At 36.4% G+C, this 230,686-nt stretch carries 250 protein-coding genes, 1 tRNA gene, 1 other RNA gene, 4 pseudogenes, 2 riboswitches and 3 other annotated features (2 of these 261 cut by a window edge); of the genes and pseudogenes, 85 read left to right on the plus strand and 171 right to left on the minus strand.

Going from position 1 to position 230,686, the window contains the following annotated elements:
• A protein-coding gene (locus ACUN26_RS21100) for an MgtC/SapB family protein (RefSeq protein ID WP_000386692.1) crosses the window boundary here: on the plus strand, nucleotides 1-526 show its 3' portion. It extends 155 nt beyond the left edge of the window; the window shows 526 of its 681 coding nt (coding positions 156-681); the start codon falls outside the window, past its left edge; it ends in the stop codon at nucleotides 524-526.
• A gap of 94 nt (nucleotides 527-620) precedes the next feature.
• Entirely contained in the window at nucleotides 621-1,616 is a 996-nt protein-coding gene (locus ACUN26_RS21105) for a potassium channel family protein (protein WP_000842336.1), read from the plus strand.
• Here ACUN26_RS21105 and ACUN26_RS21110 read toward each other — a convergent pair.
• Nucleotides 1,603-2,016, minus strand: a complete 414-nt coding sequence (locus ACUN26_RS21110) for a YugN-like family protein (RefSeq protein ID WP_000612324.1) — start codon at nucleotides 2,014-2,016, stop codon at nucleotides 1,603-1,605. The two genes, ACUN26_RS21105 and ACUN26_RS21110, sit on opposite strands and share 14 nt — an antisense overlap.
• A 108-nt stretch (nucleotides 2,017-2,124) precedes the next feature.
• Complete coding sequence (locus ACUN26_RS21115) at nucleotides 2,125-3,477, minus strand: glucose-6-phosphate isomerase (protein WP_000103665.1); 1,353 nt, start codon at nucleotides 3,475-3,477, stop codon at nucleotides 2,125-2,127.
• Nucleotides 3,478-3,752: 275 nt separating this feature from the next.
• On the opposite strand from ACUN26_RS21115, the gene ACUN26_RS21120 reads away from it, so the two are divergent.
• The gene (locus ACUN26_RS21120; protein WP_000105788.1) at nucleotides 3,753-3,986 is read left to right on the plus strand and encodes a DUF378 domain-containing protein; all 234 of its coding nucleotides are present in this window, start codon (nucleotides 3,753-3,755) and stop codon (nucleotides 3,984-3,986) included.
• A gap of 109 nt (nucleotides 3,987-4,095) precedes the next feature.
• On the opposite strand, the gene yugI is transcribed toward ACUN26_RS21120, so the two are convergent.
• The 3 genes from yugI to ACUN26_RS21135 form a co-directional block, all read right to left on the minus strand.
• The gene (yugI, locus tag ACUN26_RS21125) at nucleotides 4,096-4,440 is read right to left on the minus strand and encodes a S1 domain-containing post-transcriptional regulator GSP13 (protein WP_000003767.1); all 345 of its coding nucleotides are present in this window, start codon (nucleotides 4,438-4,440) and stop codon (nucleotides 4,096-4,098) included.
• A 253-nt stretch (nucleotides 4,441-4,693) separates the two neighbouring features.
• Complete coding sequence (locus tag ACUN26_RS21130; protein ID WP_000808551.1) at nucleotides 4,694-5,884, minus strand: aminotransferase; 1,191 nt, start codon at nucleotides 5,882-5,884, stop codon at nucleotides 4,694-4,696.
• Entirely contained in the window at nucleotides 5,881-6,378 is a 498-nt protein-coding gene (locus ACUN26_RS21135; RefSeq protein ID WP_000255691.1) for an Lrp/AsnC family transcriptional regulator, read from the minus strand. The genes ACUN26_RS21130 and ACUN26_RS21135 overlap by 4 nt, the downstream gene beginning before the upstream one ends.
• A 237-nt stretch (nucleotides 6,379-6,615) precedes the next feature.
• On the opposite strand from ACUN26_RS21135, the gene ACUN26_RS21140 reads away from it, so the two are divergent.
• Nucleotides 6,616-7,602 (plus strand): 2-hydroxyacid dehydrogenase, encoded by a 987-nt coding sequence (locus tag ACUN26_RS21140; RefSeq protein ID WP_098643464.1) that lies wholly within the window; start codon nucleotides 6,616-6,618, stop codon nucleotides 7,600-7,602.
• A gap of 109 nt (nucleotides 7,603-7,711) precedes the next feature.
• Nucleotides 7,712-8,551 carry an alpha/beta fold hydrolase gene (locus ACUN26_RS21145; RefSeq protein WP_001015213.1) on the plus strand — a complete coding sequence of 280 codons (840 nt, stop codon included), beginning with the start codon at nucleotides 7,712-7,714 and terminating at the stop codon, nucleotides 8,549-8,551.
• 181 nt (nucleotides 8,552-8,732) lie between these two features.
• Here the strand turns inward: ACUN26_RS21145 and ACUN26_RS21150 are convergent, their stop codons facing one another.
• A complete protein-coding gene (locus tag ACUN26_RS21150; RefSeq protein ID WP_000537646.1) occupies nucleotides 8,733-8,984 on the minus strand; it encodes a YugE family protein in 252 nt (83 codons plus the stop codon).
• Between the two features lie 117 nt (nucleotides 8,985-9,101).
• Between ACUN26_RS21150 and ACUN26_RS21155 the strand changes: the two genes are divergently transcribed.
• A complete protein-coding gene (locus ACUN26_RS21155; RefSeq protein ID WP_001175861.1) occupies nucleotides 9,102-10,253 on the plus strand; it encodes a MalY/PatB family protein in 1,152 nt (383 codons plus the stop codon).
• A 219-nt stretch (nucleotides 10,254-10,472) separates the two neighbouring features.
• On the opposite strand, the gene sodC is transcribed toward ACUN26_RS21155, so the two are convergent.
• On the minus strand, nucleotides 10,473-11,012 hold the full coding sequence (gene sodC, locus ACUN26_RS21160) for a superoxide dismutase [Cu-Zn] (protein ID WP_000746516.1): 540 nt from the start codon (nucleotides 11,010-11,012) through the stop codon (nucleotides 10,473-10,475).
• Between the two features lie 68 nt (nucleotides 11,013-11,080).
• Entirely contained in the window at nucleotides 11,081-11,257 is a 177-nt protein-coding gene (locus tag ACUN26_RS21165; protein ID WP_000982764.1) for a hypothetical protein, read from the minus strand.
• Nucleotides 11,258-11,422: 165 nt separating this feature from the next.
• On the opposite strand from ACUN26_RS21165, the gene ACUN26_RS21170 reads away from it, so the two are divergent.
• The gene (locus tag ACUN26_RS21170) at nucleotides 11,423-11,806 is read left to right on the plus strand and encodes a kinase-associated lipoprotein B (RefSeq protein ID WP_001209336.1); all 384 of its coding nucleotides are present in this window, start codon (nucleotides 11,423-11,425) and stop codon (nucleotides 11,804-11,806) included.
• Nucleotides 11,807-11,847: 41 nt separating this feature from the next.
• On the opposite strand, the gene kapD is transcribed toward ACUN26_RS21170, so the two are convergent.
• Complete coding sequence (gene kapD / locus ACUN26_RS21175; protein WP_000344367.1) at nucleotides 11,848-12,471, minus strand: 3'-5' exonuclease KapD; 624 nt, start codon at nucleotides 12,469-12,471, stop codon at nucleotides 11,848-11,850.
• Nucleotides 12,472-12,760: 289 nt separating this feature from the next.
• On the opposite strand from kapD, the gene ACUN26_RS21180 reads away from it, so the two are divergent.
• Nucleotides 12,761-14,086, plus strand: coding sequence for an ArsB/NhaD family transporter (locus ACUN26_RS21180; RefSeq protein WP_000545228.1), 1,326 nt, complete (start codon nucleotides 12,761-12,763; stop codon nucleotides 14,084-14,086).
• Nucleotides 14,087-14,196: 110 nt separating this feature from the next.
• Here the strand turns inward: ACUN26_RS21180 and ACUN26_RS21185 are convergent, their stop codons facing one another.
• Nucleotides 14,197-14,664 carry a hypothetical protein gene (locus ACUN26_RS21185; RefSeq protein WP_000390112.1) on the minus strand — a complete coding sequence of 156 codons (468 nt, stop codon included), beginning with the start codon at nucleotides 14,662-14,664 and terminating at the stop codon, nucleotides 14,197-14,199.
• Between the two features lie 117 nt (nucleotides 14,665-14,781).
• On the opposite strand from ACUN26_RS21185, the gene ACUN26_RS21190 reads away from it, so the two are divergent.
• Both ACUN26_RS21190 and ACUN26_RS21195 read left to right on the plus strand, forming a co-directional pair.
• Nucleotides 14,782-15,495, plus strand: coding sequence for a DNA alkylation repair protein (locus tag ACUN26_RS21190; RefSeq protein WP_000553335.1), 714 nt, complete (start codon nucleotides 14,782-14,784; stop codon nucleotides 15,493-15,495).
• A 346-nt stretch (nucleotides 15,496-15,841) separates the two neighbouring features.
• Nucleotides 15,842-17,218 (plus strand): glycine--tRNA ligase, encoded by a 1,377-nt coding sequence (locus tag ACUN26_RS21195; protein WP_000287143.1) that lies wholly within the window; start codon nucleotides 15,842-15,844, stop codon nucleotides 17,216-17,218.
• 39 nt (nucleotides 17,219-17,257) lie between these two features.
• On the opposite strand, the gene ACUN26_RS21200 is transcribed toward ACUN26_RS21195, so the two are convergent.
• The gene (locus ACUN26_RS21200) at nucleotides 17,258-17,641 is read right to left on the minus strand and encodes a hotdog fold thioesterase (protein ID WP_001140604.1); all 384 of its coding nucleotides are present in this window, start codon (nucleotides 17,639-17,641) and stop codon (nucleotides 17,258-17,260) included.
• 93 nt (nucleotides 17,642-17,734) lie between these two features.
• Between ACUN26_RS21200 and ACUN26_RS21205 the strand changes: the two genes are divergently transcribed.
• Complete coding sequence (locus ACUN26_RS21205; RefSeq protein WP_000810657.1) at nucleotides 17,735-18,478, plus strand: DUF3298 and DUF4163 domain-containing protein; 744 nt, start codon at nucleotides 17,735-17,737, stop codon at nucleotides 18,476-18,478.
• Between the two features lie 50 nt (nucleotides 18,479-18,528).
• A complete protein-coding gene (locus ACUN26_RS21210; protein WP_001252145.1) occupies nucleotides 18,529-19,122 on the plus strand; it encodes a biotin transporter BioY in 594 nt (197 codons plus the stop codon).
• A gap of 45 nt (nucleotides 19,123-19,167) precedes the next feature.
• On the opposite strand, the gene galU is transcribed toward ACUN26_RS21210, so the two are convergent.
• Together galU and ACUN26_RS21220 are read right to left on the minus strand one after the other, a co-directional pair.
• Nucleotides 19,168-20,055, minus strand: coding sequence for a UTP--glucose-1-phosphate uridylyltransferase GalU (galU, locus tag ACUN26_RS21215; protein WP_000757817.1), 888 nt, complete (start codon nucleotides 20,053-20,055; stop codon nucleotides 19,168-19,170).
• A 108-nt stretch (nucleotides 20,056-20,163) separates the two neighbouring features.
• Nucleotides 20,164-21,888, minus strand: a complete 1,725-nt coding sequence (locus tag ACUN26_RS21220) for a phospho-sugar mutase (protein WP_001104199.1) — start codon at nucleotides 21,886-21,888, stop codon at nucleotides 20,164-20,166.
• 143 nt (nucleotides 21,889-22,031) lie between these two features.
• Between ACUN26_RS21220 and cdaS the strand changes: the two genes are divergently transcribed.
• Nucleotides 22,032-22,637, plus strand: a complete 606-nt coding sequence (cdaS, locus tag ACUN26_RS21225; protein ID WP_001158744.1) for a sporulation-specific diadenylate cyclase CdaS — start codon at nucleotides 22,032-22,034, stop codon at nucleotides 22,635-22,637.
• 147 nt (nucleotides 22,638-22,784) lie between these two features.
• Here the strand turns inward: cdaS and pepA are convergent, their stop codons facing one another.
• The 5 genes from pepA to ACUN26_RS21250 form a co-directional block, all read right to left on the minus strand.
• Nucleotides 22,785-24,269 carry a cytosol aminopeptidase gene (gene pepA, locus ACUN26_RS21230; RefSeq protein WP_000487963.1) on the minus strand — a complete coding sequence of 495 codons (1,485 nt, stop codon included), beginning with the start codon at nucleotides 24,267-24,269 and terminating at the stop codon, nucleotides 22,785-22,787.
• Between the two features lie 299 nt (nucleotides 24,270-24,568).
• On the minus strand, nucleotides 24,569-25,195 hold the full coding sequence (locus tag ACUN26_RS21235) for a 3D domain-containing protein (RefSeq protein WP_000920107.1): 627 nt from the start codon (nucleotides 25,193-25,195) through the stop codon (nucleotides 24,569-24,571).
• 86 nt (nucleotides 25,196-25,281) lie between these two features.
• Nucleotides 25,282-25,599 (minus strand): YuiB family protein, encoded by a 318-nt coding sequence (locus ACUN26_RS21240; protein WP_000027018.1) that lies wholly within the window; start codon nucleotides 25,597-25,599, stop codon nucleotides 25,282-25,284.
• A complete protein-coding gene (locus ACUN26_RS21245) occupies nucleotides 25,596-26,102 on the minus strand; it encodes an NUDIX hydrolase (protein WP_000415305.1) in 507 nt (168 codons plus the stop codon). The genes ACUN26_RS21240 and ACUN26_RS21245 overlap by 4 nt, the downstream gene beginning before the upstream one ends.
• Before the next feature lie 123 nt (nucleotides 26,103-26,225).
• Nucleotides 26,226-27,434: an NAD(P)/FAD-dependent oxidoreductase gene (locus ACUN26_RS21250; RefSeq protein ID WP_000856608.1), complete on the minus strand. Its 1,209-nt coding sequence runs from the start codon at nucleotides 27,432-27,434 to the stop codon at nucleotides 26,226-26,228.
• Between the two features lie 462 nt (nucleotides 27,435-27,896).
• Between ACUN26_RS21250 and ACUN26_RS21255 the strand changes: the two genes are divergently transcribed.
• The 3 genes from ACUN26_RS21255 (at nucleotide 27,897) to ACUN26_RS21265 (ending at nucleotide 31,083) form a co-directional block, all read left to right on the plus strand.
• A complete protein-coding gene (locus tag ACUN26_RS21255; protein ID WP_000829781.1) occupies nucleotides 27,897-28,886 on the plus strand; it encodes an NAD(P)/FAD-dependent oxidoreductase in 990 nt (329 codons plus the stop codon).
• A gap of 150 nt (nucleotides 28,887-29,036) precedes the next feature.
• Nucleotides 29,037-29,516 (plus strand): GyrI-like domain-containing protein, encoded by a 480-nt coding sequence (locus tag ACUN26_RS21260; protein ID WP_000606662.1) that lies wholly within the window; start codon nucleotides 29,037-29,039, stop codon nucleotides 29,514-29,516.
• A 319-nt stretch (nucleotides 29,517-29,835) separates the two neighbouring features.
• Nucleotides 29,836-31,083, plus strand: coding sequence for an MFS transporter (locus tag ACUN26_RS21265; RefSeq protein ID WP_000391933.1), 1,248 nt, complete (start codon nucleotides 29,836-29,838; stop codon nucleotides 31,081-31,083).
• A gap of 17 nt (nucleotides 31,084-31,100) precedes the next feature.
• Here ACUN26_RS21265 and ACUN26_RS21270 read toward each other — a convergent pair whose 3' ends face one another.
• A complete protein-coding gene (locus tag ACUN26_RS21270; RefSeq protein WP_000535233.1) occupies nucleotides 31,101-31,982 on the minus strand; it encodes a helix-turn-helix domain-containing protein in 882 nt (293 codons plus the stop codon).
• A gap of 80 nt (nucleotides 31,983-32,062) precedes the next feature.
• Here ACUN26_RS21270 and ACUN26_RS21275 point away from each other — a divergent pair, with 80 nt between their 5' ends.
• Nucleotides 32,063-32,524, plus strand: coding sequence for a DUF523 domain-containing protein (locus ACUN26_RS21275; RefSeq protein WP_000635478.1), 462 nt, complete (start codon nucleotides 32,063-32,065; stop codon nucleotides 32,522-32,524).
• Between the two features lie 28 nt (nucleotides 32,525-32,552).
• Here the strand turns inward: ACUN26_RS21275 and ACUN26_RS21280 are convergent, their stop codons facing one another.
• Both ACUN26_RS21280 and ACUN26_RS21285 read right to left on the minus strand, forming a co-directional pair.
• Nucleotides 32,553-32,906 (minus strand): YxeA family protein, encoded by a 354-nt coding sequence (locus ACUN26_RS21280; protein WP_000833123.1) that lies wholly within the window; start codon nucleotides 32,904-32,906, stop codon nucleotides 32,553-32,555.
• A 106-nt stretch (nucleotides 32,907-33,012) separates the two neighbouring features.
• Complete coding sequence (locus ACUN26_RS21285) at nucleotides 33,013-33,111, minus strand: methyltransferase (RefSeq protein WP_225893378.1); 99 nt, start codon at nucleotides 33,109-33,111, stop codon at nucleotides 33,013-33,015.
• Nucleotides 33,112-33,340: 229 nt separating this feature from the next.
• On the opposite strand from ACUN26_RS21285, the gene ACUN26_RS21290 reads away from it, so the two are divergent.
• Nucleotides 33,341-33,904, plus strand: coding sequence for a GNAT family N-acetyltransferase (locus ACUN26_RS21290; RefSeq protein ID WP_001068187.1), 564 nt, complete (start codon nucleotides 33,341-33,343; stop codon nucleotides 33,902-33,904).
• 151 nt (nucleotides 33,905-34,055) lie between these two features.
• Here ACUN26_RS21290 and ACUN26_RS21295 read toward each other — a convergent pair whose 3' ends face one another.
• From ACUN26_RS21295 to ACUN26_RS21305, 3 genes are all read right to left on the minus strand, one after another.
• Nucleotides 34,056-34,409, minus strand: coding sequence for a HesB/IscA family protein (locus ACUN26_RS21295; RefSeq protein WP_000573824.1), 354 nt, complete (start codon nucleotides 34,407-34,409; stop codon nucleotides 34,056-34,058).
• Nucleotides 34,410-34,450: 41 nt separating this feature from the next.
• Entirely contained in the window at nucleotides 34,451-35,317 is an 867-nt protein-coding gene (gene dapF / locus ACUN26_RS21300; RefSeq protein WP_000077373.1) for a diaminopimelate epimerase, read from the minus strand.
• Between the two features lie 239 nt (nucleotides 35,318-35,556).
• Nucleotides 35,557-35,796, minus strand: a complete 240-nt coding sequence (locus tag ACUN26_RS21305; RefSeq protein WP_000595027.1) for a YuzB family protein — start codon at nucleotides 35,794-35,796, stop codon at nucleotides 35,557-35,559.
• A gap of 371 nt (nucleotides 35,797-36,167) precedes the next feature.
• Here ACUN26_RS21305 and ACUN26_RS21310 point away from each other — a divergent pair, with 371 nt between their 5' ends.
• The 4 genes from ACUN26_RS21310 to ACUN26_RS21325 all read left to right on the plus strand — a co-directional run bounded on the left by ACUN26_RS21310 (nucleotide 36,168) and on the right by ACUN26_RS21325 (nucleotide 39,168).
• Nucleotides 36,168-37,238, plus strand: a complete 1,071-nt coding sequence (locus tag ACUN26_RS21310) for an NAD(P)/FAD-dependent oxidoreductase (protein WP_000682063.1) — start codon at nucleotides 36,168-36,170, stop codon at nucleotides 37,236-37,238.
• A gap of 251 nt (nucleotides 37,239-37,489) precedes the next feature.
• Nucleotides 37,490-37,663 carry an aspartyl-phosphate phosphatase Spo0E family protein gene (locus tag ACUN26_RS21315; protein ID WP_001054617.1) on the plus strand — a complete coding sequence of 58 codons (174 nt, stop codon included), beginning with the start codon at nucleotides 37,490-37,492 and terminating at the stop codon, nucleotides 37,661-37,663.
• A 64-nt stretch (nucleotides 37,664-37,727) separates the two neighbouring features.
• Complete coding sequence (locus ACUN26_RS21320; RefSeq protein WP_000470318.1) at nucleotides 37,728-38,387, plus strand: ABC transporter ATP-binding protein; 660 nt, start codon at nucleotides 37,728-37,730, stop codon at nucleotides 38,385-38,387.
• Between the two features lie 31 nt (nucleotides 38,388-38,418).
• Nucleotides 38,419-39,168, plus strand: coding sequence for an ABC transporter permease (locus ACUN26_RS21325; RefSeq protein WP_225988026.1), 750 nt, complete (start codon nucleotides 38,419-38,421; stop codon nucleotides 39,166-39,168).
• A gap of 201 nt (nucleotides 39,169-39,369) precedes the next feature.
• On the opposite strand, the gene phnA is transcribed toward ACUN26_RS21325, so the two are convergent.
• The 4 genes and pseudogenes from phnA to ACUN26_RS21345 all read right to left on the minus strand — a co-directional run bounded on the left by phnA (nucleotide 39,370) and on the right by ACUN26_RS21345 (nucleotide 41,794).
• Nucleotides 39,370-39,711, minus strand: coding sequence for an alkylphosphonate utilization operon protein PhnA (phnA, locus tag ACUN26_RS21330; RefSeq protein WP_000212733.1), 342 nt, complete (start codon nucleotides 39,709-39,711; stop codon nucleotides 39,370-39,372).
• Nucleotides 39,712-39,945: 234 nt separating this feature from the next.
• Nucleotides 39,946-40,740: a DUF2628 domain-containing protein gene (locus tag ACUN26_RS21335; RefSeq protein ID WP_033657288.1), complete on the minus strand. Its 795-nt coding sequence runs from the start codon at nucleotides 40,738-40,740 to the stop codon at nucleotides 39,946-39,948.
• A gap of 422 nt (nucleotides 40,741-41,162) precedes the next feature.
• A pseudogene (locus ACUN26_RS21340) lies at nucleotides 41,163-41,378 on the minus strand (hypothetical protein); the annotation flags it as partial.
• 41 nt (nucleotides 41,379-41,419) lie between these two features.
• Nucleotides 41,420-41,794 (minus strand): hypothetical protein, encoded by a 375-nt coding sequence (locus ACUN26_RS21345; RefSeq protein WP_000607087.1) that lies wholly within the window; start codon nucleotides 41,792-41,794, stop codon nucleotides 41,420-41,422.
• Nucleotides 41,795-41,945: 151 nt separating this feature from the next.
• Between ACUN26_RS21345 and ACUN26_RS21350 the strand changes: the two are divergent.
• Nucleotides 41,946-42,281 (plus strand): annotated as a pseudogene (locus ACUN26_RS21350) (DUF4304 domain-containing protein); the annotation flags it as partial.
• Nucleotides 42,282-42,338: 57 nt separating this feature from the next.
• Here ACUN26_RS21350 and ACUN26_RS21355 read toward each other — a convergent pair.
• The 3 genes from ACUN26_RS21355 to ACUN26_RS21365 all read right to left on the minus strand — a co-directional run bounded on the left by ACUN26_RS21355 (nucleotide 42,339) and on the right by ACUN26_RS21365 (nucleotide 44,281).
• Nucleotides 42,339-43,001: a hypothetical protein gene (locus tag ACUN26_RS21355; protein WP_000049710.1), complete on the minus strand. Its 663-nt coding sequence runs from the start codon at nucleotides 42,999-43,001 to the stop codon at nucleotides 42,339-42,341.
• 124 nt (nucleotides 43,002-43,125) lie between these two features.
• Nucleotides 43,126-44,004, minus strand: a complete 879-nt coding sequence (locus tag ACUN26_RS21360) for a nucleotidyltransferase domain-containing protein (RefSeq protein WP_000495121.1) — start codon at nucleotides 44,002-44,004, stop codon at nucleotides 43,126-43,128.
• A complete protein-coding gene (locus ACUN26_RS21365) occupies nucleotides 43,973-44,281 on the minus strand; it encodes a YuzD family protein (RefSeq protein WP_000248598.1) in 309 nt (102 codons plus the stop codon). The genes ACUN26_RS21360 and ACUN26_RS21365 overlap by 32 nt, the downstream gene beginning before the upstream one ends.
• A gap of 206 nt (nucleotides 44,282-44,487) precedes the next feature.
• On the opposite strand from ACUN26_RS21365, the gene ACUN26_RS21370 reads away from it, so the two are divergent.
• Nucleotides 44,488-44,724 (plus strand): NifU family protein, encoded by a 237-nt coding sequence (locus ACUN26_RS21370; protein ID WP_000431159.1) that lies wholly within the window; start codon nucleotides 44,488-44,490, stop codon nucleotides 44,722-44,724.
• Nucleotides 44,725-45,064: 340 nt separating this feature from the next.
• Nucleotides 45,065-45,280 carry a hypothetical protein gene (locus tag ACUN26_RS21375; protein ID WP_001125484.1) on the plus strand — a complete coding sequence of 72 codons (216 nt, stop codon included), beginning with the start codon at nucleotides 45,065-45,067 and terminating at the stop codon, nucleotides 45,278-45,280.
• 59 nt (nucleotides 45,281-45,339) lie between these two features.
• Here the strand turns inward: ACUN26_RS21375 and yutH are convergent, their stop codons facing one another.
• Entirely contained in the window at nucleotides 45,340-46,341 is a 1,002-nt protein-coding gene (yutH, locus tag ACUN26_RS21380) for a spore coat putative kinase YutH (RefSeq protein WP_000614220.1), read from the minus strand.
• 120 nt (nucleotides 46,342-46,461) lie between these two features.
• On the opposite strand from yutH, the gene ACUN26_RS21385 reads away from it, so the two are divergent.
• Entirely contained in the window at nucleotides 46,462-46,953 is a 492-nt protein-coding gene (locus tag ACUN26_RS21385; RefSeq protein ID WP_000665097.1) for a phosphatidylglycerophosphatase A family protein, read from the plus strand.
• 26 nt (nucleotides 46,954-46,979) lie between these two features.
• On the opposite strand, the gene ACUN26_RS21390 is transcribed toward ACUN26_RS21385, so the two are convergent.
• From ACUN26_RS21390 to ACUN26_RS21400, 3 genes are all read right to left on the minus strand, one after another.
• On the minus strand, nucleotides 46,980-47,459 hold the full coding sequence (locus ACUN26_RS21390) for a GNAT family N-acetyltransferase (protein WP_000351182.1): 480 nt from the start codon (nucleotides 47,457-47,459) through the stop codon (nucleotides 46,980-46,982).
• Between the two features lie 507 nt (nucleotides 47,460-47,966).
• The gene (locus ACUN26_RS21395; RefSeq protein WP_001267757.1) at nucleotides 47,967-50,540 is read right to left on the minus strand and encodes an FtsX-like permease family protein; all 2,574 of its coding nucleotides are present in this window, start codon (nucleotides 50,538-50,540) and stop codon (nucleotides 47,967-47,969) included.
• The gene (locus ACUN26_RS21400) at nucleotides 50,524-51,312 is read right to left on the minus strand and encodes an ABC transporter ATP-binding protein (RefSeq protein ID WP_001021168.1); all 789 of its coding nucleotides are present in this window, start codon (nucleotides 51,310-51,312) and stop codon (nucleotides 50,524-50,526) included. The genes ACUN26_RS21395 and ACUN26_RS21400 overlap by 17 nt, the downstream gene beginning before the upstream one ends.
• A gap of 286 nt (nucleotides 51,313-51,598) precedes the next feature.
• Between ACUN26_RS21400 and ACUN26_RS21405 the strand changes: the two genes are divergently transcribed.
• On the plus strand, nucleotides 51,599-52,180 hold the full coding sequence (locus ACUN26_RS21405) for an NAD(P)H-dependent oxidoreductase (protein ID WP_000683445.1): 582 nt from the start codon (nucleotides 51,599-51,601) through the stop codon (nucleotides 52,178-52,180).
• 33 nt (nucleotides 52,181-52,213) lie between these two features.
• Here the strand turns inward: ACUN26_RS21405 and ACUN26_RS21410 are convergent, their stop codons facing one another.
• The 4 genes from ACUN26_RS21410 to ACUN26_RS21425 form a co-directional block, all read right to left on the minus strand.
• Nucleotides 52,214-52,744: a hypothetical protein gene (locus tag ACUN26_RS21410; protein WP_000289892.1), complete on the minus strand. Its 531-nt coding sequence runs from the start codon at nucleotides 52,742-52,744 to the stop codon at nucleotides 52,214-52,216.
• A 115-nt stretch (nucleotides 52,745-52,859) separates the two neighbouring features.
• A complete protein-coding gene (locus tag ACUN26_RS21415) occupies nucleotides 52,860-53,624 on the minus strand; it encodes a TIGR01457 family HAD-type hydrolase (RefSeq protein ID WP_000276473.1) in 765 nt (254 codons plus the stop codon).
• Between the two features lie 108 nt (nucleotides 53,625-53,732).
• Complete coding sequence (locus tag ACUN26_RS21420) at nucleotides 53,733-54,365, minus strand: helix-turn-helix transcriptional regulator (RefSeq protein ID WP_000503334.1); 633 nt, start codon at nucleotides 54,363-54,365, stop codon at nucleotides 53,733-53,735.
• A 93-nt stretch (nucleotides 54,366-54,458) separates the two neighbouring features.
• Nucleotides 54,459-54,899, minus strand: coding sequence for a DUF86 domain-containing protein (locus tag ACUN26_RS21425; protein WP_000273997.1), 441 nt, complete (start codon nucleotides 54,897-54,899; stop codon nucleotides 54,459-54,461).
• A 147-nt stretch (nucleotides 54,900-55,046) separates the two neighbouring features.
• On the opposite strand from ACUN26_RS21425, the gene glpX reads away from it, so the two are divergent.
• The 4 genes from glpX to ACUN26_RS21445 all read left to right on the plus strand — a co-directional run bounded on the left by glpX (nucleotide 55,047) and on the right by ACUN26_RS21445 (nucleotide 57,705).
• A complete protein-coding gene (gene glpX / locus ACUN26_RS21430; RefSeq protein ID WP_000439085.1) occupies nucleotides 55,047-56,018 on the plus strand; it encodes a class II fructose-bisphosphatase in 972 nt (323 codons plus the stop codon).
• Between the two features lie 16 nt (nucleotides 56,019-56,034).
• Nucleotides 56,035-56,301 carry a DUF3055 domain-containing protein gene (locus ACUN26_RS21435; protein ID WP_000392613.1) on the plus strand — a complete coding sequence of 89 codons (267 nt, stop codon included), beginning with the start codon at nucleotides 56,035-56,037 and terminating at the stop codon, nucleotides 56,299-56,301.
• Between the two features lie 373 nt (nucleotides 56,302-56,674).
• A complete protein-coding gene (locus ACUN26_RS21440) occupies nucleotides 56,675-57,172 on the plus strand; it encodes a hypothetical protein (RefSeq protein ID WP_001174592.1) in 498 nt (165 codons plus the stop codon).
• 11 nt (nucleotides 57,173-57,183) lie between these two features.
• A complete protein-coding gene (locus tag ACUN26_RS21445; protein WP_000935789.1) occupies nucleotides 57,184-57,705 on the plus strand; it encodes a GNAT family N-acetyltransferase in 522 nt (173 codons plus the stop codon).
• 10 nt (nucleotides 57,706-57,715) lie between these two features.
• Here the strand turns inward: ACUN26_RS21445 and ACUN26_RS21450 are convergent, their stop codons facing one another.
• The gene (locus ACUN26_RS21450) at nucleotides 57,716-58,018 is read right to left on the minus strand and encodes a YutD family protein (RefSeq protein WP_000435941.1); all 303 of its coding nucleotides are present in this window, start codon (nucleotides 58,016-58,018) and stop codon (nucleotides 57,716-57,718) included.
• 118 nt (nucleotides 58,019-58,136) lie between these two features.
• On the opposite strand from ACUN26_RS21450, the gene ACUN26_RS21455 reads away from it, so the two are divergent.
• Complete coding sequence (locus tag ACUN26_RS21455) at nucleotides 58,137-58,715, plus strand: YhcN/YlaJ family sporulation lipoprotein (RefSeq protein WP_000744139.1); 579 nt, start codon at nucleotides 58,137-58,139, stop codon at nucleotides 58,713-58,715.
• 34 nt (nucleotides 58,716-58,749) lie between these two features.
• Here ACUN26_RS21455 and ACUN26_RS21460 read toward each other — a convergent pair whose 3' ends face one another.
• Entirely contained in the window at nucleotides 58,750-59,484 is a 735-nt protein-coding gene (locus ACUN26_RS21460) for a MerR family transcriptional regulator (protein WP_000178763.1), read from the minus strand.
• Nucleotides 59,485-59,666: 182 nt separating this feature from the next.
• Here ACUN26_RS21460 and ACUN26_RS21465 point away from each other — a divergent pair, with 182 nt between their 5' ends.
• Nucleotides 59,667-60,482, plus strand: coding sequence for a YhfC family intramembrane metalloprotease (locus tag ACUN26_RS21465; RefSeq protein ID WP_002039875.1), 816 nt, complete (start codon nucleotides 59,667-59,669; stop codon nucleotides 60,480-60,482).
• A gap of 152 nt (nucleotides 60,483-60,634) precedes the next feature.
• Here ACUN26_RS21465 and ACUN26_RS21470 read toward each other — a convergent pair whose 3' ends face one another.
• Complete coding sequence (locus tag ACUN26_RS21470) at nucleotides 60,635-61,075, minus strand: hypothetical protein (protein WP_002104427.1); 441 nt, start codon at nucleotides 61,073-61,075, stop codon at nucleotides 60,635-60,637.
• A gap of 140 nt (nucleotides 61,076-61,215) precedes the next feature.
• On the opposite strand from ACUN26_RS21470, the gene ACUN26_RS21475 reads away from it, so the two are divergent.
• Nucleotides 61,216-61,770, plus strand: coding sequence for a histidine phosphatase family protein (locus ACUN26_RS21475; protein ID WP_001033547.1), 555 nt, complete (start codon nucleotides 61,216-61,218; stop codon nucleotides 61,768-61,770).
• A 74-nt stretch (nucleotides 61,771-61,844) separates the two neighbouring features.
• Nucleotides 61,845-62,324: a YbaK/EbsC family protein gene (locus tag ACUN26_RS21480; RefSeq protein WP_000272757.1), complete on the plus strand. Its 480-nt coding sequence runs from the start codon at nucleotides 61,845-61,847 to the stop codon at nucleotides 62,322-62,324.
• 20 nt (nucleotides 62,325-62,344) lie between these two features.
• On the opposite strand, the gene lipA is transcribed toward ACUN26_RS21480, so the two are convergent.
• A complete protein-coding gene (lipA, locus tag ACUN26_RS21485; RefSeq protein WP_000166369.1) occupies nucleotides 62,345-63,241 on the minus strand; it encodes a lipoyl synthase in 897 nt (298 codons plus the stop codon).
• Nucleotides 63,242-63,430: 189 nt separating this feature from the next.
• Here lipA and ACUN26_RS21490 point away from each other — a divergent pair, with 189 nt between their 5' ends.
• Complete coding sequence (locus tag ACUN26_RS21490; RefSeq protein WP_000944667.1) at nucleotides 63,431-64,414, plus strand: M23 family metallopeptidase; 984 nt, start codon at nucleotides 63,431-63,433, stop codon at nucleotides 64,412-64,414.
• 153 nt (nucleotides 64,415-64,567) lie between these two features.
• On the opposite strand, the gene yunB is transcribed toward ACUN26_RS21490, so the two are convergent.
• The 18 genes from yunB to ACUN26_RS21580 all read right to left on the minus strand — a co-directional run bounded on the left by yunB (nucleotide 64,568) and on the right by ACUN26_RS21580 (nucleotide 80,407).
• Nucleotides 64,568-65,299, minus strand: a complete 732-nt coding sequence (yunB, locus tag ACUN26_RS21495; protein WP_002093086.1) for a sporulation protein YunB — start codon at nucleotides 65,297-65,299, stop codon at nucleotides 64,568-64,570.
• Nucleotides 65,300-65,353: 54 nt separating this feature from the next.
• Entirely contained in the window at nucleotides 65,354-65,656 is a 303-nt protein-coding gene (locus tag ACUN26_RS21500; protein ID WP_000248467.1) for a YunC family protein, read from the minus strand.
• A 64-nt stretch (nucleotides 65,657-65,720) separates the two neighbouring features.
• Nucleotides 65,721-67,136 (minus strand): bifunctional metallophosphatase/5'-nucleotidase, encoded by a 1,416-nt coding sequence (locus ACUN26_RS21505; protein ID WP_206701661.1) that lies wholly within the window; start codon nucleotides 67,134-67,136, stop codon nucleotides 65,721-65,723.
• 748 nt (nucleotides 67,137-67,884) lie between these two features.
• Entirely contained in the window at nucleotides 67,885-69,282 is a 1,398-nt protein-coding gene (sufB, locus tag ACUN26_RS21510) for a Fe-S cluster assembly protein SufB (protein WP_001118824.1), read from the minus strand.
• Between the two features lie 48 nt (nucleotides 69,283-69,330).
• Nucleotides 69,331-69,762 (minus strand): Fe-S cluster assembly sulfur transfer protein SufU, encoded by a 432-nt coding sequence (gene sufU, locus ACUN26_RS21515; protein ID WP_000009525.1) that lies wholly within the window; start codon nucleotides 69,760-69,762, stop codon nucleotides 69,331-69,333.
• Complete coding sequence (gene sufS, locus ACUN26_RS21520; RefSeq protein ID WP_001020759.1) at nucleotides 69,752-70,972, minus strand: cysteine desulfurase SufS; 1,221 nt, start codon at nucleotides 70,970-70,972, stop codon at nucleotides 69,752-69,754. The genes sufU and sufS overlap by 11 nt, the downstream gene beginning before the upstream one ends.
• Entirely contained in the window at nucleotides 70,972-72,264 is a 1,293-nt protein-coding gene (sufD, locus tag ACUN26_RS21525; RefSeq protein ID WP_000152176.1) for a Fe-S cluster assembly protein SufD, read from the minus strand. The genes sufS and sufD overlap by 1 nt, the downstream gene beginning before the upstream one ends.
• A 15-nt stretch (nucleotides 72,265-72,279) precedes the next feature.
• Nucleotides 72,280-73,065 (minus strand): Fe-S cluster assembly ATPase SufC, encoded by a 786-nt coding sequence (gene sufC, locus ACUN26_RS21530; protein ID WP_000929162.1) that lies wholly within the window; start codon nucleotides 73,063-73,065, stop codon nucleotides 72,280-72,282.
• Nucleotides 73,066-73,303: 238 nt separating this feature from the next.
• Nucleotides 73,304-74,110, minus strand: coding sequence for a methionine ABC transporter substrate-binding lipoprotein MetQ (gene metQ, locus ACUN26_RS21535; RefSeq protein ID WP_000720650.1), 807 nt, complete (start codon nucleotides 74,108-74,110; stop codon nucleotides 73,304-73,306).
• 75 nt (nucleotides 74,111-74,185) lie between these two features.
• Nucleotides 74,186-74,998 (minus strand): methionine ABC transporter substrate-binding lipoprotein MetQ, encoded by an 813-nt coding sequence (gene metQ, locus ACUN26_RS21540; RefSeq protein ID WP_000735098.1) that lies wholly within the window; start codon nucleotides 74,996-74,998, stop codon nucleotides 74,186-74,188.
• A 22-nt stretch (nucleotides 74,999-75,020) separates the two neighbouring features.
• Entirely contained in the window at nucleotides 75,021-75,686 is a 666-nt protein-coding gene (locus ACUN26_RS21545; protein ID WP_000359403.1) for a methionine ABC transporter permease, read from the minus strand.
• A complete protein-coding gene (locus ACUN26_RS21550; RefSeq protein WP_000601773.1) occupies nucleotides 75,679-76,704 on the minus strand; it encodes a methionine ABC transporter ATP-binding protein in 1,026 nt (341 codons plus the stop codon). Before ACUN26_RS21550 ends, ACUN26_RS21545 begins: the two co-directional genes overlap by 8 nt.
• 309 nt (nucleotides 76,705-77,013) lie before the next feature.
• Nucleotides 77,014-77,121, minus strand: a riboswitch (SAM riboswitch).
• A 125-nt stretch (nucleotides 77,122-77,246) separates the two neighbouring features.
• Nucleotides 77,247-77,591: a hypothetical protein gene (locus tag ACUN26_RS21555; RefSeq protein ID WP_000781225.1), complete on the minus strand. Its 345-nt coding sequence runs from the start codon at nucleotides 77,589-77,591 to the stop codon at nucleotides 77,247-77,249.
• Between the two features lie 153 nt (nucleotides 77,592-77,744).
• Nucleotides 77,745-78,053: a thioredoxin family protein gene (locus ACUN26_RS21560; RefSeq protein ID WP_002039867.1), complete on the minus strand. Its 309-nt coding sequence runs from the start codon at nucleotides 78,051-78,053 to the stop codon at nucleotides 77,745-77,747.
• A 3-nt stretch (nucleotides 78,054-78,056) separates the two neighbouring features.
• Nucleotides 78,057-78,401: a toprim domain-containing protein gene (locus ACUN26_RS21565; RefSeq protein WP_000640865.1), complete on the minus strand. Its 345-nt coding sequence runs from the start codon at nucleotides 78,399-78,401 to the stop codon at nucleotides 78,057-78,059.
• Between the two features lie 266 nt (nucleotides 78,402-78,667).
• A complete protein-coding gene (gene gcvH / locus ACUN26_RS21570; protein WP_000026896.1) occupies nucleotides 78,668-79,051 on the minus strand; it encodes a glycine cleavage system protein GcvH in 384 nt (127 codons plus the stop codon).
• A 41-nt stretch (nucleotides 79,052-79,092) separates the two neighbouring features.
• Complete coding sequence (locus ACUN26_RS21575) at nucleotides 79,093-79,458, minus strand: arsenate reductase family protein (RefSeq protein WP_000218973.1); 366 nt, start codon at nucleotides 79,456-79,458, stop codon at nucleotides 79,093-79,095.
• A 421-nt stretch (nucleotides 79,459-79,879) separates the two neighbouring features.
• Nucleotides 79,880-80,407: a hypothetical protein gene (locus ACUN26_RS21580; RefSeq protein ID WP_000826884.1), complete on the minus strand. Its 528-nt coding sequence runs from the start codon at nucleotides 80,405-80,407 to the stop codon at nucleotides 79,880-79,882.
• A gap of 143 nt (nucleotides 80,408-80,550) precedes the next feature.
• Between ACUN26_RS21580 and ACUN26_RS21585 the strand changes: the two genes are divergently transcribed.
• Nucleotides 80,551-81,198 carry a phosphatase PAP2 family protein gene (locus tag ACUN26_RS21585; protein WP_000713778.1) on the plus strand — a complete coding sequence of 216 codons (648 nt, stop codon included), beginning with the start codon at nucleotides 80,551-80,553 and terminating at the stop codon, nucleotides 81,196-81,198.
• 66 nt (nucleotides 81,199-81,264) lie between these two features.
• Here the strand turns inward: ACUN26_RS21585 and ACUN26_RS21590 are convergent, their stop codons facing one another.
• The 9 genes from ACUN26_RS21590 to ACUN26_RS21630 form a co-directional block, all read right to left on the minus strand.
• Complete coding sequence (locus ACUN26_RS21590) at nucleotides 81,265-82,278, minus strand: PTS transporter subunit IIC (RefSeq protein ID WP_000666180.1); 1,014 nt, start codon at nucleotides 82,276-82,278, stop codon at nucleotides 81,265-81,267.
• Nucleotides 82,279-82,300: 22 nt separating this feature from the next.
• Entirely contained in the window at nucleotides 82,301-83,251 is a 951-nt protein-coding gene (locus ACUN26_RS21595) for an L-lactate dehydrogenase (protein ID WP_000828231.1), read from the minus strand.
• Nucleotides 83,252-83,544: 293 nt separating this feature from the next.
• Nucleotides 83,545-83,793 (minus strand): spore coat protein, encoded by a 249-nt coding sequence (locus tag ACUN26_RS21600; RefSeq protein WP_001002985.1) that lies wholly within the window; start codon nucleotides 83,791-83,793, stop codon nucleotides 83,545-83,547.
• A gap of 13 nt (nucleotides 83,794-83,806) precedes the next feature.
• A complete protein-coding gene (locus ACUN26_RS21605) occupies nucleotides 83,807-83,992 on the minus strand; it encodes a hypothetical protein (protein WP_001180553.1) in 186 nt (61 codons plus the stop codon).
• 151 nt (nucleotides 83,993-84,143) lie between these two features.
• Entirely contained in the window at nucleotides 84,144-84,857 is a 714-nt protein-coding gene (locus ACUN26_RS21610) for a CPBP family intramembrane glutamic endopeptidase (RefSeq protein WP_000048028.1), read from the minus strand.
• Between the two features lie 384 nt (nucleotides 84,858-85,241).
• Nucleotides 85,242-85,961, minus strand: a complete 720-nt coding sequence (locus ACUN26_RS21615; protein WP_000767046.1) for an MBL fold metallo-hydrolase — start codon at nucleotides 85,959-85,961, stop codon at nucleotides 85,242-85,244.
• A gap of 116 nt (nucleotides 85,962-86,077) precedes the next feature.
• Nucleotides 86,078-87,862, minus strand: a complete 1,785-nt coding sequence (locus ACUN26_RS21620) for an acyl-CoA dehydrogenase family protein (protein WP_000416287.1) — start codon at nucleotides 87,860-87,862, stop codon at nucleotides 86,078-86,080.
• A gap of 348 nt (nucleotides 87,863-88,210) precedes the next feature.
• Nucleotides 88,211-89,383 (minus strand): acetyl-CoA C-acetyltransferase, encoded by a 1,173-nt coding sequence (locus ACUN26_RS21625; protein WP_001206331.1) that lies wholly within the window; start codon nucleotides 89,381-89,383, stop codon nucleotides 88,211-88,213.
• A gap of 21 nt (nucleotides 89,384-89,404) precedes the next feature.
• A complete protein-coding gene (locus tag ACUN26_RS21630) occupies nucleotides 89,405-91,786 on the minus strand; it encodes a 3-hydroxyacyl-CoA dehydrogenase/enoyl-CoA hydratase family protein (RefSeq protein ID WP_000486351.1) in 2,382 nt (793 codons plus the stop codon).
• A 237-nt stretch (nucleotides 91,787-92,023) separates the two neighbouring features.
• Between ACUN26_RS21630 and ACUN26_RS21635 the strand changes: the two genes are divergently transcribed.
• On the plus strand, nucleotides 92,024-92,170 hold the full coding sequence (locus ACUN26_RS21635) for a YuzL family protein (RefSeq protein ID WP_001096344.1): 147 nt from the start codon (nucleotides 92,024-92,026) through the stop codon (nucleotides 92,168-92,170).
• Nucleotides 92,171-92,267: 97 nt separating this feature from the next.
• Nucleotides 92,268-93,107, plus strand: coding sequence for a D-alanyl-D-alanine carboxypeptidase family protein (locus ACUN26_RS21640; protein WP_000831489.1), 840 nt, complete (start codon nucleotides 92,268-92,270; stop codon nucleotides 93,105-93,107).
• Between the two features lie 22 nt (nucleotides 93,108-93,129).
• Here the strand turns inward: ACUN26_RS21640 and ACUN26_RS21645 are convergent, their stop codons facing one another.
• From ACUN26_RS21645 to ACUN26_RS21660, 4 genes are all read right to left on the minus strand, one after another.
• Nucleotides 93,130-94,047, minus strand: a complete 918-nt coding sequence (locus tag ACUN26_RS21645; RefSeq protein ID WP_000436777.1) for a proline dehydrogenase family protein — start codon at nucleotides 94,045-94,047, stop codon at nucleotides 93,130-93,132.
• 389 nt (nucleotides 94,048-94,436) lie between these two features.
• Nucleotides 94,437-94,682, minus strand: a complete 246-nt coding sequence (locus ACUN26_RS21650) for a YusU family protein (protein WP_001290590.1) — start codon at nucleotides 94,680-94,682, stop codon at nucleotides 94,437-94,439.
• A 48-nt stretch (nucleotides 94,683-94,730) separates the two neighbouring features.
• Nucleotides 94,731-95,033 carry an MTH1187 family thiamine-binding protein gene (locus ACUN26_RS21655; RefSeq protein WP_001018860.1) on the minus strand — a complete coding sequence of 101 codons (303 nt, stop codon included), beginning with the start codon at nucleotides 95,031-95,033 and terminating at the stop codon, nucleotides 94,731-94,733.
• A gap of 77 nt (nucleotides 95,034-95,110) precedes the next feature.
• On the minus strand, nucleotides 95,111-97,111 hold the full coding sequence (locus ACUN26_RS21660; protein WP_000946374.1) for a methyl-accepting chemotaxis protein: 2,001 nt from the start codon (nucleotides 97,109-97,111) through the stop codon (nucleotides 95,111-95,113).
• A 186-nt stretch (nucleotides 97,112-97,297) separates the two neighbouring features.
• On the opposite strand from ACUN26_RS21660, the gene ACUN26_RS21665 reads away from it, so the two are divergent.
• Nucleotides 97,298-98,056, plus strand: a complete 759-nt coding sequence (locus tag ACUN26_RS21665; RefSeq protein ID WP_000939470.1) for a TrmB family transcriptional regulator — start codon at nucleotides 97,298-97,300, stop codon at nucleotides 98,054-98,056.
• 27 nt (nucleotides 98,057-98,083) lie between these two features.
• Here the strand turns inward: ACUN26_RS21665 and ACUN26_RS21670 are convergent, their stop codons facing one another.
• The 3 genes from ACUN26_RS21670 to ACUN26_RS21680 form a co-directional block, all read right to left on the minus strand.
• Nucleotides 98,084-98,266, minus strand: a complete 183-nt coding sequence (locus ACUN26_RS21670) for a hypothetical protein (protein WP_000287384.1) — start codon at nucleotides 98,264-98,266, stop codon at nucleotides 98,084-98,086.
• Nucleotides 98,267-98,345: 79 nt separating this feature from the next.
• Complete coding sequence (locus ACUN26_RS21675) at nucleotides 98,346-99,530, minus strand: MFS transporter (RefSeq protein WP_002039857.1); 1,185 nt, start codon at nucleotides 99,528-99,530, stop codon at nucleotides 98,346-98,348.
• Nucleotides 99,531-99,637: 107 nt separating this feature from the next.
• A complete protein-coding gene (locus ACUN26_RS21680) occupies nucleotides 99,638-100,948 on the minus strand; it encodes an APC family permease (protein ID WP_000546326.1) in 1,311 nt (436 codons plus the stop codon).
• A 65-nt stretch (nucleotides 100,949-101,013) separates the two neighbouring features.
• Nucleotides 101,014-101,250, minus strand: a binding site (T-box leader).
• Nucleotides 101,251-101,415: 165 nt separating this feature from the next.
• Between ACUN26_RS21680 and ACUN26_RS21685 the strand changes: the two genes are divergently transcribed.
• A complete protein-coding gene (locus ACUN26_RS21685) occupies nucleotides 101,416-101,643 on the plus strand; it encodes a hypothetical protein (protein ID WP_000562240.1) in 228 nt (75 codons plus the stop codon).
• A 78-nt stretch (nucleotides 101,644-101,721) separates the two neighbouring features.
• On the opposite strand, the gene ACUN26_RS21690 is transcribed toward ACUN26_RS21685, so the two are convergent.
• The 3 genes from ACUN26_RS21690 to ACUN26_RS21700 form a co-directional block, all read right to left on the minus strand.
• Nucleotides 101,722-102,537, minus strand: coding sequence for a hypothetical protein (locus tag ACUN26_RS21690; RefSeq protein ID WP_000730868.1), 816 nt, complete (start codon nucleotides 102,535-102,537; stop codon nucleotides 101,722-101,724).
• Nucleotides 102,538-102,666: 129 nt separating this feature from the next.
• On the minus strand, nucleotides 102,667-103,449 hold the full coding sequence (yidC, locus tag ACUN26_RS21695) for a membrane protein insertase YidC (RefSeq protein WP_000920530.1): 783 nt from the start codon (nucleotides 103,447-103,449) through the stop codon (nucleotides 102,667-102,669).
• 28 nt (nucleotides 103,450-103,477) lie between these two features.
• Complete coding sequence (locus ACUN26_RS21700) at nucleotides 103,478-103,762, minus strand: hypothetical protein (protein WP_000394927.1); 285 nt, start codon at nucleotides 103,760-103,762, stop codon at nucleotides 103,478-103,480.
• A gap of 277 nt (nucleotides 103,763-104,039) precedes the next feature.
• Between ACUN26_RS21700 and ACUN26_RS21705 the strand changes: the two genes are divergently transcribed.
• Together ACUN26_RS21705 and ACUN26_RS21710 are read left to right on the plus strand one after the other, a co-directional pair.
• Entirely contained in the window at nucleotides 104,040-104,933 is an 894-nt protein-coding gene (locus tag ACUN26_RS21705; protein WP_000530042.1) for a YitT family protein, read from the plus strand.
• A 339-nt stretch (nucleotides 104,934-105,272) separates the two neighbouring features.
• On the plus strand, nucleotides 105,273-105,659 hold the full coding sequence (locus ACUN26_RS21710) for a DUF3938 domain-containing protein (protein ID WP_001077779.1): 387 nt from the start codon (nucleotides 105,273-105,275) through the stop codon (nucleotides 105,657-105,659).
• A 257-nt stretch (nucleotides 105,660-105,916) separates the two neighbouring features.
• On the opposite strand, the gene ACUN26_RS21715 is transcribed toward ACUN26_RS21710, so the two are convergent.
• The 4 genes from ACUN26_RS21715 to ACUN26_RS21730 form a co-directional block, all read right to left on the minus strand.
• Nucleotides 105,917-106,057: a DUF3985 family protein gene (locus tag ACUN26_RS21715; RefSeq protein WP_000404759.1), complete on the minus strand. Its 141-nt coding sequence runs from the start codon at nucleotides 106,055-106,057 to the stop codon at nucleotides 105,917-105,919.
• Nucleotides 106,058-106,153: 96 nt separating this feature from the next.
• Complete coding sequence (locus tag ACUN26_RS21720; RefSeq protein ID WP_002093078.1) at nucleotides 106,154-107,206, minus strand: site-2 protease family protein; 1,053 nt, start codon at nucleotides 107,204-107,206, stop codon at nucleotides 106,154-106,156.
• Nucleotides 107,207-107,248: 42 nt separating this feature from the next.
• On the minus strand, nucleotides 107,249-107,956 hold the full coding sequence (locus ACUN26_RS21725; protein ID WP_000837707.1) for a DUF3169 family protein: 708 nt from the start codon (nucleotides 107,954-107,956) through the stop codon (nucleotides 107,249-107,251).
• Nucleotides 107,946-108,167 (minus strand): helix-turn-helix transcriptional regulator, encoded by a 222-nt coding sequence (locus tag ACUN26_RS21730; protein WP_000776158.1) that lies wholly within the window; start codon nucleotides 108,165-108,167, stop codon nucleotides 107,946-107,948. The genes ACUN26_RS21725 and ACUN26_RS21730 overlap by 11 nt, the downstream gene beginning before the upstream one ends.
• A 164-nt stretch (nucleotides 108,168-108,331) precedes the next feature.
• Here ACUN26_RS21730 and ACUN26_RS21735 point away from each other — a divergent pair, with 164 nt between their 5' ends.
• Entirely contained in the window at nucleotides 108,332-109,123 is a 792-nt protein-coding gene (locus ACUN26_RS21735) for a hypothetical protein (RefSeq protein ID WP_001044578.1), read from the plus strand.
• Nucleotides 109,124-109,277: 154 nt separating this feature from the next.
• On the opposite strand, the gene ACUN26_RS21740 is transcribed toward ACUN26_RS21735, so the two are convergent.
• Nucleotides 109,278-109,892, minus strand: coding sequence for a DedA family protein (locus ACUN26_RS21740; protein WP_000455364.1), 615 nt, complete (start codon nucleotides 109,890-109,892; stop codon nucleotides 109,278-109,280).
• A gap of 414 nt (nucleotides 109,893-110,306) precedes the next feature.
• Between ACUN26_RS21740 and ACUN26_RS21745 the strand changes: the two genes are divergently transcribed.
• From ACUN26_RS21745 to ACUN26_RS21765, 5 genes are all read left to right on the plus strand, one after another.
• Nucleotides 110,307-110,750, plus strand: a complete 444-nt coding sequence (locus ACUN26_RS21745; protein WP_000388765.1) for a DUF3978 family protein — start codon at nucleotides 110,307-110,309, stop codon at nucleotides 110,748-110,750.
• A 30-nt stretch (nucleotides 110,751-110,780) separates the two neighbouring features.
• Nucleotides 110,781-111,242: a L,D-transpeptidase gene (locus ACUN26_RS21750; protein ID WP_000735064.1), complete on the plus strand. Its 462-nt coding sequence runs from the start codon at nucleotides 110,781-110,783 to the stop codon at nucleotides 111,240-111,242.
• A 364-nt stretch (nucleotides 111,243-111,606) separates the two neighbouring features.
• Nucleotides 111,607-112,272 (plus strand): response regulator transcription factor, encoded by a 666-nt coding sequence (locus tag ACUN26_RS21755; RefSeq protein ID WP_000148831.1) that lies wholly within the window; start codon nucleotides 111,607-111,609, stop codon nucleotides 112,270-112,272.
• On the plus strand, nucleotides 112,250-113,689 hold the full coding sequence (locus tag ACUN26_RS21760; RefSeq protein ID WP_000201947.1) for a sensor histidine kinase: 1,440 nt from the start codon (nucleotides 112,250-112,252) through the stop codon (nucleotides 113,687-113,689). The genes ACUN26_RS21755 and ACUN26_RS21760 overlap by 23 nt, the downstream gene beginning before the upstream one ends.
• A gap of 136 nt (nucleotides 113,690-113,825) precedes the next feature.
• Nucleotides 113,826-114,728, plus strand: coding sequence for an EamA family transporter (locus tag ACUN26_RS21765; RefSeq protein WP_000410521.1), 903 nt, complete (start codon nucleotides 113,826-113,828; stop codon nucleotides 114,726-114,728).
• Nucleotides 114,729-114,770: 42 nt separating this feature from the next.
• Here the strand turns inward: ACUN26_RS21765 and metG are convergent, their stop codons facing one another.
• Nucleotides 114,771-116,405 carry a methionine--tRNA ligase gene (gene metG / locus ACUN26_RS21770; protein WP_000021594.1) on the minus strand — a complete coding sequence of 545 codons (1,635 nt, stop codon included), beginning with the start codon at nucleotides 116,403-116,405 and terminating at the stop codon, nucleotides 114,771-114,773.
• A gap of 51 nt (nucleotides 116,406-116,456) precedes the next feature.
• Nucleotides 116,457-116,727 (minus strand) — a binding site (T-box leader).
• A gap of 112 nt (nucleotides 116,728-116,839) precedes the next feature.
• Here metG and ACUN26_RS21775 point away from each other — a divergent pair.
• The 4 genes from ACUN26_RS21775 to ACUN26_RS21790 all read left to right on the plus strand — a co-directional run bounded on the left by ACUN26_RS21775 (nucleotide 116,840) and on the right by ACUN26_RS21790 (nucleotide 122,115).
• On the plus strand, nucleotides 116,840-117,658 hold the full coding sequence (locus ACUN26_RS21775; RefSeq protein WP_001072219.1) for a class I SAM-dependent methyltransferase: 819 nt from the start codon (nucleotides 116,840-116,842) through the stop codon (nucleotides 117,656-117,658).
• Between the two features lie 411 nt (nucleotides 117,659-118,069).
• Complete coding sequence (locus tag ACUN26_RS21780) at nucleotides 118,070-119,764, plus strand: methyl-accepting chemotaxis protein (protein ID WP_000878427.1); 1,695 nt, start codon at nucleotides 118,070-118,072, stop codon at nucleotides 119,762-119,764.
• A 225-nt stretch (nucleotides 119,765-119,989) separates the two neighbouring features.
• Nucleotides 119,990-121,681 (plus strand): methyl-accepting chemotaxis protein, encoded by a 1,692-nt coding sequence (locus ACUN26_RS21785; protein WP_445540886.1) that lies wholly within the window; start codon nucleotides 119,990-119,992, stop codon nucleotides 121,679-121,681.
• Nucleotides 121,682-121,797: 116 nt separating this feature from the next.
• Complete coding sequence (locus ACUN26_RS21790; RefSeq protein ID WP_000082520.1) at nucleotides 121,798-122,115, plus strand: metal-sulfur cluster assembly factor; 318 nt, start codon at nucleotides 121,798-121,800, stop codon at nucleotides 122,113-122,115.
• A gap of 88 nt (nucleotides 122,116-122,203) precedes the next feature.
• On the opposite strand, the gene nprB is transcribed toward ACUN26_RS21790, so the two are convergent.
• The 7 genes from nprB to ACUN26_RS21825 form a co-directional block, all read right to left on the minus strand.
• Complete coding sequence (gene nprB / locus ACUN26_RS21795; RefSeq protein WP_033657331.1) at nucleotides 122,204-123,853, minus strand: neutral protease NprB; 1,650 nt, start codon at nucleotides 123,851-123,853, stop codon at nucleotides 122,204-122,206.
• 158 nt (nucleotides 123,854-124,011) lie between these two features.
• Nucleotides 124,012-124,707 (minus strand): pirin family protein, encoded by a 696-nt coding sequence (locus tag ACUN26_RS21800; protein ID WP_000488949.1) that lies wholly within the window; start codon nucleotides 124,705-124,707, stop codon nucleotides 124,012-124,014.
• Between the two features lie 51 nt (nucleotides 124,708-124,758).
• A complete protein-coding gene (locus ACUN26_RS21805) occupies nucleotides 124,759-125,169 on the minus strand; it encodes a MarR family winged helix-turn-helix transcriptional regulator (RefSeq protein ID WP_000845485.1) in 411 nt (136 codons plus the stop codon).
• 111 nt (nucleotides 125,170-125,280) lie between these two features.
• Complete coding sequence (locus ACUN26_RS21810) at nucleotides 125,281-125,715, minus strand: DUF3920 family protein (protein ID WP_000422813.1); 435 nt, start codon at nucleotides 125,713-125,715, stop codon at nucleotides 125,281-125,283.
• Nucleotides 125,716-125,849: 134 nt separating this feature from the next.
• The gene (locus ACUN26_RS21815; protein ID WP_000900210.1) at nucleotides 125,850-126,443 is read right to left on the minus strand and encodes a DedA family protein; all 594 of its coding nucleotides are present in this window, start codon (nucleotides 126,441-126,443) and stop codon (nucleotides 125,850-125,852) included.
• Nucleotides 126,444-126,522: 79 nt separating this feature from the next.
• Entirely contained in the window at nucleotides 126,523-127,722 is a 1,200-nt protein-coding gene (locus tag ACUN26_RS21820) for a cation:proton antiporter (RefSeq protein WP_000380223.1), read from the minus strand.
• Nucleotides 127,723-128,220 (minus strand): cation:proton antiporter regulatory subunit, encoded by a 498-nt coding sequence (locus ACUN26_RS21825; protein WP_001026079.1) that lies wholly within the window; start codon nucleotides 128,218-128,220, stop codon nucleotides 127,723-127,725. It abuts the gene before it with no gap.
• A gap of 408 nt (nucleotides 128,221-128,628) precedes the next feature.
• Here ACUN26_RS21825 and ACUN26_RS21830 point away from each other — a divergent pair, with 408 nt between their 5' ends.
• The 3 genes from ACUN26_RS21830 (at nucleotide 128,629) to ACUN26_RS21840 (ending at nucleotide 131,343) form a co-directional block, all read left to right on the plus strand.
• A complete protein-coding gene (locus ACUN26_RS21830) occupies nucleotides 128,629-130,062 on the plus strand; it encodes an alanine/glycine:cation symporter family protein (RefSeq protein ID WP_000227598.1) in 1,434 nt (477 codons plus the stop codon).
• Between the two features lie 169 nt (nucleotides 130,063-130,231).
• Entirely contained in the window at nucleotides 130,232-130,672 is a 441-nt protein-coding gene (locus tag ACUN26_RS21835; RefSeq protein WP_001041895.1) for a Dps family protein, read from the plus strand.
• Between the two features lie 473 nt (nucleotides 130,673-131,145).
• Entirely contained in the window at nucleotides 131,146-131,343 is a 198-nt protein-coding gene (locus ACUN26_RS21840) for a hypothetical protein (protein WP_000656329.1), read from the plus strand.
• 16 nt (nucleotides 131,344-131,359) lie between these two features.
• Here the strand turns inward: ACUN26_RS21840 and ACUN26_RS21845 are convergent, their stop codons facing one another.
• Together ACUN26_RS21845 and ACUN26_RS21850 are read right to left on the minus strand one after the other, a co-directional pair.
• Nucleotides 131,360-131,641, minus strand: a complete 282-nt coding sequence (locus tag ACUN26_RS21845; RefSeq protein WP_000390904.1) for a hypothetical protein — start codon at nucleotides 131,639-131,641, stop codon at nucleotides 131,360-131,362.
• A gap of 119 nt (nucleotides 131,642-131,760) precedes the next feature.
• Nucleotides 131,761-132,339 (minus strand): LOG family protein, encoded by a 579-nt coding sequence (locus ACUN26_RS21850; protein WP_001225748.1) that lies wholly within the window; start codon nucleotides 132,337-132,339, stop codon nucleotides 131,761-131,763.
• 73 nt (nucleotides 132,340-132,412) lie between these two features.
• Between ACUN26_RS21850 and ACUN26_RS21855 the strand changes: the two genes are divergently transcribed.
• From ACUN26_RS21855 to ACUN26_RS21865, 3 genes are all read left to right on the plus strand, one after another.
• Nucleotides 132,413-132,736 (plus strand): MazG nucleotide pyrophosphohydrolase domain-containing protein, encoded by a 324-nt coding sequence (locus tag ACUN26_RS21855; RefSeq protein WP_000355745.1) that lies wholly within the window; start codon nucleotides 132,413-132,415, stop codon nucleotides 132,734-132,736.
• 53 nt (nucleotides 132,737-132,789) lie between these two features.
• Nucleotides 132,790-133,296 carry a ferritin gene (locus tag ACUN26_RS21860; RefSeq protein ID WP_000949410.1) on the plus strand — a complete coding sequence of 169 codons (507 nt, stop codon included), beginning with the start codon at nucleotides 132,790-132,792 and terminating at the stop codon, nucleotides 133,294-133,296.
• 300 nt (nucleotides 133,297-133,596) lie between these two features.
• On the plus strand, nucleotides 133,597-134,766 hold the full coding sequence (locus ACUN26_RS21865) for a DUF418 domain-containing protein (protein ID WP_001076340.1): 1,170 nt from the start codon (nucleotides 133,597-133,599) through the stop codon (nucleotides 134,764-134,766).
• Between the two features lie 44 nt (nucleotides 134,767-134,810).
• On the opposite strand, the gene ACUN26_RS21870 is transcribed toward ACUN26_RS21865, so the two are convergent.
• The 4 genes from ACUN26_RS21870 to ACUN26_RS21885 form a co-directional block, all read right to left on the minus strand.
• Nucleotides 134,811-135,992: a NupC/NupG family nucleoside CNT transporter gene (locus tag ACUN26_RS21870; RefSeq protein ID WP_000706852.1), complete on the minus strand. Its 1,182-nt coding sequence runs from the start codon at nucleotides 135,990-135,992 to the stop codon at nucleotides 134,811-134,813.
• 499 nt (nucleotides 135,993-136,491) lie between these two features.
• On the minus strand, nucleotides 136,492-137,673 hold the full coding sequence (locus ACUN26_RS21875) for a NupC/NupG family nucleoside CNT transporter (RefSeq protein ID WP_000673857.1): 1,182 nt from the start codon (nucleotides 137,671-137,673) through the stop codon (nucleotides 136,492-136,494).
• Between the two features lie 354 nt (nucleotides 137,674-138,027).
• Nucleotides 138,028-139,470, minus strand: a complete 1,443-nt coding sequence (locus ACUN26_RS21880; RefSeq protein WP_000346394.1) for an alanine/glycine:cation symporter family protein — start codon at nucleotides 139,468-139,470, stop codon at nucleotides 138,028-138,030.
• Nucleotides 139,471-139,804: 334 nt separating this feature from the next.
• Nucleotides 139,805-141,235: an alanine/glycine:cation symporter family protein gene (locus tag ACUN26_RS21885; protein WP_001022880.1), complete on the minus strand. Its 1,431-nt coding sequence runs from the start codon at nucleotides 141,233-141,235 to the stop codon at nucleotides 139,805-139,807.
• Nucleotides 141,236-141,538: 303 nt separating this feature from the next.
• Between ACUN26_RS21885 and ACUN26_RS21890 the strand changes: the two genes are divergently transcribed.
• Nucleotides 141,539-142,177, plus strand: coding sequence for an NAD(P)-dependent oxidoreductase (locus ACUN26_RS21890; RefSeq protein ID WP_000689915.1), 639 nt, complete (start codon nucleotides 141,539-141,541; stop codon nucleotides 142,175-142,177).
• A gap of 47 nt (nucleotides 142,178-142,224) precedes the next feature.
• Here ACUN26_RS21890 and ACUN26_RS21895 read toward each other — a convergent pair whose 3' ends face one another.
• The 4 genes from ACUN26_RS21895 to ACUN26_RS21910 form a co-directional block, all read right to left on the minus strand.
• Nucleotides 142,225-142,398, minus strand: a complete 174-nt coding sequence (locus tag ACUN26_RS21895) for a hypothetical protein (RefSeq protein ID WP_002039976.1) — start codon at nucleotides 142,396-142,398, stop codon at nucleotides 142,225-142,227.
• Between the two features lie 11 nt (nucleotides 142,399-142,409).
• The gene (locus ACUN26_RS21900; protein WP_001022548.1) at nucleotides 142,410-143,333 is read right to left on the minus strand and encodes a thioester domain-containing protein; all 924 of its coding nucleotides are present in this window, start codon (nucleotides 143,331-143,333) and stop codon (nucleotides 142,410-142,412) included.
• A 124-nt stretch (nucleotides 143,334-143,457) separates the two neighbouring features.
• Complete coding sequence (locus tag ACUN26_RS21905) at nucleotides 143,458-144,297, minus strand: aldo/keto reductase (RefSeq protein ID WP_000793554.1); 840 nt, start codon at nucleotides 144,295-144,297, stop codon at nucleotides 143,458-143,460.
• A gap of 165 nt (nucleotides 144,298-144,462) precedes the next feature.
• A complete protein-coding gene (locus tag ACUN26_RS21910; RefSeq protein ID WP_002039974.1) occupies nucleotides 144,463-145,626 on the minus strand; it encodes an MFS transporter in 1,164 nt (387 codons plus the stop codon).
• Between the two features lie 373 nt (nucleotides 145,627-145,999).
• On the opposite strand from ACUN26_RS21910, the gene ACUN26_RS21915 reads away from it, so the two are divergent.
• The 3 genes from ACUN26_RS21915 to ACUN26_RS21925 all read left to right on the plus strand — a co-directional run bounded on the left by ACUN26_RS21915 (nucleotide 146,000) and on the right by ACUN26_RS21925 (nucleotide 148,443).
• Nucleotides 146,000-146,344, plus strand: a complete 345-nt coding sequence (locus tag ACUN26_RS21915) for a winged helix-turn-helix transcriptional regulator (protein ID WP_000760481.1) — start codon at nucleotides 146,000-146,002, stop codon at nucleotides 146,342-146,344.
• Nucleotides 146,345-146,779: 435 nt separating this feature from the next.
• The gene (locus ACUN26_RS21920; protein WP_001115309.1) at nucleotides 146,780-147,220 is read left to right on the plus strand and encodes a DUF1641 domain-containing protein; all 441 of its coding nucleotides are present in this window, start codon (nucleotides 146,780-146,782) and stop codon (nucleotides 147,218-147,220) included.
• Nucleotides 147,221-147,264: 44 nt separating this feature from the next.
• Nucleotides 147,265-148,443, plus strand: coding sequence for an NAD(P)/FAD-dependent oxidoreductase (locus ACUN26_RS21925; protein WP_000043190.1), 1,179 nt, complete (start codon nucleotides 147,265-147,267; stop codon nucleotides 148,441-148,443).
• Nucleotides 148,444-148,639: 196 nt separating this feature from the next.
• Here the strand turns inward: ACUN26_RS21925 and tyrS are convergent, their stop codons facing one another.
• The 5 genes from tyrS to ACUN26_RS21950 all read right to left on the minus strand — a co-directional run bounded on the left by tyrS (nucleotide 148,640) and on the right by ACUN26_RS21950 (nucleotide 154,761).
• Nucleotides 148,640-149,899 (minus strand): tyrosine--tRNA ligase, encoded by a 1,260-nt coding sequence (gene tyrS / locus ACUN26_RS21930; RefSeq protein ID WP_001021115.1) that lies wholly within the window; start codon nucleotides 149,897-149,899, stop codon nucleotides 148,640-148,642.
• 52 nt (nucleotides 149,900-149,951) lie between these two features.
• Nucleotides 149,952-150,168, minus strand: a binding site (T-box leader).
• Nucleotides 150,169-150,273: 105 nt separating this feature from the next.
• The gene (gene murB / locus ACUN26_RS21935) at nucleotides 150,274-151,191 is read right to left on the minus strand and encodes a UDP-N-acetylmuramate dehydrogenase (protein ID WP_001057110.1); all 918 of its coding nucleotides are present in this window, start codon (nucleotides 151,189-151,191) and stop codon (nucleotides 150,274-150,276) included.
• A gap of 386 nt (nucleotides 151,192-151,577) precedes the next feature.
• Nucleotides 151,578-151,973, minus strand: coding sequence for an SET domain-containing protein (locus ACUN26_RS21940; RefSeq protein WP_000573656.1), 396 nt, complete (start codon nucleotides 151,971-151,973; stop codon nucleotides 151,578-151,580).
• Between the two features lie 195 nt (nucleotides 151,974-152,168).
• Complete coding sequence (locus ACUN26_RS21945) at nucleotides 152,169-153,671, minus strand: DUF4077 domain-containing protein (protein WP_000455098.1); 1,503 nt, start codon at nucleotides 153,669-153,671, stop codon at nucleotides 152,169-152,171.
• 31 nt (nucleotides 153,672-153,702) lie between these two features.
• On the minus strand, nucleotides 153,703-154,761 hold the full coding sequence (locus ACUN26_RS21950; RefSeq protein WP_000734836.1) for an endonuclease/exonuclease/phosphatase family protein: 1,059 nt from the start codon (nucleotides 154,759-154,761) through the stop codon (nucleotides 153,703-153,705).
• A 218-nt stretch (nucleotides 154,762-154,979) separates the two neighbouring features.
• Nucleotides 154,980-155,039: riboswitch (Fluoride riboswitch) on the plus strand.
• A gap of 54 nt (nucleotides 155,040-155,093) precedes the next feature.
• Here ACUN26_RS21950 and crcB (ACUN26_RS21955) point away from each other — a divergent pair.
• Both crcB (ACUN26_RS21955) and crcB (ACUN26_RS21960) read left to right on the plus strand, forming a co-directional pair.
• Nucleotides 155,094-155,498 (plus strand): fluoride efflux transporter CrcB, encoded by a 405-nt coding sequence (gene crcB / locus ACUN26_RS21955; protein WP_000639331.1) that lies wholly within the window; start codon nucleotides 155,094-155,096, stop codon nucleotides 155,496-155,498.
• Nucleotides 155,495-155,851, plus strand: coding sequence for a fluoride efflux transporter CrcB (gene crcB / locus ACUN26_RS21960; protein ID WP_000969609.1), 357 nt, complete (start codon nucleotides 155,495-155,497; stop codon nucleotides 155,849-155,851). The genes crcB (ACUN26_RS21955) and crcB (ACUN26_RS21960) overlap by 4 nt, the downstream gene beginning before the upstream one ends.
• 28 nt (nucleotides 155,852-155,879) lie before the next feature.
• Here the strand turns inward: crcB (ACUN26_RS21960) and ACUN26_RS21965 are convergent, their stop codons facing one another.
• The 7 genes from ACUN26_RS21965 to ACUN26_RS21995 form a co-directional block, all read right to left on the minus strand.
• Nucleotides 155,880-156,119, minus strand: coding sequence for a DUF3947 family protein (locus ACUN26_RS21965; protein ID WP_000980960.1), 240 nt, complete (start codon nucleotides 156,117-156,119; stop codon nucleotides 155,880-155,882).
• 100 nt (nucleotides 156,120-156,219) lie between these two features.
• Complete coding sequence (locus ACUN26_RS21970) at nucleotides 156,220-156,432, minus strand: DUF3955 domain-containing protein (RefSeq protein ID WP_000792613.1); 213 nt, start codon at nucleotides 156,430-156,432, stop codon at nucleotides 156,220-156,222.
• Nucleotides 156,433-156,609: 177 nt separating this feature from the next.
• The gene (locus tag ACUN26_RS21975) at nucleotides 156,610-157,803 is read right to left on the minus strand and encodes an MFS transporter (RefSeq protein ID WP_001293757.1); all 1,194 of its coding nucleotides are present in this window, start codon (nucleotides 157,801-157,803) and stop codon (nucleotides 156,610-156,612) included.
• 5 nt (nucleotides 157,804-157,808) lie between these two features.
• On the minus strand, nucleotides 157,809-159,356 hold the full coding sequence (locus tag ACUN26_RS21980; protein ID WP_000054846.1) for an ABC-F family ATP-binding cassette domain-containing protein: 1,548 nt from the start codon (nucleotides 159,354-159,356) through the stop codon (nucleotides 157,809-157,811).
• Nucleotides 159,357-159,792: 436 nt separating this feature from the next.
• Nucleotides 159,793-160,308, minus strand: coding sequence for a spermidine N1-acetyltransferase (speG, locus tag ACUN26_RS21985; protein WP_000076822.1), 516 nt, complete (start codon nucleotides 160,306-160,308; stop codon nucleotides 159,793-159,795).
• A gap of 141 nt (nucleotides 160,309-160,449) precedes the next feature.
• Nucleotides 160,450-160,854: a phosphate-starvation-inducible protein PsiE gene (gene psiE, locus ACUN26_RS21990; RefSeq protein ID WP_000834705.1), complete on the minus strand. Its 405-nt coding sequence runs from the start codon at nucleotides 160,852-160,854 to the stop codon at nucleotides 160,450-160,452.
• Between the two features lie 49 nt (nucleotides 160,855-160,903).
• On the minus strand, nucleotides 160,904-161,857 hold the full coding sequence (locus tag ACUN26_RS21995) for a nuclease-related domain-containing protein (RefSeq protein ID WP_002093062.1): 954 nt from the start codon (nucleotides 161,855-161,857) through the stop codon (nucleotides 160,904-160,906).
• A 516-nt stretch (nucleotides 161,858-162,373) separates the two neighbouring features.
• Here ACUN26_RS21995 and ACUN26_RS22000 point away from each other — a divergent pair.
• Nucleotides 162,374-162,931 carry a cysteine hydrolase family protein gene (locus ACUN26_RS22000; RefSeq protein ID WP_001001101.1) on the plus strand — a complete coding sequence of 186 codons (558 nt, stop codon included), beginning with the start codon at nucleotides 162,374-162,376 and terminating at the stop codon, nucleotides 162,929-162,931.
• A gap of 40 nt (nucleotides 162,932-162,971) precedes the next feature.
• Here the strand turns inward: ACUN26_RS22000 and ACUN26_RS22005 are convergent, their stop codons facing one another.
• Nucleotides 162,972-163,406 (minus strand): Lrp/AsnC family transcriptional regulator, encoded by a 435-nt coding sequence (locus ACUN26_RS22005; protein WP_033657330.1) that lies wholly within the window; start codon nucleotides 163,404-163,406, stop codon nucleotides 162,972-162,974.
• 451 nt (nucleotides 163,407-163,857) lie between these two features.
• On the opposite strand from ACUN26_RS22005, the gene ACUN26_RS22010 reads away from it, so the two are divergent.
• Nucleotides 163,858-164,823, plus strand: coding sequence for a DUF4822 domain-containing protein (locus ACUN26_RS22010; RefSeq protein WP_001036594.1), 966 nt, complete (start codon nucleotides 163,858-163,860; stop codon nucleotides 164,821-164,823).
• Nucleotides 164,824-165,163: 340 nt separating this feature from the next.
• Here ACUN26_RS22010 and ACUN26_RS22015 read toward each other — a convergent pair whose 3' ends face one another.
• A complete protein-coding gene (locus tag ACUN26_RS22015; RefSeq protein WP_002039967.1) occupies nucleotides 165,164-165,595 on the minus strand; it encodes an Lrp/AsnC family transcriptional regulator in 432 nt (143 codons plus the stop codon).
• Nucleotides 165,596-165,761: 166 nt separating this feature from the next.
• On the opposite strand from ACUN26_RS22015, the gene ACUN26_RS22020 reads away from it, so the two are divergent.
• The 3 genes from ACUN26_RS22020 (at nucleotide 165,762) to ACUN26_RS22030 (ending at nucleotide 168,232) form a co-directional block, all read left to right on the plus strand.
• The gene (locus ACUN26_RS22020; RefSeq protein WP_000926486.1) at nucleotides 165,762-166,343 is read left to right on the plus strand and encodes a beta-class carbonic anhydrase; all 582 of its coding nucleotides are present in this window, start codon (nucleotides 165,762-165,764) and stop codon (nucleotides 166,341-166,343) included.
• Nucleotides 166,344-166,374: 31 nt separating this feature from the next.
• A complete protein-coding gene (gene cynS, locus ACUN26_RS22025; RefSeq protein WP_001081568.1) occupies nucleotides 166,375-166,824 on the plus strand; it encodes a cyanase in 450 nt (149 codons plus the stop codon).
• A gap of 127 nt (nucleotides 166,825-166,951) precedes the next feature.
• Entirely contained in the window at nucleotides 166,952-168,232 is a 1,281-nt protein-coding gene (locus ACUN26_RS22030; RefSeq protein ID WP_001037032.1) for a purine/pyrimidine permease, read from the plus strand.
• 167 nt (nucleotides 168,233-168,399) lie between these two features.
• Here ACUN26_RS22030 and ACUN26_RS22035 read toward each other — a convergent pair whose 3' ends face one another.
• The 13 genes from ACUN26_RS22035 to ACUN26_RS22095 all read right to left on the minus strand — a co-directional run bounded on the left by ACUN26_RS22035 (nucleotide 168,400) and on the right by ACUN26_RS22095 (nucleotide 181,022).
• Nucleotides 168,400-168,765, minus strand: a complete 366-nt coding sequence (locus tag ACUN26_RS22035; RefSeq protein ID WP_000871137.1) for a YxeA family protein — start codon at nucleotides 168,763-168,765, stop codon at nucleotides 168,400-168,402.
• A 769-nt stretch (nucleotides 168,766-169,534) separates the two neighbouring features.
• On the minus strand, nucleotides 169,535-170,287 hold the full coding sequence (locus ACUN26_RS22040) for an iron ABC transporter ATP-binding protein (RefSeq protein ID WP_000590045.1): 753 nt from the start codon (nucleotides 170,285-170,287) through the stop codon (nucleotides 169,535-169,537).
• Complete coding sequence (locus tag ACUN26_RS22045; RefSeq protein WP_000631251.1) at nucleotides 170,284-171,348, minus strand: iron chelate uptake ABC transporter family permease subunit; 1,065 nt, start codon at nucleotides 171,346-171,348, stop codon at nucleotides 170,284-170,286. The genes ACUN26_RS22040 and ACUN26_RS22045 overlap by 4 nt, the downstream gene beginning before the upstream one ends.
• Nucleotides 171,345-172,361, minus strand: coding sequence for an ABC transporter permease (locus ACUN26_RS22050; protein ID WP_000041828.1), 1,017 nt, complete (start codon nucleotides 172,359-172,361; stop codon nucleotides 171,345-171,347). The genes ACUN26_RS22045 and ACUN26_RS22050 overlap by 4 nt, the downstream gene beginning before the upstream one ends.
• 19 nt (nucleotides 172,362-172,380) lie before the next feature.
• A complete protein-coding gene (locus ACUN26_RS22055) occupies nucleotides 172,381-173,397 on the minus strand; it encodes a siderophore ABC transporter substrate-binding protein (protein ID WP_000749444.1) in 1,017 nt (338 codons plus the stop codon).
• Nucleotides 173,398-173,782: 385 nt separating this feature from the next.
• Nucleotides 173,783-174,460 (minus strand): response regulator transcription factor, encoded by a 678-nt coding sequence (locus tag ACUN26_RS22060; RefSeq protein WP_000815822.1) that lies wholly within the window; start codon nucleotides 174,458-174,460, stop codon nucleotides 173,783-173,785.
• 440 nt (nucleotides 174,461-174,900) lie between these two features.
• Nucleotides 174,901-175,255, minus strand: a transfer-messenger RNA (tmRNA) gene (ssrA, locus tag ACUN26_RS22065).
• A 126-nt stretch (nucleotides 175,256-175,381) separates the two neighbouring features.
• A complete protein-coding gene (smpB, locus tag ACUN26_RS22070; protein ID WP_001123917.1) occupies nucleotides 175,382-175,849 on the minus strand; it encodes an SsrA-binding protein in 468 nt (155 codons plus the stop codon).
• A gap of 307 nt (nucleotides 175,850-176,156) precedes the next feature.
• Nucleotides 176,157-178,589, minus strand: a complete 2,433-nt coding sequence (gene rnr, locus ACUN26_RS22075) for a ribonuclease R (protein ID WP_000391116.1) — start codon at nucleotides 178,587-178,589, stop codon at nucleotides 176,157-176,159.
• A gap of 144 nt (nucleotides 178,590-178,733) precedes the next feature.
• Nucleotides 178,734-179,474 carry a carboxylesterase gene (estA, locus tag ACUN26_RS22080; protein WP_000761983.1) on the minus strand — a complete coding sequence of 247 codons (741 nt, stop codon included), beginning with the start codon at nucleotides 179,472-179,474 and terminating at the stop codon, nucleotides 178,734-178,736.
• A gap of 162 nt (nucleotides 179,475-179,636) precedes the next feature.
• The gene (gene secG, locus ACUN26_RS22085) at nucleotides 179,637-179,870 is read right to left on the minus strand and encodes a preprotein translocase subunit SecG (RefSeq protein WP_000557263.1); all 234 of its coding nucleotides are present in this window, start codon (nucleotides 179,868-179,870) and stop codon (nucleotides 179,637-179,639) included.
• Between the two features lie 94 nt (nucleotides 179,871-179,964).
• A complete protein-coding gene (locus ACUN26_RS22090) occupies nucleotides 179,965-180,657 on the minus strand; it encodes an LrgB family protein (RefSeq protein WP_000078307.1) in 693 nt (230 codons plus the stop codon).
• Nucleotides 180,657-181,022 (minus strand): CidA/LrgA family holin-like protein, encoded by a 366-nt coding sequence (locus ACUN26_RS22095; RefSeq protein ID WP_000673219.1) that lies wholly within the window; start codon nucleotides 181,020-181,022, stop codon nucleotides 180,657-180,659. The genes ACUN26_RS22090 and ACUN26_RS22095 overlap by 1 nt, the downstream gene beginning before the upstream one ends.
• Nucleotides 181,023-181,374: 352 nt before the next feature.
• Here ACUN26_RS22095 and ACUN26_RS22100 point away from each other — a divergent pair, with 352 nt between their 5' ends.
• Complete coding sequence (locus tag ACUN26_RS22100; protein WP_001125059.1) at nucleotides 181,375-182,325, plus strand: nucleoside hydrolase; 951 nt, start codon at nucleotides 181,375-181,377, stop codon at nucleotides 182,323-182,325.
• A gap of 51 nt (nucleotides 182,326-182,376) precedes the next feature.
• On the opposite strand, the gene eno is transcribed toward ACUN26_RS22100, so the two are convergent.
• The 8 genes from eno to rpoN all read right to left on the minus strand — a co-directional run bounded on the left by eno (nucleotide 182,377) and on the right by rpoN (nucleotide 191,096).
• On the minus strand, nucleotides 182,377-183,672 hold the full coding sequence (eno, locus tag ACUN26_RS22105; RefSeq protein ID WP_000103945.1) for a phosphopyruvate hydratase: 1,296 nt from the start codon (nucleotides 183,670-183,672) through the stop codon (nucleotides 182,377-182,379).
• 30 nt (nucleotides 183,673-183,702) lie between these two features.
• Nucleotides 183,703-185,232: a 2,3-bisphosphoglycerate-independent phosphoglycerate mutase gene (gene gpmI / locus ACUN26_RS22110; RefSeq protein WP_001231145.1), complete on the minus strand. Its 1,530-nt coding sequence runs from the start codon at nucleotides 185,230-185,232 to the stop codon at nucleotides 183,703-183,705.
• Complete coding sequence (tpiA, locus tag ACUN26_RS22115) at nucleotides 185,229-185,984, minus strand: triose-phosphate isomerase (RefSeq protein ID WP_001231042.1); 756 nt, start codon at nucleotides 185,982-185,984, stop codon at nucleotides 185,229-185,231. The genes gpmI and tpiA overlap by 4 nt, the downstream gene beginning before the upstream one ends.
• Nucleotides 185,985-186,016: 32 nt before the next feature.
• On the minus strand, nucleotides 186,017-187,201 hold the full coding sequence (locus tag ACUN26_RS22120) for a phosphoglycerate kinase (RefSeq protein ID WP_001036333.1): 1,185 nt from the start codon (nucleotides 187,199-187,201) through the stop codon (nucleotides 186,017-186,019).
• Nucleotides 187,202-187,340: 139 nt separating this feature from the next.
• The gene (gap, locus tag ACUN26_RS22125; RefSeq protein ID WP_000161234.1) at nucleotides 187,341-188,345 is read right to left on the minus strand and encodes a type I glyceraldehyde-3-phosphate dehydrogenase; all 1,005 of its coding nucleotides are present in this window, start codon (nucleotides 188,343-188,345) and stop codon (nucleotides 187,341-187,343) included.
• A 26-nt stretch (nucleotides 188,346-188,371) separates the two neighbouring features.
• Nucleotides 188,372-189,400 carry a gapA transcriptional regulator CggR gene (gene cggR, locus ACUN26_RS22130; RefSeq protein ID WP_001258184.1) on the minus strand — a complete coding sequence of 343 codons (1,029 nt, stop codon included), beginning with the start codon at nucleotides 189,398-189,400 and terminating at the stop codon, nucleotides 188,372-188,374.
• A 136-nt stretch (nucleotides 189,401-189,536) separates the two neighbouring features.
• Nucleotides 189,537-189,782: a glutaredoxin family protein gene (locus ACUN26_RS22135; RefSeq protein ID WP_000869745.1), complete on the minus strand. Its 246-nt coding sequence runs from the start codon at nucleotides 189,780-189,782 to the stop codon at nucleotides 189,537-189,539.
• A gap of 9 nt (nucleotides 189,783-189,791) precedes the next feature.
• Nucleotides 189,792-191,096 carry an RNA polymerase factor sigma-54 gene (gene rpoN, locus ACUN26_RS22140; protein ID WP_000647986.1) on the minus strand — a complete coding sequence of 435 codons (1,305 nt, stop codon included), beginning with the start codon at nucleotides 191,094-191,096 and terminating at the stop codon, nucleotides 189,792-189,794.
• Nucleotides 191,097-191,465: 369 nt separating this feature from the next.
• Between rpoN and ACUN26_RS22145 the strand changes: the two genes are divergently transcribed.
• On the plus strand, nucleotides 191,466-192,923 hold the full coding sequence (locus tag ACUN26_RS22145) for a glycosyltransferase family 39 protein (protein WP_001169543.1): 1,458 nt from the start codon (nucleotides 191,466-191,468) through the stop codon (nucleotides 192,921-192,923).
• Nucleotides 192,924-193,013: 90 nt separating this feature from the next.
• Here ACUN26_RS22145 and ACUN26_RS22150 read toward each other — a convergent pair.
• The 3 genes and pseudogenes from ACUN26_RS22150 to ACUN26_RS22160 form a co-directional block, all read right to left on the minus strand.
• Nucleotides 193,014-193,089, minus strand: a tRNA-Arg gene (locus tag ACUN26_RS22150).
• A gap of 209 nt (nucleotides 193,090-193,298) precedes the next feature.
• Nucleotides 193,299-193,391, minus strand: a pseudogene (locus ACUN26_RS22155) (YxeA family protein); the annotation flags it as partial.
• Nucleotides 193,392-193,406: 15 nt separating this feature from the next.
• Nucleotides 193,407-193,583, minus strand: coding sequence for a hypothetical protein (locus ACUN26_RS22160; protein WP_000522888.1), 177 nt, complete (start codon nucleotides 193,581-193,583; stop codon nucleotides 193,407-193,409).
• Nucleotides 193,584-193,786: 203 nt separating this feature from the next.
• Here ACUN26_RS22160 and ACUN26_RS22165 point away from each other — a divergent pair, with 203 nt between their 5' ends.
• The 9 genes from ACUN26_RS22165 (at nucleotide 193,787) to ACUN26_RS22205 (ending at nucleotide 198,518) form a co-directional block, all read left to right on the plus strand.
• Nucleotides 193,787-193,993, plus strand: coding sequence for a DUF1657 domain-containing protein (locus tag ACUN26_RS22165; RefSeq protein ID WP_000216160.1), 207 nt, complete (start codon nucleotides 193,787-193,789; stop codon nucleotides 193,991-193,993).
• A 106-nt stretch (nucleotides 193,994-194,099) separates the two neighbouring features.
• Nucleotides 194,100-194,588, plus strand: coding sequence for a YhcN/YlaJ family sporulation lipoprotein (locus ACUN26_RS22170; RefSeq protein WP_001228529.1), 489 nt, complete (start codon nucleotides 194,100-194,102; stop codon nucleotides 194,586-194,588).
• Between the two features lie 28 nt (nucleotides 194,589-194,616).
• Nucleotides 194,617-195,093: a stage V sporulation protein AC gene (gene spoVAC / locus ACUN26_RS22175; protein ID WP_000095411.1), complete on the plus strand. Its 477-nt coding sequence runs from the start codon at nucleotides 194,617-194,619 to the stop codon at nucleotides 195,091-195,093.
• Entirely contained in the window at nucleotides 195,094-196,110 is a 1,017-nt protein-coding gene (spoVAD, locus tag ACUN26_RS22180) for a stage V sporulation protein AD (RefSeq protein ID WP_000938947.1), read from the plus strand.
• On the plus strand, nucleotides 196,107-196,457 hold the full coding sequence (gene spoVAE, locus ACUN26_RS22185; RefSeq protein WP_000575919.1) for a stage V sporulation protein AE: 351 nt from the start codon (nucleotides 196,107-196,109) through the stop codon (nucleotides 196,455-196,457). Before spoVAD ends, spoVAE begins: the two co-directional genes overlap by 4 nt.
• 11 nt (nucleotides 196,458-196,468) lie before the next feature.
• Nucleotides 196,469-196,675: a DUF1657 domain-containing protein gene (locus ACUN26_RS22190; protein ID WP_000215895.1), complete on the plus strand. Its 207-nt coding sequence runs from the start codon at nucleotides 196,469-196,471 to the stop codon at nucleotides 196,673-196,675.
• Nucleotides 196,676-196,695: 20 nt separating this feature from the next.
• A complete protein-coding gene (locus tag ACUN26_RS22195) occupies nucleotides 196,696-197,565 on the plus strand; it encodes a DUF421 domain-containing protein (protein WP_000018941.1) in 870 nt (289 codons plus the stop codon).
• Nucleotides 197,566-197,806: 241 nt separating this feature from the next.
• Nucleotides 197,807-198,388, plus strand: a complete 582-nt coding sequence (clpP, locus tag ACUN26_RS22200) for an ATP-dependent Clp endopeptidase proteolytic subunit ClpP (protein ID WP_001049156.1) — start codon at nucleotides 197,807-197,809, stop codon at nucleotides 198,386-198,388.
• Nucleotides 198,363-198,518 (plus strand): hypothetical protein, encoded by a 156-nt coding sequence (locus ACUN26_RS22205; RefSeq protein WP_023441100.1) that lies wholly within the window; start codon nucleotides 198,363-198,365, stop codon nucleotides 198,516-198,518. Before clpP ends, ACUN26_RS22205 begins: the two co-directional genes overlap by 26 nt.
• 281 nt (nucleotides 198,519-198,799) lie before the next feature.
• Here the strand turns inward: ACUN26_RS22205 and ACUN26_RS22210 are convergent, their stop codons facing one another.
• From ACUN26_RS22210 to ACUN26_RS22325, 24 genes and pseudogenes are all read right to left on the minus strand, one after another.
• Nucleotides 198,800-199,048 (minus strand): HPr family phosphocarrier protein, encoded by a 249-nt coding sequence (locus tag ACUN26_RS22210; RefSeq protein ID WP_000250298.1) that lies wholly within the window; start codon nucleotides 199,046-199,048, stop codon nucleotides 198,800-198,802.
• 23 nt (nucleotides 199,049-199,071) lie between these two features.
• On the minus strand, nucleotides 199,072-200,022 hold the full coding sequence (whiA, locus tag ACUN26_RS22215) for a DNA-binding protein WhiA (protein WP_000006570.1): 951 nt from the start codon (nucleotides 200,020-200,022) through the stop codon (nucleotides 199,072-199,074).
• 89 nt (nucleotides 200,023-200,111) lie between these two features.
• Nucleotides 200,112-201,065: a gluconeogenesis factor YvcK family protein gene (locus ACUN26_RS22220; protein ID WP_000712174.1), complete on the minus strand. Its 954-nt coding sequence runs from the start codon at nucleotides 201,063-201,065 to the stop codon at nucleotides 200,112-200,114.
• A gap of 3 nt (nucleotides 201,066-201,068) precedes the next feature.
• Complete coding sequence (gene rapZ / locus ACUN26_RS22225) at nucleotides 201,069-201,950, minus strand: RNase adapter RapZ (protein WP_000138467.1); 882 nt, start codon at nucleotides 201,948-201,950, stop codon at nucleotides 201,069-201,071.
• Nucleotides 201,951-201,970: 20 nt separating this feature from the next.
• Nucleotides 201,971-202,429, minus strand: a complete 459-nt coding sequence (locus ACUN26_RS22230; protein ID WP_001190080.1) for an NUDIX hydrolase — start codon at nucleotides 202,427-202,429, stop codon at nucleotides 201,971-201,973.
• 230 nt (nucleotides 202,430-202,659) lie between these two features.
• Nucleotides 202,660-203,466: a DUF368 domain-containing protein gene (locus tag ACUN26_RS22235; protein ID WP_000455191.1), complete on the minus strand. Its 807-nt coding sequence runs from the start codon at nucleotides 203,464-203,466 to the stop codon at nucleotides 202,660-202,662.
• 162 nt (nucleotides 203,467-203,628) lie between these two features.
• Nucleotides 203,629-204,585: a thioredoxin-disulfide reductase gene (trxB, locus tag ACUN26_RS22240; protein ID WP_001288066.1), complete on the minus strand. Its 957-nt coding sequence runs from the start codon at nucleotides 204,583-204,585 to the stop codon at nucleotides 203,629-203,631.
• A gap of 85 nt (nucleotides 204,586-204,670) precedes the next feature.
• Nucleotides 204,671-206,182 carry a tetratricopeptide repeat protein gene (locus ACUN26_RS22245; RefSeq protein WP_000517711.1) on the minus strand — a complete coding sequence of 504 codons (1,512 nt, stop codon included), beginning with the start codon at nucleotides 206,180-206,182 and terminating at the stop codon, nucleotides 204,671-204,673.
• Nucleotides 206,183-206,327: 145 nt separating this feature from the next.
• Nucleotides 206,328-206,834: an acyltransferase gene (locus ACUN26_RS22250; RefSeq protein WP_001255056.1), complete on the minus strand. Its 507-nt coding sequence runs from the start codon at nucleotides 206,832-206,834 to the stop codon at nucleotides 206,328-206,330.
• Between the two features lie 17 nt (nucleotides 206,835-206,851).
• Complete coding sequence (gene ppaX / locus ACUN26_RS22255) at nucleotides 206,852-207,502, minus strand: pyrophosphatase PpaX (protein WP_001166732.1); 651 nt, start codon at nucleotides 207,500-207,502, stop codon at nucleotides 206,852-206,854.
• A gap of 67 nt (nucleotides 207,503-207,569) precedes the next feature.
• Nucleotides 207,570-208,382, minus strand: coding sequence for a prolipoprotein diacylglyceryl transferase (lgt, locus tag ACUN26_RS22260; RefSeq protein ID WP_000924230.1), 813 nt, complete (start codon nucleotides 208,380-208,382; stop codon nucleotides 207,570-207,572).
• A 24-nt stretch (nucleotides 208,383-208,406) separates the two neighbouring features.
• On the minus strand, nucleotides 208,407-209,336 hold the full coding sequence (gene hprK / locus ACUN26_RS22265) for an HPr(Ser) kinase/phosphatase (protein WP_001127251.1): 930 nt from the start codon (nucleotides 209,334-209,336) through the stop codon (nucleotides 208,407-208,409).
• A 156-nt stretch (nucleotides 209,337-209,492) separates the two neighbouring features.
• Entirely contained in the window at nucleotides 209,493-209,873 is a 381-nt protein-coding gene (locus ACUN26_RS22270) for a phage holin family protein (protein ID WP_001267312.1), read from the minus strand.
• A 114-nt stretch (nucleotides 209,874-209,987) separates the two neighbouring features.
• The gene (locus ACUN26_RS22275) at nucleotides 209,988-210,437 is read right to left on the minus strand and encodes a DUF4275 family protein (RefSeq protein WP_000394320.1); all 450 of its coding nucleotides are present in this window, start codon (nucleotides 210,435-210,437) and stop codon (nucleotides 209,988-209,990) included.
• A gap of 59 nt (nucleotides 210,438-210,496) precedes the next feature.
• Nucleotides 210,497-213,367, minus strand: a complete 2,871-nt coding sequence (gene uvrA / locus ACUN26_RS22280) for an excinuclease ABC subunit UvrA (protein ID WP_000030976.1) — start codon at nucleotides 213,365-213,367, stop codon at nucleotides 210,497-210,499.
• 11 nt (nucleotides 213,368-213,378) lie between these two features.
• Nucleotides 213,379-215,355, minus strand: coding sequence for an excinuclease ABC subunit B (uvrB, locus tag ACUN26_RS22285; protein WP_000401005.1), 1,977 nt, complete (start codon nucleotides 215,353-215,355; stop codon nucleotides 213,379-213,381).
• A 151-nt stretch (nucleotides 215,356-215,506) separates the two neighbouring features.
• The gene (locus tag ACUN26_RS22290; RefSeq protein ID WP_000151994.1) at nucleotides 215,507-215,938 is read right to left on the minus strand and encodes a DUF4362 domain-containing protein; all 432 of its coding nucleotides are present in this window, start codon (nucleotides 215,936-215,938) and stop codon (nucleotides 215,507-215,509) included.
• Between the two features lie 45 nt (nucleotides 215,939-215,983).
• Entirely contained in the window at nucleotides 215,984-216,604 is a 621-nt protein-coding gene (locus ACUN26_RS22295) for a hypothetical protein (RefSeq protein WP_000025215.1), read from the minus strand.
• On the minus strand, nucleotides 216,601-217,362 hold the full coding sequence (locus tag ACUN26_RS22300) for a MerR family transcriptional regulator (protein WP_000268449.1): 762 nt from the start codon (nucleotides 217,360-217,362) through the stop codon (nucleotides 216,601-216,603). Before ACUN26_RS22300 ends, ACUN26_RS22295 begins: the two co-directional genes overlap by 4 nt.
• A 99-nt stretch (nucleotides 217,363-217,461) precedes the next feature.
• Entirely contained in the window at nucleotides 217,462-217,701 is a 240-nt protein-coding gene (locus ACUN26_RS22305) for a hypothetical protein (protein ID WP_016514084.1), read from the minus strand.
• 60 nt (nucleotides 217,702-217,761) lie between these two features.
• Nucleotides 217,762-217,983, minus strand: coding sequence for a hypothetical protein (locus ACUN26_RS22310; RefSeq protein ID WP_001150204.1), 222 nt, complete (start codon nucleotides 217,981-217,983; stop codon nucleotides 217,762-217,764).
• A 17-nt stretch (nucleotides 217,984-218,000) separates the two neighbouring features.
• A pseudogene (locus ACUN26_RS22315) lies at nucleotides 218,001-218,390 on the minus strand (hypothetical protein).
• Nucleotides 218,391-218,401: 11 nt separating this feature from the next.
• Complete coding sequence (locus ACUN26_RS22320; protein ID WP_000538369.1) at nucleotides 218,402-218,599, minus strand: helix-turn-helix transcriptional regulator; 198 nt, start codon at nucleotides 218,597-218,599, stop codon at nucleotides 218,402-218,404.
• A 292-nt stretch (nucleotides 218,600-218,891) separates the two neighbouring features.
• Complete coding sequence (locus ACUN26_RS22325) at nucleotides 218,892-219,914, minus strand: YeiH family protein (protein ID WP_000438408.1); 1,023 nt, start codon at nucleotides 219,912-219,914, stop codon at nucleotides 218,892-218,894.
• A 151-nt stretch (nucleotides 219,915-220,065) separates the two neighbouring features.
• On the opposite strand from ACUN26_RS22325, the gene ACUN26_RS22330 reads away from it, so the two are divergent.
• The 4 genes from ACUN26_RS22330 (at nucleotide 220,066) to abc-f (ending at nucleotide 223,828) form a co-directional block, all read left to right on the plus strand.
• On the plus strand, nucleotides 220,066-220,971 hold the full coding sequence (locus ACUN26_RS22330) for a LysR family transcriptional regulator (RefSeq protein ID WP_001099966.1): 906 nt from the start codon (nucleotides 220,066-220,068) through the stop codon (nucleotides 220,969-220,971).
• Nucleotides 220,972-221,010: 39 nt separating this feature from the next.
• The gene (locus ACUN26_RS22335; protein WP_001219184.1) at nucleotides 221,011-221,379 is read left to right on the plus strand and encodes a MerR family transcriptional regulator; all 369 of its coding nucleotides are present in this window, start codon (nucleotides 221,011-221,013) and stop codon (nucleotides 221,377-221,379) included.
• A gap of 4 nt (nucleotides 221,380-221,383) precedes the next feature.
• Nucleotides 221,384-221,920, plus strand: coding sequence for a flavodoxin family protein (locus tag ACUN26_RS22340; RefSeq protein WP_000497638.1), 537 nt, complete (start codon nucleotides 221,384-221,386; stop codon nucleotides 221,918-221,920).
• A 273-nt stretch (nucleotides 221,921-222,193) separates the two neighbouring features.
• Nucleotides 222,194-223,828 (plus strand): ribosomal protection-like ABC-F family protein, encoded by a 1,635-nt coding sequence (gene abc-f / locus ACUN26_RS22345; protein ID WP_000153742.1) that lies wholly within the window; start codon nucleotides 222,194-222,196, stop codon nucleotides 223,826-223,828.
• 205 nt (nucleotides 223,829-224,033) lie between these two features.
• On the opposite strand, the gene ACUN26_RS22350 is transcribed toward abc-f, so the two are convergent.
• The 6 genes from ACUN26_RS22350 to ftsE form a co-directional block, all read right to left on the minus strand.
• Complete coding sequence (locus ACUN26_RS22350) at nucleotides 224,034-224,345, minus strand: heavy metal-binding domain-containing protein (protein WP_000637523.1); 312 nt, start codon at nucleotides 224,343-224,345, stop codon at nucleotides 224,034-224,036.
• 65 nt (nucleotides 224,346-224,410) lie between these two features.
• The gene (locus ACUN26_RS22355; protein ID WP_000944601.1) at nucleotides 224,411-226,126 is read right to left on the minus strand and encodes an ABC transporter ATP-binding protein; all 1,716 of its coding nucleotides are present in this window, start codon (nucleotides 226,124-226,126) and stop codon (nucleotides 224,411-224,413) included.
• 262 nt (nucleotides 226,127-226,388) lie between these two features.
• The gene (locus tag ACUN26_RS22360) at nucleotides 226,389-227,573 is read right to left on the minus strand and encodes a PDZ domain-containing protein (RefSeq protein WP_000388628.1); all 1,185 of its coding nucleotides are present in this window, start codon (nucleotides 227,571-227,573) and stop codon (nucleotides 226,389-226,391) included.
• A gap of 109 nt (nucleotides 227,574-227,682) precedes the next feature.
• Complete coding sequence (locus ACUN26_RS22365) at nucleotides 227,683-229,119, minus strand: S41 family peptidase (protein ID WP_000830311.1); 1,437 nt, start codon at nucleotides 229,117-229,119, stop codon at nucleotides 227,683-227,685.
• A gap of 118 nt (nucleotides 229,120-229,237) precedes the next feature.
• Complete coding sequence (ftsX, locus tag ACUN26_RS22370) at nucleotides 229,238-230,131, minus strand: permease-like cell division protein FtsX (protein ID WP_000645031.1); 894 nt, start codon at nucleotides 230,129-230,131, stop codon at nucleotides 229,238-229,240.
• On the minus strand, nucleotides 230,121-230,686 hold the 3' portion of the coding sequence (gene ftsE / locus ACUN26_RS22375; protein ID WP_000594334.1) for a cell division ATP-binding protein FtsE. It continues 121 nt past the right edge of the window; only the last 566 of its 687 coding nucleotides appear in the window; its start codon lies off the right edge, out of view; the stop codon is at nucleotides 230,121-230,123. Before ftsE ends, ftsX begins: the two co-directional genes overlap by 11 nt.

The following is a 230,686-nucleotide window of genomic DNA, read 5'->3' on the forward strand; positions in this document are numbered from 1 at the left end:
AGCAGCTTACAATTTACCACATACCGACCATATGAATATGGACCCCCTTCGACTTGCTGCTCAAATTGTATCAGGAATTGGTTTTTTAGGTGCAGGTGTTATTTTACGAAGAGGAAACGATAGTATTGCTGGGCTAACGACCGCCGCCATGATTTGGGGTGCTTCTGGTATTGGCATTGCCGTTGGAGCTGGTTTCTATATTGAAGCGATTTTCGGAATGTGCTTCCTTATGATTAGTGTAGAACTTATACCATTAACGATGAAATTTATAGGACCTAGGTCATTTCGTCAACGTGATATCGCAGTGAAACTTGTTGTACGAAATATGGACAATATCCCGATCGTAATTGAAGAAATAAAAGAAATGGATATAAAAGTTAAGAACATGAAGCTCAAAACATTGGAAAATGGTTCGCACTATTTACATTTAAAATTGTCTATCGATCAAAAAAGACATACTGCTGATGTTTATTATGCTCTTCAACACCTTGAAAGTGTTCAACAAACTGAAGTTGAAAGTATGTAATAGAAAACAAACTCTCTTTTAAATTAGAGAGTTTTTCTTTTTTCTATAATGGTAACAATGAATGTAGTCCTGCAAAGTAAGGAGGAATTAGCAATTGAAATCCCGTCCAAATTTAGTAGATACATTTCGTGATTCCATTATTTTTCGTTTAATTTGCTTTATTGTTGTACTTACTGCTTTTTCCGGCTTTCTTATACATAGATTAGAACCATCGCACTTCACCACATGGTTTGATGGAATTTGGTGGTCAATCGTTACAATTTTCACTGTTGGCTATGGTGACTTTGCCCCACATACACTAATAGGCAAACTCATCGGTATGAGTATTATTTTATTTGGAACCGGTTTTTGTTCTTATTATATGGTTCTATTCGCCACTGATATGATTAATAAACAATATATGAAAGTTAAAGGAGAAGAAGCTGCGACTGCTAGCGGTCATATGATTATTGTCGGCTGGAACGAACGGGCAAAACATGTTGTAAAACAAATGCACATCTTACAACCAAACCTTGATATCGTTTTAATTGATGAAACACTTTCTTTACTTCCAAAACCATTTCATCATTTAGAGTTTATAAAAGGTTGTCCACATCACGATCAAACGTTATTAAAAGCTAACATTACAACGGCACACACCATATTAATAACGGCTGATAAAGAAAAAAATGAAAGCTTAGCTGATACACAGTCCATCTTAAATATTTTAACTGCAAAAGGACTTAATCCAAACATTCATTGCATCGCTGAACTTCTTACTTCGGATCAAATTCAAAATGCAACGAGAGCTGGTGTATCAGAAATTATAGAAGGAAATAAATTAACGAGCTATGTATTTACCGCTTCTCTTTTATTTCCTTCTATTTCAGGTGTACTATTCTCACTTTACGATGAAATCTCTGATAACAAATTACAACTGATGGAGCTTTCTCCGCCTTGCACCGGACAAACTTTTGCAAATTGTAGCTATACTCTTTTAAAACAAAACATTCTCTTACTAGGTATAAAGCGTGACGATCAATATATGATTAACCCAGTCCATACCTTCATTCTTATCGAAAGCGACATACTCATTGTTATTCACCATTAAAAAAGTGACGCTCTAGTTCCTGTACTAATACTTTCCCAATATTAATATACTTACTTTTCACATCTCCATCTGGATCTTTCGGCTCAGCAAATTGATCAAATCCGCTCGTTCCAGCTGTTAACGCATTCACATTATCATCTAGTTCGTCTTGATACACATGCGAAAGAATATACGGCGTTTCAAGACGGACTATTACACCAGGCACATCTAATTCCCCATCCACAGCTGTAAATGGCACTCGTAAAAATTGATAGCCATCTTCTTCGTCGATTTTGTAATCAAAGCACCCTTTATCGTAATCCCAATTGCCACCAATACTATATCCAAGTGGTTTCATAACCTCTTCTAACTTATATAACGCATATGTATGTCCTTTTAACTTTGATTGAATCGGAATCAAGCCCATCCCTCCAAGACTTTTCCTTTAGCATACCCATTCTAGTTTGAATATACCGATGGACATTTCAGTAAAATAATAAAAAGCGACCGGAGATCCGGTCGCTTTTTATTATTTTAAACGCTCTTCTAATTCTGCTTTTAATTCTTCAAATCCTGGTTTACCAAGTAAAGCAAACATGTTTTTCTTGTATGCTTCTACTCCTGGTTGGTCAAATGGATTTACGCCTAATAAGTAGCCGCTCATCGCACATGCTTTTTCGAAGAAGTATACAAGGTAACCGAATGTGTACTCATTTAATTCAGGAATATTTACGATTAAGTTTGGTACTCCGCCATCGCTATGTGCAAGTAATGTGCCTTCATATGCTTTTGTGTTTACGAAGTCTACAGTTTCACCTGCAAGGTAGTTTAATCCATCTAAATCGTTTTCTTCTGATTCGATTGTCAGTTCATGTGTAGATTTACCCACTTTAAGAACTGTTTCAAATAAGTCACGACGACCTTCTTGAACGTATTGACCTAATGAGTGTAAGTCAGTTGAGAAATTTGCTGAAGATGGGAAAATACCTTTTTGATCTTTTCCTTCACTTTCACCAAATAACTGTTTCCACCACTCAGCGAAGTATTGAAGTGCTGGCTCATAGTTAACAAGCATTTCAATTGTTTTTCCTTTATTGTATAAAGCGTTACGAACTACTGCGTATTGATAAGCTGGGTTTTCTTCTAGTTCTGATGCCCCGAAGTCGTCATGGCCAGCAGCTGCACCTTTCATCATCTCTTCAATATTTAAGCCACTTACTGCGATTGGTAATAAACCAACTGGCGTTAATACAGAGAAACGTCCTCCAACATCATCTGGAATTACGAATGTTTCGTAGCCTTCGTTATCAGCTAATGTTTTTAATGCACCACGCGCTTTATCTGTAGTTGCATAAATACGTTTGCGAGCTTCTTCTTTTCCATACTTCTCTTCTAATAACTTACGGAAAATACGGAATGCAAGTGCAGGCTCTGTTGTTGTACCTGATTTGGAAATAACGTTAATAGAGAAGTCTTTACCTTCTAATACATCCATTAAATCTTTCATGTAAGTGGAGCTAATGTTTTGTCCAACAAATAGCACTTGTGGAGTTTTACGTTGTTCTTTAGAAAGCGTATTGTAGAATGAATGGTTTAACATTTCGATTGCTGCACGTGCTCCTAGGTAAGAACCACCGATACCTACAACAAGTAAAATGTCAGAGTCATTTTTAATTTTTTCTGCGCATTTTTGAATGCGAGCAAATTCTTCTTTGTCATATTGAAGCGGAAGCTCTACCCACCCAAGGAAATCGTTCCCAGCTCCAGTTTTTTCGTGGATTGCATGATGTGTTACTTTCACTGCATCACGTAAATAAGTGATTTCATGTTCACCGATGAAGGATAACGCTTTAGAATAGTCGAACGTTACATGTGTACTCATCTTTTTCCCTCCAATTATGGATATGTATTTCTGTATTCACTTTAGCGAAACTGAAGTTGTAAATCAAGCGATTCAACCAGTGTAAACGTAACCAATATATATTTTTTAGAAAAAGTTCATTTTTTGCATAAAAATTCGCATTTTTCGGTATAGATGTATATACATCTTTTTTTCACACATTTTTTATGTATAAAAACAACATAACTGCACCATTCTATAAAAGAGTTGATTAACTCAGCGCTTGCTCATGCTTCACAATTAAGGGGGGCTTTTTCATGAGTACATTGCAACGTATCGCATTAGTCTTTACTGTAATTGGTGCAGTAAACTGGGGACTAATCGGGTTCTTCCAGTTTGACTTAGTAGCAGCCATTTTCGGCGGACAAAACTCAGCTCTTGCACGTATTATTTACGGCATCGTTGGTATATCTGGGCTTATCAATCTTGGTTTACTGTTTAAACCATCTGAAAATCTTGGTACACACCCAGAAACAAACGAAATTCGATAACCAGTATGTCCTTTCACCTCCGACATACGAATATGATTGCATGCAATCATATTTGCAAATATATATCATAAGATAAAGTAAAAGAGGAACGCTCATATGCGCTCCTCTTTTACTTTGTTAACTCGGACTCTTCAATCCATTCTGTCAGCTTTTCTCGCAACGTATTAAATCCGTCCTTAGATGGATTCGGTATAAGAATCCTTCCTTGTTTTCTTTTCGCCGCTTTTAACGATAAACTCATTTTTCTGTGCTCTTCATCAATTGAAAGTACTTTTACTTCTACTGTATCGCCGACTTTCAAAAAGTCATGAATATCCTTTACATATCCATTTGTAATTTCAGATATATGCACAAGTCCTTGTGTTTCTGCATCTAACGCTACAAATGCACCGTAATCTTGAATTCCAGTCACTTTCCCTGTTACAACCACTCCTGTTGTATATTGTTCTGACATATGAAACACTCCCATACGTTTACCATTTTCTCTACAAATGTAGATTGCAAAACAGATGTACTTATTTTAAATATCCGATTAATTAGTACGCCTGTTACGTATCGCTACCTAACAGGCGCATACCTTATATTAGTAAATTATACCACTATGACAGAACTCATTCAAAATTCACGAAAAAATTTCCTGTAGCACGTATAATTCTCCAATATTGGGATAGAATACTAACACATGGCTTTCTAGTATTCCCCCCCTTTTATGGACAAAACGTATTATGTTTTGTCCTTTTTTTATTCTCGACGAACCGTTCCATTCTCTTCATTGCTTCTATAAGTTGTTCAAGCGATGTTGCATACGAACAACGAATAAATCCTTCACCACTTTCTCCAAATACACTTCCAGGTACAACAGCCACTTTTTCTTCTAGTAATAACTGTTCTGCAAATTCCACTGAAGTTAGTCCAGTTGAGGCAACAGAAGGAAAGACATAAAACGCTCCGCCCGGCACATGACACGTTAATCCCCTCTCATTGAAAGATGTCGCCATAAAATTACGGCGTTTCTTATAGCTATCTCTCATTCGAATGACTTCATCATTCCCTCCGCGTAATGCTTCAAGAGCTGCGAACTGGGACATCGTCGGTGCACACATCATAGAATATTGATGAATTTTAAGCATCAACTCTGAAAATTGAACGGGAGCTGCGATCATACCGAGACGCCATCCTGTCATCGCAAATCCTTTTGAAAATCCCGAAATTAAAATCGTATGTTCGCGCATGTTTTGAATGCTCGCGAAACTCGTATACACTTCGTCATATACAAGCTCTGCATAAATTTCATCAGATAATACGATTAAATTGTACTTCTCAACCATTACTGCTAACTTTTCTAGTTCGGATTTGTTTAACATTGCACCTGTTGGATTATTTGGGGAACAAAGTAAAATTGCCTTTGTTTTCGCTGTAATAGCTGCTTCAATTTGTTCGGGTTGTAATTTAAACTCTTTTTCTAAAGTAGTCGCTATAGGAACTGGAACTCCTCCAGCTAATGTTACAAGTGGTGCATAAGAAACGAAGCTCGGTTCAATAATGAGTACTTCATCATCAGGATTTATAATGGCACGCATCGCTACATCTAACGCTTGGCTCGCTCCAACCGTAACAATGATTTCATCGTTTGAATCATAAGATACTGCAAATTGTTTTTTTAGATACTTTGCTATTTCTTGACGGAGCTCCAATAATCCTGCATTTGCTGTATACGCTGTATATCCTTGCTCTAAAGAACGGATACATGCTTGCCTTACATTCCAAGGTGTAACAAAGTCAGGCTCTCCCACTCCAAGTGAAATAACACCTTTCATACTTGCGGCTAAATCGAAAAACTTTCGAATACCAGACGGTTGTAAAGATTCTGCTACTCTAGATAGTTCAAACTGCTTCATGGTGTCACCACAATTCGCTTATCATCATCGTTTTTTTCATAAATAATTCCCTCATGTTTATACTTCTTCAAAATGAAATGAGTTGTTGTAGAAACGACAGATTCAATCGTTGCTAATTTCTCAGAAACAAACATCGCTACTTCTCCCATCGTCTTTCCTTCTAATGTAATAGAAAGATCATATGTCCCTGACATTAAATACACGGATTTCACTTCTGAATAGCGATAAATTTGTTCAGCAACTGCATCAAACCCAACACCGTGCTTCGGCGTAACTTTCACATCAATCATCGCTGTTAAACCCGTATGTTCTTTTACTTTTGTCCAATCAATATGTGTTACATAATCCACAATAATCTTTTCACTTTCTAATTTCGCAACCATCTTCTTCACTTCTTCTACTTCTATATTTAACAGCTTTGCCAATGTATCTACAGACAAACGACTACTTTTTTCAAGACAAGCCAATAATTCTAATTCCTTTTCAGTCACCATATAAATCATCCTTCCTTTTCGTTTCTGTCTAAATTATACAAATACCCTTTCCAGTTTGAAAAGAAGATTTTTTTAGAGAATTATGTCAAAATAAAGTGAAACTTTAATCAGCGGAAAGGTTCATCCCGCTGATTATTAGCCCACACCAATCGGGCTTTTACGGGCAGTTAGTCTCCCCCTATCTTCTTTGCTTCAGGCATTTTTAGGGGCGGGAGGCTTATTGTCCGTTAACAAGGGATAAAAGTGAGAGGGGATGGAACCGTGAAACCAAAAGTATATATCGCTGAACCAGTTCCAACATTTGTAGAAAACTATTTATCAGAACACTGTGATTATGAAACATGGAATCAAAATGAGAAAGTACCTCGTGATGTTCTATTAGAGAAAATACAAGATAAAGATGGGTTATTAAATTTCGGATCTGCCATAAATGAAGAATTGTTAAATGTAGCACCGAAATTAAAAGTAGTGAGTAACATTTCTGTTGGCTATGATAATTTTGATTTACTAGCGATGGAAAAGCGAAATGTCATCGGAACGAATACACCATACGTATTGGATGATACAGTAGCTGACCTCGTTTTCGCTCTTATGTTATCTGCTGGTCGTCGTGTTTGCGAACTCGATTCCTATGTGAAAAATGGTGAGTGGAACGCTGAAATCGGAAAAGAACATTTCGGACTAGATGTGCATCATAGTACAATCGGTATTATCGGAATGGGACGAATTGGAGAAGCTGTTGCAAAACGAGCAAAATTCGGATTTGATATGGATGTTCTTTATTATAACCGTCGCCGTAAAGAAGAAGCAGAGCAAAAATTCGATGCTACATATTGTGATTTACATACGCTACTAAAACAGTCTGACTTTATTGTTCTTCTTACTCCATTAACAGATGAAACGTATCATCTTATCGGAGAAAAGGAATTTTCATTAATGAAAGAAACAGCAATCTTCATTAATGCTTCTCGCGGGAAAACAGTAGATGAAGAAGCTTTAATCCATGCCTTAACAGAAAAGAAAATCTTTGCAGCAGGCATTGATACTTTTACACAAGAGCCGATTCCAAAAGATAATCCGCTCTTATCATTACAAAATGTTGTGACTTTACCGCACATCGGATCTGCGACATTAAAAACTCGGCAGCAAATGGCCATGACAGCCGCTGAAAATTTAGTTGCAGGGTTACAAGGAAAAACACCGCCTAATATTGTTCGCGGGTAATGATGAATAAGCGAAAGGCAAGATGACAATGTCATCTTGCCTTTTTTTGTTAACATATTTTTTTCTACCTTGGAGATGATATGAACAAAAATCAATGGAGTGACAAAAAATGAATCATGAATATACTTGTCCTTATTTCACTTTTTCCACTCGCGGCACTACTATTCATTACGAATTGTATGAACATAAAAATAAAACAAAACGTCCTACTTTCGTACTCGTTCACGGCTTTTTATCTTCCTCATTCAGTTACCGCCGTCTCATTCCTTTACTATCGAAAGCAGGAACAGTACTGGCTCTTGATTTGCCTCCATTCGGAAAAAGTGATAAGTCTCATCTCTTTAAGTATTCTTATCACAATTTAGCAACCATTATTATCGATTTAATCGAACATTTATCTCTCTCAAATATTGTGTTAATTGGGCATTCTATGGGCGGGCAAATTTCTCTCTATGTAAACCGTATACGTCCTGAACTAATCTCAAAGACGATTTTACTATGTAGCTCTAGCTATTTAGCACGCGCAACCTTACCTTTACTGTATTCTTCTTATTTACCGTTCTTTCATTTATACGTAAAGAACTGGATTATAAGGCGCGGGATTGTTCATAACTTAATGAATGTCGTTCATGATCACTCATTAATTGATGATGAAATGAAGGAAGGCTACTCCGCTCCTTTTTATGACAACCGTATATTCCCCGCCCTAACTCGCATGATACGAGACCGTGAAGGTGACTTATCTTCAACTGAATTACAAAAAATTGAAACACCTATACTACTCATTTGGGGTGAAAAAGATCGCGTCGTCCCTGTACATGTAGGACACCGTCTCCATAAAGATTTACCGAATTCAACATTTATCTCTTACGAAAATACAGGGCATTTACTACCTGAGGAAAAGCCTGAACATGTTTATGAAGAAATTATCGCTTTTTCCGCGCAATAAAGTGAAACTTTAATCAGCGGAATGTTTCACCCCGCTGATTATTAGCCCGCACCAATCGGGCTTTTACGAGCAGTGGATCTCCCACCTCACTTCTTTGCCTCAACCGTCTTTTTAGGTGGGGGTCTTACTGCCCTGCAAATAGCGGGATAATATTAAAAAGGCTGTCGGAAATTCCGACAGCCTATAATGAGCAACTTCCGCCTTCTTTTAATACAAGTAACTCTTCAGCTAATTTCTCACATTTTTCAAGCGCAGGTACTTCCTCAAAAGACATAAAGTATATATGTTGAATCTTCTTTGCAATATATTTCGAATCGTCAAACACAGTTACGACGTTCACTACATCGCTCGCTTCTGTTTCATAAAACTCCGGTCCCATTCGAAACGGATCCCAATTCTTCACAACCTCTATCATCTTTTCATATGTACCCATCTACTTCCCGCCTTTTCACTTTTTAATACTTTTCTTTATCCTATCACATCAGCTATTCTATAAGAAGAGAGAGAACTTTCATAACTTAGCAGTTTCACAGAAGAAAGGGGCAAACATATGCAGCTATTTCATAAAACGGTAAATCGGCGCGGAACACATAGTACAAAATGGGATACTTATAAAAACGAAGAACTCATTCATGCCTGGATTGCCGATATGGATTTTGAAGTACCAAAACCAATTCAAACTGCATTACAAAAACGTATCGAACACCCTATTTTTGGCTATACACTTCCACCTGAACATATTGGAGACATTATTTGTAACTGGACAAAAAAACAGTACAACTGGGATATTCAAAAAGAATGGATCGTATTTAGTGCGGGGATCGTTCCAGCTCTTAGTACGAGCGTACAAGCTTTCACAAAGGAAAACGAATCCGTTCTTGTACAACCACCTATTTATCCTCCATTTTTCGAAATGGTTACAACAAACAACAGACAATTATGCGTGAGCCCATTATATAAACAAGATGGCACATATATGATAGACTTCGATCATTTAGAAAAACAATTTCAACAAGGGATTAAACTAATGCTTCTTTGTAGTCCTCACAATCCTATTGGACGCGTTTGGACGAAAGACGAGCTAATGAAGCTCGGAGCGTTATGTACAAAATATAATGTAATTGTTGTCTCAGATGAAATTCATGCCGATATTATTTACGGAGATCGTACTCATACACCATTCGCTTCTTTATCTGAAGAATTAGCAGCACGTACCATTACTTGTATGGCTCCAAGTAAAACATTTAATATAGCTGGATTACAAGCATCTATCATTATTATTCCAAATGAAAAACTACGTAATACCCTTACGTCTATTCAATATAGACAAGGGTTCCATGGGCTAAATACATTTGCTTATACCGCGATGCAAAGCGCCTATACAGAATGTAATGATTGGCTAAGTGAAATCCGTTTATATATAGAAGATAACGCTCAATTCGCTTGTGAATATATCAAAACTCACATACCTACTCTTTCCGTAACGAAGCCAGAAGGTAGCTTTTTATTATGGATTGATTGTTCTCACCTAAAACTTTCTCAAAACGAGCGCACCACGTTACTTGAGGAAAAAGGAAAACTTATCGTCGAACCTGGTGAAAAGTACGGATTAGGCGGCGAAGAACATATTCGAATTAACATTGGCTGCCCACGATCTGTTTTAGAAGAAATTTTAAACAGACTGCGCCATACGTTTTCATAATAAGAAAGGAGCCTGCCCACGAATCAATTTTGGGCAGGCTTCTTTCTCAATTTTTGTCGGTAAATCAATATATTTTAAAAATCGCTGATATATTTTGAGTTACGGTCGATATATTTCAATAATCGCCGATATATTTTGAGTTGCGGTCGATATATTCCAATAATCGCTGATATATTTCCAATTACGTTTCACAAAGAAAGCTACCATCCACGGTAGCTTTTACTTTTTCTTCATATCCGACGCTTTTTTTACAATCACACCGCAAGCAATTCGATCACCAGATTTACCCGTTGGTTGTGTCATGCCATCATCAGGGTTTTCAGTAATAATAATAGACGCTCCATCTTTTCTATGAATCGTCGTTTTCCCTTCTTCAAGCGTTATGTGCGGTGCATCGATATCCGCTTTAATCTTTCCAGAACCATCTGCAATTACATTCGGTAAATCACCATTTTCCGCACCCTTCGGATTGAGTAAGCCATGCTTTTTATTATCTGGATTAAAATGATTACCAGACGATTCAAAACGAGGCGCTTTACACTCTCCAATTTCATGTACATGTATGCCGTGCGGACCAGGCGCGAAACCTTCCCCTTTAATCGTAATTTTCACTCCACTTGTTTGCTGAACTACTTTCGCAGTCCCTACTTCATCTCCTGAAGCATTATGTAATTTCACTTCAATTTCTTTCGGCTTTCCTTGGTCACAACCTGCCATCAGAAATAATAAACAACAACTGAAAAAAAGCCGTTTTTTCATTCTATTCCCTCCAAAATACATTCTGCCCTTAGATTGTCCGAGCATAGAGGGAAACATACAAAAATGAATTACCGTTTCTTTTCAGCTAAAAGCTTTTCTTCTACTTTCTGTAATCGCTCTGCTTCTCGTTTGGATACACGAATGAACATACGCCACGTAGCAACGGCACCAATGATAAATAGAACGCAAACAATCCCTGGAATAATATATTCTGTTTTATCTTCCGGAAAATATAAAGGCATCATATGAAACACTCCTTATTGTAGGATTCAAAAACCATCAGAATTTTCTGTTATATTATTTTAAATTATAGTTGAACCAATTCATATTCTCAAGGGGGCGTTCCGAAAGCGAATGATTTCTTTGACTCCTTCTCCTACTTTCCTTACTATAAACTTGAGGTGAAAAATATGAGAGAAACATTTGAAATTGGTGAAATCGTTACTGGTATTTATAAAACGGGAAAATACATCGGCGAAGTTACAAATAGCCGCCCGGGCAGTTACGTCGTAAAAGTATTAGCTGTTTTAAAACATCCGGTGCAAGGTGACTTACATAACGTAAAACAAGCTGACGTACCATTTTTCCATGAAAGACGTGCTTTAGCTTTCCGTGAACAGACGAACATTCCAGAACAAATGGTGAAGAAATATGAAGGAGAGATTCTAGATTATACAGATTCACTCAAATTAGCATTAGAAACTCAAATGAATTCATTTTCTGAAGATGATTCACCTTTTGCGGTTCGTAGTCTAGAAACATTAGAGCAGTTAAAAAAAGACTACAAACTTTAAAAAAACAAAACGACCAAATTACATACTGTGCAATTTGGTCGTTACTGTGTACTCACTTTCTTTAACACTTTTGAAAAGTCCACGAGTTCCCCTAATGTTGGAGGTGCTGGTTTCACTAAATACTCTTTATCTTTTTCTACTAATTTAAAAATATTGTACGTCGTCATCGCATCATCTAGCGCACAATGATGCTTACCCGTTCCTACTTTTCCATACGCCTCAATCGCTTTCCATAATCCTGTTTGATTTCTTTCTCCAAAAAACTTCTTATACTCAAGCGATAAATCACGACACTGTCCGAAAAACGGAAAAGCTACTCCCGACATTTCACAATTATGCTTCAGCACTTTCATATCCATATTTCCCCACGTTACAATGGTCGGTTTACATCTTTTTTCGTATTCTGCAAGTTTATCAATGAGTTCAGGAAATGAAATTCCTTTATCCACGATTTCTTGTTTAATTCCTAAAAATTTCTTGCATCGATCCGTTAAAGAAGGAAATGTTTTCGGTCTGACATGTGATGAATACGTATCTTCTACCTTACAACCTACAACCGAGACGAGTCCTACCTCAATAATTTCCGGGAAAAATCCTTTTGGTTTCTTTCGATGCTGGGGCATCGTAAACTCAAAATCTAAAAATAAAAATCGTTGTTCATCCATACGATCCCTTCCTTATCATCTTTGTCATTCCTTTCTATTTGACACTCCTACACGAACAAGCTCGAATGCTAATTCCATTTTAAATATTCAGATTGGATGTATCTTATATATATGTCAAATGCCCACAAATATTTTTAAAAATGAGAAAAAATGACCTATGCAGAAAATATGACAAAATCCCTCCTTTCATTTACATCCGCAGTTTTTCTACTTTATAATGACGTTATGTGTGTTTCATCTAGTTAATATTTGACACACTAAGAAAAATGAATGAAAGGAGATGAGATTTTTGCACGAAACAACGCAAGAACTCGCTAACTGGCAGTATTATTTTGCTATCGCAGTCTTTTTAATTACATATGCCATTATTATTTCTGAAAAAATTAATCGCGCTGTCATCGCACTTCTTGGTGCAGCACTCATGGTAATTGTGGGGGTCGTCGATTTACATAACGCCTTTACGAAACATATTGAATGGGGAACGATTACGCTACTCATCGGTATGATGATTTTGGTGAACATTACGAGTAAATCAGGTGTTTTCCAATACGTTGCCATTAAAGCAGCAAAAGGGGCACATGGAAATCCAATTAAAATTTTAATTTCTCTTTCCCTACTTACCGCGCTTGGCTCCGCATTTTTAGATAACGTTACAACTGTACTTCTTGTTGTTCCAGTTACTTTATCTATTACGCGCATCTTGCAAGTAAATCCTGTTCCTTATTTACTTTCTGAAATTATTTTTTCAAACATTGGGGGAACAGCAACATTAATTGGTGATCCGCCAAATATTATGATTGGTTCTGCAAATAAGCACCTAGACTTCAATGCTTTCTTACTGAATCTAGCACCAATCGTAATTATTATTATTGCAGTTACAGCAACAATACTTTACTTCATGTACCGTAAACAATTAATTGCTGATCCTGTACAAGTTAAAAAATTAATGAGCTTAGATGAAAAACAATACATTAAAGATCCAGTATTAATGAAAAAATCTTTAACAGTACTTGGACTTACAATTGTAGGTTTCATGACTCATTCCATTTTCCATGTTGATGCAGCTATTATCGCCTTGACTGGTGCTACTGTACTTATGCTAATCGGTGTGAAAGAACATGAAATTGAAGAAGTATTCGCAAGCGTAGAATGGGTGACGATTTTCTTCTTCGCGGGACTATTCGTACTCGTTGGAGGACTTATCGATATCGGTCTTATCAAAATGTTAGCTCAAAAGGTAGTCGGAATAACAGGCGGAGATATTTCTCATGCATCTATCCTTATTCTATGGGTATCTGGTATCGCCTCTGCAACAATCGATAACATTCCATTCGTTGCAACAATGATTCCACTTATTAACGATATGGCAGTTGGGCTAGGTTTATCACCTTCTGACGCACAAATCGACGTATTATGGTGGGCATTAGCATTAGGTGCTTGCCTAGGTGGAAACGGAACTTTAATCGGGGCTTCTGCTAACGTAATCGTAGCCGGAATCGCAAGTCGTGAAGGACATAAATTTAGCTACATGGAATTCCTTAAAGTCGGCTTCCCAATTATGATTGTTTCATTAATCATTTCTCATATTTACATTTATTTACGCTATCTTATGTAGTAGAAAAAGGGCTGTCCTATGTGGCAGCCCTTTTTTCTTGGTCAACGAAATATCAATTAACCAACAAAGAGCTGTTCCAAAATAGCTTCGAAACAGCTCCCCGCATATATCTACTCGTTATATCTTACCGGCTCATTTCGGATAATGAATAAATGAATCGGCAAGAAAACCGAAAATGTGATTACATGAATAATCGTAAATAGTATAGAGTTCGTTCCGTATCTGTCTAAAATAGCGTAGATGAGATAAATGGACAGCACAATCGATACGGCTGTTGCTAGTAAACTTATAATTGGTACGAAGTTAAAGATGAAACATGCGACATATATACCGAATACTTTCCACCCTGCCTCTTCTTTCAAGAAATCTGGTAATTTATCCTTCGCCAAGTCACCCCACGTCTTACTATTCAAAAATGGAATAAACGCAAGAACCCCATCAGTTGCACCATCATTTTTTGCCATCGTATAAAGTGCAAAAGCCGTTAACAAATACGAAATAATTGCCCAAATTATTATAACAAGAATAAACGCAAAACTAAGAGCAAAGAAACCTGCTAGTACGCTCTGATCTTCCATCTTATCCTCTCCCCTCTCTTTTCAACATATTTCATTACATTGCAAGTTATGTTTTAAAATTTAACCAAACTCTTTGTATAATGAGAGAAGAAAGGTAATAAGAGAGGAGAAACACTTATGCATCCATTTGTACAAGCATTACAAGAGCATTTTACAGCTCATCAAAATCCTGAAAAAGCAGAACCAATGGCTCGTTATATGAAAAATCACTTCCCATTTCTAGGTATTCAAACACCGGAAAGACGCCAATTATTAAAAGACGTCATTCAAATACATACTCTCCCAGATAAAAAAGACTTCCAAATTATCGTACGTGAACTTTGGAACTTACCAGAACGTGAATATCAAGCTGCCGCACTTGATATTATGCAAAAATATAAAAAGCATATAAACGAAACTCATATCCCATTTTTAGAAGAACTTATTGTTACGAAATCTTGGTGGGATTCTGTTGATAGCATCGTTCCTACATTTTTAGGTACTATCTTTTTACAACATCCCGAATTAATTTCTGCATATATTCCAAAATGGATTGCATCAGATAACATATGGTTACAACGTGCCGCTATTTTATTCCAACTAAAATATAAACAAAAGATGGATGAAGAACTTCTTTTCTGGATTATTGGACAACTACATTCTTCAAAAGAATTTTTCATTCAAAAAGCGATCGGCTGGGTTCTTCGCGAGTATGCAAAAACAAAGCCTGATATCGTTTGGGAATACGTGCAAAATAACGAGCTTGCCCCGCTCAGTAAACGTGAAGCAATTAAGCATATTAAACAAAATTACGGAATAAATAACGAAAAAATAGGCGAGACTCTATCATAGATAGACGCGTTCCTCTATTGAGATTTAAAAAAGAACGTGTTAGAATATGTTCATTATTATTAATATAAGTAGCGATGACGGACTTATAAGTACTTGCACAAAAAGCGATTCAGGGATAGTGAAAGCCTGAAGACGCAAGGAAACGGCAGTCTCGAGCATTACATGATAAAGTGGATGCACATTTTGTGTATCAACTAGGGTGGAACCGCGGGCAAACGCTCGTCCCTAGGCAAATATGCCTTGGGATGAGCGTTTTTTTATGTTTTTCAAAGCATATACTGCGCATTTCACAAGTACCAGAGCACGTCATCGCCAATACGTTAACTTTCAAAAGGAGGATTTTATTATGTATTCAATGGAACAAGTTGTAAACTTAGCGAAACATCGCGGTTTTGTTTTCCCTGGTTCTGAAATTTACGGTGGTCTTGCAAACACTTGGGATTACGGTCCACTTGGAATCGAATTAAAAAATAACGTTAAAAAAGCTTGGTGGAAAAAATTCATTCAAGAATCTCCACACAACGTTGGTTTAGATGCAGCTATTTTAATGAACCCAAAAACTTGGATCGCTTCTGGTCACGTTGGTAACTTCAACGATCCAATGATCGACTGTAAAAAATGTAAAGCGCGTCATCGTGCTGACAAATTAATTGAAGATGCATTAGATGCAAAAGGCATTGAAATGGTTGTTGACGGTCTTACTTTCGACCAAATGGCTGACTTAATGAAAGAACATGAAGTAAAATGTCCTGATTGTGGTAGTGAAGAGTTCACTGAAATTCGTCAGTTCAACTTAATGTTCAAAACATTCCAAGGTGTTACAGAGTCTAGCACAAACGAAATCTTCCTTCGTCCTGAAACAGCACAAGGTATTTTCGTAAACTTCAAAAACGTACAACGCTCTATGCGTAAAAAACTTCCATTTGGTATTGGCCAAATTGGTAAGAGTTTCCGTAACGAAATCACGCCTGGTAACTTCACATTCCGTACACGTGAATTCGAACAAATGGAACTTGAATTCTTCTGTAAGCCTGGTGAAGATTTAGAGTGGTTCGCATTCTGGCGTGAAACTTGTAAAAACTGGTTACTTTCACTTGGTATGCATGAAGAGAGCATGCGTCTTCGTGACCACGGTGAGGAAGAGCTATCTCACTACAGTAACGCAACAACTGACATTGAATTCAAATTCCCATTCGGTTGGGGCGAACTATGGGGCGTTGCATCTCGTACAGACTTCGATTTAAAACGTCACATGGAACACTCTAACGAAGACTTTAACTATATCGATCCACAAACGAACGAGCGTTACGTACCATACTGCATCGAGCCATCTTTAGGCGCAGACCGTGTAACATTAGCGTTCTTATGTGATGCATATGAAGAAGAGCAATTAGAAAACGATTCTCGTACAGTTCTTCGTTTCCACCCTGCTTTAGCACCATACAAAGCAGCAATCTTACCATTATCTAAAAAGCTATCTGAAGGTGCTACTGAAGTATTCGCAGAACTAGCTAAAGACTTCATGGTAGACTTTGATGAAACTGGTTCTATCGGTAAACGTTACCGTCGTCAAGACGAAATCGGTACACCATTCTGTATCACATACGACTTCGACTCTGTTGAAGACAAAGCTGTTACAGTACGTGACCGTGACACAATGGAACAAGTTCGTATGCCAATTAGCGAACTAAAAGGTTTCTTAGAAAAGAAAATCCAGTTCTAATTATAAAAAAAGAGGCTGCTCATGAGAGCTGCCTCTTTTTTATTTTTCACGTTTTTCTTTAATTGCTACTGTACATCTTGAAATACATATTAAATCATCATTTTCATCAATGATACGAATATCCCAAACCATCGTTGAATGTCCTCTATGTATCGGTGTCCCGATTGCTGTTACGATTCCATCTTTCTTTGAGCGAATATGATTTGCATTAATTTCTAGACCGAAACAAATACATTTCTCTTGATCAATTAAATTATATGATCCAACACTTGCTACTGTTTCCGCTAACGCTATAGAAGCACCACCATGTAAAAATCCAAACGGCTGATGCGTACGCTCGTCAACAGGCATCGTAGCAACTACTTTATCTTCTGTCATTTCTAACAACTCAATTCCAAGTGAGTCCATTAAAGTTTTTGCCATATCGTTTTCGCCTTCTCTCTTTAATTAAATGTATAATTTTACCTATTTATTTTCAAACTACCTATAACACTTATATAAGGAGGTTTCACCACAATGAAACAGAAACTTTGTATACTATTGCTCATGTTCTCCTTGCTGACTATTGTACCAAATTGTGCAATGGCAGCCAAAGCATCTAACCTGACAATCGATGTTCAGACTATAACGCAAAAAGGTAAGAAACCTTATATAGAATATCAAATTAGTAGGCCTTCCTTTCACAATTTTTCCGATTCTAAATTTCAAAATAAGCTCAATTTCTATTACAAAAAATCTACTGACAAATTTAAAAACAAATTAGAAAAAGAAGCAAAAAAATATTATAAAGAAACAGAAGGGTCTAGTACACCCTTCCATCCGTACGTGGCGAATGTTGATTATAAAATCTCCTTAAATAAACCACCTTTTCTCAGCCTATATGTGAATTACTATCAATATACGGGCGGGGCACACGGCCTTTATACGTGGAAAGCAAACACATTTGATTTAAATGAAAAAAAATTACTACGCTTAGACGATTTATTTCAACAAGAAGATAAATATAAAGAAGTAATCCGTGCAGAAATTGTAAGGCAAATTAAACAAAATGAAAGTATTTATTTTCCTGATGCAACGGAAAAAGTAATGAGTGCTAAAAAGTTTCACTTCTTTTTAGAACCAAACAATCTCGTTATTTATTTCCCTTTATATGAGATCGCTCCTTATTCAAGCGGCATTCCACAATTTCGTATTCCGTATACGTTGCTAAGAGACTATTTGAAGCCTTCTTATCAAAATAATTTGATTGACAACAAGTAAATATTTTCGCTACGATAATGTTAACCTAAAAACAACAGGAGGTTAACATTATGAGAAGATTTCATGTTTTAGATTTAGCATTAGCTGCCATGTTTGTTGCTCTTATGGCCATTGGTGCAAATATTGTATCTTGGGCGCCATTCCTGCAAATAGCGGGCGTTCCATTATCTATGCAACCATTTTTCGCAATTTTAGCAGGCCTTCTTCTTGGAAGTAGACTTGGTGCATTATCAATGACTGTGTATATGCTAGTTGGCGTAGCCGGCGCACCAATCTTCGCTAACTTCAAAGCTGGATTCGGAGCACTTTTAGATCCTACTGGTGGTTTTATTATCGCATTTATTATCGTTGCTTACGTATCAGGAAAAATAGTAGAACAAAAAGAAAGACCAACATTCAGTACATTTGCTATCGCTTCTTTCACAGGAATCATTTTAACTTATATTATCGGTACTACTTACATGTACGGGGCGGTCAATCTCTTCATGGGCGGTAATATGAGTTATAAAGCTGCCTGGATGATTATGATGTGGTTTGCAGTAAAAGATATTGCATTTACAATTATCGGTGCTATTATCGCACCTCGCATATACTATGCTGTACGCCGTTCTGCTTATCAACGTTCTCATTCGACGATTTCTTAATAAAAAAGAGTTATTTCAGTACACTGAAATAACTCTTTTTTTATATTAAGACTCTTGTTTCGTTTGTTCTTCTAAAATCCTCTTCATCATTGTAACCATGTCACCACGTAATTCTGGGTGTTGCAGGGCCATTTCAATTGTCGTTTGAACGAATCCTAACTTTTCACCAACATCGTAGCGTTTTCCTTCGAAGTCGTAAGCAAATACTCGTTGAATTTCATTTAAGTTTTGAATTGCATCTGTTAACTGAATTTCACCGCCAGCACCGACATTTTGCTGTTCTAAGAACATGAAAATTTCAGGCGTTAAGACGTAACGTCCCATAATTGCTAAGTTTGATGGTGCTGTACCTGCTGCTGGTTTCTCAACGAAATTACGAACTTGGTAACGACGTCCTTCCTGCTCTAATGGGTCGATAATTCCATAGCGATGTGTTTCATCTTCTGGAACCGTTTGTACACCAATAACAGAAGAAAGTGTTTTATCATATTCGTCCATTAACTGACGTAAACATGGTTTTTCAGCTTGAACGATATCATCACCTAATAAAACAGCAAATGGCTCATCACCGATGAATTTACGTGCACACCAAACTGCGTGTCCTAATCCTCTTGGTTCTTTTTGACGGATATAATGAATGTCTACCATTTTTGAAGAAGCCTGTACTTTTTCAAGTAACTCATACTTTTTCTTTTCTAATAAATTTTGCTCTAATTCAAATGCATTATCAAAATGATCTTCAATAGATCGCTTTGTTTTACCAGTAACGATAATAATATCTTCGATTCCTGATTGTATTGCTTCTTCGACAATATATTGAATAGTTGGTTTATCTACTATCGGTAACATTTCTTTTGGCATTGCTTTTGTAGCTGGTAAAAAACGTGTTCCTAATCCAGCTGCTGGGATTATCGCTTTTCTTACTTTTTTCATAACAAAATACCCTCTCTTCTGTCAGGATCAATAACGATTATTTCCTTACATAGAACAAAAGGGAAGTTTTGCTTCCCTTTTGTTCTGACTACCTAAAATTAATTTATATTATAAACGATTCATAATATCTTCTTTAATAGTAAGTAACTTTTGTTCACTATTTTGTAAAGAATTATCTTTTACACCAAAGTAAAACTTGATTTTCGGCTCTGTTCCAGATGGACGTAAGCAGAACCAAGAACCATCTTCTAATTGATATTTTAACACATTTGATTTCGGTAAGTGAATCTCTTCTTTATGTCCATCTTGTAAAGATGTAACGATGCTTGCTTTATAGTCTTCAACCGCTACGACTGTTAAGCCCGCTACTTCTTTCGGAGGATTTTCACGGAATGTCGCCATCATCTCTTGAATTTGTTCCGCTCCATCTTTCCCTTTTAACGTTAATGACACAAGATCTTCACGGAAGAAACCGTACTTCTCAAATACTTCTAATAAACCATCATATAACGTTTTACCTTGTGATTTGTAGTATGCAGCTACTTCACATGCAAATAAAACAGACTGTACCGCATCTTTATCACGGCAGAATGGACGGATTAAATAACCATAGCTTTCCTCATAACCGAATTGGAATTCATATTGTCCGCTTTCTTCATACTGTTTAATTTTCTCACCAATAAATTTAAATCCAGTTAACGTATCAACTGTATCTAAACCGTATGCTTTTGCAATTGTACGACCAATTTCAGACGTTACGATTGTTTTTAATACAACACCGTTCTCTGGAAGCGTTCCGTTTTCTTTCTTTTGAGATAGTAAGTAATCAAGCATTAATGCACCTGTTTGGTTACCAGTTAATACTTGGAACTCACCATCATGATTACGAACTGCTACACCTAGACGGTCTGCATCAGGGTCTGTTGCGATTAGCACATCTGCACCAATTTTTTCACCGTCACGAATTGCATATTCAAACGCTGCATGCTCTTCTGGGTTCGGTGATTTTACTGTAGAGAAGTTTGGATCTGGTAACTCTTGCTCTTTTACAACCGTTACATCTGTAAATCCAACTTCCTCTAAACCACGGCGTACAGAAAGATTTGATGTTCCGTGTAATGGTGTAAAGACGATTTTTAAGTCTTTCCCTACCTTTTGTACCATTTCTTTATTAATAATGACATCGTTCAATTCTGCAGCATATGCATCATCTACTTCTTGTCCAATAATATGTAATAAACCGTCAGCTTTTAATTGCTCTACATCAGCTACTTCAACTGTTAATTCATCTTCTACTGCATTTACGTAACTAATTAACTCATCAGCTTCTTTTGGAGGCAACTGTCCACCATCGTCACCATATACTTTATAACCATTATATTCAGGCGGATTATGGCTTGCCGTAAGAACGATTCCACTTACTGTATGTAAATGACGAACTGCGAAAGAAAGCACCGGCGTTGGGCGTAAGCTTTCAAATACATATGTTTTAATACCATGTGCACCAAGTGTTGCAGCTACTTCCATTGCAAATTCAGGTGATTTATGACGAGAATCATATGCTACAACAACACCACGTTCCTTTGCTTCTTCACCTAATTTTTCAATAAATTTCGCTAATCCTTGTGTCGCTTTACGAACTGTATATACATTTAATCGGTTCGTACCAGCACCAAGTTCACCACGCATACCACCTGTACCGAACTCTAAATTTTTATAAAAGCTATCCTCAATTTTCTTCTCATCTTGCTTCATGTTTTCTAGCTGTTCTTTTAATTCTACGTCTAATTCTGCATATGAAAGCCAGCGACTAAATTCTTGTTTCCAATTCATATCTCTATCTCCTCCCGCTTGTCATACCTTTATTATATGAAAAAAACAACCTGTATCTCAATATTTTATAAAATATAGCAGGATTTTACTAGGAATATTTGTATACACTATGGTTAAATACTCCACCAAAGGGAATGAGGATTATGCAAGAATGGGGCTTGTCCGAAGAGCTCAAAATACAAACAAAGCAAATGATTGAAAGCGCTGAAAAAGAATTATCTATTATGAGGCAAGCGATTGATAAAGAAGATGAATGTATTTTATGTAAAATGGAAGAGATTCATCATATGTTGGCAAATGTACAAACATTGGCAGCTACATACTATATTCAGGCGTATTTATCACCTTATACAGAAAGCTCACATTTTATCACAACTGCTGTCCAACATTTAAGTGCCCGCAAACACGGTGCTCTTATCGTTGTGGAACGAAACGAGACGCTTGAATCTTGTATTCAAACTGGCACAACATTAAACGCTCATTTAACTGCACCGTTACTCGAATCAATTTTTTATCCAGGTAATCCTCTTCATGACGGAGCCGTTCTCGTTAAAAATAATCATATTGTTTCAGCAGCTAATATTCTTCCGTTAACGAAAAGTATGGAAGTTGATCCTGAACTAGGAACACGTCACAGAGCTGCAATTGGCTTATCAGAAAAAAGTGACGCACTTATTTTAGTTGTCTCTGAAGAAACAGGACGTACTTCCTTTGCTTTAAGCGGGACGTTATATACGATTTCTTTATAAGACGAGCCTTTCACTATGCCACACGTTTTTAAACAGCATAATAGTAAATGAAGTTGTATCGACTTACCGACAAAAACTGATCACACTCGTACCATATCAATAAGAAAAGACTGCCTCAAATGTTTGAGACAGTCTTTTCTTCAAAAATTATTCTTCCCCGAAACGCTCAACAAGTGTTGCAAGTGTACGTACCATTGCACCTGTTGCCCCGGCCGGCCCTAAATCATTTGCTCCTGATGTTTCAGATGTTCCAGCGATATCTAAGTGTACCCACGGTGTATCTTCAGCAAATTCACCTAGGAATGTACCTGCCATAACCGCATGCCCTTCACGGCCTGGTGAGTTATTTAAATCAGCAAACTTACTGTTTCGAACGCGTTCTTTATCACGATCAAAAATCGGTAATTGCCAAATTGATTCATCCGTTTCCATAGAAGCTTCTAGTACTTGCTCAAACAACTCTTCATTGTTTGTCATTGCGCCTGTCGTATGATTTCCAAGTGCAACAATTACACCGCCTGTTAATGTCGCAACATCAATAAGGTAGTTTGCACCTAGTTTTTTCGCATACGTAATACCGTCCGCTAACGCAAGGCGACCTTCTGCATCTGTATTTAATACTTCAATTGTTTTTCCGCTCATAGATGTAATTACATCGTCTGGCTTAAATGCTGTACCACTTACAACGTTATCAGTTGATGGAATAACAGCGATCACATTTTGCTCTGGGCGAAGTTCACCGATAATTTCCATCGCACCTAATACAGCAGCAGCACCGCCCATATCACCTTTCATACCGACCATGCCTTCACGTGGTTTTAAAGAATAACCACCTGTATCGTATGTGATTCCTTTTCCAACAAATCCAATGACATCTGTCCACTCTTCTTTTCCTTTATAAATAAGAGCAATCATTTTTGGCGGCTCTGTACTACCTTGGTTTACTGCAAGTAACGCACCCATACCAAGATCTTCCATCTCTTCTTTCTCAAGAACTTTATAATCCATATCATACTTTTCCGCTAACTCAACAGCATACTCAGCAAGCTTCGTCGCTGTTAATACGTTTGGCGGCATATTTACAAGTGTACGAGCCGAATTTGTTGCGCGTCCATGCACGTAGCCAACTGTTAATGCAGCTTCAATTTCCTGTGCATCTTCCGCTGTAATAGCCGTGAACTTCTCTAACTCTACACGATCCTTTTTATCTGATTTATACGTTTGTAATTCATATGTACCAAGACCTTGTACTTCTGCCGCTATATGAGCTACATCAATCACATCTAATTTCTCTGTTACGAAAGAATCAAGTAAGATTGCTGCATCTTGTACTTTTGCTGCCTGTAACGTTTTAAACGCCTTACCAAGAGCCGCACGTAACGTTTCTGTCGTATAAGATTCTTTCTTTCCTAAACCGACGAAGTAATAGCGTTTTACATTTGTTTTTCCTAAACTATGTACTTTTGAAATAGCTTTCTTCTTAGTAGAAAGTTCTTTCTCTTCTAATAAAACTTGTAATTGCCCTTCAAACGCTTTGTCCAGTTCTTGTACAAAACTACTCGTTTTCTCTTCTTCAAATAAGGCAACAATTACCGCTTCATGACCTGCTAATTCTTTTTGTACTTGAAACATGTTCAGACCCCCTAAATTTCTCTACTCTGCCTTTATTATAACTTTATTTTCGATAAAATGCGACAATTCTAACTTCTGTTACATCCTATATAAAGTGAACCTTTAATCAGTGGTGTTTTTCTTCATCCCCCACTGATCATTAGCCTTCACCAATCGGGCTTTTATGGGCAGCCCGCCCCCCGCCTAATTTCTTTGCTTTCGCTGAATTTTGAGGTGGGGGTTTTACTGCCCACAAATAGCGGGGTGATCCATCTTTCTTCTATTATCAAATAAAAAAGTCTAGCGTAATTACCACTAGACTATCTTTGTTTTAAATATTGGCCACGAAACACTTGCATCGTTTCGTCTTCATTTAACATCGTTAACTCTTCTTCTGTAAACTTACCATTTCCTACCTTAACTACATATACATTTACTTTTTTCTTACCCCATTGGCTATAAACATCTTTCACCGTATCATAATATAAATCGAGACGGTTTCCTTTTATAGCACCGCCCTTATCAGCGACAACCCCATATCCGTAATCTGGCACGAATAAAATCGTTCCAATCGGGAATACACGTAAATCCGCAGCGATTGTAGAATATAAATCCCTTTTCGCTTTAACACCTGAATATGTAATACCATACTCTGGATGTCCTGGACTCTTACCAGTTGACTCCACTCCTGACGTATAACCAGTTGCAGTCATTTCAATTGAACGATATTTAGACCAGTCGTTTGCCTGCTCTAAAGCATTTATCACTTCTTTACTCGGAGCAACATTTCTCTTAACTTCTGCTGCATGTACTTCTTTTGCACTCGTTCCCTCATATTTCTTTACAATCTCTAATAAAGAAACTCCTGTGAAAGCCTTCCATGTTACGCATAATGCGGATACAAGTAAACAAGTCATCATAATGCGAATACAATATCGTTTTAACATTTTTATATTCCACACTCCTTCATCGTTAATCATTCCCTATACGATGAAGGAATATGCAAAAAAATAATCTCCAAATTGATTGGAGATTAAAACATTTGATATCCACTCTTTCGAAGTTTCTTAATTACGATTCCTGCCAAAGCAGCACCTACTAATCCAGTAGATAAAATAAACATATCGGCTTGTCCTAAATGCGATACACTTGTCCCAAATGAAGAAAATGTTTCTTTCGGCTTTGAAAAATAATCCCACACACTCGCTTTATTAATAATAAGCATACAAACAATCGGATACACAATAACCATTACCCATGTAGCTCGCAAAATCATGTTGAGTAAAAATCCAATTCCAAAAAACAAAATAAAGAATAACATCATTGAAATAAGTAGTACCGGTATACTCACTCTTTCTCCCTCTCCTTCGCATGCGCCGTAAATACGTGATAGGCTGTATAACCAAATTGCTCTCCTGGATTTAATGTTTTGTCCATTTCAAGATGTAGTTCTGATCTTCTTTCTAGCAAATATTTAATAAGTACAGACGTATTGGGATCGTCAGCAATCGTCTCTGGATGTAAAAATGCTACTTCAGACAATTCCTTCTCCTGTACAATAATATTTTCCCCTTCAGGCTCCAAAAGGAAAATAATCATATTATCACTAATTTCATTACGAATAACGCCCGACCGAATACCTATAATCCCCTTCACATGAGCGACAATACCTGTCTCTTCTAATACTTCACGTTTCACAGCTTCATCAACCGTCTCACCTTCATTTACAAAACCAGCTGGCAAAGACCATTTCCCCTTTAATCCACTGTATTTTTTCTTAACAAATAGCCACCTGCCATCTTTTGTAGCTACTAAACCACTAACAGCTAACCAAACTTTCCCTCGTTTCTCCATGATGTAATAACCTCCTCCACCGGAACGGACAGAATATTCTTTCTTTTTTATATATTATACTATATTTTTAATATGAAAAAAGCAGAAACAGCTCTTAGCCGTTTCTGCTTTTTCTATTATATATTAAAAGAACTTTAATTTACCTTTTTTAAGAACTAATAAAGGTCCACCTAATAAGAATAGGTAACGGTTATCAATTACTTTCTTCATGAAGGAAGCTTTCCAACCTGTTAACTTTTTACCCATAACAACGCCCATTGCATCGTCATGACCTAAAGAACATACAGATCCTTTATTGTCGAATGCGAATTTTTTCATTTCGCCCTTACCACGAACTAACACAGTTAAGTTATGTGCAATGTTGTAACCTTGTTGTATTGCAATTTGTGCTGTTGGTGGGTATGGACGGTTAATTTCTTCGTTAATGATTAACGCTGCATCACCAACCATGAATACATCTTCGTATCCTGGAGCGTGCATGTACTCATCGACTTTTACACGTCCGCGCATTGCTTCAAAGCCAGACTCTTCCACAATACCGTTACCACGAACACCTGCAGCCCAAACTACTGTTTCAGACTTAATTAATTCAGTGTCATCGCCATTCGCAACGATAATACCTTCTTCAGTTGCTTCTTTAATTGCTGTACCGATGCGGAATTCTACACCTTTTTTCTCAAGTTGTTTTACAGCGTATTCTACTAACGCTGGATCGAAACCTGGAAGTGCTGTTGGAGCAGCTTCTACACAGATGATACGTGCTTTTTCACGTGGTACATTGTACTCTTTGCAAAGTTCAGGAACACGGTTTGCAAGCTCACCTACGTACTCGATACCAGTAAATCCAGCACCACCAACAACGATTGTTACTAACTCATCGCGTTGTTCAGTTGCATATTTAGCGAAACTAGCTTCCATATGCTCACGAATTTCACGAGTTGCATTAATGTTAGCGATTGAGAATGCATGCTCTTTTAATCCTGTAATTCCGAATGTTTCTGATTCGAAACCAAGACCAATTACTAAGTAGTCATACTCTAACTCGCCGTCTTTTAAGATAATGCGTTTTTCAGCAGCTTTAATTTCTACTACTGTATCTTGTACAAAGTTCACTTTATTTGTATCGATAACGTCTTGAATATCTAGACAGATTTTTTCATCTTGTAATGTACCAGCTGCACTCTCATGTAACCAAGTCGCTTGGTAGTGATAGCTGTTGTTGTTTACTAACGTAATTTCAGCTTCATTTACAGATAATGCTTTTTGCAGACGAACAGTCGTAATCATCCCGCCATAACCTGCACCTAAAACTACGATTTTTGGAGTCTTCACCAAATCACAACCCTTTTCTTTATATAATAGTAATGAAAAATAATACCAAGTACTAAAAACTCTATTTGTCAAGAATGTGGAATTTATCACATTCTATATCGTAACAAAACGCAGTCAAAAAATCGTACGAATTTTGTCATAGAAATTTAACATAATACTTCCCTATATTAGTCGGTTTTATTCCATAATTCAAGCACCTAGCGAATTATCAATATTTTAAAATAACATAGCGTTTACAAGGGTTTTTCAGCCTTTTTTTCATGTATTTTCCTTTCTGTATATTTTATACAATGTAAAAAACATCTATGCGGAAACTTACTTATAATTCAGTCGTTTTCAGAAGTATTATGAACTGAAATATGCTATCATTTATTTGAAAGTATCATCATTTGCAGGATTTTCATGTACATATGAACAATATATGAAATCAATATCAAAATTCCATCTATAGGGGGAATGAAAGTGGCAGAAAATCAAAAAGTTTACGACATAACAATTATTGGTGGTGGTCCAACTGGACTTTTCACAGCATTTTATGGCGGTATGAGACAAGCAAGTGTAAAAATCATTGAAAGCTTACCTCAACTTGGAGGACAATTATCCGCACTCTACCCTGAAAAATACATTTATGATGTAGCTGGATTCCCAAAAGTGCGTGCACAAGAGTTAGTTGATAACTTAAAAGAGCAAATGAAGAAATTTGATCCAACAGTTTGCTTAGAAGAAGCTGTTGATACGCTTGAGAAACAAGCTGACGGTATATTTAAACTTGTTACGAATAAACAAACTCACTATTCTAAATCAGTCATTATTACTGCTGGTAATGGTGCTTTCCAGCCACGCCGCTTAGAATTAGAGGGGACCGCAAAATACGAAAAGAAAAACTTACATTATTTCGTTGATGATATGAATAAATTTGCTGGCAAGCGTGTTGTTGTATTTGGCGGCGGCGACTCAGCCGTAGACTGGACGATGATGTTAGAACCGATTGCTGACAAAGTTACAATCGTTCATCGCCGTGATAAATTCCGTGCACATGAGCATAGCGTCGAAAGCTTAATGAATTCTCGTGCAGAAGTAAGCACACCGTACGTTCCAGTTGAACTTATTGGTGATGATAAAATTGAACAAGTCGTTCTTCAACACGTAAAAACAGAAGAAAAACTTATCATCGATGTTGATGACGTAATTGTAAACTACGGCTTCGTTTCTTCTCTTGGCCCAATTAAAAACTGGGGCTTAGATATACAAAAAAATAGCATTCTTGTGAATTCAAAAATGGAAACAAATATTCCTGGCATTTACGCTGCTGGTGACATTTGTACATATGAAGGAAAAGTAAAACTTATCGCTTGTGGATTTGGTGAAGCACCGACAGCAGTAAACAATGCAAAAGCTTACTTCGATCCAAACGCAAAACTTCAACCAATGCATAGCTCCAGTATGTTTTAATATAGAACTACGAAGAACCCTTTTCACATATGAAAGGGTTTCTTTTATATCTCCTCAAAAAAGTAACACTTTCTAAAAAGCTCTACTTTTCCCCAAAAACATGTTACAATAGAACAGAACAAACGTTCTTATTTAAAAGGAGGAATTTTCATGATTAACGAACCCATTATCGTAAAAAAAGAAGCTTTCCAAGCAATCGGTGTTTCTCTTACAACGACAAATGAAAAAGAGGCGTCTACTGAAGGAAAAATCCCAGGGCTTTGGAACAAATACTTCCAAGAACAAATGATGCATCACATCCCAAATCAACAAACAAAGGAAACGTTCGCTTTCTATTCAAACTACGAATCAGATGAAACTGGTACATATAAATTTACAATCGCTATGCCCGTTTCTTCATTAAAAGACGTTCCTGAAAATATGACAACTTTAACAATACCTGCCGCTACATATGCGGTATTTACATCGAGAAAAGGCCCAGTTTCTGAAGTCGTGTGCGAAGCTTGGGAATACATTTGGCAATGGTCGAAAGAAAACAAACGTGCTTTTACAACAGATTTCGAACTGTATGATGAAAAAGCGGTAGACCCAAATAATGTGCAAGTAGATATTTATATCGCATTAGCTTAAAGAAGATACTCTTTGGTATCTTCTTTTTTTGTCGTTAAATAGCTACTGGGCAAATTCATTATTATTGTCTACAATGAGAAAGTGCAGTATAGAAATATTAGAAACTGTATAAAGTGAAACTATACTCAGTGGGGGTTTTGTTCATCCCCCACTGAGTATTAGCCTTCACCAATCGGACGTTTACGGGCAGTTGGTCTCCCACCTAACTTCTTTGCTCGAACCGAATTTTGAGGTGGGATTTTTACTGCCCGTTAACGCAGGATAAAACGATTGTTAATAGGTTTTTTAGTTTAAATTTGTCACATAGAAAGGAAGCAATATGGAGGAACTACAACAAAATAAAACTGCTTTAGAAGGAAGCGGAAAACCGTTATTAAAAAATACGAATTTCCTTTTTCTTTGGGCAGCTACTCTTTTTTCAAGCTTTGCTTTAGCCTTTTTTACTTTTTCACAAACGTGGTACATAGCAAAAACATTAAACCTTGAGGCTTCACTCGGTGTTGTTTTCGTAGCTCTTAGTGTTCCAAGGCTTATTTTTATGATTATCGGCGGCGCTGTAGCTGATAAATTCCCGAAAAAAAATATTATGTTTTACTCCAATATTATTCGAGCGATTCTTGTCGCAACCATTCTCACATGGTTCATCGTCGGTGATGTAACACTATATACATTTGCTTTATTCGCTTTATTCTTTGGACTTGCTGATGCTTTTTTCTGGTCCGCAGATGGATCTATTCTGCCCGAACTTGTAGAAAAAAGCCGCTTAACGCAGGCAAATTCACTTACACAAATGACGAATCAAGCGTCGGTCATCTTGGGCCCTGTACTTGGTGGAATTCTCATCAAATTTACGAACTATGAAACAATCTTTTCGATTACGATTTTACTACTGATCGTTGCGGCCATACTCGTCCAAAAAATACAATTTACGATGTCAGAGCAAAAAGATACCGACAAAGGCATGTTTACTTCTATTAAAGAAGGAATCTTATATGTAAAGGAATCACCATTCCTTTCAACTTTCCTTATTTGTAGCGCCTTTCTAAACTTATTTTTAATCGGTCCGATGCAAGTCGGTTTCCCGCTCTTCGTTAAAAATGTCCTGCACGGTGATTCACTTCAGTTCAGTTACTTAGAAGCTGCTGTTGGTGGTGGAATGGCGATAGGCGCTGTCATTGTTGGTTTAAAGAATATTAATCGTAGACGCGGCCTATTTTGCATTATCATGATGCTACTGTCTGGTATATTCTTCTTATCCATTAACTTTAGTACGGTACTTTGGCAGGCATTATTAGCTGGCATGTTTTACGGTATTACAATCGCAATGGCGATCGTTCCACTTATGGCAATGATTCAAGCAACTGTAAAAGAAGAGATGATGGGGCGTGTAATGAGTTTACTTATGCTATCATCAATGGGCTTTATCCCACTCTCTTATGCATTCACATCCATTGCACTTGCAATAGGAATTCCAATCGTAACCGTTATGAAAAGCGGTGCAATCGCCGTTATCGTCTTCGTACTATTTGTAGCGATTCGTGTTCCAGTTGTAAGGAAATTCGATTAACAAGCAAGAGTCATGTATTATAAGCATGGCTCTTTTTTAAACGGATCAAATAGATGTAGTCCCTTTCTCCTCCTTAATACTGCTCCCCACTCTAATCCAACCTCAAAAAATAAATCTCGCACTGTACTGTAAAAAAGTGCCCCAATATCTTTACGAATTTCCCCATATTTATGTGCCCTCACAACACTTTTCACGCGCCAAATGAAATTTCCGTTCACTTCTTCATCAGCTAATATTTGCTCTAATAAAACACCTTGCTCTAGTAAGCCACTCTTTTTATACGCAAGTTCCACCTTACTCCAAAATATATTAATCTTCTTCGGATTACTTGTCATCGGCACCAGTGCGTATATAAAAGACTTCGGTATATCGTGACGGCAATACGTTTCATCAAGCTCATACGTTATTTTTCTTTTCTCTTTTATTTGTGGAATGTTTTTAAAAAGAATTGTTTCCCCCTCATATTTTTGCTCATTTTTACTACAGCCAGCTGCATAATCCTCACTTTCACATGCGGACATTTTCATACGGTCATCCATGCGGTCAATTGCAGATATAAGAAAAATATATAAGTTCGCACTATACCCGCCGCGCTTATGTCTTTCTTTTGTCGCAACACGCTTTATAATTCCTAGTTCCTCTAACTTTGCAATGGAGCGGCGTACTGTACGAATACTCTTTCCAACATTCGTCGCAATCGTCTCCATTAACGGACAAGCAACTCCTACTGTTTTCTGTTTCTCATTCACCGCATACTTTCCTAAAAAATGAATAATGGTAGCATCCGTTTTATTTAATTGAAATCGATAATATTTCAAAACTTGTTTTTGATATATATTAAACTCCTCTTTACTTTGAAATTCACTATATGGTTTCATTAAATTATATAAGCTTCCCATTCTTATCACCTCATTTATAAGTAAGAAGCAGGAAGAGAAATTGGCGTGATAGTTAATATTTCTTTATTGGAGATGAAAATATGATTGTAATTAGCGCTTGTTTAGGTGGTATCGCTTGTCGTTATGATGGGAATGACAATCTCGTTTCAAAAATAGAGGAACTTTTGCACAAAGAAGATACAGTCCTCATTTGTCCTGAAGTATTAGGAGGACTACCGACGCCTCGTCCTTCCGCTGAAATTATTGGTGGGAATGGCGATGACGTTTTGGACGGAAAAGCGAAAGTGATGACAAAAGATGGAGAAGATGTCACAGAAGCTTTCGTAAATGGTGCTTATAAAGCATTAGAACAACTTAAAGACTTACACCCAGAATATATTATTTTAAAAGAACGTAGTCCATCTTGTGGTAGTTCTACAATTTACACTGGAGAATTTAACGGGAATAAACAAACCGGTTACGGGGTAACAACTGCTTTATTCAAAAGACATGGATTTACAGTCATTTCAGAAGAGGATTTTGAGAATATAAAAAGGAATTGACCCTGTTCGTCAATTCCTTTTTTCTTTCTTATTTTGCACCTAATTTTTCTTTAACTTTCGCTGGAAGCTCGTCTTTTTTCACTTCTTCCCAAGCTGTTACACCTTTTTTATCTGAATTGTATACGCGTAAGAATGCTTCTTTGCGAAGATTTTTTGGAGCTGTGAATTCCAATTCTTTTTCTTCTCCACCTTTATCGAATCCTTTTAATTTATACTCGAAATATTTATGTGGCTCTCCGTTATCAAACTTCTCATTTTTTTCAATTCCATCAGCTGTAACTTGAACATAATACTCATCTTTTCCTAAACGATTAATATCACAACCAACTAACAGACTTGCAAATACAACTAAAATACTAAAAAGTGCAATGTATCTTTTCATTTCCTTCACCTCAAATGTTTTTTCTTATATTCTTATCTTAAAGCTCAGGCTTTAAAGAAGAAATTCAAAAACATGACATGAACATTACACTTTTGTAAGATAATAATTATTTCTTCACTTTAGAAATAGTCATTCCAACACCAATTGGAACGAGGACAGATTCTACCTTCGAATCAGTTGCTACTACTTCATCAAACTTCTTCATACACATCAGCCAACTTCTATTATGCAAAAGACAAAAATCGTAAGAAAATAGATAAAAAATAATAATTCCTTACTCAACCAACTAGCGATTTCGTTTTCAATATGTGAAAAGGGATTTGTAAACGATGAATTGAATATATATTTATTATTTTCTAACTTTTGGCTGAAAGTTTTTTTATTACATAAATTTCATTATTTCCTAATTTAAAGTTTTCGAGGGGAGAAATAATATGAATCCTATTTTATTAGATGTTCCGTTACAAATAGAAACAGACAAACTCATTCTTCGAGCACCACTGCAAGCAGGTGAAGGGAATGTAGTACATAAAGCTATTAAAGATTCAATTCATGAATTAAAGCAATGGTTGTCTTTATTCCAGTCCATTCCTACTGTTGAAGAAACGGAAATTCTCCTTAGAAATGCACATATAAATTTTTTGAAAAGAGAAAGCTTTCGCTATCTTATCTATCATAAGGAGACGAATAATTTTATCGGAACTGCTAGCCTTCACGCGATTGATTGGAAGGTTTCTAAATGTGAAATTGGATACTGGATTAACACCCAATTTAGTGGCAATGGATATATGACAGAAACAGTAAGTGCGTTAATAAACCTTGGATTTCAGTTATTCAAATTTAGAAGGATTGAAATACGATGTGAACGTAATAACACAAAAAGTCGTGCGATTCCTGAAAAACTAGGCTTTGAGCTTGAAGGGATATTACGTAATGAAGATGTTTCAGCTGACGGCAAACAACTAACTGATACCTGCATCTATGCAAAGATAAATTAGATTAAGACTTTAAAACTCGTTGCACAACATATCTTGAGGCTGATTTCTAAATTTAGAAGGTGGCTTTTTGATTTTTCACGACAAAAGAAAAGACCTCCTTAACGATTGTATTCCATCGCTAAAAAGGTCTTTCTCTATTTCTGCCAAAAACTTAGCACTCTTCTGGCTTACCAGCATTCGTCGCTGTACGGAAAGATGATCCACATCCGCATGATGCGATTGCGTTTGGATTATCAATTGTGAATCCGCCGCCAAGCATCGATTGTTTATAATCAACTTTTACTCCTTTAACAATTGGAGCACTTTCTTTATCGATAACAAATTCAACACCGAAAAATTCAAGAACTGTGTCGTCTTCTTTTGGTTCTACTTCAAATCCTAAGCCGTAAGAAAGACCACTACATCCGCCGCCATGTACAGCAAGGCGCACGTACTTCTCTCCATCTTCAGCATCTTTTAACATATCTTTAATTTGAAAAGCTGCTTGTTCTGTTACTTCAATCATGAAATACACCATCCTTTCTGTTCTCATTCTATTATACATCTTTACGCTTCTATCTTGTACTCATACACTCCGCGGCAAATTACTTCCGCAGGTCCTTTCATTAACACATTTCCTTCTTCTGTCCATGCAATCATTAAATCGCCGCCAGCTAAATGAACTGTAATCTCTTTACCACGTTCCAGCTTTCCATTTAAAATAGCAGCTACAACTGCAGCACATGCTCCTGTCCCGCAAGCTTGTGTTACACCAGATCCACGTTCCCAAACACGGAAGTTCATCTCGTCATCATTCAAAATTTCGATAAATTCAACATTTGCTCGCTCTGGGAACATTTCATGTGTCTCAAGGACTGGTCCAAGTGTTGTAAGTGGCGCTTTTTCTACATCATCAACAAAAATAACCGCATGCGGATTCCCCATTGAAACAGCTGTAAATGCATAACGATGATTATTGTATAAGAAGTTTTCACGAATAAACGGTGTTTCACCTTCACCAAGCATCGGGATTTCTGCACGTGTTAAACGTGGTGCTCCCATATCGATTTTTACTAATGTAACTACACCATCTTCTACCGTTACTTCAGCCGTTACAATTCCAGCTAACGTTTCAATTGCGAAAACTGTTTCTTCTACTAGTTTATGCTCATACGCATATTTCGCTACGCAGCGTAAACCGTTGCCGCAGTTCTTCCCTTCTGAACCATCGTTATTAAACATGCGCATTTTCACCGGAGCTACGTCAGAAGGACAAATTAAAATCATTCCATCTGCCCCAATACCAGTATTAATATTTGAAACTTTTTCCGCCACAAGAGCTAAATCTTCTTCAAGAATTTGTTCCTCAAACATATTTACATATATATAACTATTGCCAAGACCATGCATTTTTGTAAAAGAAAATTGGCTCATTTGTATTCACTCCAAAAATAATTTTTTATTTTAAGTATAGAATGCATGCTTTTAGAACACAATATGAATGTCCCCCGTTTCTCATATTTGACAACATTTGGCGATGAGCCATTCTTGCACAAATTGTGTAGGAAAAAAGCCCTTCTAAAAGGGCCTTTTTTTATTTATATTCCGTATTATCCTACCCTGCGAAATAATATTTTACCTAATGGAAAAAGGTGCTGCCCATTCGCAACACCTTAAAACATTGGATTTTCATCCAGATACTCATATACATTATTAACAAGCTCTTCTACTGTCGATCCTTGTACTACTTCACCATTCACAAGGGCAAATGGGCCTTCAAAACAAATACCACAATATCCTAAGCATCCATACTCCATTACATCTAAATTCGGATCTTTTTCTAATTTCTCTAAAGCTGCTTGTGAACCACTCGCGAGGTTACCTACACAAAATTCAATTAACGGTTTAATCAAAATTATCCCCCCTGTACTACAAAACAAATTACCTTCTGACTTCATCTATAAGAAGAAAACTAAGCTGTTTCTTGTTGTTTTCATTACACTTACTAAACTATTCAATTCCTTCACTGTTTCACTTCAAAGCAAATATTCTTTTCTATATAAATATATTCACAACACTGCTTTTCGGCCTTCATAATGAAATAGTAACTAGAAAAGGAAAACAGTTTACTTTACTTTTCTTCTTATTGTACAACAGAGTATTCATTCATGCATTGTTATTTGTTCACAAATTCGATATAATTTGATTGAGTAAAGTCGAAATATTTTATTAATATAAAATTTTAGGATTAGGGGACATTTCAACAGAAAAGGGGTAATCCATCATGAAACACCTCGTAATACTAGGTGGTGGCTACGGTGGAATGAGAATTCTGCAACGGCTACTTCCAAGCAACCAACTTCCAGATGATGTACAGGTGACATTAATCGACAAAGTACCATACCATTGTTTCAAAACTGAATATTATGCATTAGTAGCGGGTACAATTTCAGAAACGCATATTCGCATACCGTTTCCTGAGCACCCACGCCTCAATATTCAATACGGCACAATAACAAATATTGATCTCGAAGAAAAAGCTGTTCATCTTGATGGCGGTGAAGCAATCCAATATGATGATTTAATTATCGGACTTGGCTGTGAAGATAAATATCATAACGTTCCTGGGGCAAAGGAATATACACACAGTCTACAATCAATTGAACAAACACGTAAGACATATGAACAATTAAATGGCCTAGAACCGAATGCTACAGTTGCTGTCGTTGGTGCTGGCTTAAGTGGCGTTGAAGTAGCAAGTGAACTTCGTGAGAGCCGTTCTGATTTAAAAATCTATTTATTTGATAGAAAAGATAGAATTTTATTCCCATATCCAGAGAAATTAAGTAGATATGTAGAAGAATGGTTTATAAAACATAACGTTACCATTATACGAAACTCTAACATTACCAAAGTCGAACCAAATATTGTGTACAACCACGATGAACCTCTTGCATGTGATGCAATCGTCTGGACAGCTGGTATTCAAGCAAATGAAGTTGTTCGAAACCTTCCGGTTGAACAAGATGGTAGCGGACGGGTTGTTTTAACAAAATATCACAATATTCCAAATGACGAGCACGTTTACGTTGTAGGAGATTGTGCAGCACTTCCACACGCACCATCTGCTCAACTTGCTGAAGGTCAAGGAGAACAAATTGTCCAAATATTATTAAAACGTTGGAATAATGAACCACTTCCTGATGAACTACCTGTTATTAAATTAAAAGGTGTTCTCGGTTCCCTCGGCAAAAAACACGGATTTGGTTTACTAGCAAACCAACCATTAATGGGACGTGTACCGAGATTATTAAAATCCGGTCTTCTTTGGATGTATAAATATCATAACGGTTAATACTTTACGAGCTGTCTACTATGTAGGCAGCCTCTTTTCATCAGTTGAAAAAATTTTTTTCATAAACAGAAATTATCAGAAATATTTTTCTCAATATTTATTCACAAAATTTTCTATTTTTATATTAAAAACTATTGATGAAAAGTGTATGCTATTTGTAAGTTGTTTTTATTATTTCCTTTAAGACCGAATTCATTCGGTCTTATTTTTTATGTGATAAATACTTTTATAGGAGGCATTACATTTCACTTATGAACTTGACGAAACTACACGATCGAATAGAAGCGAAGAAGAAAGAATTGATCTATCTCGTTGAAATGTACGGATTCACTCATGATAAAGTAATTTCTTTCAGTCAAGAATTAGATTGTTTACTTAACTTATTAATAAAACTCAAGACGAAGAAAAAACGTTGCTCTTTATAACCTTATTTTTCTATTTCTCTCTCTTTTTTGATACGATATAACTAGAATCAGAAAGGAGCAATTTATGTTTATATTAAAAAACGTTACATATAAAGATATACTACACATTCCTTATTTACAGATTCAAAAAGAGACAATCACTTGTATTATCGGTGAAAGTGGGAGCGGAAAGAGTACATTACTTCGCATGTTAAATGATTTACAATCTCCAACATCCGGTACAATCGAATATAACGGAAAACCAATTTCTGATTATCCCCCTATTCAATTACGCCGTGACGTAGTTATGCTCGGACAAACTCCACCTATTTTTGACGGAACAGTTAAAGACAATCTATTAATGGGACTTCGTCTTTCTGAAAAACCATCTCCAAGTGATGATACTTTGCAGAATGCATTAACGACTGTTAGCTTAAATAAGAATTTAGAAGACAACGCCGCTTCATTATCAGGCGGGGAAAAACAACGGCTTGCTTTTGCTCGCATCATACTTATGGATCCGCCTGTCTATTTATTAGATGAACCAACTTCGGCATTAGATAGTGATACAGAACGCCGCGTTATGAAGCAATTCACTATACTCGCAAGAGAAAAGAAAAAAACCGTTATCTTCATCACGCACTCGCAACAACTTCCAGAAGAAATTGCAGACGATATTATTGAAATTAGTAAAACAAACGGTGCAACTAGAAAGGGAGTGCTCTCAGTTGAAGGGCGTTATTGAACTCCAAATTTAGCAACTTGCTGCTGCCTATATTTTCATTCTTATTTTAATCGGACTTGTAAGATTAAAAGGGATACCTCGCGAGAAACAAATTGCGATCGCAACATTCCGTATGACCATTCAGCTCGTACTTGTTGCATATGTCCTTACATACATATTTGAAAACAGTAATCCATTTTATACAATTGCTCTCATTACTTCTATTACTACATTTGCTATTTTTAATATTTATAAACGAGTTAATATTCCGATGTCCAAAGAATTAAAACGTGTAGCCGCTCTTTCCATGGTTGCGGGATCAATCGGACCATTACTACTATTTATCTTTGTTATTATCGGGCATAATCCGTGGTATGCACCGCAATATATCGTTCCTATTGCCGGCATGTTAATCGGTAATGCTATGACCGGTATTTGCCTCGGGGCAAACACCTTTTTAAACAATATGAAATCTCAAAGAGATCATATTGAAGGTGCCCTTATGCTCGGCGCAACACCGAAAGAAGCAACTGCTCCCCTCATAAGAGACGCTTTTGATTCTGCTATTTTACCAACAATCAATTCCATGGTCGGTATGGGAATTATAAGCTTACCCGGTATGATGACCGGTCAAATATTATCCGGTGTATCACCGTTTACAGCAATTCAATATCAAATTGCTATCATACTCGGTATTTCAGGGAGTACTGCTTTCGCTGTCATTATCTTCTTACAGCTTGGATATAAAACATTCTTTAATAAGCGCTGTCAGTTGAAAGAAATTGACTATGATGCGAGGTGAATCGTGCGTAGTTCACGGCGAATGAAATTATATTAACGATTTTTTCAATATATCTATCATAACTTACAATATATCAACGATTTTTCAAATATATCTATCATAACTCACAATATATCAACGATTTTGTACGAAATATCGATTTACCGACAAAAAGTGACATAATAAAAAGAGGAGGCGAATAGCCTCCTCTTTTTATTTGTCTTACGCCTTCTTAACGAACTGTGATTTTAACTTCATAGCTCCGAAACCGTCGATTTTACAATCAATATCATGATCTCCATCAACTAGACGAATACTCTTTACTTTCGTACCAATCTTCACAACTGAAGAAGTACCCTTTACTTTTAAATCTTTAATTACAGTAACAGCATCACCATCTTGAAGAACGTTTCCGTTTGCATCTTTTACAACTTTTGCACCATCATTATTTTCAGCTTCTGCTTCTTTGCCCCACTCATGAGCACATTCTGGACATACGAAAAGAACGCCATCCTCATACGTATATTCTGAATTACATTTTGGACAATTTGGTAAAGTAGCCATAAATTCATTTCCTCCGTTCATTATTTATACGTAAAAATCAAATTTGATGTTTACATGTCGATAAATAAAATTTGTATAGCATTTCTTTATAGTGCCATAGTCTTACGTTATTGACAAGCCTACCTCAAATTCTCATTTTTTATTGTATTTTACAAAATTTCAATTCGTATGGTGTTTACAATAAAAAAGAAGAACCTTCACAAGATTCTTCTTTTCAAAATGAATGAGTTCTCACTAGAACCCCCAACCATTCTCTTCAATATAAAATTGATACTCTTCTAACTCTTCTTCACTTAACTTCTTATTATTCTCATATACTTCTTGCCATTCAAAGTAACCTTCACTGAAATAAACAGCGAATTTAATTTTTACGTTTTTCTTCTCTGTATAGTCATAACCAGTAAACTCTACTACGTCATACTCTTTTTCTTTCTTCACGAACTTCCAAGTTGGATTATCAGTCATAACCTCTAAAGTAAATCCTTCATCACTTGAACGAACAACATTTTTAATATTCGGCTCAGTTGGTAAAAGAGAAAGTCCGAACATAGCTCCACCAAACACTATCCCAACTATAACTTGTAAACCAATCATACCAGCAGCACTAGCGCCGCCCTTTGATTGTAAGTAATACGCCTTCTTGTGATCCGGCATATCTTCTTCCTTATGTAAAACTCGAATAGCATGCTTATAATATAAACGGTTTCCTTGCCATCCAGTAAATATCATCACTCCTAATTGAAGAACTAAACTAACTGTTAAATAAATCCCATCTGAAATATCTATAAAAGGAGTTACAACGATACTAGGTACCGCCAATAACGTAAGTATAATAAACAACTTATACATTTTACGATAAGCTAACCAAAAAGTTGGGAAGAAAAATGCTACCCAATTCCACGTATTCCCTTGTGCTGGATTTTCTACTTTTCCCCATTTAAAGTCATAATACGCCGTATTCTTTTGAACAATCTTATGTAACTCTTGTGGAGAAATTGTTTCTTGTAAAACAGTGTCTTTCACGTACATCATCCTTTTCTTATTTCTATATACAGGTATTGTATATGTACAAAAAGAAGGAATCTAACAAAAAGTACATATATTTCATAAAAACGAGCGGAATCGAATATATTCCGACAATTATCCGTTTATTATTTCATTTTACTTTAAAATATATTAAAATACTTATGAATTATACGTTTAATACACTAAGTTAAATGTTTTGTATGTTCACAAAAAAAGATGCCCCAAAATCATTTGGACACATCCTACTCCTATTATATAAATTACTATTATGGTATGGTCTAACCTAAAATCTCGACTTAAAAGACTTCACAAATTAACTTTCTACTATTTAAAACATACTTCCACTTACACAACTAATAAATAATCTATCATTAATTTCCTCAATTGATACAATAAAATCTACTTCAACTATATTTTTAGGCAGTTTCATTATTCTTAAATTCCACCTTTTTTTCATATTCATCTAAGAAAATTGTAGCATCATCATATTTAAAAAACTCGACCCAAGCGTCAAAAAACTGACAAATCGGGTCTATTATGTCTGTTTTTTCTTGAAACAAAATACGCTCATCTATACTAAGTATTATTTCTCCAGTATTTTCTATCGGCAGTTTATGTAGTTCCATTTGAAAATTTTTCATGATTCCTCCACTTCTTGATTATATTGAAATACTATTTTTATTTATTCCACACTACCCTTCACTTTCTCAATAACATCTTCTATACGTTCCGCTATACATTCTATCTCCCAATCACCCTCACCGTGCAAAGCTGTATAAACCGGGCATTTTTCATCATTACTATCTACAAAGATTGGATCACCGAGATACGAATCTATTCCAATTACAATCCATCCCTCTTTCCAATCTCCTTCTTCATTCCCGGTTAAGCTTTGCCCTTCTTCATCAAAGCTATAACCAAGTTGTCCTTCTTCTATTTCTTCACTATTAAACAATTCTATCGTCATAGGTTCAGATTCATACTCTAGCTCAATTTCATTATCCTCAGCACGATCTACATATTCTAAAAGTTGTTTAATTTTATTATGGTTAATCATGATATCTTCTCCATTCTCTCTTAAAATAATCTAGCTTTAGTCATACTATAATATATAAAATAAAGTTCATAAAACTACTATTTCAGGTGATTAAATATGAAGTGCATAGTTTGGACAGAAGATGTTTTTTCACAAAACTTCACTACGTTCCATATTGCATAATGTTTCACATGAAACTATCGACATTCCGGATTACCTTTCTACCATTTTCGACTGGTTTCAAACGTGGGCTTCTTATGAAAATTTAACAAAAATAAATATACATTCCATTACTCCGTTACTAGCCGTCGTTCCAATATTATAAGAAAAAGCGTTTCTGCTTCTTACCTGTTCTTCTTTCTACAAATTAAAACAGTACAAACAAGCTAATCTCTACTTACAGCAATATTTACATTGCTCTGTGCATCTTAATAACGAGGAAAAAGAAAAAGTACTCTTTCATGAAGTTGATATGTATATGAAAAAACTAGTAGAAAGCACAATGTAAATGTACATTGTGCTTTCTACTAGTCCTTTATCAAACTTTTTATATTTCCTCCTACAACTACCAAGTAATATTCATTTCTTCAAATGACGCTTTACTCACTTCTAACCTTTCACTATCATCCGTCCCAATCATTGCTACTTCCTCTTTAGACAACTTAATTTTCTCGTTTGGATTTTGGATTTTTCTCTCATACACGAATTGTAAAAGTTCTATTTGTTCCGCTGTCAGTTCATACTCTTCTTCCAGTCTTTCAATTGCTAATTCCGTATCAAGTAATGGAATTTCTAATAAAAATCCACCGTGCTCTTCCATCTCTTCAAATGGATCAATTGAATACGCACCGCTATCCTCAATCCAAAATGCAGTTGTAATAAAAGGAACTGTTTCGCCTTCTACTTCTTCTAATACGTATTGAAGTGCTTCCTCTTTCGCAATGTCTATTACTTCCAAAGGTGCCCCTTCAAAATAATTTGCCGCATCAATCCACTCTTCAATTCTCTCGCTATTCACATCTTGCAGACATACGATCGTATAATCCGGATGAAACGTAATTGTCCCTCTTCCGCCTTGACTATCTTGCATATTATAGTTAAACCCATCCCATGAACTTTCATGCGAGAAATCAGGAGCATGTGCTACAAAAATTGCATCTGCAATTGACTTTAAGATACAACCTTTCCATAGTTGTTCTTTATTTATATGTAATTTATATTTACTCATCTGCTTTCCTCGTCTACATATTTTTTATATTATCTTTCGAATTCTCATTCCGTGTAAAGTACTTTTTCATTATATAACAATAGTAAAGGCATCCTTCATACAAAGGATGCTTTTACTATTTTCTCTACCATTTCCCCCTACACTCCTCAATTAAACTAAGCAAATATCTCTTCATCATATCAGCCCTTCTCCAAATAGAAAGTTTCTTCTTCTCCTTTGGATCATACCTCATTCGCTCTACTTCTTTTAATAAAGGCTCCCATTCTTTCGCTGAGCGTTCTAACAAGTATTGCAATCCTCTATCTTTTGAAACAATTGTTTTATGATCTAACGTATATAAAATACGCCCCATCGTAACGACAGCTGATTCTACCCACTCTTCTATGAAAAATAAATATGGCTGCTTCGCTTTTTCACTCCAGTACTGTTCTACGTTGTATTGCATTGTATTTACTACATCATCCCACTTTATTTGAAATGGAAGGTCTTCTACTTCTTTCCCGATAACTGTAATGCCTTGATTTTTTAATGTCCACCATGTGACCGCATTAATATCCCAATGACCTATATTCGCCTTACCATCTGCACAATACACGTACTCATTTATTTCATGATTGTATTTCCCTAAGTCAGCAAGCGGAATATACATACCGTCCATTCTTTTACCTAGCGTACTTTCACTCATTTTCTTATGCAGTTCTACAATTTGTTGTTTTTCAGCTTCATTCACGGAATCATTTAGTACTGCAACAAAATCAACATCGCTCGTTTCTATATGAAATGCACCTAGCGCAATAGAGCCGTAAACATATACTCCGACTATTTTTCCATCTAAAAAAATTTCTTTTAACCCTACTATGTACTGCTCCATTAACTGCTTTACTTCTGCTGGTAAAGCTTGTTTTATTCCATTCTCCACATCTATCCCTCCATTAAAAAAAGCCTTCGCAAATTCGCAAAGGCTTCCTGCTTTATAAATATTTCTCGATTTCCTCGTAAACATCCTTCAAACGAGGATTTCCTTCTCCAACAATCTCTCCATTCACAAGAACGACTGGATAAAATAAATCTTCTTCTACTACGCGCTCTGCGAATGCTTTTTTATCTTCATCTTCTTGTTCTTGTTGAAAATCAATATACTCGAAATTAAATTTATTTTCTTGTCCTTCATATTTACGACCAATCGCCGCTTGTAACCACTCAAACGTTTCTGTTGAAGATGGCATTCCGACGCAGCTCGCACAAATTACTTTCGTCCCATACACTTGCACATTAACCATTTCTTCTCCCCCACTTCTTGTTCTAACAGTATATTCAGATGTCTTAGTACATAAGCACATCATTTTACAAACTTATTCCATACCCCTATACTGAAAAAACACGTTGTACACATGATAAAATATTTCGACAATAAAACAAGAACAGAAAAAATAGATTTTCCCCTCTATCTTGATTATAATAAAACTGATGAAAGGAGTCGATAAAAATGGAAAACCCACATATGCAAGAACAAGTACTAGAAGTACTAGATAAATTACGTCCGTTCTTACTTCGCGATGGCGGAGACGTTGAATTAGTAGACATTGAAGAAGGTATCGTAAAATTACGCCTTATGGGTGCATGCGGAAGCTGCCCAAGTTCTACAATCACACTAAAAGCTGGTATCGAGCGCGCGTTACTTGAAGAAGTACCAGGCGTTATTGAAGTAGAGCAAGTATTTTAATTAAAAGCGGAAACGGCTCGTTCAAAATGTACCTCGGCGGAAGAAGCGAAGCCACCGAACATTTTAGCCGCTGGAGCTAGATATTAATTAAAAGCAGAAGCGGCTCGTTCAGAATCGCTTCCTAGAAAGAGACCCCAATGGGTCTCTTTTTTTATTCAAATAACACTTCTACTTTAACATCATAAAACAAAATTGGAAATCCTTCTCAAAAAATGCGATAATTAATACTATATAGTGAATCGTTCACACATATAAAGTGAAACTATAATCAGTGGGTGTTTACGGGCATCCCGATTCCCACAAATAGCGGGATGAAGTAAAAAACATAGGGGGACGACACATGCCAAAAATGGGGAACACTTTTTTAACAATTCAAGAACTAGAAGAGAAAAAAGAATATTTATTAGGCCTTTCGTCCGTTATACCAACATGGAATACAAGCTATCAATTTTTATTTAAAGAAATCCAGCAAGAATTATTGAGTAAAGTAAATGAAAAAATCGAAAGAAATCAATTCATTTTAAATATATGTGCAGATCAACAGGTAGGAGCATAATGTATTACATACAATTGCGGTATAAAAAAGAGACCTCAATCGGTCTCTTTTTTATACTTTTAAGATAGCCAATCTAATTTTCTAATCCCTAACTTATCAATTGGCAAACGAAGTGATCCATAAAAATTCCTCATAAATTGCTCAGAGCGGTTCACATCATGTAAAATAGCTTCTAAGCGATCTCTATATATACTTTTTTGTTCTTCGTTCCCAGTTTGATAATATCGTTCGACCGTTTCAAAATAGTGGAGCGGGAACAGGAGCCTTGCAAATAATAAGCGCCAACCAAATGAGGATAGCGAATAATTGCGTTCATAATCTGTAACAAATTGAACGATTGTTTGCTCCCAGTCTTTCTTCTTTTCAATCATCATATAGCGAATCAATTCTGCTATATCTCGAGTGGGATGATCATACACCCACTCAAAAGGAAGTTTTAGACGCTTCGTTTGATGCCATAATAAAGGTGTAAATCGCTCCTGGCAAATTGTTGCCGCATCGGTCATTTGTGGCGTATCATCCATCTCTGTATCGACAACATACTGAATTGCATTTTCCGCAACTCCTAAATAATACGGGAAGGATTCGATAAACAATTGATCGAATACGTCTGTAGGATGGTTCATCACTTGTGATTGCCAAAATTTCTCTAATTGATCGAGCCTTTTTTCCCATAACGCTTTCCATTCACCAATGCGGCTTAATTGCTCAATTTCTTCTGGAAAGAATGCACCTCGTTTATGGAATATAGAAAGCTCACTTCCTAATGACATAGCATGTCGTTCTAACGTGCGCATACCTTTTAATAAGCAGTAATTTTGTTCTTCTATCTCACTTACATAGTAGCCGTGTATAGTCGGAACGAAAGTCGCTACAGTCATATCCCCTTGCTGGTTCATATAGTCACTGAGCTTTTTCATCTCTACAAGTACTTCTTCCTCCATTTCTCCAATTGGAACAAGTACATAAATTTTGTTGCGAATCCAAAAGCTTTTATAGGGGCCAAGGGGGATTAATTCTTTAACATGCATGTGATAATGCTCATAAATATGCTGAATCATCGCAGTCGCCACCTATGGTTTTTCTTTATATATATGAGCTTGTGCTCGCCTTTCATTCCTATGCACATGATAAAGCAACGAAACGTATACAAATACTAAAAAGAAAAAAAGGTGATAAACATGAAAGAATCAAATCAACTACAAGAAAGAGCATTACAACTATTACAAGAACGCGGTGTAACAATTGACGATATTGCTGAACTTGTTCATTTTCTTCAAAAAAAATATCATCCAAATTTAGAGATGTCAGAATGCCGTTATAACGTTGAGCGTGTATTATCAAAACGTGAAGTACAAAACGCACTAATTACTGGTATCGAACTCGATGTCCTTGCTGAAAAAGGAATGTTAAGTGCGCCGTTACAAGATATCGTAAAACGTGATGAAGGCTTATACGGAATTGATGAAGTTATCGCACTTTCTATCGTTAACGTGTACGGCTCTATCGGTTTCACGAACTTTGGATATATCGATAAATTAAAACCTGGTATTTTAGAATACTTAAATGATAAATCAACTGGCAAAGTGCATACATTCCTTGATGATATCGTTGGCGGAATCGCTGCCGCTGCTTCAAGCCGTTTAGCGCACCGAGCTGATCACTCGGAATAATAATAATGCTTTCTAGACCGTCAGTTTTATGCTGACGGTCTTTCATATTCCATGAGCATAAATTCTCTTCCGCGGCTCAAAAAGATAGGTCCTTGCTGAAAACCTATATTTTTATATAGCGTAATTGCTCTTGTATTAAATGTTGCTACACTTAATCGAAACATTTTTGCATTAAACTCTTTCGTGGCAAACGCTATTCCAGCTTTGAAAAATTCTTTCCCCATTCCTTTCCCTGTTAACGCCGGCTTCATACCAAGTCCGATATCAATCAGATTTTCTCCACCATATAAATTAGCATCTCTTCCCCCTGGTACTTGTGCATTTTCCCCAAAACAAAAATAGCCGATGAACTCTCCTTGATCGTCACAACAGCCATAATACGTTCCATCTAATAGCTCTTCTATCACTTCTTTCTCGCCTGAAAAACTATATAAATTATATGGTTCCTCGTACGTCCACGTATTTATCTCATTTGCTTCTTCTACCGTTAACTTATGTATATCCATCCTTCTCTCTCCTTATCAATTGTTCTATATACTCATTCATTCTCCGCACCTTATTTCCCTCTAATTGAAATATGCAGAATTGCATGCACACAAACATTACACAAATGGTACAATTTATTTGAATCGCTGTTGCTACACTTCTTGATTAAAGAAAAGGCGTTAAAACGGAAATTAGCGTCTTATCGAACTCAAGCAATTGACACATTTTGTCATCATAAAAGACACTCGAAAGAGTGTCTTTTTTCTATATTTCATAAGGACTTACTCATTCCCCAAAATAAACGCATAAAATAATGTAACTCTTTACACGCATGAATCCCTTTCTAAAAGTTTTGAAGTACGTTACGGGAGATTCAAAATAAAAAGCACTCTGACTAGAGTGCTTTTCACTTTAAAACAAGGAGGTTACATATATGGATAGTACTCTCGTATTTAACTTCGGTATTGGTATTGTCATCATTTTATTTGTCTTCTTTGTTCTTTGTATGAGCGGGGTATAGCAATCTTTTATGCCGATAATTCCTTTAAAGTATCACTTAATTTGAACTTTCTTAATTGTAATGAAGCAATCATCGCTGCCCCTGCTCCAAGCACCACACTAGCAAAAGCTAATATGCAAACTTGATTATACGGAATAATAATAACCGTTAACTCTAAGCTTGATAACACGATATAGCTAAACAAAATCCCACCAAAAATGCCGATACAACCAGCTATCGCTCCAAGTAAAGTTCCCTCTAATAAAACGATCCGTCTCATTTGCTTCGGAATAGCTCCTACCGCACGAATCATACTAATTTCAGCACGTCTTTCATGTAAACTTGAGACAATCGCATTCATTAACCCTATACCAGAAATAATGAAAACAATTACAACTAACAAGCGAATTAACATCATCATTTGCGATAATAACTGCTCTTGTTCTTTCAATAAATCATAACTGTTTATAACTTCTACATTCTCTTTATTCTTTGTAATTTCTTTTACTTGCTTCTTAATCGCTTCAAATGATTGATTAGAATTAGTCATAATTTGAATTGCTTCATATCCTTGTACGTGAAACTTATCGCGAGCCCATTGTTCATTTACGAAAACATCTGATCCTCTTAACCTTAATCCTTGCTCAATAATCGAAACGACTTTAATCGTTTGTTTTTCTTTTCCCTTTCCTTGTACTTCAAACGTATCATGCAACTGAAGCCCTAATTTTTTAGCCGTTTCCTTCGTAATGACTCCCTCACCATCTTGTAATGGCTTATTTAAATCTTTTCCTTCAATCACCTTCGCTCTCGTTACTTTTTGATACGCGACAATATCATTTCCCACAACTTCCATCAAATCAGGTTCAAAATCATTTTTCCTCGCATGTTCATACCACTCTTGATTCGCTTTTATAAAGTCATAATTCACAAGCTTTGCTGTAAAGTCTGTAGCATTCCCAACACTCGCCTCTACACCGTCAATTTTTCTAACCTTCTCCATCCAACTAAACGGTAATGTTTCTATTCCTTGCGACTCTACCGGAATTCTTACTACTAAGTCCGCTGGTAAATGTTTTTGTAATCCTTTTTTCATACCTTCATACATAGAATTTACATACATCGTTCCAACAAGTGCTAACATAAAACCAAATGCTAATATAGCAACGGACACAGCCGCCTTATTTCGATAACGAATGACATTTCGGCTACTAATCGTCGTTTCAATTCGTAATATCATTTGAAGTGGTTTTGCAATCACTGGTGCTATCATCCGAATAAATAACGGAATCGCAAATAACAAACCGACCGCAAATAACAGCGCACCTATCGCACTTGGATTAAAACCGATATACCGCTCTAATACGTTACCCGTTAGTCCAATAACAGTACCAATAATTAAAATGCTACCACTAAAAGCACTCCACCTTTTTTCTTTTTTCTCATTACTAGGAAGACCTGGCCTAAGCGCTTGAACTGGTGGAATCTTTCTAACCATGAAGGCTGGTATAATAGCCCCTATAATAGACATAACAATTCCTAGTAAAAACGTAATGAGTAAAATCTCGCCTGAAATCGAGAATGATTCTTTCCCTGCCCCCTCAATATTCACCCATTTATTAATAAATGATGCAGCGATTGTTTGCGTACCTGCTCCAAGAATAACTCCTGCTAGCGATCCGATTGCCCCAATACATAAAGCCTCTAATAAGACGACTAATATAATTTGATTTGGATTACTACCGAGTGCACGTAATAATGCCCATTGCTTAAATCGACTTCTGACAGATAAGAAGAAACTTCCCATTATTAAAAGAGCTACAACAAATAAGGCAATACCACCTAAACTAAAAATTAATGGCTTCATTACATTTAGTCGTTCAAATGCCTTATCTACATAAGTACGTTGGTCCACCTTTATATTTTCTATCTTCTTATTTACATCAAGAGCAATCGCTCTCTTCACATTTACATCGGCTGTTTTCACTTGAACGAGATTGAACTGATTTAGTAGATTTAATTCTTTTTGAAGCCAATGGATGGGAAAATAAGCCCCATGCCCCATTGCCGCCATTAACGGTGGATTTAAAATACCGACGACTTTCACAGTCTTTTCTCCATGCTGTGGGAATGGCAGTTTAATTGTATCTCCCACCCGTATATTTTCACGGTCTGTATACCCTTTTGTTAGTGCTACTTCAGCCCCTTCTTTCGGATATCGACCTTCAAATATTTTATAAGAATGTATTTCTGGAGAATCTTGCTCAACACCCCAATAGGACGGTTTCCCCGATAACTCTTTATAGTGTGGGAAAGGATATGGTATAAGTACTTTTGATATTTTTTCAGCATTTTCTAAGCCATCTATTCCTTTTAAACTTTCATTATTTAAATACATATCATTTTTTATATAGCCAAATTGTAAATTATAATCTCCATACCGACTTACTACTTGTTCCTTCACACTTTGCTCTACTGATTGATTGCCTAGCAATAACATCGTCGCTAACATAACACCTAAAGCTGCACCGAGGGCAATCAACATATTTCGCAACCAATTTTGTTTCATCGATTTTACCGCATACTTAATTACCCATCGCATCACCTTTACCTCCTACTTTAAAGTGACGATTCATAATCTCTTGAATGTGGATAACTTGTTGCGGGATATTTCGAAATTTCCATCCTTTACTTTCAGCATGCTCATGAATCACCTCACCATCTAATAAGAAAACGACTTTATCAGCATGGGCCGCTACGAACGGATCGTGCGTTACAATGACAGCTGTTTGCCCTAATTCATCACATGCATTGCGAAGTGCCGCAATAATATTTTTGCTGTTTTCTGAATCTAACGCCCCTGTTGGCTCATCAGCTAATATAATAGCTGGCTCATTTGCAAAGGCTCTTGCTATCGCAACCCTTTGCTGTTGCCCACCTGATAACTGTGCTGGTAAATGCTTTTCTTTTCCTTTCAATCCAACGAGCTCTAATAAACGATTTGCTGTCACCGTTGCCTTCTTTTGTGAAACATTATCTAATAATAAAGGCAACCCTACATTTTCCTCCGCATTAAACACTGGAATTAAATTAAACTGTTGAAAAATAAAACCGATTTTATGCCTTCTAAATAAAGCGAGCTCTTTTTCTTTTAATGTTGAAATCTCCGTACCATCAACTCGAATACTACCTACTGATGGAATATCTAATCCACCTAACAGCTGAAGTAAGGTCGTTTTCCCCGATCCACTTGCCCCCATAATACAAACAAAATCTCCTTTTTGAATTTGAAGATTAATATCTTTTAAGATCTTTACTTTACTATCTCCAATATCAAACGATTTTTCTAACCCTTCAATTTCAATAATATTCATCCCGATATCCCCTTCTCTCTCTATTTACCAATCTATATATTCTATTCAAAAATGCAAAATCCCTACTATTTTGTATTTTTTTGTCACATACTAACATTTATATTAACCGGCATTAAGTGCCCGATTAGTGTAAGCAAATAATCAGTGCGGGATGGATAGCCCCCACCGATTAAAATTTCACTCTATTTCTCACGTCAGAAAAGTTGACTCTCGCAACGAAAGTAACCATAATAGTTACACGAATATATAAAAACTATTCAAATATCCACAAGTAGGAGGAAGAACAATGAAACATGTAATCGTTTATGCACACCCGAATACAGAAAGCTTTAACCATGCAATTTTAGAAACTGTAAAAAGTGAATTAGAAGGAAAAGGTCATGAAGTACGCGTTCGTGATTTATATGAATTAAACTTCAATCCAGTATTAGGTGCTTCCGATTTCATCTCATTTTCCCAAGGAAACACACCAGAAGATATTAAAGAAGAACAAAAGCATATCACTTGGGCTGATAGTATTACATTCATTTACCCAGTTTGGTGGGCAGGTCTTCCTGCTATTTTAAAAGGATACGTTGACCGTGTATTTAGCCACGGCTTCGCTTATGCTTACGGTGAGAATGGTATTGAAAAATTATTAAGCAGTAAAAAAGGATTGTTATTATCTACGATGGGAAATTCGGAAGAAGTATACACAGCAGGCGGTATGTTTGATGCAATGAAAAAAACAGCAGATGTTGGTATTTTTGAATTTACAGGCATTGAAACACTTGAGCATACATTCTATACAAGTGTTCCTTCTGTGGATGACAGTGTGCGTAAACAATATCTTGAAGAGGTTAAAGATGTTGTGAATCGTGCATTTTAATAAAAAAACTCCGGCTTTAACAACCGGAGTTTTTCATTTCATCATTAATTTCGGAATATACCTTTGAAGAATGCTTTCTAATTCATTCATATCTTCCTGTCTAATAAGTAAATTCACATTGTCATTCATTTTTTCTCGCCCGCGATATAAAAATATATTTTCTTTTGGATTTTCCCATGTTGATGTTTTATAGCCTTTCAATTCTTCGTATGAATAAAAGTTTAATCCGTCTACTACACCTTTTTCATATATTTTTACACTTTTAATAAGATGGATGGCTATTAAAGTCATAAAACAACTTGCTACAGCATAACTACCTGACTGAATGAGAAACTGTTCAAGTGTGCCAATATCACCACTTACATATTGAGCATATATATACATACATTGTCCAATGAAATATGCTGGTCCAAGTAATGCAACCCAACGTCTTTTCACCCGAGGATACATTGCAATGAGTTTTCCTGCGCTTTTTTTCATTTCATTTATTTTATATATCTTCCATAGAATAAAAAACAAAACACATAATGTAAAAACAAACATAATACATGACATCCAGTACATTCTTATTCTCTCCCCCTTACATCATTACATTTAAATTTTACATTTTATATACTTATAGTACATATGCAATTGTGCATAAAAAAACAGGTAACCTCTTCCGGTTACCTGCATTTCATTACATCTTCTCAATCCACTCCGTCAAGTTATGCACAACTTGCGTCGGTTGAACTTCGTATTCTGTTAACTTCTCCACAGTTGTGACTCCAGTGTGGACAAGAAGGGTATGCATACCAGCATTTACTCCCGCTAAAATGTCCGTATCGTAGTTATCCCCAACCATTAATGCCTCATCTTTTCCTATGCCAAGCACTTTTAATGCTTGTTCCATAATGATTGATTCTGGTTTTCCAATAAAGATTGGCTCCACACCTGTTGATACTGTAACAACTGATGTTAATGAACCGTTACCTGGTAATAATCCACGCTCAGTTGGAATAGCAATATCTCCATTTGTAGAAATAAACGTTGCACCGTTACGTACAGCAAGACATGCTTTTGCTAATTTTTCATATGTGATGTCGCGATCTAAACCAACAACAACGAAATCAGGGTTTTCATCCACAAGTTCAAATCCTTTTTCCACAAGAGCATCATGTAAGCCTTCTTCACCAATCATGTATACAGTTGCATCTTGTTTACGTTCATAAATGAAATTCGCTGTCGCCATACTCGTTGTGAATACTTGCTCTGCTTTCGCTGGAATATCGAAACGAACAAGTTTTTCTGCAACTTGTTCTGGTTTACGAGTTGAGTTATTCGTAACGAATAAATACGGAATGCCGCGCTCTCCTAATGCTTTCACGAAGTCGCTTGCTTCTTCAATTTGTTCTTCACCACGATACATCGTACCGTCTAAGTCAATTAAATAACCTTTATACATCTATTATGTCTCTCCTTCTATGCTAGAGTTCTCATCTATCATACCACTCTTATATTACCCCCTTTTCCAAAAGAAAAAAACGCTTTACCTTAAAGCGCCCCAGAACGTTCATTTTTTCTCTTTTACTTGGTAAGAACAACTACAATCACCCTCGCACATGTTTGCTAGCGTATTTACATCTGCATTCGCAAATAAACGCTTATACATCTCTTTTTCATCTGCACATACTTGCGGGAATCTCTCTGCAATTTCCTTTAACGGACAGTTTTGCTTTTCAATTACGAAAGAGTTCTCTCCATCTCTCTTTATTTGAACCATATAACCATTTTTCTCTTGCATTGCTGCTACCTCTTGTACTTTATATGCTAAGTTCTTTTGATTACTGATTCTCTTTTGCAATTTTTCTTCCATTCGCTTCGTTCTTTCTTTCAAAACGTAACGAAGTATTTTTTCATCGCCCATTCGAGCTAAATCTTCTAGCATATCAATCGCAAATTGCTTATATTCTTTCGGGAATGTATCTTCTCCCTTTTCACTTAACCCATACAAATAAGTTGGTCTTCCGACATGTTGCCTGACCATCTTAGAATAAATGAACCCATCTTTCTCAAGATTACTTAAATGTCTTCGGATCGCCATTTCTGTAATCTCTAAAACGTCAGCTAATTCTGCTACCGTATGCTCTCCCTTTACTTTCAACAATTGGACAATCTCGTCTTTCGTAGTACGTGCTTCCCCCATGCTTTACCCTTCTCCCTTCTCCCTTTTCCCTTTTCTTTCTCACATACAATATAAGATCCCCAAAAGGTATTCCCGGGGATCTCATAAGCATAATTATTCTGGTACAAATGCAGATACAGGCCCTAATTCCTTCTCTAAATAACTGCGAATATTTGCCGGGTAGTTCTCTACCACCGCAATATGTTTTTGAATCGTCTTATATAATTCATCATGATTCATTTGAATATAATCTTGCGTAAGCATTCTTCGAAGAAGGATAATTTCTTTCATTCCTTGTCCTTCTTCTGCACTTATCACTCGCTCATCCATTAAAATATCGATAATATCTTCATAGCTTCCTGGATCGCGCATAATAAATCCATCAATCATCGCATTCCCTACATCTAATATAGTATCAATCATAAGATGGGCTATGCGCTCTAATGCATAAAATTCAAACTCGGTTTCATATATCTTCTTCTCTTGAAATGTATTTGTTGCTCGTTCTAAACATACTAGCATTTGTTCTATTTTTTTTCTGTCTACGAAGTACATTCATGTCACCTACCTGGAAATTAAAGCATTTACATTTTAATTGTAACGCTTTCTTCTGAAAAAATCGACAATTTTTCGAATTCACCTTTTCTCCGTTATTTGTTATAGTTATATTTGTATGATTTTTGAAATTGGAGGAATGAAATCTTGGAACGTGAACTCGCACTAGAAATTGTCCGTGTAACAGAAGCAGCAGCATTAGCATCCGCACAGTGGATGGGCCGCGGAAAGAAAAATGAAGCAGATGATGCAGCAACTACAGCTATGCGTGATATGTTCGACTCAGTAAACATGGCAGGTACAGTTGTAATTGGTGAAGGAGAACTTGATGAAGCACCGATGTTATATATTGGTGAAGAACTAGGAACAGGTAACGGTCCAGAAGTAGATATAGCCGTTGATCCATTAGAAGGTACAAACATCGTTGCAAAAGGTCTTGCAAACGCAATGGCAGTTATCGCAATCGCAGATAAAGGAAACCTTCTTCACGCTCCTGATATGTACATGGAAAAAATCGCGGTTGGTCCAAAAGCAGCTGGTAAAATTAGCTTAGATGATCCAATTGAAAAAACAATTGAAATTGTAGCAGAAGCTAACAATAAAAAGATTCGTGATCTAACAGTTATCATTCAAGAACGTGAACGTCATCAAGATATTATTGACCGTGTTCGTGCAAAAGGTGCACGCGTGAAATTATTTGGTGATGGCGATGTTGGTGCATCAATCGCAACAGCACTACCTGGAACAGGTATCGACTTATTCGTAGGTGTTGGCGGAGCTCCAGAAGGCGTTATTTCTGCAGCAGCATTAAAATGCCTTGAAGGTGAAATGCAAGCTCGCTTAGTTCCAATGAACGAAGAAGAAGAAGCTCGTTGTCGTGAAATGGGATTAGAAGATCCTCGTCAACTTCTTATGTTAGATGACTTAGTATCTGGTGATGATGCAATCTTCTCAGCAACAGGTGTTTCTGCTGGTGAGTTATTAGACGGCGTGAAATTCCTTGGCGGAGATTTAGCTGAAACATATTCTATCGTTATGCGTTACAAAACAAGAACAGTACGTTTCATTAAAACGCATCACCATTTAGATCATAAACCACACTTAAACTTAGATATTTAATAAAGGAGCCATGTGTATGGAAGAACGTTTCTTTCTGTACGACGATACTGTCGCTACAAAAACTCGTTTCGTTAGCTTTATGGGAGAAAATGAGCGTCATGATTTAGCGCTTTTATACTCCGATCGTCATTACGGTAAAACAATTGTCCTTGATATGCAGAGCAATAAATTTGCAATCATCGGTCCTGACGATTTAAACGAACCAGGCTACTTAGAGCACGCATTTTCTATGACTGAAGAAATTGCAGAAGAATTACGCTCATTTTTATTTGAACTTATATAACTTATCTCAAACACCAGCTATTTTAGCTGGTGTTTTTTCACTGTAATTATTTTGAATTTTCAATCTCTCGTGGTATACTTATGTACAAATCTATTTGGATAGAAAGGACGTTATCTACGTATGCCAACATTTACTTTGTAATGGACCAGCAATTGGATAGCATTACTCTCAAAAAAGCACCGTGCTTTTTCAAGGGAGTAGTCTGCCCATTCCCATTACAAAGGAACGTAACGCATCTGTAGTATGATGTTTACGGAGGTTCCTCTTTGGGGAACCTCCTTTTATTTTTGTCTACTTCTCATGTCTTCATACTACAAGACATCCAAATAGCTGTATTACGTTCCTTTACCACTACTATAAGAGGTGAAGGAAAATGCAGAAAGTACAACTTTCTTGGAGTTTATATGAAAATCAGCAAAACACAATCGAAAAATATTGTAAAAATTGCGGACGTAATACCCTATTTACTGATACGAATATTCGCAGGCATAACGCCAATGGAAAAAACATATACCGCTTTGCCATTTATAAATGCCCGAACGATCATACGTGGAATCAAAAACTGCGCATTTATAAATCATTTACTGATCATGTGGAAACAATCGATATGATTCAGCAAGACCAAACAGAAACGACTACTACCATTTCTATGACACAACATAAAGAAAGTGGCATAGTTGAAATCACGATTGTATTAGACATCGTTTTTGGCTCCCACCGAATTGATAAAGTGTTATCCACATATATTTCAGATTGGAGCCGTACTACCATTGTGGATAAAATTAAAAGTGGGGATATTCAATTGAACGGACAACAAATGAAACCAAATAAACAACTCTCTGAAGGCGATTATATTTCAATTTGTTTATAAGGAGGTGCCTCATGCTAAACGTGAGAAAAGGTACGATGGATTTATTAGAAGGATTAGATAGAATGTATACAGAATGTAAAAAAGCGCTCTTACAAAATCAAATTTACCAATGGGATGATTCTTATCCAGCTCGAGAACATATTTCCTATCACTTAGAACAAGATGAACTCTATTGCTTGTTTGAGGATGATTCACTCGTTGGTGCTGTCGTGTTAAACGAGTGGCAGTCTCCCGAATATAAACGAATTGATTGGTCAGAAACAGACGGACGCTTTCTTATCGTCCACTCTTTCGTTATCCATCCTCTCTCGCAAGGAAAAGGATATAGTAAAGTACTTTTATCTTTTTGGGAAAGTGAAGCAAGACGGAAAGGTTACAATGGCATACGCCTAGATTGCTTTACTCGCAATCCGGTTTCATTAAGTCTATATGAAAAAAACGATTATATTTGCCGAGGTGCTGTTTATTTTGAAAGTAAACAGCCTCCTCACAACTGGTATAATTGCTATGAAAAAATCCTCTTACAATCGTAAGAGGATTTTTTTATTTCTTCACTTTTCGTAATACGAAGTGTGCACAACCGAAGTTACAGTACTCGTATAAATACTCTGATAAAGTACTAATTTTCGTATCATATGTCGCACGTTGGTTACTATCATCAAAGAATCCGCGCAATCTAAGTTGCTCATATCCCCAGTCTCCAACGATATAATCATATTTATTTAAAATTTCTGCATAGCGCTCTTTAAATGCTTCTTCACTAAAACCGTCACGAAAGTTTTTAATTACTTCGTACTGAACATTATTAATGCTCACCGTAGCATGAATTTCTTGCTTTTGCTCCATCATTAACTTCCTCTCTAAGCATTCTTCTTTTTATCGTATCACAAAGCATAACAACCAACAATTTCAAATACAAAAAATTGCAAATTAGTACATGCTATGGAGAAGGAGGTGATACATCGTGAAAAAACAAATTTTACTTTCCCTTCTCACTCTTTCCCTATTTGCAGGCTGCCAATCAACGAATAAAGCCGAAATGGAACGTGAGGAAGGAAGCCGTGTTCTTGTTTCCAACAAAAACGACATGTATCATACGGAAAATACAAATACACGATTAACGAGAGTCGGTTATTCATCTAAACAAAAGCATGAAGTATCTAACAAACAAGTAGGGGCCATTAACCGTGAGAAAGTTGCTGAAATGATTACAAGCATGACAGTCAAACTTCCTGACGTTACAAACGCTGCTACGCTCGTTACCGATGATGAAGTATTTGTTGTATACCGTGCAAACACAACGAATCCGAAACTCGTAGCGGATCAAGTATATAAAGCTGCTTTGTCCATCGTTCCTCGCTATTATAAAGCATATGTATCGACAGACCAAAAGTTGATTTCTCAAATTCAAGGACTGCAATCTGGTGCATTAAATGATACAGAATATACGCAAAGCCTCGATATGTTAAAACGGGAAATGAGTAAAAATCCTCATTTGAACAATACAGAGGATCAGACTTTAAATGATATGATTAAAAAGTAAAACAGGTGGAGAAAACCTCCACCTGTTTTACTTTTTATTTTTTATTACGATCCGCATAAACCTCCATCGCATCACACATAAACTGTGCTAACCCTTCGCCAAACTTATCAATATTTTTCGTGAAGCGCTCATCAGCGACGTACATTTGACCGAGTCCCTTGAAGGCTTCTAATGAATATTCACCAAAGTTTTGCAAGTAATCATACCATACTTTAATAGCTTCTTGTGCCTCTTTAGAATCAGGTGCACCATGTCTAAGCGCCGCTAAATTTCTGTAAATAGTATTAAACTCTTCCTGATTCTCTTTTGACATACCTTTTGCATATTCGTTCGCTTTATCTACAGCTGTATCTCCCCATCTTTCACGCGCTTCTTCTTCATATGGGTTATGGCTAAAATCAAATCCTTCAAATTTCTCTTTGTTCGTCATTTCAATCTCTCCTTTTGTATGCTGAATTGTTTTATCAATCGTCGCAATCACCTTATCTAACCTCGCACGTTTTTCAAGAAGCATTTTCTTATGAAGCTGTAATGCTTCTTCGCGATCAAATGACGGACTCATGATAATTTCTTTAATTTTCTTCAAAGGGAAGCCTAGCTCTTTAAAAAATAAAATTTGCTGCAGTGTCTCTAAATTTTCGTCAGAATACAGACGATATCCAGATTCTGTCGTCTCGTCTGGGGTTAACAACCCAATTTCATCGTAATGATGCAGTGTGCGCACACTAATTCCAACTAAATCAGCTACTTCTTTTACTCTCATTGTCATTTGTATCTCCCCCTTAATACATACGATAAAGTATGACGCAACGTTAAAGTCAATAAGTAAATTCATTTTATCCCTCTATTTGCGAGCAGTAATACCCTCACCTCAAAATTCGGGGAATAGACAACACTCCCATTGATTAAAGTTTCAATTTATCTCTAAAAGTTTCATCTCTCCCATATTTCATGCATAATAGATATGTACATATATTAGAAAGCGGTGAAAGTATGGTTTCAAATACTGTAATTGCCAGCATCATTATGCAACTCGTTGTTTCGGTTCTGGTCCCAATTATTGTACTCGTTTATTTCCGTAAAAAATATAATATTAATTGGAAAGTGGTCGGAGTTGGTGTTCTTATCTTTATCGGATTTACCCAAATTCTCGAAACACCATTTCATCTATTTATGCGCGGTAATCCAGCAATCGCTCCATTTTTAGAAAATCCATTTGTCTTCGCACTTTATGGCGGGCTAACTGCTGGTATTTTTGAAGAATTAGGACGCTTCGTTGCCTTCTTCTTCCTACTAAAAAAATATCTAGAATATAAAGATGGCTTTGCTTACGGAATTGGTCACGGCGGGATAGAATCTATTTTAGTTGGCGGATTCTCTGCATTGCAAACTCTTATATTCGCAAATGCTATTAACGATGGTAGCTTCGCTCAAATGGCAGAAAAACTACCTCAATTAAATCTTGTAAAGGACATGTTAATCGAGCAGCCTGCCTATTTTTACTTCCTTGGTAGCGTAGAAAGAATTATGGCACTCGTATTGCAAATTGCCTTTACAATGCTTGTTTTATACGCAGTAAAACAAAAGAAGTACATCTTCCTTGTATATGCTATATTATTCCACGCATTTGTAGACTTTTTCGCAGCACTTTACCAAACAAAAACGATCAACATCTTTGTTGCAGAAGGGATTACTCTTCTACTAACAATTTGTGCTCTCGTTGTGATTCGCAAAATGAAAGTGAAATTAATGAGTGTGCCGGAGTAAAAAATAACCCACCAGTTGGTGGGTTATTTTTTACTCCGCACTAACGGGCAGTAGGACTCTCACCTCAAAGTTCGGCAAATGCAGAGAAGTTAGGCGGGAGATCAACTACCCGATTGGTTCAACTAATAATCAGTGGACAAATCCCCCACTGATTAAAGTTTCACTTTATAAGGATTATCACAATGATGATAACTTTTGCCCTCTTGCAGCTCCCTCTTTGTTTCTGCATCTATAACGATATACTTATGAAACTCTTCTACTTCATTTTGAGTAAAAGAAGCAAAGAAGTACACTTGGCGATCAGGGTGAACAAAAAAATCTTGAAGCACCACTCTACTTCGACAACCGACAGCTGTTTTTTGTAGGAAAGAAAATTCTTCATCAGGCACTTCTTTAAATGAGATTTTTTTACGAACACTATATGCTACATTTTTGTATTCTTTATAAATTTTCTTATCTAACTGTTTATAAAACACATCCTCACTCACAAATGGCTTATTTCGATTACTTGGATAATCTAACTTTTGATTGGATTCTGCATATGTTGTGGATAATTGCATAAGAAAACAAATAATGAATACAATGCACATCATTTTTTCATAGTGACACCTCAATTTTTTTTATCCACATTACTTTTCCACATACTTAAATCGCTAGTCCGTTTCCAAGAAAAAGGAATTTTTTCCACATTTGTCGAAGTATATAGCGTCAACTTGAAAGATGGGGATGAATTATGAATAAAATTATTGTAATACGACATTGTTCCGCAACTGGACAAAAACGTGATGCCGAATTAACGACTGCCGGAAAAAATCAAGCTAATATCCTTGCTACATTCCTTTTAGAAAATCAGATACAAATAGATCATATTATTTCGAGCCCATTTGTCCGAGCTATCGATTCTATTCGGCCCTATGCGCTCCAAGCTAACCTATCTATCGAAGAGGATGAACGATTAGCTGAACGTATATTAAGCAACGTTCCGATGGATGATTGGATGCCAAAACTAGAATCTACTTTTACAAACATAGATATTGCCTTTTCAGGCGGAGAGTCAACAAAACAAGCGACGGACCGTGCTATATCGCTTATCCAAGACGTTTTAAAATTAAACCATACTACAACACTACTCGTTACACATGGAAACTTACTTACACTCATTTTAAAGCACTTTGATCATACGATCGGCTTTAATGAATGGAGAACTTTAACGAATCCTGATGTTTACGAAATTACAATTGGTGAACAAAGTATCATAAAGCGATTATGGGAAGCATCGTCCAAGTAGTATCCCTTTCCAAAACACTCAGTTGACGCCACGAGAAGAGACTGTATTAACAATAGAGAGGGGTATCATTCCATATGTATGAAGATGTACTTTCTTTACTACATAAAACAAATATTTCTTATGAAAAGTTTGAACACGAGCCAGTGCTTGATTATGAGACAGATCGTATCGTGCGTGAAAGACTCGGTTTGCAAGGTACTCCAAGTAAAAGCTTATTTTTAAAATCAAAATCCGGAGATTATTTCGTATTTTTTACGTTAGAGGGTACTCGGCTCGACCGAGGAGAAATGAAAGAAATAACAGGAGAAAGCTTATCACTTTGCTCTCCACATGAGTTACGAGAAAAAACTGGTTGCACCCCTGGCTGTGTAGCTCCTTTCGGTTATTCACAAGATGTAACGATTATTGTGGATAGTTCCATTTATACGTACGATAAAATTTTGATTACACCTGGTGTACCCGAATTTACAATTGAATTATCCACAGAGGAATTAAAAAAAATTGTATTCACATGCCCAAATACTGTTTTAGAGTACAAACAAAAAGAGAGCTAATGGTTAGCTCTCTTTTTTCATTATTTGGCTTCTGCTGTTTTTTCTTTTGCAGAACGTACTTGCTCGTCCGCATGATAAGAAGAACGTACAAGTGGGCCAGCTTCACAGTGGCTAAATCCTTTGCTAAGTGCAATTTCTTTAAGCTCTGCAAATTCTGCTGGTGGGTAATATTTAAGAACTGGTAAATGCTTCTTAGATGGTTGTAGGTATTGCCCAAGAGTTAAAATATCCACATTGTTTGCACGTAAGTCATCCATTGCTTCAATTAAATCTTCTCTCGTTTCACCTAAGCCCACCATAATGCTCGATTTAGTTGGAATATCAGGCTGCATTTCTTTCGCTCGACGTAAAAACTCTAATGAACGATCATATTTTGCTCTAGCGCGAACTCGGTCAGATAATCGACGTACTGTTTCAATGTTATGGTTTAAAATATCTGGTTTTGCATCCATTAACATTTTTAAGTTTTCTTCTACTCCACCCATATCAGATGGTAATACTTCGATAGACGTGAATGGGTTTTTACGACGTACTGCTCGTACTGTTTCAGCAAAAACAGCTGCTCCCCCGTCCTTTAAATCATCACGTGCAACCGCTGTTATAACGACGTGCTTTAAGCCCATTTGTACTACTGAATCTGCTACGCGTTCTGGTTCTTGTAAATCAAGCTCAGTTGGTAAGCCTGTTTTAACCGCACAAAAACGACAAGCACGTGTACAAACCGCACCTAAAATCATAAATGTTGCTGTTTTTCTTACAGCCCAGCATTCATGAATATTCGGACATTTTGCCTCTTCACAAACGGTATGAAGATTTTTAGAACGCATCATTTTCTTTAAGCCTGTATAGTTTTCATTCGTGTTTAACTTAATTTTCAACCATTCGGGCTTGCGCTTATATTCTGTTTGTTTTGTCATGGTTATCAACTCCGCACAATATGAAATAGTTTACCGTGTTCGCTTCTTTCAATGTAACATATCTATTCTAACGTATGAAAGCGATTTGCTCAAATGAAGATTCTAAGATTTTTTCCAATCGTTCCCTATAATGAAATACTCCGTATATCCCACACTAAAAAGAGTGATGTTGTGAAAGGAGTCTATTTCATGCTTCGAAAAATTTCTCTTTTGCTTTCAATTTGCTTTCTTCTCCACCAAAACATCGCTTACGGTGAAGATAATCAGCAAAGCATATACGAAAAGCGCATGGCACTATATAAAGAAACCGAGCAGTCTTCAGGCATTCCGTGGTATTACTTAGCTGCAATGGATCAATATGAAAGAAATATACGGAGCGTAAGAAAAGATATTCCGAAAAAACCAGATGCCATCATTTCCCTTTATTTCAAACCAGAAATATGGGCTGGACCTATTAATAGTAACGATACTCTCCCCCATACAATTTCTCTATTTGGCGGAATAGGTTTAGATGGTGACAAAGATGGATTTGCAAATGCAAGTAGCGACCGTGATCTTCTGCATACCGCAGCGACTATTTTAAGGAAACAAGGAACGTCAGAAGACCGTATTAAAATTATGCTCTGGGAATATTATAGACGTGCAAAAACAGTTGATTTAATTAGTGAATACGCCCGAATTTATAAACATTATGGACGTATTAATTTAGAGGGAAATGCTTTTCCTCTCCCAATTCGCAGTGACCATAGCTACCGTAGTACTTTCGGCGCTGGAAGAAGTTTTGGAGGAAGAAGAGTTCATGAAGGAACCGATATTTTTGCAGGATATGGTGTACCAGTAAGATCGACTTGCTATGGCATTATTGAGACAAAAGGATGGAACCGTCTTGGTGGATGGCGTATCGGCATTCGCGATCTGCATAATAATTACCATTATTACGCACATTTAGGCGGGTTCTCAAAAGAAATACAGCTTGGACAAATTGTTGAGCCAGGAAAAGTAATCGGATTTGTTGGTAGCACCGGTTATGGACCTCCTGGTACAGCCGGAAAATTTCCGCCCCACTTACATTTTGGCATGTATAAAGACAATGGCTATACAGAATGGGCCTTCGATCCATACATGCATTTAAGCTTGTGGGAACGCAAAGAACGAGCAAATACAAAACGATAACCGTAGCAGATTGCTACGGTTATTTTTTATCCCGCTATTTGCCCGGCAGTAAGATCCCTACCTCAAAATTCAGCGAAAGCAAAGGCGTTCGGTCGGTTGGGGATCAACTGCCCGTAAAAGCCCCCCACTGATTAAAGTTTCACTTTATATTCGCTAACTATCCGTTTTCTTTTTATCCGGTACAACAACGCCACCGCTTCCATAATAAGTAGGCACTTCTCCTTGAACAATGCGCGTTGCAATCGGAACATCTTGTTTCACTTTTATTTCTTTCGTATGAAATGGAATAATCACTTGCAACGTTACTTCCATCTCCATAACAATTTGAATCGCTGTATTATTAATCCCATGCGGCTCAATTTTTTGTTTAATATCCGTGTTTACATGACCGATTGTCGTGAAATCAATCGGAATATCTGGCCCCAGATGTCCGAGAAGCACATTATCCGTTACACGACCAAAAGGAACTGCCATAGTCGCCCCGTTTTTTTCAGAAATACCTAGCTCCTTCAAATTCCCTTGTTCTACTTGCTGTAAATATTTTTCTATGTATGTGGTCGTTGATGTTACGATTTCATTTACTTGCTTTGTATTTAAATTAATTGTAGATACTCTTCCGTTCCGATCCGTTTGTACTTTCATTAATGAATCGACGTCGAATCCTTCATTAATTCTATCCTTTACCGCCTTCGTCATGACTGCTGTCGCCATTTTATGCGTCTCTACTTCCCCATATTTCATTAACGTTGGCTGAATGCTGTTATTCACAATCCATAATCCTTGCATTAGTAATATCACAAAAAGAATAAACGACATAAGCAGTATGTACCGAAAGGAAATAGGTCCCCTTCGAAACCGCGAATTTTTCGAACGAAATATGCTCATAAAAAAACCTCCTTCTTATATCATTTCTATGCAAGAAGGAGGGACGATATATGCTTATCTCATTTTTAATAACGCTTCTTTTCCAATCGTTCCTACTGGAATACCTAACGCTTCCGCTCCAGTCGTTACGGATTCTAACGGTGCTTCAAGAAGTTGTTCAATGGTTCTTACACCAACCGCACGGCCAGCAATAATTCCCCGATCACCTAACTTCTCATTTAAAAGACCTACATCTAATGCACCACACATAATATATCCTTTATCGCTCATTACAGCTAGCAAATTTGTCTTTGGAAGTTTTACACTAACCGCAATAAACGTATAATTATCGATTATAATTGGCTCCACATTAACCATAGTTCACACTCCTCTCTTTCTTATCTGTATGACAAGAGAAAAATGAGTGTTACAAGTAACTAGCCTATAGTTTGACGGAAGATGTATGAGTTATCAACACGTCTGTTAACACATCTCTAAGTAGTTCCGGCATATAATATTGTTTGTCAGAAAGTGTGGATAGCTCTGGGTATAAGTATCCGAATGTAAACATATCAATCGTTCCAACCGTATATATACGATCTAATTCCAGCGATTCCCCGTTAATCAATACATCTTCGAGTAAAATTTTATTCCCAGGAGTCGTATCTGGAATGACTTCTACACCAGCGTAAATCATTTTCCCCATCACTTTTCCTCGAAATCCGAATCCTTTCACCTCAAGATTCTCCATATTCGGGCGGCGTGCTTTCAAGATCACTTCTCTTAATGTTTTTCCTGACACTTTCAACGCACATGGATTAATTGGATGTGGACAAATTCTGTGAATATCTCCGCGAGTCACAACACCTTCTTCTAATCCCTCAAGAAGTACACCAGCGTTCACCATTCCAATCTCTGCACCGCACCACGTTTTCAGCGCATTTGCTAACATGTGCGAAAATGGTGTCTCATGAAACCAATCAACTGGTAATGATTCCTTTAAATGAACGACAGGCTCTGCCATGATATGCTTACTTTCTTCCTGCAGCATTTCAATTGTGGATAACGGTTTACTATAAGCACCTAACCGCTCTGTCTTAATCGCTCTACCGTCCTTCTTCAACAGTCTCTTCGTCTCTTTATCCACAGTAAGCTGCACGTGCCCAACGTAACGGCCCCACTTTTCACAACAACAAAGTAAAGTATTATTCATAAGAACACCGCGCTCAAATAAATGATGCGTATGTGCACCTAAAATAACATCTATATCATAATGCTCCGCCATATACTCATCCATGCTTTTTCCAAGGTGAGATAGGACAACTTTAATATGCGCCTCATCTTTCACTTCTTCTAAAATAGACTCTAAATGCTCGATTGGATCTTCAATGTGCCAGTCTAACATTTGATAAAACTCGGGATATGCTACCGTTAATCCAATAAAAGCAATCGTAATTCCATCTGTCGTTGTATGTAATTTATAAGGCTTTGCCCATGCTGGACGTATACCTTCTTTTTCAAATAAATTCGCGACGAGCACCTCAAATCCAGCATCATCATATAGACGATTCAAATGCTCCTTCGCTAACGTAATTCCTTCATTATTTCCAATCGTTACATAATCATATAACGCCTCATTTAAAAGCTTCGTATTGCCAAGCCCATTCGTCGCTTCCGAAATACTGTGAAAACGATCCACATGATCGCCGATATCAACCGTCAAAACGGTCTCTCCCGCTTCCTGTCTTCGCTTTTTCTCCCCTTGTACAAACCGATAAATTTGCGGCCAATTTTCAAAATGACTATGTATATCGTTTGTATGATAAAGGTGGATGATTGTTTCTTTATTTATATTCAGAGAAAAAACCTCCTCTCAATTCCTTACTGCCATTTACGCTATACGTACGCAATAATCCTGTAAATACTTTTCGTCTTTTCTTGCTATTTTACATTGTACTCGCATTATGAGAAAAAGCAAAAGATTGTCTTTTTTATATGGAAACTTTTGTTTTTTCTAGTTGGTGTGAAAGGATTTTAGATGGTGAAGTGGGGGATTGGTCAAAAAGTTTAATAGAGAATTCAGTGGGTGGTTGTTCAAGTGGATTTGTCAGTATCTTTGTCTTAAATCTAGTCGTTCTCTGTTCTTATAAAATGTTTGGGGTATGTGAGGTTTTTCTTTTGTCTTACTTTGTCGACAAATCGATATTCCTTGTCGAAACGTTGATATATTGAAATAATCGTTGATATATTCCCATTTATGATCGATATATTTGAAAAATCGTTGATATATTTAGCCGAACACCCACCCGGGTATCTCTTTCCCCATCTCCGATTGGTGAAGGCTTTTACGGGCAGCCCGCCCCCACCTAACTTCTTTGCTTCCACTGAATTTTGAGGTGGGGGCCTTACTGCCCGTTAATGCGGGATAAATAACAAATAAAAAAGCGCCCTGCACAGCAGGACGCTTTCTTCATACATATATTATCCAGTTCTAGCGGCTAGAATAAGCTGCTTCCACTTTTAAATATTATCCAGCTTCGCCTCCTAGCCCCTCATGTCTAAGAACCTTAGCCAACGGGGCTGAACAGTCGGCTCCGCGTTTCTATTTAACCAATAGAACCTTCCATCTCAAACTTGATTAGGCGGTTCATTTCAACTGCGTATTCCATTGGAAGTTCGCGAGTGAATGGCTCGATGAAGCCCATTACGATCATTTCTGTAGCTTCTTGCTCAGAAATACCGCGGCTCATTAGGTAGAATAATTGTTCTTCTGATACTTTCGATACTTTCGCTTCGTGCTCAAGTGAAACGTAATCGTTTTTGATTTCGTTGTAAGGAATTGTATCAGATGTAGATTGGTTATCCATGATTAACGTGTCACACTCGATGTTAGAGCGAGAGTTTTTCGCTTTTGGTCCGAAGTGTACGATACCACGGTAAGTTACTTTACCACCATGCTTCGCAATCGATTTAGAAACGATTGTTGAAGAAGTGTTTGGTGCTAAGTGAATCATTTTCGCACCAGCATCTTGGTGTTGGCCTTTACCAGCAATCGCGATAGATAACGTTAAACCACGAGCGCCTTCGCCTTTTAAGATAACTGCTGGGTATTTCATCGTTAATTTAGATCCGATGTTACCGTCAATCCATTCCATCGTTGCGTTTTCTTCACAAACCGCACGTTTTGTAACTAGGTTGTATACGTTGTTCGCCCAGTTTTGGATTGTTGTATAACGGCAATATGCATCTTTCTTAATGATGATTTCTACTACCGCACTGTGAAGTGAGTTAGTCGTGTAAACAGGTGCTGTACAACCTTCTACGTAGTGTACGTGTGCGCCTTCGTCTACGATGATAAGCGTACGCTCGAATTGTCCCATATTTTCAGAGTTAATACGGAAATACGCTTGAAGTGGTGTATCAACTTTAATACCTTTTGGAACATAGATGAATGATCCACCAGACCAAACTGCAGAGTTTAATGCAGAGAATTTGTTGTCTGTTGGTGGGATTACTTTTCCGAAATGCTCACGGAAAATATCTTCGTTCTCTTTTAATGCGCTATCTGTATCTTTGAAGACGATTCCTAGAGCTTCTAAGTCTTCTTTCATGTTGTGGTATACAACTTCAGATTCGTACTGTGCAGACACACCAGCTAAATATTTTTGCTCTGCTTCAGGAATACCTAATTTATCAAATGTCGCTTTAATTTCATCAGGTACTTCATCCCAAGACTTCTCAGATTTCTCAGATGGTTTTACGTAGTACGTAATTTCATCGAAATCTAAGTCATTTAAGTCGCCGCCCCATTGTGGCATTGGCATTTCATAGAACTTATCCAGTGATTTTAAACGGAAGTCTAACATCCACTGTGGTTCTTCTTTCATACGTGAAATCTCTTCAACGATTTCTTTTGTTAAACCGCGTCCAGCACGGAAAATCGAAACGTCTTTGTCTTTGAAACCATATTTGTAATCGCCGATATCTGGCAGTTGCTTCGCCATGTTGGTGTGTCCCTCCTTAGATAACCTCGTTTTTAGGAACCTTTAACATTACTTATCTTCGTTTAAGCCCTTTTCTAACGCTTTCCACGCTAATGTTGCACATTTAATACGTGCAGGGAACTTGCATACGCCTTGTAATGCTTCAATATCTCCTAAATCGATGCTGTCATCGTACTCTTTTCCTAGCATCATGTCAGAGAAAATTTTAGAAAGCTGAAGTGCCTCTTCAATTTTCTTACCTTTTACTGCTTGTGTCATCATGGAAGCTGAAGACATTGAGATAGAACATCCTTCTCCTTCAAACTTCGCTTCTTGCACAATACCTTCTTCTACTTTCATCGTAAGTTGAATACGATCGCCGCAAGTTGGATTGTTCAAGTTTACTGTAACACTATCTTCTAGCACGCCATTGTTACGAGGATTCTTATAATGATCCATAATAACTTGACGATATAACGTATCTAAATTATTAAATGACATTTGTGAAATACTCCTTCGTCTTGATTAGCGATTCAACAAATGTATCAATTTCTTCTTTTGTATTATATAAATAGAAGCTCGCACGTGCTGTTGAAGAAGCTTTCAGCCACTTCATAAGCGGTTGTGCACAGTGGTGTCCTGCGCGAACCGCAATACCTTCTACATCTAATACTGTCGCTACATCGTGAGGATGTACGTCTTCAATATTAAATGTAACAAGACCAGCGCGATGCTTTGGACCATAAATTGTAACGCCATCTACTTCTGATAGTCTTTCTAAAGCGTATTGCGCTAATTCATGTTCATGCTTTTCAATATTATGAAGACCGATTTCTTCTAGGAAATCAATTGCCGCACCAAGTCCGATTGCATTACCGATAATCGGTGTACCTGCTTCGAACTTCCACGGAAGCTCTTTCCACGTAGATTCTTGTAAGTCTACGAAATCAATCATTTCACCACCAAATTCAATTGGTTCCATATTGTTTAGCAATTCTTTCTTACCATATAATACGCCGACACCTGTTGGTCCGCACATCTTATGAGCAGATAATGCGTAGAAATCACAGTTTAAATCTTGTACATCCACTTTCATATGAGGTGCACTTTGTGCTCCATCAACGATCATGATTGCACCGTTTTCATGTGCGATTGCTCCGATTTCTTTTACAGGGTTAATCGTTCCAAGTACGTTTGACACGTGCATAATAGAAACGATTTTTGTATTCGGTGTAACAGTTTGACGAACATCTTCTAAAGAAATTGTACCGTCTAGTTGAAGCGGAAGGTATTTCAAAGTTGCGCCAGTTTTCTTCGCAACTTGTTGCCACGGAATGATGTTACTATGGTGTTCCATGTAAGAAATAACGATTTCATCGCCTTCTTTTACATTTTCAAGACCATAGCTAGCCGCTACTGTATTTAATGCTGTTGTCGTTCCGCGCGTGAAAATAATCTCTTCCATTGATTTCGCGTTAATAAACTTGCGAACTTTCTCACGTGCACCTTCATACGCGTCAGTAGCTTTCGTACCGAGCGTATGAACACCGCGATGCACGTTAGAATTATATTCTTTATAGTAACGTTCTAACGTTTCAATGACTTGAATTGGTTTTTGAGAAGTTGCTGCACTATCGAAATAAACAAGTTGTTTGCCGTTCACTTTTTGATCAAGAATTGGAAACTGTTTGCGTATTTCATGAATATTCATTAGCGAACTTTCCTTTCAATTACCTCAACAAGCTGTGCTTTTACTCCTTCAATTGGAAGCTCATTTACTACAGGTGCTAAGAATCCATGGATGACTAAACGTTCTGCTTCGCGTTTTGGAATACCACGGCTCATCAAGTAGTATAATTGGTACGGATCTACGCGGCCTACTGAAGCTGCGTGACCTGCCATTACATCATCTTCGTCAATTAAAAGAATTGGGTTTGCATCTCCGCGAGCTTTCTCGTCTAACATAAGAACGCGAGAAGATTGTTGTGCATTTGATTTAGATGCACCGTGTTCAATCTTACCAATTCCGTTAAAGATAGATGTTGCACTATCTTTTTGTACACCGTGTTTTAAAATCCAACCTTCAGAGTGTTTACCGAAGTGAACAACTTTAGTTGTAAAGTTTTGTGTTTGGTTACCACGGCCAATTGTTACTGTTTTCGTATCAGCATATGAACCGTCGCCCATTAAGTTCGTAACGTTCTCTGAGATTGTGTTTCCGTCATTCATAAGGCCTAGAGCCCAATCAATGCGGCCGTCGCGTCCTACAATGCCGCGGCGGTTAACGTAAGTTGTTACGTCTTTTGCTAATAAATCAACCGCACCGAATTTCACTTGTGCGCCTTGTTCCACGATTACTTCTGCTACGATATTTGCAATACCTTTAGCATTTTCATTTGCAACATAGTTTTCTACATAAGTTGCAGTACTGTTCGCATCAGCTACGAATAATACGTGGTTATATACGTTAGCTTCTTCGCCGTCTACTAAGAATACAGCTTGAAGTGGAGTTTCAAGAACAACGTTTTTCGGAACATATACGAATGCACCGCCGTTGATTAATGCAGCATGAAGTGCAGTTAGACGATGCTCGTCTACTTTCACGCCGTCTTTCATTAAATACTTTTGTAATAGTTCAGCATGCTCTGTTGCAGCTGTTACGATGTCTGTAAAAATAACACCTTTTTCTTTTGCTTCGTCTGCTAAAGAAACGAACGCAGTTGTACCAGTACGTTGTACTAATACGCTGTTATTTTCATCGATTAAGTTTTTCACTGCTTCTGGAAGCTCTGTTAAAGAACTTACAGGCTCTTGCTTAGCAGCGTCGCCTTTTCCGATAAAGTCCCATTTTTCAATTTTCGTTTTATCAGGCGTTGGCATTGGAAGTTCTGTTGCTTGTGCAAGAGCTTGTAAGCGGAACTCAGTCAACCAAGCAGCTTCGTTTACTTCGCTAGCGCGCTGACGGATTGTTTCTTGATCGAAAGGTAATGTACCGATTGTCATGTTTATGCTCCTCTCTTACGCTTCTTGCTCTGCTGTTTCGTCTTCAATACCTAATTCTTTTTTAATCCAGTCGTAACCTTCAGCTTCTAGACGTTGTGCAAGCTCAGGTCCACCAGATTTAACGATACGACCGTTCATCATAACGTGAACGAAGTCTGGAGTGATGTAGTTTAATAAACGTTGGTAATGCGTAATCATTAGGCAACCGAACTCTTCGCCGCGCATTTGGTTAATACCTTTAGATACAACTTTTAACGCATCGATATCAAGACCAGAATCGATTTCGTCTAAGATTGCAATTTTTGGCTCAATCATCATTAATTGAAGAATCTCATTACGTTTTTTCTCACCGCCAGAGAAACCTTCATTTAAGTAACGTTGTGCCATTTCTGGATCCATTTCTAGGAATTCCATGTTTTTATCTAACGTACGGATAAATTTCATAAGAGAAATTTCATCGCCTTCTTCACGACGTGCGTTAATCGCAGAACGTAAGAAGTCAGCGTTTGTAACTCCGCTAATTTCACTTGGATATTGCATTGCTAAGAATAGACCTGCTTGTGCGCGCTCGTCTACTTCCATTTCTAATACATCTTCACCGTCAATGATGATGCTACCTTCTGTTACTTCATACTTTGGGTGACCCATAATTGCAGAAGATAAAGTTGATTTACCTGTTCCGTTAGGTCCCATAATTGCGTGGATTTCTCCACCTTTTACTTCAAGGTTTACACCTTTTAAAATTTCTTTGCCGTCAATTGATACGTGTAAGTCTTTAACCGTTAATGTAGAACCAGCCATCTCAATACCTCCATTAATCCTATATATACATTTTAAAAATTCCTAAAACGTTCATATTCTCATTTTATTCTCATTCTAATTTTATATCAAATAAAATGATATCGCAAACGACGAAAAAAAGTAACAATTTTTTCACAAATGTATATAAGTATTTCCTTTGCATCCTTATATGATACACCTTTCTTCTTATATATATAAAGAAAAAAGGACTGATAAATTCCCAGTCCTTTCCTTACGTTTATTCACTTACCGGAAGTACAGCACCTTTATATTCTTTAGTAATAAAATCCTGAATTTCTTTTGAATGCAATACTTCTACCAGTTCTTTAATTTCTTTTTTCTTCTCGTCACCTTTACGAACTGCAATAATATTTGCATACGGAGAGTCTGATCCTTCAATCGCAATTGCATCCTTTGTTGGATTTAATTTCGCATCAATTGCATAGTTTGAATTAATAAATAAAGCATCTCCCTCATTATTTTCATACAGCTTCGGTGACAGTCCAGGTTCAACATCTGTTTTAAACTTTAAGTTTTTCGGATTTTCTACAACATCTTTTACTGTCGCCTTAACAACATCTACTCCATCTTTAAGCTTAATAACGCCACCTTTTTGTAATAGTGCTAACATACGGCCGCGCTCAGCCACGTTATTACTCATAATAACTGTTCCGCCCTCTGGCAGGTCTTTTAAGCTTTTATATTTCTTAGAATAAATGCCCATTGGTTCTAAATGAATTTTTCCTGCGTTTACAATTTTATATCCTTTTTCTTGAATTTCTTTATCTAAATATGGAATGTGTTGGAAGTAATTCGCATCAATTTCTTTATCCGTTAACGCTTTATTCGGTAAAACATAGTCCTGGAACTTTTTAATCTCTAATTTAATACCCTTTTTCTCTAATATTGGCTGTGCTTTCTCCAAAATGACAGCGTGCGGCACGTTAGAAGCTCCAACGACAAGCTTATTTTCCTCTTTTCCCCCGCAAGCAGCTAATGTAAATACAGATAGCGCTGTAACAACTGACAGTATAATCTTTTTCATCTGATATCCCCTTCTCCCCTATAGGTATGTAGTTAGAAAAAAAGAGCCGGCATACACCAGCCCTTCTTCAAACAATTATTCTTTTACAGGAACAACTGCCCCTTTATACTCTTTAGTAATAAAGTCTTCAATTTCTTTAGAATGCAACACTTCTACAAGAGCTTTAATTTCTTTCTTATCTTTATCCCCTTTACGAACTGCTACGATGTTAGCATACGGAGAATCGCTACCTTCAATTGCAATCGCATCTTTTTCTGGGTTTAATTTCGCATCAATTGCATAGTTAGAGTTAATTAGAACAGCGTCGCCTTCTTTATTGTTATACACTTGTGGTAATAAACCAGGCTCGATATCCGTTTTGAACTTTAAGTTTTTCGGATTATCTGCAATATCTTTCGGAGTTGCACTAACTGGATCTACTCCGTCTTTAATTTTTAAAATACCTTCTTTTTGTAAAATTGCTAAACCACGTCCATGGTCAGTAACGGAATTACTCATAATGATTGTTGCCCCGTCTGGCAGTTCTTTTAAGCTCTTATACTTTTGAGAGTATACACCAATTGGTTCTAAATGAATTTTCCCCGCTATTTCAAAATCATATTTTTTATCTTTAATTTCTTTTTCTAAATACGGAATGTGCTGGAAGTAGTTTGCATCTAATTCCTTATCCGCTAACGATTTATTTGGCAACACGTAATCTTGGAATTTTTTCACTTCTAATTCAATTCCTTTTTTCTCAAGCAACGGTTTTGCCTTTTCTAAAATTTCAGCGTGCGGTACGTTAGAAGCCCCAACAACTAGTTTCTTTTCATCTTTATCTTTCCCGCCACAAGCAGCTAACCCAAAAATTGAAGTTGAAATAAGTGCTGTAAGTAATAATTTTTTCATTTGAAATACCCTCCTGTTTTCATTATCTTTTATCTATTCGAGTCGTTACACTATCACCAATCCACTGAATGAAAAATACAACTAGTAACACACAAATTGTCGCAACGATTGTTACATCGTTATTTCCACGCTGGAATCCTTCTAAGTAAGCAAGTGTTCCAAGACCACCAGCACCAACAACTCCCGCCATTGCTGTGTAGCCTACTAAAGCAATTGTCGTTACCGTAATACCAGATACTAACGCTGGTAATGATTCTGGAATTAACACTTTTAAAATGATTGTGCTTGTTTTTGCCCCCATTGCTTTTGAAGCTTCGATTACACCTTTATCAATTTCACGAAGTGCAATTTCAACCATTCTTGCGTAAAATGGTGCCGCTCCAATAATTAAAGCTGGCAATGCTGCACTAGCCCCGAGAATTGTTCCAAGGATAATCTTTGTGAATGGAATTAATAAAATGATTAAAATGATGAACGGTATAGAACGGAATATGTTTACAAAGGCTCCAATCCCTGTATTAACCGCTTTGTTTTCCCATAAATTATCTTTCGATGTCATAAAGAGTAACAATCCTAAAATGAGTCCTAAAACAAATGTGGCAAGCGCTGCGATTGCCGTCATATATAACGTTTCACCAGTCGCTTCTAACATTTGATTCCAATCAACATTTGCGAGTAACTTATCCATGTGCAATCACCTCCAGCTCTACTTGATCTTGATGTATTCCCTCTATCGCTTGCTGGATTGCTGTTTCCTCACCATTTAAATGAACAACTAAACTTCCGTAAGAACCGTTATTCGTTTGTGCGATATTTCCTTGCAAAATGCTAACTTCTATATCACTGCGTTGCATTAATCTTTGAAGTACTGGTCTTTCTACAGCCTCGCCGACAAACTGCAAGCGAATTACTTTGCCATCTGGATATTTTTCAATTAAACTTTCAATTGTTTCGTTTGTATCTTCAGAATCTGTTAACTGCTGTACAAAGCGTTTCGTAATGTCTTGCTGTGGATTACGGAATACGTCAAGTACTGGACCTGTTTCTACGATTTTCCCTTTCTCCATTACCGCAACACGATTACAAATCTTTCGAATTACGTGCATCTCATGTGTAATCAATACAATTGTTAAACCGAGACGCTTATTAATATCAAGTAGTAAATCTAAAATTTGATCTGTCGTTTCCGGATCCAGTGCTGACGTTGCTTCATCACATAAAAGCACTTGTGGGTTGTTAGCTAACGCTCTAGCAATCCCAACACGTTGCTTTTGTCCACCACTTAACTGGGATGGATACGCGTCTCCTCTTCCTTCTAATCCAACGAGATGAATTAACTCATCAACACGTTTTCTTCTCTTCTCCTTATCAACACCTGCAATCTCAAGTGGAAATGCGATATTTTCGCGTACAGTTCGTGACCAAAGTAAGTTGAAGTGCTGAAAAATCATTCCAATTTCTTGCCTTGCCTTACGAAGTTCACTTCCTGTAATTGCTGAAATGACACGATTTGCAATTGTAATTTGGCCAGAAGTTGGTTTCTCTAACTGATTAAACAGCCTTATTAAAGAACTTTTCCCAGCACCACTATATCCGATAACACCAAATATTTCGCCTTTTTCTATTTTTAAATTGGCGTTATCTACAGCAGTGACATCACCGCTTTTTGCCTTATATATTTTCTTTACATTTTCTAATAAGATCATGATGTTCACCCCTTTTTTAAGTAAAAAGCGCAAGCGGCTCGTTTAGAACAAGTGGACGCCCGAATCCCTGACGTAGAGGCGCTTTTTGCCTCATAGGAAGGGATGAAACGAACGACTGTTCTAGCCGCTGGAGCTGGATTTCATAAAACTTTGGATAGACTCCGCAATTTTTTTATTTTTCATGCGTGTAATCTATCGCCATAGCTCCTCTTATTATTTGAATGTCCTCCACATTCAAACAACAAAAAAACCTTTCCGCTTTAGAGAAGCAGAAAGGTTTATATGCGTATATAACAACATTATCCCTCTCTCTCATCTCTCAAAGCATTCGCTTTGCAGGAATTGGCACCATTTCAACATAAGTTGACGGTTGCCGGGCTTCACAGGGCACAGTCCCTCCACCTCTCTTGATAAGAGAAATCAGATTTAATTTTCGTCTGATTTGTAATTTATGAAATTGTCTATATTTTATGAATTGAATTGTATCAATATCCACACGTCATGTCAACAAGAATTTTCACAAAACAAGAAACTTCAGAATTTTAAGCACCTACTGACATCGGTTTACATATATGAAACATCGATTCAACTAATAGCATCGTTCGATATGTTCCCGAATATTGCACACGTCCATCGTTCATTAACGTTTGCAATCTTACATTTCCGTTCACTAATTGTTTTACATCCTCTTCATCTAAGCACACAATTTGTTCCGTTCCTCTTGCCTCTTGTGACAATTCTATATAATCTCTTGAAATTTGTAATGAACAACTTTCATCTCCAAAGCGGAAATTAACAGTTTTTTCTCCTTGTCTTAAAAGCGGTTCTAAATGATATTGACCGTTAGCGTAATTTACAAATGATTGAAGCAAAGAATATAATTTCACCCTAAATCACATCCTTCATATCACTTTCTATTACATACCATTTCCCTCTCACTAAAGAGCAATCCTGTTACTTTCGCTCGACAAATACTGTATCCATCCCGCATGTCGACATATTTCCCAAGAAATATGTCGAGGCGGCAAAAACTTTGCCGCCTACTTTAATTCCGTATATAAATATTCAACCGAATGAAATGCATATATCTTCTTCATGAGTGTCCCATTTTCAAAAACAAGTAAACAAGGCACACTTTCGATTCCATACTCTTTCGCTAAATGCGGAGCATAATTTAAATCTAACATTCCAATTTTCAACTCTTCAATCGTCATCTCGACAACCGTTAACATCTTCTTTGCTAATTGGCATGTTCCACACATCGGTGTATATACATATAGCACTGTTTTTTCTTCATTCTCTATTAGGGCTGTAGCTTCGGCTCCTGTCCAGTCAATCACTTCTATCATTCCTTACCGTAAATATTCTGTATAAACGTCAATGTCAGCTCCCCATAATACATTTGCTAAATGTGAAGAAGGTGCAGTCGCCACTTCTCGGTACGAGCGATCAATATAAATATGCTCTGCTTGCGGAAATTCTTTTCGAAACTGTTTCCTTAACTTTTCTCCTGCATCATCAGCATCCACTAGCACATATACGTCCTTATCAAAAAACTGATCAATGAGCTCATCCATTTTCGACAAACCAATTGTACCATTTGTACAAACAATTTCCACCGGTTCACGAATAATAGATTCAATCTTTCTTCTGTCTGATTTACCTTCTACAATAATGACTTTTTCTACATAAATCATATGTCATCACCCGATCACCATATACTATACAACCTTTAACTTAGTATATAGTATATTCGTTATTTTCATGTTGTTTCCTGTTTATTTTTGCAAAAGAAAAGCGGAAGCGGCTTGTTTAGATTGTAAAAAGCATGAAACTTCACTAAATAGATTTCCCATTAATGTACTCTCACATGATAATTGATTCATATATATGTGCTTTTCAACTCATTATGTAGCACAAAATAAAAAGGACAGCACAAAGGCTGTCCTTCAGTTGACTAAAATTAGTCTTGGTTTGTCATTTCTGCATATTTTTCTGCAGTTAATAACTTCTCAACTTGGCTTGCATCAGAAAGTTCAACTTTAACCATCCATGCACCCTCGTATGGAGATTCGTTTACAAGTTCTGGTTGGTCACTTAATTCTTCGTTTACTGCTACAACTTTACCGCTTACAGGTGCGTATAATTCAGAAACTGTTTTAACAGATTCTACGCTTCCGAATGGCTCGTCAGCTTCGATTGTTGCACCTACTTCAGGAAGTTCAACGAATACGATATCGCCTAGCTCACCTTGTGCAAAGTGAGTAATACCGATTACAACTTCATTACCTTCAGTTTTTACCCATTCGTGTTCTTCAGAGTAACGTAAATTATTTGGAATGCTCATGACTGTACCTCCAGTGAATGTATTAATTATGTAAAAATACCTTATTGGTACTTTTTCCACACACTTTCAAACTGCTCTTCGTTAAAACCAAGTGTTACATTCGTTCCATCTGTTACAATTGGACGTTTAATCAACATGCCATCAGATGCTAAAAGCTCATACATTTCGTCTTCGCTTGCATCTTTCAACTTATCTTTTAGACCAAGTTCGCGGTAACGCATTCCACTTGTATTAAAGAATTTTTTTAATGGTAATTCACTTTTTACATGTAAATTACGTACATCTTCTTTTGACGGTGGATTTTCAACAATATGAATCATCTCATATGCTACATCGTTTGCCTCAAACCATTTCTTTGCCTTTTGACATGTGCCACACTTTGGATATGAATAAAATGTTACTGTCATAAATTCACCTACTTTTTTACTAACCTTTACCTTTATCATATAGAAAACGTTTTATTATTTCAAACGATTATTCGCTAAACTTTTACTTATTTCGTGATAAATTTTAATAATCCTGCGAATTTTTCTTATTTTTCCGCCATTTGTTAAGAAAAAAATAAATATATAATTTTTTTCGATTCTTCTCTCATTCTGCATCGAACATATATCTTAAACAAACGTTTGATTAATTTTCTATTTTTCTATGTGAGCCTTTGTGCTGCATCAATTCTTTCCTACCGAACATACATCTTAAACAAACGTTTGATTAATTTCCTATTTTTTTATGTGAGCCTTTAAACTGCATCGATTTCTTCCTACCGGACATGCATCTTAAACAAACGTTTATTCAAAAAAGAAGAAGCCCCTTTTACGGCCTCCTCCATCATCGACTTAAATAATCTGAAATTGTTTGAAACACTACTATATACATATTATGAATATTTTGATTGGAAACCGTATCTTTATATAATCCCATACCCCAATACTGTCCTTCAGGGTTTCCCATATTTACAAATCCTTGCGTATACATCATAGCTCTATCCTTTGGGGCATTGTCATAATCTAAATCTTTTTCAGTAAAAATTAAGTATGGTTTATCTTGTAAGCCAATAAAAAACACTGGCTTCTTTAACGATAAAAATAAGTCCGTATACCGCTCCTTTGATGCCTCTTTAAAATATTCTTTCATAACGAAAAAACCATCAACTTTTGCTGATTTCTCCTGCATCTCTTCTAGCTTTACACTTTCAAACTTTATATTTCTAAACGTATCTTTCGGTTTTTCTCCAACAACTCCAATTACGAGTGCTCTCCCGTTATATTCTAATTTCTCTCCTTCTTTATCCTTTGCACACCCAGCACTCACTAGGCATATCAATATAAAAAATAAGAAATACGATAAACGCTTCATATAGCACTCTCCCCTTCTTTTAAGTCAAGTGACAAAAACGTAAGGTTAATTCAAGAAAATGTAAGTAAAATCGATAGCCCAATTTACGTTTCTATATTATAATCAATTGAATTTACCTACATTACTAAACATAGGAGATTATCATGAAGAAATTTAAACTTTCATCTTTTCTTCCGTTAAGTTATATACTTCTACTCGTACTCGTAAGTCCCCTTTACGACGTATTAAATAAATCAACTGTTCACGCAGTAGATGTCACAACTGTAGTAGATGATTGGATTCCATTTGTAAAAGCATTTATTATTCCTTATTTACTTTGGTTTCCTTACTTATACGGCGCACTTATTTATTACTGCTTTGCTGATCGAAAGCAATATTACGTTACTTTAAGTAGTGTAATTCTTGGCAAACTTGCTTGTTTTTCTATTTATTATTTTTGGCAGACAACTGTACCACGTCCAACTGTCGTTGGAACAGACGTATTTTCTGAACTAGTTCGCTATATTTATAGTATTGATCAACCGGTAAACTGTTTCCCTAGCATTCACGTTCTTACGACATTTGTAATTATGTTAGCTGCCTTTAAGCGTAGAGAGCAACATGCTTTTGAATATTATATCCTTACTTTCTTCGGTACACTTATCATTTTATCAACACTATTTACGAAGCAACATGCATTTGTAGATGCTGTTTCTGGAATGACGCTCGCGAGTATATTATACTTCGGCGTTCAGCTCTTATTAGCAAAAGAAACAGTACGCATTCCAGTAAAACAAAATCATAAGATGTAACATAACAAAAAAGCAGACTGTGGCTTCTTCAGTCTGCTTTTATCTATTATTAAGGAGATTTTCAAATTAAGATTGCGGTACAGTCATATCACCAGAATGAATACGACCTGCTTTTTTAAGAGCAATGTAAAGTATATAAGAAACAGCTACTGGAATGATGATATAAGTGATTGCCATAGCTGGAAGAACTCCCCATCCTTGACTGGAAATTAAATTAATTGGTGCGATAAGAGAACTTAATCCAAGACCAGCGATTTCTTTCCCTGCTTCTAATTGGAAAATTAATGCCGATACTGGGCCGACTATCGCACTAGCGACGACAGTCGGGACGAGAATCATTGGATTTTTAGTAATGTTTGGCAACTGTACTTTCGGAGTACAAAGCGCCTGAGCTAATATGCCACCTAAATTATTTTCTTTCGCTGAGATTACAGAGAATCCGATAAACTGAGCAACGCATCCTGCTAGAGCTGCACCACCTGCAACGCCATCTAAGCTAAGTGCGATCGCTAATGCAGCTGATGAAGCTGGAGAGATAAGTAATAGCCCCCAAACTACTGCAATGACGATAGAAGCGATAAACGGGCTACCAGCTGAACTATCTTTAATAAATGCTCCAACTGTATTTAAAACAGGAGTAATATTATGAGATAACCAAATACCAACTAAACCAGAACCTAATATGGCCGCAAATGGAACGAGCATCATATCTAACGCAGTTTTTCCACTTAAACGTTTACCGATATATACAGCTAAAGTTGCTGTTAATAATGCACCGATTGGCTCACCTGTTTTAATGATTAGACCCGCTTCAGTAATTGAAATGGATCCGGCACCAATCGCTCCAGCTACCATCGCTGAAAAGATAACAAGACCGTTTGCACCGAGCATAAAAGCAATGCCGGCACCAATGGCTGGTGCCATAAGTGATTTTGCAACAACTCCGATTGTAATAAGTAATGGAATATCAACAATTCTTCCTATATTTTCGATCAGTAAACCAATTCCGAGGGATACGAAAATACCTTGTGCGATTCCAGCAGATGCTTTAAATACACGAGACATTATATATTCCTTCATTTGTTTCACCTTCTCCTATAAGTTAGTAACCAATTGTTTTCATATAATCACGTAAAATATCGTTTGATTTTGCGAATCGAGATTCTTCGTCCTCTGTTAAGTTTAGTTCTACAACTTCTTTCATACCATCTCTAGTAATAATAGCTGGCACTCCTGTACAAATATCATACTCACCGTACTCTCCATCTAAAATGGCTGATACAGCAATAACACGGTGATCATCGTTAAAGATTGAGCTCGCAATATACGCTAGAGAATTTCCGATTCCGTAATAAGTAGTACCTTTTCGTTTATAAATTTCCCATCCTGCTTTTGCAGTCTTCTCAACAATTTCATCTAAATCTATTTCACCAAATCGTTCTTTTTGCTCCTCTAAAATTTGTAGAATTGGCTTTCCACCAACAGTTACGTGAGACCAAGCAACCATTTGAGAATCACCATGTTCTCCTAATGAATACCCATGAATACTACGAGGATCTACATGTAACATTTCAGATAAAATTGTTCTTAAGCGAGAAGAATCTAGTGATGTACCAGTACCGATCACACGATTTCTAGGTAATCCAGATAATTTCCACACTTCATATGTAATAATATCAACTGGGTTCGATGCAAGTAAGAAAATACCGTCAAATCCACTTTCCATTACGCCGCCAACAACACTTTCCATAATTTTCGCACTCGCTCCTAAAGTATCTAAGCGACTTTGTCCAGGTTTTGGTGCTGGTCCCGCTGTAATAATAACGATGTCCATATCTTTGCAGTCTTCATAGCTTCCTGCATATACTTTTGTTCTTGTATTTGTAAAGTTAATGCAATGTGATAAATCCATCGCTTCCCCAACTGCACGTTCATGATTTATATCAATTAATAATAGCTCTTCGCAAATGCCTTGATTTACAATGGAATATGCACAACTTGATCCAACTAATCCAGTACCGATAATTGCAATTTTTCTTGTATTTCTTTTCATAGCAATCTCTCCTAATTGATCATATAATCTATTTCTTTTGTTCTTTACACTCTTAATTATAGAGATTCCCACGATAGAAACCATGGATACTTTGTGAAATATTGAGCAAAGTTTTTGTCCTTTTTGTGAATTGTTATATTTAATTTTCGTCATATTTGTTACAACTGAAAAAATATTTATTATGTATTTATTGACATATATAAATTGAAACTTCAATCAACCTTTATCCATTGGGCTTTTACGGGACAAAACAAAAAAACGAGCGACTTCATTCGCTCGTTTTTTTCATCCCATTATTCCGCACTTAATTGGCCTTTTAATTGCTGCACAATCATTGGATTCGCAGGTGCTGCCGGTTTGTAATAACTCTTTTGCTTTGCGTACTCATACATATTACGTTGGCGCATTTCATCTTGATTACGAATTTGAATTAATGTTTGGTGTAACTGTTCATTATCAGACTGAGCAATATAATTTGCATAACTTGTTAAACTTGCATTTAATCCTGCTAAATAATCATTTACCATATCTTTTTCATTCATTTCTCTCTTCCTCCTATCCTAAAAAAGTCATTAATTGTTGCTTCGTATTTCGTGCATCTTGCGCATCCTTTTGTAGCATTTGTTTCAACTCTGGATCTGTACACGTCTGTGCATACTGCTCCAACTTGTTAATAATTGTTGCGTGTCCACCGATTAAATGACGTAAGTTTTCTACTTCAAGCTCTGTTAAATTTTGCATGGAATACTCCTGCCTTTCTTTGTTCATTCGTCATTAGTATTTGGTTCTTTTTGGATTATATACATGCATGAATTAACTTCTCCTACCTATAAACAAAATAAAAGATGCATAGCTAGGCCATCCATCTTTTATGCTAAATATTCGTTCAATTTTATAGAGATACAATCATACTTATACTCACAAGTAAATTCCATACAATGTGTAAAATAATACTAGGTATAATAGATTGCGTCTTTTTGTATAACATCGCAAACACAATCCCCATAATCGTCGCCGTAATTAGAAGACCTCCATGAAGAATTCCAAAAATGAAGGAAGAAATAATGATACCAACTAAAAAATTATATTTCTTTTCTAAAAATCGATATAAAATACCTCGAAATAGAATTTCTTCTTTAACCGGTGTAATTATAGCAACACTTAACACATATATAATACTTTGTAGACTATTTTGAAGTCCTAAGCTCCCTAATTGTTTCTGTTGTTCTGCTGCACTTTCAAAACTAAACACATGTAACATTAAATATTGTGATAATGCAATAACCATAAAACCAATTAATAGATATAAATATGTCTTCCCATTCTTCAAAACGGATAAATCCCAAATATATTTAATAAAATGAAGAACTGGTTTATAAGCTAATAAAACGATAGCAACAACAGCTGCATCTAATAAAAGGAAATAGTACCCTTCTAAATTATCACGCAACGCTTCCTCACCATAAATCCCAAAAGCTAAACCAAGGAATAACCCTCCTAGAAGTAAGAATCCTAAAATGATTGCTATCATTACAAATAGATTTTTATATGTTATATTATCTATTTTCCTTTCCACACTATACGCTTCTAACACCGTTTTACTCATACTATTCCTCCATTTGTTTTCATTACCTTAACAAAAATCCTTTAATATAAATATAAGGATAATATAACAAAAATTTCAAAAAGAATAATATGCAATTTTACATATTATGAACGCTTTGTATTCTATAGTTTTAGGAATTATATTATTATAAAATAAAAATTTCTTACTTCCACATCATGATCCCCACTTCATACTAAACCTTATGAATAAAAGGAGAGGTAAACATGAAAACACATGATTTTCTTACTAAGGTGCAAGATAGCTATGACCCTAACCCAAGCCAAGACCCTTTTATATTTATGTTTTTCGGTTTCCTATTAGCGATATACACATACTTAAAACCCACAAAATAATATCATTTAGCAAAAAAGAGCCTCTAAACAATTAAAGGCTCTTTCTAGTTAAATTCCTTTCCGCTTCTTCAATCGCCCGTTGCATTTGCACTAACGGATTTTTAATCATCTTCCCATGCCCTGTCGCTAATATAGACGGCTTATACTCTAGCAATTTCTGAGCGCTTTTTAATGAAACTTCTGCATCCCACGTACCAAACATAGGAAACGGAAAAAGCCACATCAACTGCCCTGCTACCGCCACTCCTCCTCTCGTTTGAAATGCATCTCCAACAATGAGCGCATCATTTCTCGTGTCTAAAAACGCCATTGATCCCGGTGTATGGCCTGGGGCTGCAATTGCTACAAGTGAACCAATTTGATCTCCCTCTTGAAGAAGGATATCTGGAATCGTCTTTATCCTTTTTGACACACTCACTTTTACTTGCGTGCCTGGTTCTCCGAGTTGCAGTGACAAATCCCCTTCAAGTAAACGAGCATCTCTTTCAGAAATATAGACCGAAACATTCGGCAGTTCTTGTTTTATAGCATCAAGCGCTCCTACATGGTCATCATGTGCATGTGTTATAACGATATTCGTAATCGGTTTTCCTAGTTTTCGAGCCGCTTCTAAAATCTTCTTTGCACAAAATGGCAAAGCTGCATCAATTAACGTTAATCCTGTTTCTTCTTCGACAAAGTAACAGTTAATCGGAAATAGACGCGGTAAAAATGCGATTTGATGAACTGTTCCTACTTTTATTAACTTCATCTCCTATCCCTCCATGAAAAAGAGCTGTTTACAAATACATATGTAAAACAACCCTTTTCAAGAATCCATCAATAAAAAAACCAGCAGCCAAACGGCCACTGGTTCCTTTTCATCTATTAAACTGTATAACGCTCATCTTCTAAAATTTTCGCAGCGATTTCACGTTTCTTCGGAATTACGTTAAGTGGCGTGTGACGAGTTAATTTACGTAATGATGATAACATCATGCGCAGCATGTCGCCGTTTTCAACTGCGATAAGTGTTTCTTTCGCATCTGCTTCGATTTCGTTGAATGCTTCTTGGCAGAATACTTCAGTGTATAACACTTTTTGTTTATTCTTTTCAAGACCAGTTGTTTTAATTGCTTTTTCTGTACGAAGAACAGCTGATTCCATTGCATAAAGGTTGCTTACGATGTCAGCGATATTCACAAGAATTTCTTGCTCTTTATCTAATGCTTTACCGTATTTTTGAGCCGCTAATCCAGCTACCATTAAGCCGATTTTCTTCGCGTTAGTTACTAAATATTTTTGAAGTGCTAATGGCTCATCGCCTACTTCTTCTGGCATCATCATCATTAACTCTTCTTGTAATTTTTGTGCTTTTTGAAGAAGTGGTAATTCACCTTTCATCGCTTTACGTAAGAACGTACCTGGTACGATTAGGCGGTTAATTTCGTTCGTTCCTTCGAAAATACGGTTAATACGAGAATCGCGGTACATTCTTTCAATCTCGTATTCTGCCATAAATCCGTAACCACCGTGAATTTGAACACCTTCATCTACTGTATAGTCTAATACTTCAGAACCGAATACTTTATTTAAAGAGCACTCGATTGCATATTCAGCGATAGAAGCTGCTACTGCTTTACCGTCTTTCACTTCTTCTTCAGATAATGTGCTCATGCGGCTTTCGAATAAACCTACTGTACGATATACAGAGCTTTCAGCTGCATATGTTTTCGCTGCCATATTCGCAAGTTTCTCTTGAATTAATGGGAAGCGAGCGATTGGTTGTTTGAACTGTTGACGTTGGTTTGCATATTGTGCTGAAATTTCTACTGCACGTTTCGCAGATCCAACTGTACCAACACCTAATTTATAACGACCGATATTTAAAATGTTGAACGCGATAATATGACCTTTACCGATTTCACCAAGTAAGTTCTCTTTTGGTACTAATGCATCTTCTAAAATTAACGTACGAGTTGAAGAACATTTAATACCCATTTTCTTTTCTTCTGGGCTTGTAGATACGCCAGCATATTCTTTCTCTACGATAAATGCTGAGAAGTGCTCTCCATCGATTTTTGCATATACGATAAATACGTCAGCGAATGCAGAGTTTGTAATCCACTGTTTTTCACCATTTAATACGTAATGTGTACCTTCTGCATTTAAACGTGCAGTTGTTTTTGCACCTAATGCGTCAGATCCTGAACCTGGCTCTGTTAATGCGTATGCAGCTAATTTTTCACCAGTTGCAAGTAATGGTAAATACTTTTTCTTTTGCTCTTCGTTACCGAATAATACGATCGGTAACGATCCAATACCTACGTGAGCACCGTGAGTAATTGCAAAACCACCAGCGCGAGAGAATTTCTCTGCGATTAACGCTGAGCTTACTTTATCAAGACCAATTCCACCGTACTCTTCTGGTACGTCAGCACCTAATAAACCAAGTTCCCCAGCTTCTTTTAAAAGACGAACAGAACGATCAAACTCATGTTGCTCTAAATATTCAAGCTCTGGAAGAACTTCATTTACGATAAAGTCCTCTGTCGTTTTTGCAATCATTTTATGCTCAGATGAAAAATCTTCTGGCGTAAACACTTGATCAATCGTAATCTCATCAACTAAAAAGCTACCGCCTTTAACCGCATTTCCTACTGTTTTTTCCATGAAAATTTCCTCCTTCATATTTTCATGAGCCGCTTCTCTCTTTTTGAAAGAAACTGGCTCTCCCGTTTATTTTTTATAAACCTTTGTTGCTTCCATTCTTTTTTTCATAATCCAGTTCCAGTGGCTAAAACAGTCGGTCGTTTCACCCCTTCCTGTGAGGCAAAAAGCGCCTCTTCGTCAGGGCTTTCAACGCCCTCCTGTTCTGAGCGAGCCACTTCCACTTTTTTTATAATCCAGTTCCAGCGGCTAGAATGTTCGGTGGCTTCGCTTCTTCCTGCGAGGCAAAAAACGCCTCTACGTCTGAAGCTCCATCCCCCTCACATTCTGAACGAGCCGCTTGCACTTTTTTTATAGTAATTCAAACACTCCCGCTGCTCCCATTCCGCCGCCGATACACATTGTTACGATACCGAATTGTTCGTTGCGGCGTTTCATTTCGTGAATAAGAGATAGTGTTAGTTTTGCTCCTGTACAGCCAAGTGGATGTCCAAGTGCAATTGCACCACCGTTTACGTTTACTTTTTCTTCATCTAAACCAAGTTCACGAATAACTTGGATCGATTGAGAAGCGAATGCTTCGTTTAGTTCGAATAAGCCAATATCAGATAGCTCTAAGCCAGCTAGTTTTAACGCTTTTGGAATTGCAGCGATTGGGCCGATTCCCATTACTTCTGGTGGTACGCCAGCTACTGCAAATGAACGGAATTTCGCAAGTGGCTTCATGCCATCGCTCACTGCTTTTTCACGATCCATTAATAGTACAGATGCTGCACCGTCACTCATTTGTGAAGAGTTACCAGCCGTTACAGAACCGCGAACGTTAAATGCTGGACGTAATTTACCTAAAATGTCTAGCGTCGTCTCTGCTCTTACACCTTCGTCTTGTGCGAAAATGATTGTTTCTTCTTGCAATTTATTGTTTGATCCAACCGAGCGTAACGTCACATCTACAGATACTGTTTCATCAGCAAAGTTCCCTGCCGCTAATGCTTTTGCAGCACGTTGATGACTTCTTACTGCAAATGCATCTTGCTCTTCACGAGAAATTCCATATTTCACAGCAACTTGCTCTGCTGTATGTCCCATGCCCATATAATATTCTGGAGCCGCTTCTACAAGGCGACTATTCGGACGAACGACGTGTCCCATCATCGGAACTAAGCTCATTGATTCCGCTCCGCCTGATAATACAGCTTCAGAGTGTCCAAGCATAATGCGCTCTGCTCCATAAGCGATACTTTGTAAACCAGAAGAACAGTAACGGTTAATTGTAATAGCTGGAACATCGTAAGAAAGCCCTGCTAATCCGCCGATATTACGAGCCATATTTAAACCTTGCTCTGCTTCTGGCATCGCACAACCGAAAATTAAATCATCTATTGGTCCTTCATAATTCGCACGCTTTAACGTTTCCTTTACTACTAACGCCCCTAGATCGTCAGGACGAACTGTTTTTAATGAACCCCTCTTTGCTTTTCCAATTGGTGTTCTTGCTCCCGCAACAATGACAGCTTCTCTCATGAACGATATCTCCCCTCGTTATTAGTTACGTAATGGCTTTCCTTTTACAAGCATGTGCTGCATTCTTGCTTGTGATTTCATCTCACTTACTAAGCTAATAAATGCTTCACGTTCTACATCTAATAAATACTGCTCATCAACTTCTGTTCCGTACGGCACTTTTCCGCCCGCAATGACATATGCAAGTTTCTTCGCAATGTGAAGATCATGTTCAGAAATGTAACCAGATAAATGCATTGCTTCTGCACCAAGTACAAGAGTTGCATATCCTGTTTCGCCAACAACTGGTATCTTTTTACGAATCGGTGCTTTATAGCCAGCTTCATATAAAGCAAGTGCTTTCTGTTTCGCATCATATAGTAAGTGATCACCATTCACACTAATACCGTCTTTATCGCCTAAGAAGTTGTTCGATACAGCTTCTTGTGCTGATGTAGAAACTTTCGCCATCGCTACAGATTCGAACACTTTATTCGCAACTTTTTGCAGATCAAACTCTACACCGTTTGGCATTTTATTTAAGTGTTTAATGTATAGCTCTTTATTACCGCCTCCGCCAGGGATTAAGCCAACACCAACTTCTACTAAGCCCATATACGTTTCACTAGAAGCTTGAATGCTAGCAGCCGGTAAGCAAACTTCTGTACCACCACCAAGTGTCATACCGTATGGAGCTGCTACAACTGGCTTAGAAGAGTACTTAATTTTCGTCATTGCATCTTGGAAGTTTTTCACAACCAACTCAATTTCAAAGTAATTGTCGTCTTGTGCTTCCATTAAAATCATTGCAAGGTTAGCACCAACACAGAAGTTCTTCGATTGGTTCCCGATAACAAGACCTTTATAATTCTTTTCTACTTCATCAACAGCGTAGTTAATCATTTGTGTAATATCCATACCGATTGCATTGCTCTTCGAATGGAATTCTAAGCAAAGGATGCCGTCACCTAAATCAATTAAGCTCGCGCCGCTATTTTTCTTTAATACGCCATTTTTCTCTTTTAATTGTTTAAGAGAAATTGCTTTTTTATTACGCTCGATTAGCTTATATTCACCATTATCGTAATAGTAGCTATCGCCGTTATCATGTTTATAGAAAGTAGTAAAACCTTTCTCTACCATTTCTTTTACCCAAGCTGGTACATTTACGCCGTTTTCTTCCATCTTTTGAATCGATTTTTCAACGCCGATTGCATCCCAAATTTCAAATGGTCCTTGCTCCCAACCGAAGCCCCATTTCATCGCTTGATCAATTGCCACGATATCGTCAGCAATTTCTTTATGAAGCTTTGCAGAGTATAAAAGAGTTGGTGTGATGATATTCCATAACAACTCACCTGCGCGGTCTTTCGCGTATACAAGCGCTTTCAATTTATTCGCTAATCCTTTTTCTTGCTTACTTAACTCTACGGATGCAGCTTTTAATTTTTTGCGCGCTTCGTATTCCATCGTTTCAGGATTTAATTCTAAAATTTCTTTTCCTTGTTTTAAGAAGAAGCCTTGACCAGTTTTACTTCCAAGCCATTTTTTATCAAGCATGTCATGCATGAAAGTTGGTACTTTAAATACATCACGCTCTTCTTCTTGTACGTTTTCATATACGTTATTTGCAACGTGTACGAATGTATCTAAACCAACAACATCTAATGTGCGGAACGTTGCGCTCTTCGGACGACCAATTAATGGACCCGTTACAGAATCAACTTCTCCAATGCTATAGCCGCGCTTAATCATTTCTTGAAGCGTTACAAGCAAGCCGTACGTACCAATGCGGTTTCCAATAAAGTTTGGTGTATCTTTTGCGATAACAACGCCTTTTCCAAGAACGTCTTCGCCAAATAATTTCATGAAGCTTAATACTTGTGGATCAGTTTCTTTCGTCGGTATTACCTCTAGAAGTTTTAAATATCGTGGTGGGTTAAAAAAGTGTGTTCCTAAGAAGTGTTTCTGGAAGTCGTCTGAACGACCTTCTGCCATTTTTTCAACGGAAATGCCTGACGTATTTGAGCTAACAATAGAACCTGGTTTACGAACAGCATCTACTCTTTCAAATAATTTCTTTTTAATATCTAAGTTTTCAACTACTACTTCAATAATCCAATCTACATCAGCTAGACGCTCAAGATCATCTTCTAAGTTACCTGCTTCAATCAGTGCTAAATTTCCTTTCACTGTCAGAGGAGCTGGTTTTTGCTTCAATAGTTTTTGCAGTGCCGTATTACTAAAACGATTTCTCACACTTTTATGTTCTAATGTAAGTCCCTTCGCTTCCTCTTCTTTTGTTAGCGCAGGTGGTACAATATCAAGCAATAATGTCGGAATACCAATATTAGCTAAGTGTGCCGCAATTCCTGAACCCATTACGCCTGAACCTAGAACAGCAGCCTTTTTAATTTGGAACATCCAATTCTCCCCCTATTCTTGAATGAATGCTCATTCAATTTTTCGACATAAGTCGCAATCAATGAGTGAGCCTCTACTAATAAATATATGATACTGTTTAAATTTTCGCAATATATTTATTGATAAAATTTTCTGAAATAAATTTTTTTCTTTTATTTGCCCATGCTATATATGTGTATTTTCTTCACTAAAATGCACTTTTCCTTTTTACAATCTGACGAAACTGGAGGAATATATATGGCAAAACTTAAGAAGAACCCCTCAAAAGCTGGAATTAGTGCAGCGAGTGTAACCGGAAATGCAGGTCCGCATAACCACGGTGTGGAAAAAGGACGTCAAGGTAATAACCAACAATATAAGAAGCATAATATGGGCGAAAAATAACGCTATATTTTTGGGCAGAGAACGTGGCATAATGATTAATGGCTGCTTTTTCTGCCCAATTTATTTGTACATATGGAAAACAAAAGAGGGAACGATGATGAAACGAACAATAGTTATGATTGTAATGATTGCTACACTATTTACAGGGATGATTTTCTTCTCTTATGCACAAAGACAACAAACTGTAAGAGTTGATCAGCCTAGTATTACGGGGCAATACGGAATTACAATCGATGCAGACACAGGTGAAATTTTGTATGGCAAACGCGAAGATGAACGCTCTTATCCGGCTAGTATAGCCAAAATGATGACAACCCTTCTCTTACTAGAGAATGTAAAAGAAAATGAAGAAATTACAGTTACAGAAAACGCAATAAAAACAGAAAGTCAAAGTAAAAAAATTAAGCTGCGTGCTGGGGAAAAATTAAAACGGGATGAGGCATTAAAACTTATGCTTATCATTAGTGCAGACCCAATCTCTGAGTCAATTGCAGAACATATCGCGGGATCAAAAAATGAGTTTGTGAAAATGATGAATGCTAGAGCGAAGGAACTTGGTACAAAGCATGCAACTTTCAAAAACGCAAGTGGTGCTGATGCACTTGGAAATAAAGTATCACCATATGACATTGCGATTATTACGAAAGAAGCATTAAAATACCCAATCGTTTTACAATACATGAATTCAGTAAATACAACTCTACATACTTCTGAACGCTCTCCAAAAATCGCAAACTATGGACGAGAGGAACTATATGACGATCCATATGCGATTGGAAGTAAAAGCGGTTTATCTGCACTCGGAAAATATACGGTCGTAACTGTTGATGAGAAAGACGGTAAACGCGTTATTAACGTCGTATTATCTTCTACTCGCGCGCAACTATATCCTGATACGAAGAAAATGGCACATTACGCATTTAAGCAATTAAAATAACCAAGGAGTATGTTCTCCTTGGTTATTTTTTAACCATACCTTTTAATACGAACGCAACGTTCGCTGGACGCTCTGCTAGACGGCGCATGAAATAGCCATACCAGTCGTTTCCATAAGGTACATAAACACGCATCTTGTAGCCTTCTTTTACAAGCTCAAGTTGACGCTCATTACGAATACCATATAACATTTGGAATTCAAATTGGTCTCTTGGAATATTGTGTTCTTCGGCAAGTTTTTTCGTATATTCAATAATTGCTTCGTCATGTGAAGCAATTGCAGTATAATTTCCATTTAATAAGTGCATTTTAATAATTTTTTTATAGTTATCATCTACATCTTTCTTATCCGGGAACGCTACATCTTCAGGTTCTTTATAAGCTCCTTTTACAAGACGTAAATTAGGACTATAAGCATTTAATTCTTCCATATCTTTTTCTGTACGATATAAGTAAGCTTGAATAACTGTACCAATATTATCGTATTCAGATTTTAATTGTTTAAAGATCTCAATTGTTTTCCCGCAGCGCGTATAGTCTTCCATATCAATTGTAATAAACACACCATTTTCTTTTCCAGCTTCTAAAATACGGCGCATATTGTTCATTACGATTTCATCAGAGATATCTAATCCCATAGAAGTCATCTTTAAAGAAAGCTGCGAATTAAGACCTTCTCTTCCAATTGCACGAATCGCTTCAATCGATTCGCTAGCCATTTCATTTGCTTCCGCTTCGTTATCAACAAATTCACCTAAATAATCGATCGTTACACAAAGGCCTTGCTTGTTCAATTGTTTAATAGCTGCTGTCGCTAATTCGATTGTCTCCCCTGCGACAAAACGACCTGCTCCAAAGCGTAAACCGTACTTTTTAGCTAACTTTGTTAGCGCTTTATTTTTTGACAAGAAAAGAAACGAATTTCGCATTAATTGTTCCATGTAATTCACCCCTATGACTGTAATTTATCTGTTTTTTACCCCTCTTCGAAATTATATCATTCTTTAAAATTATTTGATACAAATAATTATTTAGACAATTTATAAAATACTATAAAAACATTTAAAACCTTATATTCTTGCTTACAAATATAAAGGGAATATTTTTCGACATTTAGAAAAAACGGGTTTACTGGGCCTCAAATAGACATGTCGAAAATATTCGACATGTCTATAAAACCCTTTATATTCCATATAAATTATATAAAGATATTAATAAAGTGAAAATTCAATTAGAATAAGGCGGGCCCTCCCCCTCTGATTATTAACCCTCACCAATCGGGTTTTTACGAGATAAAAAAAGCTTAAGGTGACATTCACCTCAAGCTCTCTTATTTTTCATTTCGCTTCTCTTCATTTATCTTTTTTATATCCGAAATTAACTGTACCATTTCTTCTTTCGCATCGGGATACGTCTCATTCCAATGCTTAACTAAAGCCGGCATCGTCTTAGCTATGTAAGAATACAGTGCCCACTTCTGCACCTGTTCTTTTCTTTCTTCATTGCTCTCTCCAAGTAATAGTTCCGTGTATTTCTCTAACAACCCATCAAATTGTTCGTTAAACTTTTCACTCATCTTATCTACCTCCTATATGAAAAAAGCAGCGAAGATCGCTGCTTTTTCTTATAATTTTGATCGAACAGAGTTTAATTTCTTCTCCATTGTGCTTACTTTATCACGACGATCATCGATACGAATTGTTGTCGCAACGCGCTGTGCACCTTTCGTATATGGAACTTCATGCATTTGTTGAATGACTTCTAGAATGACAGGAAGATCTCCTTCAATAATTGTATTCATTGGTGTTAATTGATACTTCACGCGATCTGCATTTTTCTCTAGCACCTTTTGTACTTCTGCTACATATTCACTAACACTTGGATTACCTGTTCCTACCGGAATAATCGATACGTCAACAATTGCCATAGTAGTCTTCCTCCTATACTTGCTTCTTATATATCCATTGTCTATTTTACCGAAATCCTCATCATTTTACTAATTTGTTATTCCTCTATTTTAAATTGCTCAACTAATCTTTCTAAGTCTCTCATGTGCTCCGTCAAGCTTTCCATCGTATGAGCTACCTTTTCTAGATGATTCACTTGAGATTCAGTTGCAGCATTTACCTCTTCCGAAACAGCTGCGCTTTCTTGACTCGTACCGGCAATTGTATGCATTACCTCTGTAATTTCCCCTTGCTCGTGACCTATATTGTTTACTTCTTCTACAATTTTTTCAACTGAGATACTAATCGTATTTACCACCGACATAATTGTACGGAATTCCGCCTCTGCCTCTGTCGTCACTTTATTTTGTATATCAGCAATATCTTTCAATTTACTTACGACCTCTACAACTCGTTTTACTTCTAATTGGACATCGCCAATCATCGTTGCGATTTCTCCTGTTGCCTCTTTTGATTGTTCCGCTAACTTTCGAACTTCCTCAGCCACAACAGCAAATCCCTTACCTTGCTCACCTGCACGTGCTGCTTCAATCGAAGCGTTTAAAGCAAGTAAGTTCGTTTGATCCGAAATACCTTTTATAAGCTCTACAACATTTTGAATCGATCCGACTTTTTGCTCTAACTTACCAGATGCTTCCTCTGTATGAACAACAATCGAAGATGACTCTCCTCTTGTACGAACTAAATTCTGCATCGTATTTAACCCTTGCTTAGATGCCTTTTCCGCTTTACCAGCCACTCCTTCTATTTCACCAACGGAGCTATTCATTTCTTCCACTGACTGCGCCATGTTCTCAAGCTGAGCTGAAACTTCATCTACACTATTGGCAAGAGTAGAAGCTCCCACGCTCACATCATCCATTGCACCTGACACTTCTCTACTAGCGGCCACCGTTTCATTCGTTAAATAATGGAGATTATTCGTTGATTGCTGCACTGTTGATACACTATTTTTAATTTTACTTACCATTTCATTCATTTGCCCAACCATATGATTAAAATGGTTCGTCAGCTCTCCAACCTCATCTTTACTTGTCACTTTCATTTGCAGTGTTAAATCTCCTCCTGCTACTTTTTGAACGTGATTCGTTAATAATTGCAGTGGCCTTGCTAATCTTCTTGAAAATAAATAGGAAGCTACTATTCCAACTAATAAACTAATACATGCCATTATAATGACTGTATTTCTCATACTACTTAACAATCCATCAATTGTTTGTTTCGGATAAAAAATTCCTATCTTCCATTTCATCGCATCAAATAACTGACTATAAACAACTACATCCTCACCTTTTAATGTAGTTTCAGCATATTTTGTAACATCTTTATTCAAACTCTTCAGCAATGGCTCTTTAGAAATATCTTTCCCTATCTTTTCTGGGTAAACAAGAGCTATATTTTTATCATTTATAATAAACATTTCTCCATCATTATTGTATTGAATATTATGAAGTAACTTCTGAATTGTTCCGAGCGATACATCCATCGCAACAACGCCTAATACAGAACCATCTTCAGACGTAATAGCTTTAGAAACCCCTACACTTAACTTTCCTGTCGCGATTTCATATGAAGGTTGTCCCCAATGAACCTTTTTCACATCAGCCTCTGAATCTTTATACCACGGTCTTGTCGTTGGATCATATCCTTCCGGCACTTTTCCACCTTCAGCAAGATTGGCACTTAATGTTTTTTTATCTTTCGTACCAATATATAAATCTAAAATACCAGGATGGTTCTTTTTATACTCCGCAAACTCTTTCGTTAAAAATGCTTCCTCTTCTGGAGTAACTCCATCTTGAATCATATTACGAATCATCTCACTGTTCGCATAATACCCCATATCTTCATCAGTTCTTTGAACAAATGTCGTAAGTTGCTCTGTCACAAGATCCATCGTATTTTGAGAATACTGGTCTAAGGAACTTACTTCTTTCTCTTTCTGTAATTGATACATAGCTGTACCCAATACTACGAACATCATAGAAATAAGCACTGAAAATACTACCGCAATTTTTAAACGTAAACTTCTTAACATCTTTCCCCAAGCATCCCCTTCGCATTAAATTAAAATCTCATTAATCACTATATTAAGTATAATAGATAAAATTAAAAAATTGAAATTAATTCTCACCTTAATACAATTAGAAAACGGACTACCACTTGTGCAAAAACAAATAGTTCATTATCCTTAAAATATAATCTCATTCGTTCGGAGGGAACTATGTTACAAAAATTCGGTTTCTCACAATATGAAAGCCAAGCTTATGAAGTTGTCGTATCAAGCAATGAACCGTTAGATGCTACAACAATTGTGAAGCACTCTGGTGTTCCAAAAGCAAAAATATATGAAGTGCTAGCACGCCTGATAGATAAAGGAATGGTAATGGATTCTGTTTCAGAAAAGAAAAAGTTGTATACAGCATTACCACTAAAACTAGCAATTGAAAAATTAACGACAGAATTCCAATCAAATATTAAAGACTTAGAAACGAATATATCAAAAAAATCATTTACGGATGACCGTGTGTGGAGCTTAAAGATGCAATCTTCTATTCGAGTTCAAAGTAAAGAGCTCATTGAAAGTGCAAAAAAATCGATTCGTATTTCAGCTTGGAATGATACTCTTTCAGAATACCTTCCTTTACTAGAACAAAAAGCAAAACAAGGCGTCCAAATTGAGTCCCTTATAGTTGGAAAAGTAGAAACAGATTTAGAAAACATGCATTTTCTAATCCCAGCTGAAGAACCTAATGCATTAGAGCGCTACTTACTACTCATCGTTGACGACCGTGAAATTTTATTTGCTGGTGTAGAACAAGAGTCATGGCAAGCAATGAAAACAATGTCACAACCTTTCGTGAAGTTCTTTACAGAATTCTTCTATCATGACGTTGCACTTGCGAAAATTACCCAGAAACACCATGATCTCTTTATGGAAGATGAGGAAATTAAGAATTTGTTGATGAAATTAAGATACTAATTAAATAATAAAAAGGAGTCTAGTTTTTCACTTAGACTCCTTTTCATTTTGTTCCTTTATATCCATCAACAGCTCAATGATTTTCTCATTTTGCTCCACTTGTTTCTCTGAATTTTGATAAATGAAACGAACCCATCTAAAGAGAAAAATTACAAGAAAGAATGGTATGATCGTAAATAAAAAACCAATGATTGAAAAACTTGAATACATATACTATCACCTCGCTATATATACCTTCTTCATTTTTCTACTAACCCCTTCCATTTTTTACAAATAAAAAAAGAACCTATCAAACGATAGATTCTTCTTTCACAAACTGAGTAGAACGTCCTCTCGTAATGGAGAAAATCGCACAAAGCAGTGCTAATATAATAAAGCCACCGCCTACCCAAGCGTTATATATAACAGATGATTTTTCAATAACAACTCCGCCTACTGTTGAACCGAGCGCAATTCCTAAGTGAAGGGCAGAGTTATTTAAACTTTGCTGAATACCAGCTGATTCTGGTGCAATTTCAATTAAGTAATTTTGTTGTGCTGGTGAAATAGCCCAGCTCAGCATACTCCAAAGTCCCATCATAATAATGAAGAGCGGGAATGAAAATGTCATCATTGGCAACATAAAGATTGCACATGCAAATACGATAATGATGGAAATAATACTTTTCTTCGATCCCCATTTATCAGCAAGCAAGCCCCCAAGGCCGCCTCCAAGTACCGCTGCGATTCCGAAAATGAAGTAAAACACACTAATCCAGTTCGCTTCCACATGCATCACATCTTTTAAAAATGGTGTTAAGTATGCATACAGTGTTAAATGACCTGTTAAAAATAAAAATGATGTTAACTGTGCACTCACAATTTTTTTATCTTTCAACGTAGCAATTTGCTCTCTTATTGATAACACCGATGTCGGCGGTACTTTCGTTAAGAATACTGAAATACAAGCGATTGCCATAACTGTTAATATCGAAATGAATACAAATGGTGCACGCCATCCATATGCATTGCCGAGCACAAGACCAAGTGGTACCCCAAGTACGAGAGAGCCACTAATCCCCATGAAAATAATTCCAATTGCACGCGCACGAAAATGCGGTTCTACAACGCTAGAAGCAAGTGTTACAGATAGCGCAATAATTAATGAACCACTTGCCGCACAAATTACCCTTGAGAACATTAACATTTCGTAATTTACACTAAATGCTGAAATAATATTTCCGATTAAGAAAATTGATAATGCCCCAATGTATAATGTTTTTCTTTCAAACTTTCCTGTTACCGCTAATAAAACTGGACCTGATAAAGCAAATACTACTGAAAATATTGTTATAAGCTGACCAGCTGCGCTAATAGATACTCCTAAATCATTGGCAACTAAATCAAGCGTTCCTCCTATAATTAGCTCAACCGTTCCGACTACGAAAGCCGCAATAGCTAAAATATATACACGAAAATTCAAGTCTTTCCCCACGCTTTCTATTTTGGTTACTACTATTATAGTAACCAAAATAGAAACTGTAAGCAAGTACAATTTTTTTACAATAAAAAAGGTAGGCGCATTATACACCTACCCCTCCATCATTCAGTTTCTTTCTTCTTATTTAAATACCAATACACCGGAAGTCCCGTAAAGACAATTCCAATTGATAAGAAACAACTTACCGGATCATTGATAATTGCACTACCAATTACAAAGAACGAACCTAAAATCGCTACGATTGGTACGATTGGGAATAAAGGTACACTATATGCACGCTCTTTATTCTTATTACGTTTTCTTAAAATGAAGACACCAATAAACGTCATTACATAGAAAATATAAATAATGAATACGGAAATCTCAGATAGCTTATTTGGATCACTAATAATCATTAAAATAATTCCTAAAATGATTTCAACAGTAATCGCATTTGCTGGTGTTTTAAATCTTGGACTTTCCTTTGCAATAAACTTAGCAAATGGAAGTTGTCCACGTTCTGCCATCGACATCGGGATACGCGGGAACGTTAAAATCTTTCCATTTAAACAACCGAAAATAGAAACGATAATACCGATACTAATAATTTTTCCGCCATATTCTCCAAGTAGCATGCCTGCAGCTGTCGCTGTTGCATTTTCTCCAAGGTCTACAATTTGTGTTGCTGGTAATACATTCAGTAACGCTAAGTTAATTAATACGTAAGCAGCAGTTACAATTAAAATACCAACTGTCATTGCCTTCGGTAATAACTTTGTTGGATTCTTCATTTCTCCGCCTATGGAAGCGAGTAAAATCCAACCGTCATAAGCAAATAAAGTTGCTAAAATTGCCATACCTATACTTTGATTTTCTGATATCGGCACTACTACGTTAAAAATATCACTATTTCCTTTCCAAAAGCCTAATACAACAATTAAAATGATCGGAATCATCTTCCCTATTGTCGTAACCGTTTGGACGATACCTCCATATTTTGTCCCCATACTATTTACAACGCCTAGGAACACAACGGTACCAATTGCGATTGGTAAATTCCATACTTTATCTAAATAGAAAAAATTGATCATTAAAGAACTAAAATACAACCCTAACGTTCCAATAATAGCTGGGCCATACACAATCGTTTGCATCCAGCCTGATAAATACCCCCAAAAACTTCCGTAAATCTCCTCTAAATACGTATACAACCCACCATTTTTCGGGATTTGCGCTCCAATTTCAGCTACTGTTAAACCACTTGCTAGTGTCAACAGACCACCAATTACCCAAGCAAGAATAGCCATATTAGAACTCCCTGAGTAATCTAATACGCTCCCTGGTTTCATAAACACACCAGATCCAATGATAGTCCCTACTACGATAGAAAGCGCTACTGTTAAACCAATTTTGTTTTTCTCATCATGATGCATGCTGCGTATCCTCCTTCCAATCCTAGTGTGATGCAAAAATGAAATAAAAAAACACTCCTCCCTAAAAAAGGGACGAGTGTTATAATCGTGGTTCCACCCTTGTTTCAATTCGCAAAGTGACATACTTCACCAATTTCTCAAGTCTAAATAACGGTTTTTGCCGGCAAGCAATTACTAGGTATCCGTTCACTGCTGCAGTTCAGAGGTGGTAATCTATTTTCCCGTACTAGGAAGCTCACAGCCAAAGGCTTCCCTCTCTGAGAATCGTAAAAAATTGATCATGTCCTCATCATCACTTCTTGATGTCGAATTTTGTAGTTATTGTTCATTATATTGAATTGTTAGAAAAAATCAATATATTTTTTATATAACATAAGAAATATTTCTCTTCTTATATTATAACAGAAGGTACGACACTTCTCCATTTCCCTAAAAATGGTACAATCCATTTAGGAGGTGCACCAATAATGATTGCTGTCTTTTGTATCATCGCTACGTTTCTCTCTGTTCTATTCGCTATCATGCATCGGCAAAAGTATCCTGGTTATAGCATTTTAGCGGTAGCTATTATGCCAGCTGTTTCCTTCTACGTATTGGGTAAATATCAATATACGGAAGTGTTTATCGGTTTTGCAATCTTCTACTGCATCTTTGGATACATACTAACAATGAAAAGAATTTTATTGAATCATTAAAAGAGACCGATTTCTATAAGTAGAAATCGGTCCTCGCATGTACCTTCCGGTTGCCCACACGAAAGATACATAGCTCAATTATTTATCTTCTTTTTTCATAAAAAATTTATGATGTGGAAGATTCACATTTAATTCCTCTAATTGTTTCTTTTCATTTTCTAGAACTGCTTTTGCTTTTGCCTTTGTTGCTTCATCTAATCCCGCGAAGATGTCTTCATGCTTCTCTTTCTCTGGAAGTTTCACGCCTAACTTTGTTAATTCTTCTTTTGCTTGTTCACGTGTTAATTTTCCGGATTTCTCTTGCTCTAAAATCGATTTCGCTTTTGCTTTCGCCTGATCATCTAATCCTGCAAACATATCCTTATGTTTACCCTTCTCTGGCAATTTCACGCCTAGCTTTGTTAATTCTTCTTTTGCTTGTTCACGTGTTAATTTTCCGGATTTCTCTTGCTCTAAAATTGACTTCGCTTTTGCTTTCGCCTGATCATCTAATTCTGCAAACATATCCTTGTGTTTACCCTTCTCCGGCAATTTCACACCTAGCTTTGTTAATTCTTCTTGCGCTTGTTCATGTGTTAACTTCCCAGATTTCTCTTTCTCTAAAATTGATTTCGCTTTTGCTTTCGCCTGATAATCTAATCCTGCAAACATATCTTTTCGTTTCTCTTTCTCAGGTAGCTTTACACCTAGCTCCTCTAATTGTTTCTTTGTATCGTCCATAATTGTTTTCACTTTTTGTTTTGTAGCGTCATCTAAATCTTTCTTCACCGTTTTTGTAGGTTGATCCGCTGCTGGAGTATTCGTTGCCGCAAATGCTGGTACACCCACTCCTCCTATAATTCCAAATGATAAAGCACCTGCAATTGCTAAATACCCAACTGTTTTCTTCTTCATAGGAAATTTCCTCCTTCATATTTCTAAAGCATGTACACTTTCGTATACAATGCCTATAGTAATATTGGTTTCTTAAAATACCCTTAACGACTTAACAAAAAAACACCGCTCATCACGAGCGGCGTTGTTCTAAGCTTTTTGTAATTGTAATTCTTCACGTTCCATTATTTTTCTTAATACAATTGTTTGTGTCATTGTAAATAGGTTACCTGTAATCCAATACAGTACAAGACCTGATGGCGCCGCAAATCCCATAAATAGAATCATTGCTGGCATCATAATTTGCTGCATTTTTAGCATTTGTACTTGTTCTCCAGGTGTGATATTAGATTGGAAAACTTTCATCTGAATAAATGTCGTTAACGCTGCAATAATCGGTAATATATGATATGGATCTGCATGTCCTAAGTTCACCCATAAAAATGAAGATGTGCGAATCTCTTCTGTTCGGCTAATCGCATAATACAAAGCAGAGAAAATCGGCATTTGTATAAAAATTGGCCAACAACCAGCAAGTGGATTCCAACCGCCTGATTTCATTAGTTCTGACATTTCTTTTTGATACTGCTTTTGTTTTTCAAGATCTTTGCTTACATCACCGTATTTTTTCTTTAACTTCTGCAATTCAGGTTGCATTTTTTTCATTTTCGCTTGGCTACGGTATTGTGAAACAGCTAATGGAATCATTGCTGAACGAATAACGAGCGTCATGATAATGATCGCAATCCCGAAGCTAGCTCCAGGTATATGATGAGCAACAAATTGAATCATAAACGAGATTGGATATACAAAGTAATGATCCCAAATCCCAGTACTATGTGCATCAATTGGGGCCGCATTACTGCAACCAGATAAAACAAAAACAAGTAATAATGATAAACTAACGAGCACAGCTCGATATGATTTTAACATGTTCATTCCTCCAATGTTTCGTAATTATTTAGCGAAACATTGGTGTATACGGACCGATCTCGTCATTCTCTTCACTTGATTCTTGTCTGCGAACAGAACGAATCATTCCATATTTATAAAAAATAGAAAATAGCGTTACATTTCCTGCACTATCTTCACATGTATCAACTAACGCAAAAGCTCTTTGTTTACCGCTCGATGCTTGCTGACGCACAAAGCGAGAAACATTGGCAAGGAAGAAAACTTCTAATAAACAAAGCGCCGTTGTTACAAACGATATATATAGAATTGCATCCTGCAATAAAAATTCCATCGCTTCACATCCTTAATAAGCTCATTTTAGCACATCGGACAAATATTCTCTATTTCCTTTTATTTTCAAAAAAAGTATTTTGCATATTTTCTCAAGAAAACAATAATTAAGAAACATTGTATTCGCTTTCTTTAGTATATTCACGCACATCAATGAATAGGCTTGATTTATTAGAAATTTATAAAATTTTTGCATTATAATAAAACTATTGCCAGTTTTTGAAAAAACCTTTATTCTCTTCTTGTAATCAAAAATGAATATGGAGATGAAACATACTATGGGTCAACTAGGAGACGCCGATTACGTTCCCGACACCGCCTTTTTATCTTTCCCAGCAGCTAAAACATTTCACTTAGAATTTATGATACAGTTGGTTGTTATTTTCATAGCTTCTATTTTGTATGCAATTTCTATGAACATGTTTTTTATCCCGCATAATATGATTAGCGGTGGATTTGCTGGTGTAGGGATGATTATCGGTTATTTAATGCATTACAATATCGGTGCACTTATCTTTTTACTAAACATTCCTCTTCTTATTTTAAGTCACTTTTACTTAGGCAAGAAGACAACCTTTTTAACAGCGTATTTTGTAGCTGTATCATCTTTAGCGATGAACATTATCCCAGTACATCAAGTTTCAGACGATATTTTACTTTCTTCTGTATTCGGTGGTGTAATTTGCGGAGCAGCTTCAGGAATCATATTCCGATTTGCTTCTTCAACAGGTGGTTTTGATGTCGTTGGATTGATTGTAGCAAAACATCGAGATATTTCGATTGGAGCAATCATCTTTGGATTCAACTTGATCTTACTTGTTGTAGCAGGATTTATTTTCGGATGGGATATTACGCTTTATACGTTAATTAGCCGGTTTGTAGTCAGCAAAGTAATTGATGCCGTGCATACAAAACATATTAAATTAACGATAATGACAGTTACAGAAAAAGGTGAGGAAATAAAAAGCGCACTATTACATCACGGCATACGCGGGGTGACAATGGTAGATGCTGTCGGCGGCTATACAAACCATAAGAAAAAAATGATTTACACTGTCGTGACTCGATATGAGTTAGGCGAAATGAAACGTATTATCCGTCAAGTGGATAACAAAGCATTCATGAACATTACTGAAACAGTTGAAATTGTCGGCCGTTTCAAACGCATATAAAAAAGCGCAAGGAACTAACATTCCTTGCGCTTTTTATTTTTTACACTTATTACAAAATCAGATAATTCTATTATTGTGTCCCTAAATGTGTTATAATGAAAACAGACTCACAAAAAAAGAGTATATAGACTTGGAAGTTTCTCATATTTTACAAACAAAAAGAAACGAGAAGTCGGGTATATTTCAGTCACCATACACGTAACGGTTTAAAAACCGATCATCTTAGTTATTCTTCACTAATCTTTTTATAAAAAGATACGTACAACTAAAATTCACTTCAATATACTATACCTACCTTTTTGACTTCCAAATCATCTTATTACATAAGGAGATGAACATATGAATCAATATATACGATATACAATAGCTGTCCTGTTTGCCATTATCGGCGGTGTGATTTGCTTCTGGACAAACACTCAGCTTGGAGAGAATATCATTTTTAATGGAATCGAAACACTTGTAAGCGCTTCAATTTTAGGCGGATACATTTATTTCCTCTTCAATCCAGAAGAAAATGCTCAAAAAACAATGTTATTAACAATGATCGGAATCGTTGGTGGATGTATTTCCTACTCAATGACAAACTATACATTACCACTTCAATTAAGCTCTGCTTTCTTCCACGGTCTATGGACTTGGTTTATCGCATTCTGCCTAGCAGATGTATTCAATCTTTTACAAGACACTGAAGAAGAAAATGGTCGTCAAATTGAAAGTAACTCGTAAGCTGGAAGAATATCTTCCGGCTTTTTTGTTTGCTATTCTTTCCTGTTCATACTCCATCACCAAAATAAAAAGAAGTTACCTCCACGGCAACTTCTTTTCCATATACCCCACTTAGTATTCACTTAAATATATCAACGATTTTTCAAATATATCGATCGTTTCTCCACTTATATCAACGATTTTTTCATTATATCGACGATTCGACACAAGATATCGATTTAACGACAATCTTCGACACTCGAAACACACAACATACCCTATCCCCCAAGCAACTTACTGCCGAACTCTACGATTAAAAAGATAATTAATAGGATCGCGAGTATCTTTAATGCTACATATGCTACTTTAAAAACAACATAAATGAGCAAGACTATCAAAACAATTGATAAAATTTCCATATTTACTTCCTCCAAGCTTTGCTCTTCTTATCTTATTTTACTCGTCCTAGGCTGTTTATGGAACGTTATAAGATGACATATAAAAAAGAGGATACCTCACCCATCGTAAGATACCCTCGCCTGTAGCTGCTCAAACCATTCTCTCTCTACTTGTAAATATCCCATTCCACTCTTCTCAGCACTCTCCAATTCTTTATCAGCTTTCTTCATATAAGTGCGGGAAGCTTCCATATCGTCCTCTAAATATTTAATAATTCCTTGTGTACGGTAATATCCGTTTAAATCCATTTTGGTAATGGCCTTTGCATGTTCCTTTGCTTCTTGCAGAGAAAGGCTATTTATCTGATAAAGAGCTTTATATAAAAGATACCAACTATGAAAACTACTAACGAAAAATTTATTTTCCTTCGTTACAGATAGTTGAACAATTTGTTCTATATACGGTATTGCTCTTTCCATTCCCCTTTGATCAGCTCGGGCATAAAAGACGAGCATAAGTCCGCTCATTATCTCTCTTATACTTTTATCCTCTTTTAATTTTTCCTCACTAAGTTCTACTAATCTCTCATCCCAATCTTTCGGTCTTTTATAACTAAATAACTCACTCGATATTTGAATCGTATATAAATGCTGCTTAGCTTTTTCATCATCTTTAATTAAAATGAGAAATTGCATACCATCACTCAGAAGCGTTCCTTTTATCGGCACGATTGTAACTGCAAAAATCACAAAGTGGAAAACGGAAAAATATAAAAGATATTGATAATAACTCACCATATATATGTAACCTGAAGTAATACCGAATAGTAAACTCATAATTGGCCCACCTAAAGTCATCCATGCCCATTTCTTTGAAAGGTTCGGTGTCTCTATAGAAGACGGCGCTAACATCACCACGCCACCAAAGTACGCCCATAATTTATTTTCTCGAATGCGTAATTTGCCTTTTTCCTTTTGAACAGTGATAGGTCCTACTGTCATAAATTTAAAATTCAAACCACCTATCAAGCCAAATAGTACGTGCCCTAGCTCATGAATGGCTAACACTAATAATACAATTCCAAATACTGCCCATATATTCAACATTACTTCTAATTTTCCAGTTCGGATTACTCCGTATAAAATGGACAAAACTAGCGCCGCCGTCATTGAACTAGCTGGCCTTCTTAAAATATCCACTCTTTTCTCTCCTTAATAAATCATTTTCCTCTGCATTTCGTACATGAATTTTCCGAGATGCAATATCCAAATAAATGAGATTAAGCCAATTAATACAAAATCGATATTACTAGCCGCTGTATATATAACGGCAGCCCACCATACATATGCTAATATTGTATTCGTAAATTCATACGCTTTATATCCAGCCTCATGCACAATGTGTTTTAATCCTTCATCTGCGTTTTTCGTCCACATTTTCATAGATTCCATATATGTTACACCTTGTTCAGGATATAGCTTATTATAACGATTTTTTGTTATGAGCCCGATAATCACTACAGTAGTTAAACAGACAATAGAAGCTACTAAATTCCACACCGCAAATGAAACATTTGTATCCTGCACCAGTGCACGTCTACATGTAATAACTGCATATACAAACCATGCCTGCGTAACTATATCACCTACACGTAAATATATACTTATAATGCCTAATTTTCTGCCTTGTACGCTCTCTTCTTCATCGCGTGCTTCCGCTAACATACGTGTATTCTTCCAAGTGTAGTACATCATTAAAATTCCAAAAATAGTACATACACCTATAAATAGATTAGATGATAATTTTCTCGGTTCATCCGAGAGTAAATCTAAAGCTATATAAGATGTTAAAAAACCACCCATCATACTTAATGCTATTTTCCCCACAAAATCAAATTGTTTTTTTCGTTTACTCTTCATCGTCCTCTTCCCCCTCCACTAACGTGAATATTTCCTCCACCGGTACATTGAAAATTTTTGCGATTTTTAACGACAATACAATAGATGGTGCATAATCCCCACGCTCAATTAAACTAATCGTTTGCCGTGATGAGCCAATCGCTTTCCCTAAATCCCCTTGTGATAAACGATGCTTTGCTCGCAATTCCCTCACTCGATTTTGAAGCTTCATATCTTCCCTCTTTTTCATTTATTTAATTAAAATTGTAAATAATATCCTTATTTTTGTCAATTATAATTGTCATTACGACTATAATAATTGACAAAAATAAGGATGTATTATGATGAAAATAACCTATATAATGAATGTGAAATATTAAACAAAGGAAGTGACATATGAATAAAACATCTACTTTTTCCTATATTCTTACTAAGCTTACAGCGACTTTCCTATTATTATTATTTATTAGCACGCTTCTCTTAACAACTAGTCAACAAACATTATATAGTTTCTTAGCTGGATTACGAGAACTGCTATATGTTCCCTTCGTTCCTATTCTTGCTGCATATGCATTTTTTTGTTCTATTTGCATCGATAAATTGAAATTAAAAACACATACAAGACTGAAGACATTATTACTTTATATTTTTTGCGGCTATTTATTTTTTCTTCCCTTCCTAACATTTAAAGAAGCTAGTCTAATACAGTTCTTGTTCCTCGGATCAATTGGTGCATTATGTTCTCTTTCTTTCTATTTATGTACAGTTATAGCAACAAAATTTAAGTGGCTACAATATTTCGTACCAAGCATTGTGTTTATTATATTTATCACAATTAACTTAGTAGATTTAGAAAGGTTTGGAACATCAAAAGAACAATGGGTCGAAACAAAAACAGATAACTCTTTCGAAGCATCTTTTCAACATTTTAGTGGTAAACATAAAGTCCCAATTGAACTAAAACGAGGGGACATATTAGAATTCACCATTGAATCACGAGCTGAAAATTCGAATGGCTACATGGGGGACATAAAAATGGCTAGTGAATTTCAAGAGGAAGAAAATTATTTAGCTCCAGCTGGACCTAATACATACCAGTTCGCGGCAATTAAGACAGGAACTTATTACATTATAGTTAGCGGAAATCAGCTAAAAGGAAAGTTAAAAATAGATTGGAACATAAAATGAAACTTTAATCAGTGGGGGTTTTGTTCATCCCCCACTGATTATCAACCCTCACCAATCGGACTTTTACGGGCAGCCCGACAAATAGCGGGATAAAATAAAAAAGGCAGTGCTTTTGCACCTCCTTCCTAAATTTTGACATAGAATGGATTCCATATTAACTTGCGTTTTGTAACAATACTCGTTTTAACTGTTTACGGAAACGAATGCCTAGCGTAATTGCTACGATTACGATAACTCCAAAAATGATTTTACCAATATGACCTTCTAACACCCCAAAAATATCATGTAAGTTTCCACCTAACCAATAACCACCGATTAAGAAGAATGACACCCAAAACAGAGCACCTGAATAAATTGTAATCGCAAAACGACGGAATGGTAGATTAATAATTCCTGCAAAGTATCCTGTAAAATGGCGTACACCAGGAATAAAGAAACCGATAAAGATCAGGAAGTACCCATACTTATCAAACCACATTCTTGTTAAGTCGATTTTTCTTTGTGTTAAAAATACGTATTTCCCATATTTTTGAACGAAAGGCATACCTAATTTATTTCCTAAAAAGTATTGAATCGTCATTCCTACACTTGTCCCAATAAAGGATAAGATAATTAAAATTGGTAAACTTAAATCACCCTTCTGTGCTAAAAATCCCGCATATGCTAATGTTGGCTCTCCCGGAAACGGAAGCGCAATATATTCTAACAGCAACCCGACAAGTACAACATAATACCCGTATTGCTGAAATAATTCATGAACCCATTCCATGTCATCTCTCCTTTCAGTCACGTACAACTTCTTACTATTATTGTATAAAAAAAATGTCGAAATAACTATCACAATAGCTTACATTTTTATTACATTTTTGTAAGGCTCACACTAAATTTTTTTGTTCTCTATTTACTTATATCTATTAGCATTTAAAAACAAGCTAACAACTATATATCACGCGAATGAAATCCATTAATATACATTTTTTATCCAATTTTTAACACTAAAAAACTATCTTATTTTGTTCTCTATAAAAAACCACCACAAACTCATACGAACTTCATATTAGCTTCATATACGTATTGTAAGATTATATCGGAATTTGTTGAAAAATTTAGCTAATATATGACTAAACATTAAATTGAATAAATATAAGTCGCTTTTCGAAATTGAAAAAAGGGTGAATAAGAAATGGAAGCTTATAAAATGCACGATTTTATTAATACGAATGTTGAATCTCATCAAAATGAAACCGTTTTTAATTTACAAATATGTGAAACAAATGAATTTGACGTAAGTTTAACAAAATCTACTACGCTGTCTTTTATCGTTTCAAAAAAGAACATTAAGATTGTCACTAGAAAATGGGTGAATTCAAATCCAGAAAGCATGATTGGCAAAAGCTACATCATTCCAACGAAAGCTTTTCACTATTTCTTACCAATTATTTCTGAAACTGAAGATGAACTAAATATTCAAGTTCAAAGTTTTGGACTACATGGTGAGCTTTTATTAAACGAAAGATTACTTATTGATAAAAACAACAAATGCAATCCAAAGATTACTACCTTCTTTGAAACATTAGATGAAAATGTTAATCAAGCATTACGAGGATTACAAATTCATTGTATGTAAGACTACTACAAGAAGTAAAAGGAGAATATAATGAAAAAATTATTATTAAGTGCGCTATTATCATTAGGATTTTTAACTCTTCCATTCACTACTGCAGAAGCAGCTACAACGAAAGATCAGCTTATCGTAAACACACAACTAAATAAAATGGATTATTATCAAAATGGAAAATTCATAAAAAGTTTCACTGTCGCTACTGGAAAAGCAGCAACACCTACACCTAAGGGTACTTTTCAAATTGTAAATAAAATTAAAAACCGTCCTTACTATACAGGAAAAATTAAAGGCGGCGATCCACGTAATCCACTTGGGGACCGCTGGCTCGGATTAAATATGGCAGGTACTTACGGAACAACGTATGCGATTCATGGAACTAACAATAATCAAGCAATCGGGAAAGCAACAACACTTGGTTGTATTCGTATGTTTAACAATGATATTCACTGGTTATTTGAGCGCATTCAGCAGCAAGCTACTGTCACTGTAAATTAACCTAAGAACAAGATTTACGTGTAGCCAAGAATTTTATGTCTTGGCTTATTTTATTTATTCATTTACAGTAGCAAAACAACTGTATTTACATATATAATAAAAATAGATTGCGTTCAACATCATCGTAACATTGATAAACATGGATATTAAAATTATACAGTTATAATATTTTATAAATTTTACAATACATACTATAATAGAACTACTGTAATTCTGAAATATTCAGTGACACTAAACAATCCCCCTTGCTACTTTCATTACTATTTTATAGCGGGGGCTTATTATATGTATAAACAATCTGAGTCATCCGAAAAATGATGAATTCGAATATTGCAGTAAAAAGCGTTATTTAGGAGGTGTTACTATGACGCATATACTGGTGATTGAAGACAACCCAGATATACAAGAACTTATTCGTGAATTTCTAATGGCACAAAACTTTACTGTTGATGTAGTTGGTGCTGGTACAGAAGGCATTCTTCTTTTCCAAAAAAATTCATACGACCTTGTCCTCCTCGATGTAATGTTACCAGATATAGATGGCTATAGTATTTGTAAAATTATGCGAGGACAATCTGATGTACCAATCATTATGCTAACAGGCTTACATAATGAAGAAAGTGAAATTAAAGGATTTGAGTTAGGTATTGATGACTATATTACAAAACCGTTCCATTACACCGTATTTATAAAACGTGTAGAAGCTGTATTGAGAAGGGCAGCAACGAAGGAAGCAGAAGCTGCAACTATACTACAATTCCATGAATTGATGTTAAATTCTACAGCATATGCCGCTTATGTTCATGGTAATCAAATTGAATTGACTACAAAAGAATTTGAAATTATATATACTTTACTGCAAAATCGGGGAAAAGTACTATCAAGAAGTGATTTGTTGAATAAGGTATGGGGCTATGAACATTTTGGTGATGTGAGAGTTATAGATACACATATTAAAAACTTACGAAAAAAATTAGAAATTCCTTATATTAAAACGGTGAAAGGCATTGGCTACAAAATCGAATCGTAGCAAAGACAACATCACCAAAAATATATTCATCAAAACCTTATTATTTTGTATTTTGTTATCACTTTGTCTTTATCAAATTATTTATTTTCTAGCCTCAAATTACGATAAAGATCGTTTGAGAGCGTCTGGAACACAAACTGCGGAACAAGCGGAATCAGACAAACAAAACGACCAAAGTAAAACAAAGCAAAATAAAGCTGTGTCAGAGAGTAGCATCTCTAATTTTCAATCTTCTCAAATAGACATGAATACACTCTCTACAGCCATCAATCATCTTTTGCAGCCTAGCCAAACTGCAAAAGCAAAAGAACATGCACAAAATATTCCGGGGAAAAGTAACACAACGTCTTCACTTACAGAAGCGGAAAAGCAAGTTACTAACAATGATGCCTTACATACACAAAATGCAGCAAGTAAAACAAATGATACACATGATAATCCATCGTTAACAGATGTGTTGCAGCAATTAGCTCCACATATTGGGGCGACAATGCTTGCATTATCTCTGCTTGGATCTTTAATCTACGCAAAAATAATCGCCAAACCTTTCCAATATATGAGCGATGCTTTAAAAGATATTATGAATCTTGATTTCTCAGATAAAAAGCTACTTAACAAAAATACAGATCAAACAGATTTTAATTTGCAAGTAGCTGCCTCACAAGTACCTACTATTGTGAAAAATTTACATGAAAGCAATCAAGATTTAAGAAATGAAATCAAGAAGGAACAACAATTAGAACAATCTCGTAAAGAATTTATGTCTATGATATCCCATGAATTAAAAACACCAATCGCAGCCGTTATGGGACAACTCGATGGCATGATTCACGGAATTGGCGCTTATAAAGATAGAGATAAATATTTAAAACGTTCATATGAGATGATGCAAGATATTAACATATTAACGGAAAAGGTGTCAGAATTATCCAAAATACAAAACCCTCAATTTAAACCCAATTTAAAAGTTATCTCATTGACTAATATTATTGAGGACGTTATAAAGAAAGTAGATTATTTTGTATCTGTAAAACAATTAAATGTTCAATCTAACATTAAACAAGATGTACAAATTTTAGCTGATCCTAAATTTATGCAAACTGCTATTTTTAACATTATTTCAAACGCAATTCATTATACAATTGACCATCAGCATGTATATATAAAGCTTTATGAAAAGCCAAACGGTTACGCATTAGAAGTATTAAATACAGGTTCTCAAATTGATGAAGATAAACTTGCCCATTTATTTGAGCCATTCTATCGCGCAAATCCTGACAAACATGGCTTAGTACAAGGTAGTGGTCTTGGGTTATATATTGTAAAACAAATATTAGATAAACATCAGTTTCCTTATGGAATACAAAACACACCTCAAGGTGTAAAATGCTCCATTGTATTCCCAAAGGCAATGTAAAACCTATTGTAATTTCATACCCCAAATTCATACTTTGTATGAATGGCGGAATTTTGTAGAGTATGTTACTCTGTTTCGTTCGCCCGTTGTCCTTATTTGGATAGCGGGCGTTTTTTATTTTAAAAGGAGGATTTTTATGGAGAAGTTTAAGTATTCACTACTCGTTTTACTCGGTGCTTGTAGCTACGGCGTGCTTTCAACTATTTTCAAACTCGGATTTATTAACGGATTTTCAGCACATCAACTATTAGGGGGACAATATGTCTTCGGATGGATTGGACTACTTCTGCTCGTTCTTTTCTTTTCACGCCATAAAGTAACAAAAAAGCAATTCTTGTCATTATTAACAGTCGGCACAACAATGAGTATGACTGGTATTTTCTATGCTATTTCTGTAGAAGAACTGCCAGCATCTATCGCTGTCGTTCTACTCTTCCAGTTCACATGGATCGGAGTAGTCATCGAAGCTATTGCAAATCGAACGTTTCCAAGTCGTGAAAAAGTTATATCTATCATCATTTTATTCACTGGTACATTGTTTGCTGGCGGTGTCTTTGAAGGTCTAGGAGAAAGTTTTTCTACGAAAGGTATTATCTTTGGATTATTAGCTGCTGTCTCTTTTTCATTCTATGTTTTTGCAAGTGGACGCGTTGCTACAGATGTTCCGCCTTATACGAAAAGCTTTCTCATGACAACAAGTGCTACCCTTATCGTCTGCCTATTCTTCCCGCCAACCTTTTTAACAGATGGTGCCCTGCAAGCCGGTCTATGGAAATATGCTTTCTTCCTCGGATTGTTCGGCGTTGTCGTACCTGTCATTTGTTTTTCAATTGGTGTACCGAAAGTCGGAATAGGACTTGGTACAATATTAGGAGCAGCTGAATTACCAACGGCCATTATCGCTTCTATTACACTTGTACATGAAGTTGTAACGCTTATGCAGTGGATTGGAATTATATTTATATTGTTTGGTATTTTCACTCCTCAGCTCCTTACGTATAGAAAAGAAAACAAACATAATCGTGTGCATAGTGCATAAGAAAAGACCTTTCATTTACTTGAAAGGTCTTTTCTCTCTCGTTCACTTTACCGCTCCATACAGTTTCTCTATCTCATGCTCAATTTGTTTTACATCGATTCGTTCAAATAATGGCTGCACGCTATCAATTCTATTGGGCAACGTATTTTGCGGTTCCCAATTTCGTTTAACAATCGACAATGTGTTTCGAACTCTTTCACTTGAAAATGGTAAAAATGGTTCAAGGAGATTTGCAAAATTAGCGATAAGATAAACACAATTATAAATCGTTTCTTCACATGAAACTGGATCATCTTCTCTTTGTTTCCAAGGCTGCTTTTCGTCAAAGTATTTATTTGCAAAACGTACTGCATCAAATAATGTTTCTAGAGCCACTTTAAATTTAGTTTGCTCAATTGATTCTCCTACATTTATATATAATCCTTCTATCTTCTCTTTCAGCTCTACATGAATAGTTCCCTTCGGTACAACGCCATCATAGTACTTTTCAATAAACTTTAATGTCCGGTTCACAAAGTTCCCATATGCACCTAACAATTCACTATTATGACTGTAAATAAACTCACGCCACGAAAAATCAGTATCACGATTTTCTGGTGCATTTACTGTTAAAAAGTAACGAATCGAATCTGGATCATAGCTTTCTAATATATCAGGTACCCATACTGCCCAGTTTTTACTTGTCGATAATTTTCTTTTTTCTACCGTTAAATACTCATTTGAAACGATATGACGAGGAATTGCTTCTTCTCCTATTCCAAGTAATACCGCTGGCCAGATGATAGAGTGAAATGGAATATTATCCTTTCCGTGTACATAATACGTTTTCGTTTCTTTATCCCAAAACTCTTGGTCATCTTTCCCTGTTTTTTCAGCCCAATGTTTACTTGCAGAATAATATCCTGTCACTGCTTCAATCCATACGTAAATTTTTTTATCTTCATACCCTTCTACTGGAATTGGTACCCCGATTGGTAAATCACGTGATACAGCCCTATCTAGTAATCCTTCCTTAACATATCTCTCTGTTAGTTGAATCGCATTGTCACGCCATGCCCCTGTTTGCTTTGCGATTTCTACATCCCTTTTAACTTGCTCCTGAAATGTATGCAATGCGAAATAGAAATGCTCTGTTTCCTGTACAGATGGCGTACTACCACATAACTTACATTTCTTTTCTAACAAATCGAGTGGATCTAAAATGGCCGAACAAGCATCACATTGATCTCCTCTTGCTGCTTCATGGCAATGAGGACAAACTCCTTCTACGTAACGATCTGGTAAAAACTGTGTACACGTTTCGCAATATGCTTGTTCCACTGTTTTTTTATAAATATAACCTTCCTCTAATAAACGTAAAAAAACTTTTTGAACTGTTTCATGATGATGCTCGCTATCTGTACGTGTATAGCAATCATAAGTAAAACCAAGACTATGAAAACATCGCTCAAACTCTTCGTGATACTTATCAGCAATTTCTACCACCGTCACACCTTCTTGTTTTGCTCTAATTGTAATGGGTGTTCCATTACAATCACTTCCTGAAACATACAACACATTCTCACCTTTTGCCCTGTAATAACGTGCTAAAATATCTCCCGGTAACAAACTAGCAATATGCCCAAGATGTAACGAACCATTTGCATACGGCCAAGCGCCTCCAATAAAAATACTCATCTTACATTCCTCCTTTTAAATATAAAAAAGCCCCACCCTTATCTTAAAAAAGATAAGGGCGGGGCTGTATAAACAGTCGCGGTACCACCTTATTTCGCCAATTACTCACATAATTAGCCTTAACAAGTACGGAGCTATGTGCTCTTATACTGTGGTTTTGATAACGAGTACCAACTCTCGTCGCCGCCTACTATTATCATTTGATAAGTTCAGGACGAAGCTCAAAGGCCATTGTTCAAATGAGTATTCTTGCTTCTTCTCACCTACCGAAGCTCTCTGGAAAGAATGGTTTCATCCTACTTTTCCTTTTCAACGCTTTTACGTATAACACGTATTTTACGACTTAATTACAGAAAAATCAAACTCTATTTCAAAAAACAGGAAATCCCATCTTCCTGCCGAATAACTATACGTTCACAAAAGGAGTGATAATATTGAATCAAAAACAACTAAGCGCACGTAATGAAAAAAGCTGGAATGCAGCTGCTTATGAAGCTTGGACGAATCGCCACGGGGCGCCAGTTGATTATGCGAAAAAGATTATGGAAGAGCCCACACGCGAAGTAGCACATTATTTACCTTACATACAATCGCCAAAAGGAAAACGTATTATTAATTTACTCGGGTCAAAAGGAAATAAAGCCGTCGCTCTTTCCCTATTAGGATCTGACGTAACAGTTGTTGATATTTCAGCGAGTAATGCCAAATATGCAAATGAACTTGCAGAAGCCGCTGGTGTCTCTATCCAATACATCGTCTCTGATGTACTGGATGTAAATCTTTCCGAATCATTTGATGTCGTCTTGCTGGAACTTGGTGTACTTCATTACTTTTTAGATTTAAAACCACTCTTTCAAAAGATTGCTAACTTACTTAAACAAGATGGAATGCTTATTCTTCGTGATTATCATCCTGTTTACACTAAATTATTAGGTGTAGATCATCCATCATTTCGGGCCAATGGAAATTATTTCGATAAAGAATTGATTGAAGATGATGTTGCTTATAGCATTCTTCTTACAGAATCGCAGAAAGAGGCTTTACCGAAAACAAACATACGCCGCTGGACATTAGGAGAAATTGTTACAACACTTGCGGAAGAACGTTTTAAAATTGAAAAGCTAGTTGAAGAACACGGATCTCATCAAAGGTGGGTTTTCCCTTCTACTTCACCTGAAGGAATTGAAGAACGTATACCAGGTCTATATACATTAATTGCGACAACATGCAAAAAAGGATCCCTTCACGGATAGGATCCTTTTTGCATGCTTACGCATATAAGTTGAGGTTGGAGATTACCATAATTCTGTAGAATAGGACACAAGATATTTCAACATTTTGTCTCTGACTTACGTCGTCAAAAAGGGGTATGACCAACATAACGAAGAGTAATGTTTCAGTTGATACTGATAATCGTTATCAACTAATTAAAAGTATACATGATGTTATTTCAAATTACAATACCTTTTCTAATTTTTATTTATGAATTTTTTGATATACAAATGTATACATTTTAAGAACATTTACTCACATTAATCTGCCATATTCCATTATCTGCTATAATTTTCATGAAACAGATTAATAACTTCTTAATCATGTTTTTATTAATTTCGTTCTAAATATTTATAAATTATAATAAACAGTTTTAAAAGGTAGGGGTAACGATGAAATATGTTAGCATTCGAAAAAAACTACTGTTCACACTCTTAAGCATTTCTTCCTTATTTAGCATTGCTCTTATTGTTATTCTTTCATTTGCGATGCATCAAGCAAGTGAAATCGAAACGTTAAAGAATGATGTATCGAAAAGAGCAACGATTTTAAAAGAACGTGGCGATTGGTTCCAAGCACAGGTCGCTGGTTTACAAGAATATTTACTATCACATGACCAAAAAGGATTGAATAAATTCAACCGGGAAGGAAAAAAACTAGCTGATACTAGGGAGAAAGTAACAAGTGATAAAAAACTCCCAGAAGGAATGAAAGAGGCCATTTTAATGGGAGCAAAATGGCGCAGCGTCGTAGATAATGAAGTCCTCCCTCTTGCGCGTGAAGGAAAATGGGATGAAGCATCCAAAATTGCTCTTGCTCAAACAGATTATGTAAATGACCTTTTAAGTCGTTTTACTAAATATACAAATGAAGAAAATGACAAACGGGATGTATTAATTGCTGACGTAGAGTCTTCTTCATCCCTTATTCAATATATTATTTTCTTCTCACTCATTACATGTACATTAACATCTATTCTATTGGCATGGTGGTTCTCTGGTAAACTCGTTAAACCGATTCGACAAATTGATGCGAAGTTAAAAGAATTAGCTTCGCAAGATGGCGATTTAACCGCTAGATTACACGTAACGAGTAAAGATGAAATTGGTGACATTGCAAATTCCTTTAATCAAATGCTTGCTAACTTACAGCGTATAATAAAGCAAGTTCAACAAACATCAACAAGTGTAAAAGAAGCTTCTGAAAATGTATTTATCGAAACAACTGCTTCTATGGAAAATACCACAAAATCGAAAGAGACTATGAATGCTCTTGTGCACAATATTCGTTCCCAAGTTTCTAGCATCGAAGAAAGTTCAACCGCAATGGATGATATCGCAACGGGTGTTCAGCGTATTGCAGAAACTGCATCTTCTGTCGCTAGCCTAGCTGTTACAACTTCTGAAAAAGCAGATGATGGAAATAAAGTCATTGAGAAGTCTATTACACAAATGCATACAATTAACGAAGCTGTTAACGCTACATCACAAGTGGTAGAGCGACTTATTACACATACGAATCATATTGATACTGCACTTCAATCTATTTCTAATATTGCCGAGCAGACGAATTTACTCGCTTTAAATGCTTCTATTGAAGCGGCCCGTGCTGGTGAACATGGAAAAGGATTCGCTGTTGTTGCCGATGAAGTACGAAAACTTGCTGAACAATCTCAGCTAGCAGCAACTGATATTAACCATTTACTTCATCAAATTCAAGCGGACACAAAAATAGCAAATGACATGATGACACAAGGTCAGTCAGAAGCTTCTGAAGGAATTACAGTCATTCGTACCGCTGGATCTTCATTCTCAGAAATTGTTAATCACATTAACAATGTATCTACACAAATACAAGAAATGTCTGCAACTACTGAAGAAATGGCCGCAAGTTCTGAAGAAATGAATGCAGCTTTAAATAATATCGCTTCTATTTCAAATGAAGTTGCTGCCGAAACATCACAAACAGCAACTTCAGCTGGTGACCAAGTAAACAAAATGAGTATCGTTGCTAAAAAATCATCAGAAATGAAAACAATTGTACAAGAACTTGAAGTGCTCGTTTCTCATTTCAAAACAAATGGTTAAAATGAAAATTCCATTCATACTTCTACGAACTCTAAATTGTTAGAAAGAGCGATTTAGAGTCTCTCTTTTTTCACGCTAAAATATCTCTTTCTATCTCCCATTCTGTCTGCTATAATTCCTAAAGGAAAGAGGAAAGCTTTATTCCTACTGGAATAAAGCTTTCTTTCAATTTTTTACATTAATTAATTCTAATACTAAGATTTTAAAAAGGAGGCTTTTTATCATATGAATTTTATAGGTATCAGAAAAAAACTAATGTTCATGATGGGAACGATTTGTGCTTTATTCGGCATTGCCTTAGCTTTTATTTTATTCTTTACCATGGATCAGTCTCATAAAGCTGAAACATTACAAAAAGAAATTTCTCCTCTTGCAACAGAATTGAAAGAGCGCGGAGACGCTTATCAAGTACAACTTTCTGCTTTAAGAGGTTATTTGCTACAACATGATCAAGTCGAATTAGACAAGTTTAATGAGATGAGTAAACGTCTTGAAGATACAAAAGGGCAACTTCTTTCTAACCCTAACACTTCTCAGTCCGTGAAAAGCACAATGGAATTAGGATCCACTTGGAGAAAGTTCATTGAAGAGAAAGTATTCACTCTTGCAAAAGAACAAAAATGGGAAGAAGCTTTACAAGTAGCTTCTACAGAAAATGGTACTGTTTATAAAGTAATTGGTGATTTCACAAATTACAGTAATGAACAAGCTAAATTACGCGAACAATCTATTGAAAAAATCGATCAATCTTCACTACGAATTGAATATGTTGTCTTCTTATCACTTGTTATTTGTATTGTAACTGCAATTATTCTTGCATGGTGGTTCTCTGGTAAGCTTGTAAAACCAATTCAACAAATTGATATTAAGCTAAAAGAATTAGCCTCTCAAGAAGGCGACTTAACAGCCCGTCTACAAGTAAATAGCAATGATGAAATCGGTGCAATTGCATCATCGTTTAATAAAATGTTAGAAAACCTGCAACATATCATTAATCGTGTTCAAAAAACATCTGTAGAAGTACAAACAGCTTCTGAAAATATGCTAGAAAAGACTAATACATCACGCGAGGCAACAATACGAGTTCAAAGCTCGATGTCCAACTTAAATTCAAGTATTCAATCGCAAACTTCTAGTATGGAAGAAAGCTCAACTGCGATGGATGATATGGCAATAAGCGTTCAACGCATCGCTGAATCTGCTTCATCTGTAGCCGAACTTGCTGTAGCTACATCTGAACATGCTAACGATGGAAGTACTGTTATCCAAAAATCTGTTTCACAAATGACAACGATACATGAAGCTGTAAATGCTACATCAGAAGTAGTCGAACGTCTAATCACCCATACGAAATATATTGATACGGCTGTACAATCTATTTCTAATATCGCTGAGCAAACAAACTTACTTGCTTTAAACGCTTCTATTGAAGCAGCTCGTGCTGGTGAGCAAGGAAAAGGATTTGCTGTCGTAGCTGATGAAGTTCGTAAACTTGCGGAACAATCTAAAACTGCTGCAACAGATATTAACCAATTACTAAATCAAATTCAAAATGATACAGAAACAGCTAGTTCTATGATGTCTAAAGGTCGTTCTGAAGCATTTGAAGGCATTACTGTCGTTCGTGAGGCTGGTACTTCTTTCACAACAATTGTTGAACAAGTAAATAAAGTATCAACTCAAATGCAAGACATATCAGCAACTGCTGAAGAAATGGCTGCAAGCGCTGAAGAAATGAACGCTTCACTTAATAACATCGCTTCTATTTCAAATGAAGTATCTAGTGAAACAGCCGCAACGGCACAATCTGCTGAGCAGAAAGTTATTGTTATGAATGAAATGAAAGTAACTGCAAGACAAATGAAACAAACGGTTGAAGAATTAGATCAACTCGTATCTCATTTTAAAACTGAATAGCTCAAAAAAATATTCCTCTTTCAAGAGGAATATTTTTTTGAGCTCATTCCCTGCACATTATACATATATCCGTTATAATGAGAATCGATATCATTAATCTGTAGGGGGTGCTACACATGTCACAACAAGCATTTGAAGAAAAATTATATGCAAACTTAGAAGCTGTTATTGATCCTGAACTAGGTGTTGATATTATCAATCTTGGATTAGTTTATGACGTTACAGCGGATGAAAATAATAATGCTATCATTACAATGACGATGACTTCTATCGGCTGCCCAATGGCTGGTCAAATCGTATCAGACGTTAAAAAAGTACTATCAACGAACGTACCTGAAGTAAACGAAATAGAAGTAAATGTCGTTTGGAATCCACCATGGTCGAAAGAACGTATGTCACGTATGGCGAAAATCGCATTAGGTATTCGTGACTAAATAAAGTGAAACTTTAATCAACCTACACCAATCCAGTGCTTGCTGGATAAAGAAAGACCTGACGTCATAGTCAGGTCTTTTTCTCTTATTATTTAACGCCTACTGCATCATAAGCTTTCGTTACAGCTTGTAACTCTTTAGAGTTTTTACCATATAAATCTTCTGCTGACTGAAGTGCTGCTTGACGCATCATTTTAAAGTCAGAGTTTGCAGTTAAATATTTAGTAAGAGCACGGTAGTAAATTTTTTCTGTCGCTTCACGGCCCACTCCAGTTACTTTCACGCCGTAATGCGTGCCACCGTCAGATACTAAGTACGCAGCTTTATTGTTAATACTACTGTTAATATGAACGCCGCCATTATCAGCTGTTCCAGTATAGCGTTTATTGTAATGATCTGGGTAACCTTCACCTGGTTTTAATGGGTTTGGAATAGATGCTGGATCTTTCAGAGAACGAAGCGCATCACCAGGTTTACCAGGTGTATAAATATCAGCACCTAAATCCCAGCTCTTCTTCTCAACCATGACACCCATAATATCAGATAACGATTCATTTAACGCACCTGATTCATTTTTATAAACAAGGTTTGCTGTATGCTCAGTTACAGCATGTGTTAATTCGTGCCCGATAACATCTAGGCCAGCAGATAATGGAATAAATGTCTTGCCATCTCCATCACCATACATCATTTGGATACCGTTCCAAGCTGCGTTATTCCAGCTTTCTCCTACGTGAACAGAGGAGATCAGCTTCGCGCCTTTATCATCGAAAGAGTTACGGTTAAATGTCTTTTTGTAGTAATCGTATACTTTCCCTGCATTTACATGCGCATCAACCGCTGCTTTGTCATCAAAGAACTTATTTTTACTTTCTACTTCGACACCTGTATATCCAAACCATTGTGAGAATATGTTAAACCAGTTTTCATCCATATTCTCTGCATCAAACGTATGAACACCTTGTCCACGCTTACCATCAAATAAATGGAATGCTCCTGTCTTCTCATTTTGAGCAATTTCAAATGATTGTCTAGCACCTAATACTCCGTAACCAAATCCTGTAATGTTATCTACAGCATTATATTTCTCAATCACATTTCCATTTGTTGCATCAACAAAGTAATGCCAATAGCCTGGAGCTGGTTTTGAAATCGATGCCTTAACTAAGTATGCAAGATAGTAGTTTCCATCTTTTTCATACACAAATAAATCTTTTTTCACACCATCATAATTCTTTACTTTACCAACTTCTTTTTCAATATCTGCCTTTGCAATTGTTTCTGCTTGTTCTGCACTAATACTTGCAAAGGTAGGAATATTTTTATCCTCTAAATTCGGAATAACTTGTCCGAAGAATGCTTTTACATTATTCTCTTTATCTAGTGTAACAGTTTGGTCTGAACCATACACAGGAATGTTATTATGTTTCTCAACTAACTTCACATGTGTCGTACCAGATTCAGCATCTTTTTCTTCCCCAACGACATTAAAATGTGTTTCAATATTTCCTGCTAGTTTAAACATATCTTTTTTACTCTCTAAATATTGAAAGACCGTCTCTTTTTTATCTAGTCCTTCCGGTGCTTTCCATTCTTCACCTATGTATGCAGGTGTTTTAAATTCTTGATGATATTGAATTTTTTGTTCTTCTGCTTTCGTTGTCGTTGCTCCAAACGTTCCAAATCCCCCGGCGATAACAGTTAACGCTAATGCTGATGAAATGACTTGCTTTTTCACTATAACATTCCCCATTCCCATAAAGATTTTTGACACTTTTATAAAATTCTGAATTTTTAACCCGATACCTCTTCCAAAAATTTGAGAAACATTTTTCAGATAATTCCACACAAAAAGAGGACACCCTATCAGGTGTCCTCTTTTTTATAAACATTTTGTTATTTTTTTAGCTCAATTGCTAAATAGTGTGATTGCTCTTTCGCTTGAATATGAATATCTTCTTCTACTGCTTCTGCCGCATCGCGCATAACAAGTATCTCACCATTTATCACACTACTTCCTTCAATTTGTACAAGGTACAATTGACGGCCTTCTTTCACAGGAAAATGAATTTCTTTTCCTGCCTCTAACGATAAAGAATATAAATTCGCGTCTTGGTGAATTTGAATTGGCGCATCACCGTCCACTGGGGAAACCATATGGAACCACTCATTTTCACGTTTACTCCAATCAAATTTAAACTCACCATAGTTTGGTTTATGATCAGCACGGTCTGGTAAAATCCAAATTTGTAATAAACGCAATGTTTCATTTCCTAAATTATGTTCACTATGAAATACACCAGTACCAGCACTCATATATTGAACATGTCCACGCTCAATTGTTCCTCTATTCCCCATGCTATCTTCATGTGTTAAGGCACCATCTACAACGTAAGAAATGATTTCCATATCGCGGTGCGGATGCATATCAAACCCAGTTTGTGCCGCTACTAAATCATCGTTAATAACACGTAACGCTCCAAAACTCATATTATTTGGATTGTAATAATTAGCAAAGGAAAAATGAAAATGTGTATTTAACCAACCGTGATTTGCTCTACCCATATTTTTATGATCAACTTTTCTAAACATATCCTTCACCTCATATTATCTCGAATTCAAGATTTACTTTAAAATTGTTTCTTACTGTAATTTTTTTAGTAATTTTAATAATTGATTTTGTTCTTCTATATTTAATTTATGAAACTGCTCCGCTTGGAACGTTTCCTGGGGCGGGACGATCTCCTCATATAAAGCTCTTCCCGTTTCTGTTAACGAAATATATTTCGTAGTACCTTCTTGTTCACGCCCAATCCAGTCCAGCTGCTCCATTTTATTTAAAAGCTGCGTGACATTTCCTTTCGTAACAAATAGCTTCTTCCCAAGCTCTTGCTGCGTTAAACGATTATGTCCTCCAACTTGAGCTAGTACATCAAACTGAGCGGCAGATACATTCCATTTTTTCAAATGCTGATTCGTCTCACGAATACTCTTGTTATAAAAACGTGATAAACGAAACCATAATAGTAGTCCTAATCTATCTTCTGTTTTCATTTCATCACCTCGCTCGTTTCATACTATTAGTTTAGAACTAAACTTTATAGAAGTCAATTACTTATTTTTAGTAAGTAACAAAGGAAGCATAGCGCTATTTCTCCACTATGCTTACATCAATTTTCTATTTTTATATTCATCTAATTTCCTCTCCGCGAACTTCTTCGCATCTTTCTCAATCCATCTCTCTTCATACGATTTACTTCCAACATACAATACTTCTCTCTTATGCTGCATCGCATGGCGAAATTCATGCAGTAGTGTTTTAAGCACTTGCTCATACTCATCCCACATACAAACGAAGATTAATTGTTTTTCTTTATGATAAAAACCACCTACGGGGAATAAAAACTCCTCTTCCTCTTCCCCTAATGATAGAAGTACATGATTTGCATCACACGTATCACAAAAAATAACTGGCGTTTTACATACTTCAATAAGAGAAAATAAATCCTCTCTAATCCTTTTGACATCCCAAGGAAGCTCCGAATCCAACACATACCAATTCTCCACCTGTTGATATACATTTTGAAACTGGAGTTCCATTTCTTTTTATTCCCCTTTCCAAGCTCTCTTTTTCTATATGTATGCCACAATATGGTAAATATTAAACATACTCTTTCCCCCTTTGAAAAATGACAATAAAAAGAACCTATATTAGTATAGGTTCTTTTCCATAATTACTTTTTTTTCATAATTTTTTTTAGTACAAAATAACCAATTGCGCAAACAATAGCAGCAAGTGCAAAATATTTCACATATGGCCCAGCTACTTTATTAATGCTTTCCCACTCTGAACCTAATTTAAATCCTAAATATACAAACACAATTGACCATGGAATAACAGCTAATGTAGTTAGCGTAATAAACTTAGCATGTGACATTTTCGCAATACCCGCTGGTATGGAAATAGCATGACGCACAACAGGAATAAAACGTGCCGTAAAGATAACGCCAGTTCCGTAACGATTAAACCAATCTTCTGCATAATCAATATGCTTTTTCTGAATTAAAATATATTTTCCATATCGCTCAAGAACAGGTCTTCCTCCGTATCGACCAATCCAATAAATAAATAGTTGTGCGATTACACCGCCAATTGTCCCGAACGCAACAGCTCCCCAAAATGTAATGCTTCCTGTTGATACTAAATAACCTGCATAAGACAATACGATTTCACTCGGAATAACTTCTAACATCAATCCAAGCATAATTCCCCAATAACCAAGTCCTTCTAGAAAAACTAAAACTGAATGAATCAACTCTCCTAACATCATTTACCTCTCTTTACTGTTTTCGTTACCAAAAATAAAAGTACAAGCAGTAAGTATCTTGTACTTTTACTTTTAAAATTTAGTTAGTCTTCGTATCCCACTTAAAGATTTTATTTAAAAATTTATATACATTCTTTGACTCTTTTGTCAGAAGTGGACCTAAGATGGATAGTATAAGCACGTATAGTGCTGAGAATGGTTTTAACACTGACATTAAACCACCTGCGATACCGATATTAGCCATAATGATGGAGAATTCTCCCCTTGAAACGATTGTTAATCCAATATTTGTAGAAGCTTTATGAGATAATCCAGCTTGTCTTCCTGCAATCATCCCTGCTACAAAGTTACCGATTATCGTAAGAAGTACCGCACCTAGCGTTAACCATATTGCTCCGCCTAACGAGAACGGATCGATACTTAACCCGAAGCTGAAGAAGAAAATTGCTCCGAAAAAGTCTCTAAATGGAACAACAAGATGTTCAATTCGATCACTATGCTCTGTCTCAGAGAAAACTAATCCTAAAAGAAGTGCTCCGATTGCTTCTGCAACGTGAATTGTTTCTGAAAAACCAGCGATGAAGAATAACGAAGCAAATACTACAATAATAAAGATTTCATCTGAACTAATATTGAGCAATTTATTTAATAACGGCGTTGCTTTTCTAGCCACAATAAAGAATAGAAGCATATATCCTAAAGCAATTCCAATTGAAGTAAGAGCACCTAAGAAGGAAGCATGATCCCCAAGTACTAAACCAGAAACGACTGATAAATATACAGCAAGGAATATATCTTCAAACATAATAATTCCTAAAATTAGTTCGGTTTCATTATTACCAGTTCTTCTTAAATCCACTAATACTTTCGCAACGATGGCACTAGAAGAAATCGTAATAATACCCGCAATAATTAAAATTTCTAGTAATGGGAATCCCATGATAAACCCGTATAATAATCCAAGTGAAAAGTTAATTAGAATATAGATTGTTCCACCAATCGCAATAGAACGTCCGGATTTAATTAGTTTCTTCATCGAAAATTCTAGCCCTAGATAGAAGAGAAGGAACAGAACGCCAATTCTTCCAAGGAAGGATATTACACTTGCACTTTCAATAAATTTGAGATCGATTACACCTATTGTCGGCGCGTGCGGCCCTACTAACATGCCAAGAACAATTAGAAAAGGAATTACTGAGAACTTAAACTTTCCAGCGATTACTGCTGCAATTGCCACTAGAACTAAAGCTGTACCAACTTCAAAAATTAAAGTATCCATCTAGTCAGTCCCCCTATTCGAAAGTAACTCATTAATAATTTTTTTAATTTCTTCTCTCTCACCTGAAACTACTAGCATATCGCCTTCTTCAATTACTGTTTCTGGTCCTGGATTAAATAGCTTTTTCATATTCTTTTTCATAACTGCAATTATCGTTACGCTATACGTTTTTCTTATTTCAAGATCACCAATTGTTTTTCCGATTGCTGGAGCTGCATTCTCCACTTTAAACCACTCAATCGCTAAACCTTCAAAGACCATCTCAACATTTTCTAATGCCCTAGGCTTATATACCATTCCACCTAATATTGCTGCAACTTGTCTTGCTTCTGAGTCACGTAATGAAATACTAGAAATACTTTCTTCATGATCTGAATCAAAATGATACATTTCTCTACGTCCGTCATCATGAATCACAATCACCATTTTTTCGTTACCTTTCGTAACGATTTGAAATTTATACCCAATACCTGGAAGTTCACTTTCTCTAATATTCATATTTAGCTCCTCCTCAACAATTTTATTTGAATTTTCTGTTTTTCAGTCTTTTGTTCATCCAACCAATTTTAGAAATTCTAACCACTCCGGATACTTATGATTTGGAAATCTTTTATTGTAATAATAAGTGGCCCCTAGAAAAATACTTGAAGATGTAACGATAAAAAATACATTGCTTCTCATTTTTAAACTCTCAAGGCTTACTTTCAATAAAGTTTCTTCTTTCAAATTATCCCCACTTTCTCGCTTTACATTTAGTTTTTTAAAATGTAAATAATTCTAAAAATATTACGATGTAACATAATCATAACATAAAACGCATTTAAGTAACATCATTTTTAGAAAAATTGATTCTAGTATATTTTTTGCATATAATTTTCTTATTACAGAAAAAAGGAAGTGTATTATATGGTTGATATCTTTAGCAGATTCCTTGAAGTAACGAATAATATTTTATGGTCATATATTCTTATTGCAATGCTAATCGGCTTCGGTCTTTATTTCTCTTTCAAATTAAAATTTGTCCAAATTACTCATTTCAGTGAGATGGTCAGTTTAATTAGTAAAGGATTTAATCGAAAAGAAAAAAAGAAAGATAGCATCTCTCCATTCCAAGCATTTTGCTTAAGTGCAGCCGCTCGCATTGGTATCGGGAACTTAGCTGGTGTAGCATTAGCAATTTCAATGGGAGGACCTGGTGCAATATTTTGGATGTGGTTTATCGCGATTCTCGGAGCAGCTACTAGTTTTGTAGAATGTACGCTCGCGCAAATTTATAAAGTAAAAGATGGACGCAGGTTCCGTGGTGGCCCAGCATATTACATGGAAAAAGGGTTAAACAAACGCTGGATGGGTGTCTGGTTTTCACTTCTTATTACAGTTGCGTACGGATTAATTTTCAATTCAGTACAAGCAAATACAGTAACAATAGCGTTTGAAAATGCTTTCGGATTAGAGCGAACGATCGTAGGAGCTATACTAGCTTTACTAGTTGCAGTTATTATTTTCGGCGGTATTAAGAGCATTTCACGCATTACAGAAATGATTGTTCCCCCAATGGCAATTGTTTATATTGGTGTGGCTATTTTTGTCGTGATTAACAACTTCAATATGTTACCAAGCATTTTCATGGAAATCTTTAACGGTGCATTCGGTTTAGACCAAGCCATCGCTGGTGGTATTGGAGCAGCTATCAAGTTCGGAATCCAACGCGGTTTATTCGCGACAGAAGCAGGTATGGGGAGCTCTCCTAATGCAGCAGCAACATCTGATGTATCTCATCCTGTAAAACAAGGACTTGTTCAAGCATTAGGTGTTTTCGTAGATACATTCTTAGTATGTACATCAACAGCGTTTATCGTATTATGTTCTGGACTTTACAAAGGATCAAATTTAGAAGGTATTGAATTAACACAGCAAGCATTAAGTTCACAAATTGGACCGTGGGCAAGCACTTTCTTAGCGATTATTATTTTCCTCTTCGCTTTCAGCTCCTTACTAGGAAACTACTATTATGGTGAAACAAATATCGCATTCATTAAAGAAAGCAAAACATGGTTAATGATTTATCGCGTTGCAGTTGTCGGAATGGTGTTCTTCGGATCAATCGCTGCCCTTCAAACTGTTTGGAGTTTAGCTGATTTATTCATGGGACTAATGGTATTCACAAACTTAATTGCCATCTCATTCCTTAGCAAATTTGCCTATGCAGCATTAGTAGACTACATTAAGCAAAAGAAACAAGGTAAAGATCCTGTCTTCCTTGCAAGTTCTATCCCTGGCTTAAAGAATACAGAGTGTTGGGATGGGCAGGATGTAGAAGAAAAACAAAAGGCTGTTTAACAAACAAAGGCCCTATTACTTCACCGTAATAGGGCCTTTTATTTACAACAGTTCATAATTTGTTCAAATTAATTCCAGCAAAAGGGTTGATTTATACAAATTACTAGATTATAATAATTATAAATTAGTAATTGATATAACATAACAACTCAAAAGGAGATTGATCATAATGAACAAACAAGTAATCGAAGTATTAAACAAACAAGTAGCAGACTGGAGCGTTTTATTTACAAAATTACACAACTTCCATTGGTACGTAAAAGGACCTCAATTCTTCACATTACACGAGAAATTCGAAGAACTTTACACAGAATCAGCTACTCACATCGATGAAATTGCAGAACGCATTTTAGCAATTGGCGGCAAACCAGTAGCAACAATGAAAGAATACTTAGAACTATCTTCTATTCAAGAAGCAGCTTACGGAGAAACTGCAGAAGGGATGGTCGAGGCAATCATGAAAGACTACGAAATGATGCTAGTCGAACTGAAAAAAGGCATGGAAATCGCTCAAGACTCTGACGATGAAATGACATCTGACCTACTACTAGGCATCTACACAGAACTAGAAAAACACGCTTGGATGCTACGTGCGTTCTTGAATCAATAATAGATTTTAAAGCGGAGGTAGCTTGCTCAGAATGTGAGGGGGATGGAGCTTTTAACGTAGAGGCGCTCTTTGCCTCGCAGGAAAAAGCGAAGCCACCGAACATTCTAGCTACCGGAGCTGGATATTATGTAAAAGCGGAAGCGACTCGTTCAGAGTCGCTTTTTTTATGTAATGGTTGCATTTAACGGTACACGAAATTATATCAACGATTTTTCAAATATATCGATCATAACTCGCAATATATCAACGATTTTTTCATTATATCGATCATTACAAGCAATATATCAACGATTCGACAAAGGATATCAATTTATCGACAAATCACGACAATATTAACACACCCCTCGCCCTACTTTTATCAATATATTACAATCTCATCTATGTTAAAATATAGGAAACACCTTTTAGTAAAATAGATCCAAAAAGCTTTTCCAAATTCATCATTTACTACTTAAATGGCGGGAGTGGTTCAGTTGAAAGACTACTTAATTAGAGCATTTTTTGCGTTAATAACAGTTGGAATCGTCTTACTTATAGCTAATATTTTCAATATACGTGTCGAGGTGAAAGACTATGCTTTCCTCGTTGTCGTAGCAATTGGTGGCGGCTGGGGTGGCTGGTACCTGTATAAAAAACAAAGTAATCAAAATGATAAAGGCATTCCAAAGTAATATGGAATGCCTTCTTTTATTTCCGTCTATAATAAATAACAAAATTCAAACCACTGATACAACCAATCGCAATAAACATAGAAAACGATTGTCCATCTCCACCTAGACTATATTCATCAATGATAAATCCAGACATAAACAATGTTATCGCTGAAACACCAACACACAATATCGAAATAAACCAAAGCGAAAACTCATTAATCAGCTCTTTCTTCTGTCTTAAAACAATTAGCATAACAAGAATAGACGCTGCTAAAATACTTTTAAAAACAGGACGTAAATACACAAACTCCTCCATCTATTCCTCCTTTCCGAAAAACTATATATTCTAACATTAATATATTTAACTAAATTAGAAACACATGTCTTTTTACGATAAAAAAGACATGTGTTTCTATAAATCGCTATAAAAACGTACTATGATAATTGCTTCCACTTCGTCCCCAAGACAGGACGCTCGTAATTTTGGATTTCATGAATTAGTTTATCTGCCGTCTCAGCGGAAACAATTAACTCTTTATTCGATGGATTCATAAAGCCTTCTTCTGCTGCCCGTTCAACCATTTGCAAAATTGGTCCGTAAAAGTCTTTTATGTTCAATAAACCAACCGGCTTATTATGTATACCAATTTGTGACCAACATACTACTTCAAAGAGCTCTTCAAACGTTCCATATCCGCCTGGTAATGCAATGAAAGCATCCGCAAGCTCTGCCATTTTCGCCTTGCGCTCATGCATCGTTTCTACCTCAATTAATTCTGTTAATCCTGTATGTACGATTTCTCCTCGAAATAGACCACGCGGCATAACACCTGTTACACGTCCGCCTAAACGAAGAACTTCGTTTGCTACTTCTCCCATTAATCCAACGCATGAACCACCGTATACGAGCTCATAGTCGTTCTCAACAAACATTTTTCCTAACTGGATTGCCTGCTCTTTAAACTCTGGTCTCTCCCCTAAATTGGAACCTGCAAACACACAAATCTTTCTCATTCCTACACCCCGAAACTATATATTGTTATGATACAATTGACATTGTACAACATATTGAGGAGATGAGGAAGAAATGGATATCGTTGCATTTCAAAGATGGGTTGAGGAATTTTACGAAAAACGAAGCTGGTCACAGTATAATGCCTTTATTCGCTTAAATTTCTTAACTGAAGAAGTTGGAGAAGTTTCACGAGTTGTTCGCGCTATTGAAATCGGCCGCGATCGTCCTGATGAAGATGCGAAAACAGAAGAAGAGCTAAAACAAGAACTAAAAGAAGAACTTGGTGATGTACTATCTAACCTTATTATTCTTTCGCAAAAATATGATTTGGATTTACAAGACATTATGGACGCACACGTCACAAAGCTTTCGAAAAGGTTCGAAGCACTCAAATGAGAATATTATCAATTATGGTATAATATTCTTGTCACAATACTAAGGGGGATTTTATGTTATCTAAAAAATTGCATAACGCATTAAATGAACAAATGAACTTTGAATTTTACTCTGCCCACGCCTATATGGCAATGGCTGCTTACTGTACAGCTGAGAGCTATGATGGATTCGCTAACTTTTTCCTTGTACAAGCTGAAGAAGAGCGTTTCCACGCAATGAAGCTTTACAACTATATTAACGACCGCGGTGAGCGCGCTATTATTACTGGATTCGATAATCCAAATAACGAATACGAATCTGTATTGAACGCTTTTGAAGTCGCACTTGAGCACGAGCGTGAAGTAACGAAACGTATTTATCACTTATCTGATATTGCTTGGGATGAGCGTGAGCATGCAACAATTACATTCTTAAAATGGTTCGTTGATGAGCAAGTAGAAGAAGAAGCTTCATTCGATAGCATCATTCAAAAATTAAAACGTATTACAAGCGATTCAAACGCACTATTTATGCTAGATGCTGAATTAGAGAAACGTACATTTACGCCTCCAACTGAGTAGTATTTTAATCACCTTAATGCATGTATTAAGGTGATTTTTTTATTTGCTTTCTATCTTAAAATCACCTTAAATTTCCTAGCATTTGACATAGAACTAGTTAATAAATGGTATTATTTTCAATATAAAGTGAAACTTTGATCCGTGGGGGGTTCGTTCATCCACCACGGATTATTAGTTGAACTAATCGGGTCTTTACAGGCAGTTGATCTCCCACCTAACCTCTTTGCCCCCGCCAAATTTTGAGGTGGGAGTCTTACTGCTCGTTAATGCGGGATAAAACAATATGTGAGGAGAGAAAAAATGAATCAACGTGTAGAAGCTGTTGATGCAATTCGTGGTTTCGCTTTATTTGGCATTTTATTTGTTAATATAACATTAATTCAATTCGGGTTATTCGCTAATGAAAAACCCACTTATATTTTCGGAAAACTCGATGAAAGTGCTAATTGGTTTATTCAATTTTTCGGCACACAAAATTTCATTTCCCTATTCTCTTTTTTATTTGGGCTTAGCATTATTTTGTTACAAAAAAGTATTATCGCAAAAGGAAAAAAGTTTTTCCCCACATATATAAGACGTATTAGCATTCTTTTACTACTAGGTTTCATTCACGGTACCTTTATTTGGTCCGGAGATATTTTATTTGCATACGGACTTATCGGGATTTTCTTAATGATGTTTATAAATAGAAAACCAAAAACATTATTGATTTGGGCAACTATTCTACTCGCACTCATTACACTTATGTCTTATCAAACTGATCCAAATACAAATATTAATGATTTTGCTCCTTATATTGAAAAAGAGCATAAAGTTCATGAAACTGGAAGCTATATGGATCATGTCAACTTTAGGTTAACTGAAAGTCCTTTCGATTATATTGGGATTAACGGTTTCTTCGGACTAGTTTTCATATCAATTTTCGCAATAATTTTTATGTCCCCACTTTTCTTACTCGGAATGTATGTAGGAAAAAAGGGCTGGCTATTTGAGATTGATAAACACATACCTTCTATCAAAAAGATTTGGCTTATCACTGGTATTTTCTCTTTTACAATTAAAATCTTAGCCGTGTTCGTAAAGCATCCAATTTTAATTATGTTACACGATGGCCTTACATCAGTAACCATGACATTCTTTTACGGAAGCACCATTATTTTATTATTCCATTACAAAAAAGCATCGCGCTTACTAACATATATGGCGAATATGGGGAAAATGTCGGTTAGTAATTACTTAGCTCAATCCATTATCACAACAACAATTTTTTACGCATACGGCTTTGGCTTATTCGGTAAAATCGGATATTTCTTCGGTATTCTTTTGACCATTGGAATTTATACAATTCAATTATTCGTTAGCACCTATTGGCTACAGAAATACCGAATGGGCCCTATAGAATATGCGTGGAGAATGGGAACTTATTTAGAGAGACCACGATTTAAAAAAGACTTGGATAAAGCAAGTTAAACAAAAAAAGCAATGAGCCTACGCTCATTGCTTTTCTTAATTTATTAAAGCATAACCCCAACAATAATCGCTGATAATATACTTACTAACGTTGCACCGTATACAAGTTTTAGTCCGAATGATGATACAACATTTGCTTGTTTGCCATCGATACTCTTTGTTGCACCTGCGATAATTCCGATAGATGAGAAGTTCGCAAATGATACAAGGAAGATAGATAAAATACCTACTGTACGAGTTGATAAATCACCAGCTACTTTTCCAAGGTCAAGCATTGCAACGAATTCGTTCGTTACTAATTTTGTTGCCATAATTTGTCCCGCTGCTAGCATCTCTGATGTTGGAATACCCATTACGAATGCTAATGGTGAGAAGATATATCCTAAAATGCTTTGGAATGTGATTCCGAAAATTGAATCGAATACACCGTTAATTGCTGTAATTAATGCTACGAAACCGATTAACATCGCCGCTACTGTTACAGCGATAGAGAAACCAAGCATAATATATTCGCCTAACATTTCAAAGAATGTTTGTTTCTTATCTTCTTGTAATTCTAAAATATCGTCTTCTTCTTTCACTTCATATGGATTGATAATATGAACGATAATGAATCCACTAAATAAGTTTAATACAAGTGCTGTTACTACATATTTTGGATCAATCATTTTCATATAAGAACCGACGATTGACATTGATACTGTTGACATTGAAGATGCACAAAGTGTGTATAAACGATTTTTCGGTAATTTGCTTAATTGATCTTTTACTGTAATAAATACTTCACCTTGACCAACAATTGCAGCTGCTACTGCATTATATGATTCTAGTTTTCCTAAACCGTTAATTTTACTTAGTACGAAACCGACTGCACGAATGATAATCGGTAAAACTTTAATATGTTGCAAGATCCCAATTAATACCGCTAAGAAAATAATCGGTAATAATACTGTTAAGAAGAATGGTGCTTGTCCATCGTTCGCTAAACCACCAAATACGAAATTAACCCCAGCTTCCGCAAATTTTAAAATAGCGCCAAATCCATCTGCAATCCCTTTTACTAATACAAATCCGACCTTTGTATTTAATAAGAAATACGCAAGTACCAATTGAATGACAAGCATAAGTGCAATTGGCTTATATTTAATTTTCTTACGATCTGAACTTATAAGGAAACCTAGTACAAACACTACAAGTAAACCAACTAGAAACATTACTATTTTCATATGTGAATCCTCCACTTCTCCCACGAGTTATTGGTCGTATAACGTATAACGAATGACGTCTGACCATTGACGTTAAAAAAATTTAAAACCCCTAAATACTATTCAACTGTTATCTAAAATCAGTAAGCGTTTACATAAATTGCAATTTATAAAAGGTAGCCTCTTCTCTCCTACCGTATTAAAAGTCTGAAATTGATACCACCTACAAATCAAATTGTAAGCGTTATCTAGAAGAAATGCAATATAAATTTTAAAAGATTTTCATATGTTAATATATTCCTAATTAATTGGTTTTTTTATGTAATTTAACCATAAAAAACGGCCCTAGCTATGAGCTAGAACCATCCTTTTTTATCCCGCATTAACTGGCAGTAAGATCCCACCTCAAAATGCAGCGAAAGCAAAGAAGTTAGGTGAGGGATCAACTGCCCGTAAATGCCCGATTGGTTCAACTAATAATCACTGGGGGATGAAGCCCCCCGCTGATTAAAGTTTCACTTTATAGCATAACACCAACGATAATCGCTGATAATATACTTACTAATGTCGCACCATACACAAGACGTAAACCGAATGATGATACAACATTTGATTGGTTTTCATCGATACCTTTCGTTGCACCTGCGATAATTCCAATTGATGAGAAGTTCGCAAATGATACAAGGAATACAGAAAGAATACCTACTGTACGAGCTGATAAATCACCAGCTACTTTGCCAAGATCAAGCATCGCAACAAACTCGTTTGATACTAATTTTGTTGCCATAATTTGTCCCGCTGTTACCATCTCTGCTTGCGGGATACCCATTACGAATGCTAATGGTGAGAAAATATATCCTAAAATAGCTTGGAATGTAATACCGAACACTGAATCAAACAAGCTATTGATTGCTGTAATTAATGCTACGAAACCAAGTAACATTGCTGCTACCGTAATTGCAATCGTGAAACCAAGCATAATATATTCGCTTAACATTTCAAAGAATGATTGCTTTTTCTTATTTTCTAACTTCAGTGTATCTTCTTCTTCCGTAATATCGTACGGGTTAATAATATGAATAATAATGAAACCACTAAATAAATTTAATACAAGTGCTGTTACTACATATTTTGGCTCGATCATTTTCATATAAGAACCAACGATTGACATTGATACTGTCGACATTGAAGATGCACATAATGTATATAAACGATGTTTTGGGATTTTACTTAATTGATCTTTTACTGTAATAAATACTTCCGCTTGTCCAACAATTGCAGCTGCTACTGCATTATATGATTCTAATTTCCCTAAACCATTTACTTTACTTAACAAAGTACCAATAGCACGAATAAATATCGGTAAAATCTTAAAGTGTTGTAAAATTCCGATTAATACTGCGAAGAATACGATTGGTAATAATGCAGTTAAGAAGAATGAAACTTCTCCTTTATTAACAAGGCCACCAAATACGAAAACGATTCCAGCTTCCGCATACCCAAGAAGTGCGCCAAATCCATCTGAAATTCCTTTTACTAAAATATAACCCACTTGCGTATTTAATAAGAAATACGATAATGCTAACTGAATTACAAGCATGAGTGCGATTGGTTTATACTTAATCTTCTTTCGATCGGCACTTATAAGAAAACCGAGTACGAATACAACGAGTAATCCTACAAGAAACATAACAAACTTCATTAATAAAATCCTCCATTTAACTCTTCATTAACGTTGAACGTCTGACCATTCAAAACAAGAAATAATCCGAACTTTCCATTTCTCCACCAAAACACTTAACTGGATATGAAAAATCATAAAACCTCTTGTCTCAAAGGCATTTTCCATTCTATCATAAATCCCAACTCATATCCGCACTTTTCTAAAAAAAATTACATTTTATTATAAAAACCTCATTAATGTTCGTCTTTTGCCCCTTTCTCCTGTTTTATAACTACACAAAAAACGAGCATCAAATTTCACTGATGCTCGTTCTATCTTTTATCCCGCTATTTGCCGGGCAGTAAAACTCCCACTGATTAAAGTTTCACTTTATTATACAGCTTTTTCTTTATCTGCTACTTCCGGCTTATCCCAACACTCTGTATTGTTCAACCCTGGAATAGACTCCGCATAAAAGACTGGATCTTTTCCTTGTTTCTTTTGCTTTACGTAATCTGATAACGCTGCGAAAGCGTACTTAGAAAGGAATACAATTGCCACTAAGTTAATAACAGCCATAATCCCCATAAATAAATCTGCTAAGTCCCAAACGATTTGAATTGTTGCTACAGATCCTAACATAACCATACCAAGTACAGCAATGCGGTATGCCGTTAATAACACTTTACTTCCATTTAAGAACTCAATATTTGTTTCACCATAGTAGTAGTTACCTACTAATGAGCTGAATGCAAATAAGAAGATTGCAACCGCTACAAATACAGATGCCCACGGTCCGATATGTTGGCTTAACGCTTGTTGCGTCAATTGAATTCCATTTAAATCAGCTGCACCAGGTACATCAGATAATAAAATGATGAACGCTGTACAACTACAAATTAATAATGTATCTGTAAATACCCCTAAAGTTTGAATGAAACCTTGTTTAACTGGGTGCGTTACGTTCGCAGTCGCTGCTGCGTTCGGTGCACTACCCATACCAGCTTCATTTGAGAATAATCCACGTTTTACTCCTAGTAAAATCGCAGCTCCTAATCCCCCACCAACTACTTCTTTAATTCCGAATGCATGTAAGAAGATTTCTTTAAATACATACGGAATTGCCGTAATGTTTGTTACAACAACGAATAATGCAACTGCTACATATATAATTGCCATTACCGGAACAATCATTTCAACCGCACGCGCAATTCGCTTAACCCCACCGAAAATAATGATTGCAAGTAAACCAGCCATAAACAGACCTACAAGTCTACTATCCATTTTAAATGCGCCATCAAAAGCTGCCGCTACTGTGTTTGACTGTACTGCATTAAAAATCAATCCGAAACTCACTGTTATTAGAACAGAGAAAACAACACCTAACCAGCGTTTCTTTAAACCCTTTTCCATATAATACGCTGGGCCCCCACGGAATGCGTTCCCATCTTTTACTTTATAAATTTGCGCTAATGTGCTCTCTACAAACGCAGAAGCACCCCCAATTACCGCAATTAACCACATCCAAAATACAGCACCTGGACCACCTGCTGAGATTGCAATAGCTACACCAGCTAAGTTACCAGTACCTACACGAGAAGCTGTACTCATACAAAATGCTTGGAATGATGATACACCGCTTTTTTCTTTTTGCGCTTTTCTTGTCTTTGAACTCGCCCCGTCCCCAAGTAGGCGAATCATTTCTCCAAAGTAGCGAATTTGGACGAATTTCACACGAAATGAAAAATAGAGTCCTAATCCAATTAACATCGCGATAATGATATATGACCAAAGGACATTATTTACATCCCCAATTACTTTAGCTAAAAAATCCATAATCGAATTGCCCCCTCTTCCTAACAATAAGAAAATTATATTCTAAAAACTTTTAGTAATCAAGAACTTTATGTTAGGTTTTATGACATGATTAAGTTAGATTTCTTAACATACATATGTTTTTCACTTAAAACTATAACCAATACGTGCATTTATCCACTACTCAATCACTCATCCTATTCGACCAATCATACTTTTAAGACAGTACGTTGCCTACAAATAACGAGAGAAATGAACAAACAAAAATTATATTAATAATTACCTTTCACCCTTCTCATCATTTACTACAACAAAAAAGGCGAGCATCAAATTCCTCTCGATGCTCGCCTTTTCATTACACTGCTTTTTCTTTATCCGTTACCGCTGGCTTATCCCAACACTCTGTATTCGTTAAACCAGGAATAGAATCTGCACTGAAGACTGGATCTTTTCCTTGTTTCTTTTGCTTTACATAGTCTGCCAACGCAGCATACGCAAATCGTCCAAGAAGTGTAATCGCAATTAAGTTTGTAATTACCATTAGACCCATAAATAAATCCGCCATATTCCATACGACTTTAAGCGTCGCAACAGAACCGAATAATACCATTGCAACTACCGCAATACGGTAAATTGTTAACCAAGCTTTACTTTGTTTAATGAATTCAATATTCGTTTCACCATAATAGTAGTTTCCTAGAAGTGAACTAAATGCAAATAAGAAAATAATAATCGCTAAGAAGCTACTTGCCCATGGGCCGATTTGTGAACTTAATGCGTTTTGTGTTAATTCAATACCTTCTAAATTTGTTGCTTTATATGCACCAGAACATAATACGATAAACGCTGTTGATGTACATACTAAAAATGTATCTACTAAAACCCCGATTGTTTGAATAAAACCTTGTTTCGCTGGATGCGTTACATCAGCTGTTGCTGCCGCGTTCGGCGCACTACCCATACCTGCTTCATTCGCAAATAACCCGCGCTGAATACCAAATTTCATTGCAGCACCGATACCGCCACCTACAGCTGAATCTAAACCGAATGCACCTTTAAAGATTTCTGTAAATACATCTGGTATTAAATAGAAGTTTTTAATAACAACGAAAATAGCTACTGCAATATAAATAAGTGCCATTGGCGGAACAATCATTTCTGACATACGCGCAATACTTTTCACACCACCAAAAATAATAACTGCAACTAATGCCGCTAATACAATCCCAACAATATAACGCTCTAAACCGAATGCATTTTCAAATGCTAACGTAACTGTATTCGCTTGTACTGAGTTGAAAATTAAACCGTAACTAATTGTGATTAGAATAGAGAACCAAATTCCCATCCAACGTTTATTTAAACCTTTTTCCATATAATAAGCAGGACCACCACGGAAGCCACTGCCATCTTTTATTTTATAAATTTGCGCAAGTGTACTTTCCACGAAACTTGAAGACGCCCCGATAATTGCAATAACCCACATCCAAAATACAGCTCCTGGTCCTCCCATAGAAATAGCTAGCGCTACACCAGCTAAGTTTCCGATACCGATACGAGCTGCTGAACTCATACAGAACGCTTGGAAAGAAGATACGCTACCCTTTTTACGTGTCTTACCAGTTAGTCCATCACTCATTAATCGAACCATTTCTCCTAAATGAGTAATTTGTACGAATTTTAATTTAATAGAAAAATAAAGCCCTAAACCAATTAGCATTGCAATAAGAACATATGACCAAAGAATCGTATTCGTTGATGAAACGAATTGATCTAAAATATTCATACAATTAACCCCTCCTTTTCTCCATAAATCGAATTATATTCAAAAAATATTCAAAAATCAACATTTTTCGACATCTTATAACTTCCAAATATTAGGTTTCTCTACGTAAATACATCCTTCTTTTATGACTCCACTTTCAGTAGCTGTGCATACTAAAACAAAAAATAATTTCATAAACAACACCATTGACAAAAATATATAACTGTAACTATAATAGTTACATCAAGTTGTAACTAACCTAATTACATTACATTCATTCATTTCAGATATACACTTTAACAAAACACTTTGGAGGGATTTATTATGAAAATCGGAATCATCGGAGCAACTGGTAAAGCTGGAAGCCGTATTTTAAAAGAAGCATTAGATCGTGGACATGAAGTTACTGCAATTGTAAGAAATGCTGCGAAAATTACAGAAAAAAATGTAAAAGTTTTAGAGAAAGATGTATTCGCTCTTACATCTAACGATCTACAAGCATTCGATGTAGTTGTAAATGCTTTCGGTGCTCCAGCAGGACAAGAGCATCTTCACGTAGATGCAGGAAATGTACTGATTGAAGCTGTGAAAGGTGCACCACATACAAAATTACTTGTAGTTGGTGGAGCTGGAAGCTTATTTGTAGACGAAGAGAAAACAACACGTGTATTTGATACACCAGGTTTCCCGGGCGAATACCTTGCAACAGCTCAAAACCAAGGTAAAAACTTAGAAATCTTACAACAAACAAATGACATCACTTGGACATTCATCAGCCCTTCTGCACTATTCGCATTAGGAAAACGCACTGGCTCTTACACAGCTGGTAAAGACAATCTTCTTGTTAACTCAAAAGGCGATAGCTATGTAAGTTACGAAGACTTCGCAGTAGCAGCACTTGATGAAATCGAAAATCCAAAACATGTGAACGAACGCTTCACAGTAGTTTCTGAAGCTGAATAATACGAAAAAGCTCGTAAAACATTATGTTTTACGAGCTTTTTTATTTTTTAAGCTTTTACCTCTTGTATACCTTCTGTTCTTTCGAAACCTTGTTTCGTAATTTTAAAGAATACGTCATGTATACCATACTCAAATAACATACCATTAAATTGTTCTGTCAATGCTTTCGTATTTTCCATTCCTTCTAATCCATGTATATAAAAAGCATCGGCAAATGCCAATGCTTTTTATACTATCTTTTAATTTGATTTGGTTTATGTGGTTCGTTTGGAGTATACGGTTTATTCGGTTTCTGTGGTCCTTCAGACTTTTTCCAACTCACCGCTAATTCCGGACTTGTTTTCTCTTCACTACGTTCTAATAATACAACCGCATTTTGAATCGTCGGTGTTCCTTTATGCGCAATCCCTTGTAATTTCGTTAAATTTCCTGATACTTTAAAGCTAAATCCACCTGCTGGTGTTTGTTTTGGAATTAAAATGCGGAACTTTTCTCCTACATTAAATTCATTTTTTGCTTCGCCTTTTTCATTTACAAATTTCACACCAGCTGGTGCACCTGTTGCTTGCACTTTATACGTTCCGCTTTTTGCATTCGTTTCTACTGTATATAAACCTGTTTCAAAGAAATCATTTTTCAATACTGCTTCTTGTTCTTCTGTAGGAGTTACACTCATCGTAATTTCTTGTAACTCTTCACTCGCATTTGCCTTTGCAACTATGTCTTTCGTTACTTTCTCTACGTTTTTATTACGGAAATCTAAATCGTTAATATCGATTTGTTTTAATGCATTCCATACTGCAAGCTGTGTTGCGTAATGTGCTTCTCTCCAATCGGAAACGCCTAATTCTTGCGGACTCTTTTGTGGATATCCATTTAATAGTACACGGTACACGTTAATATCCACTTTTCCCATTTCCGGTAAATCTTGACCACTTGGAGATTTCAAATCTACATTTAAGCAAAATGCAATTTTTCCATCTGCCGTTTTAATAAGCTCTGTTCGGATTGGTCTTTTCTTTGACTTACTATAACTCCAATCCATTTCATACTTTGTATGGTCCATAACTTCTGCAAATGCTTTTTGAAGTGGGAATAATACAAATAAAACACTTAAAAAAACAGCTAAAAGTTTGAACGATTGCTTTATATTCATGTTTTACAACCCCTTATGAAATAACAAATTTACTAATAAGTAGTATTTAGTTAGAATTTTTTTTTATACATAAACACAACAAAAAGAGTGCAAATAATTTGCACTCTTTTTCTCTACTTTAATCTTAGAAATCGAAGTTATCAGGATCTGGACCAACGCGGTGATTTTGGTTTAATGCATCGATTTTTTCCATATCTTCTTTTGTTAATTCAAAGTTAAATACATCAGCATTTGCAATAATACGGTGTTCTTTCGTTGATTTTGGAATTGTAATAACTCCATTTTGTAAGTCCCAACGTAAGATAACTTGCGCTGTTGTTTTACCGTGTTTATCAGCAATTTCTTGTAATGTTTCGTTATCTAATAATTGACCTTGCATAAGTGGTGACCATGCTTCCATTTGAATACCTTGTTCTTTACAGAAAGCTTGTAATTCTTTTTGTGTTAAACGAGGGTGATATTCTACTTGGTTAATCATTGGCTTAATTTCTGCATCTTTCATTACATCTTGTAAGTGATGAATTTGGAAGTTACTTACGCCAATTGCACGTACACGCTCTTCTTTATAAAGTGTTTCTAGCGCTTTCCATGTATCTTTATATTTTCCTTCTACAGGCCAGTGAACAAGGTATAAATCTAAATAATCTAGTTCTAATTTTTTTAAGCTCTCTTCATATGCAGCAATTGTTTCGTCATATCCTTGATCTGCGTTCCATACTTTTGAAGTGATAAATAATTCTTCTCTTGAAATACCAGTCGCTTCAATACCTGCACGGATTCCTTCACCTACAGCTTTTTCATTTCCGTAAATTGCAGCTGTATCGATGCTACGGTATCCTGCTTTAATCGCTGATTTAATTGCTTCTACAAGTTCTGGTCCTTCTTCTACTTTAAATACACCTAAACCGAACCAAGGCATTTCTACACCATTATTTAATACTGTTTTACTTTGTAAGTTTTTCATTTTATTTTCTCTCCTTTTATCCCGCATTAACGGGCAGTAAAATTCCCACTTCAAAATTCGGCTGAAGCAAAGACGTTAGGTGGGAGATAAACTGCCCGTAAACGCCCGATTGGTTCAACTAATAATCATTGGTGGAAGAACACCCCCACTGATTAAAGTTTCACTTTATTTTACTTGATCTCTTTTTTCTAATGTCATACTCCATGCTGTTAAAATAACAGCACCTACTACCATAAGGCCGCCTACCCAAGCAGTATGGATTAACCCTAACGAATTCGTTACAAGGCCACCTATATAAGAACCTAAAGCGATTCCTCCGTTAAATGCGGCAATATTAATTGCTGAAGCAACATCAACCGCACTTGGAACAAAGCGCTCTGCCAATATAACTACATATACTTGTAGCCCCGGAACATTCATAAACGCGAATAGTCCCATGAAAATAATTGTGATTAATCCAGCTACTTTAAACGGCGCTGTAAATGTTAAAACAAATAATATAATCGCTTGAATAAGGAACATGTAGAATAGCGCTCGAATTGGATTATGATTCGATAATTTTCCGCCGACCATATTCCCTATCGCAATGGCGATTCCATACACTAATAAAATGATGGTAACGGTACTTGCTTCAAATCCTGTTACTTCTTGTAATAACGGTGATAAATACGTAAATGTTACGAATGTACCGCCGTATCCAAGTGCAGTAATAATGAAAACAAGTAACAGTCTTCCATTTTTAATTAGTTTAAATTGATCACGAAACGATACAGGTACACCATTTTTTAAATTAGATGGGACGAGTATACTATTTGCGATGAAAGCAATAATTCCAATTACAACGATCGCCATAAATGACACTCTCCAGCCAAACTCTTGACCGATAAATGTTCCAATTGGCACACCAGTAATAGTCGCGACTGTTAATCCAGTAAACATAATCGCAATTGCGCTAGCACGTTTATTCTCTGGTACGATTGCAGCCGCAATTGTAGATCCTATCGACATAAACACACCGTGTGCAAATGCAGCTACAATCCTTGCGATAATTAATACAGTGAAGCTTGTTGCTACCGCCGCAATGCCATTACCAATAATGAAAACAACCATAATCCACATTAATAATGTCTTTCGCGACATACGAGCCGTTAACGCTGTTAAAACAGGAGCTCCTACTGCCGCTCCTAACGCATATAAGGAAACCGTTAAACCAGCTGTTGTAACCGAGACATTTAAATCTTTCGAAATAGATGGTAGTAAACCGACACTAATAAACTCGGTCGTACCAATCCCAAACGCACTAATTGCTAGTGCTAATAAAGCAAACATACTTCTTCGATTCGTCTGAACTTCCGAAGATGGTACTGTATATGAACTCAATTGAATTCCTCCTTATTACAAGAAATCCAATCATAATAGTATGATAAAAGGGCCCTTCTATCTTCTAAAACATATATTTCATACTTACAAATGCTATTATGAATGGTTTCATCCTTTTTTTGAAGAACGCACTTTAAAGTACGATAGGCACCAAAAAGTAACATAGTCACTTTTCAGTACCGTACTACTCATTTGCCTCTTACATGTGCTATTATGAAACATATTTAACATAATAAAAAGTACGTACTTTAAAGTGCTATAGGTACTAAAAAGTAACATTTATATTATTTAACTTACTTCGCTCACAAAAGGAGGGTTTCATATGAAGAAATACAATATTCCTGTAGAGGCGACTTTAGAAGTTATCGGCGGCAAATGGAAAGTTGTTATTCTTTGTCACTTAACGAAAGGTACAAAGAGAACGAGTGAACTAAAACGCTCAATGCCTGGTATTACACAAAAAATGTTAACGCAGCAATTACGTGAATTAGAAGACGACGGCGTTATTCAAAGAAAAGTATACAATCAAGTCCCACCAAAAGTAGAATATTCTCTTACTGATTACGGTTGGTCTTTAGAATCGATTCTTGATTCTCTTTGTTCTTGGGGCGAATGCCATCTTGAAAAAGAAGGTAACACATCGATGCTAATTGCGGAAGGTGAATAATAGGAAAAAGGAAAAAACGAACATGAATTTGTTCGTTTTTTCCTTTTTTTCTATATATATATGTACATTTCTAACTGAAACAAAATATTTTATACGCTTTCATACCTTGTCAGCACTACGTTATACACTCAATATCAAATAATTAGGAATCATTTTTATGTTAACATAGGTGTATATAGTATATAATATAGGATATATATTATATACACTTTCCGGTAACGGAGCTTTTCCATTATGCGGACAAGCCATATATCGGACAGTTCATAAATAATAAGTAAGACGTTATGGTTTTAGATTTATGTTTGCAGCTTAGTTGCTGTCATAAATTTAAAGGCATTTTATTGTGTTTTGTGAAACTTTGTATAAAGTTTCGTAAACGGTTACTATCTTACTTATAAAAAATAAGAGTATTGCTATCGTAAAGGAGAATTGGAGATGCCAGAAACTATGACTCAAACAAAGCCAGAACAAGAAACTGTACAAATTTCTGCTAGCCAAGGACAACTTGATGTACTTGATCAGTTGTTAAAACCTGAGGTACAAGAATCATTAACAACACTAGTAGAACAGCTTCCAAAATTAACTGAGCTTGTTAACATTTTAACTAAGTCTTATGACTTCGCTCAAACTGTTGCTACTGATGAAGTATTAAAAAGCGACACTGTTGGTGCAATCACAGAGCTTGTAGAGCCTGTAAAAGATACAGTGAAAAGCATGGCTGCAACTGCAATCGAAGCGAAAGATCGTGCTGACGAAAGCAACGAAGTTATCGGCCTATTCGGTCTATTAAAATTACTAAAAGACCCACAAGCACAAAAAATGTTCCGCTTTGTGAACGCATATCTTCAAATTAGTGCAGAACGTAACAATAAATAAGTTAACTTATAACAACAATTAGTAAAGACGGGGGATATCATACTATGTCAAAACAAATTGTCATCTTAGGCGCTGGTTATGGCGGTCTTCTTGCCGCTTTAAACGTACGTAAATTTTACAGCAAATCAGAAGCACAAGTTACAGTGATTAACCAATACCCAACACACCAAATCATCACTGAACTACATCGCCTTGCAGCTGGTAACGTTGCTGAGCAAGCAATTGCAATGCCACTTACAAAGCTTTTCAAAGGTAAAGATATCGATCTTAAAATCGCAACAGTTGAGTCATTCTCAGTTGATAGCAAAGAAATCAAACTAGCTGGTGGCACTACATTATCTTACGATGCACTTGTAGTTGCTTTAGGAAGTAAAACTGCTTACTTCGGTATTCCAGGACTAGAAGAAAACAGCATGGTATTAAAATCTGCTGCTGATGCAAACAAAATCTACAAACACGTTGAAGACCGTATTCGTGAATACGCGAAAACGAAAAACGAAGCGGATGCTACAATCGTAATCGGTGGTGGCGGATTAACTGGCGTTGAGCTAGTTGGTGAGCTTGCTGACATTATGCCTAAACTTGCAAAAAGCCACGGCGTAAATCCAAAAGAAGTTAAACTTCTTCTTGTTGAAGCAGGTCCAAAAATCCTTCCAGTATTACCAGACCACTTAATCGAACGTGCAACTACTAGCCTAGAAGCACGCGGTGTTACATTCTTAACTGGTCTTCCTGTAACAAACGTTGCTGGCAATGAAATCGACTTAAAAGACGGTCAAAAACTTGTTGCTAACACATTCGTTTGGACAGGCGGCGTACAAGGTAACCCATTAATCGGTGAATCAGGTCTTGAAGTAAACCGTGGTCGTGCAACAGTTGATGCATACCTACAATCTACTTCTCATAAAGACGTATTCGTTGCTGGAGACAGCGCTGTTGTCTTCGCTCCAGACGGACGTCCATACCCACCAACTGCACAAATCGCTTGGCAAATGGGTGAGTTAATTGGATACAACTTATACGCAGCACTAGAAGGCAAAGCATTCGAAGAGTTCGCACCTGTAAACTCTGGAACGCTTGCTAGTCTAGGACGTAAAGATGCTGTTGCTACAATTGGAGCAAGCAATACTCCACTTAAAGGCTTACCAGCATCATTAATGAAAGAAGCAAGTAACGTTCGTTACTTATCACACATTAAAGGTCTATTCAGCTTAGCTTACTAATCTGAATATAAGCCCGAATCATGCCCGGCATGGTTCGGGCTATTTTTATCCGTAATATTCTCTACTTACTTATATTCGGCAAAGAGATACTATAACCCTTTTTAATTATCTAAATATACTGACTTTTTTGTGTCGGAATTGTGTATATGAAAAGAGTGAAAGCATCTTTCTTACTTCCACTCTTCCACAAAAATTATTATCCCAATTTCACTAAGCTGTAGTTCTTCCTCCCTTTACGAATAATAATAAATCTTCCATCAAATGAATTTTCTACAGTAACATCCGTACCTACATCCGTTACTTTCTCACCATTCATAGAAATCGCACCGTTATTAATGTCTTCACGAGCTTGACGTCTAGATGGTTCAATCCCTAAATCAACTAGCCACTCTACAATATTTTTCGTCTCTTTGGAAGACTGGAATGTCGGCATCTCTTTAAAGCCTTGTTCAATTTCATCAGCTGTTAACGATTTAATATCTCCGCTAAATAATGCCGAGGTAATTTTCACAGCTTGCAATAATGCCTCTTCTCCATGAACGAATTTCGTCATTTCTTCGCCTAACACTTTTTGCGCTTCACGTTTATGAGGCTCGGCTTCTACCTTCGTTGCCAATTCATCAATTCGCTCTTTCGCTAAGAATGTAAAGTATTTCAAGTATTTAATTACATCACGATCATCTGTATTCACCCAGAACTGGTAAAATTCAAATGGCGTTGTTTTTTCAGCATCAAGCCAAACCGCACCACTTGCTGATTTTCCAAATTTCGTACCGTCTGATTTTAATAATAACGGAATTGTTAGTCCAAATACTTTCGCCTCATGTCCTTCTAACTTACGAATTAAATCTAACCCGCTCGTAATATTTCCCCATTGGTCACTACCACCAATTTGCAGTTGAACATCTTCTTTCGTGTATAAATGATGGAAATCCATCGCTTGCAAGATTTGGTACGTGAATTCTGTAAAAGAAATGCCTGTATCTAAACGACTTGCTACAATATCCTTCGCTAACATGCTATTGATGCTAAAGTTTTTCCCGTAATCACGTAAAAACTCAATAATGTTTATTTCATGTGTCCAGTCGTAGTTATTTACCATCTTCACTTCGCTATTTCCACCGAAATCAAATAGCTTTTTCATTTGCGCTGTTAACGCATCTACATTATGCTGCACTACTTCTAAAGTTTGCAGTTGACGCTCTGATTGACGTCCACTTGGATCACCAATTGTTCCTGTTGCCCCGCCAATTAAAATAACCGGATGATGACCAGCTAATTGGAATCTCTTCATCATCATAAACGGAATCAAATGTCCGATATGCATACTATCACCAGTTGGATCTACTCCGCAGTATAGTGAAATCTTTTTCTCTTCTACTAACTTACGTAAACCTTCTTCATCCGTCTGTTGATTCACAGCACCGCGCCATTCTAATTCATCAATAATATTCATCTTTTGTCATCCCCTTTATTTTTTTAAAACAAAAAAGCCCCTATGTCTATGACATAGGGACGATTATTCACCGTGTTACCACCCAGTTTGCATAAATAGCATAGCTATTCATACCACTCTTAGCAATAATATCGATTGCTACTCCGCTTAGCGTTACCTAAGATACTCCAGAGTGTAATTCACAAGTTTGTTTGTGCTAGGTTCCAGCAACCCCTAGCTCTCTTTGATAACAGTGACAAACTGCTACTGGGCTCTTTCAACGTATGTTATTTGTTAAATTATTAGCCATTATATTGAATTGAAAACAAATTGTCAACAATACCCAAATGTTATTTTAAAATAATTCATACTTTTATACGCTTTTAATTCAAAAATTATTGTAGATCTTCTCCAATAATCCTTACTTCTCTCTCTAACTTCACACCGAATTTTTCTTCAACTGTCTTTTGTACGAAGTGAATTAAATCGATGTAGTCTTGTGCTGTTCCATTATCAACATTCACCATAAATCCAGCATGTTTTAATGAAACTTCTACTCCGCCAATTCGCTTTCCTTGTAGTCCTGATTCTTGAATCAACTTACCAGCAAAGTTATTTGGTGGGCGCTTAAATACACTACCGCATGACGGATATTCTAAAGGTTGTTTTGATTCACGCTTATACGTTAAATCATCCATTTTTTCTTTAATCTCTTCATGTACACCTTCTTCAAGTTCAAATCTCGCTTCAAGAATAATGTAATGATTGTTCGCAAATACACTCTTACGATATCCAAATTCAAATGCTTCTTTCGTTAAAGTGCGTAACTCTCCATCACCTGTCATTACGACAGCTTCTGTTAATACAAACGATACTTCACCACCGTAGGCACCAGCATTCATATATAATGCTCCGCCAACTGAACCTGGAATGCCACAAGCAAACTCAAGCCCTGTTAAATTGTGGTCTAATGCAATACGTGATACATCAATAATTGCTGCACCGCACTGTGCTACAATCGTTGTTCCTGTTACAGTAACACCTGTAATATGAATTAAACTGACCGTAATTCCGCGAATCCCACCATCTTTAATAATGACATTTGATCCATTTCCTAAAAACGTAACTGGAATATTATATTGGTTAGCATACTTAATAACTTCTTGAATTTCATCATAATTCGTAGGCGCAACGAACACATCTGCTTTTCCGCCAACTTTAATATGCGTATGATTCTTTAACATTTCATCTTGTGTAACATGACCTTCAGGCAATACCGTACTTAAATATTTATAAACCTCTTGCATATTCATTTTACGATTCCTCTATTTCTATATTCTTTTTATCCCGCTATACGGGCCCATAATATCCCCACATACATGAAATGAAACTAAAGTGGTGGATACAGTGTACCCAAAATCAATTCGAGACACCTATAAACCTCTTAAATTATAAGAGGTGCCACTCATATTAAAATATATATTGCATAATAAAGCAACCCAAATGGACTACTAAACTTGACATGTCATCAGAAAGACAACAATTTGTAAAATATATAACTTTTATAAAACACTATCCTTCAGTATCTTACTATACCACACGAAAATAAAGTGGTATTTTTTTGTAATCTTTACTTTATTTTCTTCAATATAAAAAAAGAGCACATCCCACAGAATGCGCTCTTTCTATACTCTTTATATTACTTTTCGTTCTCTTCTTTTTCCTTATCAAACCATAATAGTTCATCGTCATCAACTTCACCATTATAATTGATTAAAATCTCTTCTCCAGCTTTTATATCCTTATAAGCAAAGAAGTTAAACGTATGGTTCTCGAAGACGATATCATACGTTGCATTCGGCTTATATGAATGATTAAATAACATGCCGTATCCTAAAAGGAATGCCGTATGATTTACCCCATACTCAAATGCGTAGTCAGCAAGTAACGTTTTCTCAATATGTTCATGCTGTTCATTCGGATAAGAGATAACTGGTGCTGAATGTATCAACTCACCCTTTTTAATATCACGAGTTGCAAATACACCTCTATTAAATTCTCCATCACTAAGTTCAGAAGTCTTAACTTCGATCATATGCGTCACCTATATAATTCTTTCTTTGAAGTATTTTATCTCGCTATCCGCGAGATTTAACTAATAATCAGTAGCTATTAGTTAAATTTTATCTCCTTAAGCTTGGCAGAAAACTCATAGAAAAGCAATTAAATTCCTATCAAGTATTCGTTCAACTGAAAAAGAGCACATCATTTGTGCTCTTTTTCAGCGATATTATTTTTCTAAAATATCTTCTAGCAACTTCACTTGCTCACTAACAGTATGTAGCGTCTTCACCGACGTATCATTTCGATTCTTCTCTTCTTCAATACTTGCTAACACTTCTTCCGTAGCTGCAGAAGTTTGCTGAATTACGTTAGAAGCATGTGTCACATCTTTAACGATATTCGTCGTTTTAACTTGGAAATTTTCTTGATGACCAACAATCTCTCTCATTACATCATTAATCGTATCAATAAACTTCCCTAAATCCGTTACATTCGTTAAAACACTTGCTAACATTTCGTTACACTCTTCTTGTACTCTTTCTGACTTCTCTACCTGCACTTCTACTTTACTTGCTTGATTACTAAACTCCTTCAAAATTCCTTGAATTCTCCCCGCAGAACGATTCGATTCTTCAGCAAGCTTTAACACTTCATTCGCTACAATAGCAAAACCTTTTCCATGTTCTCCTGCCCTTGCAGCTTCAATATTTGCATTTAAAGCTAGCAAACTCGTTTGACTTGAAATATTCGTTATTACATCTACAATTTCATTAATTTGTTTCGATTGTTTCATCAATTCTCTAAATATCGTTCCTGATTGTGAAACAACATCATTTAAACTTCTCATGTTAGCTTCAAAATTTCTTAAAGTGTTTACACTACCCTTTGAGATTTCCAAACTTTTATCAACACGCATCGAAGCATTTCTTACTTGAGAGATGATTTGGTCAATATTTCCCTCCATATCATTCAATACTTCTACTGAACGTGACATCATCTCTGATTGTGATTGAGTACCAACTGCCACTTCTTCAAAAGCAAAATTAATTTCACTCATCGACTCCATCGAAGTGTTCATATTCTGTCTTAAATGATTGAAATTACTATCTAACTTCACAACAGTTTCCTCAATAAGCCTTTGCGTTTCTTCTAACTCCTGAGCTTTCTTCATCACTGCTTGCTTCTCATCACTTAAACGAGCCAAAAGATTAGAACCAATCTTTGTGACACCCCACATTGCGATCGTTACAATCGCTAACAAGCTTGCAAAATTTGCAGCTTCAGATGATGCTGTATAAGCAAAAAATTGATTTGGCCAATAACTACAAAGTATAAATGTAACAACAACTGCTACCCCACCAAGAATTAAAATAAGACGTTCACTCAAATAAATAAGTGAAACTGCTAATGTAAAATAGACCATTTGAAATACAGCTGGGCTTTCATTAAATGCTTGTACCATAATGAAAGACATAATAAGTAGCATACATGTCATGATGTATTTATACATTGCTTCCATACTTTCTATAAAAGTAAGTAGCGTTCCAAATACTACGATAGAAATACCACACATCCAAAATGCTACTGCTCTCTCTGTAAAAATATATCCGTAATACCCAATTGCGAGTACCCCGAGGAAGAAACTGCAAATCGTGATAAACAGCAATAAATGATTTTTCTGTGATTCTTTCTCAAGGTTAGAAAAACAAGTTCTCTTTAACCACTCCATATATGAAGCCCCACCTTCTCATACGTATCGATTACTTCAGCTTGAATACCGCACTCACTGGGTTATGATCGCTATTTTCAAACTTCAAATCTTTCCCTTGTACATTTACAATTTCAACATTCGGTGAAACGATAAAGCCATCAATAATCGTGACAAAGTTTTCACCTTCCACGTATTTCTTTACATCATCTCTCACAGTCATAACAGACGGATCTACAGCCCACTTAAAGCCACCATCGGTAAAGTCCTTCGGTAACTCTACTAACCACTCAGGACGCTCCTTCACGAACTTCGGATCACTTAACTGAACGTTAGAAATTAATTGATTCCAGTCCCCGCCCATTATTACGTAATCACCATTTTTATAATGTTTGTTCATATATTCTTTTAAATACTCCACTTGTTGCTTTCTAATTTTTCCGCCTTCATCATAAGCAGACAAATGTAAATTTACGAGTCTAACAAATTTTCCATTATTAACAGGAATTTTATGTTCAACAATCGCTCGGTCTAAATCAAATAAACGCTTTGGCCACGGCTCCATTCCTGGTAATTGGAACCTCTTCGCTGTTTGAACTGTATATTTAGAAAACGTACTTAGTCCAGCATCAGCATATCCCATTGGACTTGTGATTGGCACCGGAACCCATTTTGTATCATAGTTCTTTCCGAACGAAGAAGCATAATCAGGCAGTCCTTTTTTCAAAAATTCATGCCCATTTATATCAAATGATCTCATTGATTTTATATCTACTTCTTGTAATAGCGCAAAATCACTATTCTCATTTTGTAAAAACGAAAGCATATTCTTTAAATTCGTTTCCGTTTGTTCTTTACTACTTGAACCAGACCCTTTTCCTCCATCCATAAAGAAGTCTTGATCCTTATCTAGTCCAGCATATCCAATATTAAACGTTGTAACTTTAAATTCATTTCCCTGCGCAATTACGCGCTTCTTATTGTTTTCCACCTTCAAGCTTATAACATCAGCTGGCTGTTCTTTTGTAAGTGTCATATACGCTAAAAACCCACCTACAACTCCCACACCTACTAAAATACATATAAGTATTATTTTTAATAACTTTTTCAAACAAACGACTCCTTTTATAAAACATACGATTTTACTTTTCTTTATTTTCAGTCAAATAAAAAATGACAGATATACGAAACATTTTATCACACTGAAAACCTTATATCACTATATTTAGTTTATAAGTAATAATTCTCTATCTCAAACGATTAGAGAACTACAAAATACACCAACTTCTTCACTGGAAATCAAACGCAATTTTTAGTACACTATATGTAATAATTATAGGCGATGGAGTTCGCCATAACCGCTGCTTAGCTAATGACTCCTACCAGTATAACTACTGGTAGGAGTCTATTTTTTTGAGCAAGCTATTTAAAGAGGTGAGGAATTTGATTTATATTATCGTCGGTATAGCCGGTATATTAGGAGCCCTTTCTCGTTATTATTTAGGTCTTACTATCCATGAATCTTGGCATCATTCATTTCCATTAGCTACATTACTCATTAACTTAATCGGCTGCTTCTTATTAGCATGGCTGACTACATATGTTGCACGGCTAAACATCTTACCTTCGGAGGTTATCACAGGCATCGGTACTGGATTCATCGGTTCTTTTACGACGTTTTCAACATTTAGTGTAGAAACCATGCAATTAATTAATCATTCTGAATGGAGCATGGCTTTCTTATATGTATCATGTAGCATACTTGGCGGTCTCATTATGTCTGGATTTGGCTATACACTAGGTGATTTCTTAATTAAGAAATCAGTTACGGAAGGTGATCACTTATGATGGAAGCTTTATTAGTGGCAACTGGAGGTTTTTTCGGTGCGATTACACGATTTGCAATTAGCAATTGGTTTAAAAAAAGAAATAAAACATCCTTTCCAATTGCTACATTCCTTATTAATATAACAGGAGCATTTTTACTCGGATATATAATTGGCAACGGAGTCACTACAGGCTGGCAATTATTATTAGGAACTGGATTTATGGGCGCATTCACAACGTTTTCGACGTTTAAATTAGAATCCATTCAGCTTCTCAATCGCAAAAAAATTTACACATCCCTTTTATATGTAAGTACTACTTACATAATCGGTATCCTCTTCGCATTCCTTGGAATGAAGCTCGGTGGAATATAAAAAAGCGACTCTATTGAGTCGCTTTCTTTCATAAGAAGTAAGTCCCGCCATATGGAATGGAAAGTAAACCCGCTGGATACACATCATAATGCACACTTTGCATTGGAAATTGTGAGTATTGCATATACTGTCCTTGCATCATTTGTGCAAAATATGCTTGTTGCTGCATTTGAATCACTTGATTCACAGCATGAATTGTCCCCTGTGCCCCGGCTAGGGTTATAGCCGCACCTACTTGTCTACCATTATAAAAATAATGATTCATCATTATTCAGCTCACTTATTATTTTTCTTCCATATGGTATGTTTCTATTTCATAGTGAGTATTTTGTCCGGATTGGGGAATCCATCACTAATTAAGCTTCACTTTATCTATTACTTTTTCTCAGCTTTGAAGTAATACATCCAAATAGTAATACACCAATACCACTAAAGAACAATACATAACTTACCGGTACTAGGAAAAAGAAAGGTTCTTCAAGAAATCCATCCGCTCCAACTTTACTGTTTGAAGCATGTATAGTTAAAGAAATAATCGCTAAGATCATGAAAGAAATAGCTACTACGTATTTATTTTTCATTTTACATTCTCCTCTATTCATATAATTCTTCTTAATTAACATCATATTATCCAAAACAAAATCATTAGTCAATAATATTTTATCGTTTTACAATAAATTATTATTGAATAGAATGGAAATAAAAGGTTTATGAAGCATCTTAAATTGCCTCACAAACCTTTTATAGACAATAAATATTTACACTTCAAACTTCCTGCTTAATACAACATACATTGCGCAAAATAGTACGAATATCCCAGCATAAATTAACAAAACCTCTACACTAAACACATCAGCCAAAGGACCAAATATAATCATCCCTAAAGGTAAAGCACATGAATTTGCAATCTGTACGAGGCTAAACATTCTGCCATGCATAACTGGATCTACTTTCTCCTGCAATAACACAGTAACTGGCGTATTAAAACATGGCATTGTTATACCAATTAAAAAATTAAAGACTAAATACATAATAAATACCGGTGCAATTCCTAGTCCTACCATAAGCAGACCATATAACGCACAGGCCAACGCTGTTGTATGCATACGATTACGGAAACCACCCCATGCTGCAATCAGTACGCCACCAGCTGCTGCACCAGCACTAAAGGTCATCTCACTAGCAGTAAGTCTCCACATTTCCGCCCCGAAGGAACGAGTCACCATTAAAGGTGTTAAAAAGGCGGCTGGACTTATTAAAATCATGACGATAATTAATAAAACGATTAGCCTTTTAATAAATACATTTTCTTTTAAATAAGAGAACCCTTCTTTAATTCCTTGTAGATTAGATTTTTGCTTATTCTCTGCATTCACATGTCCCTCTACTTGAATGATAAGCATAATACTAATTCCAATCATAGCCGTAATAACATCAATAAAAAATGTTGTTTCAATGCTGGCAATAGAAAGAATCGTAGCACTTGCTGCTGGAGAAAGAAACATAATTAAAGATGTAATACTGCTATTTATTCCATTTACTTTCATAAGATACTCTTTCGGAACGATTTGCGGAATTAATGCATTCACAGCTGGCGTTTGTACTCCTGTTCCAGCTGAACGAATGAGTAACACAATAAAAAGTAACCAAATACTTTTATATCCTGTTAAAAATAAAATTGCTAAAACTAACGTCGCAATCGCTATAATCCCATCCGATAACATAATCATCTTTTTACGGTCATAACGATCAATCCAAACACCTGCAAACAAAGATATCGCAATTTGTGGTAGGAAACCGCAAACAGTTGAAATAGTCAACATCACTCCTGATGATGTTGTAAGGGTGATATACCATATAATCGCATATTGCACGAGAGAGGAACCGAACAACGAAATAGTTTGAGCGGTCAAAAATAATATAATTTTCGTTTTCCAATTGTTTTCACTCATATGTTTCACACCCCCTTAACTAATCCTGTCTCTATATCAAAGATGCTATCTGCCCAATTAAGATAAAAACTTGCTTCGTGAGATACAAGTATAATGCTGCCCTTAAACTGAATTAGCGCCTTTTGCAAAGCTTCCTTCGCTTCTGCATCTAAATGATTTGTCGGCTCATCTAAAATTAAGAAGTTACAAGGTGATAGTAATAATCCACACAGTTTCACCTTCGATTGTTCACCACCACTTAACGTACGAATTTCTTGCGAGACATGAGTATCTTTCACACCACACGCAGCTAAATGATGACGTATTTCCTTCATATTCAATGTAGGAAACTGTTCCGAAATAATTTGAAGCGGAGTTAAAGAATCATTGCTCCAATTTAAATCTTGCTCATAATATCCAATCTTTATTTGCTCTGAGAAGTGAAATTCTCCAGCAATACTAGCAATAGTGCCAACAATTGTTTTTAATAAAGTAGATTTCCCTACTCCATTGAATCCTGTAATAACAAGTTTTTGCCCACCCATTACTGAAAAATTCAATTTTGGTAAGAGAGCAAAGTCATAACCAACTTCGAGATTATTTACCTCAAGAACTGTTTGAACTGAAATAGGAAGTTCCCGAAAATGAATAGACGGTTTATGGGTAAAACTTGGTGGCGCAATTCTTTCCATACGTTGCAACTGCTTTCTACGTCCTTGTGCTATTTTTGAATTCACTCCAGCAATATTTCTACGAATATACTCTTCCGTTTTTTCAATTTTCTTCTGTTGTGCATGGTATTGGCGAATATAATCTTTTCGCAAATGCTCCTTTTGTCTTACAAAATCTGAGTATTTTCCGTAATACTTCTTAACTGTTCCAAACTCTACATCACATATGCAAGAAGTCACCTTTTCCAGAAAATCAAAATCATGTGACACGACAATAAACGCCCCTTCAAAATTCATTAAATAATTAGCAAGCCACTCCACATGCTCCTTATCAAGAAAATTCGTCGGTTCATCTAGTAATAAAATAGTCGGCTCTTCTAATAAAAGCTTCGCTAAAATTACCTTTGCACGTTGTCCTCCGCTTAATTCACCAATAACACGATCCATCCCGATAGCATCAATACCTAAACCAGCTGCCACCTTATTCGTTATACTGTCTACCGAATAAAAATCACGAGCCTCAAGCTGTTCTTGAATCTCTGCCGCTTTTAATAGTTGATTCTCATCTCCAGTCCTAGCACTTTCTTCATATAACTTGTTCATTCTATCTTCCATTTCATACAAATCATAAAAAGCTTTCTTTACATATTGTGAAATGGTATAGCCCCCATCAATTTCTGCGTATTGATCCAGATGTCCAATTTGAATATTAGGTTGCCACTTTATATCTCCTTTATCAGGAATGATTTCTCCAATCAATATTTTCATTAACGTGCTTTTTCCTGCACCATTCTGTCCAACAATTCCCATATGTTCTCCTTTATGCAAACTAAAAGAAGCATTTTCATATAAGGCTTTATCTATAAAACTATGTGATAAACTTTCAACTTTAAGTAAACTCATTCGTATTCCTCTTTTCCTGAAATTAAAAAAAGCAGAGAGATAGCGTCATTCGACACTAGCCCTCTGCTTCGTGGTTTTTCCTATACTACTCCAATTTATAGTAAAAGCTCATTGGAATAATATACACAAAGGGCCATAGACAAAGCATTGTCTATGGCCCTTAATCTATTTTATACATCGACTTACAAACCGTAACCAAATAAGCATAGATAAACTATACTTTTTTAGAAAAGTTATTCAGCCGATGAATATAGGGGATTTATGCCCCTTGATTAAGCTCCGTACAACGCTTCACCGTATACATTTGTGCGGAGCAAAGTTTTCTAATGAGTTTTACAAATTTTATATAAAGCATGTTCTGCACCTTCCTTAATACTTAAAAGGGATTTTAGCATACGGTTTTGCGAAGCGTCAACATTACTTCCAAATCATTCAACTACTTACTTTCAAAATATTGCTTCTGAAACATACACATTCTTATCGCATTATGATAGTTACCATCAACGAAAAACTCGTCGAGAAGCTCACCTTCTACCATAAATCCAACCTTTTTATAAACATGCACAGCCTTTTCGTTTTCTTTATCGACAACTAAATATATCTTATGCATATTTAAGACAGCAAAGGCATAACCCATCGCTAAACGCGTCGCTTCTGCTGCGTAACCATGCCCCTGATAATTTGGATCAATAATAATTTGGAATTCTGTTCTTCGGTGAATATAATCAATCTCCACTAACTCAACCAATCCAACCATTTCATTATCTTTCTCAACGATAAATCGGCGTTCACTTTGATCGTGTATATGTTTATCATACAAGTCCTGCAATTCTACAAAGGCCTCATAAGGTTCTTCAAACCAATACGACATAATATGCGCGTTATTATTCAGTTCGTGTACAAACTTTAAATCTTCTCGTTCTAATGGACGTAACTTCAATTCCTGACTCATTTCTATAACCTCCAAGTAAAAGAAACCTCTTCACTTAATTTCTCAATTTTTTTCAATTTCAAACGCCCTAATTTCATTGTAAACTTTCAAGTAACTTGAAGGTCAAGGTGAAAAAAGTAGTGCAAACTTATGTCTGCACTACTACTCTTTTCTCAAATCTCTCATATTCGATATGTATAAAGCAATGACTAAAACAAGAATGGATCCCGCATATAATAACGTCTCCATCGGTTCCTCATGAGATACAATAATTAACCGAATTAATGCCGTAATTCCGATATAAATAAAATAACGTAACGGGAAATGATAGTTCGATTTAAAATACTTAATAATTAATGCAATAAACTCGAAGTATAAGAAATATACGATGATACTTTCAACCAATTTATACGATGTATATTTCTTTGTTGAAAAGATGTATTGAATAAATGTGATTGTCTCATTAATTAAAAAGATAGATAAGACAATGGATAATATAATTAGCGCTATATTTAATATCCATTGCAAAACACTAGCTATAAGATGATCGATATTAAATGACTTCATTTTCTCTTTAAACTCCCCTTCGTATACGTACGTATTTATTATAGCAAAATTACGATTGGAAAGAAGTTAAATCATATATTCGTCCTTTGTTGCCAGTGTAGGGAAGATTTAGTGTGTGGAGAATTCTGTTTACAACCATACCCGACGAAACATGGAGAAACTCTTTCAAATTACCGTTTGTACATGTCGTACTAATGAGCAATGCATAATCTCGTATAGCATCCTCATGTGCCACTTTTGAAAAATCTTTACAACTTGTACAACACCAACCCTTCTTCACTTTAACCATTGGAATAACTAAGCATTTCTCACATTGTACTCCCTTTAACAACTCCTCTTTTTCTATTTTATATTGCTCAAGTATATTTTGTTGAAGTGGAGAATGCTCCGTTATTATTTGATGAATGAGCCTATCTACATTATCTATAACTTTTCTTTTATATTTACTTTCAAACCACTTTATTTTATGAGGTAAATTTGCACTATGAATAATTGTATGAAGAAGATTGTCATCTGAAGATTTTATAATGGTACGAGGCGAGCTAATAACAACAAGGGACTCAATTGGAAGACTAGAAGAAAATCCATGTAAGCTTAACCATCTCTTTATTTGTATTTCTTGCCTTTTTATTTGTAAAACCGGATCTGGAAATCCCTCTGAATTTCCTTCTGTTATTCGGATAAGTTGATTAAACTTTGTATCAAATATTAATGTACCTGCTATATTTTTTATCTCAAGAAAAAGAAGAAACTTTGTGGAAAGGATAATAGTATCAATTTGAAAGTATTTATCATAATTAGATAAGCGAATATCATGTAAAATACTATACTCTTTCTCAGAAATAAAACTAAGTGGATAATCAATCGATTGCTCCCCTTTATATCCCGCCATGTGTTTTGCCAAGTTTTCTCCAATTAAATTTCGTTTCGGATGATGTACAGGTAACCTTCTAAGAAGTGCTTCTAACTGCCTTATATAAATCGGCATTTTTCTTTCTTTCACAATCACCTCAAACACCCCTTTACAAATATATCAACGATTTTTTCAATATATCTATCATAACTCACAATATATCAACGATTTTTCCAATATATCTATCATAACTCACAATATATCAACGATTTTTCCAATATATCTATCACAACTCACAATATATCAACGATTTTTCCAATATATCGATTGGTCGACAATATCCGACACTACCTCACTCCAATCACTCACAGCATATCCTAGAAAAACACCTTCAGCAAAAACTTAAAATCGCATTTCCGCATAAAAAAACATAACCTGCTCCTCTAGCAAAGTTATGGTTTTTACCTTATAATGCCACTCTACCTATAACTTTACCGTGAATTCCACAAAATCCATTTGTACTTATACCAACTTTCACTTTTTTCACACTGAAACTATATACCTCAAAATCGTTTCATAATGTTATTACTTCAGCATAGCTACAATTTATATAATAACGGTACAGTACAAATAACGTGCTGAATCACTAAGTATGGGGGAATAACGATGAACGAAGCATTACTATTAGTCGACATACAAAATGATTACTTTAAAGGCGGCAATATGGAATTACATCTACCTGAAAAAGCCATCCAAAAAGCGAAAGAAGTATTGAGAGTGTTTCGTGAAAAACATAAAACAATTATTCATGTACAACATATTGCGAACAATGAAGGAGCTACCTTCTTCCTCCCCGAGACAGTAGGTGCTCAAATTCATGATGATGTACAACCGATCGCTAATGAAAGAGTCATACAAAAACACCACCCTAACAGTTTTTTAAGAACAAATTTATTACAAACATTAAAAGAAGAGAAAATAGACCAACTAGTCATTTGCGGTATGATGACTCATGTATGTATTGATGCAACAGTACGGGCTGCCAGTGATTTAGGATTTCAATGTATTGTAATTGAAGATGCTTGTACAACAAAAGATTTAGAATTCCAAGGAAATCTAATCCCAGCAGTACACGCTCATCAATCGTTCATGAGCGCATTAGAGTTTGGTGATATTTACGCAAAAGTCATGTCAGCAAGCTGTTTTATAAATAAAAACAAATAAAGAATTACAGTTCCATATGAAAAAAGAAAGGATAAATATCTTATTCTTTCTTTTTTTCCATTGTCTTAATGACAGTATTTATACGATAATCACCATAATGTAAAACATCTGCAAGCGTCTCTTCTAATTGCTGATGCGAAGATGTGTGAAGAATCATGATATAACACCCATCGCCACTTATACGATACATTTCAGTGATTACGTCTGTTTTTTCGAAAAAACTTTGAATTTGATTATGATAATGTGGTGCATGCAAAAATAGCGTAACAAACGTCATAATGGATCCTTCCAGCTTAGCTCTGTCGATATCTATCGTATATTTTTGAATGACACCTGCCTCTTCTAATTTGTTAATTCGTTTTCCAACGGCTTGGCCAGTCAAATGTACTATCTCTCCAATTTCCCTCCAGTTCATTCTAGCGTTTTCTTGTAGTAACTGTATAATTTTAAAATCTGTTGAATCAAACATGGACATCCCCTTCCTATATGAAGCGACTTCTATAAAATCTTCATTTCCCATACAGTTCAGCTCAAAAATTTTGCACTACAATCGATTAACTCTATTAGGAATTACATTATTGTTAACGGCTTTCCTTCTTCTTTACAATGTATTTTTTTGATTACTCGTAGGCATCAGAAACAACTTTGGTAAATATTCGAAAGATCCCTGCTGCAAACTAGCGATTGCTTTTTTATAAATATGAAAATTTTTTAGGAATTAGTTTATCTTTTTTTAATGTTTTATTTAGAGGGAGTTTATACTCTGAGATTAACATAATAAACGTAGCAACTAAGTTCATTGATTCAACCTAAATCTTTTCATATAACAAAGATTCAGAAGGATGAACTACTACTATAATCACAAACCGCACTACTTAAAACCATGTGAATAACATGAAAATCATAAAATGAGGAGACGATAAAAAATGAACAAAAAAACGAAAGCACTATCATCAATACTGCTCGGATTCACATTAGCATTAACAGGGTGTGCTGGTACTAAAGCCGAAGAAAATCATGGTAAACAAAAACAAGAACAAGCTGCTAAAGAGACGAAAAAGGAAAACAAGTTAACGAAAGGCCAAAAAATGGCTAACATTCTTAGCGATACTAATTGGCAAGGTACAAGAGTATATGACAAAGATAAGAATGACTTAACAAAAGAGAATGCAAACTTCATTGGTCTTGCAAAATATGATGCGAAGTCCGGCAGATATGAATTCTTTGATGCTAAGACAGGTGCAAGTCGTGGCGATAAAGGAACTTTCTTTGTCACAAATGATGGGAAGAAGAGAATATTAATTTCAGAATCAATGAAGTATCAAGCTGTTGTTGACATGACAAAACTAAATAAAAATGTATTTACTTATAAACGAATGGGGAAAGACGCTAACGGTAAAGATGTAGAAGTTTTCGTTGAACATGTTCCATATAAAGAAAAAGAACTTTCTTTCACTGATCCGGACAAGCAACTGAACACTACTACAGGCGATATTGTTAAAAATGTTGATGGAGATAAAATTTTAGGCGGCACCCTTTGGCATGGAACAAAGGTATTAGATGAAGCTGGTAATGATGTAACACAGTTTAATTCTAATTTTATAAGTCTAGCAAAATTTGATGACAAGTCTAATAAATACGAGTTTTTCAATAGCGAAACAGGTCAAAGCCGCGGTGACTATGGTTACTTCGATGTTGTACACGAAAATAAAATAAGAGCTCATGTATCAATTGGAAATAATAAATATGGTGCGGCTCTTGAACTTACTGAACTGAACAATAAGAAATTTACGTATAAAAGAACTGGTAAAGACCAATCTGGTAAAGACATAACTATATTCGTTGAACATGAACCTTATAAAGGTGATGTTAAACCACAATTTAGTTTTTAATTAGTTTGATTAAAAATCCTGTACTGAACTACAGGATTTTTCTTATGAGTCTACTTTTTATATTCGAAACATGAATTAGCTGTAAAATGAAATAGGATCATGCCCTCAAATAAGTAATAATAGAACCCCCTGTTGCATACAGCGCAGGGGTTTTGATGTTAAAAAATTCCCCTTCACTAGTCAAAGGCAAATAATGAAAAAAGAAAAATCAGATGTAAAATAATCAATAATTATTAAAAACAAATAAAAGGAGTATCTCTTATTTAATAAGAGATACTCCTTTTATTTTTGGAAACATGTCTTAGCCACAAGCAAAAGGAACCATAAACTTACATAAAGTTTATTTTAACTTCCCTATTGATAGGTTAACACGGTAATTCCCATACTTTAATAGTCGTCCTAGAAAGTTATCCAATTCTTCATTGGAAGCAAAATGTGTTTTTAATAAATAACATCCGTCACCACTTATACGATGTACTTCAGAAATCCCTTCTTCTCCTTGAAAGAAATTCATAAACTCTTGATGGTTAGCTGTTGTTACGAACAAAGTAACAAACGCAGTCACTACTTGTCCTAATTTGATTCGGTTTATTGCGATTGTGTATTGCTCAATAATCCCTAAATCCTCTAACCTTCGAATTCGATTTCCTACCGCCTGTCCCGTCATATGTATTTTTTGACCAAGTTCTTTCCATTGTATTCTTGAGTTTTCTCCTAATAATTTCAGTATCTCAAAATCTGTTTGATCAATGATATAAACCAATCCTTTCACCGTGAAAGTAGAAAGCCAGAAAGTGTTTCGCCAGCTTATTCTGCTTATCGATACAATTCACTATACTTAGTTTATCCTCTTACATCACATTGTTTATCAGTTATATTCACTTATAACATAGAGGACGCAACAAAAAATACATCTAGATTTAAAGGAGGTTACAAATATGTTATTACAAGAAATCCTATCGTTCAATGAACAATTTGTAGAAAATAAGGAATACGCTCCTTTTGAAGCGACAAAAATGCCTAAAAAACGTATGGTTGTTGTTTCTTGCATGGATGCTCGTTTAATTGAGCTACTTCCAAAAGCTTTAGATATACACGATGGTGATGCAAAAGTTATCAGAAATGCAGGTGGTAAAATTGCTTCTCCTTTCGATAGCGTTATGCAAAGTGTTATAGCATCAGTATATGATCTAAATGCAGATGAAATCTTTCTTATCGGACACCATAAATGTGGTGCAAGCCAAACTAATCCAAAAGGAACACTTCAAAAAATATTAGATCGTGGAGTAGCTTCATCCGAAATTTTATCAGCAATTGAATATGCTGGTGTTGATCTTGAAAATTGGTTATTTGGATTCGATGATGTCTGCGACTCAACTCAAGCTAATGTTGATTTAGTAAGAAATCATCCACTTATTCCAAAAGATGTTCCTGTACATGGTTTAGTCATTGATCCCCACACAGGTAAATTAGATTTAGTAGTTGATGGATATAAAACATTAAATGGTATGAAAAATTAATTATTACTCAAATGAAGGGAAGTTATTAAGTATGAATAGACAAGAAGCTACACAAAAAATTATGGAAGCAAAAATTGCAAAAGGTTTAACATGGGAAGAAATTTCAAAAGTAAGCGAAAACTCCGAGACTTGGGTTGTAACAGCATTATTAGGACAAGCTACAATGACACGTCCGGAAGCAGAAAAAATCGGTAAACTATTAGAATTAGATGAGGAAGTGGTTCAGGCATTAACAGTAGTTCCACTTAGAGGTCAAGTAATGCAAATGCCTCCTACTGACCCAATCTTATATCGATTATATGAAATGATGTTACAATACGCACCAACTCTTAGAGAATTAATCTTAGAAAAAGCTGGCGAAGGTGTAATGAGTGCAATTAACTTCAATCTAGGTGTGAATACACAAGAAGATCCAAAAGGTGGCGATCCTCGTATCGTTATTACACTTAACGGTAAATTCTTACCATTCCGTACATGGTAATTAATTTTAAATCTATATATAAAATTAAAATAATTTTATAGATTTACAAAATCCATCCTTTTTAATCTAACTGTATAGAAAGGATGGATTTTTACTATGAGATTCTTTTTCGACAAAGGAGAATAATATGAACAAAAAATACTTTAATACGAGCTTTAGTATTCTACAGTGGTTTGTGTTTCTATTAGCAAATGCAATTGCATTGCCTATCATTATTGGTGGCATATTTCATTTATCAATAGAAGATATCTCAACATTAATGCAGCGAACTTTTTTAGTCGTGGGAGTAAGTTCATTTATACAAGCATGGTTTGGGCATCGCTATCCCATAGCAGATGGTCCAGCAGGTTCATGGGTAAGTATATTTGTCATACTGGGACAAGTATCTATGCATCAGGGACAAAGTGCAAAAGACGTGTTGCAAATTTTAGAAGGCGGGTTAATTATTGCAGGTATATTACTCTTCGTACTTGGTATAACAGGGCTTGTACATCGAATCTTACGTTTATTTACCCCTTTAGTTACAGGAACTTTTCTTTTAATCTTAGCACTTCAGCTTAGTGGTGTGTTACTAAAAGGAATGATGGGATTACAAGGATCTGTAACTCATCCTGATTATACAACAACTACTATTGCACTCTTTGTTTTTACCATGATTACCTTCTTATCAATTAAAGGGAAAGGCTGGATGAAAAGTTACGCTGTGTTACTTGCCATTTCATTTGGTTGGCTTTTGTATGCTTTATTAGAAAAATCGTCTCATATGCCTTCACACACACCGTTAGTTAAGTTACCACAGATATTTGCTTGGGGCATGCCTAGATTCGATATTGGAATGACTCTAACTGCAATTTTATTTACATTTCTTTTAGTTGCAAATACGATTGCTGCTATTTCGGCTGTAAAACAAGTGGCTCCATTATCTAAAGAAAATGAAAAGCAAACACTGAACCGTGGTATATGGGTCGGAGGTATATCACATATTATCTCGTCGTTGTTTTCTACAATTGGAATTGTACCATTACCTGCATCAGCTGGATTTATTCAACTAACAGGACAAAGAAAAGTGAAGTCATTCCTTATAGCAAGTCTCATATTAGCAGGAATTTCTTTTATCCCCTCAATTGTAAGCTTTATATCCTTACTTCCAGGCCCTATTGCTAATGCTGCACTTTTAGCAACATTTGTCCAAGTAATAGGCATTTCATTTCAATCGATTTTACGTGAAGAATTAAATCAACGCCGATTAACTATATTAGGAATTACATTATTAATCAGTTTAGGAATAATGTTCCTTCCAGAAGGTGCATTTAGCGGTATTCCTTCTTCCTTACAATATGTTTTAAGTAACGGATTACTCGTAGGCACTATGATCAGTATTCTGCTAGAACAGTTTTGGAAAGAGTAAAGGGTTTATACAATGCAATAATACTCCTTGCTCAGTCCTAACAAAAAGGGATCACACCAGACGGTTGATCCCTTTTGTTTTATAATAATCTCTCTTATTTTCCTACAATATCTTTTGCTTATAAAGCTTTATGTTAACACAGCTATTGGTTAGCTTGTCCTGACATATTATGAATTTCCGTTCAATTTATCTAAGATACTCTTATCTATTTTTGTTTGATCCACTTTAGCTATTTTAGAAACAATCCCACGGCGATCTTCCCAATCAATCAAATAATATTGATTTTTTTCCAATTTATTTTGCACGGAAATTTTCAGTTTTCTTTCTTCCCCTTTTTTATCGTACACCTTCTCATCGTAAACATGATACGTAAGAATTTCTCCATTACTCAATTTTTCGTTTTCTACTGTAGAATCAGTCATTACCTTTACATAATATTCTTTAGTTGAATAGTACCCATTACCTGATTTCAGATAGTAGAAAGCACCTCCTATTATAGCTAATAACACAAAAATCCTAATGATCCATTTCATATGATAATACCTAACCTTTCTATCCTACTTGTAAAATTTATATTCATTCACATATAAATCTTCCTTACTTTAAGTATGCTTTATCTAAAAAGAGGGTACAATCCAGTTTCCTTACACCCACATTACACTTTTGTAATCCTATCATTTTGGATTAAAACATTTTTATCATTTTACAAAGCAAGCATAATTTTTTCGCAAACAAAAGAACCATACCCCTGCCAACCTGGAAAAGTTATAGTTCTTATCATATAAAATTGTAATTTGAATATTATTGCCGTAAACGCCAATCTCACAGGATTATTTGCATAAGGTGTTCAGCAATTTTGTCTCCACTTATCTTTTTATTTTTTTCTTTTCTACCAGGGCTGCCGCCCACATTTTAACGAAAATATACGCTAAGGATTATCTTGCAGCGTAACAAGCTACTTCTCCCTTACATGTAGACACACTATACCGAATCTTAACTACATCACAACTTCTTATATGAGAACGGACGAAACCTACTTTGTCTAACACAATTGTGTTAGCTTATGAGTGGATAACCAAACCAGAATATAATGATTCCCTTACATTCGCCGTCCTAGTGTTCAACACGTCGCAGGACTGGGAGTAATGACATATCTGTGGAGCTATTACCAACAGCCAGAAAAATTAAGAGTTATCATGATGGGCGATCGCATAAAAAAAGCTGCTGCCCATAAAATACAGACAGCAACTTCAACTAGAGTAGCTAGCATAATTTACGCAAGCTACAGTATACATTTTGTAACTAATAAACAGCGATTGGCCCATAAGGACCCTTGATAATTTCTATTTTTGTTTCAAAAATATCTGTCAAAAGTGTTGGATCCATTACCTCTTCTACTGTTCCAAAAGCAGCAATTTGACCATCTTTCATAGCACAAATTTTGTCAGAGTACTTAGCCGCAAAATTTATATCATGCATAACTGTCAAAATTGTTCTTCCAAATTCATTAGCTGCACGTCTCAAATGCTCCATCATTTGAACAGAACGAGCAACATCAAGGTTGTTCAGAGGCTCGTCCAAAAGTACATATTCCGTCTCTTGGCACAATACCATCGCTACATATGCCCTTTGTCTTTGACCACCAGAAAGTTCATCTAAATATCTATTCTCTAAATTAGTTAAATCCAAAAAATCGATATATTTAGAAATAATAGATTCATCCTCTTTCGTTAATCTTCCTTTTGAATAAGGAAAGCGCCCAAATCCAACTAGTTGTCTAACAGTAAGCCTAGTTACAAAATGATTTTCTTGTCGCAATATAGTCAAAACTTTTGCTAAGTCTTTTGATTTGGATTCAGAAACATCCATATTTGCTACTTGAATGTGACCTTCATCCATATCTAAGAGTCTTCCAATCATCAAAAGTGTCGTGGACTTTCCAGCGCCATTTGGTCCAATTAAAGAAGTAAAGCCTGCTTTTGGTATTTCAATATCCAAAGGTCCTATTTTTACCTTATCACTATAGAACTTTTTAACGTTATCAATTTTTATCATAAAGCCCTCTTCCTTAAAACTATAGTTAAGAATATGATTCCACCAAATAATTCAATAATAACTGAAACTACACCTTGAGCATGGAATACATGATACATTAAAAAGTATGCACTCGTCATTATCAAAAATCCTATTGCAAAAGCCATTGGAAAAATATATCTATGATCATAAGTTGACGCCGCCTGATAACTCAAAGTTGCTACTAAAAAGCCATAGAAAGTAAGTGGCCCAATTAGAGCTGTTGAGATGGACATTAAAATAGCTACTAATACAAGCGTATAAATTACACTAGGTTGATATTTAACCCCGAAAGAAGTAGCAACATCCTTTCCTAGTGACAAAACATTCAAATTCTTAGAATGAGCAAAAATTAATACTGCTACAATTATGATCATAGGAATTACAATAGGAAAATATACAGGATCTGCATGATTAACAGAACCAAATAATCTTGCTTGTAAAATATCAAATTCTGAAGGCGCAAGTAGTTTTCTCATAAAAGTTGACACAGAATTTAGCCCGGTACCAATAATAATTCCAACTAAAAGCATAAGTTGTAAATTCCCGTATTTACCGGAAAGTAACCATCCATAAAGTATCAAACTCATGAAGACCATAACAACAACTTGGAATAAAAATGATCCAATTCCATTAAAATTTATTAACGCACTAGCACCAAAGAAGAATACTGTACTCGTTTGAATTGCTGAATAAAGTGATTCGAAACCTAAAAGTGAAGGAGTAATAATTTTATTATTCGTAATAGATTGGAAAGCAACTGTCGACAAGCTATGGCAAACCGCAGCAATAATCATTGCAACAATAGCTACTATCCTTCTCTTAACAACTGGGATAAAAGATGGTGAATCTATCGGAACTGGATTGTTATAAACTAAAAGTCCATATGAAGAAAGGAGACCTAAACCAATCAATGTTATCAGTAAAATCCAATAACGTCTTGCTTCCTTCTTAGAACGAAAAGCGCTAGCTGATCTACTTTCATTATGAAGGCTAGAATCGATTTCGACATTTTCTTTATTTCTATATTCTAATGTGATCATCGTAGCCTCCTTGGTTTTCTCTGTCTCAATAAAATAGTAATAAATACGACTGCTCCCACTGTTGCAAGTATTAAAGAAACAGGTAATTCAAAAGGCTGTATAATTGTTCGAGAAATGATGTCACAGGCAGTTATTGACCCCATTCCGATCACACAAACCCAAGGTAAATTACTCCTAAGATCATCACCTCTAAACATTGAAACGATATTTGGCACAATTAATCCTAAGAAAGGTAAGTGTCCAATAACAGCTGCAACAATTCCAACTGCAACAGAGATAAGACCAGTCCCAAAAAGAACAATTCTATTGTAATTAACTCCAAGGCTTGTTGCGACATCTTCTCCTAGTCCAGCTAAAGTCAATCTATTAGCATACATAAAAATAAGAAAAGTAATGATAACAATCAGCCATAAATATTCATATCTTCCCACCTGAATGTTAGCAAATGAACCTACGAACCAAGTTTCAATACTTTGTGTCTTTTGAAAAAGGAGTCCCAAAAAAGTAGACACTGCAGAAATAACTGCTCCAAGCATCAATCCAATAATCGGGACAATTAAAGACGAACGAAGTTTAACTCTTCTTAAAAATAAAAAGAAAATCATAGTTCCTATAAAAGAAAAAATGATTGCACCAGTCATTCTTTGCACTAAAGTCGGGGCAGGGAATAATAAATATACAAAAAGCAGGCCTAAGCCTGACCATTCAATAGTCCCCGTTGTAGTAGGTTCAACAAAACGATTCTGTGTAATAAGTTGCATGACGAGCCCTGCCATCGCCATTGCAGCTCCAGTAAGCATTAATGCAACTGTTCTCGGAACACGAGTTATGAAAAACATCTCCATTCCGTCCTCTTGTCCACGTATATCATAAACTCCAGTAAACAGTGATATAATCCCTAAAATTATAACAACTATAATCGCTATTATAAAAGATTTTGTCCATAATTTATTGTGATTATAAAACTGGGGTTGAGAAATATTCTCAACCCTAGAAATTATATTTTTTGACACTGTTTCGTACTCCTTTACACTACTTAGCTAAAGTTTTTGCAAGATTTCCAAACAACTCTATATAAGTCTGAATTGATTCATTTGTGTAAGTATCTTCTGGTGCATAAACAACTTGTTTTTTAGAAACAGCAGTTGTGTTTTGAAGAGCTGGTGATTTAGAAATAACATCCTTAGCAGGTGTTGAAGTAGCTGCATCAGATGTTGCAGCATCACGATCTAATACGAAAAGCCAATCAGGATTTGTTTGTGCAATAGCTTCAACAGAAACGTCATCACCTTTATGACCTGCAGTAGAATTTGAAACTTCTAGTGCTGGAACCCAACCGAAAATTTCATACATTGGTCCCCAAACACGACCAGAATGTGGAGCAGCAAAACCAATATTCCCACCAGTAACGATAACACTCATAACTTTATCTTTCCCGTTATAAGCAGATTTTGCAGTTTCAATAGATTTATCAAAATCAGCCACTAATTTTTTAGCTTCTTTATCTTTATCAAAGATTTTCCCTAAAGTAATTGTAGAATCTTTAAGTCCTTTTACTAAGTTTTTCCCAGGCGTAGTAGATTTCTCAGAAACATCAAAATTAAGATCAATAACAGCTGCTTTTGGCACTAATTTTTTGATCTCTTCGTAATGATCAGCAAATCTTTGACCAACGATTACAAGGTCAGGGTTTGCAGCTGCAATAATTTCTAGATTTGGTTCACGGTGATTCCCAATATTTTGAACTTTTTCATCCTTTTTATATGCTGAATCAGCAGGCATGATATCCTTTGGAGCAGCCGCTAATTTAATTCCCCAATCAGATAAAGTTTCAAAAGTTCTGTTATCCAAAGCAACTACATTCTTTGGGTTTACAGGGACTTTAACAGTTCCATGAGCATCAGTGATTTCAACCGTTTTTGGCTTATCACTACCATTATCTTTATTATTAGCCTTCGAAGTTTCTTTACTTGAATCTGAGCAAGCTACTAACATTAAAGTGAAAACTGCTAGAATACTCACTAATTTTAAAAGCATAGATTTTTTCATATGTATACTCCTTATAGTGTGATTTATTTCGAAAATGATGACATCCATAGATTGAATTAGAAGGTAACTTTTATTCAATTGAATCGCTATTGATAATCATTTTCATTTGAACATCCTGTTAATTAGTATAGTCATTAATTCTGTGAAAATCTTGTGAATGGTGTGAATTCATAAAATCAGGCATAAAAAGTAATATGTGACGTCAGGCGTGTTGATTAACCATGATTTCCTCTACAAAACACGCTCATTAATAGCTAATATTTTCATAATCCATTTTTTTACGTCTTTTAATACTTCTAAGAAACTATTTGATTATCACATTTAATAAAAAAACGAGTAAAACGGAATGAAATAGTTTTACTCGTTTTTTATTATCTTATTTTTATCAGTCAATCATTGAATAGCCTCTGCCATGTATCGTTTGAATATATCTGTCTTTCTTCTCGCACTTTAACTTTTTTCTTACATACCCAATATATAAATCTACTACATTTGGATTTACTACTACGTTATATCCCCAAACTTGATTCAAAAGCATCTCACGGCTCAATATTGTGTTTTTGTTTTTAATTAAAAATACAAGTAAATCATACTCGCGCTTAGTAAGTGAGAGATTTTCGCCACCTTTTTTCACAATATTGCTAGATGCATCAACAAAGAGATCTTTAAACTGAAAAAAATTCATCTCATTTTGCTGGATATAGTCACTTCTCCTTAAAATTGCTTGAACCCTTGCTACTAATTCTTCTTTCACAAATGGTTTTCTTATATAATCATCTGCTCCTGCTTGTAGCCCTGCTATGCAATCCTTACTAGAAATATTGTCGGTCACAATAATGATCGGTGTCGTTTTAACAAGTCGTATTTGTCTGCAAATTTCTGGTCCCGATATACTTAATGAGTCCCAATCCAATATGATAATATCCCAATCTTGTTCATATATTATATTTAAACCTTGGTTTTCATTGTGAAGTTTTAAAATGAAATAGCCTTCTTGCGTTAGACCGCTTACAATTTTCTTTGCTGAAGACCGTTCATTTTTAATCACCAACACCTGCTTCACCGATGGTTCACCTCTACTTCAATATAACTTATTTAGATAAAAAATTATCCCCAAAAAACAATTTAAGATTTATAAATTTAAAACCCCTAATTAATCCACTAAAACAGTTTATTAGGAGAACTCTATATAATCTTACAATAGGTATGGATAAAAACACAAAACATATGAAGATTCAAATAAAGCGAAGTGTTAATTAAATAGAGATGTTCATCCCCCACTGCTTATGAGTCCTCACCAATCAGGCTTTTACTGGATAAAATTGTGATAGTTAAGGGATAACACACAAGATGCATTGATGATGTAATTGAAAGAACCAAGAAATTAGATACATTCTATTTTTAGAACCATAACTTTGCCACAAACAAAAAGAACCATAACCTCGCCAACCTGGCAAAATTATGGTTCATATCACAAAAATAAAAAAACCACCAAATATGTATTGGTGGAGACGGTGGGAGTCGAACCCACGTCCAAAAATATCGGCACTTAAGCTTCTACGAGTGTAGTCGATATATTAGCATTTCGCAAACTCTTCGGCCTATCGACAGGCTTCCAAGTTGCTAGTCTGATTGTTCTCTTCCTTCGCCCTCAGACGGCGAACTCCGGCGTAGTCCACTTAGTTTGAGTCCCTTACCCTACCACATGGACGATGGAGGGAGGAACCTTTAGTGCAATTAAGCAGCTAAAGAAAGATTGTTTTGTTTGCCAATTATAGGCTTTGACGTTTTAACGAGGCCGATCCCCTCGACTCGCAACCTAAGCTCGAACTATCCCTGTCGAATCCGTAACGTCCCCATGATAAAAATGGAGCATACGAAGAAAATATCGTGATAGCTACTAAGAGCTGTTTTTCAATGTGCAATAACCTTACATAAGTTATTATATCATACGCGCGCCGTTTTACAAATGTAAATATCTGTATTACATCTTTTGGCGATCACGGAACACGCGTGCAATTTCACGTTTCGCTTCTTTCTCTTTTAAATCATGACGTTTATCATATTGTTTCTTACCTTTTGCTAAACCAAGTGCCATCTTTGCAAATCCATTTTTCAAATAGATTCTAAGTGGAACTAATGCGTAACCTGTTTCTTTTGCAGCTCCCGCTAGTTTATCAATTTCTTTTTTATGAAGAAGTAATTTTCTCGTGCGAAGCGGATCATGGTTGAAACGATTCCCTTGCTCGTACGTATTAATATGCATATTATGAACCCATACTTCACCATTATGTATACGTGCAAACGCATCTTTCAAGTTCACGCGACCAGCGCGAATCGACTTAATTTCCGTTCCTTGAAGGACAAGCCCTGCTTCGTATGTTTCTTCGATGAAATAATCATGAAATGCTTTTTTATTTTGTGCAATAACCTTACCTGTACCTTTTGGCATATAACGTCCCTCCTCTATTTTTACTATTGTAACAAATGTAAACAAAAAGCGAAAGTGGCTCGTTCAGAATGTGAGGTGGATGGAGCTTCTGACCTTGAGGCGCCCTTTGCCTCTGGGGAAGAAGCGAAGTCGCCAAACATTCTAGCCACTGTAGCTGGATTACACAAAAAGCGAAAGTAGCTCGCTCAGAATCTTTGGACATTGGAACTCCCGACAGAGAAGCGCTTTTTGCTTCGTTCGAGGGAGTGAAATGACCAATAAAAAGAAAAACGGCCCCGCTTTTCATCAAAGCGAAGCCACTCTTTTCTTACTTACGCTTTTTCTTTTTCTTCTTGAATCCTGGTACGTTTTCAAAGAATCCTTTTTTCTTCTTGCCATTACCATCTTTTTTCCCTGGCTGACTAGCGGACGTGGATGCTGATGCGGATCCTCTTCCTGTGCTGTTACCTTTGCCACCACGGTCAAATTTTCTACCTGTACCGCGTTCGCCGCCGCGCTCATTACTGCGCTCGCTACGTCCACCCCGTTTCTTTCTGCCTGTTCTTGGCTGTTCGATAACGACTGGACGATCTTTGAACTTACGGCGAGGTGTACCTTTCATGCCAACGATTTCAAAGTCAATTGCGCGCTCGTCTTTGTTTACGTTAATAACACGAATTGTAATTTCGTCACCGATGCGGAATACGTTACCTGTACGTTCTCCGATCATTGCGAAATGCTTCTCGTCGTAACGGTAGTAATCATCCGTTAAGTAACTAACATGTACAAGACCTTCAATTGTATTTGGAAGCTCTACGAATAAACCGAAGTTTGTTACAGAGCTAATCATACCGTCATACTCTTCACCGATCTTATCGACCATATACTCTGCTTTTTTCATTTCGTCTGTTTCACGCTCTGCTTCAACAGCACGACGTTCCATATTAGAAGAGTGCTCTGCAATCTCTGGTAAGTTTTCACGCCATTTCGCTTGTGTTTCACTGTCGACTTTACCGTTAATGACGTATTCACGAATCAATCTATGAACGATCGTATCTGGATAACGACGAATCGGCGATGTGAAATGCGTGTAGAACTCAGTTGATAAGCCGAAATGTCCTAAGCTTTCCGAATCGTAACGTGCTTGCTTCATAGAACGAAGCATAACCGTTGAAATTACTACTTCTTCAGGCTGTCCTTGAACCATTTCAAGAATTTGTTGCAATGCACGAGGATGTACTTCATTCGCACGTCCTTTTACCGCATATCCGAAGTTCGTTACAAACTCGAAGAATCGCTCTAACTTATCTTCTTTCGGATCTTCATGGACACGGTACATGAATGGTACGTTCATCCAGTGGAAGTGTTCTGCTACGGTTTCGTTCGCAACAAGCATAAATTCTTCAATTAACTTTTCTGATACAGAACGATCACGCATTACAACATCAGTCGGTTTTCCTTCTTCATCTACTAATACTTTTGCTTCTTTAAAGTCAAAGTCGATTGCACCACGGCGCATACGCTTTTCACGTAAAATTTGTGCCAATTGGCCCATCTCTTTAAACATTGGTACTAACGGTTCATAGCGCTTGATTAACTCTTCGTCCTCATCTTCTAAAATGCTTCTTACGTCAGCATATGTCATACGCTCTGTCGTTTTAATCACACTTTGGAAAATCTCGTGTTTGACAACATCACCTAAGTTGTTGATTTCCATTTCACAAGACAGTGTCAGACGGTCTACTTTCGGATTTAATGAACAAATACCGTTAGATAGACGATGTGGAATCATTGGAATTACACGATCAACAAGATATACACTCGTCGCTCTTTCCGCTGCTTCAACATCAATTGGAGAACCTTCTTCAACGTAATGACTTACATCCGCAATATGAACACCAAGCTTGTAATTACCGTTCTCAAGCTTCGTTACTGTAACAGCATCATCTAAGTCCTTCGCGTCTGCACCATCAATCGTTACAATCATTTGGTCACGTAAATCACGGCGATCTTTCAAGTCTTCTTCTGAAATCGTTTCTGGTACACTGTTTGCATGCTCCATCACTTCCTCAGGAAATGCTAAAGGTAAATGATGTTTATGGATGACCGATAAAATATCTACTCCTGGATCATTTTTATGACCTAAAATTTGAATAACTTCACCTTCCGCACTTAAACGATTCTCTGGATAGCTCGTAATTTTAACAACTACTTTATGGCCTTCTACAGCACCCATGGATGCGCTTTTCAAGATGAAAATATCACTTGTCCAACGCTTATTGTCAGGTATAACAAACCCAAAGTTTTTCGATTCTGTATATGTACCAACTAGTTCTTTCGTTCCACGTTCTAAAATGCGTACAATTGAACCTTCTTGACGTGAACCACTTGATTGTGAACTTAGGCGTGCTAATACTGTATCACCGTGAAGTGCACCGTTTAATTCTGTAGGAGGAATGAAAAGATCATCATCTCCCGTTTTCTTCTCTTCTGGCACAACGAAAGCAAAGCCACGCGCATGTCCAATTAACTTACCACGCACTAAATTCATCTTTTCAGGAAGACCATAACGATTGCTACGTGTACGAATAACAAGTCCCTTCTCTTCCATCATTACAAGTGCCTTTACAAAATCTTTAAAGCCCTCAGAACCTTCAATTCCAAATGCCTCTTCTAACTCTTGTATCGTTAACGGTTTATACGCTTCTTCTCTCATAAATAATAACAACTTATCAATATTTTCTTGTATGATTTCTTCCAAGCAAAAATACCTCCTTTAAACCCTTATATTATTTAGTGTATCCGAAAGATGGGGGATGTATAAAGCGAAAATTCAATACTCCCCTAATGATTTTTTTACAGTTTCCATAAAAATTTCCTTATGAAAAAAAGAGGCAACTAGATCTTACCAATCTAGTTGCTCCAAGAAGTTATATACATCCTCATGTAGCTCGTCACGTTGCTTATCAAGTGTAATGACATGCGTAGAGTCTTCATACCATTTAATGTCCTTTAACGTTGATTCTACACCGTTATAAATAATGTTAGCACTATCCGTATTAATCATTTCATCATGACGCGCTTGTACAACAAACGTCGGTGCATAAATCATATCAACATTATTACGTACATCAGCAATTAGCTCTTGTAATGCTTTTAATGTATTCATCGGTGTCTGTTGGAATTCCAACATTTCTTGTTCAATTTGCTCTGGTGATTTTTGCTCACGCTTTTTATATTCGCGAGCATATGCCAATATACCTTGGTACATTGTTTCTTCACTCTTAATATACATCGGTGCACACATTGGTACCACACCTAAAACAGGGATTGTATATGCTAATTTCAGAGAAAATACTCCGCCTAGTGACAAACCAACGACAGCAATTTTCTCAAAGCCTTTATCTTTTAAAAGCTGATATGCCTCCGTTACATCTTGCCACCAATCTGTAGGACCTGTATGAACAAGTTCTTCTGGTGGTACGCCGTGTCCTTTATAAATTGGCGCATGACAAGTATAGCCTTTCTTTTCTAAGAAACGCCCTAACATACGTACATCAGCTGAGTTTCCTGTGAATCCATGTAGTAATAAAACAGCGCGGTCTCCACCCTCAAATGTAAATGGTTTCGGAGATGCTAATTTCATCATGTACTTCTCCTCTTTCTCTTCTGTAATCTAGTCGTATTCTTTCTATATCTTAGTGTACCATATTTATATTTCTATAATCTAATTAGAAACTTTTTTCAAATAACAAAATAAAAAAAGAAGAACCATTAGTACAAACTACTAACGCTTCTTCTTTCAATTCTATAAGTTTAAGTACGTAACAGCAATTGTTAATACAAAGAACAATACAGCTAAAACAATTGTAATACGGTTTAATACCGCTTCAATTCCACGTGCTTTTTGCTTACCAAATAATTGCTCTGCACCGCCGGAAATTGCACCTGAAAGGCCTGAGCTATTACTAGACTGCATAAGTACCATAACAATCATTAAAATCGATACAATAATAAGTAAAACGGATAATAACGTATGCACTTGGCGTACCTCCTACAAAGATTCAGTTATTTTAACTGTAGCATAAATCCTATAGAAAAGCGAGAGCTATAGAGTCGCTCTCGCTTTTCTTCTATTACATAAACATCATTGCAAATAACGGTCCGAGCAAACATGTCAAAATTGCTGTTAATGTCATTGTTACCGATCCAATAACACCTTCATGTTCGTTATTTTTCATTGCTCTCATAACACCCATAATATGAGAAGCACATCCAAATCCGATACCTTTACCAACCGAGTTTGTAACGCGGCTCCATTTTAATAAAATTGGACCTGTAATCGTTCCAGTAATACCTGCGATAACTACGAATGCCGCTGTTAAGGATGGAACACCACCAACTTGTTCAGAAACGCTCATCGCAACCGGCATTGTCACTGATTTTGGTAATGAAGATAAAATTAAACTTTTATCTGTTCCCATAAGTGAGGCAATAGCAAAATCACTCGCAATCGCAACTGTTGTACCTACTAATACTCCGCCCGCAATCGGTACAACATATTTTTGCAGCACATGACGTTGTTTGTAAAGCGGGATTGCAAATGCTACAACACCTGGTCCAAGTAACTTCGCAATCCAGCCACCACCGCTTTCCATATAATGTTGATATGGTATATCAAGCACAATAAATAAGAAAGCCATTAATCCTGTCGCTACAAGCATTGGAATAGTAAATGGTGTTGGAAATAATTGATAGATTTTTTTAGATAATTGATATAATAGCACCGTAAAAAGAACCCAACCGATTCCGATTAATATTTGACTCATCACGACTCCCTTTCCTTTCTATTCGCAAGATATTGCCCTGTATGTCCTGCGACAATGATAATTAAAAACGTACTCGCTACAACTGTAATGAAAAGAGAAATTCCTTTACTCATAAAAAAAGCACCGTAATTCATTAAGCCAAGCGTTGGCGGAATTAATAAAAACGGCATAATAGCGACGAGTGTTTCCGCTCCTAAATCAAACCATTTCACTGGAAGTACTTTTAGGCTAAGTAAAAAAAGTAAAAGAAACATCCCAATCAAGCTTCCTGGAATTGGAATATTCAACATTTCTTGCACCCAAGTTCCAACCATATAAAACACATAAAGAGCAGCAATTTGGACAAGGATCTTTGTAAATTTCATGTTCATCATCCCTCATGTTTATACGATCTTCTGTTAATATCTTTATCATAGTATAAATTGTAAAAAGCTGCAATTTATCAACTTGACAGCAAAAACAGCCTATGTTATACGCTTACAACCTTGATATGACTGCATTTCCAAACAAAAATTACGTCAAAAACATTGACCTAATATAAAAAGTTTTTATTTTCTGAATTTACGATACTATTATTTCAATAAAATAATCTTTTTATCCTTAAACTTACATATATATAAAGTGAAACTTTAATCAATGAGGGTGTCCTCATCCCTATTGATTATTAGCCCTCACCAAGCAAGTTTGTACGGGATAAACAAGATAGGTGGTGAACATATGCCCAAAAAAGTTCTCATTTTTTGTGATCCTGGGATTGATGATACGATGGCTCTCCTCTTAGCATTCTTTATCGATGAAATAGAAATAGTCGGTATCGTTGCTGATTACGGCAATGTTCCAAAAAAAATGGCCGTAGAAAATGCTCATTTTCTTACAAACGAAGTAGAGGGTAGAAATATCAAAATCTTTGGTGGATCAGAACGGCCAATTACTGGTGCCCCTCCTGCTTTTTTTACAGATGTACACGGGAAACAGGGACTCGGCCCAATTATTCCAAAGGAGAATGTGACTAACGAAGAAATGGAGAATTTTTTTGAAGTTATTCCTCTTATTGAACAGTATAAAGATGAATTAATCATCGTAAGTTTAGGAAGGCTTACCTCCCTAGCAATTTTATTTATCGTATGTAAACAATTAATGGAGCAAATTAAATCTTTCTACGTAATGGGCGGTGCTTTTCTCCATCCTGGTAATGTTACCCCTATTTCCGAAGCAAACTTTTATGGCGATCCTACTGCCGCTAATATAGTCCTTCAATCCGCAGCTAACATGTACATATACCCATTAAACGTCACCCAATACTCCATCATTACACCAGAAATGGCCGAATACATCGAGGCAAAAGGAAAAGCTCCACTTGTCAAACCGTTATTCGATCACTATTACTACGGATATTATAAAGACGCCCTACCACATTTAAAGGGCAGCCCCTTCCATGACACAATACCAATACTCGCTTTACTTGATAACGCTATGTTTACATATCACAAATCACCTATCGTTGTCATGACAGAATCTTATGCACAGGGGGCAAGTATTGGAGAATTTCGCTCTTTAGGAGAATCTAAACCATTTATTGATTGGCCGAGTCATCAAATAGCAATTGATTTTGATTATAATCGCTTCTTCAAACATTTCATGTCACTTATGACGGGCGAACAATTTTAGCATAAAAAAACAGACCGTGATTTCTCACGGTCTGTCGTTTATTTTCTACAATTATCGTTTGATGTTATAGAAAGATTTGATGCCATCGTAAACAGCGATTTCGCCTAATTCGTCTTCGATGCGTAATAATTGGTTGTACTTAGCAATACGGTCAGTACGGCTCATAGAACCAGTTTTGATTTGGCCAGCGTTAGTTGCAACTGCGATGTCAGCGATTGTAGCATCTTCAGTTTCACCAGAACGGTGAGATACAACTGCTGTGTAACCAGCACGTTTAGCCATTTCGATAGCTTCGAAAGTCTCAGTTAAAGTACCGATTTGGTTAACTTTAATTAAGATTGAGTTAGAGATACCTTTTTCGATACCTTCAGCAAGTTTTTGAGTGTTAGTTACGAATAAATCGTCACCAACTAATTGTACTTTATCACCGATACGCTCAGTTAATAATTTGTGACCATCCCAGTCGTTTTCGTCTAAACCATCTTCGATAGAGATGATTGGGAAGTCTTTGCAAAGCTCTTCGTAGAAATCAACCATTTCTGCAGAAGTTAAGCCAGTACGGCCTTCGCCTGCAAGGTCATATTTACCAGTTTCTTTGTTGTAGAACTCAGAAGAAGCAACGTCCATTCCTAAGAATACGTTCTCGCCAGCTTTGTAACCAGCTTTTTCGATAGCTTCGATGATTACTTCTAGAGCTTCACGGTTAGAACCAAGGTTTGGAGCGAATCCACCTTCGTCACCTACTGCAGTATTAAGACCTTTGTCATGTAATACAGCTTTAAGTGCATGGAATACTTCAGCACCCATACGGATTGATTCTTTGAATGTTGGAGCACCAACTGGTAAGATCATGAACTCTTGGAAGTCTACGTTGTTATCAGCGTGAGAACCACCGTTGATGATGTTCATCATTGGAGTTGGTAATTGTTTTGCATTGAATCCACCAAGGTAACGGTATAATGGAAGACCTACGAAGTCAGCTGCTGCATGAGCTACTGCCATAGATACACCAAGGATAGCGTTAGCGCCTAGTTTACCTTTGTTTGGAGTGCCATCTAATTCGATCATAGCACGGTCGATACCAGCTTGGTCAGTTACATCGAAACCAGCGATTTCTGGAGCGATAATTTCGTTAACGTTGTTTACTGCGTTAATAACACCTTTACCAAGGTAACGAGATTTGTCACCGTCACGTAATTCTACTGCTTCGTGCTCACCAGTAGATGCACCACTTGGTACGATAGCGCGTCCGAAAGCGCCGCTTTCTGTGTAAACTTCTACTTCTACAGTTGGGTTACCACGAGAGTCAAGGACTTCGCGAGCATAAACATCAATAATTGTTGACATAATAAATTCTCTCCTTTTTATATAAGCAAATTATTTAATAATTGTTTTACCTGTCATTTCTTTCGGTTGTTCCACATTTAAAAGTGTAAGCATTGTTGGGGCGATATCTCCTAAAATACCACCTTCACGAAGCTCTACATCATTTTTTGTAACGATGAAAGGAACCGGGTTAGTTGTATGAGCTGTCATAGGCCCGCCATCAGCAGTTAACTCCTGATCAGCATTACCATGGTCAGCAGTAATAAGTGCTACACCATCTTTTGCAAGAATCGCTTCTACAACTTTTCCTAAACATTCGTCAGTTGCTTCTACTGCTTTAATTGTTGGTTCCATCATCCCAGAATGGCCAACCATATCACAGTTCGCAAAGTTAAGAATGATAACATCATGTTTATCATTTTCGATTTCATTTACTAAAGCGTCCGTTACTTCGTAAATGCTCATTTCAGGTTTCAAATCATACGTTGCAACCTTTGGTGAGTTAATTAAGATACGCTCTTCTCCTGGGAATTCAGCCTCACGACCACCGCTAAAGAAGAATGTAACGTGCGGATACTTTTCAGTTTCCGCGATGCGAAGTTGCTTTAATCCCGCTTGCGCAACAACTTCACCTAAAGTGTTATCAAGGTTCATTGGCTTAAATGCCACGTAACCATCTACAGTTTCACTGAAGTGTGTCATACAAACGAATTCAGGAATGTGAGGTACTTTTTCACCACGATCGAACTCACGGAAGTCTTCGTTTGTAAATACACGAGCAATTTGAATTGCACGGTCTGGACGGAAGTTATAGAAAATAACTGCATCATCATCATTGATTGTTGCAACTGGCGTGTTATCTTCGTTAACAATTACAGACGGCAATACGAATTCATCATAGATACCGTTCGCATAAGAGTCTTCTACACACTCTTCTGCTGATTTATAAGTAGGGCCTTCACCATTCACCATAGCACTGTAACATTTTTCTACGCGATCCCAACGCTTGTCACGGTCCATGGAGTAATAACGACCAGAGATAGTCGCGAATTGTCCTACACCTGTTTCTTTAATTACTTCATTTGTTGCATCGATATAACCTTTTGCTGTTTGTGGTCCAACATCGCGGCCATCTAAGAACGCATGGATATAAACTTTCTCCACGCCTTCTTTTGCTGCTAAGCGAAGAAGAGCAAACATATGGTTCATGTGACTGTGCACACCACCGTCAGAAAGTAAACCGAATAAATGAAGAGCAGTACCTTTTTCTTTCACGCTTTTAATTGCATTTTGGAATGTTTCGTTCTGATCGAACTCACCTTCACGAATTGCAACGTTTACGCGTGTTAAGCTTTGGTATACGATGCGGCCAGCACCGATATTTAAGTGACCAACCTCAGAGTTACCCATTTGACCTTCTGGAAGACCTACTTCCTCACCACAAGCTGTAAGCGTTGTATGAGGGAATTTGTTCCAGTAACCATCAAAATTAGGTTTCTTAGCTTGTGCTACAGCATTCCCATGAGTTTCTTCACGAAGTCCGAAACCGTCAAGAATGATTAAAGCTGTTGGCTTTCTCATTTTACCGCCCCCAGAAGACCTAAGAACGAAGCAGGCTCTAAGCTAGCACCGCCAACTAAAGCGCCGTCGATGTCAGATTGTGCCATATACTCTTTAATGTTTTCTGGTTTTACGCTACCGCCGTATTGAATACGAACAGCTTCTGCAGCTTCTGGAGAAACAGCTTCTGCAACAACTTTACGGATGTGCGCACATACTTCGTTTGCATCTGCAGAAGAAGATGATTTACCTGTACCGATAGCCCAGATTGGCTCATAAGCGATAACAGTTGCTTTAACTTGCTCTTCTGTTAAACCTGCAAGTGCTTTTGTCACTTGACCTGCTACTAGATCAAATGTTTTTCCGCTTTCGCGCTCTTCTAAAGTCTCACCACAACATACGATTGGTGTTAAACCATGTTCAAATGCTGCAAGAGTCTTTTTGTTTACTGATTCGTCTGTTTCAGCAAACATTTCACGACGCTCAGAGTGGCCAAGTACTACGTAGCCTACTTTTAAGTCGCTAAGTGCTACTGGGCTAATTTCGCCAGTGAATGCACCATTTTTTTCGAAGTGCATGTTTTGTGCACCTACTTGTAAGTCAGTTCCTTCAGTTGCTGCTACTAAGCGCTCTAAGAATAGAGCTGGAGAGCAAACTACTGCATCAACAGCTGAAGCTGCTGGGATTTGACCTTTAACTTCCTCTACGAAGCTAACTGCTTCAGATAGAGTTTTATTCATTTTCCAGTTACCTGCGATAATTGGTTTACGCATGCTTTGCACCGTCCTTTTTCTTTGGCTGCTACTTATTTGTCGTTAAGACAAACTACACCTGGAAGCTCTTTACCTTCCATGAATTCTAATGACGCACCGCCGCCAGTAGAAATGTGGCTCATTTTATCAGCCATACCGAATTTTTCAACAGCTGCTGCAGAGTCACCACCGCCGATAACAGAGTATGTATCTTCTGCATCTGCTAATGCTTGTCCTACTGCTTTTGTACCTTCTGCGAATGGAGTCATTTCGAATACACCCATTGGTCCATTCCATACAACAAGCTTAGAGTTTTTAATTACATCTGCATAAATTTCACGTGTTTTAGGACCGATGTCCACACCTTCCCATGTAGAAGGAATAGAGTCGATACCAACGATTTGAGTTGTTGCAGTTTCAGAGAATTCCTCTGTGATTACAACATCAACTGGCATGTAGAAGTTTACGCCTTTTTCTTTTGCAAGTTGCATAAATTCTTTAGCTAGTTCGATCTTGTCGTCTTCACATAGAGATAGACCAATTTCATGACCTAAAGCTTTAACGAATGTGTAAGCAAGTCCGCCACCGATGATTAAGTTATCTACTTTGTCTAATAGATGACGAATTACACCGATTTTATCTTTTACTTTCGCACCACCAATGATAGCTGTGAATGGACGTTCTGGGTTAGAAAGTGCTTTACCAAGTACATCTAACTCTTTTTCCATTAATAAACCAGATACTGCTGGTAGGTAGTCTGCGATTCCTGCTGTAGAAGCGTGAGCACGGTGAGCTGCACCGAATGCATCGTTTACGAAGATGTCAGCAAGAGCTGCAAATTCTTTCGCAAGTTCTGCATCGTTCTTTTCTTCGCCGGCATAGAAACGTACGTTTTCAAGAACTAATACGTCGCCTTCGTTCATTGCTGCAACCATTTCTTGTGCAACTGGTCCGAATGCTTCGTCTGCTTTTTTAACATCTTTACCAAGAAGCTCGCCTAAACGTGCTGCTACTGGAGTAAGACGTAATTCTTCTACTGCTTGACCTTTTGGACGGCCTAAGTGGCTTGCTAAAATAACTTTCGCACCTTGCTCTACTAAATATTGAATTGTAGGAAGAGCTGCACGGATACGAGTTTCATCTGTAATTTTGCCTTCTTTCATAGGTACGTTGAAATCAACGCGGCAAAATACACGCTTACCTTTTAAATCTACGTCACGAATTGATTTTTTGTTCATTGGATTTCCCTCCGACTACTAGTTAGGATTGACAAAACCCATTCAAAAGCTTAACACATTTGCTTCTAAAACGAAAGAAGAGAGAGAGGGAACAAACCCTCTCCCTCGTTTTGTCATTGATTGCTTATATACTTAAGAATTAAAGACCTTTAGAAGTCATGTATGCAGCTAGGTCTACTACGCGGTTAGAGTAACCAGTTTCGTTATCGTACCAAGAAAGTACTTTAACCATGTTACCTTCCATTACCATTGTAGATAATGCATCGATTGTAGAAGAAGCTGTACATCCGTTATAGTCGATAGATACTAATGGCTCTTCGCTGTATCCAAGGATACCTTTTAATTCGCCTTCAGCTGCTGCTTTGAATGCTGCGTTTACATCTTCAACTGTTACTTCTTTGTCAAGTTCAACAACTAAGTCAACAAGAGAAACGTTAGCAGTTGGAACACGTACAGCGCCACCGTTTAATTTACCTTTAAGTTCTGGTAATACTAATGCTACAGCTTTAGCAGCACCAGTAGATGTTGGGATCATGTTTTCAGCTGCTGCACGAGCACGACGTAAATCTTTGTGTGGTAAGTCTAAGATTTGTTGGTCGTTAGTGTAAGAGTGAATTGTTGTCATCATTCCGCGTTTTACGCCGAATTTTTCGTTTAATACTTTAGCGAATGGAGCTAGACAGTTTGTAGTACAAGAAGCGTTAGATACTACATTGTGGTTAGCTGCATCGTATTGTTCGTGGTTAACACCCATAACTACAGTGATATCTTCGTCAGAAGCTGGAGCTGAGATGATAACTTTCTTAACTGATCCACCTAAGTGTTTCTCAGCGTCTGATTTTTTAGTGAAACGGCCAGTAGATTCTACTACTACTTCTACTCCGTAGTCGCTCCATGGTAATTGAGCTGGGTCACGCTCAGCGATAACTTTAATTTCTTTACCGTTAACAACGATGCTGTTTTCGTTAGCAGATACTTCTGCATTTAAAGTTCCGTGAACTGTGTCATATTTTAAAAGGTGAGCTAATGTTTTAGCATCTGTTAAGTCGTTGATTGCTACTACTTCTACCTCAGAGTTGTTAAGAGCTGCGCGGAATACGTTACGTCCGATACGTCCAAATCCATTAATACCAATTTTAGTCATTTGAATTTCCTCCTTGGGGGATTATATTAAAGGGTAATACCCTTTGTTAATTGTTTTGCTGCACCTTCATCTGTAATTAGAATTGAAGTGTGCCCTTGCTTTATTACAGCCTGTATTGCCTTTGCCTTTGAAGAACCTCCAGCGACTGCAACAACGTGAGATACATTTTGTAAATCTTCAAGTTGCATACCAACTGTTCTTACTTTATGAACAACATTTCCTTGTTCATTAAAGTAGTAACCGAAAGCTTCGCCAACTGCTTCGTTTGCTTGAATCTTTAACCAATCTGCTTCCGAAGTACTTCTGCGACGTGCCATTGTTAACGCATCACCGATTCCATGAATGACGATATTGGAAGATCGAATCAACTCAAGAACTTCTTTCACGGAGGGCTCTGTCACAATAGACGCATATGCTTCGCTACTAACATGGTCTGGAACATACAATAAGCGATAATTACTCATCGTATTTTGCGCCATCTTGGCACAAATGGTATTGGCTTCTAATTCAACACCTTCTCCAATTCCACCACGTGCTGGGACAAATAGCATATGTAAATCTTTGCAATCAAGTTGCATCATGTCCGCAGCAGCAGCTAGCGTAGTTCCTCCAGCCACAGCAACGATATTATTCGCTGTCAGACGGTCTTTTATACAAGTCACACAAGCACGGCCCATCTCCAGTTTGACCCACGGCGATTCATCACTATCACCAGGGACAACGAAAACTTCATCCAAGTCTAATGTTTCCTTAAGTTGCTTTTCTAAAACCTTTAACCCGGAAATTTCTTTCATAAAGTCTTCCAAAGCAAGAACTAAAGCTGTTCCTTCTTCTGTCAAAGTCATTCCAGAAGAAGCGACGTGAACTAAGTTTTGTTCTTTCAAAACTTGAACTTCACTTCGCAATACTCGTTCTGTCATACCGAGACTTGCTGATAAGTTTCTTCTTCCAATCGGCTGCATGAGCCTAATGTATTGAAGAATTTGCATTCTCGTTTGCATAACAGGTAGCAGATCAGGTAATAATTTTTTTGTGTTCTGAATCCATGAGCGCATATCTTTTCTCCTCACTACATTGGTTCATTTTTCCCTCGTGGTCACTTTACGTCCCGTAGTGACATTTTGTGTCCCACATAGGTTAAAAAAATAATCCCTGCTACGTGTATTATTGTAACAGGAGATAGAAACTTATTCAACTCTTAACTGCATTCTTTATATAGTTTATTATGACACCTTTGTGAATGTTACCATATTCTACTTGTTTTCCGCCTATTTCTACAACCGGAATCATTAAATGATATTTTTCTAAAAGGTCATTATCTTCATATATATCTATTTCCTTGATTTGAAAAGAATATTCACATTGTACTTCTTGTAAAACTTGTTTCGCCTGCACGCAAAGACCACAATCTACTTTTGTATATAGTACAACTTTCATCTTCTTCACCTATCCGATCGTTTTTCGTAATGATGAAGCTGGGATATGCATTTGTTCTCTATACTTCGCCACTGTTCTTCGAGAAATAACAATTTCATGCTCTTCTTCTAATAATTTTGAAATCTTTTGATCTGAGAGTGGCTTTTTCTTGTTCTCTGCTTCCACAAGCGTTTGAATAAACTGTTTCACTCGCTTTGTTGAAACTGCCTCATCCTCTGTCGTCGAAACTGCATTACTAAAGAACGATTTCATCTCAAATAAACCGTGTGGTGTTTGCACATACTTATTTCTTGTTGCACGACTAATCGTAGACTCATGCACACTTAGCTCTTCCGCCACCTCTTTTAAAGCGAGTGGCTTCAAATACGCTGGACCTTCCCAAAAGAAATCACGTTGTTTTTCCATAATAATCGTCATCACTTGCAGAAGTGTTTGTTTTCTCTGTTTCAAACTGCGCATAATCCATTGCACATGCTGATACTTTTCTGAAACGTAAGATGCTACTTCACTTTCACTATTATTAAGAAGTGCACTGTACTCAGAGTGAATTTCAATTCTCGGCATATTTCTCTCATTCATCTGTAAAACGAGGCGATCGCCTTCTTTTTTCACTGCCATGTCAGGCACAATATACAGTGGTTTATCCGAAGAATACGCAAGGCCTGGTTTCGGCTGCAATGATGTAATACAGTTCACCGCCGATTGTAATTCTTCATTACTACACTTCAGCACATGAACGAGCTTTCGCCAATCCTTCTTCACGAAATAAGCAAAGTGCTCCTCTACAATATCTTCCGCTAATCCATCCCTTCTTTGTAAGCGCTTCAATTGTAAAATAAGACATTCCTGAATATTACGTGCTCCTACCCCTGCTGGCTCAAGTGATTGGACAATCTCTACAGAGCGATCGACTACATGAAGCGGTGCAGAAAGGAGGTCTGCTAACTCTTCATTCGTTTCTTGTAAATACCCATTTCCATCCATGTTCATAATAATGAAAGAAGCTACTTTTCGCTCTTCTTCTTCTATTTTATAATACTGTATTTGATTTAATAAATGTTGCTGAATCGTCATGGAATCCACACTGTAGATTTCCATCTGATTATCGACTTGTTTGCTGGTACTTTTACTTTTGTTAGAGCTCTTCTTCTCCCTCTCAAAACCACCTAACTCAATAAGGGGATTCTCTAACGATTGCTCATACAAAAACTCCGATAATTCTTGTACATTATACTGAAGCATTGTAATCGCTTGCCTTAACTCTTGTGTCATTGCCAAACGTAAGCTTTGTTCTTGTAAAAGACTTGCCTTCAAACTAATCTCCCCCTTGTTTCTATTGTACAATAAGTTTGGTAAAAGGAGAATCCTATCGCAGACACCCATTCCAAAATATTATTAATTTATATGTATTAATGAGATTTACAACTTACAACCGAAATTTGAATAATATTGAAAGAAAATAATAGTGCACAAAAATTAGAACCACATACTAATAGTAAATCTTATCACTAGATATAACAATAGGGAAATAAAAAAGAAGATAGAATAAAACTCTATCTTCTCGTGTATAAAACAATAAAATTTCATAGAAAACAACAAATCTTTAACTATAAATATTGAAAGAACTAAATTTATAACGTAAAATTTTCCATTATATACAACAATTAGAACGGGAGATGAATCATGCAAAAAATACTTCGAAGTATACCTTCATTAGGAGTTAACCTGGCATCATGTATCATTCTGCTAATCATGTGTTGGAGTATCTTTCAACAACAAGATTTGGCATTTAGTCCTTTTATCATCTTTGGGATATGTGCTTTCATCATTTTCATATATGCCCTCGTTTTCTTAACAAGAAATATAAGCACAAAAAAATACGTCTATACGATAAGCATCGTTTATCTACTGATATCTATCATAATTATTAAATTAGTCCCTTCGTCTCCAATTTCTGATTTTCAGTACATGTTGGATGGAGCTAAAGAATTAGCCGCTGGCAACATGAAAGCCATTAAGGATAATCAGTACTTCTTTTGGAATACTACTCAGTTGGGCTTTACAATTTACGAGGCACTTGTTCTTACATTAACCTCACATAGTTACTTTGCCTTACAGTTCTTGAATATTGTGTATACATTGCTAACAGGTTTAGCTATTTTTTACATAGCTAAACACCGATTAAACAATGAAACCTTCGGGCGATTTGGTTTCATTTTATACGTAACATCTATTAACTTATTTTTACTAGTCCCTGTGCTCACAAATCAGCATCTTTCTATGATGTTGTTTTCTTGGGGAACGTATCACCTATTAGCACGCGATGAAAATAAAAATTACATAAATATGGTTTTTGGTGGTCTGCTATTCGCTTTAGGAAATATTATTTATCCTATTGGGATCCTATTTTTAATAGCTGCCGGGCTTTTCCTTTTATTCTTTCACAGCAATATTTTAAAAAGGAATTTCATTTCTTCTATAACATTTATTTCTACATACTTAGTTATCTTATATACTTTAGCCTATATTCCTGTAATGCTTAATATTTCACATAACCCAATAACCAATGCGGATTCTGGCTGGAAATTTGTTATAGGCTTGAATAAAGAATCTAACGGCCAATATTCCTTAGAGGACTTCGCTAAATTAAGACAAAGTATTGTCGATTTTGATATAGAGGAACATAATCGAATTCAAAAACAATTAATTAAAGAAAGAACCGAAAATTTAACCGACCTTATCCCTCTTATGAACAAAAAAAATATTATTATGTGGGGTAGTCCAACAGATTCTTATGCATATATCCCTATAAATGATATCGCCAGAAATACTATCAACGATGTTTCATTTATAAAACTAGACTTTATACACTATGTATCGATTATGTTGCTGAGCATGGGTTCTGTCTTTATTTTTCTTTTCAGTTCTCCATTTAAAAATTTAAACATGAAGTATTTTCAAATTCTGATTATCGGTGCTTTTCTCATTTACTTAGTGACTGAAGTTCAAATTCGTTATCGCTATTTCTTCTTCCCGATCTTCATTATACTTGCAGCCTTTACTTTGCAATATATAATGAATTTATCATTATTTAAAATGAATAAAGCGCAATCTGGTTCAACGGCATCCACTGATTCATAACCCTTACCAATCTGGTATTTACGGGACAAACAATACAATTATGAATAAAAAAACCCCTAACTTACAACGATGTAAGTTAGGGATTTTTAACGCGCCCAGAGGGATTCGAACCCCCGGCAGACGTGGTACCGGAAACCACCGCTCTATCCGACTGAGCTATGGGCGCATGATTATAAAATACACTTCATTTTCTCTTCATAATAATAGCAATAAAAACCATTTAAATCAATAAAAACTCTTTGATAACACATTGTACATACGCTTTTTCCTGCATAAAAACGCCCCCTAATTTCTACATTTAGGAGGCAATTCTTAACCATCTTATTTATCTAGTTTCTTTTTAATCCCTTTTGGAATTTCATTTGGCTGTACTTCTTAGTATGTTTCAATATATTCACCTTTTGTTTTAACCTTTACATATGCCCCTTCTCTAAGTCCACGCGACGCATAAAACTTAACATCTCTTTCTTCACCCGAAGCGGATTAACCAGTAAATTTATAGTCTCCAGCTACCTCTCCAACTGTGGATAATCGGCCGGATTCTTTCGCTTTTACATATACAAAGTCTTCTTTCACAAGCGGATTATATCTATCAATCACCTCATTATGAGAAAAGCTTGCCACACCAATAACTAATATAAAAATTCCAATTAAACCCATTTTCCTCTCCTTAACATATCCTTTTAACTTGCTTTACATTCTTTATTCTATGAGAAAAAGTTTTTCCACTATCGCTTACCCTTACGTATTCATTACAAAATTGTAATCTACACGTGTAATACACCTAAATTTTCCAATCATAAATTCACCTCAACTCACAAATTATAAACTTTGAATTGATATTCCAAAGGGGGCTTCATTCAATGACTGTAATTACAAAACTAAAGCAAACTGTTTCTGGATTAAAAAGTGCACAAGCTAGCTTAGAGGGATTCGCTCTTGATACGGATAACCAACAAGCAAAGCAACTTTTCCAAACAGCTGCAGAGCAAACGCAAACTATTATTGATTCTTTAAACCCACGCGTTGAAGAAGTCCAACAAGAAGAACCACAATATTCACAGCAATAACCGAAAGTACCATTTCATCTAATGGTACACAATTTGAGAAAAAGGGTGATATGCAATCATCCTTTTTCTCACATTACATAATGCAGATAGAAATGGAATGATTATAATGCGAAAACTCGGAATCATAACCGCGTTATTTATGCTGCTATTCGGTTCACTTACCGGATGTGATAATAGCCCGTTAGATAAAAAGGTAAAGAAAGAAGAAGCGAAGCGAACAGATGAGAAAAAAGGTCCTAAATTAACAAAAATGAGTACAGAATCCTTTAATCAATCTATATCGCAAGACGCTAAGAAAAGAGCTCTTGCTATGGAGGGAATTATAGAAGCTACCGCAGTTAATACAAATTTAGATCTTTACATAGCCATCAAACCTGAACATCACGAAAGATTTGGTTTAAAACCTTTACGAAGTAAATTAAAAAAGAAACTAAGTGATGAAAATCCTACTTTTGATATTCATGTAAGTACAGACAAAAAGATCTTTATGCTCATAGAAGAACTTGAAAACAAAATTAAGAAAAAGAAAGTAAGTAACGACGGCATCAAAAAACAATTGAAGCTCATTCAATCAGAAATGGGATCTAATATTTAAGCTTTCTAATAGAGAAGGAAGGATTCAAATGTCTAGTAAAGATAAAAACTTAACACCTGTACAACAAGAATATAAAAAATTCGAACAACAGCGCGAACCGAAGCGCCCCGTTTTAAAAAATTGTATAAAAGCTTTTTTCGTCGGCGGATTCATTTGTCTAATAGGCCAACTGATTTCTACCTTTTATATTACGTATTTTGATTTCACTGAGCGCTCTGCCGGGAACCCTACCGTTGCAACTCTTATTTTTATCTCCATGCTACTTACGGGATTTGGCGTCTACGATCGCCTTGGACAATTTGCTGGTGCTGGTACCGCAGTTCCCGTCACTGGATTTGGTAATTCTGTTATTGCCGCATGTATTGAACACCGTACAGAAGGATTCGTTCTCGGCGTTGGTGGTAACATGTTTAAACTAGCAGGATCAGTCATCTTATTTGGCGTATTTTCCGCTTTCGTCATCGCACTTATTAAAACGATTCTCGTTCAATGGGGAGGGTTATAAATGTTACAAGGACACCGAACATGGGTATTCGAAAACAAGCCAGTTATTATTTCAACAGGTGTAATCGGTGGCCCCTTTGAGGCAAAGGGAAAAATCCCTGAAGACTTCGATACCCTTCATGAAGATTTATGGCTCGGACAAGATTCCTACGAAAAAGCACATAAAATTTTGTTTGAAGAAGCTTGTAGCCGTGCTACAGAAAAAGCGAGACTTAGGAAAGATGATATTCAATTCGTTCTCGCTGGAGATTTAATTAACCAAATTACGCCTACTAGCTTTGCATGCCGCACACTTGGCACACCTTATCTCGGATTATTTGGCGCTTGCTCTACTTCTATGGAAGGTTTAGCGCTCGGTGCAAGTATCGTAAATGCAAAAGGCGCAAAATATTTATTAACTGGAGCTTCAAGCCATAACGCTGCCGTGGAAAAACAATTTCGTTATCCAACTGAATATGGTGGTCAAAAACCTCCTACGGCCCAGTGGACAGTAACTGGTGCGGGCGCAGCTATTTTAAGCGATACAGGACATGGCCCAAGAGTAACTTCCGCCACAATTGGGCGCATTGTTGATATGGGATTAACTGATCCATTTAATATGGGAGGTGCAATGGCCCCTGCTGCTGTCGATACAATTGAAGCTCATTTAAGAGAAAGAAATCTTGATGCATCTCACTATGATTTAATCGTAACAGGCGACCTCGGACATGTTGGACGCGAAATTGCTTATGACTTACTACATAAACATGGAACAGAAGTAACGAGTGAACAATTTCAAGACTGCGGACTACTCATTTATAGAGAAGGTCAACCTGTAATAGCCGGCGGAAGTGGTCCAGGCTGTTCAGCGACAGTCGTATACGGTCACTTATTAAACCGAATGAAAAGAGGAGAATTCAAAAAAATACTTGTCGTTGCGACAGGCGCTTTACTATCTCCACTTACATTCCAACAAGAAGAAACGATTCCGTGTATCGCCCACGCCGTTTCGATTGAATTTGGAGGTGCAACGCAATGATTTTCTTCTGGGCTTTTGTAATCGGTGGACTTATATGTGTAATTGGACAACTTATGTTTGATGTCGGCAAACTAACACCAGCTCATACAATGGCAACACTCGTTGTTGCTGGAGCTATATTAGACGGATTCAATTTGTATGAACCACTAATTGATTTCGCCGGAGCTGGGGCAACTGTACCTATTACAAGTTTTGGAAATGCCCTCGTTCACGGCGCGATGGAAGAAGCTGCAAAACATGGAATCGTCGGCGTAATTACTGGTATGTTTAAAGTAACGAGCGCAGGTGTATCCGCAGCGATTATTTTCGGCTTCATTGGAGCATTACTATTTAAACCGAAAGGATAAGAGGTGTTTGCATGACTGTTATCGCTAGCGTAAAAACTTGTCTTGCTAGTTTAAGGGGTGCTCAAGCAAGTTTAAGTTCCCTTTCATTAAATTCACAGGATGAAGAATCAAAACGCGTATTTCATGAATGTATGTTAGAAATGGACAGCGTCATCGCTGATGTTAAGGATAGAGTTTCAGTATTAGAACGTGAAGAACCTCAATATAAAGGGTTTTAAGCAGACTGGAGGAAATCGCTATGTCTCACCTACCTGAATGGACACTTGTCATTCTCCGTTCTGTTTTTATATTAATCATGTTATTCGCTATTACAAAATGGTTAGGGAAAAGACAAATCTCCCAACTTTCCTTTTTTGAATACATAGCTGGAATGACGATTGGTGACATCGCTGCCCAAGTATCTACAGGGCTCGATCAAAAATTTTTCCATGGCGTCTTTGCGATACTCATTTTTGCTGCGGTACCCTTTTTCACAGGAATCCTCTCTTTAAAGAACAAAACAGCTCGAGATTTTTTTGAAGGGAAGTCTACCGTATTAATAAAAGATGGAAAAATACTTGAAGATAACTTAAAGAAAGAAAAATATACAAGTGACGAATTACTTGAACTACTCCGAGGAAAAAATGCATTCAGCGTAGCGGATGTTGAATTTGCTGTACTAGAACCGAGCGGTGAATTAAATGTATTATTAAAGAAAGATCGCCAACCCCTTACAGCAAAAGACGTAGGTTTAAAAGTACCAAACGAGAAGGAACCACAAACTGTTATTATGGATGGAAATGTACTAGATGAACCTCTGTCATCAAGCGGGCATAACCGCGCTTGGCTACATTCAGAATTAGAAAAGCTCGGCGTTGTCATTGAAAATGTTTTTCTCGGTCAAGTTGACTCGTACGGGCAACTTACTATCGACATTTATAATGACAAACTCCAAATGCCTTCTCCTCAAAACAAACCTTTATTATTGGCATCTTTAAAAAAATGTCATGCTGATCTTGAGCTATTTTCTTTAGAAACAAAATCGAAATCAGCAAGCGAAATGTATAGTAAAAACGCGAAACAAATCGAAAAGATTTTAAATAGAGTAACCTATCTTTTAAAAGAATAAATATCGAAAGAACGCTTCAATCAAAAGGCGTTCTTTTCTTTTTTTCTACAGTTTTCATGACGTTTAAATTTATGTAATTCGGTTATGATGTTGAAGATACATAAGCAGGGAATTTCAAAAACATAGCGAATATTTCATGGTACAACTACATATTTTTTTGATTTAAAGTGGTTTCGTTTGACCTTTATTGACCATAATTGTATTATAAGACTAAGAAAGCTTTAGAAGGAGGAAATAACAGATGAATTTAATTCCTACAGTAATTGAACAAACAAATCGTGGAGAACGCGCTTACGATATTTACTCTCGACTATTAAAAGACCGCATCATTATGCTTGGTAGTGCAATTGATGACAACGTAGCTAACTCAATTGTTTCCCAGCTTTTATTCTTGGAATCTCAAGATCCAGAAAAAGATATTCACATCTACATCAATAGCCCTGGTGGTTCTATCACAGCAGGTATGGCAATTTACGATACAATGCAGTTTATTAAACCACAAGTATCAACAATCTGTATCGGTATGGCTGCATCTATGGGTGCATTCTTACTTGCAGCAGGTGAAAAAGGAAAACGTTTCGCTCTTCCTAACAGTGAAGTAATGATTCACCAACCACTTGGCGGAGCACAAGGTCAAGCGACTGAAATCGAAATCGCTGCAAAACGTATCCTATTCTTACGTGAAAAATTAAACCAAATTCTTGCTGACCGCACAGGTCAACCACTTGAAGTACTACAACGCGACACAGACCGCGACAACTTCATGACAGCAGAAAGAGCTTTAGAATACGGCTTAATTGATAAGATCTTTACAAATCGTTAATAGATTTAAAGCGGAAGCGGCTCGTTTAGAACAGGAGGAAGTTGGAACCCCTTCATCCGAGGCGCTTTTTGCCTCGAATGAAGGGGTGAAACGACCGACTGTTCTAGCCGCTGGAGCTGGATACACTTAAAAGCAGAAGCGCCCTATTACAGGGCGCTTTTTTATTATCATGCCCTCCGTCTGTATACCCATCCTGGTATTCCCCTAAATATATCAACGATTTTTCAATTATATCGAACAAAACTCAAATTATATCAACGATTTTTTTAATATATCAACGGTTCGACACAACATATCGATTTACCGACAATCTACGACAAGGACAAACCAGCTACATACCCCCTATCCCGCAAAATCCCCTTAAGTAAACAGCAAAAACAAAAAAGCTATCGCACATGCGCGATAGCCATTTTATTGTACATATGCAGCTAATGCTTCTAAAGCCTCTTCTGCATCTGAACCTTCTGTTGTAATTGTTATCATGCTACCAGTTCCGATTGCTAAGCTCATAATCCCCATTATGCTCTTTGCATTTACTGTCTTTCCATCTTTCTCGATAAAGATATCTGCATGAAAGCGATTTGCCTCTTGTACAAACAACGCAGCCGGACGTGCTTGCAAGCCGTTTTTTAATGAAACTTTAACCTGTTTTTGAACCACAGCTCCATTTCCCCTTTAACCTCTTATTTTTTTGCTATCGTTTCCCCCGCGCGTAATTTCTCTGCAATATCATCGATTTTACGCAAACGATGATTAATACCCGATTTACTAATTTTCCCCCCGGATACCATCTCACCTAACTCTTTCAATGTTACATCTTGATAATCTCTTCGTAGTTGCGCAATTTCTCTTAGTTTATCTGGCAAAATATCTAGACCAACTGACTCATCAATATAGCGGATATTTTCAATCTGCCTTAGCGCTGCACCAATTGTTTTATTTAAATTAGCTGTTTCGCAGTTCACTAGTCGATTCACTGAATTACGCATATCACGAACAATTCGAATATCTTCAAATCTTAAAAGTGCGTTATGAGCACCTATAATATTTAAAAATTCCGTAATTTTTTCTGCTTCTTTCAAATACGTAATGTACCCTTTTCTTCTTTCCAACGTCTTACTATTTAAATCAAATCCGTTCATTAGTTCACATATAGCATCATTATGTTCCTTATATAACGAAAAGATTTCTAAATGATAAGATGATGTTTCTGGGTTATTTACTGAACCACCTGCTAAAAATGCACCTCGTAAATACGATCGTTTACAACATTTCTTCTCAATTAATTCTTGTGATATATTTCGAATAAATGAAAAGTCGTCCCGGACAATATGGAGATCTGCTAATATTTCACGAGACTTCTCAACAAGCCGCACAATATATACATTATTTTTCTTCAATCGCATTTTTTTACGAACAAGTAATTCTACCGTTACGTCATATCCTTTTTTCAAAAGCGTATAAATCCTTCTTGCAATTGCCGCATTTTCCGTTTGAATATCGATAGATAGACGACGATTTGAAAAAGAAAGCGACCCGTTCATTCGAAGTAATGCTGATAATTCTACTTTCTCACAGCATTCCTTCACCTCAAGATTCGTCAACTCTTTCTTTGTTTCCGATGCAAATGACACAGTCAACACCTCCTTATACGATTATTATGGAACAAAAATCTTGTCCTATATGAATGAGGAGCGTTACCTCAAAACGAGGTAACGCACATTTATAACAGTGAATATAAAATAGAAGCTAACTTTAACGTATCATGCCTTACAACACGCTCATCATACTTCGCTAATCTATCTTGAATGACATCAATATTATTTTCAGTAAAACGCTCTTCATCCACTACAACTGGTGTCGACATTTCTTCCTCATATAACTTGCGTAATTCACAAGGAATATCACGATTATTTACAATTGCAGTATCGATAAATGGTTGCCCTAAATGATCATGTAACGCCTGCACATGATCAAACGCAGTATACCCCATCGTTTCACCCGCTTGTGTCATAACATTACATACATATACCTTCTTTGCTTTTGCAGCAAGAACAGCGTCCCCAATTTTATTAACAACTAAATTCGGCAATATACTCGTATACAAACTTCCTGGACCGAAAACAAGTAAATCAGCTCGTTTAATCTCAGCTAACGTTTCATGTAACGGCTCTACATCTTCTGGAGTTAAAAAGACACGGTTAATCTTCTTTCCGAAATACGGAATCTTTGATTCACCTGTTACAATTTCTCCATCCTCTAGTTCTGCATGCAGTACTGCACTTTGATTCGCTGCTGGTAATACACGTCCTCTGACATTTAATACTTTACTCGTTTCTGTAATTGCATGGAAAAAGTCTCCTGTAATCGAGGTCATACCTGCCAATAACAGATTTCCTAACGCATGACCTTTCAGTCCGTCTCCCGTTGTGAAACGATGCTGAAATAAAGCTTCCACCAGGGGCTCTACATCCGACAGTGCAACAAGTACGTTACGAATGTCACCTGGGGGTGGAATTTCTAGCTCATCACGTAATCTACCTGAACTGCCACCATCATCAGCGATTGTAACAACTGCTGTAATATCAACAGGATATTGCTTTAATCCTCTTAATAAAACAGAGAGTCCAGTTCCTCCTCCCATGATGACAATTTTAGGTTTTCTCTCTTTTTTCATCCCCTAATGGCCCTTTCTCTTCTCCACATCACGATGAGATACATGAACGCTATACTCTGGTTTCAAATGTTTCCCAAGGTACTCTGTAAGCGTAACAGAACGATGCTGTCCACCTGTACATCCAATTGCAATTACAAGTTGACTTTTGCCTTCTCTTTTATAATGAGGCAGCATGAAAGTAATGAGATCTATCAGTTTCTCTAAAAACTTATGTGTCTCATTAAATTTCAGTACATACGACGAAACTTCTTCATCTAGTCCTGTTAATGGCTTCATATGTGGAATGTAATATGGATTTGGTAAAAAACGAACATCAAATACTAAATCTGCATCAATTGGAATACCGTACTTAAATCCAAAGGACATAACATTTACACGAAATGCTTGCTCAGTTTCAGTAGAAAACAAATGAACAATTTTTTCACGTAATTCTTTCGGTTTTAAATCCGATGTATCAAGCACAATATTCGCTCGTGCCTTCATATCTGTTAATAAACTACGCTCCGCTTCGATTCCCTTTAACGGCAAACCAGTCGGCGCAAGCGGATGCGAACGTCTCGTTTCTTTATAACGAGTTACAAGCGTACTATCTTTCGCATCTAAAAATAAAATATGAGGAATAATCCATGTACGTTCTGATAAATCATCAAGCGCTCCCCATAAATGTTCGAAAAACTCTCGGCCACGTAAATCAACGCCAAGCGCTACTTTATTCATTTTCCCTTTTGAATCCGACATAAGCTCAATAAACTTCGGCAATAACATCGGCGGTAAATTATCTACACAAAAATATCCTAAATCTTCAAAACTTTGTAAAGCTACTGTTTTTCCGGCTCCAGACATTCCTGTAATAATCACCATTTTTATATCATTATTCTCTGTCATCGTATCCTCTCCTTGGCAATTTAACTCGGATCTAATCGATATGAAAGCAGCTCAAAATCTGGGGTATATACAAATGTACCGTAGATTATACCATTCCCTTTAATTAAATAATCAATAATGTGATAATCTCCTGGCGCCATTGCTAAATCATCAATCTTATCAAATGTATGCCAACCAATGATGCCTTCTTCGCTCTCTAGTTTGTTTTCTCCTGCAAAATCTGTCGCTAAAAAGGAGAACATCATCCATTCAGAAACAACTTTATCACCTTCTTGGATGACAAAGGTGAAGACCCCTTTTAACGCTGGGTTCTTTAAATAAATACCTGTTTCTTCACGATACTCGCGAACAACGGAATCTCTTACTGTCTCACCACGCTCCATCTTCCCGCCTGGTGCAACCCACCAATTTCGGCGAGGTTTTTGGAGTAAGAGTACTTCATTATCTCTAATTAACACACAGTTTGTCACTCTTTGCATGTTTCTTCACCTCAGCTACTTGCAGCAAAATTTATCACTGCATACTCATTTCATTATACTATCAAAAACAGTTTGCTACAACGAAGGAGCCAGTCCTCTTTCGCTAAACACATAGTCCTCAACAATTGTAAAAAAGCTTTCTATAACAAGCAATCTAAATGCTTGCAATTACAATGAATCACACATAAAAATCCCCTTAACGATTTTTATCGCTAAGGGGATTACATTCTTTATTTCTTACCGAAATAAGTAACAATCGTAAATCCTAAAATGAAGGTAATGATCGAACTTACAATTGAAAATCCGCCAGTTGGAATACCAGGGAAAACAATTACAATCGAACCGATAACAAGTCCAATAATTACTGCAAATGTCATATTTTTATAACGATCTAATAAAAAGCTAATTCCTTTACTACTTACAACAAATCCGACCATAACACCAGCACCAATAACCATAATTAATGGTAAATTAAGTGTAGTTAAAGCGTTAATTGCCGTTGGATAAACACCAATAATTAATAAAATAAACGATCCGCTAATTCCAGGAAGGAGCATAGCCATACTAGCCATCCATCCTGCGAAAAATAAACCGATTGCATTTAAAATTGTTAACGTCGTAATTGGATCTGCTGCCTTATCTGGCTTAAAGAACGCTGTTATCGCAACAAGAATAGCTGCAATTATTAATAAAGCGATGTGCTTACCTTTAAACGTCGCCTTTGCATCAGCTTCTCTCATTAACATCGGTAATATACTAATAATTAAACCGAGGAAGAAAAATTGAGTCGGTTCATAATGATTTGCAAGTAAATATTTAATAACGTGACTTAACGTTAAAAACGCTGCCGCCACACCAGCTGCAAGGGGAATTAAAAATCCTAAATGTTTTTTCCATTCACGACTAAAGAACCCGCTAATTGCCGCAAGCAATTGTTCATAAATCCCTAACACTACAGCGATTGTACCGCCGCTCACACCAGGAATTAAATCACTAACTCCCATACAAAATCCACGATATATATTACGCCATTCCATACTGAATAAATTCCTCATTTCTTATAGTGATTTTTTCCGTAAAGTCCAGTATATCAATAAGAAAGCTTATAATCCTAATTGTTTTTGACAAAACTTTGACATTTTTACATAAAAAAAGAAAGCTCCTATCGGTAGCTTTCTTCTCAAAAGGAGTATTACCCCTTATTTTTCTGTTACAGTTTTTAATTCCTCTAATAATTCTTCTACGTAGTGTTGTGCACTTTGTGCAGCAATACTACCGTCACCTGTTGCCGTTACAATTTGACGAAGCATTTTTTCACGAACATCACCTGCTGCGAAAATACCAGGAACTTTCGTTTCCATACGCTCGTTCGTTTCAAGGTAACCATTTTCATTTGTAATACCTAGTTCAACAAATGGTTTTGATAAAGGTAACATACCGATGTATACGAAAACGCCATCAGTTTTTACTTCTTTCTCTTCTCCACTATTTACGTCTACAAGTGTTACACTTCCTACTTTACCATTTGCATCATTAATTTCTTTTATAGTGTGATTCCAAATGAAATCCACTTTCTCGTTTTGGAATGCACGATCTTGTAAAATTTTCTGTGCACGAAGAGTATCACGACGGTGAACGATTGTTACTTTTGATGCGAAGCGCGTTAAGAACACACCCTCTTCAACAGCTGAATCTCCGCCTCCAATAACAACGAGTTCTTTTCCTTTAAAGAATGCCCCATCACATACTGCACAATATGATACACCGCGGCCGCCAAGCTCTGTTTCACCTGGCACACCAATTTTTTTATATTCTGCACCGCTTGCAACGATAATTGCACGTGCTTTATATTCTTTTTTACCAGCAATAATTGTTTTATATTCTTTACCATCGATGACTGCTTTCACATCACCATATGCATATTCAGCACCAAATTTCTTCGCATGCTCGAACATTTTATTTGATAAGTCTGGTCCTAAAATAGACTCATAACCTGGATAATTTTCTACATCTTCTGTGTTTGCCATTTGGCCACCTGGAATACCACGCTCAAGCATTAATGTGCTTAAATTCGCACGAGATGTATATACTGCAGCTGTCATACCAGCTGGTCCTGCACCAATAATAATGACATCATAAATTTTTTCTTCTGACACACCATTCACTCCTATCCATTCCTACACAATTAAGTTACCCTCATTATACTGTTAGCATCATTTTTTTCCCAATGATTTGCTTATACTATGTGTGCGTACGCTTAACAGCTTGCACATACTTTCGAACAGTCGCTACAGATACATTATATACATCTCCAAGCTCCGACTGCGTCATCTTATTTCCTTGTTCGCCGCGCACAATATATTCAATTGCCGCCGACCAACCGTACACGTTTGTAAAAACAGACCCGGATGTATATAAACGTATGAACGTACAAAACCAAAAGTGTAAACACTCTTCGATTAGTTCATCGTCCTTTTTCGTATAATTATATAATGCGTCCGCGATTCGCGCGCATTGTTCAAATTGCTGTAAATCAGCAGGAATACCTTTATGACTATTAAGTAAAAAGAAATACTTTGCAAGTTGCGATACAATTGGAACACCATTTTTCACTTGCGTTACATCAAAAAAGAATCCGACCTTCTCTGGTGTTGACAATTCATTCATTAAATATAAAGCTAGCATTTGCTCCTCTAGCGTCGCACTTTGCTGAAATGACTTTTGTAATTCTTCAAACAACACGTTTTGCCCTTCATCCGCTAAATTTAGTGCGTTCCACGGCTCTTTTCCTTTTTTATCAGGGTGCAATTCTACTACATGTTGCCACATTTTTTCAGCTACTTGCTGATTTTTCACCATATACGCAGAATACGCAAACCAATAATAAAAACTTACGTCTCCCTCATATCCTTGACGCTTTAATACTTTGAACCACTTATATGCATGCTCGAAATAACCAATTGTTGCAAGGGTCGTTCCAAGTTTCAAACGATGTTCAAATGAAATCGGATATACTGAAACTAGCTGTCCCGCTAATGCTTCTACTTGTTTATGTTCCCCAATTGAATATAGAAAAATAAGCGTATTACAAAGCGCATGTATATTACCAGGATTTTTCTCTAAAATCATTTCCGTTAATTTCAACGCTTTGTCTACATTACCAGATTGAAAATGTGCGATGGCTAAATTATTATGACCCGACCAAAATTCCGGATAATCTTTCGTAACAATTTCTAATGTAGCAATTGCTTCTTCTAATTGTCCATTACGAATATAACGATTTGCCTCTTCTTGCATAACAATTAAATCATCTTCATCCTCAATCTCTTCCGCACCCATTGCTTCTTCTTCCATAATCTCAAGCAATTCTAATGTATCTTCTACAAATTCCTTCTCTTTCGCAACTTCTAAATATCGATCCGCATACTTCTTCGCTTGTTGAAATAAACCCATATATGCATAATTATTTGCAATAAAATAATAGCATTGTTCAAGTTCAGGGTTGGATCTAGCAAGCTTTAGAAATATCTGATTCGACTCTTGGTATTCACCAGCCTCAGATAACGCTATTGCTAATTGGCATAAAATAAACGGCTCCTTCTCGCTTTGTGCCGCTCTTCGAAAATATTTAATTGCATCTTGCAATTTTTGCCCTTTGTAAGCCCTCATCCCTTTTTTATAAAAGAAGTCCGCTAATTGGTTAAAAGAGATAACTTGTCCGTTCTCCTTATATATCCTTTGATTTTTCCCCATATATCCTCCAGTTTTTTGTTTTCTTCGCTCACACATTCTTCTATCTATAAGTATAAACGATTCCGTAAAAAACAAAACAGTATATTATACTCAATTATTTCCTTTTTATTCATAAAAAAAGAAAAGAAATGTTACATTTTTAGCATCAACCTTCTCGAGCCGCCATTTCCTCTTTCGTATAAATAATACGCATTGGATTTCCACCTACGAAAGCGCCGCTCGGTACATCTTTATGGACAAGTGTTCCAGCCGAAACAATGGCGCTATCTCCAATCCTTACCCCCGGTAAGATTGTCGTGTTCGCTCCAATCATCACTTCATTTCCTATGACAATCTCTCCAAGTCGATATTCACGAATCAAATATTCATGCGCTAAAAGCGTTGTATTGTATCCGATAATTGAATTGTCACCCACCGTGATTTTTTCGGGAAACATAATATCGGGCATAACCATAAGTGCAAATGATGTTTTTTCTCCTACTTTCATTCCTAAAAACGTACGATATAACCAATTCTTCACAGATAAAAATGGTGTGTAACGTGCAATTTGAATAATAATAAAGTTTTTCATTACCTTCCAAAAAGACACGGTTTTATACACATTCCATAATGAATTCTCTCCTGAAACAGGATAGCGCGTTGTCCGTCGCACTTAATCCTCTCCTCTACTTATGATCGGTTAATACCGGACAAAATCGGCAGTAAATCACTCATTTTATCTAGCATAAAGTCTGGTTTGTAAGATTCTAGATACGCTCTACCTTTCAACGTCCATGAAACCGCAGCTGTTTTCGTACCCGCATTTTGTCCGCCGACAATATCATGGTGATTATCCCCAACCATCACTGTTTCTCCTGGTTTCGCATTTAATAACTCGAGCGCTTTTTGAAGTGGTTCTGGATGTGGCTTCACATGTTCCACATCATCAATTGTCACGACAACATCAAAAAACTCATCAAGCTTTGACAACTTTAATCCCATCTCAACGGTTTGTCTCGCTTTCGTTGTAACAATACCAACTTTATAACCTTGTTTTTTCAACTCTTGAACTGTTTCGTATACAGTTTCATATTCTTCTACTAATTCATCATGATGCTCATGGTTAAATTGACGATAACATGTAATCATCTCTTCAACTTTATTTTCATCAATCTTGCTGAAAGTATCATGCAAAGATGGACCGATAAATGGCAGCACATCTTCACGCTTATATTGATCTGGATAATATGTATTTAAAGTGTGTAAAAAAGAAGAAATAATAAGTTCGTTTGTATTAATTAAAGTTCCATCTAAATCAAATAACACTGTATTTATTTGCATCGCCCTAGTCCTTTCGCTTTCCTGAATATGAAAGAAGCAGCATCTTATAATAAGATGCTACTTGTCTCTAATTTTCTGAATATCTTTTATCAGCTTGCCCCATTTTTCGTCTCACAATAATGAAAATAATAGAAATAACAACAAGTCCAATTGACATTACTTGTGCAATACGAAGTGGTCCTAGCATTAAACTATCTGTACGTAAGCCTTCTACGAAGAAGCGCCCTACTGAATACCAAATTAAATATGTAAAGAATAATTCCCCGCGTCGTAAATTCACTTTTCGTAGTGCGAGTAATAAAATGACACCTGCAAAATTCCATAATGATTCATATAAAAACGTCGGGTGATAATACACACCCTCGATATACATTTGATTAATAATGAAATCTGGTAAATGAAGACCTTCTAAAAACTGTCTCGTTACTTCATCACCATGCGCCTCTTGGTTCATAAAGTTTCCCCATCGGCCAATTGCTTGTCCTAATAAAATACTCGGCGCAGCAATATCCGCCAACTTCCAGAATGAAAGCCCGCGTCGTTTTGCAAAAAGAATACCTGTAATAACAGCCCCGATTAAACCACCATGAATCGCCAAGCCACCTTGACGAATATTAATAATTTGACTCGGATTTTGCGCGTAATATTCCCATTCAAAAATAACATAGTACATTCTCGCAAATAGAATAGCGATCGGTACTGCAATTAATACAAGGTCAACAAATGTATCTTTTGGAATACCTAGCCTTTCTCCCTCACGAGTTGCTAGCCAAAGACCTAATAGCACACCTGTACCGATAATAATCCCATACCAATAAACAGGAAACGGCCCAAGTTGGATGGCTACGCGGTCAAGCTGTGGTACAGAACCTAACAGCATATGTATGACCTCCCTCTCCAAAGTTTACTCCTGATTCCCTAACTCAATCGCACTCATTAATCGTTCAGAAAACTGTTGTGCCGCATTGACTCCCATACGTTTCAAACGGAAGTTCATTGCTGCTACTTCAATAATAACAGCCAAGTTTCGGCCAGGGCGAACTGGAAGTGTAATCTTCGTAAGTTCTGTATCAATAATCTTCATCTTCTCTTCATCAAGACCTAAGCGATCATAATTTTTCTTTTGATCCCAAATTTCAAGATTAATAACAAGTGTAATACGCTTATAATTTCGCACTGCCCCTGCACCGAATAACGTCATAACGTTAATAATGCCTAGACCACGAATTTCTAATAAATGCTCAATTAAATCTGGTGAGCTTCCTACTAATGTGTCTTCATCTTCTTGGCGAATTTCTACACTATCATCCGCAACAAGGCGATGGCCACGCTTCACAAGTTCAAGAGCTGTCTCACTTTTACCAACACCACTTTGACCTGTAATTAAAACACCAACACCGTAAATATCTACTAATACACCATGAACAGCAGTTGTTGGTGCTAACTTACCTTCTAAATAATTTGTTAAACGACTTGATAATCTCGTTGTCGTTTGAGAAGAACGTAATAAAGGCATGCCTGATTCACGTGATGCTTGTAATAACTCATCTGGTACATCTTGATTACGAGTTATAATAATACATGGCGTCTCCTCGGTACAAAGCGCTTTCATTCTCTCTTGTTTTTGCTCTGTCGTTAACGTATCAAAGAACGTAAGCTCCGTTTTTCCAAGAAGCTGCACGCGATCAGCTGGATAATATGTAAAGAATCCTGCCATTTCAATTCCAGGTCGTGATAAATCACTTGTATCAATCGGACGATGAATTCCTTCTTCACCACTTATTAACTCCAATTGAAATTGTTCAATTAAATCTTTTGTCCTTACTTTTGGCATATGTATAAACCTCCACTCCGCTGCGGGTTCAGTCTCGTTTGATGTAAAATTCCATTCTACCGGATATTGTACCATTTTTTTCTGGAAACAAGAAATACGGTTTCTCATAAATAGAAAAAAACATTTCATACGAATGATGAAATGTTTTTCTTTTTGTCATTTTCTCTTTTTTTCATATAACGGTTCAACAATTGCCTTTTCAATTATCATATTAAAAATAGAAATACAAATTGCCGCAATAATTGCTACGCCAAACCCTGTTATATTAAAAGCATCTCCTAATAATGAATCTGTTATTTTTAACGTAATCGCATTAATAACAATTAAGAAGAACCCGAACGTTACAACAGTAATTGGTAGCGTAATTAAAATTAAAAATGGTTTTACAAACACATTTAAAACCGCCAATATAATACTCGCAATAATTGCAGTTTGTATATTTGCTACGTAAAACGCGTCTGGTGCAATCCCTTTTAAAAGTCCCGATACAGCGATTAACACAACGCTATTTACAAGAAGTGATACAATCCATCTCATTTTCTTACACATCCTTTTGACATATATATTTCATCATACGCTAATAGACAATAAACGCAAGTATCATACAAACACTTATATCAACTTATTCTACCCTTCATGCTTGTATACCTACTAACATCTCCTAGTAAAATAAGGACCACACCATCTATCTTCATGAGTTTTTACAAAAGTCCAAGTGAAATCTTTATCTACAATATATATATCACCTTTATACATATCATCTGTTTCACGTAATATATCATCCATACTTAATAAACTCGCATCTTTTATTAGTAGTACATCATTACAGTGTTGATAGAAGATATAGCACTCCTTTTTCACTTCATTATGAAACGCGTTCTCCGCTTCTTTCCCCTCTAAACACTTCTTCTTCTCATAACTAAATATGTGCCAAAGATACCCACAGCCATACTTATCTCCATAAAGGAAAATGTCTTCTTTTTCTTCATCACTTAAATGGTTTGCAAAATGCTCCTCCCAGCGCTTGCGAAAATAAACACCCCAATTTTGAAACTCTCTTACCTTCATATTTTTCTTTCTTAAAACATCTATAAACTCCATTTTCTCCCCCTATGAACGAAAAACCGAGTGTCATTTCCACTCGGTTTTTCGTAATAAACTTATTGCGATAGCTCTACTTCTTTTATTTTCTCTTTCATTCTTGCTTTATCACGATTTAAAATCTCTTTTAAATACTTACCTGTATACGAGCGTTCTTCTTTTACTACTTGCTCTGGCGTTCCAGAAGCGACGATTTGTCCACCTTTGTCCCCGCCCTCTGGTCCAAGGTCAACGATATAATCAGCTGTTTTAATTACATCTAAATTATGTTCAATTACAAGTACCGTCTCACCACTCTCTACAAGACGTTGCAACACTTCTAGAAGACGTGCAATATCATGTGCATGTAAACCCGTCGTTGGTTCGTCTAAAATGTATAACGTACGCCCTGTAGAACGACGGTGTAATTCAGAGGCTAATTTCACGCGCTGTGCTTCACCACCTGATAACGTCGTTGCCGGCTGTCCTAATTTCATATAACCTAGCCCAACGTCTACAAGCGTTTGAAGTTTACGCTTAATTTTTGGGATATTAGCGAAGAACTCTACCCCATCTTCAATTGTCATTCCTAATACTTCAGAAATGTTCTTATCTTTATATTTCACTTCTAACGTTTCACGGTTGTAACGTTTACCATGACAAACTTCACACGGCACGTATACGTCTGGTAAGAAGTGCATTTCGATTTTAATAATTCCATCACCACGGCACGCTTCACAACGTCCGCCTTTCACATTAAAGCTAAAACGTCCTTTTTGATATCCGCGCACTTTCGCTTCATTCGTTTGAGCAAACACATCACGAATATCATCGAATACACCTGTATACGTCGCTGGGTTAGAACGTGGTGTACGACCGATTGGCGATTGATCAATATCAATTACTTTATCTAAATGCTCAAGACCTTTAATCTCTTTATGAGCACCTGGCTTCGCTTTCGCTTTATATAACTTTTGCGCTAACGATTTATATAGTACTTCATTAATCATCGTACTTTTACCTGATCCAGATACACCCGTTACCGCTACAAACGTACCAAGTGGGAATGACATCTTCGCATTCTTTAAGTTATTCTCTTTTGCACCGACAATCTCCACTTTACGTCCGTCACCTTTACGTCTTTCAAGTGGAACTGGAATAAACTCTTTACCGCTTAAATATTTTCCTGTTAACGAATTCTCATCTTGCATAACTTCAGCTGGTGTACCTGCTGATACAACTTGACCACCATGAATACCTGCACCAGGTCCGATATCAAGTAAATAATCAGCAGCCATCATCGTATCTTCATCATGCTCAACAACAATTAACGTATTTCCTAAGTCACGCATTTCCTGCAATGTACGAATAAGACGATCATTATCGCGCTGATGTAAACCGATAGAAGGCTCATCAAGGATGTAAAGTACGCCAGTGAGTCGAGAACCAATTTGTGTTGCTAGGCGAATACGTTGTGCCTCACCACCTGATAAAGTACCAGCCGCACGACTTAACGTTAAATAATCTAAGCCAACGTTTACTAAGAAACCTACACGTTCTTGAATTTCTCTTAAAATTAAATGAGCAATTTTTTGTTGTTTCTCCGTTAACTCAACATTTGAGAAGAATTCCTGTACTTCTTGAACAGAATATTTCGTTACGTCAGCAATCGTTTTATCACCAACGAAAACAGCTAAACTCTCAGGCTTTAAGCGTCCGCCTTTACACTTCGGACAAGCTTGCTCCGCCATATATTTCTCCATTTGTTCACGAACATAATCAGAACTCGTCTCACGATAACGACGCTCTATATTCGGAATAACACCTTCAAATAAAATCTCATTTTCCTTTACTTGACCAAATTCATTTACATAGCGGAAATAAACTTTCTCTTCACCGCTCCCGTACAACACTTTATCAAATAAATCTTTCGGTATATCTTTCACAGGCATATCCATGTCAACGCCGTAATGATTACACACAGATTGTAAAAGTTGTGGGTAATATTGTGAACTTGTCGGTTCCCAAGGGGCAATCGCATGTTCATTTAATGTTAAATCCCAGTTCGGAATGACAAGCTCTAAATCTACCTCTAACTTTGAGCCAAGTCCATCACAAGAAGGACATGCACCGAACGGACTGTTGAATGAGAACATACGTGGCTCTAATTCACCAATTGAAAAACCACAATGTGGACATGCATGATGTTCACTAAATAGAAGTTCCTCTTCTCTCATAACATCGATTAACACTCGTCCCCCGCCAAGCTTTAATGCACTTTCAAGTGAATCAGCAAGACGGCTTGCAATTCCTTCTTTTATAACAATACGGTCAATTACAACTTCTATGGAATGCTTCTTATTTTTATCTAACGTAATCTCTTCTGACACATCTAGCATTTCACCATCAACACGTACACGAACATAACCTTGCTTCTTAATATCTTCAAGTACTTTCACATGTGCACCTTTACGTCCTGAGACGATAGGAGCTAACACTTGTAATTTCGTACGTTCAGGATATTCAAGAACACGATCTACCATCTGTTCCACTGTTTGTGATGTAATTTCAATTCCGTGATTTGGGCAAATCGGCGTACCAATTCGTGCGAATAATAAACGTAAATAATCATAAATCTCCGTCACTGTCCCGACAGTTGAACGTGGATTACGACTCGTTGTTTTTTGATCAATCGAAATCGCTGGTGACAACCCTTCAATCGTATCGACATCCGGTTTATCCATTTGTCCTAAAAATTGGCGTGCATACGCAGATAACGATTCTACGTATCTGCGCTGCCCTTCTGCATAAATTGTATCAAACGCTAATGACGATTTCCCTGAACCAGACAATCCCGTTACAACAACAAGCTGATTTCTCGGAATGGTTACATCAATATTTTTTAAGTTATGTGCTCTAGCACCTTTTACAACGATAAAATCCTTGCTCATGCTCACTCTTTTCACCCTTCCGCTTTTAATTCTAATAGTAAATCTCTTAATTCAGCTGCACGCTCGAAGTCTAACGCTTTTGCTGCTTCTTTCATCTCTGCTTCGATCTTAGCGATTGTTTTCTCACGTTCTTTCTTCGTCATCTTCTTAGCAGGAGTTGCTTCATATGTTTCCGGTTCTTCGGCCGCTGTCGTTGCACGGATTACATCACGAACGCCTTTTTGAATCGTTTTCGGCGTGATACCATGCTCTTCATTGTAAGCTTCTTGTATAGTACGACGACGCTGCGTTTCTTCAATTGCAATTCCCATCGATCTCGTTATGCGATCTGCGTACATAATAACGCGGCCGTTTTCATTACGTGCCGCACGACCAATCGTTTGAATTAACGAACGTTCTGAACGCAAGAATCCTTCCTTATCTGCATCTAAAATAGCTACAAGTGATACTTCTGGAATATCTAATCCTTCTCGTAATAAGTTAATACCGACAAGTACATCAAACTTACCAAGGCGAAGGTCACGGATAATTTCAATACGTTCTAACGTTTTAATTTCAGAGTGAAGATAGTTCACTTTAATTCCTACATCTTTTAAGTAATCCGTTAAATCCTCTGACATTTTTTTCGTTAAAGTCGTAATTAATACACGTTCATTTTTTGCAATACGATCTTGAATTTCTCCTAATAAATCGTCAATTTGACCTTCAATTGGTCGTATATCAATTGGTGGATCTAAAAGCCCTGTTGGACGAATAATTTGTTCTATTACTTCTGGTGACTGCTCTAATTCGTACGGTCCTGGCGTTGCCGAAACGTAAATAACTTGATTCGTTTTCTCTTCAAACTCATCAAACGTGAGCGGTCTATTATCTAAAGCTGATGGCAGACGGAATCCATGATCCACAAGTACTTGCTTACGTGCTTGGTCCCCGTTATACATTGCTCTTACTTGCGGCACTGATACGTGCGACTCATCCATAACAATTAAGAAATCCTTCGGGAAATAGTCTAATAACGTATACGGCGTTGCACCCGCTGGACGAAGTGTTAAATGACGAGAATAGTTTTCAATCCCTGAACAAAAGCCCATCTCGCGCATCATTTCTAGATCATAACGTGTACGTTGCTCTATACGCTGCGCTTCTAACAACTTACCATTATCATTTAATTCTTTTAAACGCTCTTCTAATTCTTTTTCTATATTTTCAATAGCAACCTTCATTTTTTCTTCACGTGTAACGAAGTGAGATGCTGGGAAGATTGCTACATGATCACGTTCTGCTAATACTTCACCTGTTAACGCATTTACTTCACGAATACGATCGATTTCATCACCGAAAAATTCAATTCGAATACAATGCTCGTCAAGTGATGCCGGGAAGATTTCAACTACATCTCCGCGCACACGGAATGTCCCACGCTTGAAATCAATATCATTACGTCCGTACTGTACATCAACAAGTTCACGAAGCAATTGATTGCGGTCCTTTTCCATACCAACTCGAAGTGAAACAACTAACTCGCGGTATTCTTCCGGAGAACCTAAACCATATATACACGAAACACTCGCAACGATAATTACATCGTCCCGTTCAAATAATGCAGACGTTGCTGAGTGACGCAATTTATCGATTTCATCATTAATTTGCGCATCCTTTTCTATAAAAGTATCCGTTTGCGGCACATACGCTTCTGGTTGATAATAATCGTAATAACTAACAAAATATTCAACTGCATTATTCGGAAAAAAATCTTTCAGCTCACTATATAATTGTCCTGCTAACGTTTTATTATGAGCCATCACAAGTGTTGGCTTCTGTACTTCTTTAATGACATTTGAAATCGTAAATGTCTTACCCGTCCCTGTCGCTCCAAGCAACACTTGCTTTTTCTTTCCACTATTAAGTCCCTCTACAAGCTTCTCTATAGCTACCGGCTGATCACCTTGCGGGGAATACGCTGAGATAATTTCAAATTGATGTTCCAAGTAAAATCCGACCTCCTCATAAAAATCTGTATTATTATTTTACCACGAATGCCCATAAAAAACCTAAAAAAACGAACAGATATTCGGTAAAATTTTCGACAATATATACATAGAAAAAGGAAGGAGTCAAAACTTCCTTCCTCTACTAACTCTATTTTTTAGGTACATATAATAAATCATATCCATTGCGCCCATTTTCATTCACACAGTCTATTAACCTATAAGCCGTTTGTAATTCACGCTGCTCTTTAACAATCCTTTTACAACTATCTTCATCTATATCTGTATGATTACCAGCAAATCGATCTTGCCTATTATCTAACATATGAATTATATCTGTTCCACTATACTCTAACGTTTGAAAAACCGGATCACCTTCATGTGTATAATGTACAATTCTTATTTTATCAACTTCCCCTTGTTCCACATTCAAAACGAACTTTTCAAATTTATCTAGATTAGAAGTTACTGCTTCCTTTACAATGACATCATTCTTCTTATCAATTGTAATGTTAGGTTGTGAGCATGCTACTAAACTAAAGAGAAGTAGGCATATAAAACCACTTCTTTTTCCTATTGTCATCCTCTCCTATAAGAATTATTTGTATACTGCAAAAGCTACTTTCCTCTACGAAAGTAGCTTCTCTTTTCCTTTCTCCTTCTTCGGAAAAATAACATATGAAAATGAAATTGCTGTATCAACTAAAAATATAATTGCCCACACTTGGCTCACTCGACTCGCAGTTTTATTTAAAACGATTCCTGACTCTAACCAATTGCCCCATTGTTCAAATGGAATAAGCCCATACGCGAAGAAAAAGAAAGTATGCACAACAACGAATAAAACAAGATGTAATACCCAATTTTTTATTTCCTGCTTTGCATAGGCCATACCTGTTAATTCTATATGTTCTTCAATAACAGGCGCTGGTTCATTCCGCCATTTCGCAGCTAACTTTTGCACAAATATATCAAGCTTCTTCAAATCCTTTTTCCCGTAGAAGACCGCATACAATAAAATGATCACGGTAATAATCTGAAAGTTAGAAAACTTCCCTGTTTGATAATAGTCCACTACCCCTAAGGTTAAAATGAACACTTCATTTACGAGTAGTACAATCCCCATAATAAAGCTTGCCTTCTTCAAACGGAATCCGTAACGAAGTAAAAAGAAACCGATAGCCGATAACCAAAATACAATCTCTGCCCCAATTAAAAAGTACCAACGATATTCTGCGAGTATACTCATTTATCCTTCTCCTTTTCATCATATATACGAAAAGCTTCATCCATATATAATAAAAATTCTTCTTCGATTGGATACATGCTCATTTTCTGTGAATCTTCCTTCGATTTTCTAACTTCCCATAACTTATCTAAAAACGCTTCATCACCATTGGCCATTTCTAAACACTTCTGCATTAATCTCTTCATTGCCCCTTGCACCTCATCACTTGCAGTTTCTTTACCGTCTTTCATAAAAGTGCGTAATTGCTTTAATAAATCTACCCACTCTAACACATTGGGATCTTCCTCACTCATATTTGGCAAATTATGAAGCAACTTTTGTTCTTCCTTTGAAAATACTTCATTTTGAAATATTTCACGTATACGAGAAGACTGTTTCGAAAGCTGGATCAGTTCAAACATAACTTTCCAATCGAGCTCTCCCTCCACATCCACCGAATAAACAACTGCTTGTAAAACGCGCTCCATTCGATTGAATTTCTTTTGTTCTTCCTGTACAAACCGAAGTTGTTTTTCAAGCGAATCCTTTAAGTTAAGCTCACCTTTTACTAACATATTCGCAGACTCTTTTAGTGAAAATCCCATTTCTTTTAAAAATAAAATTTGTTGGAGACGTATTACGTCAGCTTCACTATATAAACGATGCCCGCCTTCTGTTTTCCCGCTCGGCTTTAATAAATCTATTTGATCATAATAACGTAATGTACGTACTGTTACCCCTGTCTCTCTCGTCAATTCTTGTATTGAAATCACTGCCATCACCTCTTCCCCTTCATTATAAAAGATGACGTTACGTAACTTTCAAGACTTTTGTAAAAAAATACAAAAAGCTGTTTATACTCATTGTATAAACAGCTTTTACGGAAATAATCCTTTTTGTACAGCGCGCCCACAAAATAAAATAAGCGCTCCAACAACAACAACAACAACAACACTTGTTGCTGTTTTATGGTAATGAGTTGAAACTAATAAATAATACGATAAACCAACAGTACCAATCATAATACAAATACTTGGCACTGGATTACGAGAGAAATTTTGCATTCCCCAAAGAAGTGCAAAAATAGCTGTAGCGACACATAACACCGGTAACCACATCCCAGTTCCCCTTTTTCTATCTATTATTTCTTGTTGTTAACACATTCTTCGATGCCATACTCATACACGATCAGCACCTTTACTATTTCTATATTTCCACTTCGGCCAATAGTTCACAAAGAAATAAACAAACTGCCCTAGTACAAATAACACAAACGGCATGCCAGCACTTCCATAAACGATTAAATTGTACAAACTCCACACGGCTAAACTAATTGTGAAAAACAACCCTACATATTTAAACGCTTTATCCGACTGAAATCTCTCAAACTCATCTTGCATTTTCATTCCTCCTATCCCTATGCTCGTTTTCCCTTCATAACTCCTACGATGAGACTACTGGCAAATAAGAAACTACATACAATGAATATTTCTGAAATAGGTATAGTAATTCTCCCTATCGCTTTGCTCGCAATAATATAAACTATAAGTAGAATGAATGCGAAGATAAACGAAACATTTACATGCTTTTTTATATTTTCATTTACTCGCTCATCTATATCTGGAAATTCTTCTTTTATGTACTTACGCTTTTTTTAATACACATACACTGTCAAAAATACAATTGCTAAAACGTTACTAACTACGAGCGGTAAAATTGGTATAGCTGGATTCATAATACGAACGAAAACGTCTCCCAACAACAATCTAAAAAACGCATCGATATACAACTTTTTAGCATTTTCCATTTTTTCTTCCCTTACTCCAGCGTAAAGATTTCCTCCACCTTCATCCCAAAATATTTGGCGATTTTTAGGGATAACTCTAGACTCGGATTGTAATGGTGATTTTCAATCGCTACAATCGTCTGACGCGTCACCTGCATCACCTTTGCCATTTCAACTTGTGTTATATGATTTTGCTTTCTTAATTCTTTAATTTTATTTTTCACACCCATAGGATCCACCTTCAAAAGTAAAGATATCTTTACTTAAATTATAAATATTTTCCAATTACAAGTAAAGATTAATTTACAAATTTTAGAAAAACATTCCACTGAACACCTTCTCTAACAAAGTACGATAGTAGTTAAGTTTATATCAGCGATTCTCCCAATATATCGACGCAACTCCATTTATATCGGCGATTCTCCGAATATATCGACTTACTAACAAATACTGAAATCCATAGCGCTATAATCATAAGAAAAAGCTGTCCCAAAATATCTTTTGGAACAGCTTTCTCCTCTACTACATAAATCCTAATACCCATACAAGAACATATCCAAGAATAGAAAGACAAACCGAGCCGATCAGCCCTGCTACAAATGCTTTGCTTCCTAACTTACGGAACGTTTTAAACTCTACATTTAAACCGAGACCTGCCATCGCCATTGCGATAAGCATGTACGCAATTATTACAATATAGCCGGCAACAACTTCGGGGATAATCCCGAGTGAATGTACCGCACTCATCGCTAAAAATCCGAATATAAACCAAGGAATCGGAAGCTCCTTCCACGATTTCTTTTCTTCGCTTCCCTCGCTCTTACCAAACCATAACCCAATTAAAATCGCTACTGGTACAAGCATCGCAACGCGCGTTAATTTCACGATAACTGCGATGTCGACAGCCGTGCTACCGCCTGGTGCCGCAGCCGCAATTACGTGAGCAATTTCATGCAGCGTCGCTCCCGAGAATACACCGTAACCGTACGGAGATAAGCCAAGCACTGGATATAATAATGTATAAATAAGCGTAAATATCGTACCTAAAATAGCAATAATTGCGGCACCAACCGCCGTTTCATCGTCCTTCGCTTTCACTTGTGGTGCAATTGCCACGACCGCTGCCGCACCACAAATCGCCGTTCCACACGCCGTTAAAATCCCAAGTTTCTTTTCTACTTTAAATACTTTTGTCAATCCATATACAACGAAAATGGTGAATGTAATAACTACCGCTGCGATGACCAATACTTTCGGCCCAGCCTTCGCAATATCACCCAGATTTAATCGCATTCCAAGTAAGATAATCCCAAAGCGAAGCAACTTCTTACTCGCAAAGTTCGTTCCCGCTATCGCTTCTGGAGGGACTCCAATCGCTGCGCGCCAAATCATCCCAATTAGAATAGCAATTACTAATTGTCCCATAATATTTAAAAATGGAAGCTCCGCTAAATATTTCGCAGCAATGGCGATTAATAATGTAATCCCAATACCTTGCGAAAATCCAAAGCCCTTTTTCTTTTGTATAACAAGTGTTTGTTCCACCTTGTACCACCCCAATAATCGTATTGGAACATGCATGTTCTTTCTACTTACATTATAAGAGAGTTTTTATAATAAGTTTAATATTAATATTAAATCTCTATCATCAGAAATACTTATGATAGAATAAAAACAAAAATAAAGGGGCCAACAAATGAACGTCGACATTTTGAAAATCTTTGTGACTGTCGTTGAACAGAAACATTTCTCTCGTGCAGCAGAACTTTTAAACCTTTCACAACCCGGTGTAAGCATGCACATTCGCAACCTGGAAAATGAATTTGGAACTACACTCATTCAGCGCTCCCCAAAGCATGTACAAGTTACGGAAGCTGGAAACATATTATACATACATGCAAAGCAAATGCTCTCTCTTTATGATGATGCAAAACAGGAAATTAACGAATTACATAACGTTGTAACAGGAACACTTCGCATCGGCGCTAGTTTTACAATTGGCGAATACTTACTTCCCAAAATACTCGCTAACTATGCCAATGAAAATCCGCACGTTGAAGTTCATACCCTTATCTCTAATACAGAAGAAGTTTTGCAAAGCCTTCGCTCTAATCAAATTGATATCGGCTTAGTAGAGGGGCAAGTCGTATATGCTGACGTAGACGTTGAAGCGTTTATGCAAGATGAAATGAAGCTCGTCGTCCCTCCAAATCACCCATTACTTCACATCAAGGATATAAACGAAGCTACTCTCCAAGACCAAGTATGGGTATTAAGAGAAAGTGGCTCTGGGACACGTGCCTATAGCGATCGTTTTATTCATCAACATCATTTAAAAATGAAACGATTCTTTACATTTAGTAGCATTCAAAGTGTAAAGGAAGCCGTCGCTGCCGGGCTTGGCATCGCTATACTTTCTAATTGGACCGTGCGGAAAGAACTACTAACCCAAGAACTATTCCACGTCGAAGTTCCAACTGAAAAACTAATTCGTCCATTCTCCATCGTGCGTGGCAAATATTTCATTCCATCTAAAGCCATTCAAGTGTTTTTAAATCATGTAGATTCTTTTGCGAAAAAACAGAGTTTACCTTCACATTAGTGTGAAGGTTTACAATACATGTAAAAGGAGTGAAATGCAGTGCGAATTGGAGAGTTATCAAAAGAAACTGGCGTTAGCGAAAGAGCACTAAGACATTATGAAGAAAAGGGATTGCTCCCTTCAAATCGCCTCACAAACGGCTATCGTGATTTCGATAAAAGTGCCATTGAAAAAGTAGAGCTTATCCAAATGTACTTACAGCTCGGCTTAAATTTAGAAGAAACTGCAAGAATGCTGCGCTGCCTCGAAATCGAACCACATCTATACGAAAATCCATGCAGCAGTATCCTTGCACTTTACGAAGATAAGCTCAATGAAGTAACAAGGCAAATCTCATTACTTTCTAACATTCAAACGAATTTACAAAAACACGTTTCACTCCTAAAACAAGAAAAAGAAAAGGGATGATTGCATGTTTGTTATACACGGCAGTTCAAGACAAAATGGGAATACGGAAGCCTTAACATATATGATGATTGATGGAATGAAAGCAGAACAAATTTATTTACGTGACCATACCATTTATCCTATTACAGACCAACGCCATGATGCTGAAGGATTTCAACCTGTAAATGATGACTACGAGCAATTAACCAAACGCATGCTAGAGCACGACACGATTATCTTTGCTACACCACTATACTGGTACGGAATGAGCGGCCATATGAAAAACTTCGTTGATCGCTGGTCACAAAGCTTACGTGATACCTCTCTTCATTTCAAAGAGAAAATGAAAGGTAAAAAAATGTACGTCGTCATCGTTGGCGGAGACAATCCGAAACGGAAAGCATTGCCACTTATTGCTCAATTCCAGTATATCTTTGATTTTGTTGGTTCATCATTTGAAGGGTATATTATCGGGGATGCGAATGGATTGGATGAAATCAAAAATGATGCTGAAGCAATTACAAAGGCACAACTGTATAATAGCAAATTTAAAAATAGCTAACAGAAATAAGTTTGACAAACCCGTTTGTATGCGCATACAATAAAAATAATATTATGAAAGGAAGGTAATTTGACCAATGAAGTTCTAATTCTCTTATTTATTTCATCCATCACAAATAGTGAACAAAAATGATGAAAACTAGCAGAGGATTAGTCTGTCCATTTGTCGATACTTTCTTTCGAGACGATCATGTGAAAAATCGTTTATTTATGTACGATTTTTACATTGAAGGGCGACGTTTATCCTCTCTAGTGAAACTAGGGAGGTTTTTTTATGACTATTTTATTCGCACGTAATATTGAAAAGAGCTTTGGTGACCGTACCATATTTACGTTACCATCACTAGAAATTCACGCACACGATCGCATAGGAATCGTTGGAGTCAACGGAGCTGGAAAATCTACGTTATTGCAAATATTAAGTAAAGAAATAGAAGCTGACAAAGGGACAGTAACTCATCATAGTTCTATCGCCATCATTCCACAGCTTAGCGATACAATACTGGAAACCGCTTCTTCTCTTGCAAAAGGAAAATGGAGTATTTCAAACGTCGCAAATTCAATGAGCGGCGGCGAACGAATGCGCCTAAAGATTGCCCATGCTCTCGAACAAGATGCAGGCATTTTATTCGCTGATGAACCAACGAGCCACTTAGATATGGCCGGTACAGAGCAATTAGAAAAAGCACTTTTATCTTATAAAGGGGCACTTGTTTTAATATCGCACGATCGTGATTTTTTAGATAATATATGCACAAAAATCATTGAAATTGAAGACGGCATGATTCAAGAGTATAAAGGAAACTATTCCAACTATCGAAAGCAAAAAGAACGTGAACGAATACAAAAGCAAGCAGAGTATGAGCAATATATACAAGAAAAAAATCGTTTAGAGCAATCAATTTCACAAAAAAAGCAACGTGCTTCTAGCATGACAAAAATCCCAACTCGGTTCAGTTCATCTGAATCTAAACTTTATAAGTTAAGCGGGGCTCATGGGCAAGAACAGGTTAGCAAAGCAGCCAAAGCATTAGAAACACGTCTCGAAAAACTAGAAAAGAAAGAAAAGCCAAAAGATCTTTCTCAGGCTCAGTTTGACGTGCAATACCATACACCCATTCATAGTAAAGTGGCAGTACAGTTCAATAAAGCAACAAAGAAAATAGGCGACCGCACACTATTTAAAAATATGAATGGAACTATTGCCCCTGGTGCAAAATTAGCTATTTTAGGAGCAAACGGAAGTGGCAAAACAACTTTGTTCAATATGCTTCTCACAAACGAGCGTGGCATTCAGCTTTCAAAAAGTTGTAAAATTGGATACTTTGAACAAGCACTATCCATTTTAAAAACAGATAAAACCATTTTAGAGAACGTTCTAGAAGAAACCAACTATACAGAAGCATTCGTTCGCACAATACTTGCCCGGCTTCTATTCCGTCGTGAAGATGTTCATAAACCTGTGCACGTTCTAAGCGGGGGTGAACGAATGAAGGTTGCACTCGCAAAAGTATTTTTAGGAAACTATAATATGCTCCTGCTCGATGAACCGACGAACTATTTAGATTTAACAACACAGGAAGAATTAGAAAACATGTTACAAGAGTATCCTGGCACTATACTCTTCATTAGCCATGACCGTGCCTTTATTCGTTCTGTTGCAGACCATATTCTACAAGTAGATGAGAGCGAACCAAGAATATTCTATGGCAATTACGAGCAATACATTAAAAGAACCACTCAAGCTTCCGTAAACGTTACTGAACAAGAATTATTGCGATTACAAACGAAATTAACAGAAGTCATCAGCCGGATTTCTATACCCAATCATCAGGATGACATCACATTTCTTGAACAAGAATATGAAAAATTATTAGTTCAAATTCAGCGGTGTAAAGAAGCGCTCTAATGTCTTCCCTATATATCGACGGGGCCTTCCACATTTCCCAAGAAATATCGTGGCTTCGACATAAAGATAATATTAGACATCACAATAACAAAAAGCCGTGCACCAGCACGGCTTTTCACTTTATCTTGCTACTTGTGGGCATTAAATGCCCAGTTAGTGATGGCTAATAACTAGCCGGGATGCCCCCACTGATTAAAGTTTCACTTTATATACGGACAGCAGTCCCACTCACCGCAACCATTAGCATTCCTTCGCGAACTACTTCGTAATCCACGTCAATACCAACGATGGCATTCGCATTTTTTTGCCTTGCGAATGTTTTCATCTCTTCCATTGCGATGTCGCGCGCTTCTTTTAATTTACTTTCATAAGCTCCTGCACGGCCGCCGACAACGTCACGGACAGATGCGAAAAGGTCACGAACAATATTCGCACCCATAATCGCTTCTCCATTCACGATATCAATATACTCAATAATTTCTTTCCCTTGAATTGTAGATGTTGTTGTTACAATCATGCTTTATAGCCTCCCATATAAGATTTCCACTTACTTATGGTGCACGAATTCAGCAGAAATTATATTTACGAACTAAACTGCGCTTCGTATAATCGGCTATACCCTCCGCCTCGCTCAATTAATTCCTCATGCGAACCTTGTTCTGCAATACCATCTTTATTTACAACGACGATACGATCCGCATTTTTAATAGTTGCAAGCCTGTGAGCAATAACTAATGTTGTACGACCGACAGCTAGTTCTGCAAGTGATTTTTGAATAGCAAGTTCCGTCTCTGTATCTAATGCAGAAGTCGCTTCATCTAATATTAAAATTGGCGGGTTTTTCAAGAACATACGAGCAATTGCTAGACGCTGCTTCTGTCCCCCGGAAAGTTTCACACCACGCTCACCGATAACTGTATCTAAACCGTCTGGTTGCGAGTAAATTAAATCCTCCAACTGGGCACGTTTTACCGCCTGCCAAATTGCAGCCTCTGAAGCCTGTAAATTTCCATAAGCGATATTTTCGCGAATCGTTCCTGAGAATAAGAATACATCTTGCTGTACAATTCCAATTTGTTTACGAAGTGACGATAAAGTCATCTCTTTCGTATCAATGCCATCAATTTGGATTGACCCAGATTCCTGCTCATAAAAGCGTGGTAATAAACTACATAACGTTGTTTTCCCTGCCCCTGATGGCCCAACGAACGCAACTGTTTCACCTGCGTGTATTTTCAAGCTAATATCATTTAAAATCGGTTCTTTATTTTCATATCCGAACGTAATGTTGTTATAGTGAATATCACCGTGTACATGCTTTACTTCTATCGCATCTTTAGAATCCACAATATCAGGCTCTGTTTCAAGAAGTTCTACATACCTTTTAAAACCTGCGATTCCTTTCGGATAACTTTCAATAACTGCATTAATTTTCTCAATTGGTCGGAAGAAAATATTCGTTAATAAGACGAATCCGATAAATCCACCATACGTTAACTCACCTTGCAGAACAAACCATGTGCCACATATTAATACGAACAGCGTTACGAGACGCATGAGCATATAACTAATGGATGAGTTTAGCGCCATAATTTTATACGCCATTAATTTCGTTGTACGGAAACGAGCGTTGTTCACAGCGAATTGGTCTTTCTCAAACTTTTCATTTCCGAATGCTTGTACAACGCGAATACCACCGACGTTATTTTCGATACATGCATTAAAATCAGCAACATCTGAGAATAAACGTCTAAACGTACCCGTCATTTTTTTATTGAAGTAAAGCGCCAACCATAATAGGAATGGAATTACAAAGAATGTTAGAAGTGCTAACTTCCAGTTAATCATCATCATAAATGAAAATGCCCCAACTAAAGTCATTACGGCGATGAATAAATCTTCTGGCCCGTGGTGAGCAATTTCCCCAATTTCCATTAAATCGTTCGTAAGACGTGAAATTAGATGACCTGTTTTATTATTATCAAAAAATCTGAATGATAGCTTTTGAATATGATCAAATAATTTCTGCCTCATATCTGTTTCAATATTAACTCCTAGCATATGCCCCCAGTAGGTAACAACATATTGTAAACCTGCATTTAACATATAAACTGCAAGTAAACCAAAACAAGCCCATAAAATAAGCGTCCAGTTTTGTCCTGGTAATAACTTATCAATAAATTGATTTACGATAAGCGGGAAACCAAGTTCCAGTAATCCTGCGATAACAGCGCAAGAAAAATCGAGTATAAATAAACCTTTATACGGTTTATAGTAAGAAAAAAATTTACGTAGCATATATTTCCTCCCTTTTCCAAATTAAAAGACTCCCTAAATGATAACCATTATCAAATAATTGTTCAAGTTATTCGACTATGAAACTACAAATAAGGTTTGCGATAGTTTTCGTTTTTTGCCAGAAAGTCGATATATTCGAGAAATCGCCGATATAATTTCAGTTGCGCTGATATATTCTAATAATCGCCGATATAAATTTCATGTACTGCTGCTCCCAATCAAACAAAAAGGGTGTCACCTAGTGGTAACACCCTCATTTTTATTACATCGCTTCCGAATCCCACTCGTGCTCTTGCTGAACAAATACAACGCCTAACTCATGATGTCCTCCAGCATATAATGCTGTTTGAGCAAGACGAAGCTCACCATTTGTATCTACCACTTCTAATTTACAAAAAGCTCCTGTTGTTTTCGTTTGAAGTGCATCATAAAATTCTTCGGCACTCCTTGGAACGACTCCATTTACTTTCGTAATTATTTCTCCAGGCAGTAAATTCAGCTCGGCCCCAATTGTATTTGGAATTGTATCTAACACAACAAGTCCATCATTGCGTGCAGCGAAATATGCTGGTCTTGTCTCATCTACAATTTTTTCTTGCATCGAAATCGTAAAACGTCCAAGCATTGCGACTCCCATTGCAATAATAGCAAGTACGTGCCACCAATAACTCGCGACCCCTAAAACAAGTACAAGACCAGCTAATCCATAAACACGTCTTCCTGTAAAGAGTAAAGCTTCCGTCGGCTCATAACTTCTAATCTTTCGCATAAATCCAATTAAAAATGGAACGAGGAATAAAGAATATGTATTTGCCCCTATTGAAACGACAGGCCACCATGAAATAAACTGGGTTACCGCATCACCTGGTACAAGAATAAAAATTGGCACGATCCATAAACGCTTCGATTCGTGTAGACCAATCTTGAGCCCACGTTTCCCCTTCCTAATCCTCGGTGTAGAATATCTCACCGCGTTTTTAGAAATCAATAAGCCCTCCACAACAAGCATGATGCCTAGTAAAATAGCAAGAGATACAATCGTACCCTCTTCACCTTCTCCAAGCTGTAAGAAGGAAACTGGCAGCTTAGAAGATAATAAAACACATACAATTGCGATACTGAACGTATAAGCTGCCGATAAATATCGATACATAGCAGTTAATCCAAATAATAATGTCCAAAATAAAATGGCCCATAAGCTCGCCTTGGAAACAACAAGTCCAAGCCCAATCGTAATAATAGATACGATTAATCCATATCCAAGCCCTGCAAATAGAGATGTTCGCAATTCAAACCAAATATCATAAACTTTAAAAGAAAAATCTTTTCGTTCTCGTAATATACGTAAATATCCAACGAAGATACTACTTATTAAAAATACATAGACAGCAGGGTGCAAGAAAAAACGTCCAACTGCCCGCATTATTTCAAAAATCCATGCCTCCACGAACTCATTCACCACCATTTATATCATTCTTTCTTTTTATATTATCATAACTGGACAAACGTTTGTTTAACACAAAAAAATACAGGCAATAAAATGCCTGTATTTCTTCTTATTTCGCTATTAATTTTAATGCTGCCTGTAATTGTAGATCATTTTCTCCAGAACGGATTTTTTCAATGATTTTAGTTTGAATTGCCTCAGCTGTCTTTTTATCAAGCTGTCCTGTCGCTTCCATCTCATTCGCATTTTGGAATGCTTTCAGTGCTGATTCTGTCTCTTTACTAAAGTAGCCATCTTCACGCCCCGGTACATAACCTAAGCTTTTCAGCATCTCTTGCGCATGCTTCACTTGCACATCATTTGAATTGTATGAAAGTGTTTTTTCAATTTGAATTGGCGTCGCATGGTAGTAATCTGGTTGTTTCACTTCTACAGTTGGCTTGATTCCCTTTTTATGAATCCAGTTTCCATCTGGAGTTAACCATTTGAACATCGTTAATTTAATGTTACTGCCATCTTTAAACGGAACGGCTTGCTGAACAGTTCCTTTACCAAATGTTGTTTCACCAATTAGATCGTAACCTTCTCCTTCTTTCAATGCGCCAGCTAAAATTTCCGAAGCAGAAGCACTTCCTTTATCAATCAATACTGAAATTGGATATGGCTTCCTCTCTTTCAGCTCTGTAGAGATTTGCTTTTTCTCACCATTTCGCTGCTCTACTTGTAGCATCGGCTTTTTGTTCGTCATAATTTCTCCTAGTATATCTTCTACACTATTTAAATAGCCACCAGGATTACCACGAACGTCAATAACTAAACCTTTTATGTTTTTCTTCTCTAACTCTTTTAACTGATCCTTAAATTCTTTCGCTGTATTTTCAGCAAAAGAAGTAATTTGCATATAACCGATATCTTTTCCATTCTCTTGTTTCACAGTACTAACTACCGTGAAGATTGGGATTTTTTCACGCTTAATTTTGAATACAATCGGATCAGTTACTCCTGCACGTTTAATTTCAATCGCGACAGTCGTTCCCTTTTTACCACGAATTTTTAATACAGCTTCTTCACGCGATAAGTCTTTTACACTGTTTCCATCTACAGATAAAATTTGGTCATTCGGCTTAATTCCAATCTTTTCTGCTGGTGAACCTTTAATTGGCGATACGATAATAAGCTTACCGTCTGTTTTGTTCACCTCAGCCCCAATCCCCTCTAACTCAGGATCAAGTGATTCACTAAACTGTTTGGCTGTTTCTTTATCCATATACGTGGAATAAGGGTCCTTCAGCGTAGACAACATGCCTTGTATTGCACCTTCAACTAACTTGTCATCTTTCACGTCTTCCACATAACGTGAATCAATTAGTCCATATGCCTCATTAATTTTTGCCAAATTCCCTTGCGTCGTGCTAGCGTTCCCACTCGAAATTGTTTGCGTTACTTCTGCTGGGTTAACCCCAAATACAGACATTCCTGCAAACATTCCGCCAGCACCAATTAAAAATGCAACAACCATTCCAATAATTGCAACTCTACGTTTCAATGCGGAATTCCCCTTTCCAAAACACACAGGTGGTGTAGCAAAAGGCATCACACAGCGTGTGATGCCTTTACCTATTTCTACTATATGATAAGCTTGTACGAATTATGTTTGCAACTTTTTATACTTTTAAGAAGCGACGAATTGACATTACACTTCCCCACATACCGATTAACGCACCGATTAACACTAATAAACCAGCTAATTGGAATACGAATGGGCTGTATGGTAAAAGCTCGAAAATTGTTCCGCCAAGTTTTTCATTAAACACACTTTGCAGTGAATTATACGTAACTAGAATTAGACCAATTGGAATAATTGATCCTAATACTCCTAGGAATAATCCTTCTAGCAAGAACGGCCAACGAATAAACCAGTTTGTTGCACCTACAAGTTTCATAATTTCAATCTCAGTACTACGAGCATAAATTGTAATTTTAATTGTATTAGAGATTAAGAACATCGCTGTGAATAAAAGACCTGCAATTAATGCAATCCCGATATTACGTCCTGTTTTTACAGTATCAAATAATTTTTCAACTTGACCTTTACCGTATTGAACGTTACTTACAAACTGCATTTTTTCAATCTTTTTCGCAATTTGTGCTGTATCAGTTGGCTCTTTCGCTTTTACAATAAATACGTTTTTCAGTGGGTTATCTTGCTCAAATAACTCGAACGTTTTTCCACTATCGCCTAAACTTTTAATTAAACGTTTCAATTCTTCTTCTTTAGAAGAGTATTTAATAGAATCTACTTTCGCGACCTTACTCATATCTTCTTCTAATTTCTTTTGATCAGCTTCTTTTGCTGCTGGATCAATGTGTACACGAATTTCTACATCTTGCTCTACTTTTGTAGCAAAATGGTTCATATTCATAATCGCTGTTAAAAAGACACCTACAAGTAATAATGTAACTGTTACTGCACTTACAGAAGCAAATGTCATCCATCCGTTACGGGATAGATTTTTTACACCTTCTCGCAAATGTCGACTAAGGGTTTTAGCCTTCATATCCGTATCCTCCCTCAATCTCGTCTCGAACAATTTTTCCGCCTTCAATCGCGATTACACGATGACGGATTGTATTTACGATATCTGCATTATGCGTCGCCATAACAATCGTTGTACCACGCTCATTAATGCGCGTAAAGATCTTCATAATATCAAGAGCTGTTTCAATATCTAAATTACCAGTTGGCTCATCGGCAATTACAACCTTTGGTCTATTAACAATCGCTCTTGCAATAGCCACACGTTGCTGCTCTCCACCTGAAAGTTCACTTGGAAGTGCGTCTGCACGATCATCTAGACCTACTAGTCCTAACACTTCAGTAACACGCTCACGAATCGCATCTGGTTCTTCTTCAATTACTTCTAAAGCAAACGCAACATTCTCATATACCGTTAATTTAGGTAATAATTTAAAATCTTGGAAAATCACGCCTAATTGACGACGGAAATATGGAACATCTCTTTCTGCCAATGATTCGATAGTAAGTCCATTTACATTAATAGATCCTGTAGTTGGCTTTTCTTCACGATACATCATTTTAATAAATGTAGATT

It is taken from the genome of Bacillus sp. WC2503 (genome assembly GCF_052682895.1).

Coding starts and splice junctions, on each gene's coding strand:
- ACUN26_RS21860 (WP_000949410.1), top strand. CDS start 132,790: ATGTTATCTAAAAAATTGCATAACGCATTAAATGAACAAATGAACTTT.
- ACUN26_RS21590 (WP_000666180.1), bottom strand. CDS start 82,278: ATGAAGGAATATATAATGTCTCGTGTATTTAAAGCATCTGCTGGAATC.
- ACUN26_RS21565 (WP_000640865.1), bottom strand. CDS start 78,401: ATGATTTATGTAGAAAAAGTCATTATTGTAGAAGGTAAATCAGACAGA.
- ACUN26_RS21405 (WP_000683445.1), top strand. CDS start 51,599: ATGAAACATGTAATCGTTTATGCACACCCGAATACAGAAAGCTTTAAC.
- ACUN26_RS21130 (WP_000808551.1), bottom strand. CDS start 5,884: ATGAAGCAGTTTGAACTATCTAGAGTAGCAGAATCTTTACAACCGTCT.
- ACUN26_RS21620 (WP_000416287.1), bottom strand. CDS start 87,862: ATGGAAAAAACAGTAGGAAATGCGGTTAAAGGCGGTAGCTTTTTAGTT.
- smpB (WP_001123917.1), bottom strand. CDS start 175,849: ATGCCAAAAGGTACAGGTAAGGTTATTGCACAAAATAAAAAAGCATTT.
- galU (WP_000757817.1), bottom strand. CDS start 20,055: ATGAAAAAAGTAAGAAAAGCGATAATCCCAGCAGCTGGATTAGGAACA.
- speG (WP_000076822.1), bottom strand. CDS start 160,308: ATGAGTCAGGAATTGAAGTTACGTCCATTAGAACGAGAAGATTTAAAG.
- hprK (WP_001127251.1), bottom strand. CDS start 209,336: ATGCCAAAAGTAAGGACAAAAGATTTAATTGAACAATTTCAATTGGAG.
- ACUN26_RS21705 (WP_000530042.1), top strand. CDS start 104,040: ATGGGTCAACTAGGAGACGCCGATTACGTTCCCGACACCGCCTTTTTA.
- ACUN26_RS22005 (WP_033657330.1), bottom strand. CDS start 163,406: ATGTCCATGTTTGATTCAACAGATTTTAAAATTATACAGTTACTACAA.
- ACUN26_RS22170 (WP_001228529.1), top strand. CDS start 194,100: ATGCGAAAACTCGGAATCATAACCGCGTTATTTATGCTGCTATTCGGT.
- ACUN26_RS22055 (WP_000749444.1), bottom strand. CDS start 173,397: ATGAAAAAATCTATGCTTTTAAAATTAGTGAGTATTCTAGCAGTTTTC.
- sodC (WP_000746516.1), bottom strand. CDS start 11,012: ATGAAAAAACGGCTTTTTTTCAGTTGTTGTTTATTATTTCTGATGGCA.
- ACUN26_RS21735 (WP_001044578.1), top strand. CDS start 108,332: ATGAATAAAACATCTACTTTTTCCTATATTCTTACTAAGCTTACAGCG.
- ACUN26_RS21490 (WP_000944667.1), top strand. CDS start 63,431: ATGCTTCGAAAAATTTCTCTTTTGCTTTCAATTTGCTTTCTTCTCCAC.
- ACUN26_RS21315 (WP_001054617.1), top strand. CDS start 37,490: ATGAACTTGACGAAACTACACGATCGAATAGAAGCGAAGAAGAAAGAA.
- ACUN26_RS21210 (WP_001252145.1), top strand. CDS start 18,529: ATGAGAAGATTTCATGTTTTAGATTTAGCATTAGCTGCCATGTTTGTT.
- rapZ (WP_000138467.1), bottom strand. CDS start 201,950: ATGACAGAGAATAATGATATAAAAATGGTGATTATTACAGGAATGTCT.
- ACUN26_RS21465 (WP_002039875.1), top strand. CDS start 59,667: ATGCATAATAGATATGTACATATATTAGAAAGCGGTGAAAGTATGGTT.
- ACUN26_RS21195 (WP_000287143.1), top strand. CDS start 15,842: ATGTATTCAATGGAACAAGTTGTAAACTTAGCGAAACATCGCGGTTTT.
- ACUN26_RS21560 (WP_002039867.1), bottom strand. CDS start 78,053: ATGATAGAAGTGATTGACTGGACAGGAGCCGAAGCTACAGCCCTAATA.
- uvrA (WP_000030976.1), bottom strand. CDS start 213,367: ATGAGCAAGGATTTTATCGTTGTAAAAGGTGCTAGAGCACATAACTTA.
- eno (WP_000103945.1), bottom strand. CDS start 183,672: ATGTCAACAATTATTGATGTTTATGCTCGCGAAGTCCTTGACTCTCGT.
- ACUN26_RS21925 (WP_000043190.1), top strand. CDS start 147,265: ATGTCAAAACAAATTGTCATCTTAGGCGCTGGTTATGGCGGTCTTCTT.
- ACUN26_RS21870 (WP_000706852.1), bottom strand. CDS start 135,992: ATGAAAATAGTAATGTTTCTAGTTGGTTTACTTGTAGTGTTTGTACTA.
- murB (WP_001057110.1), bottom strand. CDS start 151,191: ATGAATATGCAAGAGGTTTATAAATATTTAAGTACGGTATTGCCTGAA.
- ACUN26_RS21800 (WP_000488949.1), bottom strand. CDS start 124,707: ATGTTTAGAAAAGTTGATCATAAAAATATGGGTAGAGCAAATCACGGT.
- ACUN26_RS21875 (WP_000673857.1), bottom strand. CDS start 137,673: ATGAAGTTTGTTATGTTTCTTGTAGGATTACTCGTTGTATTCGTACTC.
- sufB (WP_001118824.1), bottom strand. CDS start 69,282: ATGGCGAAGCAACTGCCAGATATCGGCGATTACAAATATGGTTTCAAA.
- ACUN26_RS21445 (WP_000935789.1), top strand. CDS start 57,184: ATGCTAAACGTGAGAAAAGGTACGATGGATTTATTAGAAGGATTAGAT.
- ACUN26_RS21655 (WP_001018860.1), bottom strand. CDS start 95,033: ATGGCAATTGTTGACGTATCGATTATTCCGGTAGGAACAGGTAATCCA.
- ACUN26_RS21135 (WP_000255691.1), bottom strand. CDS start 6,378: ATGGTGACTGAAAAGGAATTAGAATTATTGGCTTGTCTTGAAAAAAGT.
- ACUN26_RS21670 (WP_000287384.1), bottom strand. CDS start 98,266: ATGTATTCAAGTTTTTCAATCATTGGTTTTTTATTTACGATCATACCA.
- ACUN26_RS21755 (WP_000148831.1), top strand. CDS start 111,607: ATGACGCATATACTGGTGATTGAAGACAACCCAGATATACAAGAACTT.
- ACUN26_RS21235 (WP_000920107.1), bottom strand. CDS start 25,195: ATGTTAAAACGATATTGTATTCGCATTATGATGACTTGTTTACTTGTA.
- ACUN26_RS22340 (WP_000497638.1), top strand. CDS start 221,384: ATGTTTGTTATACACGGCAGTTCAAGACAAAATGGGAATACGGAAGCC.
- ACUN26_RS22035 (WP_000871137.1), bottom strand. CDS start 168,765: ATGAAATGGATCATTAGGATTTTTGTGTTATTAGCTATAATAGGAGGT.
- gap (WP_000161234.1), bottom strand. CDS start 188,345: ATGACTAAAATTGGTATTAATGGATTTGGACGTATCGGACGTAACGTA.
- ACUN26_RS22195 (WP_000018941.1), top strand. CDS start 196,696: ATGTCTCACCTACCTGAATGGACACTTGTCATTCTCCGTTCTGTTTTT.
- ACUN26_RS22100 (WP_001125059.1), top strand. CDS start 181,375: ATGCCCAAAAAAGTTCTCATTTTTTGTGATCCTGGGATTGATGATACG.
- ACUN26_RS21750 (WP_000735064.1), top strand. CDS start 110,781: ATGAAAAAATTATTATTAAGTGCGCTATTATCATTAGGATTTTTAACT.
- ACUN26_RS21265 (WP_000391933.1), top strand. CDS start 29,836: ATGGAGGAACTACAACAAAATAAAACTGCTTTAGAAGGAAGCGGAAAA.
- ACUN26_RS21740 (WP_000455364.1), bottom strand. CDS start 109,892: ATGGAATGGGTTCATGAATTATTTCAGCAATACGGGTATTATGTTGTA.
- ACUN26_RS21945 (WP_000455098.1), bottom strand. CDS start 153,671: ATGGAGTGGTTAAAGAGAACTTGTTTTTCTAACCTTGAGAAAGAATCA.
- ACUN26_RS21575 (WP_000218973.1), bottom strand. CDS start 79,458: ATGACAGTAACATTTTATTCATATCCAAAGTGTGGCACATGTCAAAAG.
- ACUN26_RS22165 (WP_000216160.1), top strand. CDS start 193,787: ATGACTGTAATTACAAAACTAAAGCAAACTGTTTCTGGATTAAAAAGT.
- ppaX (WP_001166732.1), bottom strand. CDS start 207,502: ATGCAAATAAATACAGTGTTATTTGATTTAGATGGAACTTTAATTAAT.
- ACUN26_RS22095 (WP_000673219.1), bottom strand. CDS start 181,022: ATGAAATTTACAAAGATCCTTGTCCAAATTGCTGCTCTTTATGTGTTT.
- ftsX (WP_000645031.1), bottom strand. CDS start 230,131: ATGAAGGCTAAAACCCTTAGTCGACATTTGCGAGAAGGTGTAAAAAAT.
- ACUN26_RS21480 (WP_000272757.1), top strand. CDS start 61,845: ATGTATGAAGATGTACTTTCTTTACTACATAAAACAAATATTTCTTAT.
- ACUN26_RS21640 (WP_000831489.1), top strand. CDS start 92,268: ATGAAACGAACAATAGTTATGATTGTAATGATTGCTACACTATTTACA.
- ACUN26_RS21910 (WP_002039974.1), bottom strand. CDS start 145,626: ATGTTTGCTTTATTAGCACTAGCAATTAGTGCGTTTGGGATTGGTACG.
- ACUN26_RS22090 (WP_000078307.1), bottom strand. CDS start 180,657: ATGAGTCAAATATTAATCGGAATCGGTTGGGTTCTTTTTACGGTGCTA.
- dapF (WP_000077373.1), bottom strand. CDS start 35,317: ATGAGCCAATTTTCTTTTACAAAAATGCATGGTCTTGGCAATAGTTAT.
- ACUN26_RS21115 (WP_000103665.1), bottom strand. CDS start 3,477: ATGAGTACACATGTAACGTTCGACTATTCTAAAGCGTTATCCTTCATC.
- estA (WP_000761983.1), bottom strand. CDS start 179,474: ATGAAATTAGCATCTCCGAAACCATTTACATTTGAGGGTGGAGACCGC.
- ACUN26_RS21345 (WP_000607087.1), bottom strand. CDS start 41,794: ATGATTAACCATAATAAAATTAAACAACTTTTAGAATATGTAGATCGT.
- metG (WP_000021594.1), bottom strand. CDS start 116,405: ATGAGTATTTTTATTGGAGGCGCTTGGCCGTATGCAAATGGTTCGTTA.
- metQ (WP_000720650.1), bottom strand. CDS start 74,110: ATGAAAAAGATTATACTGTCAGTTGTTACAGCGCTATCTGTATTTACA.
- ACUN26_RS21850 (WP_001225748.1), bottom strand. CDS start 132,339: ATGAGAAAGATTTGTGTGTTTGCAGGTTCCAATTTAGGGGAGAGACCA.
- ACUN26_RS21190 (WP_000553335.1), top strand. CDS start 14,782: ATGCATCCATTTGTACAAGCATTACAAGAGCATTTTACAGCTCATCAA.
- ACUN26_RS21665 (WP_000939470.1), top strand. CDS start 97,298: ATGTTACAAAAATTCGGTTTCTCACAATATGAAAGCCAAGCTTATGAA.
- cggR (WP_001258184.1), bottom strand. CDS start 189,400: ATGCGCTCATGGATTCAGAACACAAAAAAATTATTACCTGATCTGCTA.
- ACUN26_RS21545 (WP_000359403.1), bottom strand. CDS start 75,686: ATGGATAAGTTACTCGCAAATGTTGATTGGAATCAAATGTTAGAAGCG.
- ACUN26_RS21385 (WP_000665097.1), top strand. CDS start 46,462: ATGAAAGAATCAAATCAACTACAAGAAAGAGCATTACAACTATTACAA.
- ACUN26_RS21880 (WP_000346394.1), bottom strand. CDS start 139,470: ATGGATTTTTTAGCTAAAGTAATTGGGGATGTAAATAATGTCCTTTGG.
- metQ (WP_000735098.1), bottom strand. CDS start 74,998: ATGAAAAAATTATTACTTACAGCACTTATTTCAACTTCAATTTTTGGG.
- ACUN26_RS21370 (WP_000431159.1), top strand. CDS start 44,488: ATGGAAAACCCACATATGCAAGAACAAGTACTAGAAGTACTAGATAAA.
- ACUN26_RS21715 (WP_000404759.1), bottom strand. CDS start 106,057: ATGGAAATTTTATCAATTGTTTTGATAGTCTTGCTCATTTATGTTGTT.
- ACUN26_RS21890 (WP_000689915.1), top strand. CDS start 141,539: ATGAAAATCGGAATCATCGGAGCAACTGGTAAAGCTGGAAGCCGTATT.
- crcB (WP_000969609.1), top strand. CDS start 155,495: ATGATGGAAGCTTTATTAGTGGCAACTGGAGGTTTTTTCGGTGCGATT.
- spoVAE (WP_000575919.1), top strand. CDS start 196,107: ATGATTTTCTTCTGGGCTTTTGTAATCGGTGGACTTATATGTGTAATT.
- ACUN26_RS21155 (WP_001175861.1), top strand. CDS start 9,102: ATGCAGCTATTTCATAAAACGGTAAATCGGCGCGGAACACATAGTACA.
- ACUN26_RS21645 (WP_000436777.1), bottom strand. CDS start 94,047: ATGGAACAATTAATGCGAAATTCGTTTCTTTTCTTGTCAAAAAATAAA.
- ACUN26_RS22045 (WP_000631251.1), bottom strand. CDS start 171,348: ATGATCACATTAGAATATAGAAATAAAGAAAATGTCGAAATCGATTCT.
- ACUN26_RS21720 (WP_002093078.1), bottom strand. CDS start 107,206: ATGACGGCGGCGCTAGTTTTGTCCATTTTATACGGAGTAATCCGAACT.
- ACUN26_RS21980 (WP_000054846.1), bottom strand. CDS start 159,356: ATGAGTTTACTTAAAGTTGAAAGTTTATCACATAGTTTTATAGATAAA.
- ACUN26_RS21825 (WP_001026079.1), bottom strand. CDS start 128,220: ATGAATATTAGAGAAAGTGAACTTCCAGGTATTGGGTATAAATTTCAA.
- abc-f (WP_000153742.1), top strand. CDS start 222,194: ATGACTATTTTATTCGCACGTAATATTGAAAAGAGCTTTGGTGACCGT.
- ACUN26_RS22275 (WP_000394320.1), bottom strand. CDS start 210,437: ATGGAGTTTATAGATGTTTTAAGAAAGAAAAATATGAAGGTAAGAGAG.
- ACUN26_RS21700 (WP_000394927.1), bottom strand. CDS start 103,762: ATGGAATTTTTATTGCAGGATGCAATTCTATATATATCGTTTGTAACA.
- sufC (WP_000929162.1), bottom strand. CDS start 73,065: ATGGCTGGTTCTACATTAACGGTTAAAGACTTACACGTATCAATTGAC.
- ACUN26_RS21660 (WP_000946374.1), bottom strand. CDS start 97,111: ATGTTAAGAAGTTTACGTTTAAAAATTGCGGTAGTATTTTCAGTGCTT.
- ACUN26_RS21885 (WP_001022880.1), bottom strand. CDS start 141,235: ATGAATATTTTAGATCAATTCGTTTCATCAACGAATACGATTCTTTGG.
- ACUN26_RS21585 (WP_000713778.1), top strand. CDS start 80,551: ATGAAGAAATTTAAACTTTCATCTTTTCTTCCGTTAAGTTATATACTT.
- cynS (WP_001081568.1), top strand. CDS start 166,375: ATGAATAGACAAGAAGCTACACAAAAAATTATGGAAGCAAAAATTGCA.
- ACUN26_RS21905 (WP_000793554.1), bottom strand. CDS start 144,297: ATGAAAAACTTACAAAGTAAAACAGTATTAAATAATGGTGTAGAAATG.
- ACUN26_RS21725 (WP_000837707.1), bottom strand. CDS start 107,956: ATGAAGAGTAAACGAAAAAAACAATTTGATTTTGTGGGGAAAATAGCA.
- ACUN26_RS21635 (WP_001096344.1), top strand. CDS start 92,024: ATGGCAAAACTTAAGAAGAACCCCTCAAAAGCTGGAATTAGTGCAGCG.
- yunB (WP_002093086.1), bottom strand. CDS start 65,299: ATGAGCATATTTCGTTCGAAAAATTCGCGGTTTCGAAGGGGACCTATT.
- tyrS (WP_001021115.1), bottom strand. CDS start 149,899: ATGAATATTATTGATGAATTAGAATGGCGCGGTGCTGTGAATCAACAG.
- ACUN26_RS22290 (WP_000151994.1), bottom strand. CDS start 215,938: ATGACAATAGGAAAAAGAAGTGGTTTTATATGCCTACTTCTCTTTAGT.
- ACUN26_RS21550 (WP_000601773.1), bottom strand. CDS start 76,704: ATGATCTTATTAGAAAATGTAAAGAAAATATATAAGGCAAAAAGCGGT.
- ACUN26_RS21185 (WP_000390112.1), bottom strand. CDS start 14,664: ATGGAAGATCAGAGCGTACTAGCAGGTTTCTTTGCTCTTAGTTTTGCG.
- ACUN26_RS22320 (WP_000538369.1), bottom strand. CDS start 218,599: ATGGGTGTGAAAAATAAAATTAAAGAATTAAGAAAGCAAAATCATATA.
- kapD (WP_000344367.1), bottom strand. CDS start 12,471: ATGGATGAACAACGATTTTTATTTTTAGATTTTGAGTTTACGATGCCC.
- cdaS (WP_001158744.1), top strand. CDS start 22,032: ATGCAAGAATGGGGCTTGTCCGAAGAGCTCAAAATACAAACAAAGCAA.
- ACUN26_RS21470 (WP_002104427.1), bottom strand. CDS start 61,075: ATGATGTGCATTGTATTCATTATTTGTTTTCTTATGCAATTATCCACA.
- ACUN26_RS21710 (WP_001077779.1), top strand. CDS start 105,273: ATGAATCAATATATACGATATACAATAGCTGTCCTGTTTGCCATTATC.
- ACUN26_RS21400 (WP_001021168.1), bottom strand. CDS start 51,312: ATGAATATTATTGAAATTGAAGGGTTAGAAAAATCGTTTGATATTGGA.
- ACUN26_RS21360 (WP_000495121.1), bottom strand. CDS start 44,004: ATGTTTACGAGGAAATCGAGAAATATTTATAAAGCAGGAAGCCTTTGC.
- ACUN26_RS22010 (WP_001036594.1), top strand. CDS start 163,858: ATGAACAAAAAAACGAAAGCACTATCATCAATACTGCTCGGATTCACA.
- ACUN26_RS21335 (WP_033657288.1), bottom strand. CDS start 40,740: ATGTACGTGAAAGACACTGTTTTACAAGAAACAATTTCTCCACAAGAG.
- ACUN26_RS21595 (WP_000828231.1), bottom strand. CDS start 83,251: ATGAAAAGAAATACAAGAAAAATTGCAATTATCGGTACTGGATTAGTT.
- ACUN26_RS21765 (WP_000410521.1), top strand. CDS start 113,826: ATGGAGAAGTTTAAGTATTCACTACTCGTTTTACTCGGTGCTTGTAGC.
- ACUN26_RS22000 (WP_001001101.1), top strand. CDS start 162,374: ATGAACGAAGCATTACTATTAGTCGACATACAAAATGATTACTTTAAA.
- sufD (WP_000152176.1), bottom strand. CDS start 72,264: ATGACAATCGGTACATTACCTTTCGATCAAGAAACAATCCGTCAGCGC.
- ACUN26_RS21845 (WP_000390904.1), bottom strand. CDS start 131,641: ATGGAGGAGTTTGTGTATTTACGTCCTGTTTTTAAAAGTATTTTAGCA.
- ACUN26_RS22160 (WP_000522888.1), bottom strand. CDS start 193,583: ATGGGTTTAATTGGAATTTTTATATTAGTTATTGGTGTGGCAAGCTTT.
- ACUN26_RS21805 (WP_000845485.1), bottom strand. CDS start 125,169: ATGAAAACAGAAGATAGATTAGGACTACTATTATGGTTTCGTTTATCA.
- ACUN26_RS21275 (WP_000635478.1), top strand. CDS start 32,063: ATGATTGTAATTAGCGCTTGTTTAGGTGGTATCGCTTGTCGTTATGAT.
- ACUN26_RS21170 (WP_001209336.1), top strand. CDS start 11,423: ATGAGAGAAACATTTGAAATTGGTGAAATCGTTACTGGTATTTATAAA.
- ACUN26_RS21270 (WP_000535233.1), bottom strand. CDS start 31,982: ATGGGAAGCTTATATAATTTAATGAAACCATATAGTGAATTTCAAAGT.
- ACUN26_RS21965 (WP_000980960.1), bottom strand. CDS start 156,119: ATGATGAATCATTATTTTTATAATGGTAGACAAGTAGGTGCGGCTATA.
- phnA (WP_000212733.1), bottom strand. CDS start 39,711: ATGGCTACTTTACCAAATTGTCCAAAATGTAATTCAGAATATACGTAT.
- pepA (WP_000487963.1), bottom strand. CDS start 24,269: ATGTTTCAAGTACAAAAAGAATTAGCAGGTCATGAAGCGGTAATTGTT.
- gpmI (WP_001231145.1), bottom strand. CDS start 185,232: ATGAGAAAGCCAACAGCTTTAATCATTCTTGACGGTTTCGGACTTCGT.
- ACUN26_RS21830 (WP_000227598.1), top strand. CDS start 128,629: ATGGTTGATATCTTTAGCAGATTCCTTGAAGTAACGAATAATATTTTA.
- ACUN26_RS21320 (WP_000470318.1), top strand. CDS start 37,728: ATGTTTATATTAAAAAACGTTACATATAAAGATATACTACACATTCCT.
- ACUN26_RS22270 (WP_001267312.1), bottom strand. CDS start 209,873: ATGAGATGGATTGTATCACTTCTTGTAAATAGCGTTGTGTTAATCGCT.
- ACUN26_RS21975 (WP_001293757.1), bottom strand. CDS start 157,803: ATGAGTGAAAACAATTGGAAAACGAAAATTATATTATTTTTGACCGCT.
- ACUN26_RS21500 (WP_000248467.1), bottom strand. CDS start 65,656: ATGGTTAATGTGGAGCCAATTATAATCGATAATTATACGTTTATTGCG.
- ACUN26_RS21390 (WP_000351182.1), bottom strand. CDS start 47,459: ATGGATATACATAAGTTAACGGTAGAAGAAGCAAATGAGATAAATACG.
- ACUN26_RS21310 (WP_000682063.1), top strand. CDS start 36,168: ATGAAACACCTCGTAATACTAGGTGGTGGCTACGGTGGAATGAGAATT.
- ACUN26_RS22220 (WP_000712174.1), bottom strand. CDS start 201,065: ATGAAAAAAGAGAGAAAACCTAAAATTGTCATCATGGGAGGAGGAACT.
- ACUN26_RS21920 (WP_001115309.1), top strand. CDS start 146,780: ATGCCAGAAACTATGACTCAAACAAAGCCAGAACAAGAAACTGTACAA.
- ACUN26_RS21865 (WP_001076340.1), top strand. CDS start 133,597: ATGAATCAACGTGTAGAAGCTGTTGATGCAATTCGTGGTTTCGCTTTA.
- clpP (WP_001049156.1), top strand. CDS start 197,807: ATGAATTTAATTCCTACAGTAATTGAACAAACAAATCGTGGAGAACGC.
- sufS (WP_001020759.1), bottom strand. CDS start 70,972: ATGAATATTCATGAAATACGCAAACAGTTTCCAATTCTTGATCAAAAA.
- ACUN26_RS21605 (WP_001180553.1), bottom strand. CDS start 83,992: ATGCAAAATTTAACAGAGCTTGAAGTAGAAAACTTACGTCATTTAATC.
- ACUN26_RS22305 (WP_016514084.1), bottom strand. CDS start 217,701: ATGTGGTTACCGGTGTTATGTGTCGCTACAGCTATTTTTGCACTTCTT.
- ACUN26_RS21820 (WP_000380223.1), bottom strand. CDS start 127,722: ATGGATACTTTAATTTTTGAAGTTGGTACAGCTTTAGTTCTAGTGGCA.
- ACUN26_RS21730 (WP_000776158.1), bottom strand. CDS start 108,167: ATGAAGCTTCAAAATCGAGTGAGGGAATTGCGAGCAAAGCATCGTTTA.
- ACUN26_RS21810 (WP_000422813.1), bottom strand. CDS start 125,715: ATGGAACTCCAGTTTCAAAATGTATATCAACAGGTGGAGAATTGGTAT.
- ACUN26_RS21785 (WP_445540886.1), top strand. CDS start 119,990: ATGAATTTTATAGGTATCAGAAAAAAACTAATGTTCATGATGGGAACG.
- ACUN26_RS22350 (WP_000637523.1), bottom strand. CDS start 224,345: ATGATTGTAACAACAACATCTACAATTCAAGGGAAAGAAATTATTGAG.
- ACUN26_RS21685 (WP_000562240.1), top strand. CDS start 101,416: ATGATTGCTGTCTTTTGTATCATCGCTACGTTTCTCTCTGTTCTATTC.
- ACUN26_RS21680 (WP_000546326.1), bottom strand. CDS start 100,948: ATGCATCATGATGAGAAAAACAAAATTGGTTTAACAGTAGCGCTTTCT.
- ACUN26_RS21690 (WP_000730868.1), bottom strand. CDS start 102,537: ATGAAGAAGAAAACAGTTGGGTATTTAGCAATTGCAGGTGCTTTATCA.
- ACUN26_RS21245 (WP_000415305.1), bottom strand. CDS start 26,102: ATGGAGAAACGAGGGAAAGTTTGGTTAGCTGTTAGTGGTTTAGTAGCT.
- ACUN26_RS22030 (WP_001037032.1), top strand. CDS start 166,952: ATGAACAAAAAATACTTTAATACGAGCTTTAGTATTCTACAGTGGTTT.
- ACUN26_RS21365 (WP_000248598.1), bottom strand. CDS start 44,281: ATGGTTAATGTGCAAGTGTATGGGACGAAAGTAATTTGTGCGAGCTGC.
- ACUN26_RS21475 (WP_001033547.1), top strand. CDS start 61,216: ATGAATAAAATTATTGTAATACGACATTGTTCCGCAACTGGACAAAAA.
- ACUN26_RS21625 (WP_001206331.1), bottom strand. CDS start 89,383: ATGAGAGAAGCTGTCATTGTTGCGGGAGCAAGAACACCAATTGGAAAA.
- ACUN26_RS21375 (WP_001125484.1), top strand. CDS start 45,065: ATGCCAAAAATGGGGAACACTTTTTTAACAATTCAAGAACTAGAAGAG.
- ACUN26_RS21815 (WP_000900210.1), bottom strand. CDS start 126,443: ATGTTAGGAGAGTTGATTCATTCAGTTTTAGTTTTTCTAGAAGGACTT.
- ACUN26_RS21970 (WP_000792613.1), bottom strand. CDS start 156,432: ATGAAAAATAAATACGTAGTAGCTATTTCTTTCATGATCTTAGCGATT.
- ACUN26_RS21285 (WP_225893378.1), bottom strand. CDS start 33,111: ATGAAGAAGTTTGATGAAGTAGTAGCAACTGATTCGAAGGTAGAATCT.
- ACUN26_RS22020 (WP_000926486.1), top strand. CDS start 165,762: ATGTTATTACAAGAAATCCTATCGTTCAATGAACAATTTGTAGAAAAT.
- ACUN26_RS21615 (WP_000767046.1), bottom strand. CDS start 85,961: ATGAAGTTAATAAAAGTAGGAACAGTTCATCAAATCGCATTTTTACCG.
- ACUN26_RS22190 (WP_000215895.1), top strand. CDS start 196,469: ATGACTGTTATCGCTAGCGTAAAAACTTGTCTTGCTAGTTTAAGGGGT.
- ACUN26_RS21425 (WP_000273997.1), bottom strand. CDS start 54,899: ATGTACTTCGTAGACAGAAAAAAAATAGAACAAATGCTAGTATGTTTA.
- ACUN26_RS21790 (WP_000082520.1), top strand. CDS start 121,798: ATGTCACAACAAGCATTTGAAGAAAAATTATATGCAAACTTAGAAGCT.
- ACUN26_RS21395 (WP_001267757.1), bottom strand. CDS start 50,540: ATGCGATGGGTAATTAAGTATGCGGTAAAATCGATGAAACAAAATTGG.
- ACUN26_RS21260 (WP_000606662.1), top strand. CDS start 29,037: ATGATTAACGAACCCATTATCGTAAAAAAAGAAGCTTTCCAAGCAATC.
- ACUN26_RS21460 (WP_000178763.1), bottom strand. CDS start 59,484: ATGACAATGAGAGTAAAAGAAGTAGCTGATTTAGTTGGAATTAGTGTG.
- ACUN26_RS22040 (WP_000590045.1), bottom strand. CDS start 170,287: ATGATAAAAATTGATAACGTTAAAAAGTTCTATAGTGATAAGGTAAAA.
- ACUN26_RS22235 (WP_000455191.1), bottom strand. CDS start 203,466: ATGGAATGGCGTAATATATATCGTGGATTTTGTATGGGAGTTAGTGAT.
- ACUN26_RS21650 (WP_001290590.1), bottom strand. CDS start 94,682: ATGAGTGAAAAGTTTAACGAACAATTTGATGGGTTGTTAGAGAAATAC.
- ACUN26_RS21200 (WP_001140604.1), bottom strand. CDS start 17,641: ATGGCAAAAACTTTAATGGACTCACTTGGAATTGAGTTGTTAGAAATG.
- psiE (WP_000834705.1), bottom strand. CDS start 160,854: ATGAAGTCATTTAATATCGATCATCTTATAGCTAGTGTTTTGCAATGG.
- ACUN26_RS21415 (WP_000276473.1), bottom strand. CDS start 53,624: ATGTATAAAGGTTATTTAATTGACTTAGACGGTACGATGTATCGTGGT.
- ACUN26_RS21410 (WP_000289892.1), bottom strand. CDS start 52,744: ATGTACTGGATGTCATGTATTATGTTTGTTTTTACATTATGTGTTTTG.
- ACUN26_RS21280 (WP_000833123.1), bottom strand. CDS start 32,906: ATGAAAAGATACATTGCACTTTTTAGTATTTTAGTTGTATTTGCAAGT.
- lipA (WP_000166369.1), bottom strand. CDS start 63,241: ATGACAAAACAAACAGAATATAAGCGCAAGCCCGAATGGTTGAAAATT.
- yidC (WP_000920530.1), bottom strand. CDS start 103,449: ATGTTAAAATCATATCGAGCTGTGCTCGTTAGTTTATCATTATTACTT.
- spoVAD (WP_000938947.1), top strand. CDS start 195,094: ATGTTACAAGGACACCGAACATGGGTATTCGAAAACAAGCCAGTTATT.
- ACUN26_RS21420 (WP_000503334.1), bottom strand. CDS start 54,365: ATGGGGGAAGCACGTACTACGAAAGACGAGATTGTCCAATTGTTGAAA.
- ACUN26_RS21780 (WP_000878427.1), top strand. CDS start 118,070: ATGAAATATGTTAGCATTCGAAAAAAACTACTGTTCACACTCTTAAGC.
- ACUN26_RS21610 (WP_000048028.1), bottom strand. CDS start 84,857: ATGAGTAAAACGGTGTTAGAAGCGTATAGTGTGGAAAGGAAAATAGAT.
- ACUN26_RS21435 (WP_000392613.1), top strand. CDS start 56,035: ATGGAAGAACGTTTCTTTCTGTACGACGATACTGTCGCTACAAAAACT.
- ACUN26_RS21630 (WP_000486351.1), bottom strand. CDS start 91,786: ATGTTCCAAATTAAAAAGGCTGCTGTTCTAGGTTCAGGCGTAATGGGT.
- ACUN26_RS21915 (WP_000760481.1), top strand. CDS start 146,000: ATGAAGAAATACAATATTCCTGTAGAGGCGACTTTAGAAGTTATCGGC.
- ACUN26_RS21150 (WP_000537646.1), bottom strand. CDS start 8,984: ATGGGTACATATGAAAAGATGATAGAGGTTGTGAAGAATTGGGATCCG.
- ACUN26_RS22245 (WP_000517711.1), bottom strand. CDS start 206,182: ATGGGGAAAAATCAAAGGATATATAAGGAGAACGGACAAGTTATCTCT.
- ACUN26_RS21205 (WP_000810657.1), top strand. CDS start 17,735: ATGAAACAGAAACTTTGTATACTATTGCTCATGTTCTCCTTGCTGACT.
- ACUN26_RS21600 (WP_001002985.1), bottom strand. CDS start 83,793: ATGAATGAAAAAGATATGGTAAATGATTATTTAGCAGGATTAAATGCA.
- tpiA (WP_001231042.1), bottom strand. CDS start 185,984: ATGCGTAAACCAATTATCGCAGGTAACTGGAAAATGAATAAAACTCTA.
- ACUN26_RS21295 (WP_000573824.1), bottom strand. CDS start 34,409: ATGATTGAAGTAACAGAACAAGCAGCTTTTCAAATTAAAGATATGTTA.
- ACUN26_RS21290 (WP_001068187.1), top strand. CDS start 33,341: ATGAATCCTATTTTATTAGATGTTCCGTTACAAATAGAAACAGACAAA.
- ACUN26_RS21220 (WP_001104199.1), bottom strand. CDS start 21,888: ATGAATTGGAAACAAGAATTTAGTCGCTGGCTTTCATATGCAGAATTA.
- gcvH (WP_000026896.1), bottom strand. CDS start 79,051: ATGAGCATTCCAAATAATTTACGTTACTCTGAAGAACACGAATGGGTA.
- ACUN26_RS22230 (WP_001190080.1), bottom strand. CDS start 202,429: ATGCAAAGAGTGACAAACTGTGTGTTAATTAGAGATAATGAAGTACTC.
- ACUN26_RS21120 (WP_000105788.1), top strand. CDS start 3,753: ATGAGTACATTGCAACGTATCGCATTAGTCTTTACTGTAATTGGTGCA.
- ACUN26_RS21835 (WP_001041895.1), top strand. CDS start 130,232: ATGAACAAACAAGTAATCGAAGTATTAAACAAACAAGTAGCAGACTGG.
- ACUN26_RS21355 (WP_000049710.1), bottom strand. CDS start 43,001: ATGAGTAAATATAAATTACATATAAATAAAGAACAACTATGGAAAGGT.
- ACUN26_RS22145 (WP_001169543.1), top strand. CDS start 191,466: ATGCAAAAAATACTTCGAAGTATACCTTCATTAGGAGTTAACCTGGCA.
- ACUN26_RS21580 (WP_000826884.1), bottom strand. CDS start 80,407: ATGAAGCGTTTATCGTATTTCTTATTTTTTATATTGATATGCCTAGTG.
- ACUN26_RS22135 (WP_000869745.1), bottom strand. CDS start 189,782: ATGAAAGTTGTACTATATACAAAAGTAGATTGTGGTCTTTGCGTGCAG.
- lgt (WP_000924230.1), bottom strand. CDS start 208,382: ATGCTGTTAGGTTCTGTACCACAGCTTGACCGCGTAGCCATCCAACTT.
- ACUN26_RS21145 (WP_001015213.1), top strand. CDS start 7,712: ATGAATCATGAATATACTTGTCCTTATTTCACTTTTTCCACTCGCGGC.
- ACUN26_RS21450 (WP_000435941.1), bottom strand. CDS start 58,018: ATGGAGCAAAAGCAAGAAATTCATGCTACGGTGAGCATTAATAATGTT.
- ACUN26_RS21900 (WP_001022548.1), bottom strand. CDS start 143,333: ATGAATATAAAGCAATCGTTCAAACTTTTAGCTGTTTTTTTAAGTGTT.
- ACUN26_RS22295 (WP_000025215.1), bottom strand. CDS start 216,604: ATGAGTATACTCGCAGAATATCGTTGGTACTTTTTAATTGGGGCAGAG.
- ACUN26_RS22330 (WP_001099966.1), top strand. CDS start 220,066: ATGAACGTCGACATTTTGAAAATCTTTGTGACTGTCGTTGAACAGAAA.
- ACUN26_RS22310 (WP_001150204.1), bottom strand. CDS start 217,983: ATGCAAGATGAGTTTGAGAGATTTCAGTCGGATAAAGCGTTTAAATAT.
- ACUN26_RS21745 (WP_000388765.1), top strand. CDS start 110,307: ATGGAAGCTTATAAAATGCACGATTTTATTAATACGAATGTTGAATCT.
- spoVAC (WP_000095411.1), top strand. CDS start 194,617: ATGTCTAGTAAAGATAAAAACTTAACACCTGTACAACAAGAATATAAA.
- ACUN26_RS22120 (WP_001036333.1), bottom strand. CDS start 187,201: ATGAACAAAAAATCAATTCGTGACGTAGATTTAAAAGGTAAGCGTGTA.
- ACUN26_RS22355 (WP_000944601.1), bottom strand. CDS start 226,126: ATGCTACGTAAATTTTTTTCTTACTATAAACCGTATAAAGGTTTATTT.
- ACUN26_RS21855 (WP_000355745.1), top strand. CDS start 132,413: ATGGATATCGTTGCATTTCAAAGATGGGTTGAGGAATTTTACGAAAAA.
- sufU (WP_000009525.1), bottom strand. CDS start 69,762: ATGTCATTTAATAATTTAGATACGTTATATCGTCAAGTTATTATGGAT.
- ACUN26_RS21165 (WP_000982764.1), bottom strand. CDS start 11,257: ATGATGCCTTTATATTTTCCGGAAGATAAAACAGAATATATTATTCCA.
- ACUN26_RS22300 (WP_000268449.1), bottom strand. CDS start 217,362: ATGGCAGTGATTTCAATACAAGAATTGACGAGAGAGACAGGGGTAACA.
- yutH (WP_000614220.1), bottom strand. CDS start 46,341: ATGATTCAGCATATTTATGAGCATTATCACATGCATGTTAAAGAATTA.
- ACUN26_RS21940 (WP_000573656.1), bottom strand. CDS start 151,973: ATGATCGAAGTTAAGACTTCTGAACTTAGTGATGGAGAATTTAATAGA.
- yugI (WP_000003767.1), bottom strand. CDS start 4,440: ATGTCAGAACAATATACAACAGGAGTGGTTGTAACAGGGAAAGTGACT.
- ACUN26_RS21440 (WP_001174592.1), top strand. CDS start 56,675: ATGCAGAAAGTACAACTTTCTTGGAGTTTATATGAAAATCAGCAAAAC.